This window comes from Aeromonas sp. 11P (genome assembly GCF_051920165.1).
In the GTDB taxonomy this organism is placed as follows: Bacteria; Pseudomonadota; Gammaproteobacteria; order Enterobacterales; family Aeromonadaceae; genus Aeromonas; species Aeromonas veronii.
Genome location: NZ_JBQBDJ010000004.1, coordinates 1 through 230,686 on the forward strand (window position 1 = coordinate 1; position 230,686 = coordinate 230,686).

Here is a 230,686-nt window from a genome sequence, read left to right on the forward strand (position 1 = left end):
AGATCGGTTTTGCCTACTTTTACCAGAAGGTAGGGGATTTCAAGGCAGCCGAGACCAATTACAAGAACGCCCTTGCCATGGATCCGTCCAATGCTGACGCAATGAACAACTATGGTGCCTTCCTCTGTGATCGCGGCAGGTATGCCGAGGCAGATCAGGCGTTCAACCAGGCGGTTATTCAGCCAGGCTACGTAAAAATTGCCGATACCTATGAAAATGCGGCACTTTGTGCGCTGCAAAATCGCAGAAATGATAAAGCAGGCGAGTACTATCGCCTGGCCTTGGGGTATAATCCCCGCAATCCAGGGTTATTGCTGGACTTGGCCGAGCTTTCCATGAAAGATGGCAAGCTGCCTGATGTGCAGTCCTACATGTGTCAGACGAGAACGAGGAGAGTCTCTGGTTGAGACTGCGACTGGCACAGGCGATGGACAAGCCGGCATTACTTCACCAATTCGGGACTGAGCTGGTAAGGCAATATCCCACTTCGCAACAAGCCAAGCGTTATTTAGCCAATGACTATTGAACAGCAACACGATTTCCAAGACGACTCCCAGGCAGTAGGCCCAGGCCAATTGCTGCGCAACGCCCGTGAACAGCTAGGCTGGACACGAGAACAGGTTGCGTCCCGCATTCACCTTCGTCTGACCCTGATCGCCGCTATCGAATCGGATACCTACGACAAGCACACGTCCCATACCTTTATTCGGGGCTATTTGCGTACCTATGCCAAGCTGGTCGGGATCCCCGATGAGACCATTCTGGCTGCTTACGACAAGCTGGGTCTGACTCCTCCCGACAATATCGACATGCAGAGCTTCTCCCGTCGCTCCCGCCAGCAAGCCAACGACAGTCGGCTCAAGGTGGTGACCTGGCTGGTGATCCTGGTGTTGATTGCGCTCTCGGTCGCCTGGTGGTGGCAGAGTACTTCACGCCGCTCCGCCGGTGATGAAGCGCTGGCAGCCACCGAGATGAGTGCAACCAGTTCGACCCCGGCTGAACCTGCTATCACGTCGCCCGATGCGATCAACACAGCTCCGGTGGAAGGCGCTGCCATTGCACCGGCCGCCACGGACGTGGCTGTCCCTGCGGTGGTCTCCGATGCGACTGCTACCCTGGCGCCTGCTTCTGCGGCTGTTGCCCCGACCGATGTCAGCGCGGCTGTCGGCACTGCGACCGATGCTGCGGTATCCGGCGCCAATGGCACCGAATCTGAAGAGGCTGTCGTTGATCCGGCGACTGCGCCGCAACTGAAGATGAGCTTCACCGCCGATTGCTGGCTGGATGTGAAGGATGCCAACGGCAAGACCCTGTTCAGTGGTCTGAAGAAGGCCAACGACGAGCTGGTGCTGGAAGGCGCCGAGCCCCTGAAGTTCATCATTGGCGCGCCCATGGCCGTCAAGCTTGACTACAAGGGGCAGTCGTTTGATATGAGCCGTTACAACAACGGTCGTACAGCTCGCTTCTCGCTGCCTCAGGAGTAATCTGTTTCCCATGTCTTCTCACGAATCACCCATCATTCGTCGTAAATCCAGACAGATCATGGTTGGTAATGTACCGGTTGGGGGCGATGCCCCCATTACCGTGCAGACCATGACCAACACCAAGACCACAGATGTCGCCGCCACCATCGAGCAGATCCAGCGGATCGAGCGGGTCGGTGCCGATATCGTCCGTGTCTCCGTGCCCACCATGGAAGCGGCGGAAGCCTTCCGGCTGATCAAACAGCAGACCCGCATTCCCATCGTCGCCGATATCCACTTCGACTATCGCATCGCCCTGAAAGTGGCCGAGTACGGTGCCGACTGCCTGCGTATCAACCCGGGCAACATCGGCAACGAGCAGCGGGTGCGCTCGGTGGTCGATTGCGCGCGCGACCTCAATATCCCGATCCGTATCGGGGTCAATGGCGGGTCGCTGGAGAAAGATATCCAGGAGAAGTACGGCGAGCCGACCCCCGAAGCGCTGGTAGAGTCCGCCATGCGTCACGTGGACTATCTCGATCGCCTCGATTTCCAGGATTTCAAGGTGAGCGTCAAGGCCTCCGATGTGTTCCTGGCGGTCGGTGCCTATCGCCTGCTGGCCAAACAGATTGAGCAGCCGCTCCATCTGGGCATCACCGAAGCGGGCGGTTTCCGTGCCGGCGCGGTGAAGTCTGCCATTGGTCTGGGCATGCTGCTCACCGACGGCATCGGCGATACCCTGCGTATCTCGCTGGCGGCGGATCCGGTGGAGGAGGTAAAGGTCGGTTTCGATATCCTCAAATCCCTGCGCATTCGCTCCCGTGGCATCAACTTTATCGCTTGCCCATCCTGCTCACGGCAGGAGTTCGATGTGATCGCTACCGTCAATGCGCTGGAAGAGCGGCTCGAAGACATCATCACCCCGATGGATGTTTCCATCATCGGCTGTGTGGTGAATGGCCCGGGCGAAGCGCTGGTCTCCGACCTTGGCCTGGCGGGTGCCGCCAACAAGAGTGCCTTCTATGAAGGGGGCCAGCGGGTCGATCGGCTCGACAACAAGGATCTCATTCCAACTCTGGAGCGCCGCATTCGCGCCCGCGCCGCCATGCTGGATCCCGCCAACCGGATCCCGATGGACAAGGAGTGAGCGAAACAGGGCCACATTGGGTGGCCCTTTTTCCAGGTGACTGATTTTAAATCCCGCATCCGGATTCCCTGATTTTACCTTGGGGGGAAAATCCCTATAATGCGGCCAAATTTTACCTCTTTTTCTCGAGTATCAACGTGGCAAAACAGATCCAAGCTATTCGCGGTATGAATGATTGCCTGCCGGAGCAGAGCCCGGTATGGCAGAAGGTTGAACAGATCCTGCGCCAGGTCGTTGCAAGCTATGGCTACAGCGAAGTGCGCATGCCGATTGTCGAGCAGACTCATCTGTTCAAGCGCGCCATCGGTGAAGTGACCGACGTGGTCGAAAAAGAGATGTACACCTTTGAAGACCGTAACGGCGACAGCCTGAGCCTGCGTCCGGAAGGGACCGCCAGCTGCGTCCGTGCCGGTATCGAACACGGTCTGCTCTACAACCAGGAACGCCGGATGTGGTACATGGGCCCCATGTTCCGTCACGAGCGTCCCCAGAAGGGCCGTTATCGCCAGTTCCACCAATTCGGTGTCGAGTTGTTTGGCATCAACGGGCCGGACATCGACGCTGAGCTGATCATGCTGACCCACCGTCTGTGGCGTCTGTTTGGCATCAGCGAGCATGTCACCCTGCAGCTCAACACCCTGGGTCAGAGCGCCGAGCGTGCCGCTTACCGCGATGCGCTGGTGGCCTATCTGGAGCAGTACAAGGAGCAACTGGACGAAGAGAGCCAGCGCCGCATGTACAGCAACCCGCTGCGGGTGCTTGACTCCAAGGATGAAAAGGTGCAGGCCATTTTGGCGGGTGCCCCGCGTCTGTTCGACCATCTGGGCGAAGAGAGCCTGGCCCACTTCGAGGGGCTCAAGCGCCTGCTCGAGTCTGCCGGTATCAAATACGAAGTGAACGAGCGTCTGGTGCGTGGTCTTGACTACTACAACCTGACCGTGTTCGAGTGGGTCACCAGCAGTCTGGGTGCCCAAGGCACCGTCTGTGCCGGTGGCCGCTACGATGGTCTGGTAGAGCAGCTGGGCGGTCAACCGACCCCGGCCGTGGGCTTTGCCATGGGCATGGAGCGTCTGGTGCTGATGCTGGAGACTCTTGAGCTCAACGCCGATATCCGCCCGGCAGTGGATGTCTATCTGGCGATGGTGGGCGAGGGGACCGAACAGGCTGGCTTCCAGCTGGCCGAGCGTCTGCGCGATGCCCTGCCGGACCTGCGCCTCATGAGCCACTGCGGTGGTGGCAACTTCAAGAAACAACTCAAACGTGCCGACAAGAGCGGCGCGGCAATCGCCCTGATCCTTGGTGAGACCGAGGTGCAAAACGGGGAGATCACTATCAAATATCTGCGTGGTCAGGCCGAGCAACAGACCGTCAAGGTTGACGCCGCCATTGCCCTGCTGGCAGCCAAAGGAGAGTAAGCTGTGGAAGTCTATACCACCGAAGAACAACAGGTTGAGGTTATCAAGGAGTGGTGGAAAGAGAACGGAACCTCGGTGATTGCCGGGACCGTGATCGGTCTGGTCGGTCTGTTCGGCTGGCGCTATTACAACCAGCACCAGCAAGAGACCATGGAGGCCTCCTCCCACTCTTACAACCAGGTGATTGAGCAGCTTGCCAAGGGCGATGCCGCCGGTTTCGAGCAGGCACAGCAGTTTGTTACCGCCAACAAGGGTGACTCCTACGGTGAACTGGCCGCTTTGCAACTGGCTGCCGCTGCCGTCAAGGCGGGCAAGCTGGATCTGGCTGCCGAGCAGCTGGAGCTGGTGGCGACCACGGGTGACGAGAGCATTCGTCCCATCGCGGCGCTGCGTCTGGCCCGTGTGCTGAATGATCAGGGCAAGGCAGATGAAGCGCTGGCCAAGCTGGCGACCATCCAGAATGACGCCTTCAAGGCGCAGGTAGCCGAAGCCCGTGGCGATGTGCTGCAAAAGCAGGGCAAGACCGAAGAGGCTCGTGATGCCTATCAGGCGGCGGCGGATGCCGGCGGCCTGCAGGGTAGCGCCGAGCTCAAGCTGAAAATGGACGATCTGGCCCTGCCGGCCGTTGCGACTGGTGAGGCACCGGATGCGTAATCTATTCAAGATGGTGGCGCTGGGGGCTGCGGTCTCCTTCGCTCTGCAGGGTTGCTCCCTGTTCAGTTCCGAAGAGGATCTCAACCCGATGGCGCCGCTGCCCAAGGTTGAATCTGCCTTCACTGCCGACACCGCATGGTCATCTACTGTGGGTGATGGCATCGGTGACTTCTACTCCCAGCTCAAGCCGGTGGTGGAAGAGGATCGCATCTACGCGGCGGCCCGCGACGGCGATGTCAGCGCTTTTGACCGTGCCAGTGGCGATCGCCTCTGGACCGTCGATCTGGCCGACCTGCCGGTCAACGCCGACAAGCGCAGCGCCCGCCTCTCCGGTGGTCTGGTCTCCCGTTACGGCAAGCTCTTCCTCGGCTCCGAGAACGGGGTGGTCTACGCCCTGAACGAAGAGAACGGTGAAGTGCTCTGGCAGACCAATGTGCCCGGCGAAGTGGTGGCAAGCCCTGCGGTGGAAGATGGCCGCGTGGTGGTGTTGACCACCTCCGGTCGCCTGATCGCCCTCGACACTGATGAAGGCAAGATGCAGTGGTCGCTCTCCGAAGAGCAGCCGCCGCTGACCCTGCGCAGTGCCGGTGCACCGGTGATCACCAACGGCGCCGTGATTTACGGTCGTGCCGATGGCAAGGTGGGCATCGCCCTGCTGAGCAATGGCCAGCCTGTGCGCCAGTCCAAGGTGGCTGATCCGCGCGGTGCCACCGAGCTGGACCGCATGGTTGACGTCGATGCCAGCCCGCTGATTGCCGGTGATGAGCTCTATGCCATCGCCTACAACGGTCAGTTGATGGCGCGCAAACTGATGACCGGCGATGAAGTGTGGAAGCGTAAGTATTCCGGCTATCGCGATCTGGCGATGACCGGTAATGCCATCGTGCTGACCGATAGCCGCAGCCATCTGTTTGCCATCGACCGTCGCAACGGTCTGGAGCTGTGGTCCAACACCCAGCTGGAAAATCGTACCGTCACTGCACCTGTCATCTTCGGTGACTATGTGGTGGTGGGTGATGTGGAAGGATACCTGTATTGGCTTGATCGTACCGACGGTACCATCAAGGCGATGCAGCAGCTCGATAGCAGTGGTCTCTATGCCGCCCCGCTGGTGGATGGCGAGACCCTGTATGTGCAGAGCCGTGACGGCAAGTTGTACGCCCTCAAGCGTCCTTGATCGTCCGATAATGTGAATATCCGGCTCCTGGTCTTCGGACCCGGAGCCTTTGTCGTCTTGAGAATGAGGCTTTTATGACTCCTGTAGTAGCCCTGGTGGGCCGCCCCAACGTGGGGAAATCCACCCTGTTTAACCGCTTGACCCGTACTCGGGATGCCCTGGTTGCCGATTTTCCCGGTCTGACCCGGGACCGTAAATACGGTCAGGCGAAGTTGGGCGAGCTGGAATTTATCGTGGTCGATACCGGTGGTATCGATGGCACCGAAGAGGGGATCGAGCTGAAGATGGCCGAGCAATCCCTGCTGGCCATCGAAGAAGCAGACGTCGTGCTGTTCATGGTGGATGCCCGTGCCGGTCTGACCGCGGCGGATCAAGCCATCGCCGAGCACCTGCGCAAGGCCCACAAGAAGGTATTTCTGGTGGCCAACAAGACCGACGGTATCGACGGTGATTCCGCGGTCTCCGAGTTCTACGGTCTGGCGCTGGGCGAGGTCTACCAGATCGCGGCCGCTCACGGTCGTGGCGTGCTGAGCCTGCTGGAACTGGCCCTGGCTCCCCATCTGGAGACCCTGGTCGACTCCGCTACCGATGAAGATGCGCAGGATGAGGAAGAGGAGGACTTCGACGAAGAAGCCCTGCTGCGCATGGTGGCTGCCGGTGAACTCGATACCAAAGAGGACACCAAGGAGACCCCGTTCGCCGACCTGCCCATCAAGTTCGCCATCGTTGGCCGCCCCAACGTCGGTAAATCTACCCTGACCAACCGTATGCTGGGTGAAGATCGGGTCATCGTCTATGACATGCCCGGCACCACCCGTGACTCCGTTTACATTCCGATGGAGCGTGACGAGCAGAAGTATGTGGTCATCGACACCGCCGGTGTACGTCGTCGTGGCAAGGTGCACGAGACGGTGGAGAAGTTCTCCGTTATCAAGACCTTGAAAGCCATCGAAGATGCCAACGTTTGCCTGCTGGTGATCGACGCCCAGGAGACCATCACCGATCAGGACTTGAGCATCCTTGGCTATGTGCTCCACGCCGGTCGCTCCGTGGTGTTGGTGGTGAACAAGTGGGATGGTCTGGATCAGAAGGTGAAAGAGGATGTGAAGAACGAGCTGGATCGTCGCTTGGGCTTCATCGACTTCGCTCGTGTCCACTTCATCTCCGCCCTGCACGGCAGCGGTGTCGGCCATCTGTTTGAATCCATTCAGGAGGCTTACCAGTCCGCCACCCGTCGTACCAGCACGGCCATGCTGACCCGCATCATGCAGATGGCGCAGGAAGATCACCAGCCGCCGATGGTCAACGGTCGCCGCGTCAAGCTCAAGTATGCTCACGCCGGTGGCTACAACCCGCCGCGCATCGTGATCCACGGCAACCAGCTGAACGACTTGCCGGACTCCTACAAGCGGTATCTGATCAACTATTTCCGCAAGTCCCTCAAGATCATGGGCTCGCCGATCCGGGTCGAGTTCCAGGAGTCGGTCAACCCGTTTGAAGGCAAGAAGAACACCATGACCCTGAGTCAGGAACGTCAGCGCAAACGCCTGCTGAAAATGAAGAAGAAATAAGTCCTTGCGGCTGCCCTCACCGGCAGCCGCTTTGTTATCCTCGCCATGTTAAGGTGAGGAATAAGGGGAGGGGGATCTGCCATGGAACAAGACCATGGCAGATCTACTTTTCGAGGAGTTGATTATGGAAGTCCTGCTTTGTCCATCATGCCAGGCTGAACTGGATACCCGCAGCAAGGAGCAAACCTGTGGCCAGTGCCAGGCCCCTGTTCGCGTCACGGCCATCTGCCCCACCTGCCAGCAGGAGCTGGAACGTCTCAAGGCGTGCGGCGCGGTGGATTACTTCTGCAACCACTGCAACTCGCTGATCTCCAAGCGGTCGGTACAGTTCAAGGCGGCGCTGGTGTAAGACAGTATTCAGGTGAGAAAGCAGATAAAAAACCCGGCGAATGCCGGGTTTATGCTGTGTGCTCTGCAATAAGCAGGGTATAGGATCGATTTCTGCGCCACAGGTTGCGCTTGATGTCATTAAGCTTGAGTTTGCGTCTGGGGCTCCAGCTGCACTTCGCTTTTCTGACCAGACTGATTTTTCTACGTTTTTGCATCTTGGTCTCCTCCCAACTCAGTTGGCCATCCCGGCCTTGGGTCATTGATGGAGCCCATCCGAAATTGCTGTTATTTAATCTCTCAACATAATGAAAACAATGCGATTTCGGATAGGCTCCGATGTGAATCGATGGTAACAGAGAAGTTTGCGTGAAAACAGCCGAATAGTGGCTGGTTAGCGCATGGTGATCTGATTGACCACTTCGGCGATGGCGGTGGGGCGCTCGGCCAGCTCGGGCTCGCTGTCGTTGTCGAGACTCTCCCGCTGATGTGCCTTCTGCTGCTCGTTGTCGAGCCAGAGCAGACTCTGGTAATACTGGCGCACGTTGTTGACATAGTTGCGCGCCTCGCTGCCACGGGCATAGCCGTAACGTACCTTGCGGTGCCAGCGCGCTTGCTGTAGCAGCGGCAGCACCTCTTTCACGTCGCTCCAGGCGTCAGGATTCTTGCCGAGCTCTTTGGTCAGGCGGCGGGCGTCCATCATGTGGCCGTAACCTATGTTGTAGGCGGTGAGGGCAAACCACACCTTCTCGTCATCGGGCACCGAATCCGGCACCTTCTCCATCATCTGTTGCAGATAGAGGGAGCCACCTTTGATGCTCTCTTCCGGATGAAGCCGGTCGTTGACTCCCATCGCCTTGGCGGTGGGCTCGGTCAGCATCATCATGCCGCGCACGCCGGTGTAAGAGCGGGCCTGCGGGTCCCAGTGGGACTCCTGATAGCTGATGGCGGCGAGCAGACGCCAGTCGATATTCTTGGCGTGAGTCTGGAACAGCGGCTGGTACTTGGGCAGCAGGCTCTTGGCGCGCTTGAGGAAGGTACGGGTATCGACAAAGTCGAAGTTCTGCACGTGGCCGAAGTACTTCTCGTCCAGCTTGGCGATAGCACCATCCATAAAGCGCTGACCGAAGAAGTCGATCACGCTGGCATAGAGGCTGTCATCGGGCAGCTTGCTCATGGCCCAGGCAACGGTCTGCTTCTGGGCCAGGGTCAGCCCCTCGGTGAGCTCCGGGTAGTAGCGCTGGGTACGGGCCAGCACGGTATCCTGCACCACCGTGTAGTCAATCTTGCCATCCACCACCTGCTTGAGCAGCTCCTCCACATCGGCGTTGTCGCTAGTGCTCCAGGTTAGTTTCGGATTCTCTTTGCTCATCTCTTTGAGCAGATCTTCACCGGTGGAGCCGGCGGCCACCACCAGCTTGCCCTTGATATCGTTCAATGAGGCCGGCTTGGGTTTGCCGTTGCGGTAGACCAGTTTGGGAGAGACCTGGTAGAAGCCCGGGCCGAAGCGAAACAGCTCGCGCCGTTCGGGGGTGACCATGATGGCGGCAGCCGCCAGATCGAGTTTGCCCTTTTTCAGCAGGGTGACCAGTTGGTCGGTAGTGTCGACCGGGATGATGGTGAGTTTCACCCCCAACCAGTCGGCATAATTTTGCGCCAGCTCGTAATCGAACCCCTGGGCGAGGTCGTCACGTTGGTAATAGGAGGTGGGACCATAGATGGTGCCAACCCGGATCTCGCCTCGCTGGCGGATCTGCTCCAGCTGGCTGGAGGGGCTATAGAAGTCGCAGCCAACCAGCGTCAGCGTCAACAACAGCCCGATAAACAGTCGAAAAATGCAGCGCAAGTAGGTGAGTACCTTTGTTGAAAAAATCGGCATTTGTCAAAAAAGAGGCACCTTTATACCAGAGAGTGTGCGCAGAGTCACACTGCACGAAGTGAGAAAAACGTTTGTCCGCTGTGAGCCAGATCCCTATAATACGCGCGTCTCAATTCCCCCCCACTTTAAAACTTGGTGAGAAAGGTCATATGGATATCTTGCGTGGTGCCCCAGCACTGTCTGATTTTCGTGTCCAAAAACTGCTGCAACGCTTCGCACAGATGAGAAATGAGAGTGGAGTAGAGAGCGGAGTAGAGATAGAGGATGTCTATGCCGAGTATGTGCACTTTGCCGAGCTGACAAGCCCCCTCTCTCCCCCCGAGCGAGCGACCTTGGGCCAGCTCTTGCGCTACGGCCCGAGCATCCCCGAACACACCCCCAGCGGTCAGCTGTTTCTTGTTACCCCCCGCCCCGGCACTATCTCCCCCTGGTCTTCCAAAGCAACCGACATCGCCCACAACTGCGGCCTGAAACAGGTCAAGCGGCTGGAGCGTGGTATTGCCTATTACCTGACCATCAAGGGGCAGGGTGAGCTGAATGCCGCCCAGCGCAGCGCCATTGCCGCCGTGCTCCATGATCGGATGATGGAAGTGGTGTTTGCCGAGATGAGCGAAGCTGCCGCCCTGTTTGCTCACCACGAGCCGCGCCCCTTCACCCAGGTGGATGTGCTGGGCGGTGGTCGCGCAGCCCTGGCCGAAGCCAACGTGGCGCTCGGTCTGGCGCTGGCCGACGACGAAATCGACTATCTGGTGGAGAACTTCACCAAGTTGGGTCGCAACCCCAACGACATCGAGCTCTACATGTTCGCCCAGGCGAACTCCGAGCACTGCCGTCACAAGATCTTCAATGCCGACTGGACCATCGATGGCGAGCAGCAGCCCAAGTCGCTGTTCAAGATGATCAAGAACACCTTCGAGCAGACGCCGGATCATGTCCTCTCTGCCTATAAAGACAACGCCGCCGTGATGGAAGGGAGCCAGGGTGGCCGCTTCTTCCCGAGCCCGGCCAACGGCGAATACCAGTATCACCAGGAACAGGTTGACATCCTGATGAAGGTGGAGACCCACAACCACCCGACCGCGATCTCCCCGTTCCCGGGCGCAGCCACCGGCTCCGGCGGCGAAATCCGCGACGAGGGAGCCACCGGTCGCGGTGCCAAGCCCAAGGCGGGTCTGGTCGGTTTCTCCGTCTCCAACCTGCGCATTCCCGGCTTCGAGCAGCCCTGGGAGCAGGATTTCGGCAAGCCGAGCCGTATCGTCAGCGCCTTCGACATCATGCAGGAGGGGCCGCTCGGCGGTGCCGCGTTTAACAACGAGTTCGGCCGTCCGGCCATTCTCGGCTACTTCCGTACCTTCGAAGAGGAGGTGCCGAGCCACAACGGCGTCGAGGTGCGTGGCTACCACAAACCCATCATGCTGGCTGGCGGCATCGGCAACATCCGCACCGAACATGTCCAGAAAGGGGAGATCCCGGTCGGCGCGGCGCTGATCGTGCTGGGCGGCCCGGCGATGAACATTGGTCTGGGCGGCGGTGCCGCATCCTCCATGGCCTCCGGCCAGTCGGCCGAAGATCTCGACTTTGCCTCGGTGCAGCGTGACAACCCCGAGATGGAGCGCCGTTGCCAGGAGGTGATCGATCGCTGCTGGCAGCTGGGTGACGACAACCCCATCGTCTTTATCCATGACGTGGGGGCGGGCGGTCTCTCCAACGCCATGCCGGAGCTGGTCAACGACGGTGAGCGCGGTGGTCGTTTCGATTTGCGCGCCATCCAGAGCGACGAGCCGGGCATGAGCCCGCTGGAGATCTGGTGCAACGAATCCCAGGAGCGTTACGTACTGGCGGTAGCGCAGGACAAGCTGCCGTTGTTCAAGGCGCTGTGCGAGCGTGAGCGCGCACCCTATGCAGTCATCGGCACCGCGACCGAAGAGAAGCATCTGACCCTCTCTGACAGCCACTTTGACAACCAGCCCATCGATCTGCCGCTGGACGTGCTGCTCGGCAAGGCCCCCAAGATGCACCGCGACGTGGTGACTCTGCCTGCACAAGGCAAAGCGCTCCAGCTCGATGGCATCACTTTGAGTGACGCAGCCGAGCGGGTTCTGCGTCTGCCGACCGTGGCGGAGAAGTCCTTCCTTATCACCATCGGCGATCGCAGCGTGACTGGCTTGGTCAATCGCGATCAGATGGTTGGCCCCTGGCAGATCCCGGTGGCCGATTGCGCCGTCACCGCTGCCACCTACGACAGCTATCACGGCGAAGCCATGTCCATGGGCGAGCGTACCCCGGTGGCGCTGCTCTCCCACGCCGCCTCCGCTCGCATGGCGGTGGCGGAAGCGCTTACCAACCTGGCGCCGGCCCACATCGGGTCGCTGAAGCGGGTCAAGCTCTCCGCCAACTGGATGGCCGCTGCCGGTCACCCGGGGGAAGATGCCGGTCTCTATGAGGCGGTCAAAGCGGTGGGCGAGGAGCTCTGCCCGGCCCTTGGCATCACCATTCCTGTGGGCAAGGACTCCATGTCCATGAAGACCCGCTGGCAGCAGGATGGCAAGGAGCACAGCGTCACCTCGCCGCTCTCCCTGCTCATCTCCGCTTTTGCCCGGGTCGAGGATGTGCGCAACACCGTCACGCCACAGCTGCGTACCGATCTCGGTGAAACCGACCTTATCCTCGTCGACCTTGGCAATGGCAAGCAGCGCCTCGGCGCCTCGGCACTGGCGCAGGTCTATCGCCAGCTGGGTGACAAGGCGCCGGATCTCGACAATCCGGTCCAGCTCAAGGGCTTCTTCAACGCCATTCAGGCGCTGGTGGCCGATCGCAAACTGATCGCCTATCACGACCGCTCTGACGGCGGCCTGTTCGTCACCCTGACCGAGATGGCGTTTGCCGGTCACTGCGGCCTCGACATCCAGCTCGATCGTATCGGCGGCGAGCTGCTGCCGGCGCTGTTCAACGAAGAGCTGGGCGCCGTCATTCAGGTGCGTCGTGAAGATAAAGAGGCGGTGATGACCCTGCTGGCCGGGCACGGTCTTGCAGCCTGCTCCCATGTGCTCGGTACCGTGCGAGAAGGGGATCTCATTACCCTGCAGCGGGGCGGTCAGGAGGTCTATCGTGCCAGCCGTACCGCACTTCGCACCATCTGGGGCGAGACCAGCTGGCAGATGCAGCGCCTGCGCGACAATCCGGCGTGCGCCGACAGTGAGCACGCGGCCCGTCAGGACGCCACCGATCCGGGTCTGCATGCCAAGCTGACTTACAACCCGTCCGAGGATGTGGCGGCACCTTACATTGCCCGCGGGGTCTCCCCCCGTCTGGCGGTGCTGCGCGAGCAGGGAGTCAACTCCCATGTGGAGATGGCGGCGGCGTTCGATCGTGCCGGTTTCGCGGCGGTCGATGTCCATATGAGCGATATTCTCTCCGGTCGCATCAAGCTGGAGGAGTTCCAGACCCTGGTGGCCTGTGGCGGCTTCTCCTACGGTGACGTGTTGGGTGCCGGTGAAGGCTGGGCCAAGTCCATCCTGTTCAATGACAACGCCCGCGAGCAGTTCCAGCGCTTCTTCGAGCGCGGCGATACCCTCTCTCTGGGTGTCTGCAACGGTTGCCAGATGATGTCCAACCTGCGAGACCTCATCCCGGGTGCCGATCTCTGGCCGCGCTTTGTGCGCAACCGCTCCGAGCGCTTCGAGGCCCGCTTCAGTCTGGTGCAGGTACAGGAGTCACCGTCGGCCTTCTTCGCCGGCATGGCAGGCTCCGTGATGCCCATTGCCGTCTCCCACGGGGAAGGGCGTGTCGAGGTGCGCGATGCTGCTCACCTGAGCGCACTGCAGCAGAGCGGTCTGGTAGGGCTGCGCTTTGTCGACAACCGTGGCAGCGTGACCGAGCAGTACCCTGCCAACCCGAATGGCTCGCCGGATGGTATCACTGCCGTGACTACCACCGATGGCCGAGCCACCATCATGATGCCGCACCCGGAGCGGGTGTTCCGCACCGTGGCCAACTCCTGGCACCCCGACAACTGGGGCGAGGACGGCGCCTGGATGCGGATGTTCCGCAACGCCCGGGTTCGTCTGGGTTAATAGAGAGAGCACCAGCGCATAAAAACAGAAACCGGCCAATTGGCCGGTTTTTTTATGGTTCAACTGAGTGAGTCAGACAGGCGAGATGCCCAGTCAACCAATGGCTTCGTCGCCCAGTACGTTGATGAGGGGAGAATCGATTCAAGCCCTGTAAATGGTTTAAGGGGAAGGGCTCGATAAAAAAACCGGCAGCCAAGGCTGCCGGTTTTGCGGGTAATGGTGAGGGGGAACGTCTGTGAAGGTTACTGCAATACCACGTGCTGGAACCCTTGTACCAGGCTGATGACCGGCTGGGGATAGAGCCCCAGCAACACCACTAGGGCGGCAGAGAGCAGCACTACCACGCCACCGGAAGAGAGTGCCCAGTCGGCACTGGCATCCCGCTGCTGCATGCCCGGTTCGCGCAGATAGAGGGTCACCATCACCTTGAGGTAGTAGTAGAGACCCAGAGCGCTGCCGAGCACGATGGCACCGGAGAGCCACCAGAGCTGCGCCTCGACGGTCACACCGATGAGGTAGAACTTGCCGATAAAGCCGAGCGTCATCGGAATACCGGCCAGAGATAGCATCATCACCGTCAGCACGGCTGTCAGGTAAGGGCGCTTCCAGAACAGGCCGCGATAGCTGTGCAGGGAGTCAGCATCTTTGCCGCGATAGGGGCTCGACATCATGCTCACCACGCCAAAGGCACCCAGACTGGTGAAGAGATACATCAGCAGGTAGACCCCGGCTGCTTCCACCGGCATCTGGCCGATGCGGCTCGCCACGATCACCGCCAGCAGGTAACCGAAGTGGGAGATGGAGGAGTAACCCAGCATCCGTTTGACGTTGGTCTGCACCAGTGCCAGCAGGTTGCCGACCAGGATGGAGATGACCGCCATGGCAGCCAGCAGCCAGTGGATCATGGGATCGCTTGCCGCCGGTACCGCCAGATAGAAGCGCAGCAGCACGGCAAAGACCGCCACCTTGCTGACGGTGGCGAGGAAGGTGGCGACCGGTGCCGGGGCACCTTCATAGACATCCGGGGTCCAGAGGTGGAAGGGGGCCAAGGAGAGTTTAAAGGCAAAGCCGACCAGCATTAACCCCAAACCGCCCATCAGCAGTGGGTGGTGAGCCGGGCTCTCGGCCAGGGTCTGCCCCAGGGCGGCAAAGCTCAGGCTGCCTGCCTGGGCATAGAGCAGCGCCATGCCAAACAACAGGAAGGCGGTGGCGGCGGCAGAGAGCACCATGTATTTCACCGCGGCTTCCAGCGAGTGGCGCTCGCGGTAGGCGTAACCCACCAGACCGAACATTGGCAGGGTCAGCATCTCGATCCCGATAAAGAGAGAGGCGAGGTGACGGGAGCAGGCCAGCACCAGACCACCAGCGGTGGCGATCAGCAGCAGCAGGAAGAACTCCTCCCGGTTGTCCGGGTAGGCTTTCAGCCACGACTGGCCGAAGGTGCAGGTGGCTAGGGCGCCTATCACTACCAGTCCCATGTAGAAGACGGCGTAACTGTCCACTTGCAGCAGCGGGGTGACCCCCTGGTCCCCCTGCGCCATCACGATGGGCAGCGAGAAGAGCGCCAGGTTGAGGCCAACAATGGTCACGGTAAAGGCGGTAGTGACACAGCGGCGCCAGGCGATGGCCAGCATCAGGGCCGCCATGGCCCCGGTGGTCAACAGCAGGGGAAGCAGTGCCAGCAGTTGGGAAGCGGAGAAAGTCATTGCAGGGCTCCAGCAGTCGGCAGCAGATACCAGTGCAGCACATTGATGAGGCTGCTGCTGGCGGTATCAATCACGGGTTGGGGATAGAGGCCAAGCAGAACCAGCAAGCACGCGATCACCATCATCATGGTCAGCTCGCGGCGATCCAGTCCCTTGAGCACGCTCTCATCCTTGGTAGGGCCAAAGCAGGCGCGCTGCAACATGATGAGGGAGTAGACCGAGGCCAGTACCAGACCGAAGGTGGCGACCGCCGTGATGACCGGGGCAACCTGGAAGCTGCCGACCAGGATCAGGAACTCGCCGACAAAGTTGCCAGTGCCCGGCATGCCGAGCGACGCCACCGAGAAGAAGAGCATCACGCCGGGCAGATAGCGCAGGCGCCCCCACAGGCCGCCCATCAGGCGCAGATCCCGAGTGTGCAACCGCTCGTAGAGCTGACCGCAGAGGATAAAGAGGCCGGCAGCGGAGAGACCGTGGGCGATCATCTGCACCACGGCGCCCTGCAGGGCCACTTCGCTACCCGAGTAGATGGCGATCATCACAAAGCCCATGTGGGAGATGCTGGTGTAGGCCACCAGCCGTTTGATGTCGGTCTGGGCAAAGGCCACGATGGCACCGTAGACGATCCCGATCAGGCCAAGCACCATGGCGTAGGGAGCAAATTCGGCGGACGCTTCGGGGAAGAGCGGCAAGGCAAAGCGCAGCAGACCGTAGGCGGCGGTTTTGAGCAAAATACCGGCGAGATCCACCGAACCTGCGGTCGGCGCCTGACTGTGGGCATCCGGCAGCCAGCCGTGCAGCGGTACCAGCGGCATCTTGACCGCGAAGGCGATAAAGAATCCCAGCATCAGCAGCCACTGAACGCCCTTGCTCATCGGTGTATTGAGCAGCTCCAGATAGTTGAAGGTGAAGACTCCGGTGGCATGCTGGTGGGTCAGCACCAGCCCGATGATAGCCACCAGCATGATAAGGCCACTCACCTGGGTGTAGATAAAGAACTTGGTCGCGGCGTTGATCCGTGATTTGCCGTCAGTGACCGAGTGGCCCCAGAGCGCAATCAGGAAGTACATGGGAACCAGCATCATCTCCCAGAAGAAGAAGAAGAGGAACAGATCCAGCGCCATAAAGACCCCGAGCACGCCGCCCAGGATCCAGAGCAGGTTGAGGTGGAAGAAGCCGATGCGCTGCACGATCTCTTTCCACGAACAGAGAATGGCCAGCACCCCGATAAAGCAGGTGAGGATCACCATCAAGAGCGACAGGCCATCCACAGCCAGATGCAAAGAGATGCCGAAGCGGGGGATCCACGGCAGGCGCCACTCGGCGGCCCAGGCGGATGCAGCACCGGAGACGCCCGCGCTGTCGAGGCCCGTGGTGGCAAGGGAGAAGTCTCCACTTAGCCAGATGGCACAGGAGAGCAGCAGGCTGGCGCTCATGGAGAGCAGGGCTACCCAGCGGACAAACGGCCCGCCGAGACGCTCCATCTGCCAGCAGAGTAAGCCGCCGATAAAAGGAATTAGCAAGATCCAGAGTAAGGTCACGGTATCAGCTCTCGTTCAAGTTCATATGAGATTGCGCTCCCTGTTCCATCAGGGAAAGCAAACAGCCTGGCTGTATGATTGTCCGGTTGTTCATCGCGTTACCCCAGCAGCAACAGCGCCAGCACCAGCACGGCGCCGATCCCCATGGAGGCGGCATACCAGCGCAACTTGCCGGTCACGGTCCAGGCCAGCAGCTGGTTGCCACGCAGGGCAAGCCAGGCGGGCAGGCCCATCATCCAGTCCAGCGGATCCTGCCCGACCAGACGGGTTGCCAGCAGATAGGGTTTGACCCACAGCTGGTCGTAGAGCCAGTCAAAGCCCCAGGCATTGAACCAGAGGGTGCTGAGCAGGCGACCCGGCGCACTGTTGGCAATGGAGGTGGCCAGACGGCGCTCACCAAGGAACAGAAACGCGGCCAGCGCAATGCCGGCAATGGCGATGATGCCGGAGGCTACCTCCAGCGCATGGCGACCCTCTTCTATATGGTCCCCCGGGCCTGCGGGTAGTACACCTGCCAGTGGCGGGGTGATCAGCGCGCCTATGCCGGTGGAGAGCACCAGCAATACCAGCAGCGGCAGATGGTGAGCCAGACCGTGGCCCGCATGGGCTTTGGTCTGCTCTTTGCCATGGAAGGCGATAAAGATCAGCCGAAAGGTATAAAGCGAGGTGAGGAATGCCCCTACCAGACCTGCCCACAGCAGCGCGCTTTGGCCAGAGGCTTCTACTTGCCACAGGATGGCGTCCTTACTGTAGAAACCGGAAGTGACCAGCGGCAACGCCGCCAGCGCCGAGCCCCCCACCAGGAAGCAGGCATAGACCAGCGGCAAACTCTTGCGCAGGCCACCCATCTTGAAGATGTTCTGCTCATGGTGGCAGGCAACGATAACGGCACCGGCGGAGAGGAACAGCAGCGCCTTGAAGAAGGCGTGGGTCATCAGGTGGAAGATTGCCCCTTCCCATGCGCCGACACCGAGAGCCAGAAACATGTAGCCAATCTGGCTCATGGTGGAGTAGGCGAGGATCCGCTTGATATCGGTCTGAACCAGCGCGGCAAAGCCTGCCAGCACCAGGGTGATGGCGCCAACCAGCCCGACCAGATGGAGGATCTCTGGCGCCAGCAGGAACAGGCCGTGGGTACGGGCAATCAGGTAGACACCGGCGGTCACCATGGTGGCGGCATGGATCAGCGCTGAGACAGGGGTCGGGCCTGCCATCGCATCCGCCAGCCAGGTTTGCAGCGGCAGCTGTGCCGATTTGCCGACCGCGCCGCCCAGGAGCATCAGGCAGGCCAGCGACAGGGCAGGGGAGCCCTCGGCAAACATGATGGGCGCGCGCACCAGCAGCTCGTGGATATTGAGGGTGCCCAGTTCCCGATAGAGGATAAACAGGCCGATGGCGAGGAAGACATCACCCACCCGGGTCACGATAAAGGCCTTGAGGGCCGCCGCGCCGTTGTTGCGATCCTTGTAGTAGAAGCCGATCAGCAGGTAGCTGCACAGCCCCACCCCTTCCCAGCCGAGGTAGACAAACAGCAGGTCATCGGCCAGCACCAGAAATAGCATGCTGGCGATAAAGAGGTTGGTGTAGGTGAAGAAGCGGGAGTAGCCCTCTTCCCCGCGCATATACCAGGAGGCGAACAGGTGGATGAAGAAACCCACCCCGGTCACAACTCCCAGCATGGTCAGCGACAGGCCATCCAGTGCCAGTGAGAAGCTCGGGGTAAAGTTGCCCACCGCCATCCACTGCCACAGGCGCTGGACATAGACGCCCCCCTCGGGCGGGTTGCCCACAAAGTCGATGCCCACCCACAGGGTAGTGAGGGCCGACAGGCCAATGGAACCCACCCCGATCAGCGCCGAGGTACGCTCGCCAAACCGGCCGAGGGAGAAGGCCAGCACCAGCCATCCCAGCAGCGGAAATAGAAAAGTCAGATATAAGAGGCTCATCCGCGCATCTCGCTCACAGTGTCCACGTTCAGGGTGTGGTAACGACGATAGAGCAGCAGTAACAGGGCGAGGCCGATACTGGCCTCCGCTGCCGCCAGAGAAATCACCAGGATATACATGATCTGGCCATCGGCCTGGGCCCAGCGGCTACCTGCCACCACAAACGCCAGTGCCGAGGCATTCATCATGATCTCGATACTCATCAGGATGTAGAGCAGGTTGCGGCGGATCAGCAGACCGCACAAGCCGATGCAGAAGAGCACCGCGGCCAGCAAAAGCCCGTGCTCCATAGGGATTCCATTCATTGCTGACCTCCTTCTTGTGCAGTGCGGGATGCGGAGCGCGGGACGGAGAGCACTTCACCGCTCTTGTCTTCCCGACCCAGGTGATAGGCGGTCACTAGACCCGCCAGCAGCAGGATGGAGGCGAGCTCCACGGCCAGTACATAGGGGCCAAAGAGTTCGATACCGACCTGCTTGGCGGTCACCTCGGTCACTCCGATCAGGCCCCCGGTCACCCCGAGAATGCCGTGGCCCAAAAAGCCCAGCAGGATCAGCGAGAGCAGGGCAGGGCCTACCCAGGTCATGGGGGTGAGCCAGTTCTTCTCCTGCGCCTGCGCTGAACCCAGGTTCAGCATCATCACCACGAACACGAACAGCACCATGATGGCGCCGGCGTAGACGATCACCTGCAGGGCGCCCGCAAAGGCGGCGCCCAGGCAGAAGAAGATCATGGCCACGGCGATGAGGGAGATGATGAGATTGAGCAGCGCATGCATGGGATTGCTGGTGCTGATCACCCGCAGCGTGCTGTAAATGGCCACCAGGGCCGAGGCATAAAATGCCAGTTCCATGATTGACTCCTCAGGGCAGCAGGCTCTTGACATCGATGGGTTTGGCTTCGTTTTCGGCATCCCCTTTCGGTTTGCCGTCGATGGCCATCCCGCTCATGCGATAGAAGTTGTAGTCCGGGTATTTGCCGGGCCCGCTGATCAGCAGATCCTCCTTCTCGTACACCAGATCCTGGCGGCGATACTCACCCATCTCGAAATCCGGCGTCAGCTGGATGGCGGTGGTGGGGCAAGCCTCTTCACACAGGCCGCAGAAGATGCAGCGAGAGAAGTTGATGCGAAAGAATTCCGGATACCAGCGACCATCTTCCCGCTCGGATTTTTGCAGCGAGATGCAGCCGACCGGGCAGGCGACCGCACAGAGGTTGCAGGCCACGCAGCGCTCGTCCCCGTCGGGGTCGCGGGTCAGCACGATGCGACCGCGGTAGCGGGGAGCGGCATAGACTGCCTGTTCCGGATAGTTGAGGGTTTCACGGGGCCGCCAGGCATGGGAGAAGACCATGGCCAGGCTGCGTAACTGGGTGCCGACACCCTGAATAATGCTAACAATTTTCATAATGAGTGCCTCACTGCGTACTTATCAGTACAACTGCCGCGGTGATCAGCATATTGATCAGGGTCAGCGGCAAGCAGACTTTCCAGCCAAACGACATCACCTGGTCAAAGCGCGGGCGAGGCAGGGAGGCCCGCAGCAGGATGAAGAACACCATGAAACAGGCGGTCTTCAGGGCAAACCAGATGAAGGGAGGCAGCCAGGGGCCGTGCCAGCCACCGAAGAAGAGGGTCACGATGAGCGAGGAGATCAGCACGATGCCGATATACTCGCCCACGAAGAAGAGACCCCACTTCATCCCCGCATACTCGATGTGATAGCCGTCGGCGAGCTCCTGCTCGGCTTCCGGCTGGTCAAACGGGTGACGGTGGGTGACGGCGACACCGGCAAACAGGAAGGTGACAAAGCCCAGGATCTGAGGCACCACGTTCCACAAGTCTGCCTGTGCCTCGACGATATCCCGCAGGTTGAAGCTGCCTGTCTGGATCACGATCCCCATCAAGGAGAGCCCGAGAAATACCTCGTAGGAGAGGGTCTGGGCCGAGGCGCGCAAGCTGCCAAGCAGGGAGTATTTGTTGTTGCTCGACCAACCGGCGAATAGCACCGCATAGACCGCCAGCCCCGCGATGGCCAGGATGTAGAGCAGTCCCACATTGAGGTCCGCCACGCCCCAGGTGGGGGTGATGGGCACCACCGCAAACGCCAGAATAAAGGCGGTGAAGGCGATGATTGGGGCCAGGATAAAGATCCGCCGATCGGCGAACGGCGGGATCCAGTCCTCCTTGAAGAACATCTTGATCATGTCGGCGGCCAGCTGGAGCAGACCAAACGGCCCCACCCGGTTGGGGCCGTAGCGATCCTGCCACAGGGCCAGCAGACGGCGCTCGATGAAGCTCATGAAGGCGCCCGCCCCTACGATCCCCACCAGCACGATCAGTGCCTTGCCTACCTCCAGCAACAGATCGATCAGCGACTCGCTCATGCGATCACCTCCTGCAGGTTAGTGATTGAGGCTTGTTGCAGGGCCGTCGGCAGGCCGTTCACCCCAAGGGGGAGCCCCACCAGACCGGTGCTCAGCTGTTCGCTCAGGCGCAGGCGCAGTTGCCAGTGGCTACCGCCCCAGGAGAAGGAGACCTGACTGCCCCCGTGGAGGGCAAGACGCTCTGCATCAAGGGGATTGAGCACCAGCTCGGGTTCGTTCATCCGGGCCTGAATAACCGGGCTGCGAGCGGAGAGCTCCTCGCCGCCAAACAGCTGGGCATAATTGACCACTTGCAGCGTCTCTGTGGCCTTGAAGGGGGCGGGGATGGTGGTGAACCAGCCGAGCGGCTCCTTGCCTTCGGCCTGCGGGTCTGTTACTTCCAGCAGACGGCGACCCGGATCGCCAGCACGCAGTTTGCCACCCACTTCATCCTGGAACTTGTTCCAGGCGGAGGGAGAGTTCCAGCCCGGCGCCCAGGCGAACGGTACTTGCGGCAGCGGCTGACGGGCTCCGGCATACCCTTCCATGGAGAAGTTGAAGGGGGAGTCGGGATCTTGCGCTACCCGTGGCTCGCTGACGTTCTGATCCGCCAGCATGGAGGTGCGGCCGCTGTAGCGGTGCGGCTCACGGGCCAGCCGCATGCCACGGATCCGCAAGCCTGCGTTGGGCGCAGCTTCCAGCATGGTAGCCAGCAGCGGATGGCTGGTGGCGCAGTCATGGTTGACCTGGTCGAAGTTCTGCCAGCGCAGCGGCTTGCGTTCGATCGCCCCCTGCAGCGCCGCCAGCCAGCGCCACCCTTCACGCACCTGAATATCGGCGTTGTAGAAGGCGGGCGCATAGACCTGGAAGAAGCGTTGGGCGCGCCCTTCCATGTTCACCAGGGTGCCATCGGCCTCGGCAAAACTGGCCGCTGGCAGCACCAGATCTGCCTTGTTGGCGGTCGGGGTCGCCTGATGGTCGATGACCAGCAGGTGCTGCAGCCGTGCCAGAGCAGCATCCACCCGGTTGCGCGGCGCGCGGCGGTAGAGATCGTTCTCCAGGGTGACCAGCGCCAACCCCTCTTCTGACTCGATACGCGCAAGGGCGGCTTCGAGTGGCTTGTCTGACAAGGTTTGGGCGCCCAGCATGGCCAGACCCAGCGAGTTGGCCTCCTGGCCAACCAGCGCGATGTTGGCTTCCAGACCTCGGCCTTTCAGGGCGCGGGCAATGTTGCTGGCCGCCTCAAGCAGCGCCACATCGCGGGCAGTGGAGCCTGCAATGATGAGCGGCTTCTTGGCGTTGCCGAGCAGCTCGGCCCAGCGAGTCGCTTGTGCCTGCTGCTCGGGGCCGAGATCGGCCACGGCCGGTGCACTCGGGTCGAGCAGGTGGGCGATGGCAAAGCCAAGGCGCGCCTGATCGGCATAGGGGGCGTGCAGCTTGTCGGCCGCCACATCGTCAAGACGGGTGGTGTCGAGACTGGTGATGAGCAGCGGGTAGCGCTCGTTCTGACCCAGGGTCTGAACGGCGGCGACTTGCCACAGATCGACCTTCATCTTGCGGGCCAGCTCGCGAGCCTTGCCCTTGACCGACTGACGCAGCGCCAGCGCGATACGGGCGGCGCTCATGGTGACATCCTCGCCGAGCAGCAGAATGGCGTCGGCCTCTTCCATGTCCCGCAGGCTCGGGGTCGGCACGCCGCCCTGTTGCAGGATCTGCAGGATCTTCTGCTGGCATTCCCACTCGGCCTGCTCGACGCCAGCGTAGAAGTTGTCTGCCCCCACCAGCTCGCGCAGGGCAAAGTTGCTCTCCAGCGAGGCGCGGGGCGAGCCGATGCCGATGAGGCCACGGGCCGTGCGCAGGGCATCGGCGGCGCGGTTGAGGGCGCCATCGACCGTGATGGTCAGCTGGTCGTTGCCATCTTTGAGCTGCGGTTGGCGCGGGCGGTCCGCCAGATTGACGTAGCCATAGCCAAAGCGGCCACGGTCACAGAGGAAGTAGTGGTTGACGCTGCCGTGGAAGCGGTTTTCGATGCGGCGCAGCTCGCCATAACGCTCGCCCGGACTGATGTTGCAGCCCACGGAGCATTGCTGGCAGATGCTGGGGGCAAATTGCATGTCCCACTTGCGGTTGTAACGTTCGGAGTGGGTCTTGTCGGTGAAGACGCCGGTGGGGCAGACCTCCACCAGGTTGCCGGAAAATTCACTCTCCAGGGTGCCATCCTCGACCCGCCCGAAATAGACGTTGTCGTGGGCACCATAGACCCCGAGATCCTCGCCACCGGCATAATCCTTGTAGTAACGGACGCAGCGGTAGCAGGCGATGCAGCGGTTCATCTCGTGACCGATGAAGGGGCCCAGCTCCTGATTCTGGTGGGTGCGTTTGGTGAAGCGGTAGCGACGGCTGTTGTGGCCGGTCATCACCGTCATGTCCTGCAGGTGGCAGGCGCCGCCCTCTTCACACACCGGGCAGTCGTGAGGGTGGTTGGTCATCAACCACTCCACCACGCTCTTGCGAAATTCTTTAGCCTCTTCATCCTCGATGGCGATGTAGCTGCCATCGGTGGCCGGGGTCATGCAAGACATGACCAGACGACCGCGTTTGTCATCGGCATTCTGATACTGTTTGACCGCACACTGGCGGCAGGCGCCAACGCTACCCAGCGCCGGATGCCAGCAGAAATAGGGGACGTCCAGACCCAGCGACAGACAGGCTTGCAGCAGGTTATCTGCTCCGTCTACCTCGTACTCTTTGCCGTCTACATAAATGGTTGCCATACAACTTCCCTGAAACCTGTTTTGTGAAATCTGTGGTGTCGTTACCAGCGCTCGCCCAGCAGATTGGGCTGGATCCCTTTGACCGGCTTGCGGTTATCACCGCTGCCTTTGATCCCGGCCTCGAATTCGGAGCGGAAATATTTGATGGCGCTGGCGAGCGGCTCGACGGCGCCCGGTGCGTGGGCGCAGAAGGTCTTGCCCGGGCCAAGGAAACCGCAGAGTTGTTCCAGAGTCGCCAGATCGCCGGATTGCCCTTCGCCACGTTCCAGTGCCCGCAGCAGCTTGACGCTCCAGGGCAGGCCATCGCGACAGGGCGTGCACCAGCCACACGACTCGCGGGCGAAGAACTCCTCCATGTTGCGCAGCAGGGAGACCATGCTGATGGAGTCATCCACCGCCATGGCAAGACCAGTCCCCATCCGGGTGCCCACCTTGCCGATACCGGCGGTATACATCTGGGCATCGAGGTGCTCCGGCAGCAAGAAACCGGTTCCCGCGCCGCCCGGTTGCCAGGCTTTCAGGCGATAGCCGCTCTTCATGCCGCCGGCATAGTTTTCAAACAGCTCGCGGGCGGTAATGCCAAACGGCAGCTCCCAGACCCCGGGGTTGTTCACCTTGCCGGAGAAGCCCATCAGCTTGGTGCCGTGATCTTCCGAGCCCGGCAGGGCCAGCCCGTGATACCAGGCCACCCCGTTGCCAATAATGGCGGGGACGTTGCAGAGGGTTTCGACGTTGTTGACGCAGGTGGGTTTGCCCCAGACACCTGAGACTGCGGGGAAGGGGGGTTTGGCACGCGGGTTGGCACGGCGCCCTTCCAGCGAGTTGATAAGGGCCGTCTCTTCGCCACAGATGTAGCGACCGGCGCCAGTGTGAACAAACAGCTCGAAGTCAAAACCCGAGCCCAGAATGTTCTTGCCAAGCAAACCGGCGGCTTTTGCCTCTTCCACCGCACGACGCAGGTGGATGGCGGCATCAACGTATTCGCCGCGCAGGAAGATATAGCCACGATAGGCCTTGAGCGCCCGGGCCGAGATGATCATCCCTTCGATCAGCAGATGGGGCAGTTGCTCCATTAGCAGGCGATCTTTCCAGGTGTTGGGCTCCATCTCGTCGGCGTTGCAGAGCAGGTAGCGGATGTTCATGCTCTCGTCTTTGGGCATCAGCCCCCACTTCACACCTGTGGGGAAGCCCGCGCCGCCACGCCCCTTGAGACCGGCATCCTTGACGGTACTGACAATCTCGTCCGGGCTCATCTGGCCGAGCGCCTTGCGCACCGCTTCATAGCCCTGTTTGGCCTGATACTCCTCCAGCCACACCGGCTGGCCGTCATCCCGCAGCCGCCAGGTAAGCGGGTGGGTCTCGGCCGCACGCGGGGTGCGGTTGGCTGTGCCAAGAGAGGCGAGGATCTTGTTCTGCGGCAGGCTCATGGGTAAGCCTCCAGGGTTTTTAGCAAGGTCACCGGATCGAGGCCGCCATAGGTGTCGTCATCGATCATGATCGCTGGCCCCTTGTCGCAGTTGCCAAGGCAGCAGACCGGCAGCAGGGTGAAGCGGCCATCCGGGGTGGTTTGACCGGGGCCGAGGTTCATCACCTCCTTGAGACCGGCCAGCAGATCTTCATGGCCATTGATGTAGCAGACCATGCTGTCGCAGACGCGGATGATGTGACGCCCCACCGGCTGGCGGAAGATCTGGCTATAGAAGGTGGCGACCCCCTCCACGTCGCTGGCAGGAATGCCGAGCTCGGCCGCGATGGCATGAATGGCGCCGTCGGGGACCCAGCCTCTGGCCTGCTGCACGATCTTGAGCGCTTCGATGCTGGCGGCGCGGGGATCTTCGTAGTGGTGTTTCTCGTGTTCGATGGCATCGCGTTCAGCCTGGCTCAGAACGAAGTCGTCCTGTTTGCTGCTGCATGCCCCTTGCCCCTGTGGGGTCTGATTATTGTGACACTGACATTGCTGGCTCATGACTTGACCTTTGGTGGCTTGTCCTTTTACTGCTCGTCCGGTGATCCGAATTCCCGGCCATGGCCGGGAGGCAGGATCACTTAACGGTCCACATCCGACATAACGAAATCGATACTGCCCAGATAGACGATGAGGTCCGACACCATGCTGCCCTTGATCACCGAGGGGATCTGCTGCAGGTGAGCAAAGCTCGGGGTGCGGATCCGGGTCCGGTAGCTCATGGTGGAGCCGTCGCTGGTCAGGTAGTAACTGTTGATCCCCTTGGTCGCCTCAATCATCTGGAACGACTCGGCAGCGGGCATCACCGGACCCCACGACACTTGCAGGAAGTGGTTGATCAGGGTCTCGATGTGCTGCAGGGTGCGCTCTTTCGGTGGTGGCGTGGTGAGGGGGTGATCCGCCTTGAAGGGGCCCTCCGGCATGTTCTTCATGCACTGCTCGATGATCGACATGCTCTGGCGGATCTCCTCGATCCGCACGGTGGCTCTGTCGTAGGCATCGCCATTGCTGCCGACTGGCACCTCAAAGTCGAACTGGTCATAGCCCGAATAGGGGCGCCACTTGCGCACGTCGAAGTTGAGGCCGGTGGCGCGCAATCCGGCCCCCGTGGTGCCCCAGGACAACGCCTGCTCGGTGGTGTAGGAAGAGACGCCTATGGTGCGACCGCGCAGAATGCTGTTGCGCATCGCCGCTTTTTCGTAATCCATCAAGCGCTTGGGCAACCAGCTCAACAGGTTGTCCTGCACCAGCCGCTGCCATCCCTTCGGCAAGTCGTGGGCCACACCGCCGATACGGAACCAGGCCGGATGCATGCGGGCACCGGTGATCGCTTCGATGATGGTGTAGATCTTCTGCCGGTCGGTGAAGGTGAAGAAGACCGGCGTCATGGCCCCCACGTCCTGAATATAGGTCCCGAGGAACAAGAGGTGACTCTGAATGCGGAACAGCTCCGCCATCATCACCCGGATCATGTCGACCCGCTGCGGCACTTTGATGCCGGCCAGCTTCTCGACCGCCAGCACATAGGGGAGGTTGTTCATCACCCCGCCCAGATACTCGACCCGGTCGGTATAGGGGATGTAGCTGTGCCAGGACTGGCGCTCGCCCATCTTCTCGGCACCACGATGGTGGTAGCCGATGTCGGGCACGCAGTTGCGGATCTCCTCGCCATCGAGCTGCAACACCAACCGGAAGGCGCCGTGAGCAGAGGGGTGGTTGGGGCCGAGGTTCAAGAACATGTAGTCCTCATTCTCGTTGCCGCGGGCCAGCCCCCACTCTTCCGGTTTGAACAGCAGGTTCTCCTGCTCCATGTCCTGTTTGGCGGCATCGAGCATGAAGGGATCGAATTCGGTGGCGCGCGCCGGGTAATCCTTGCGCAGCGGGTGACCCTGCCAACTCTTGGGCATCATGATCCGGGTCAGATGGGGGTGGCCATCGAAGGTGATGCCCATCAGATCCCACACTTCCCGCTCGTACCAGTTGGCATTGGGGAAGTGGTTGGTGATGGTGGGCAGATGCAGGTCACTCTCGGCCAGCGCCACTTTCAACATCACATCGGCGTTACGGTCGATTGAGATGAGGTGATAGAAGACGGTGAAATCGCTCTGGGGCAGACCGTCGCGATGGCTGCGCAGCCGCTCGTCAGTCGCACTCAGATCAAAGAGCATCACGAACGGGGAGGGCACCTTGCGCAAAAAGCCCATCACATCCTGCAGCAGTTCGCGGGGGATCCAGACCACCGGCACGCCGGTGCGCGTGGTCTGCACGGTGAAGTGCTCGGCCCCGAAGTGGGCAAACAGTTCGCCAATGACTTTGGCATCCTTGTGGTCGCTGGGCTGCCACTGGGCCATGGCGTAATTGCTGGGAAAATCACGAGTCAGTTTCATGGTCAGATCTCATCCGGCGTGCGCAGGTTGGTCACATTGATCCGTTCGCCGCGCTTGCGCTCTTTTTCGGCCTGCATCTGGGGACGGTAGATTCCCTGATCGCCCACTACCCAGGAGAGGGGGCGGCGCTCTTTGCCGATGGAGTCCTGCAGCAGCATCAGGGCTTGCAAAAAGGCTTCGGGACGGGGCGGGCAACCCGGAATGTAGACGTCGACCGGCAGGAACTTGTCCACCCCCTGCACCACGGAATAGATGTCATACATGCCCCCGGAGTTGGCACAGGCCCCCATGGAGATCACCCACTTGGGTTCGAGCAACTGTTCATACAGGCGCTGGATGACTGGCGCCATCTTGATGAAGGGTGTCCCTGCAATCACCATGAAATCGGCCTGACGGGGCGAGGCACGGATAACTTCGGCGCCGAAGCGGGCCACATCGTGGGGGGAGGTGAAGGCGGTACACATCTCCACGTAGCAGCAGGAGATGCCGAAGTTGTAAGGCCAGAGGGAGTTTTTGCGGCCCCAGTTGACTGTGTCTTGCAGCACCTCCTCGAGGCGGCCCATCATGATGCCGCGCGTCGCTTCTTGCGCCAGTGGGTCATCGACGGTCTGGCGCTGCTCCTGGGGGTAGCGCTCAACGGGTGCATCCGGGTCAATCCGGGTCAGGGTGTACTTCATGGTGCAACCTCAAGGAAAGGGTCTGTGGTTCAATCACTGTTTTTGTTGTTCAACTGCGGTTTGCGCGGTGACCAGTCCAGTGCGCCGATGCGCCAGAGGTAGATCAGGCCGATAAGCAGCAGTCCGATGAAAATGGTGGCTTCAATAAAGCCGACCCAGCCGCTCTCCCGCACGGAGACAGACCAGGCAAACAGGTAGAGCGCCTCGACGTCGAAGATGACGAAGAACATGGCGACCAGATAGAACTTGGCGGAAAAACGCAGGCGGGCACTGCCGACCGAGTCGACACCGGATTCAAATGGCTTGTTCTTGGTGCGGCCGTAGGCGCGACCTCCCAGCAGGGCGGCGAGACCTATCATCACCAGACAGATGGTGATGGCACCGATGACATAAATGGCAAAAGCCCAATGTTGAGCAGAAATATCAGCAAACATAGAGGTTTTTCCTAACCAAATTAATCAAGCGACTTAACAATAATGTTACGCATTATGACACTTTCGCACTGATTTACATGTCATTTTTACGGGTTAATTATTAATCGGTTAACCGGTAATTAAATTTTGTTAAGAAGCGCACTTTTTTGTTGGTTATGGCGGGCGGCAAAGGCTTGGAAAGCGCAGAACGCTGCTCCTCGCCATCACCTGAAAGGGGTAAATGTCCCGTGCGAAGCCGGATCAGGCCGGTATCGCGGGCAGGGGGCACAGGCGGGAGAAGAGCGTGATGGCGGGTGAGGTAGGGGGGGGCGGCAAGAGCAATAAAAAGAGAGGCTTTCAAGCCTCTCCTGTCATCGCGTTCCGGTTTCGAGCGTGGGGCGGTCAGGGTTTATTGGCGACCAGCAAGACCTGATCCGGGTAGGCGCCAATGGCGCGAAGACCGATATCTCCCGAGGTGATGTCCAGATACGCCCGCTGACCATTGGCGGAGGTTACCGTGCTGCTCATCAGATAGACATAACCCTCATTGACCTCTTTACCGCCCCCCGCCATGGCGCGCGGAAAAATGGCTTCATTGAGAGAGGGCTTGTAGCAGGCATGCTCGACCAGGGTCGCCAGCTCCTTGATGTCGGGCAGACGCCACTGGCTGATACCACCGAAGTGATAGAGAGCATGGCGGCTATCACTGCGGATCCGCTCCGCCACTTGCAGCCCCTGCTGCCAGTAGTAAACGGTCGGTTCCCCCAGGCAACTGCTGCCACTCCATGTCTGTCCCAGTTTGCAGCGCATCCAGGTGAGGCCGGTGTGTTGATCCGTGACGGTGCCGTTGCCATGGTCAAGAAAACGGGCAGAGGGGGCGGTGCGATCCATGGTGTCATCACAAATGGCTGCACCGTGGGCCAGGGGGGCCAGCAGTGCCAGCATGGCGAATGAAAAGCGATAAAGGCTCATGATATTCCTCGGATTATTGGGGAGTGGCGACCAGTCGTACCTGCATCAGCTCGATATAGGTATCTTGCTGCACCCGCGCGGGATAGGTGGTGCCCGCATCTTCTCCCAAGAGCAGGACTGTGCGTTTGCTGATGGGGCCACCGGAGAAGCGCTGGGCGGTGTTGCTGGTGGCGCTCCAGTAGTAGCCATGGTAGGTGTCATCTTCCGAGGAGGCGATATCCGGGAAGTAACGGGTATCCACGATGATGCGCTGACCCAGCGGGTCCTTGGCCAGGCTACCGTAGTGCATCAGTGACATCAGCTCACCCATGGTGGGCAGCCGCCACTGGCTGATGCCGCAGCGCTGCTCGCCATTGAGCCACTGCTGATACGCGCGGGTGGTCAGCATGGTGGTCAGCGCCTGTGCTCGGGCGAGGGCCGCCAGATCTCCTTCGTCGGTGAGCTGTTCGATCCTCTTATGAATATGCTGGTAGGCCTCTTGCTGCTCGCCTGCGGTCGCCTTGAACTGCTCATCCTCATAGGCAAAGGGCCTGCTTTTCCAGGCCGGGCTCAAGGGATCGTCCGATTTGACCTCCCACACCAGACCGGTATTGAGATCCTTGACGCACTGCCAGCTCGGCGCGTTGTCGGGGAGAACCTGACCGCGATCATCGAGTTTACGATAGGCAAGTTGGGGACGAGTGTGATTCCAGCTGGCATCTTGTCCCGGATAGTCGGCGGGTTCCTGTTCCAGCAGCGGGTCATTGCCATCGCTGAAGGTGGTGACGCCGGTGACGGTCAGCAGGTTGCGTGGCTGCTGCTGCACCAGCAGGGTCAGCAGTTCGCTTTGGGTCTCTTCAGCAAACTGGCCGTTGCGCTGCCACTCCTGAGCCAATTGCGCCAGCATCAGGCTGATGGCGCGATAGCTGGTGGTGAGCAACTGGGTCTCCTTGGCGGTGATGAGGCGTGTGCGGGCCTGTTGCTGCAAGCTGATCGCCACCTGTTGCAGCGCCTGATCAAACTGGCCGAGACCTGCGAGGGCCGCGAGATCGCCGCCCGGTTGCAGCGGGGCGAGATCGGCCAGCAACTGTGTCAGTGCGCGATCGGCGGCCACCCCTTCGGCAATGCGGCTCTGCAACAGGGTGCTGAGCAGGGTCGGTTGTAGCCGTTGTGGATCCCCTTTGGCGGCCGGATGTGCCAGCAGCAGGCCTCCGCTTCTCGGTACGAACAGCAGGGGCGAGTTGACGATGTTGGCCGAACGGCTGACCAGGGCCACAACGCCTTCGCCGCTGACGGCAGGATCGGCAGGATCACATTGCCAGTTCTGATCCAGATCGGCGCACAGGGTACCGGCAGTCGGCAGGGCGACATCGACCCGGTAGTCCGGGATCGCCAGTGGTGCGTTATCTTCCCCGCCGCCACAGGCGCTGAGCAGGGCTGAGAGGGTTGCAATAACCAGTACGGATGGTTTCACTTCACATTCCTTGATTCGGTCACAGGTTCACGGGGGCGGTAACCCCCGTGGTGTAGGATTCAACGACGCGGGGTGCTCCGGCGCCAGAGGCGGGGCCACAGGGCCAGCAACAGCAACAGGGGGGAAGTCGTGCCGCCACCCCCTTCATCCTGCTCAAGGGGGATGATGCCGGTGTTGGGCAGGGCTTCATCCTTGTCGCAGCGGGCGCCGACTTGCTGGGCTACGTGCCAGCTGCGCAACTGACCGGTGTCACCGGCGCTGGTGTCGTTGATCTCCAGCAGCCAGCGGCCAGCGAGCGGTTCGCCGTGCAGCTTATCGAGTGATTCGAACGGTACCAGTTCACGGGGGAACTCCCCCTTGAGCCGGGTATGGCTGGCGTAGCCCTTGTTCCACAGACTGATCCGGGTGCCGTAAGGGGAGGTGAGCCAGATCTCCAGCTGCTCCAGTTTGCTGTGTTCCAGATCGAGGGCGACCACGAATCCGCTGTCGATGCGGGCCTTGCTCTCGGGTAGGGTGAGGGTGAAGCGGGACAGGCCGTGCCGCTCATCGCTCACCGCATCCTTGATCTGGCCACCCTGGCCGATGGCCCGTTGCCAGAGCAGTTCACCGATCGGCAGTTGCAGGTCAAGGCGGGTCTGGCGCTCGGTGGGGCTGGGTAGGGTGAGCTGGAACTGCAGCGGCAAGGTGACCGCCTCGCCACAGGTCAGGTTGCTCGCCGCTTCCAGCGGCAGGGTCCAGCGGGCGGTGCCATCGGCGTTGAGCTCTCCCTGCCAGTGACCGTCACCCATGAGCCCCTTGGTCGGGAGCAGGCTGGCGTCAGCCACGGTCAGGGGGCGGCCGCTCTGGTTGGTCAATTCGATGGCGAGGCTCTTTTTCTCCCCGGGCAGCAGGTAGCTGTCATCGGCAAGGCGGGCCGCGATGGGAGTGGGCAGCAGGGCGTGGTGGCGGAAGGCCTGCTCCAGCAGCTTGCCATAGCTGCGGTCCGGGTAGAGGCGGTTGGCGGTATCCACGGTGACGCGCGCCAGCTGTGGCATCCGCACCTGCGGGCCGAGGCCGAAGTGGGATTCGATCAGCAAGGTATCGAACTCGTCACGGGCTACCTCGCCATACTGTTCAACAGCCTGGCGCAGCGCGGTGAAGAGCGGGGTGCCCCACAGTTGGTCGCCGTTGCTGCCGTTGATAGTGAGGTGAGCCGGATAGAGGAAGCCCGGGTGATAGCGCGCCCGCAGATCGTCGAGCTGACGGGGCGTCCGGCCGCTGATCCTGGCATCCCAGTTGAAGACCATGAAAGGCTCGAACTGGCGAGCCTCTGGGCTACGCTGGCGCCAGCTGGCGGCCAGATAGTCGCTAAAGCCCTCGCCGATGGCGCCCCAGTCACCCTCGTCTCCCATGTCGGGCAGGATATGGTGCTGCACCGCATGGCCAAACTCGTGCCAGATCACCATGGGATCTTCCGCATCGGGTACCCCGATCCGGCCAATCTCCAACCGGCGCAGGAAGGGGTCATAGAGAGAGTTGTCCTGCTCCCCGGCATCGGTATCGATGGCCAGGGGGCCGCCCATCAGTGCCGGGTAGCCCAGGGATTCCACATGGCGCTGGGCCAGATCCAGATGGTAGTAGCCATTGATATCGAGGAAGGCGGGTTGCTGGTGATCCAGCTGGAAGCCATCGACATCAGGGCTGCTAAAGGGAACGGTTTCCGGCGCCGTGCCATCAACGACCCGGGCGCGAGGGCCGCTCAGCAGGTAGGTGTCATCCACCTTTTGTACCCTGAGCGGGACGGTGCGATAGGCCCCGTTGTCCAGTACCAGATCATGGCGCCAGAGCAGGTTGCCATCTTGCAGCTGGGTGCGTGGATCGAGGGCAAAGATGCGGGCCTGCACCGTGGCCTCTTCCCCTGCCAGCGGGACCGCTTCGGCACGGGTATTGGCCTCTTGCAGCGTGCGCCCCAGCAGGGCGTTGCCATCGCAGGTGACAAACAGTTGCCAGTGGCTGCTCTTGCTGTTGCCCGGCTGGCTTTCCACCGCCAGCAGACGCCAGGCGGGGGTCAGGGTGTCGCCATCCTGCCAGTACCAGGGCTGGGCCTCGTCACTGCTGGCGAATTGCCACACAGCGCCATCCAGCGTGGCGGTATAGGCATCCACCCCGGCGCGGCTTGCCTCATCACATGGCGTCGCCTGTGCCTGCATCAGTCGGGTATTGTGATAAAGGCGCCACGGACGACCCTGCTCATCGAGACTGACGGCGGCCATCAGGCCGGCGATCGGTGCGCCATTGAGTTGCTGGCGATAGTGCAGATAGTGGCCCAGCTTGCCTTGGCGCTGATAGGCCGGGGCATCACTCAGGGTGACGCCGAGCTGCTGTTCGAGCCAGAGGCGGGGATCGGTCGGGGCGTCCTGTTCGACAAAACGCAGTTCGGCGGCCTGAGTGGCAAAGCCAGCCAGCCCCAGCAAGAGGGCGGGCAACAGGGGTTTCATAGTGGTACTCCCAATCAGTGGCAGGGTCATTGATTGATCCCCGCCAGATGCAACAAGAAGGCAAATTCACGAGCCCGATCGCCACCACCGGCGCGGTGGCCTCCCTCCAGTTCGGTCAGCAGCAGGTAGGGGCCGGAGCCCGTACTGTGCTCCCGCAGGCGAGCCAGCCACTTGACCGGCTCCCAGTAGGGCACCTGGCTGTCGTGCAGGGCGGTAGTGACCAGCAGGGGCGGGTAGGGGGCGCGGTGCAGGTTGTCGTAGGGGCTGATGCGGCGCATCGCCTGATACTCTGCAGGCCTGGCCGGGTTGCCCCACTCCTGATACTCCTGACGGGTCAGGGGGAGGGCAGGATCGCTCATGGTGCCGAGCATATCGACGAAGGGGACCTGCAACACGGCGCCGCTAAAGAGTGTCGGTTGCTGGTTGAGGGCCGCAGCAACCAGCGTGCCCCCCGCGCTGCCCCCCATGGCAAACAGGGGCAGGGGAGCGGCGTCGAGCGACCAGTGGCGCAGGGCGTTACCGGCGGCGATAAAGTCGCTGATGCCGTTCTGCTTGTGGATGCCCCGTCCGTCGCGGGTCCACTGCTCCCCCAGCATGCCGCCGCCGCGCACATGGGCGATGGCGTAGACAAAGCCCCGATCCAGCAGGCTCAGCAGCTCTTTCTGGTAGTAGGGACGCATCGGCGTGCCATAGGCGCCATAGCCATAGAGCAGTACGGCGCGGGGGGCCAGATCCTTGCGCCACACCAGCGAGACGGGCACCCGGGCGCCATCGGCAGAAGTGATCCAGCGCCGCTCGCTCTGATAGGGCACTGCTTTATTGCCAGCGGTGTGCTGGTCGTTGATCCACTGGCCGCTGTTTAAATCCAGCCAGCGCTGGCCGGGGGGCTGGCTCAAGCCCTGACTGCGCACCAGAATGCGGTCGCTGGCCGGGTCATGTTCTCCTTGCAGCCAGCCGGTTCCGGCGCCACTGGCCAGCGGCAGGCGCTGGCGTTCATGGCCGTTGCGATCGAGCAAGGCGAGCCAATCCTCCCCCTGTTGGCGAAACTGCACCACCAGATGGCGATCAAACAGTCGCCACTTCTCGGGATCGCCGAGATCTTCCCCGGCGCTGGGCCAGAGGCGCTGCCACTCACCGAGCGGCGTGCTGGCTGAGTAGAGGGCAAACGCCCCCTCCCGGTTGCTCTTGAGCACCCAGCCGGATTGGCTGTCCAGATAGTATTCCACCCCGCGCTGGCGGGGTTTGACCTGCTGCGGCTTGCACGAGTCGAGCAGGTACTGCTCCGAGCTGTCGTGGTTGTTGCCCTGCAACACCAGATGCTGGCCATCCGTGGTGCGATAGAGGCTGAGCAGCCAGGCGGGATCCTGCTCCTCATAGAGAGTCTGCTCCTGGCCATTCTGCCAGCCGCGCAGCTGCCAGGGGCGCAGGGTGTAGCGCTCGTTGGCGATGCTGTAGAGGGTGCGACCATCTTGTGACCAGGCGAGATCAGCGCTGCGCTGCGCCAAACTGGCCAGCGCCTTGCCGCTCTGGAGATCGAGCAGGGTAACCTGATAGTCGAGATCGCCGCGCCTGTCTTCGGCGATGGCCAGCGTGCGGTTATCCGGGCTCAGGGCCCAGCCGCCCGCTTCGTAATAGCCCTCACCCGCTCTGGCGGGAAGCCGCTGCTGCACCTTGCCCCCGTGGCGTTGCCAGAGTGAGCCATCCGGGCGCAGCAGCCATGCCTGATCGCCGCGGACAAGCCAGTTCTCTGGCACAGATTCCCCCGCCGGATGACGGGCAAACTCGGCGCGCAAGGTTGCTTCCAGCGGCTGCTGCGCGGCGAGCTGCTGCTCGCTCCAGCGATTTTGCTGCTTGAGCAGGGCGAGAATGGCCGGGTTGCTGCGGCTCTCGTCCCGCAACCAGAAGTAGGGATCCTGGCGTACGGGATTGCCTGAAATCAGGTGTGGCTGGGACGGGATCGGCGGTGGCAGGGCCTCTTGCGCCCACGCCAATGGGGCGGCCAACAGGGCCGCCATGATTGCATGATGCTTCATCACATCCCCACGAAACGGTAGCTGAGGCTAGCTGACAGGTAGCGGCCGCTCTGGCTGTAGAGGGAGGTGTCGCTGCCCGCCGGGAGTCCGGCGACATCCTGATAGCGGACGTAGCGGGTATCGAGCAGGTTGCCGATGGTGGCATTGACCTTGAGCGCCTCGGTGATCTGCCAGTCGCCGGTGAGATCCAGGCTGAACCAGCCTGCGCTGCTCTGGCAGGCACCGTTGTAGCCAGTCTGCGCATTGGCGCACTGGGGCACCTTGGTCATGGCGGCGGCATAATTGCCACTGAGCTCAACCCCCCAGTCGAGCTGTTGCCAGCGCAGGGTGGTGTTGCCTTCCAGCGGTGTCTGGGTGCGCAGCGGTTCACCGCGGTGATCCTTGCCATCCATCCAGGCCAGATTGGTCGAAAGTTCCCACTCGTCGTTCAGCCAGAGGCTGGCGGCCAGCTCGGCGCCCCAGGTTTCGGCTTTGGCAACGTTGCGATACTGGCGCAGGAAGACACCATCATCGAGGCGGAAACCGGTCTGGCGCCAGTCGATGAAGTTGTAGTAGCGGTTGTAGAAAACGGCCGGTTTGACGCTCCAGTTGTCGCTTTGGCCATTCACTCCCCACTCCAGACTGTGGCTGGTCTCCTCCTTGAGGTTGGGGTTGGCAATGATCTCGAACGGCGGCATGGCAAAGTAGTGGGGAATGTTGCCGTAAACCTGATCGTAAGCGGGGGCGCGGAAGCCGTTGGCATAGCTGAGCCAGCTGCGCCATGTCTCGTTGAAGCGGTAACTGGCCGCCACACTGGGGGAGATGTGGTCGCTGTGGTTCTCGGCCAGATTGCTGTCCGGTGCGCGCAGGCGCTGGCGGTCAAAGCGCAGGGTCGGGGTAAACTGCCAGTTGCCCAGATCGATCACATCGCTCAGCCAGATGCCATCGCGGCGGGTTTCGGCCTTGCTGAAGGGGGCTTTCTGTCCCTGGGTGGTGATGCCATCTTCCAGGGTCAGATTGCTGACCGGTCGCTCGTGGTTGGCCTGCTCCACTTCCACACCGTAGCTGAAGGTGTGCTCCAGCGAGCCGGTGCTCAGCTTGCTCTGCAACTCCAGCTCGCTGCCAAGGCGCAGCTCCTCGAATGTGGAGAGAGTGCGCTGGCTGCGATATCTGGGATAGCCGCTCAGGGCATCGTTGCGCAGCAGCTGGCGCTGGTTGGCTTCGTTGCGTGACTGGTTGCCAAACAGGCTCCAGTTGAGGGTATCAACCATGCCCAGATCGCTGGCCTCCCAGCTGAACTTGCCGCCCTGGGTGTGCTGATCGCCATCTTCCTGAAAACCGACCACGTCCCAGCTGCCATCGGGTTGGGGCACCGCTTTGGGCCCCATCTGGCGTTTGGCGTGATCCTCGTAGTAGTCCAGCTCCAGCCGCAGAGCGTGATGGGCATTGAGGGGGAGGCGGCTGCTGGTGGAGGCGCTCATGCCATCCAGATCCGCCGGAATGCGGTTCTCTTCAAAGTTGGCGGTTTCGTTGCCGCGCCAGCCGGAGAGGCGTAACAGATGTTCGCTCTCCAGTGCCCGTACCGCGCCGGTCATGCTGAGCTTCTTCTTGTTGCTGTCGCCACCGTAGAGAGTCTTGGCCGCCAGATAGCTATCTTGTTGTTGCAGATAATCTTCCGGCTGCTTGGTATTCATCACCACGGTGCCGCCGATGGCATCGGAGCCATGCAGGGAGGAGCCAGCCCCTTTGGCCACCTCAATTTGCTTGATGTCATCGAGATCGAAGTTGAAGCGACCCACCTTGTCATTGATGTTGTCGGCGCCAAAGCCGTCGCTGACGCGCACTCCATCCTTGATCAGCAGGATACGGTTGCCACCGATGCCGCGCACGCTGATGTTTTGCGGTCGCCCGGCAGAGCCGGTGACCGAGACACCGGGGATCTTGCGAAACACATGAGTCAGCTCGCTGGCGACCTGACGGTCCAGCTCTTCCTGGGTGATGACGGTGATGGAGCCGGAGACATCGGAGAGTTTCTGTTGTACCCGTTGCCCGGTGACAATGATGGTGTCGTCGCTGCGAGCCTTCTCCACAGGGGGGAGATCGGCCGCGCCAGCGGAGGCACACAGGAGTGCCGGCCATGCCTGAAGCAGTTTGTTCATAATGATAATTGTTTTTATTTAAGCCTGAGGGGCGGCATTATTGCAGAGGCCTGACCACTTGACAATAAATGGCAATCATTATCATTAAGATCTTATGGTGTTGATATTATTGAGTTATTTGTTTTTAAAAAAGAGGCTCCCGCGCGAAGCGGGAGCGGGGGGATCAAGGCTTGAGCAGTTGCAGTGACTCTTCTGCTGCCTTGCCTTGAGATAGGGTGATATCGACCCGGCGATTCGCCTGGCGATGTTCGGGGGTGTCATTAGCAAAGCGGGGTTGAGTGTCGGCAACCCCCTGAGCGATGACTCGTCTGGCATCCAGTTGGGGGTTGGTCAGCATGGTCTGCACGATGGAAGAGGCCCGCAGCACCGAGAGCTCCCAGTTGTTGCGATAGAGCTCCACCGGTGCCTGGGAGTTGTCGGTATGACCGGTGACCACTACCTGCCCCGGGATATTGGCCAAAATGCCGGCGATCTTGTTGACCAGCGGGATGAATTGGGGCTGCAGGAACGCCGAATCGGCGGGAAACAGCGCCTTCTCGCCGATGCGGATCACCAGCTGACTGCCAAGCTGCTCGACCTCCAGGTCCTTCGATTCGATCTGGGCCTTTAGCTGTTGCTCCAGCTTCTGCTTGGTCACCTGCACCCACTCCTGCTCCTTGGTCTTATGGGGCCAGGCTTCGGTGGCGCTCGGTTTTTCCGAGGCACCTATGGTCTCGTTGAAGGGGTCCGATGCCGCCATGGGGGCATCTTTCTCCAGTACAGTCTCCTCTTTCGGGCTGCTCGGCGTAGTTTTTGATTCCGGCTCGAGAATCCCTGTGCCCCCCTGCATCAAGGGTGAGCCGGCAGGCGGGGAGATGAGGCCGATTTTACCCAGCGACTCGATAAAGCCCTGGATAAGCACCCGGGTTTCGGACTGCTTTGCCATGGCAAAGGAGTAGAGCACAACAAACAAGGCGAACAGCAGGGTCATGAAGTCGGCATAGGAGACCAGCCAGCGTTCATGGTTCTCCGGTGCTTCAGCCTTTTTCTTTTTGGCCACCGTGACCTCCCAGATAAGGTTCGAGGGTAACTTGCAGGCGCGCTTGGGATTCGCCATCCACGATGCAGAGAATGCCGGTCAGGGTCATCTCCTTGTAGTGGCGGATCTGGTGGGCAAACCCTTTGTAGCGGTTGCCGAACGGCAAGAAGATCAGGTTGGCGGCGGATACCCCGTAGATGGTGGCGATAAAGGCCACCGCGATGGCGCCACCCAGCTTGTCGGGGGCATCCAGCAGACCCATGGCGTGGATCAGGCCAAATACTGCCCCGACGATCCCCATGGTCGGGCAGTAGCCGCCCATGGCTTCATAGAATTTGACCGTCTGTTCGAGATCTTCCTGCTCGAACTCGATCTCGTTCTCCAGCACCTCGTGTATCTTGGTTTTTTCGTAGCCATCGACCATCATCTGCACCCCTTTCTTCAGGAAAGGATCCTTGATCTCCTCGATCATCCCTTCCAACGCGAGCATGCCGCTGCGGCGGGCGTTGCCTGCTAGGGTTTCCAGTAACTGGGCCTGTTCATGCATGTCGAGCTTGAGGGGGGAGAGCAGCCATTTGAAACGCTTCATGGTGCTGCCGACGACAGAGAAGGGGAACTGGGTCAGCGCAGCACCTATGGTGCCGCCTATGACAATAAGAAATGCGGGCAGATCGAGCAGTGCACTGGGATGACCACCCTCGATCATGTTGCCGCCAAGGATGGCGATCAACGCCAGTACCAAGCCAATCAAGCTCATTTTTTACACATCCCTGCATGTTGATAATCGCTAGTGTAGCTACTTAAGTATCAGTTTTTCAAAATGATATCCAATCGCTGAGCAATTAATAGGCGCTGGATAACGTCCATAAAAGAAGGCGTGTTGCGGTCATGGGATGGTCTTGCAAGCATCTTGTTGCCTGGAAGGATGCTTGTAGGGTTGTGCAATCACAAAAGCAAGGCAGGGGGCGTGAGCTGGCAATACGAAAAGCGTGATGTTCCATCAGGGCTTTGCAAACCGGGGGATGAGTGCGTGGATGATCCGCCGCTGCGTGGCTCTGGCTCACTTGTCGGCATAGGTGTTTGCCGGAAAGCAAAAAACCGACCCTGAGGTCGGTTTTTTAATTTGGCGGTGAGGGAGGGATTCGAACCCTCGATACGTTGCCGTATACACACTTTCCAGGCGTGCTCCTTCAGCCACTCGGACACCTCACCAAATTTTCGTTCGCTGCGCTGTTGCGCTGGAACGGGGCGTAATTTAGGGGAAAGGGCTGTGTGGGTCAACCTCTTTTCCCCTTATTTTTCATAATCTTTTCCGAATGCCTAACCCTTGTGCAGAATGCCGGTTTTTTAAACCGGATCAGGGCTTGTCGAGGATGATCAGACTGTCCGGCAGCTCGTTTTGATCCCGGGTGGCCGGGAAGGCATCGGTCAGAATGGCACTAACGCGCTCCACGCACTCCAGAAAACCCTGTTCGATCTCCTTGTTGCGCACTCGCGCCACGAAGTCGTCGATGATCTCCTGCCACTGGCCATTGTCGATATGCTGGGCGATGCCGTCATCCACCAGTATTTCTACATAGTGCTCGGCGGCTGAGACGAAGATCAGCACCCCGAGCCGGTCGCGGGTGCGGTGCAGCCCCTGCTCGACAAATTGCAGGCGAGCCATCAGGGCAGCCCGGTGCTGGCGAACCTTCTTCGGGATGAGACGCATCTTGATGGGGGTCCAGTGGAACAGCAGGCTCAGCAGCAGCCAGACCGCCCACTGCACCAGCAGGATTTCGTACCAGCCGAGCCAGAAGCCGAGCTGGAACACCAGCAGCGGTGTGAGCATCGCCAGCAGCGCCGCCCAGAGGGTGGGAATGTAGCGATAGCCATCGCTGGCCGGGGCCAGCACGGTGACCAGTTCAGCATCAGTCTCTAGCTCCGCTTCGCGCACCTTGGCCTGAAGCGTGTGGAAGAACTGTTTAGAAATCATGATTTGTCTCTTTACTCCTGTTACCAGCCACCGGAGGCTCCGCCGCCGCCAAAACTGCCGCCGCCACCGCTGAATCCGCCGCCGGAGCGACCACCAAAGGAGCCGGCACCCAATCCACCGGCCATGTAGGCCGACCGACGTCGTCCTCCCGGCCCACCGCCACCACCGCCGCGCAGGTTGTGGAGCACGATCATCGCAATCACCACCAGAATAAACAGCCAGGGACCGCCACCGTTGTCACTCTTTGGCTGCTCGACCGGCTGATACTCTCCGGCGAGTGCCTTCATGATGCTCTGGCTGCCCGCCATGATCCCGGCCACCATATCGCCGCGCTTGAAGGCGGGCAGGATGCGGCCATGGATGATGTTGGCGGCGATGGCGTCGGGCAGGGCGCCTTCCAATCCATAGCCTACCTCGATCCGCACCTTGCGCTCATCTTGGGCGATCAGCAACAGCACGCCATTGTTTTTGCCTTTCTGGCCGATCCCCCAGTGGCGACCGAGCTGGTAGCCGTACTCCTCGATAGTCTCCCCATCGAGGCTGTCGACGGAGACCACCACCAGCTGGATACCGCTGCGCTTTTCAAAAGCGGCCAGCTGTTGGGTCAGTTGATGGGCCTGTTTGCGGGACATCAGACTGGCTTCATCCACTACCCGTCCGCTCAGCGTCGGGAAGTCCGGTGCCGCTTGCAGGGCACTGGCCCAGAGCAGCAGACAGGGAAGAAACCAGCGCAGCATCATCTTCATTGGAAGCTGACCTTGGGCGCCTCATCGGCACCGGGTTTGGCACTGAAACTGGGTTTGGCCTCCAGATCCGAGTAGAGCAGCTTGGACCAGATAACGCCGGGGAAGGTGCGGATCTCGGTATTGAACTGGCGCACCGCCTCGATATAGTCGCGGCGAGCCACCGAGATGCGGTTCTCGGTCCCTTCCAGCTGGGCTTGCAGGGTCAGGAACTGCTGATCCGCTTTCAGCTCGGGGTAGCGTTCTACCACTACCATCAGACGGGAGAGGGCGCTGGAGAGCTGGTTCTGCGCCGCTTCAAACTCCTTGAGCTGGGCAGGGTCGCTCACCTGCACGCTGCCTACTCGGGCTCGGGCATCGGTGACCGCCTTTAGGGTCTCCTGCTCATGGCTGGCGTAGCCCTTGACGGTGGCGACCAGATTGGGGATGAGATCGGCGCGGCGCTGATACTGGTTCTCAACCTGCCCCCAGCTCGCCTTGACCTGCTCATCCAGGGTCGGAATATTGTTCATGCCGCAGCCGGTCAGGCCGAGCAGCAGGGTCAGGGTCAACAGGCTCTGCGTGGTTTTGCGCCAGAGTGATGTGGCCATCTTGTTGTTCTCCTTTGGTATTTCGAGTCGATAGTGCGCCATGGATGGTGTACGACCAAGAGTGCACCACCATACCAGCTTGGGGTCAGTTGCCACAACGCGCAGGTAGCTCGGGTCGCTTGTTGATGCTGGAGACCTTGGGCAGCTGGGGCTTGTCCTTGAGCCAGGAGGCCAGCTCTTCCCCGCAGCCGTTGCCGGGCGGAATGGGGGCCTGAGATTCGCAATCTGGGCTGCCCACCGGGCAGCGCAGCCGCACATGGAAGTGGCTGAAATGGCCCACCCAAGGGCGCAGTTTGGCGACCCAGGGTTCGTTACCTGTCTGTTGGCAGACTGCGGATTTGATCACCGGATTGACGAAGATGCGGGCGACTTCGGGTTTGCTGGCCGCCAGCTGCAGCAGGGTGAGCTGCTGGGGGCCAAAGCGACCCGGCAACATCTTGTAGCTGGGTTCGTCGATCAGCGCCCACTCCTTGGGGGCATCCTGCTCCCATTTGCTGATGGGACGGTTGGCCATGCGAAACCAGATATCGGCATCAAGTCCGGTCTGATGGCTGCGATGGCCGGAGGTAAAGGGGCCGCCCCGGGCCATCGCCAGATCAGCGATGTAGAGATCCGGCAGCCCGGCCATGCGGGTCTGGTTGGCCAGCGTCTGCAGATAGTGGATAAGGTCGGGGTGGCCGTAGTAGCGCAGCCGCTTGGTGCGGATCACTTGATACCCCGGCCCTTCGAGGGGCAGGGATACGCCGTTTTTCAGGCAACCGGCGGCATAACCGCCGATGGCTTCCGCTTGCAATACGGTCGCCAGCAACAGGGACGTCAGCATGTGCGTGCTCCTTGTCTTGCTTCGAGTCGGCTCAGCAGCACGAACAGACTCAAACATATAAATAAATAGGCTGCGGCCACCAGCAGCCAGATCTCGTAGACCAGCCCGCTGGAGTTGGCCATCTCGGTGCCGACGAAGGTAAGCTCCTGCACCGAGATAAGGGAAACGATGGCGGTATCCTTCACCAGCGCGATGAGCTGACCGGTGAGGGGGGGCAACATCAGCAGCATGGCCTGCGGCAGGATCACATGGCGCAGCCGCACCCAGGGGGAGAGTCCGAGGCTCTGCGCCGCCTCCCACTGGCCGCGGGGGATGGCGGCCAGCCCGGCACGGACGATCTCGGCGACGAAGGCTGCGCTGATCATGCCAACGCAGAGGGTGCCTGAGATGAGGTTTTCCCAGCGGGCAGGCGGGCCAAACAGCGCCTCTTGCCACGGGGAGAGCGATACGGTGCCGAGCCAGCGGGAGAGGCCGCTCGCAGGCAGCAGCTGGTTGGCGATAAAGAAGTAGAAGATGAAGATAAAGACCAGCGGCGGCAGATTGCGGATCAGCTGGATAAACAGGGTCGCGGGCATCACCAGCCAGGGGCGGCGGCTGAAGGCGGTTACCCCCAGCGCAGTGCCGAGCAGCAGCGCCAGCACCATGCCGAGCAGGGCGATGCGCAAGGTGGTGAGCAGACCGCTGAAAAAGTAGGGCAACTCGCCGTGAGGGCCAGGGGTGAACAGCAGATCGAAGGCCTCATGCCAGCGCCACTGATAGGCCACCCCGATGTGCAAGCGGCTGGCCAGCCAGAGGCCAGCCAGCAGCAGGATCAGGGCGATCGCCCCATCCAGCCAGTTGATGTTCCGACATGGCTTCCGGACGATGCGCCGGATGGTCTCTTTGAGGGGCATCAGCATCAGGGATTGGCGACCTGCGCTTCCCACGCCAGCGACTTGAACCAGTAGTCATGGCGCGCCTTGAGCCAGCCATCGGCCTGACGGGCGGCGATCCACTCGTTGAACTGCTCAGCCAGGGCATCATCCCCCTTGCGCAGGGCAAAGCCTTCATCGCCTTGTGCCAACGGTTCGGCAAACGGCATAAAGAGGGCATCGGGGTGGCGCAGCGCCTCTTGCTCGGGTTTCGGGGAAGAGGAGAGGGCGCCGTGAGCGCGGCCGTTCAGCACCTCCTGAAATACCTGTGACTCGTCATCAAACTGGCGCAGGGTGGCCTTGGGGAAGTGTTCTTTTGCCACCTGTACCGGTGAGGCGCCACGACGTACCGCCAGGATCACCCCGCGCTGGTTGAAGTGCGCCACGGTTTTCTTCTCTTTGGCCATGGTGCTGGAGGCGGCCAGCTGCACCCCCGAATGGGAGTAGGCCTGGGTGAAGCGCACGCTCTTCTCCCGCTCGGGGGTGATGGTGAGGCCGCCGATGATGACGTCATATTTTTTCGCCAACAGGGAGGGGATGATGCCATCCCAGGCGGTAGGCACGAACTCTACCTGCCAGCCGTTATCTGTGGCGAGGCGACGGGCCACGTCAATCTCGAAACCGATCAGGGCCCCCTGCTTGTCGCGCATCGCCCAGGGGGCGAAGGTGGACATGCCGACCCGCAGGGTACCGCTCTGCTCGATCTGTGCCTGGGTGTCGGAGGGGGCAGTTTGTGCCAATGCCGGAGTGAGCAGGCTTGCCAGCAGCAGGGCAGCGCCCGACAGGGTGGTCTTGAATGACAGATTCATGGTTAGCGTCCTTGTTGATCCGGATTCAGGTGACGGGCCAGCGCCCGCGAACAGGCTGACAGCGTCAGGGTTAACAGCAAATAGAGGGCGGCCACGGTAAACCACACCTCAAAGGTCAGAAACGTATCGGCAACCAGAGTACGCCCTTCGTTGGTCAGATCGAAGATGGCGATCACACTCACCAGCGCCGAATGCTTGATAAGGGAGACCAGCTCGTTGGTGAGCGGCGGCAAGGTGATGCGCACCAGCTGGGGCAGGATCACCTTGCGCAGGGTGATGGCCCGTGACAAGCCAAGCGACTGGGCTGCCTCCCACTGTCCTTTGGGAATAGCCTGTACGCCTGCACGCAAGACCTCGGCGGTGAAGGCCCCCTGATAGAGGGAGAGGCTCAACACGGCGCAGGCAAGGGGAGCCAATCCCAGCATGGGGCCCAGCAAGAAATAGAGAATATAGAGCTGCACCAGCTGGGGCGTGGTGCGCACCAGCGCCAGATAGGCGATGGCGAGCCAAGGGCCGAGCCGGGAGGGGAGCAGCCGCAGGCTGACCACGCACACACCGACCGCCATCGTGCCCAACAGGCTGAGAAGTGCCACCTGCAGGGTGACCAGCAAGCCGTTTAGCAGGGGGCCCGCATAAAAGGTCCCCTCATCCCACTCGCCGAGAAAGGGCAACACCCGCGGCCACTGCCACTCATAACCCATCTGGCGAGCGCCGCTATAGAGCGCCCAGCCCAGTAGCGCACAGAGCATCACAGTGCCTGACAGCCAGCCGAGCAGGCGGGGGCGATTTAGCCTAGCCATGATAGCTGAGCACCTGTTCGAGGAAGGCTTGGGTGCGTGGGTGCTGCGGAGCGCTGAACAGCTGGGCGGGCGGGGCCGATTCGATGATCTTCCCCTCGTCCATAAAGAGCACCCGATCCGCCACCTGACGGGCAAAGCCCATCTCGTGAGTGACGCAGATCAGGGTCATCCCCTCGTCAGCCAGCTCGCGGATCACATCGAGCACTTCGCGGATCATCTCGGGGTCGAGGGCGGAGGTGGGCTCGTCAAACAGCATCAGCTCGGGTTGCATGCAGAGGGAGCGGGCGATGGCGACCCGCTGCTGCTGGCCACCGGAGAGCTGGTGTGGGTACTTGTCAGCCTGTGCCTGAATGCGCACCCGCTCGAGCAGCCCGAGTGCCCGGGCTTTGGCCTCCTGGGGACGCAACCCCAGGGTATGCACCGGCGCCACCATCAGGTTCTCCAGCACCGTCATATGGGGGAAGAGGTTGAACTGCTGAAACACCATGCCGACCCGACCTTGCAGGCGGCGCAGGTAGGCGGGGGTCACCGGCTCGCCAAACAGGAACAGCTGGCCGCCGTCGATCCCCTCCAGCCCGTTGATGGTGCGGATCAGGGTCGATTTTCCCGAGCCTGACGGGCCACAGATAACCCACTTCTCTCCCCGTTCAATGGTGAGATCGATGTGATGAAGAGCCTGAAAGTCGCCATAGAATTTGTCGACGCCACAAAAGCGCACACAGGGTTGCGAGCTGGTCAAGAAGCGGGTTCCACTGAGAATCATTTACGCCATGGTATTGATTTTATAGGGGGATGACAAAGAAAACCCCCTTGTCAGCATCCTGATGGCTATTCACAATGGCGCCATTTCGTGATGACAGGAGCTTTTCATGCGTATTACATCCTTGCTTGCCGGTTCGCAGGTGCAGCTGTTGATGCCGCCAGCGGTGCGCTATCGCTGCGTCATTTTTCTGCTGTTGCTGGTGAGTTGGGGCGTGGTGGCGGCCTCCTTGTGGGATGGCTGGGGCGCCATGGCGCTGCTCAACTGGGTGGGCGTGGTCTTTGGTGGCATCACCGGGATCATGGTGTCGCTGCCCCGCAGCTGGCAGCCCTGGCGCCTGGCGGAGCTAGGGTGGGACGAACAGCATATCTATCTGCTCAATGGCAACAAGGATGAGGCGCTGGCGCTGCCCCGCAACCAGCTGGTGGCGCTTGAACGGGAGCGGCGAGTGGGTCACGACGGCCAGTGGCTCGACTTCAGCCTCGATCTGCAACTGAGTGAAGAGGAGCTGGCGGCGGCCATGGCCTTGCTGGATCTCAAGGCGGGGGAGCTCCATCTGGTGAGCCCGTCGGTCTATCGCTTCGGCTTTAAACGGGCCTGGCACGGTCGCCGGATGCTGGCGCAACGGTTGTCAGATCTGCAATCGGCCTGAGTCGACTATTTTCTCGACAATTCCCGGCAAAGCTCAGATACTGCCAGTGACTCGAATTGATCTTGTCTGCACTGTTAACCCAAGAGATCAATCACTTGACGACAGTGTGGAGAAGGCCACGGCATGAAGCCATGGCAGGTCCGGCATAGGGGTTGTGCCCTTACCGTTATGCTGGGAATTGCATAGAGAAGGCACCTTGAATCGAGAGTGGATGGCATGAAGATTTACGTAGGAAATCTGTCGTACCGGATGACGGCCGACGAACTGAAAACCCTGTTCAGCCAGTTTGGACAGGTCGACAAGGTTGATATCATCATCGACCGCGATACCGGCCAGTCAAAGGGGTTTGGTTTTATTGAAATGCCGGTCAATGGTGATGCCGAGAAGGCCATCGCTGGTCTGCATGGCACTGAAGTCGGTGGCCGTACCATCACCGTCAACCAGGCCAAACCGAAGACAGATGCTCCCCGTGGTCGCCCGCAACAGCGCCACCGCTAAGGTGCCTCGGCAATAAAAAAACGGCATGGGTTTCCCCCATGCCGTTTTTGTTTCTGGACGTTTTGCAGTTATCAGGGAACGTCGTAACCGAGCGCCGCCTTGCGGATGCGGAACCACTGCTGGCGGTTCAGCCCGATGGATTCGGCGGCCACGGCGGCGGCAATCCGCTCCCGCTTGCCGGAGCCAATCAATGGCAGTGGCTGGCTTGGCAGCATCATTACCCAGGCGTAGACCACCTGCTCGATAGTCTGGGCGCCCACTTCCTGACGGATCTGCTCCAGTTCGGCACGCAGCGGGGCATAGGTGTCATCGCTGAACAGTCGGCCGCCGCCGAGACATGACCAGGCCATCGGCTTGATGCCAAGCTGCTGGCACTGATCCAGGGTGCCATCGAGGGTCCCTTCCTGATGAAGCGGCGAGATCTCCAGCTGGTTGGTGACCAGCGGGAAGGGGAGGCGCGATTGCAGCAGCTCGAACTGTCGGGCGGTGAAGTTGGATACCCCAGCGTGCTTGATCTTGCCCGACTGTTTCAGGGTGATAAAGGCGTCGGCCACTTCATCGGCGTTCATCAGAGGATCCGGGCGGTGGATCAGCAGCAGGTCCAGATGGTCGGTGCCGAGCTTGCGCAGCGAGGCCTCTGCGCTGGCGACGATATGGCTCTTGCCGGTGTTGTAGTGGTTGAGGGCATGCTCCGGTTTGGCGGTGAGGGCGATACCGCACTTGCTGACGATCTCCATCCGGCTGCGCAGGGAAGGCTCGAGGCGCAGGGCGTGACCAAAGGCCTCTTCGCACTGATAGCCGCCATAGATATCGGCGTGATCGATGGTGGTGACCCCCAGATCCAGATGATATTTCATCAGGTCAAGCAGAGCGGCCGGAGAGAGTTGCCACTCCATCAGGCGCCAGTAACCCATGATGAGGCGAGAGAAGGTGGGGCCTTGCGGATGCAGGGCGACACGGGATACAGACATGGTTGACTCCTTGAAAAACGCGATGCGAAAACGATGTGCAACATAGATGACTGCGGGCATCTTGGCCTCATGTGGCTGGCAAAGCAATAATGGGCAGTGGCATGATTCGAACTTTGGTTCTGATCGCAGAGTAGGGGAGAGAGTTGGATGGAAGGATTTGCCGAGCGCTTGCAGAGCCTGATCGGGGAGATGAGCGTGAGTGCCTTTGCCCGCAAGGTGGGGCTCAGTGAAGCGCTGATCCGCAAATATTTGAAGGGAGCCGAGCCTGGCCTGGCGCGGGCCAACCAGATCGCCATGGGGGCCAACTGTTCGCTGGAGTGGCTGGCAACTGGCTGCGGTTATCTCTACCGTCAGGCGGAAGTGGTAGACAGGGATGCGCTGGCAGCGGCGCAGCAACTGCTGGGCGATCAGCAACCCGGGGTGGGGTTGCCCGATGAGGAGGCGCTGGTCACCCTGCTCGCCTATTACCAGTTTTTGCGTACCCACAAGAAAGCGGACGGTTTCCTCGATCTGGCGCTGGCGCGGGAGTTTGGTCGCCATCTGGGGGAAGCGTGATGAGGGGCATATTACCCTTTGGTCGTGTCACGGCCGGTTGAGTATTCTGATACGCTCTAAGCAAGATAACTCTCCATGGAATGGGCGATGAGCTACTTGATCCTCGGAAGCGGTGCGCTGGGCTCGGCGCTGGCAAGAGAGCTGATGGCAAGGGGGGAGTCCTTCCTGCTGGCCGGGCGTACCTATCCAAAAGGGATCGAGATGGGGGCCTTCTTCCCGCTGCAAGAGGTGGACGCCATCTCGTTCGATACCCTGTTTACCCTCTACGACACCGATCCGCTCCCCACTGTGGTGATCAACACCATCGGCGTGTTGCACGATGTCAGCTTTATGCCAGAGCGGCGGGTCGAAGAGGTGCACCCCAAGTGGCTGTGCGACAGCCTGCTGGCCAATGCCTGGCCAACGCTGGCGCTGGCTGCCCGTTTCAGTCGGTTGATGGGCAATGACCATCCGCTGTGGCTCTGTGCCATCTCTGATCTGGCGGGCTCCATCACCTCCAATCTGGAGGGGGGGCGTTACAGCTACCGGATGAGCAAGGCGGCCCTCGACATGGGGGTGAAAACTCTGGCCCTCGAGTGGGCGCAACGTTTCCCGCAAGCGGGGGTGGTGGCAGTAGCGCCCGGCTTGATGGACTCCCCGATGAACGCTCCCTTTCTGAGCGAGTTGCCTTTGGAACAATTACAGGATCCTGCCGAGGTGGCGGTGAAACTGCTCAATCTCATCAAGGGGTTATCGTTGACCCAATCGGGCCAGCTACTGGATCTCAACGGTCAGCCGCTGCCCTGGTAAATCCCGCCTGCGGGTTCTATGGACGTCTATTGGCTTCACATTCTGCTCATGCGCCCCTTGCCAAGCGAGGGGCGCATGGCTAACGTCACTCTCCTGTTTCAGGAGGGATCTCATGCGCTATATCGATTTACGAAGTGACACCGTCACCCAGCCTACTGACGCCATGCGTCAAGCCATGCTCCACGCCGAAGTCGGTGACGATGTCTATGGTGAAGATCCGGGCGTCAACGCGCTGGAGGCCTATGGGGCCAGATTGCTGGGCAAACAGGCGGCGCTGTTTGTGCCGTCCGGCACCATGTCCAATCTGTTGGCGGTGATGAGCCACTGTCAGCGCGGTGAGGGGGCCATCCTCGGCAACGCCGCTCACATCTATCGCTATGAAGCGCAGGGGAGTGCCGTGCTGGGCTCCGTAGCCTTGCAACCCTTGCCGATGCAGCGCGATGGCACGCTGGCATTCGATGATATCAAGGCTGCGCTGGCCCCTGATGATGCCCACTTCGTCCAGACTCGCCTGATCTGCCTTGAGAACACCCACAACGGCAAGGTGCTGCCGCTCTCCTATCTGCAGGAGATGGGGGCATTCGTTGCCGAGCGCGGCTTGAAGCTTCATCTCGATGGCGCCCGGCTCTTTAACGCCGCCGTGGCCAGCGAGACCCCGGTCGAGGTGATCGCTGCACCGTTTGACAGCATCTCGATTTGTCTCTCCAAGGGGTTGGGGGCACCGGTGGGCTCGCTGCTGGTGGGCAGCCACGATTTCATCGCCCGTGCGCGCCGCCTACGCAAGATGCTGGGGGGCGGCATGCGTCAGGCGGGCATTCTGGCGCAAGCCGGTCTGTTTGCCCTCGAGCAGCATGTGACCCGTCTGGCCGATGATCACCGCCGTGCCAAACGGTTGGCCGAAGGGTTGGCTGCACTGCCGGGCATCGAGCTCGACCTCTCGCTGGTGCAGAGCAACATGGTGTTCCTGCGGCTGCATGAGGGGGAATCGGCCCCTCTGCTCGCTTTTATGAAGGAGCGGGGGATCCTCTTCTCCGGTTACGGCGAGCTGCGGCTGGTGACCCATCTGCAAATCAACGATGACGATATTGAAGAGGTGATCGACGCCTTCACCGAGTATCTCGGAGCGCGTTGAGACGGCTGGTGAGGTAGAGGTTATACCGATACCTGTTTATACCGAAATAACAGAGGGCGCCGCGGCGCCCTCTGTTATTTGCAGCAAGCTCAAGCCTGCCGCTGGCCGCTCATCAGCATGGCCTCATCGGTGGCGTCGTAGATCATCACCGCGATGTGGGTCACCTGACCGCCGAAATCGGCCAGTGGCACCAGGGTCAGGTTCTGGAACATATGGGGGGCCGAGCCGGTAATGGGGCGGTAGTTGGAGAAACGCAGCAGATAGGGCTTCTGCTCCCAGGTGCTGAAGGCGCGGTTGTTGAGTTTGAAGACCATGTTGGCCTTGCGTTCGAACCAGGCTCTGTCCACATCGGGGAAGAGCTTGAACAGTACGCCATCGCGCACGTCACTGGCCAGTCGGCCGCTGTGGCTCTCCATAAAGCCGTTCCACACCTGAACCTTGTACTCCTTGTCGAGCACCACCAAGCCTACGTCCAGGTTCTGGACTATGTTCATCAACCAATGAAATTCACGGATTTCCATAGTCACTCCTAGAGCATGTGCATGATTTTGTTGTTCATGGTGGCGATGGAATCTTCGGTAAACAGCAGCAGCAGATCACACTGCACCGCATAATCCTGGATCCGGTAGTTGATCTCGATGGCGAGCGTGCGGCGCCAGCGACTCTTGTTGGTGTTGATCAGCTCGTTGATGGGTCTGTGTTGGCCGAGCACCACCGGGTGGCCCTGACTGAAGGGGGTGTCGAGCTGGTTGGCGTAGCCGCGCAGGAAGGCGCCGATCAGCACGTTGGCGGTATCCATCAGCAGCTCCAGTTCGGCGGTGCGATCCAGCGTCCCCTGATGGTTCATCAGCTTGGCCAAATCTTTGAAGCTGGAGTCATGGAACAGGATCAGCGCTTCACCGGCGATCCCAGCTCCGATAAACCCCTGACAGACGGCGGAGAGGGTATCTGAATCCGCAGCGGCCGAGAGGGCCATATGCAACTCTGATACTTCCAGCACGTTGACGTTGGGGATAGGCAGTACCACGAAGGCGTTGAGCAGACGAGCCAGCAAGTCGGCGGCCTGACCCATGGAGACGTTGGCCAGCTCCTGATAGACATCGCGGATTTCGGGGGGATCTTGACGCCTGCATCGGCTACAACGCCGTTTGGCTGCTGCTCGGGGGCGCTTGGTTGACCGCTCGGGGCGGTACTCCAGAAATCATGCTTTTTGAGCAGGGCGAGCAGGGTTTCTGGGGCGGCGGGTTTCTTGATGAAATCGAGCGCCCCCAGCCCCATGACCCGTTGATAGGCCTCTGGCTGGATATCCCCGGAGACCACGATCACCTTGTTGCGCAGCCCCTCCCGTTGGAGGGTCTCCAGCACGCCGTAACCGTCCATTTCCGGCATGGTCAGATCGAGGAAGATGAGATCGCCATGACCCATCAGCACCTGTTCGATCCCTTCGAGACCATTGGCTGCGTAGTGCAAATCGACTTTCCAGTCGGCCGGGAGCGCCCGCGCCAGCTGTTTGCGGGCGAACCCGGAGTCATCACATATCAATACATTCATGGCGTTAGGCAGGCTCTGTTGGCAAGGGATGCTATAAGTGTGGCCCGCTAACGGTCAGATGCAATGGGTGAGGCTATCACCTTGTGAAAATTGGTTGTCCCACTGCCGATTGCGATAGCGTGCTGAGTATTTTTCAACAAATTCAACGAACATCTTAACACGCAACGGAGCGAACTGGTGCTGGCAACACAACATGTAGAAGGGGCGATTGCCGGTTTGCCAGTCGGTCAGTACCGGCACCAGCTGCTCGTCATGGAGGAAGCTGCTCAGATAGTGCAGCGGGGCATTGACGATCCCCAGATGACGCCGGGCTGCGCGTACCGCGGCCTGGGTCTGGTTGACGGTCAGTTTGGCGCTGCGTTTGATGCAGACGCTCTGGCCATCCTTGTCGGTCAGCTGCCAGTGCTGGTGAGGCCAGCAGTAGATGAGATCGTGCTCTTCCAGCTGGTTGGGATGGGAGGGGGTGCCCTTTTTGGTCAAATAGAGTGGTGAGGCAAACAGACCGTACTCGATATGGCCGAGACAGATCGCATTGGGCAGCGACTGGGGCAGCTCACCGTTGAAGAACACCAGATCCCGATCATTGTCGAACAGGTGCTGATGATCATTGGTCTGGGTGATATCGAACTGTACCTCGGGATAGTGCAGTCCGAATTCGGCCAGCATATCGATGAGGATGGTGTTGGAGAGCGCGATCGGCGCAGCTACCCGGATAAGCCCGGTGATGTCGGCCTCTTGACCCTGGATCTCGCTGGTGGCCTGCTCGATTTGTGCGAGTGGCGTGCAGAGACGTTCGTAGTATCTGAGGCCATCATCGGTAAGGCGGAGCTTGCGGGTAGAGCGATGTAGCAGGGAGCAACCCAGTTGCTCTTCCAGCTGGGAAATGCGTCGACTGATGGTGCCTGTTGGCATGCCCAGTGCGGCTGCAGCGTGGGAGAATCCTCCCTCTTGCACCACCTTGACGAACAGGTAGAACTCTTCGATGTGCTTCATAAACGCTGTTCTGGGTGTAACAAGGGAGCAACCATAAAAAGAGCGTTCCGGGTTGGCAAGGGTAATTCAGCGTTTAATTGATCTGGATTCGATTTCTGTTGATACCAGTTATCCACCCGCCCGTCATCTCAGTTTCCCCAGGCTGGTGATTATTTCGGCATGATGCCAAATGGTACTACGGCAGTGATGTTTGCCATATTCCCTGATTGATTCCGCTATAACCGCGAGCGAAGGCCGATATTGCAACCTGATGGAAGGGCGCCGGGTTGCTCTGCGTGCTCAGTTGGGGTGGTTTGCCATCCACAGCCAATGTGATGCAGATCATATATTCGGTTTTTGCTCATTGCCTATTGAAAAATGAATTTGGGGTATATCAATTCCGCCTTAGTGAACTATTTTTGTCCGTTTTGGCGTTTTTTTGGCTGTTTATCCATCCGCTTGGTTAATTAATGGAAGCTTTGTGACAGAGAGTGATGACTATTTCCACCATTGACTTAAATGTTAATAACAAATTTATCGCAGCAAATATGCAATTGCTCTTTCAAGGTCTCGAGTGGATAGCTCTTAGTGCTTGTTTTTACTGGGGAAAAAAGTTAAAAATCGACTATATGATTTGCTTGGATTAACAGGGTCCTTGGCTGAGTCCTTTGTAGTTTTGCCGTACAGGCTGCCCTGTTGTTGATATCTGAAATAGTTTTGTCCGCTCTTGGCTATGTGAAAAGGGATAATGGCCGAGAGGTATTTGCACCTTGCATTCTGCAGCTAGCGGTTTGCCAGATCTGTTTTCCGGTTAACCAGTGACCATCCAGCATGAATGACCTTGACCAGATGAATACGCTTGACGAACGGTTACTGAAGACGATGGATGTTCTGCATACCCCGATCTGGGTTTATGACATCGAGCATCACCATATTTTCTGGGCAAACAGCGCCGCGCTCTCCGTGTGGGAGGCGACGTCTCTCGACGAACTCTGCTCCCGCGACTTCTCTGCCGATATGGCAACCGCCATCGATCTGCTGCTGCAGCGCTATCTGGGTGATTTTCAGCAGGGGCGCAGTTACAACGAGTGGTGGACCCTCTCCCCAAAGGGTGTCAAGAAGCAGATCTATCTGCGCCTCTCCGGTATTCAACTGGCTGGCCGGCTGATGATGATGACCGAAGCGGTGCTCGACTCCGATACCCTCTATCAGGAGTCCTCGCTGGCAACCGGCGATACCCTTGCCTGCCTGTTCGATAGCCACGGTGTGTTCGAGAGTGGCAACTATCATTTCGAAATGTGTTTCGGCCACCAGATCGCCAAGCTCTCCCAGGTTTTCTCCGGCAATGATGACAGCTTCTACCAGAAGCTCTCCCGTCTCGATGAAGTGGTGACCGAGGGGGAGTGCCGTACCCTCAAGGGGATGCGCTGGTTCCAGTATCAGTTCCGCTATATCCAGCAGGGGGCCCGCATTCTGCTCACCATGCGGGATATTACCGATCGCAAACTCGAAGAGCTGGAGCATCGCCACCTCGCCTGGCACGACTCCCTGACCGGCCTGCTCAATCGGTATGGCTTGATGAAATCCCTTGAGGCCTATTGCGGGCTGGGGGAGCGTTTCGCGCTGGTGTTCATGGATCTGGACAACTTCAAGCTGGTCAACGACAACTACGGCCACAAGGCGGGAGATCGCCTGCTGGAGCGGGTCGCCGGTCGCCTCAAACAGATTTGCCCGCGGGATGTGGAGCTGGCTCGCCTCGGTGGCGATGAATTCACAGCACTGGTGCCGCTGGGCAATCAGGGGGATCGGGCGCAAGAGGTGGCCGATCAGATGCTCTCCCAGATGACCAAGCCGCTGCAACTGAGCGGGCTGCCGGAGGTGACCATCGGTGGCAGTATCGGTATCGCCATCTATCCAGATGATGCGGATGACGGGGACAACCTTATCACCCGTGCCGACATGGCCATGTATCAGGCAAAGCAGATGGGGCGGCTGCGCTGGCAGCGTTTCACCCCCAGCATGCAGCAGACCCTGCAGCGCAAGCTCAATCTCAAACAGTTTCTGGCCAAGGCCATCGGCCGTCAGGAGCTGAGCCTCTGTTACCAGCCGCAGGTCGATGCCGCCAAACGGCGTCTGATCGGTTACGAGGCACTGCTGCGCTGGTACAACCCGGTGCTCGGCCATGTGTCGCCGGTGGAATTTATCCCGCTGGCCGAAGAGATGGGGCTGATCCGCGAGATCGGCAGCTGGGTGCTCTCCACCGCGCTGGCACAGGTCGCCAGCTGGCAGAAGCGCTTCCATCAGCGGGTGCCGGTCTCCGTCAACCTCTCCGGTTTCCAGCTCTCGTCGGCGCTGCCCGGGCAAGTTCGCCAGCAGCTGGAGCTGCACGGGGTGGATGCCTCCCTGTTGACGCTGGAGCTGACCGAAACCGTGCTGATGCTCGATATGAAGGGGTGCCTCGGCATTCTCGACGATTTGAGCGAGCAGGGGATCAAGATTGCCATCGACGATTTCGGTACCGGCTACTCCTCGCTGGCCTATCTCAACCGGTTGCCGATCAATAACATCAAGCTGGATCGCTCCTTCGTGGTCGGTCTCAACTTGCCGGTGATCCGGGCGACTGCGGCCATGGCTACCAATCTGGGGTTGGGGATCATGGCGGAAGGGGTGGAGGAGCCTCACGAGCTGGCCGCACTGCAGACCCAGGGGTGCCATGTGTTCCAGGGATATCTGTTCAGCAAGCCGCTGACTGTGGCGCAAGTCGAGGCGAGCGGTTTTGTGGTGGAGTGCCAGGTCGGGCGTTATCCACTGCTAGATGCCGTGATGGCAGAGTAACAAGTGTGCGTTAGGCCACAACTTGGAATTTTATTCCGCAATATTTAATCAAAATTAATCATTCTTTTGCGATCGGTCATGAGACGGATTGGCTGGAATTGCTAGCATGCGACCTCGTTTCTAGGGAAAGGAGTATCGCAATAATGAGTCATGCTGCTGTCAATGACCGTCCGGCCAGCCCTCCCAAAGGTTGGCTGAACCGTTTCCTCAATGGCGTCGAGAAAGCCGGGAACAAATTACCCGACCCCGCCATGCTGTTCCTCTACGCCTTGTTGATCGTCTGGGTCGGCTCCTGGGTGTTGTCACAATTCCAGTTTGATCTGGTCAATCCCCGTACCGGGGAGGCGGTAGTGGTCAACAACCTGCTGACCGGTGCCGGTCTGGCCGAGTTTCTCTCCACCATGGTGACCACCTTTACCGGCTTTGCCCCGCTGGGGATCGTGCTGGTGGCCATGCTCGGGGTCGGGGTGGCCGAGCAGTCCGGTTTTATCAATACCGGTCTGAAAAAGTTGCTGAAAGTGACGCCTGCCCGTTTTCTCACTCCCATGCTGATCCTGGTGGCGATCGTCAGCCACACCGCCGCAGATGCGGGTTATGTGCTGGTGATCCCCATCGGTGGCATCATCTTCCACGCTGCCGGACGCCATCCGCTGGCGGGGATCGCCGCTGCCTTTGCCGGCGTTTCCGGCGGTTTTGCCGCCAACTTCCTGCCCTCCGGCGGGGATGCGCTGCTGCAGGGTTTTACCCAGTCCGCCGCTCAGTTGCTCGATCCTGACTACATGGTCAACACCCTGTGCAACATCATCTTTACCGGTGCCTCTTCGTTGCTGATCATCTGCGTCGGCTGGTTCGTCACCGAAAAGGTGGTGGAGCCGCGCCTCAAGCACGTGGCGCTCAACGAGGATCTGGAGAGTGCCGACGAGATGGGGCGCTACAGCGCGCAAGAGAGCCGGGCCTTCAACTGGGCCGGGTTTGCCATGCTGGCGGCTATCGTGCTGCTGGCGCTGGCGCTCTCCCCGAGCGATTCACCGCTGCGTGCTGCCGATGGCTCCCTGACCACCTTCGCCGCGCCGGTGATGAAGTCCATTGTGCCGCTCATCTTCTTGCTCTTTATCCTGCCCGGGATTGTCTACGGCTTTGTCGCAGGCAGCTTCAAGAGTGGCAAGGATGTGATCGATGCCATGTCGGCCACCATGAACAAGATGGGCTCCTACATGGTGATGGCCTTCTTCTGCGCGCTCTTTATCAAGGCGTTTGGCGACTCCAACCTGGGCACCCTGCTGGCCCTCTCCGGTGCCGAAGTGCTTCATGCGCTGGCGCTGCCCGGTGAAGTGACCATCGTCGGGATGATCCTGCTCACCGCCAGCGTCAATCTGGTGGTGGGGTCGGCTTCGGCCAAGTGGGCGCTGATCAGTCCGATCCTGGTACCCATGCTGATGGCGGTGGGGATCTCCCCCGAGCTGACCCAGGCGGCCTATCGGGTAGGGGATTCTGCCTCCAACATCATCACCCCGCTGATGGTCTTCTTCCCGCTGGTGGTGGTCTATTGCCAGCAGTATGTGAAGAGCACCGGGATCGGTACTCTGGTCTCCATGATGCTGCCCTACTCGCTGGCCTTCCTGGTGAGCTGGACGATTTTCCTGCTGCTCTACTGGGCGCTCGGCTTCCCGCTCGGGTTGCAAGCCCCTTACGTCTATCCGGCCCCTTAAGCCGGGTGTGCGAGGGAGCCTTGGGCTCCCTCGTTTTTTTCGCTATGGTGTTACCTCATTTTGGAGGTGCCATGAATCAGACCATCGATCTTATCCTTTCCCATCGCTCCATTCGTCAGTTCACTGCCGAGCCGATCGCCCCGCAGCAGCTGGATGCCATTCTCGCCGCCGCCCAGTCCGCCTCAACCTCGAGCTTTTTGCAGGTGACCAGTATTGTGCGAGTCTGCGAGCCCGAGGCGCGTCAGCAGTTGGCCATGCTGGCGGGCAATCAACCCTATGTGGTGCAGGCGGCCGAGTTTCTGGTGTTCTGCACCGATTACCACCGCCACACCCAGATCGTGCCCGAGGCCCAGACCGGCTATGCGGAGCAGTTGCTGATCGGAGCCATCGACGGCGCCCTGATGGCGCAAAACGCCTTGCTGGAGGCGCAGTCGCTGGGGCTGGGCGGGGTCTATATCGGCGGCATTCGCAACCATCCGGCCGAGGTGAGCGAACTGCTCGGCCTGCCCCATCAGGTGATCCCGCTGTTTGGCCTCTGCCTTGGTCATCCTGCCCAGCAGCCGGAACAGAAACCCCGTCTGCCCAGGGGATTGGTGGTGCATCAGGAGCGCTACCAGCACGAGCTGGATCGCGACCTGCTGGCCCGGTACGATCAGCAGATCGCGGACTACTATCAGGCCCGTAGCAGCAACAACAAACAGCAGACCTGGAGCGGCCAGATCCGCGCCATTCTGGGCAAGGAGTCCCGTCCTTTTATGCTGGGATTCCTGCAATCGCGGGGCTTTAACCTCAAGTAATGGCGCTGATGGGCGATACTATGGGGAGGTGACCGTCATGGTCATCATCCCCTGATCCTGCAATCTCTCCCTGAGACCGGGGGCACAGCTTGGTGACAAATCGTGGGCAAGGGGGGATCTGCAGGCTACCTTAAGTGGGTAAGCTGTTGTAGGATCACGCAATTGGATAGGAACAGGGGTTTGGACATCCTATGATTTTAACTTTGGTATTGCTGTCTATTGGCGCACTCCTGTTTTTGGTTATCGCCTATAACGTGGTGCAGCAATATAAGCAGAAGGCAGAGGCGGACAAGCGTCACGCCGTTGCCAGACACAAGACGGTGGCTGACGAGACCGAAGAGGTGTTGCTGAACGTCAATCTGGTGCCTTTCTCCAAGAACATGGTGTTGCTGTTGCAGCACCGGATCCTCGATGCCTATCGCGCCATCGCCCAGGTGATGCCGAACAATCAGATCAAGCAGCGCATCGTTGATGTACAGACCCAGATCAAGAATGTGCAGGAGAACTACAGCGTGCAGGATGAGGGTCAGTTCAAGACCCCGGAGTCCGATCGTCAGGCGATCCAGATGCTGCAGCTGGTCAAGAAGATGCGGGCCGTGCTGCGGGTCGAGCACAACAAGGGCAAGATTGACCCTCAGGGGTTTGCCCAAGAAGAGCGCCGCCTTGAGCTGATGCAGCTCAAGATCAACATCTCCAATCTGGTCAAGCGGGCGATGGATGCCCGCATTCAGGGCCAATATGGTACATGCCGCCAGCTCTATACCAAGGGTCTGTCGGCCATGGCGAGCGTGGGCGACAAGGATCCCTATCTGCTGGCCCGTGAAGAAGATATGCGTCAGGGGCTCAAGGAGCTTGAAGAGCTGCAGCAGCAAAATAGCGCGCAGGATCTGCAAAACATCAAGGACAAGGAAGCCGACGAGCTCGATGTCCTGTTTCAACCCAAGAAGAAATGGTAAGCATGTCCCATCCACTCGATTCCACACTGGGGCCAATGGCCCCATTTGTTTCTCAGCTGTTGGCCGAACTGTCCGCCACTGGCGTCATAATTTCACAGCCAACGGTCGATCACCTCTGTTATCGGGCGGCTACCCTGCAGGAGTACCGCGCGCTATGTGCTGTGCTGGCTGAGGCGGGCTCCTTGCTGGTGGAGGGTATGATTGGCGGACGTCCCATCGCCACTTATCAGTTGCATCAGCCGCTGTTGGCTGGTGAGGTACAGGTACCCTGTATCGAGCTGGCTGCATCGAAACCGGGTCGCGTCCATCAGGCGGGTCTGGAACATATCGAGCTGGTGGTCACTTCACTGCAAGATCTGGTAGCTCGCTATCCCGAGCTGCCATTCAAAACTGGCAACATGCAGGATACCCGCAACCCCGATATTGGCCTGATGTTGCCTTCCGGCCAGATCAAGTTTCACCTGCGCCCGCTGGCTGAGGTGATTGCCGAAGAGGTGGCGACCGGTGCTGTGGTCGCGGTGCCTGCGGATTATTTCGATCAGGAGTGATCCTGCTCTAAATGCGGTGCGAGCCTGACAGGCTCTTGAATAACGCAGCAAAAGGGGTCACCGGTGTGACCCCTTTTGCTATCTGGCGGTGCTGGGTTGCGAGAGTGCTATCTGCTCGTGGGTGACCCTGTTTGCGCTGAGCCTGTTACCCGTGTCGGTGGGGTTGCTGGGCGGGCAGTGGCGATTGGCTTCGCTGCTTGAGACGGCCGAGCCAGAGGCTCAAGCCCGCCGTCAGGATGAGGACCAGTTCAATTCCCATGACCAGACCGCCCAGCTCGCCTTGCTCCCAGAACGGGTGCAGGTAAAGCCCACCCAGACTGGCTCCCAGATAGTAGGCCACCAGATAGAGGGAGGAGGCGAGGGCGCGGTTGTGTTCGACATGATGACCGACCCAGGCGCTGGCGCAGGCGTGTGCCAGGAAAAAGCCGAAGCTGGAGATCAGCAAGCCACTCAGGATCCCGAGCAGGCTAGCTTGCAGCAGCCACAGACTCCCGAGGGCCATCAGGGCGATCCCGACCAGCAGCATGCGTTGTGCCCCCCAGCGATTGGCAAATCGGCCGCTCAGAGAGGAGGCTACAGTCCCCGAGAGATAGGTGAGAAACAGCATGCCGAGCCACTGGGTGGGCAGGGAGAAAGGGGGCTTGGCCAGCAGGAAGGTGAGATAACTGAACTGGTTCAGAAACACCATAAAGTTGAGCCCGCCTATAAGGTAAGCCCCTACCAGCAAGGGATTGGTCAAGTGTTGCTGCAAGGCGCGAGCAAATTGGCCGCGAACGGGGGCGCTCGCCACAAAGCGGGTCTGATGGGGCAGCAGCCAGAAGACCAGCGGTAGCAGTGACAGGCTGATCACACCGATCCCCAGAAAGGTATGCTGCCAGTCGCCAAACCAGCCCGCCAGCAGGCCGCCGACCACCCGACCGGCAATGCCACCGAGGGAGTTGGCGGCAATATAGACCCCCACCGCCGAGAGGAGCGCCCGTTTGCTGAACTCTTCCCCCATATATGCAATTGCGGTCGCGGGCAGTCCTGCCAGCAGCGCGCCCTGCAGGATGCGCAGCAACAGCAGGGTGCCAAACTGCTCAACCAGCGGGATTAACAGTGAGAGCAGGATCGCCAGGGTGAGGGTACCCAGCATGACCTGCCGACGGCCATGGCGATCCGCCAGTCTGGCGCAGATCAGCAGGGAGGCGGCAAGGCCTGCTGTGCATCCGGCCAGGGTCCAGCTGGCCGAGAGGGAGTTGACCGAGAAGACCTCGGCGATCAGGGGTAACAGGGGATGGGTCTGGTAGAGATTCAGAAACACCAGAAAAGAGCCCAGGCTGAGGGCCAGGGTTGCACGTATCCACTCGCGACTTCCAACTTCAATCATTGCGTATTGTCCTGACTACTTTTGGTCAGGGTAGAGCCCTTGCGGTTATAAATATAATATATTTAAGTTATCTATCTCATAAGATGAATTGATACATGGATCTAAAACAGCTCACCTATCTGCTGGCGGTCAGGGATGCCGGCTCATTTACCAAGGCAGCCAACAGTCTGCATGTGGCACAACCGGCCATCAGCATGGCCATCGCCAAGCTGGAGCAGCAGCTCGAATTGCGCCTGTTTGATCGACAGGATCGGGCGGTACGGCTCACCCCGGAGGGAGAGGTGCTCTGTCGCCATGCCGAGCGCTTGTTGTTGCAGATGCATCAGGCCGAGGCCGAGATGGCCGAGCTCAAGGGGCTGGAGCGGGGGGAAGTGCGGATCGGGATCCCCTACATGATGGGCTCCTACTATTTCCCCCCTCGTCTGATGGCCTTCAAGCACCGCTACCCCGGCCTCAAGATCCGGGTCGAAGAGGCCGGTACCCGGGAGCTGCTCAGCCGGATGGTGGATGGCTCCCTCGATCTGGCCATTCTCATCACCAGTGATCTCCCCCCGCCATCGAGGGAGCGCATCTGCTGAGCGAAGAGATGTTGATGGTGGTGGGGGACGATCACCCCTTGCGTGGCGCATCGACCGTCACCCTCTCGCAGTTTTTCGCTCAGGAGCTGGCGCTTTTTCGCCGTGGTTTTTACCACCGGGAGCATATAGAGGCGCTGGCCCAGAGCCTGGGCGTTGAACCCGATATCGCCTTCGAGAGCAATCTTATCCCTCTGCTCAAAGCGGTGGTGCGGCAAGGTTTTGCGGTGACCACCTTCTTGCGGATGGTGCTGGAAGAGGAGCCGGATCTGAGTGGCGTGCCCTTTGACCCGCCCATCTATCTCGATCTCTGTGTGGCGTGGCGGCGTGGCGATCCGCTCTCCATGGCCAACCGTGCCTTGCGCGATTTTCTACTTAAGGATCGCCCGGCCTGATGGTGGCGGGCCATTGCTGAAAGTTTGTTACTATTAACGGTGGGTTCGCTTGAGGGCTACACCATGAAATTGCAGCAATTGCGCTATATCGTCGAGGTGGCCAACCACAGGCTGAATCTGTCGGCCACCGCCGAGAGCCTCTTTACCTCCCAGCCCGGGATCAGCAAACAGGTGCGGATGCTGGAGGATGAGCTGGGGATCCAGATCTTCGAGCGCAGCGGCAAACACTTGACCCAAATCACCCCCATAGGTCGTGATGTGATCAAAGTGGCCGCGGAGGTGCTGGACAAGGTCGCCACCATCAAGGTCATGGCCAGGCAGCATGTGCATCCGGAGCAGGGAACCCTCACCATTGCCGCCACTCATCTGCAAGCCCGTTATGTTCTGCCCGCCATCCTCAAGGGGTTCATGGCCCGCTTTCCCAAAGTTGCCGTAACTGTGATGCAAGGGAGTGCTGCGCAGTGTCGCGCAGCCGTGCATGATGGCGCGGCCGATCTGCTGCTGGCGGATGAACCGGAGGAGGGGAGCGATCTGCTCATGCTCCCCTCTTTTCAGTGGCAACGGGGCTTGGTGCTGCCCAAGGATCATCCGTTGGCCAAAGCAACATCGCTGACCCCGGCTGAGCTGGTGGAGTTTGCATTGGTGACCGATGGAAGGGCTCTCTCCACAGCTCAAGGCACTGATTGCGCTCATGCCGAGAGCCGGATCGCCTGCTGTGCGAGCGACAGCGATGTGCTCAAGACCTATGTCAGACAAGGGATGGGTATAGGGGTGATGGCAATCTTTGCCTGGGAGCCCCAGCGCGATGGCGATCTGGTGCTCAAAACGGCGCCCTGGCTACCAGGCGGTGTGGCCGCTATCGGGTTGCGCAGAGGGGCATTTTTATGTGGCTATCTCTACGATCTGATTGGACGTCTCGCGCCGCAATTGACCCGCGAGCGGGTCGAACAATACTGTGCTGCCCGCACTGGCGAAGAGCTTGAAGCTCTGCTGGCCAATTTGACCGTACCACAGCGATAGCCAGGGTTGATGTGTGGTCGAACCAAGAAAAACGCCTCCGAATAGGAGGCGTTTGACTATCTGGTATTCGTCAATGCAGGCTCATTTTTTGAGCATGTGATCCAGCTTGTTGGCCTTGGTCGACAGATAGAACTCGTTGTGGGGATTGCGCCCTTCCTGCAACGGTACCCGTTCGGCCACCGGAATACCGAAGGATTCCATCGCTTTCATCTTGCGCGGGTTGTTGGTCATCAGTTTGAGAGACTTGACTTCAAGCTGCTTGAGCATGTCGGCGCAGATGGTGTAATCGCGCATGTCGGCGGCAAAACCAAGGGCCACGTTGGCCTCCACGGTATCGGCACCCTGATCCTGCAGGTGATAGGCGCGGATCTTGTTGAGCAAGCCGATGCCACGGCCCTCTTGACGCACATACAGCAATACGCCACGACCGGCTTTGGCGATATTCTCCATGGCCGCCTGCAACTGGAAACCGCAGTCACAACGCAGGCTGAACAGGGCGTCGCCGGTCAGGCACTCTGAGTGGATCCGGCCCAGCACGGGCTCGTCACCTGTAATGTCGCCCATCACCAGTGCGGCGTGATCTTTGCCTGTGCCGGTTTCCTGAAAACCTACCAGCGTGAAGGTGCCCCAGGGGGTTGGCAATTTGGATTTGGCCACGAGGGTAACGCTGCTCATAGGTTGCTCCTTACTACTAACGGCTCAAAAAAGGGGGGCCAGTTTAGCGCGCCTTGTCAGGAACGACCATAAGAACAAGTCCCTGCATTGCTTAATGAAATCTCCAAATGAGATACAAGCACAGCCGTCCGTCGGGGTTTTGGCCCTTTGTGCGGATTGATGACTGCCAGGCTCACCACATTCGGGTATAATCGGCGCCCATTAACCCACCCCTTCGGGATGGGAGCAACACAGTGCAGGAGAGAAGTTATGCCTCAGATGGCCCCCGTAATGACAATTGATGGCCCCAGTGGTGCAGGTAAAGGCACCTTGTGTCAGCTGCTTGCTGAGAAGCTGGGTTGGCACTTGCTGGACTCGGGCGCCATCTATCGGGTGTTGTCCCTGGCCGCCCTGCATCACGATGTAGAGCTGGACAGTGAAGCCTCACTGGTGCCGCTGGCCGCCAATCTGGATGTGCAATTTCAGGTTGAGGGCGATCTGGTCAGGGTGATCCTGGAAGGGGAAGATGTCTCCCGCACCATCCGCACCGAAGAAGTGGGTAATGCTGCCAGTAAAATCGCCGCCTTCCCCCGGGTGCGTGAAGCCTTGCTGCGCCGTCAGCGGGCATTTCGCCAGGCCCCGGGTCTGATTGCCGATGGTCGTGACATGGGTACAGTTGTTTTCCCCGAGGCCGAGGTGAAGATTTTCCTCGACGCCAGTGCCGAAGAACGGGCCCAGCGTCGCTATAAGCAGTTGCAAGATAAGGGCTTTGATGTTAACTTTGAGCGTCTTTTAACCGAGATTCGGGAACGTGACGATCGCGACAGAAATCGCGCTACTGCACCCCTGAAACCGGCAGAAGATGCTCTGGTGGTAGACTCTACCGCCATGACCATAGATGACGTGCTGGCAACAGTACTCGCCTATGCAGAGCAACAACTTGGTGATGCCAGCGCAAGCTGACATCCGGTCGTCTGCACCAAGGATGGCGCAGATTATTTAAAACAGCCCCGCTTGTGCCGGATTGCAAGTGGATGTTTCATTTGTGACATAAACAATGATCGAATCTTTTGCTCAACTCTTTGAAGAGTCCCTGAACGCCGTTGAAACCCGTCAAGGTTCCATCGTCAAGGGTACTGTCGTTGCTATCGAGAACGGTTTTGTACTGGTTGACGCCGGTCTGAAATCCGAGTCCGCTATCCCGGCTGAAGAATTCAAGAACGCCATGGGCGAGCTGGAAATCAACGTCGGCGACACCGTTGACGTGGCTCTGGACTCTATCGAAGATGGTTTCGGCGAAACCAAGCTGTCCCGCGAAAAAGCCAAGCGCCACGAAGCCTGGCTGCAGCTTGAGAAGGCTTACGAAGAGCAAGCTACCGTTATCGGTATCATCAACGGCAAGGTCAAGGGTGGTTTCACCGTTGAACTGAACGGCATCCGTGCCTTCCTGCCGGGTTCTCTGGTTGACGTGCGTCCGATCCGTGACACCGCTCACCTGGAAAACAAAGAACTCGAGTTCAAAGTCATCAAGCTGGACCAGAAGCGCAACAACGTTGTTGTTTCTCGTCGTGCCGTGATCGAGACCGAGAACACCTCCGAGCGCGAAAGCCTGCTGGCTAACCTGCAAGAAGGTCAAGAAGTTAAGGGTATCGTCAAGAACCTGACCGACTACGGTGCATTCGTAGATCTGGGCGGTGTTGACGGCCTGCTGCACATCACCGACATGGCGTGGAAGCGTGTTAAGCATCCTTCCGAAATCGTCAACGTTGGCGACGAGATCGCTGTCAAGGTTCTGAAGTTCGACCGCGAGCGTACCCGTGTATCCCTGGGTCTGAAGCAGCTGGGCGAAGATCCCTGGGTTGCTATCGCCAAGCGTTACCCGGAGACCACCCGTCTGTCTGGCCGCGTGACCAACCTGACCGACTACGGCTGCTTCGTTGAAATCGAAGAAGGCGTTGAAGGCCTGGTACACGTATCCGAGATGGATTGGACCAACAAGAACATCCACCCGTCCAAAGTTGTTAACGTTGGCGACGTGGTTGACGTGATGGTTCTGGACATCGACGAAGAGCGTCGTCGTATCTCCCTGGGTCTGAAGCAGTGCAAATCCAACCCGTGGCAGCTGTTTGCCGAAACTCACGCCAAAGGCGACCGTGTTTCCGGCAAGATCAAGTCCATCACTGACTTCGGTATCTTCATCGGTCTGGATGGCGGCATCGACGGCCTGGTTCACCTGTCTGACATCTCCTGGAACAACCAGGGCGAAGAAGCCGTGCGTGAATTCAAGAAAGGCGACGAGATCGAAGCCGTTGTTCTGCAAGTGGATCCGGAGCGTGAGCGCATCTCCCTGGGTGTCAAGCAGATCGAAGAAGACCCGTTCAACAAGTACCTGGCTGACAACAAGAAAGGTGCTATCGTGAAGGGTAAGGTTACCGAGGTTGATGCCAAAGGTGCCGTTATCGAACTGGCTGATGGCGTAGAAGGCTACCTGCGTGCCTCCGACGCTGCTCGTGACCGCGTAGAAGACGCCACTCTGGTGCTGTCTGTTGGTGACGAAGTTGAAGCTAAATTCATGGGCGTTGATCGTAAGAACCGCACCGTAAGCCTGTCTGTCCGTGCTAAGGACGAGGCTGATGAGCGTGTTGCTATCGATAACCTGAACCAACAAGAAGAAGTTGTGTTCAGCAATGCTATGATGGAAGCGTTCAAAGCCGCCAAGGGTGAGTAATCCTTGATGCAAGAAAAGGGCGGCATTGCGCCGCCCTTTTTTATCCTGGCAAAATGAATATTGCATGTGATCGGGGAAGGAGATTTAACGTTATGACCAAATCAGATCTCATCGAACAACTGGCAGCCAGCCGCATGCATATGCCGGCCAAGGATGTCGAAGCCGCCATCAAGGAGATCCTTGAGCAGATGGCGTCGACCTTGCAAAACGGCGACCGGATTGAAATCCGCGGATTTGGCAGTTTTTCACTGCACTATCGTGCGCCCCGTGTGGGCCGCAACCCCAAGACTGGGGACAAGGTTGAACTGACCGGGAAATATGTCCCGCATTTCAAACCTGGCAAAGAGTTGCGCGAGCGCGTCAACATCATTGAATGATGCAGAAATAGGCATACCTCGGGTATGCCTTTTTCTTTTTGGCACCGATTCCTGTGCCAATCGTCTTGTTTCTTAAACTCTTTTCCCATTCACTCTAGAGTCTGCCTGCGATTTTAAGGATAATCAGCCTCTCATTAGATACTGACAGGGAGCTCTTATGAAGCGTATTTTGGCCCTCATTCCGCTGGTGCTGGTGTTTGTTCTGACCCTGGCGCTGGGCTCACAAAATGGCCAGCTGGTTCAGTTCAATTACCTGATCGCTCAGGGTGAGTTTTCACTTGCCATGCTGTTGGGCTTCTTCTTCGCTGGCGGTTTTTTGCTGGGCTGGCTGGTATTCGGCCTGCTGTTCCTGCGCCTGAAAATGCAAAACCGCACCCTCAACCGCACCATGCGTCGTCAATCCCGCGAGTTGGAGCTGGCCCGGTCACCGGGTAAGGAATAATGTTCCTCAATGCTTGAACTGCTTTTCCTGCTGTTGCCCATCGCCGCCGGTTATGGCTGGTACATGGGTCGCAGGAGTGTTCGCCAGGACACCCAAAAACAGAGTAACCAGTTTTCCCGCCAGTATGTGGCGGGCCTCAACTATTTGCTGTCCGATGAATCCGACAAGGCGGTGGATCTCTTTATCCAACTGCTTGAGGTGGACAGTGAAACCATCGAAACACACCTCTCCCTCGGCAACCTGTTTCGCCAGCGTGGGGAGGTCGATCGTGCCATCAAGATCCACCAGAACCTGGTAACCCGCCAACTGACCCGGGAGCAGCGACAGCTTGCCCTGCAGGAGCTTGCGCGCGACTTTTTGGCTGCTGGTCTGCTGGACCGAGCTGAAGCGCTCTGGAATGAGCTGTGCGATGACAGCGACTATGAAGAGACGGCGCTGGCACAGCTGTTGATCATCCATCAGCAGTTGCGGGATTGGGATAAGGCCATCGATGTGGCGGTTCGTCTGCAAAAATTCCAGGGCAAGAAGCTGGCCGACCCCATTTCCCATTTCTATTGCGAGCAAGCCGAGATCGCGCTGCGTGAGGGCAATAAAGGGGAGGGGCTGGCCAAGCTCAAACGGGCGCTCAGTATCAATCCGGCATGTGCCCGGGCCAGTTTGCGCCTCGCTGAGCTCGCCATGGCAGAGGGGGAGTATGAGCAGGCCAGCAAGGAGCTGCTGCGGGTGTTCGAGCAGGATATCGACTTTGCCTCCGAGGCAATGCCCAAATTGCTCGAGTGCTATCAGCAGTTGGGCCGCACGCTTGCGTTGATCCCGCTGCTTGAGAAGGCAGTGGAAGATCACGCCGGTGTCAGCGTGACCTTGGCCCTTGCCAAGCTGGTTGAAGAGCGTGATGGCCTGAGCCAGGCCCGTTCGCTGGTGTTGCGTCAGCTGCGTCGTCATCCATCGATGAAAGGTTTTTACCAGTTGGTGGGTTTTCAACTGGCCAGTGCGGAGGAGGGGCCTGCCAAGGAGAGCCTCGAACTGCTGCAACAACTGGTCGGCGAGCAGATAAAAATCAAGTCAACCCACAAGTGTCGGCAGTGCGGCTTTGCCACTCACTCGTTGTTCTGGCAGTGCCCGTCTTGTCGCCAGTGGGGTTCCATCAAGCCGATCCGAGGTCTGGACGGTGAATAACAAGCAATAGGATGTGAGATGCAAGATCCCAAAGTACTGGTAGCGCTGGATTATCAGCACGAGGCAGATGCCTTAGCGTTCGTTGAACGTATCTCTCCGGCCCAGTGCCGTCTCAAGGTAGGCAAGGAGATGTTTACCCTGTTTGGCCCGCAGTTTGTACGCCAGCTGGTGGCCAAGGGATTCGATGTCTTTCTGGATCTGAAGTTTCACGATATTCCCAATACCGTTGCCAAAGCGGTGGCAGCCAGTGCCGAGCTCGGTGTCTGGATGGTCAACGTGCATGCCAGTGGTGGTGAGCGGATGATGCGTGCCGCCAAAGAGGCGCTGCTGCCTTATGGCGACAAGGCGCCATTGTTGATCGGGGTGACCGTACTGACCAGCATGGAGCAGTCCGACATGATCCCTCTTGGTCTGGATGTGAGCCCTGCCGAGCAGGTGATCCGGCTGGCTACCTTGACCAAGGCATCCGGTCTGGATGGGGTGGTCTGCTCTGCCAACGAGGCCCATGAGTTGAAAGCCTTGCTGGGTGATGAGTTCAAGCTGGTGACCCCGGGTATTCGCCCGACCGGTTCAGCGGCCGGGGATCAGCGCCGGGTGATGACACCGAAAGCGGCGGTCGAGGCGGGTTCCGATTATCTGGTTATCGGTCGCCCCATTACGCAGGCTGCCGATCCGGCCGCCATGCTGGCCAGCATCAATGCCGAGCTGGCTGGTGCGTAACAGGCTCACTCAGTTATACACGGTGCAGGCCGAGCAACAGGCCTGCACCAGCTCCGATAAGATGAGACTCGATATGTATCCTGGCATTGATCAGGGTGGAGGTCGGGCTCTCTCCTGCGTTGTAGAAGTCCATCGCCAGCTTGAGCCCCATCCCCGCTAGCAGTAGCCAGCCCGATGTGCGGCGTCCGTGGCGAATATCCTGCATTGCCCCCCAGACAAACAGACCATGCAGCGAGCCGGATAGCCCCATGTACCACTGGGTCTGCGGGCACCACCACCAGATCCCCAAGCCCACTGCCAACCAGAGCAGCAACATCAGCAGCGGCAGGCGAGCCCCACCCAGATAGTCGCGAAACAGGCTATAGAGGATGGCGAGGCCGCCCAGATTGAGCAGCAGGTGCCACAGATTGGTATGAGCCAGATTGCCTGTTATGATCCGCCACCCTTCGCCCCCAGCGATCAAGGGCCGATCGAAGGAGAGCTGAAGATTGGGAACGGTAAAGAAGAGTAGCAAGCTGGTGAGAGAGAGCGTGATAACCCAGAGCAATCCAGATTTGTCTGACAACATGAAACAGTCCAACGACAAGAACAGTCGATACTGTACACGTTGCACCCGAGCCCTCAAAGCCTGCCTGTGCGATTATATTGTGCCGGTTGACAATCACACGCCCCTCTACATCTTGCAGCACCCCAACGAGGTGGCACATCCCAAGGGGACTGCGGCGCTGCTGGCAGCCTCTTTGCAACAGTGCGAGATCCATGTGGGGGAGGACTTTTCCCGCGATGAGTGGCTCAATGTGCTGCTGGCTGACCAATCCCGTAGTTATTATTTGCTCTGGCCGGATGAGGATGCCATTTCGCTGACCGATCTTCGCCAACAGTGGGAGAGTGAATCCTCTGGCTCCGCATCCGTCGCCTTTATCTTGCTTGACGGCACCTGGCGCAAAGCCTATCGCATGTTGCAGAGCAACCCGGCACTGGCCCGCTTGCCCCGCATCGGCATTGGTGCCATTGCCGGTCAATATGCTATTCGAAAGAAACCCTTTCCCGATGCCCTCTCTACCATAGAGGCGGGCTATCACCTCTTGTCCCGGTGGGAGGGGAGGCCGGAGCGCTATGCGCCCTTGCTGACCCTGTTCAATCGGTTGAATACCCAGTGGCAGGACTTTGCCGAAGGCCGCCGCGCGTGACAATTCAAGGAGTTATCAAGATGAAAAAAGCAGTCGTGGTTTTCAGCGGTGGTCAGGATAGCACTACTTGTCTGGTGCAGGCATTGGCCCAGTATGATGAAGTGCACGCCATCACCTTCGACTATGGCCAGCGCCATCGGGAAGAGATCGACACCGCGCGCCGTCTGGGCTGTGCACTGGGGATTACCGCCCACAAGGTGATGGATGTGACGCTGCTCAATGAGCTGGCGGTCTCTGCCCTGACCCGTGACGACATTCCTGTCAGCTGTGAGCTGCAGGATAACGGGTTGCCCAACACCTTCGTGCCGGGTCGCAATATCCTGTTCCTGACCCTGGCTTCCATCTATGCCTATCAGGTGGGCGCCGAAGCTGTGATCACCGGTGTCTGCGAGACCGACTTCTCCGGCTATCCCGATTGTCGTGACGAGTTCGTCAAGGCCCTCAATCAGGCGGTGTCGCTGGGGTTGGATCGCGGCATCCGTTTTGAAACTCCCTTGATGTGGCTCGACAAGGCCGAGACCTGGGCTCTGGCGGATCACTATGGTCACCTCGACACGGTGCGCCAGCAGACCCTGACCTGCTACAACGGCATTGCCGGTGACGGTTGCGGCACGTGTCCTGCGTGTGAACTGCGCCGTCGCGGCCTGAACAACTATCTGGCCGATAAGGCGGGCATCATGGCCAGACTATTTGAGAAAACCGGGCTGGGCGAGAAAAGCGCAGAGTGAGCCTGCGTCTTGCCGTGGCTTGGGGTATAATCCGCGACTTTTGCAACAAGCTGTGATCGAGATGCACTACCCAATCAACGAGATTTTCCAGACCATCCAGGGGGAGGGCATCTTTACCGGCCTGCCCGCCATCTTTGTTCGCCTGCAGGGTTGCCCGGTGGGCTGCCCCTGGTGCGATACCCGTCATACCTGGGTTGTTGATCCGGCTCGTGAAGTGGGTAAGGCGGCGGTGCTGGATCGCTCCAACGAATCCGATTGCTGGAGCCAACTCAGCACTGCGCAGATTATCAAGAGCTTTACCGATCTGGGTTATCAGGCGCGCCATGTGGTGATCACCGGTGGGGAACCCTGCCTCTACGATCTGCACGAACTCTCGTCAGCATTACTGGCGGCGGGTTATCAGGTGCAGATTGAAACCAGTGGCACCAGCGAGATCAAGACTCATGAGCAGACCTGGGTAACCGTCTCCCCCAAGATCGGTATGAAAGGGGGGCTGCCTGTGCTGGTCTCGGCGCTGGAGCGGGCCAACGAGATCAAGCATCCGGTGGCCACCGAGCACCATATTGAAGAGCTGGATATGCTGCTCGCTACTGCTACCCTGCGCCCTGATGTGGTCATTGCCTTGCAGCCGATCAGCCAGAAGCCAAGGGCCACCCAATTGGCGATGGATACCTGTATCGCGCGTAACTGGCGACTCTCAATCCAGACTCATAAATATCTGGATATCGATTAATATGGATTGGCTATCCGACGAACAGGTGCTGCTGACCCTGACCAACAAGATGCCTTACGGTAAATATCAGGGGCGGCGTATCATCGATATTCCCGAGCCCTATCTGATGTGGATGGCCCGCAGCGGTTTTCCGGCGGGTAAATTGGGCCAGACGCTGGCGTTGGCTTACGAAATCAAACTCAATGGACTCGAGTCCATGATTATTCCCATTATTAACAGGATGTCGGTATGAGAATATATACGAGGCAGGGCGACAAAGGCATGACCCGGCTGGCCGATGGTATCCAGTTGCCAAAGGATCATTTGCGGGTCGAGACCTACGGTTATATCGATGAGCTAAACTCCCATATTGGCTTGCTGATTTGTGATGTGCCGTCGCAAGAGGTCGGCTTATTGGCTGATTTACAGCTGTTGCAACAAGAGTTGTTTGATCTGGGGGGGAGTTGGCATTCTCCAGCGACGCCCAGAATGAATCAATTTGGCAAGTTAATGCCGCCTGGACCACTCGCCTTGAACAGCAGATAGATCGTTATAGCGAGCCATTGCCACCGCTGCGCCAATTTATATTGCCGGGTGGTTCCCGTGCCGCGGCGCAAGCGCATGTGGTGCGTACTCTGGTGCGTCATTGCGAGCGCTTGCTGCTGACATTGAGCCGGGAAGAGCGGGTCAATCCCGAGGTGCTGCCCTATTTGAACCGGATGAGTGACTGGTTCTTTACCGTTGCCCGCTATCTCATCTGCGTGGCAGGGGATCGTGAAGTGCTATGGGTCAAGGCAGCAGATCGCCCGCAATCGGCTATCTGATATGTCACATTTAAGCGGCAATAAAAAACCTCGCCTTGGCGAGGTTTTTTATTAGCAACGAGATTGAGATCAGATAGCAAAGTCTTCCAGTGATTTGCCTGCTGCCACTGCGCTGGCAATAGCCGAAGGCATACGGCCCTGGCCGGTCCAGGTTTTCTCTACGCCATTATCCTGATAGCGATATTTGGCCGGACGTGGTGCCCGCTTGGCTTTTTCTGATTTGCCGGGGTTGGTAGCGACAGCGCTTACCAATTCTGCCGGGTCAATACCGGCTGCTTTCAGCATTTCGCTATATTCGTTAATTTTCCGCAGATGCTCTTCACGGGCTTGGCGCTCGGCAGCTTCATCCTGCTGACGTTCAGCAACGATCGCAGAGAGTTTTTCCAGTGCCTCTTCCAGTTGTTCCAGAGAAAGCTCGCGGCAGGTCGCACGCAGACTGCGGATATTAAGCAGTACCTTTAAAAATTCATTCATAGGAGTTACCACGTCGAGTCAGAGAAAAATATTATGTCCCAGCTGATTCTTGCTTGGTGATTTAAATAAGTCAAGCCGTGTTAAATATTATATCCGTGACGATCATCAATACAGATATTTAATATGGCCAGCAATAGGCTTGGTGATTGGATGCCAATGAAACCGCAGTAGGTGAAAATAGCGCCAAAGCTGGCGTTGCTGCATCATTTGACTACCATTTTTCGACCTTGATATGTTTATCATGACTATTTAATCAAAAAACTTGCTATAAGCTGCCATCTCGATAAAATGTGCGGCGAATACCTTTAAGTAGAGGCGCGCTGCCTATGAGTATTTGTGCGGAGGGTGATGCCTGTGATGCACAAGGAAAGGAGTCAGCGCCGAAGTGGCCAGGCCATCATACCGGGCTGCTGGTTCTGCATCTAATAGGTGCAGGACTGCCATAGTCATCCACTATGGAGCGCTACCTGAAGGGGCTGAGGAGTATGACCTCCCCATAGGTTTTGTTTCTTTAGATCCTCTCGGTAGATCTCCACCTGTAATCTTTAGGTGCAAAGAGATCATGGACATTAGTCATTTTGCCGACTCCGGTTGGTCCGTTCTTCCCCCCCTGTTGGCTGTCGCGCTGGCGATCCTGACCCGCCGCGTACTGTTGTCCCTTGGTGTGGGCATCGTCACCGGCAGTCTGCTGCTCAATCAGTTTTCACCCCTCGAATCCCTGCATTACATGTTGAATACCGTGCTCAAGATCTTCTGGGTCGATGGCGCGCTCAACCGTGACAACGTCAACATGATCCTGTTTATGCTGCTGCTGGGTGGCCTCATCAGCCTGATGAGCGTCTCCGGGGCGACCCGTGCCTTTGCCGAGTGGGCCGAGCGTCGTGCCAAGACCCGCAAGGGCGCCAAAGCGCTGACTGGCATGATGGTGTTTGCCTTCTTTATCGATGACTTCTTCCACAGCCTGTCGGTGGGGGCCATCTGCCGTCCGGTGACCGACCGCTTCCAGATCTCCCGTGCCAAACTGGCCTATCTGCTGGACTCTACCGCGGCACCAGTCTGCGTGCTGATGCCCATCTCTTCCTGGGGCGCCTATATCATCGCTCTGGTTGGTGGCATCATGGCGGCCCACGGTCTGACCGAACAGAGCCCCATCGCGGCGTTTGTCGAGATGATCCCGATGAACCTCTACGCCGTCTTCACCCTGATCATGGTGCTGGTGGTGATCGCCTGTCAGCTGGATATCGGCCCGATGCGTCAACACGAAGCGTGGGCGCTGGAAGGCAAGCTGTGGGATGAGTCCAAGGGCCGCCCCATCGGTCTGGATATGGAGAGCCCCGAAGAGAGCAACGGCGGCATGATCGACATGGTACTGCCGATCCTGACCCTGACCGCCGCCACCATCTATTTCATGATTGATTCCGGTGCTGCGGTGCTGAGCGAAAAAGGGCTGCCCTTCAGCGTGCTCGGCTCGTTCGAAAATACCAACGTCGGCTCTTCGCTGGTCTACGGTGCCCTGTGCAGTCTGGTGGTCTCCATCGGTCTGGCGATGCGCCTGAAGCTGGGTGCCAAGAACTGGATCAAGGCCGCTCCGCAAGGCGTCATGGCCATGCTGCCAGCCATCAACATCCTGCTGTTTGCCTGGACCATAGGTGCCGTGGTGCGCGACGTGGAGACCGGCAAGTACCTGGCTTCGCTGGCTAACGGCAACCTGCCGATCGAAGTGCTGCCTGCCGTGGTCTTTATCCTCTCCTGTGCCATGGCGTTTGCTACCGGTACCAGCTGGGGTACCTTCGGCATCATGCTGCCGCTGGCCGGTGACATGGCCGCCGCCAGCGACATCAGCCTGATGCTGCCGATGCTGGCTGCGGTACTGGCTGGCTCGGTGTTCGGGGATCACAGCTCGCCCATCTCCAGCACCAGCATCCTCTCTGCTACCGGTGCCGGTTGCCATCACATCGATCACGTGATGACACAGCTGCCCTATGCACTGGCCATCGCCTTCGGCGCGGCCATCGGTTACCTGGCAATGGGTGTGATGCACTCCAGCCTGGCCGGTTTTAGCATCAGTGCCCTCTGGTTCGTGCTCTTTACCAGCTATCACCTGAAAAAGGCCAAAGCGCGGCCAGAGCTGGCCACCGCGTAACATTTATAGAGCAAGGGGCCCGCGGGCCCCTTGGTTTTGTCAGGGGCTTTGGTTAGCATGCGCCCCATAAATTCAGTTTCGGAACAGTATCATGGCTTCTCTGCACTACAAATTTGCCACCATGAATTCAGGCAAATCCACCCAGCTCATTCAGGCGCACTTCAACTATCTGGAGCGGGGCATGCATCCTCTGGCGATGACGCCAGCCATCGATGACCGTTTCGGGGTCGGGGTGATCAGTGCCCGGGTTGGCCTTGAACTGAAGGTGGACGTGTTCAGCGACAGCTGTGATCTGTTTGAAATGGTGAAAGAGCGCCATGCGAAGAAACATATCGATGTCTTTATCGTGGACGAGGCCCAGTTCCTGACCCGTGAGCAGGTCTACCAGCTGGCCCGCATCGTCGATGAGCAGGATATTCCGGTGATGGCCTATGGCCTCAAGACCGATTTTCGCGGCGAGCTGTTCCCGGGCTCCTACCATCTGCTCTGTCTGGCCGACAAGTTTGAAGAGTTGAAGAGCATCTGCTGGTGTGGCAACAAGGCTCACATGAACTCCCGGGTCAACGAAGCGGGTCAGGTGATGCGCGATGGCGAACAGGTGGAGATCGGCGGCAACGATCGCTATGTGTCGCTCTGTCGCAAACACTATCTCGAAGGTCGGGCCTACAAGTAAGTCAACTGCGATATTTGAATCGTCGAGCAGGGCGCCAATCTGGCGCCCTTTTTGTTTTCCCCAACTTCTATCGCTGTGGTTCAGTCGATCTCGATATCCACCGGCGCAATGATGGGGTCGGCCACCGGCAGGCGTTGAAACAGCTGGCGAAAATGGTGCTGTACCCGGCCGATATCCACCAGCGACATGCCGGAGGCAAAACCGAACCAGACATAGAGGCCGGTGAGATCGCGAAACATCGGCGGCAAATAGCGGGGAGCGGCGATCAGCCCCTCCAGATAGTGCTGATAAAGCACCGGAATGTCATCCAGTGTCACCTTGCCGACAAACAGCATTGGCAGGATCTCGGGCACCCCTTCCAGCACGGCGCTGCGGATAAAGTTAACCGTCTCCACATAGCCACGCACGTAGGAGAGATCCTTGGTAAAGCAGGCGCCGCCGTCCACCATGCCGCCACGAAAGACCCGCTGGGTGATCTTGTAGGCGTCGTGCTCGCTGGTGCCCTGCTGTACGAAGTGCTGAAACACCTCGATAAAATCGGCGCCGCGCTCGGCCATGTCGATGGCCATCACCCGATCGGAGATGCGCTTGGCCCGATCCGGAAAGGAGCTGAAGGTGAGGGTCTCTATCAGGACAGCCAGCCCCTCCTGACAGGCGGTGATCCGCGGTGAACCGGCGCTCAGCCAAGTGGCATAGGGCTGCTGGCGACCGTTGAGGGTGGTGCCGACATGGACCCAGCCCTCATGTACCTCCAGCACCTGCAAGTCCAGCTCGGAGAAACGGGCGTGGGAGTTGAGCTTGATGTAGTCGCCACCGGCAGCGGCATCGGAGACGATGCCATCGCTCAGCTTCACCTGCACAGTGCCGTCACTGAAGTAGCTCGACAGCTTGCCCTGCAGTTTGGCGACCGCGGCCTCTCCTTCGAACTCCTTGGGGTAGGGGCGCACCAGATGGCGGGCGCCGGGCAGGGAGAAGATATCGCACAGGCGGGCGCCCAGCTCCTTGAGAGTCTTGCGATCCCCGCGCAGGTGATCGCTGGCAGAGCCATAAAGCAGCTGGCTGTAACGCTGAAAATCGGGTTGGCCGCGCTGGCGCAGCATCTCAATCACCACCATGTACTGATCGACCGTCTCTTGCAGGATCCGGCCAAGATCGTCCTGTGGCCCCAGTTTTCTGCGGATCCGGTCCCGCAGCTCCTTGAGCTCCAGATACTTGTTGCGCGGATCGAAGCCGAGGGGGAGGGCATCATAGAAGTGCCTGTCGATAGCGGGCAGCTCCCTGCCACCGCTTGCCAGAAAGCGATCCTGCAGATGGCGTGGCCATTTGATGGCATCCAGAATGCGGATGGGTTTTTGCAGGGTGAGCAGCTCATCCGAGAGTGATTTCAGATGAAGGCGATACTTTTCTTGGATAGTCATGGGGCCCCCTGTGGGGCAAGCGTCATCGTGGATTTGGCTGAGTATATGCATAGCGCTTGCCAAAAAGAAGCGAGCCGCAGGGTTATCGGGTTGGCGTGCTTTTTGTTGATAGCAAATTGGTTTAGACTGCGCCCCTTGATCCCAATCTTGTCGTGGAAATGATGAATATCCCCAGCTCCGAAATGATAATGCGTTGGTTGCAACAGGCTCGTATCGAGCACTATGTCTGCGACCAGTGTCACGGTATCCACATTGTCTCTTTGCAGTCGGTCGATGGTATTCAGGAGAGCCGGATCTTCGTGGAAGAGGAAGGCCTGCTGTTCTCCTCCGAGCTGGAAGTGCGCCCCTCCGCAATGCTGCCGCTGGTTGCCGAACTGGGCCGACTCAATATGCAGTACCCCTCCCTCAAGGTGTTCCTCGATATCATCGATGACAACCTGCCGCGGCTGGTGGTCGGCCACACCGTCTTTACCAAGGCCGGACTCAGCGTCGAGCAGTTCCTGCTGTTCGTGCAAAGCACTATCGCCGCTACCCACGAACTGGTTGCCGAATGCGAACGTTCCGGCTTCCTCAACCTGCCGGAAATTCAGGTTGCACCGGAATCTGTGCATTAAGTGTTCGAACGGTTCGCCAGGTGAAAAAAGCCGTTGACGCGGGCGGGGCTTTCCCCTAAATTACGCCCCGTTCCAGCGCAACAGCGTAGCGAACACCGTGTTGGCTGAACACGTTAAACCACAGACCAAAATTTGGTGAGGTGTCCGAGTGGCTGAAGGAGCACGCCTGGAAAGTGTGTATACGGCAACGTATCGAGGGTTCGAATCCCTCCCTCACCGCCACATTGCAAAGCCCTGATGGAAACATCAGGGCTTTTGTTTTATGTGCGATCTTTGATATGTCATCTGATGTCAGCTGCTCACCATCTTCATCCCTCACGTTATCTGTTGATTGTGTAATCGGTTTCTTCTTGTTATCTCGCCCATTTGCGATGGGCAGTGAGGCTTATGTGGAATGTGTCGGTGATATTCTCTATTTTGTGCAACAAATTGCGCAGTATTTAGTTGTATTCACTTTATTTGCAATATTTAACAGCCAATAATTCCCACTTGCGCAACTATTTGCGTGGGTGGTCGTTTTCGCTTGATGCTTTACCTATAACGCATTGATTATAAAAGAATAATATTAATGGCATGGTCGCTGCTAAGGCTGGTTGAGTGCTATCTCGTTTAACCAACCTATTTAGGAGCATACCCATGCCAACTCCATGTTATATCAGCATTGAAGGTAAAACCCAGGGCAATATCACCGCCGGTGCCTTCACTTCCGATTCCGTCGGCAACATCTTCGTACAAGGTCACGAAGACGAGATGCTGGTACAAGAGTTCCAGCACGTTGTCACCGTCCCGACCGACCCGCAATCCGGTCAGCCTGCCGGTCAGCGTGTCCACAAGCCGTTCAAGTTCACCGTTGCGCTGAACAAAGCCGTGCCGCTGATGTACAACTCTCTGGCGTCCGGCGAGATGCTGCCAAAAGTGACCCTGAAGTGGTACCGCACCTCCGTTGAGGGCAAGCAAGAGCACTTCTTCTCTACCGTGCTGACCGATGCCACCATCGTTGACATCGACTGCCAGATGCCGCACTGCCAGGACCCGGCGAAGTCTGACTTCACCCAGCTTATCCAGGTCTCCATGGCTTACCGCAAGATTGACTGGGAGCACACCGTTGCCGGTACTTCCGGTGCTGACGACTGGCGTGCGCCTATCGAGGCCTAAGCCTCCCTTTCTTATTTTGGAATTCCTTGTAGTAAATCTTGTACTGTCTGGCCGGTGTGCTCCGGCCTATCAGCCCTGCTTTCTCCGGCCAGCCGTTGGCTGCCGGAGCTTTTATGTTTTGCCATCCCCCTGTTATGTCGCCGGTGTCTTGTATAGCGAGTGCGGAGTGATGGCAAAGCACACAAGAGGTTTGAATTATGTATCCCTCGATTGCACTGCTCGGTGACATCGGCACCGACCACGATGGCTTTCCACCGACCCCGGTGATAGCTGCCAGTCCCGACGTGTTCCTCGATGGCAAGCCTGTGGCTCGTCAAGGTGATCCACTGGCGCCCCATGACAAGCCCAATAACCCGCCGCACCCACGGGCCATTGCCAGTGGTGTTGGCTCTGTGTTGGTGAATGGCAAACCCATCGCCGTCACCGGCACGGCAGTGGATTGTGGTGGCGTGGTGATTGGTTCCGGTAGCGGACAAGCAGGATAAGGAACAGAGTCATGGCGCAAAGCACAGGATTACAATTTACGGTCAAGGTGGGGGCGCTGCCCGAGAGCACCTTCGTGGTGGCCAGTTTCCAGCTGGATGAGGGGCTGAATCGGCCGTTCAACCTGCAGCTGGAGGTGGCAAGTAGCCAGCCCGATGTCGACTTTGGCGCCGTGCTGGACCAGCCGTGCGAGCTGATAGTGTGGTACAACGGCGAGCTGCAACGCAGAGTGTGCGGGGTGGTGAGTGAGTTTGCCCAAGGGGACAGCGGTTTTCGCCGCACCCGTTACAGCCTTGAGGTGAAACCCGCCCTGTGGCGGCTGGGGCTGCGTCAGAACTCCCGCATTTTTCAGGCGCAGAAGCCCGATGAAATCCTCAGTATCCTGCTGCAAGAGCACGGCATTACCGATTACGCCTTTGCGCTGAAGAACGAGCACGCCCAGCGCGAATACTGCGTGCAGTATCGGGAGACCGACCTCGATTTCGTGAATCGCCTCGCAGCCGAAGAGGGGCTGTTCTACTTCCACGAGTTTGAAGCAGGCAAACATCGCATCGTGTTTGCCGACGATGCAGCTGCATTGACTCAAGGCCCCGAGCTTTTCTTCAACCTCGGCAACCGCTCGCTGGAACAAGGTCCCTATGTGCGCCAGTTCCACTACCGCGAATCGGTGCGCCCCTCGGATGTGGAGCTAAAAGACTACAGCTTCAAGACCCCGGCCTATGGCCTCTCCCATAAAAAGCAGGGTAGCGAACTCGAGCATCAACGGGATACCTACCAGCACTTCGACTACCCGGGTCGCTACAAGCAGGACCCGAGCGGCAAGGCCTTTGCCCAGCATCGGCTCGATGCGTTGCGCAATGACGCGGTGGCGGGCAGTGGCAAGTCCAACAGCGCGGCGCTCTTGCCGGGTCAGCACTTCTCACTCACCGAACACCCCAATGGCAGCCTCAACACTGACTGGCAAATCGTCCATATCCGCCACATCGGTGAACAACCGCAAGCGCTGGAAGAAGAGGGCGGCAGCGGCCCGACCGTCTACCACAACGAATTTGGCGTGGTGAAAGCGAGTACCACCTGGCGAGCCCGTATCGGCAACCCGGAAGCACCCCACAAGCCGATGGTGGATGGCCCGCAAATCGCCATCGTAGTAGGCCCAGAGGGCGAGGAGATCTACTGCGACGAGCATGGCCGGGTGAAGCTGCAGTTCCCGTGGGACCGTTACGGCAGCTCCAACGACCAGAGCTCCTGCTGGGTGCGGGTGAGTCAGGGTTGGGCAGGCGGCCAGTACGGCATGATGGCCATCCCGCGCATCGGCCACGAGGTCATCGTGAGCTTTTTGGAAGGGGACCCCGACCAGCCCATCGTGACGGGCCGCACCTATCACGCTACCAACCGACCGCCTTACGAGCTGCCAGCCAACAAGACCCGCACCGTGCTGCGCACCGAAACCCACCAGGGCGAGGGCTTCAACGAGCTGCGTTTCGAAGACCAGGCGGGGCAGGAAGAGATTTATATCCACGGTCAGAAAGACCTGAATGTGCTCATCGAAAACGATGCTACGTGGCATATCAAGCACGACGAGCATCGGGATATCGACAACGAGCGGGTAACCCGCATCAAGGCCAATGATCATCTGACGGTGGAGGGTGAGAAGCGCGACCACATCAAGGCGGACTATTCGCTGACGGTGGATGCTTCCATGCACCAAAAACTGGGACAAAGTTGGCTCACCCAGGCCGTGCAGGAGGTGCACATCAAGGCCGGCGCCAAGGTGGTGCTGGAGGCGGGATCTGAAATTACCGTCAAGGTGGGCGGCTGCTTTATCAAGGTGGATGCTGGTGGCGTCACACTGGTTGGCCCTACTATCAAGATGAATTCGGGGGGCGGGGATGGTTCAGGGGCAGGATGGGCCGGGCAGACACCAGTTCAACCCAAATCAGTCGCCAAACCTAACGATCCGTGAGACTCACACAGCAGCGCTCTGAGTTGCGCCGTTTGTTCAAAGCGAGCCGGAACTCAGCGGGCAGCCGCGCCTTGATGTCGATGATGAGAGAGTTGGGGTATCAGATTGGCCGATTCAAAGTACGTAACCTGATGAAGGAAGCCGGGCTGGCATCCAAACAGCCGGGCGCACACCGCTATAAGGTGGCACAGTCTGAACGACCGGACATTGCCAATCTGCTGGCCCGCGAATTTGATGTCCAGCAACCCAATCAGGTGTGGTGTGGCGATATCACCTACGTCTGGGCAGGTGGTCGCTGGCATTACCTGGCAGCGGTGCTTGACCTGCACTCCCGGCGGGTTGTGGGGTGGGCGATGTCTGATAAACCTGATGCAGAATTGGCAATCAAAGCGCTGGAGATGGTCTATCAGCAGCGGGGTTGCCCGTCCGGCGTGCTGTTTCACTCCGACCAGGGCAGCCAATATGGCAGTAGGGCATTTCGGCAACGACTGTGGCGCTATCGCATGACCCAGAGCATGAGTCAGCGTGGCAACTGCTGGGATAACGCCCCGATGGAGCTGTTGTTCAGAAGCCTGAAGTCAGAGTGGCTCCCTGCAACGGGATACATGAGCATACGGGAGGCAAAGCGGGATATCAGTTATTACCTGATGGATTACTACAACTGGCGGCGTCCACATCAACACAATGACGGGATACCGCCAGCAAAAGCCGAAGAACGGCCTAACCAAGTGTCTGGATTTAGTTGACCACTACAACCACTGCACAATGACGTCTAACAACCCTGTGTAATCCTCAATAATGAGCTTGATGGTAACTTGATTTATATCGCCATGTAGTTATAGCGACAACTTTTGGCGTATGTGTTCGTGTGTTGCTTGACTGGATTTTTAACCTGTGAAAAGGCCATTCCATAGCACGTAGCGGATTTTTATTATGTCATTTATACGGATCTAATATACGGATCTAAGTACGTAATTGACGACGATGTCATGCAGAAAAAGTAAATTTCAAGTAGGACTCTACGGATTGGTAAGTCGCCATTTTCTCTCTTGCTATTTATGCTGGCGCCGAGCGGGAGTTAGGTGTGTTAACATTTAACGAGAGTGCGTCAGCTGTTGTCGCAAATCAGTTTGGCCAAGAAGGATTAACTGGATTATGGATGGACTTCAGTTCATTTAATAAAGTCTATCGCGATTCAAAAAATGGCAATTTGATCGTAATCCATTGATTTTGTTTTGATTTTTGGTTGAGTCAATCTGATTTCTATCAACATAAATTAATTTTGTTGTGACAGCTATGGTAAGTGTGATGCAGGTTTCATTGAGGTAAATAGTTAATGTTTACCTTCACATTAGAGTAATAGCTTTATTCATTTTTTTATCTTTAATTTCGATGGGTCAAGTCTGGTTTGGTTCAACTGTCATTTATTACAGTTGCCGCTAATTATATTAGCTATAAGCTTTGCTTCTCATGATAAAACCTTACAAATCGGGTACTAAGAGCATGGGAAAAGGAATTGACGGCGCAACAGTCGCGCCCAAAGAACGTATAAATATCAAATATGTACCGGCAACCGGTGGTCAACAGGCGGAGATTGAACTCCCGTTGACCATGATGGTTGTCGGCAATATGAAGGGCCGTACCGAAGATACCCCGATCGAGGAGCGTCAGACTGTCTCCATCGACAAGAATAATTTCTCATCTGTCATGAAAGAATCGGCATTGGAACTGAACTTCACCGTTCCAAATCGTCTGGAAGAGAACAGCCAGGACGAGCTGCCGGTTTCGATCAAAATCCAGTCCCTGGAAGACTTCACTCCTGACAATGTGGCTCAGCAAGTGCCCGAGCTGCGCAAGCTGCTGGAACTGCGTGAGGCGCTGGTTGCCCTGAAGGGGCCGCTCGGCAATATCCCTGCCTTCCGCAATCGTTTGCAGGATCTGCTATCCAGTGATGAGGCTCGTGAGCAGTTGCTCAAAGAGCTGGATTTGATCAAGCCAGCCGAGTGATTGGCGGGTTGTATTGACTGAACGAGAAGGAACAAACATGTCTTTGGTCGAAGAACAGGTTCAAGCGGGGGCGAATGCAGCCTCCTCGTCCTCTTTGCTGGACGAAATCATGGCACAAGCGCGCATCACACCGATTGATGAGGGTTACAGCGTCGCCAAGCAGGGGGTCGCAGCCCTGATCGCCAACATTCTGGATAGCGGTACTGCCAGCAGTCCGGTCAACAAGGCACTGGTGGACAGCATGATTGTCGAGCTCGACAAGAAGCTCGGCAAGCAGATGGACGTCATCCTCCATGCCAAGCCGCTGCAGGAGATGGAGTCCTCCTGGCGCTCCCTGAAGTTGCTGGTGGATCGCACCGATTTTCGCGAGAACATCAAGGTCCAGGTGCTGCACGCCACCAAGGAAGAGCTGCTGGAAGATTTCGAGTTTTCCCCGGAGATCACCCAGTCCGGTCTCTACAAGCATGTCTACTCCAGCGGTTATGGACAGTTTGGTGGTCAGCCGGTGGGCGCTGTGATCGGTGATTACGCCTTCACCCACAGCGGACCCGATATCAAGCTGATGCAGTATGTCAGCGCGGTCGGCGCCATGGCCCATGCCCCCTTCATCTCTTCCGTTGCACCGACCTTTTTTGGTGTAGACAGCTTTACCGATCTGCCCTCCATCAAGGATCTGAAATCGGTATTCGAAGGGCCGGCCTACACCAAGTGGCGCGCCTTGCGTGAGTCGGAAGATGCCCGTTATCTGGGACTGACTGCACCGCGTTTCCTGGCCCGTCTGCCTTACGATCCGACTGAAAACCCCATCAAGGGCTTCAACTATCAGGAAGATATCAGCTCGGATCACAATCACTATCTGTGGGGCAACACCGCCTATCTGATGGGCACCTCCCTGACGGACAGTTTCGCCAAGTACCGCTGGTGCCCGAACATCATAGGTCCGCAGAGCGGTGGTGCGATCCACGATCTGCCGGTACACGTCTATGAAGCCATGGGTCAGCTGCAGGCTAAGATCTCGACCGAGGTGCTGATCACTGACCGTCGTGAATATGAGCTGTCGGAAGAGGGGTTCATCACCCTGACCATGCGCAAGGACAGCGACAACGCCGCCTTCTTCTCTGCCAACTCGGTGCAAAAGCCCAAGGTGTTCCCGAATACCAAGGAAGGACGCGAGGCCGAAACCAACTACAAGCTGGGCACCCAGCTGCCCTACATGTTCATCATCAACCGCCTGGCGCACTACATCAAAGTGCTGCAGCGCGAGCAGATCGGCTCCTGGAAGGAGCGTCAGGATCTGGAACGGGAGTTGAACAGCTGGATCCGGCAGTTTGTGGCCGATCAGGAAAATCCGCCGGCAGAGGTCCGCAGCCGTCGTCCGCTGCGCGCCGCCCAGATCAAGGTGCTGGATGTGGAAGGGGAGCCGGGCTGGTATCAGGTTGCCATGTCAGTGCGCCCGCACTTCAAGTACATGGGGGCGAGCTTCGAGCTCTCTCTGGTAGGTCGACTGGACAAGGAATAAGGCCCGATGCCTTATCTCTCTTCCTGGGATAGAGGAAATGCGGCCAGCCTGTTCGATCGCATACGGGGGGAGGGGCTGAGCCCTTCTCCCCGTTCGGAGGTTGAGGAGTTGGTTGATTCTGTCAAGCGGCAGCTCGAACAGATCCTCAACACCCGTCCCGGCAATTGCCGCAGTGCTCCCGAGCTTGGCGTCATCGATCTCAATGACGCCACTCAGGGCAGTGCGGATATCAAGGGACGGATCCGTGAAGCGATCCGGCAGTGCATCCGTCGTTATGAACCAAGGATCGTGCATGTGGATGTTCGTTCACCCGACCATCAGGCGAGTCCGCTTGAGATGTCGTTTCAGGTGACGGCCCACGTGCGGCTGGAACATATCGATCACGTTACCTCGTTCAACGTCCATATGGACAGTCACCGCCACTACCGCATGGTCTGATCAATGTCGCTGGAACATTACTTCTGGGATGAACTGGCTTTTTTGCGCCTGCAAGGGCGCGAATTTGCCGATAGCTATCCCGAACTCACCCGCTTTCTGTCGGAGCAAAATACCGACCCGGATGTGGAACGCCTGCTGGAAGGCTTTGCGTTTCTTACGGGCAACCTGCGCGCCAAAATCGAGGACGAGTTCCCCGAGCTGACCCACGGTCTGCTCTATATGCTCTGGCCGAACTATCTGCGCCCCGTCCCCAGCATGACCATCATGCAGTTTTCGGTCATTCCGGGTGCCATTGCCCAGCCGGCACTGGTCAGGCAGGGTTGCCAGCTGGACAGTCTGCCAATCGACGACGTGACTTGCCATTTTCAGACCTGTCACGATGCCTGGGTCTATCCGGCCGAAATGCGCCAGATAACGGCGCAAAGTGGCAATGATCTCTCTACTATCTCGCTCGATATTGCGCTGCATGCCCCCCTGCCGCTTAGCGAGTTGCAGCTGGACAAGCTGCGCTTCTTCCTCGGTGGCGACAGCTACACAGCGTATGAGCTCTACTTCTGGCTCTCCAACCAGCTCTCCCATATCGAGCTTGAGATCGACGGCAAGCGCTTTCGTCAGGAGGCCAAGGCACTCAAATCGGTCGGCTTCGAGCGCGACGATGCGCTGCTGCCCTATCCGAATAATGTCTATTCCGGCTACCGGATCCTGCAGGAGTATTTCTGCTTTCCGGAAAGTTTCCTCTTCTTCGAACTCTCGGGCGGTGAGTGGCCAAAGCAGCCACTGCCGGTGAGTGATTTCAAAATCCACTTCTGTTTCGACCGGCCCTTGCCGGCGGAACTCAAGATCCGTCCCGACTCTTTCATGCTCAACTGTGTGCCGGCTATCAATCTGTTCCAGCACGACAGCGAGCCGGTCAATCTCAACGGCCGTCAGGCGGAATACCCGCTCAAGGCGAGCTATCGCTATGCCGACAGTTTCGAAATTTTCTCGGTGGATCAGGTTGAAGGCTGGGTTGAGGGCAATCAGGGGCGCTCTCGCGGCACGCCGCGCATCTATCAGCCGTTCGAAAGTTTTCAGCATCAGATAGAGCGGGTCAAACAGCGGCTGGCGCTCTATTACCGGGTGCGGGTCAGAGAGTCGGTGAGCGGTGATGGCTTCGAGCACAGTCTGTCGTTTGTGCGGGGGGATGAAACCGCTACGGTCGATCTGGATGAATCCATTTCGGTGACGCTCACCTGCACCAACCGCTCTCGCGCTGCTCGCCTCAAGGTGGGCAGTATCTGCGTGCCGACCGGCAGTTCACCGTCGTTCGCCACCTTCCGCAACCTGATCCGGCCGACCCGGCCGCTGCGTCCGGCTCTCGATGGCAGCCTGCATTGGACCCTGATTTCCAACCTGTCGCTCAACTATGTCTCTCTGCTGCGTCGGGATGCCCTGGTGCAGGTGCTGCGTACCTATGACTTTCCCGCTTTGCACGACAAGCAGGCAGAGCAGGCGTCGCGCAAGCGGCTGGCGGGGATCGAGGAGATCGAGACCAAGCCGGTGGACAGACTGGTGCGCGGCATGCCGGTGCGGGGGCTCAAGTCGGTGCTCTCCATCCGTCAGTCCGCCTTTGGCAGCGAAGGGGAGCTCTATCTGTTCAGCACCGTGCTGGCCCACTTCTTCTCGCTCTATGCCAGCGTCAACGCCTTCCACCTGCTTGAGGTGGTCAATCTCGATAACAAGGAGCGCTATCAGTGGCCAGTCCAGATCGGTCAGCACTCCCTGATGTGAGCGCCGCCAACGAGGCGCCCCGTTTCAATTTCTTCCAGCTGGTTGAGCTGCTCAACCGGTTGGACGGTGCCGATCAGGAGCGTGGTCTCGACCACCTGCCGAGTGATGAAAATATTCGTTTCAAGGCGACGGCATCGCTGGGGTTTCCCACCAGCGACGTGCTGCAAATTGGCCGCGACGAGAAGGGGCGCCACGAGCTGGAAGTGGCCTTTCTGGGTCTGCACGGCAGCCAGTCGCCGATGCCGGGGTATTACCTCGACTCGCTGGCGTGGGAGTACGCCCAGGGGGAACAGAAGCTCGGTCTTTTCCTGGATTTCTTCCACCACCGCCTGTTGACCCTGCTGCACCGGATCTGGCGCAAGTATCGCTACCACGTCCGTTTTCAGGATGACGGTGAGGATGGGTTTTCCCGTCTGATGTTTGCGTTGGTGGGGCTTGGCAACGATGCCGTCTGTCAGAGTTTGCCGGTCAACCGCGCCAAGATGCTCTCCTATGCGGGCATGCTGGCCAGCCCCAGCCGCTCTCCCGAGGTGGTCGCTGGTCTCGTGGCCCACTGCTTCGATCTGGCGGATGTGGAAGTGAGTGCCTGGCAGTGGCGCAAGGTGCCGATCCATCCGGAGCAGCAAAACCGCCTGGGCGGTGCTTGCGCCACGTTGGGGCATGACTTCGTCATCGGTGACAAGGTCAATGATTGTGCCGGCAAGTTTTTATTGAAAATCAATGATCTGAGTTTTAGCCAGTTTCTCGGATTTCTCCCGAACGGGGAGCATTTCCACGCCCTGGTGACCTTTGTCTCCTTCATCTTGCGCGATCAGCTGGCTTGGGATCTGCGGCTTGGCTTCGGCCAGGAGCAGGCCAAGGGGCTGAGATTGGGGGAGGAGCAGAGTGCCCGTCTGGGGTGGAGTACCTTTCTCGGCCAACCGCCGAGTGACCCGTTCGTGACAATCTGTGTACAGGAATAAGCACAGAAATTCAGTGTAGGAATACGTGCAGGAGTGAATGTGGACGACTTTAACCAGCAACTATCTCTGGTGGTGCTCAACAGCGAGCAGCTCGACGGCAGCCAGCAGGTGCAATATCGCTTCGACGAGATGGGGGGAACATTGGGCTCCTCCGAACTGGATGACTGGCAACTGCGAGACAGGTTGGGGGCGGTGATGCCAGCCCATGCCCGCGTCGAGCTCAATGACGGTCGTTTCTGCCTGTGCGATCTCAGCGGCCAGACCTACATCAATGGTGCCACCTCGCCCATCGGGCGGGCTCGCAAGGTCAACCTCGAGCAGGGTGACGAGCTGATTGTCGGCCCTTTTCGCCTGAGAGCCTATCTCGGTGCCATCTCCCCCGAGCAGACTTTGCAGCAGGTGCTGGGCAACCGTCCGACCGAGCAGCTTGATGAGTGGCTGGCCAGCGATCCTCACCACCCCCAGACCCTGGATGATCCACAGGCCTTGGCGGTCGACCCCCTGCTGGCATTGCAGCAGGAGCGTGCGGCCCCGAGTCCGTTGGTTGATGCTCGCCTGCAGGCTCAACCGCAGTTTCAACCGGATATGGACACCGTATCCCTCGCTCCATTTTCAGCCGTCGAGAACACCATGAACCAAGAATTTCTGGATATACCCACCATCGAGAACCACCCCGACTTCCAGCCACTGGAGGGCGTTGATCACGTCGCCCTGACTCCGCTGATGCGTGGTCTTGGCCAGCCGTTGCAGCTGCAAGACACCCAGCAGGCCCACGACATGCTCGAAGAGATGGGCAAGACAGTGCGTGCCATGGTGGAGGGGTTACTGCAACTGCAAAGCGATCAGGCGGCGCTGGCAGATAAGCACCTGCGCCCCATCGAGGACAATCCGCTGCGCCTTGGTCTCGACTATGACGAGACCCTGGCGGTGATGTTTGCCGAGCAGAAGAGCCCGGTGCACCTGACAGCACCGGCGGCGGTGGCCGAGAGTCTGCGCAATGTACGCATTCACCACGTGGCGAACCAGCAGGCTATTGGCGCTGCGCTCGACAGCATCCTGCAGGCCTTCTCGCCCGAGGCGTTGCTCGGTCGTTTCGAGCACTACCGTCGTACCGGTACCCCGGGTGTGGCCGATGAAGGCTGGGCCTGGAACATGTACCAGCACTACTACCGCGAGCTCACCTCCGCCCGTCAGCAGGGGTTCGACAAGCTGTTCCATCAGGTCTACGCCCAGGCGTATGACCAGGCCGTGCGTCAGCAACAGGGACTGATTTGATGATACGTGCACTGTGGTTTGGGGCCTGTCTGCTGGCCCTGGCCGGTTGTACCACCATGGGCAAGATGGCCGATGTGGCCATGAACCCGGATATCCAGGTGGGGAGCAACGATGACCAGCCCTCCACCCTGGGGCTTAGCCTGTTGGCAGAGCCTGATGTCAACCCCAACGAGAGCGGGGAGGCGGCACCCATCGAGTTTCAGGTGGTGCTGCTGGCTGAAGATTCCAAGCTGCTCGCTACTGACTATGACCAGGTGACGGCGGATGTAGAGAAGGCCCTTGGCAAGAACTACCTGGATCATCAGGACTACACCCTGCTGCCCGGCCAGTTCAAATACCTGCCCCCCGTCAAGCTTGACGAGAAGACCCGTTACATCGGCGTGATTGCTCGGTACGCCGATCCGGACAGCGCCGAGTGGCGCAAGGTCATCAAGGTCAAGAGCAAGGGAACGGCCTATCAAATCCTGGTGCACCTGCGCCTGGATGAAGTGGAACTACAAAAAGAAGAAGAATAATCATGTCGAGTCGAAATCGGGTTATCTGGCGTGAAGGGCTCTTTATCAAGCCCCAGCACTTCCAGCAACAACAGAGACATTCAGATTACGCGCTGCACGCGCGTTTGAGCGCGCTGTCCGACTATTTCTACGGGTTGCAGTCGCTCGCTATCAACGAGGATTACCTCGGCTTTGGCCGCATCGCCTTGGTGGGGGCCACCGGTATCCTGCCGGACGGCACTGTCTTCAACATTCCGAACGATGATGTGCTGCCGACCCCGCTGGAGATCACCGATGCCTCGGTGGCCAACCAGAAGGTCTATCTGGCGCTGCCGCTCTCGGTGAGCGGGGTCAACGAGGTCAATCAGGGGGGTCAGGTCGCCACCCGTTTGCAGGCTCATCGCCACGACGTGCGGGATCTGCACAGTGAAGGGGGAGACGTGGTTTCCCTCGAAGTGGGTCGGGTCAGCTTGCGGTTGATGCTGGAGCGGGAGGATCGCAGTGCCTATGCGTCCCTCGCCATTGCCCGCATTCTGGACAAACGTCCGGACGGCGGTCTGGTGCTGGATCCCAACTTCATGCCCTGCAGCATCAGCGTCTCCGCCATCCCGACCCTCAAGCGCTTCCTTGGCGAGTCGGCCGGCCTCGTGGCCGAGCGGGCTCGCAGCCTCTCCCAGCGCATCGCGGCGCCGGGTCAGCAGGGGGTGGCCGATGTGGCCGAGTTCATGATGCTGCAACTGCTCAACCGGGCTCAGCCCCAGCTCTCCCATCTGGCGCGTCTTGGTACCCTGCACCCCGAGCGGTTGCACGAGGCGCTGGTGCAGCTTTGTGGCGAGTTGATGACCTTTACCGACGAGTCCCGTCTGCCGCCTGAGTTCCCCGCCTATCGTCATGACGATCAGCAGGTGAGCTTCGAGCCGGTGATGCTGGCCCTGCGTCAGGCACTCAGTACCGTGCTGTCGCCGCGCGCCGTCTCCATCCAGCTGCGCAAGCACCAGTACGGCATCATGGTGGCCATGGTGAGCGAGAGCGAGCTGATGCAGAGCGCCGACTTCGTGCTGGCAGTGCGTGCCCGTATGCCGCAGGAGCAGCTGCGCAAGCAGTTGCTGCAGCAGACCAAGGTGGCGTCGAGCGACAAGATCCGCGAACTCATCAGCCTGCAGCTGCCAGGTATCCCGCTGTTGCCGCTGCCGGTGGCGCCGCGCCAGTTGCCCTATCACGCCGGTTACAGCTACTTCCAGCTCGACCGTCAGAGCCCTGCCTGGCAGATGCTGGCGGTCAGCAACACGCTCGCCTTCCACATTGCCGGCGATTTCCCCGAGCTCGACATGCAGCTCTGGGCCATCCGTAGCCAGTGATCGCATCAAGGAAACAAGCAGAGATGACCACGGACATTATCAACAACGAGCAACTGAGCGACCTGCTGTTCGATCACGCCGAGCAGCTGGACATGGATTCGGACTACTGGTTCCGCCTGCGTGGCCAGAGCATCAACCCGATGATCGATGCGGTGACCCCGCTGCTGGGGCTGGTGCAGCGGGTGCGTCTGTTGTCGCGCTACGACCGGGTGCCTGAGCTTTATCAGCGGGTGGTGACCGAGATCCAGGCCATCGAACAGGAGTTGATGGCGCAGGGTTACGAGAACGGCGTCGTCCTCTCGTTTCGCTACATCCTCTGTACTTTCATCGATGAGGCGGTGATGGGGCGCGACTGGGGCAGCCAGAGCGAATGGTCCCAACACTCACTGCTGGCCCGGTTTCACAACGAGACCTGGGGGGGCGAGAAGGTATTCGTGCTGTTGTCGCGTCTGCAGGAAGATCCGGTGCGCTATCGCGACATCCTGGAGTTCATCTATCTCTGCCTTTGCCTCGGTTTTGAGGGGCGCTACAAGGTTATGAGCCAGGGCCGTGACGAGTTTGAACGGATCGTCAAGCAACTGCACAAGCAGTTGTCCCTCGAACGTGGCGGTGAGGCACCCAGCGTGTTTCATCTCGACCTCGGTCAGCAGGCGTCTCGCTACCAGCTGCGCAAACAAGTCTCCCTGCGCACCCTGTTTATGGGCTGCGCGTTGATCCTGGCCATCATCTTTGGCCTCTATCACCACCAACTCAATAACCAGACCCAGGACGTACTGCGTCAACTGGGCGAATTATTAAAATAAATACTTAAGGAGAGCACGCCTTGATTCGTATAGAGCTACCGGTACTGGTGGAAAGACTCAACCCCATCTGCCGTCACATGCTGGAGGAGGCCGCGGCCCTCTGTGTTAATCATCAGGGCGCCGAGATCCGCATCGAGCACCTGCTGCTGAAGATGCTAGAGACCCCCCTCAGCGATGTGCGTCAGATCCTCAAACGGGCCGAAGTTGAGGTTGAAGAGTTAAAGAGCCTGCTGCAGCCTTCGGCGGCCGATAACGGTTATGGTCAGGGTTATCCCTCCTTCTCGCCGCTATTGGTGGAATGGCTGCAAGACAGCTGGCTGCTCGCCTCTGCCGAGTTGCAACATGGTCAACTGCGCAGCGGCGTCATGCTGCTGGTGCTGCTGATGACTCCCCAGCGTTACTTGCCGGGCTCGGTGACCCGTTTGCTTGCCAACATCAATCGCGAGCTGCTGCGCCAGCAGTTCGACGAGTGGGTGAAAGAGTCTGCCGAGACCCAAGTGACCGTTCTGCCAACGGCACTTCGACTCAGGCCGCGCTGCCCGCCGATGCCAGCCTGCTGGCCCGCTTCACCGTCAACGTCACCGAACAGGCCCGTCAGGGAACCCTGGATCCGGTACTCTGCCGGGATCACGAGATTGATCTGATGATCGACATCCTCTCCCGTCGCCGCAAAAACAACCCCATCGTGGTGGGGGAGGCGGGTGTCGGTAAAAGTGCCCTGATCGAAGGGTTGGCGCTGCGCATCGTCGCAGGCCAGGTGCCGGAAAAATTGCGCGATGTGGAGCTGATGACCCTGGATCTTGGCGCCATGCAGGCCGGAGCCTCGGTCAAGGGGGAGTTCGAGAAGCGTTTCAAGGGGGTGATGCAGGAGGTCAAGGACGCCGTGCGACCTGTCATCCTCTTTATCGATGAGGCCCACACCCTGATCGGGGCGGGCAATCAGGCGGGGGGGCTGGATGTCTCCAACCTCATCAAACCTGCGCTGGCCCGTGGCGAGCTGCGCACCATCGCCGCCACCACCTGGGGCGAGTACAAGAAGTACGTGGAAAAAGATGCCGCCCTGTCGCGCCGTTTCCAGCTGGTGAAAGTGGGTGAGCCCAATGCCGACGAGGCCACCGTGATCCTGCGCGGTCTGCGCAGCATCTACGAAAAGGCCCATGGGGTGCTGATCGATGAGGAAGCGCTGCAAGCCGCTGCCCAGCTCTCCGCCCGTTACATCTCCGGTCGTCAACTGCCGGACAAGGCGATCGACGTACTCGATACCGCCTGTGCCCGGGTAGCCATCAACCTCACCACGCCGCCGCGTGCCGTCAGCCATTTGCAAAACGAACTGCGCCAGCGTGAGCTGGAGATCCGTCAGCTGGAGCGCCAGAGCCTGATCGGTCTGGGTGACAACGATGAGCGACTCACAGAACTGAAAGCGGCCCAGCAGGCCTGCCGTGACACCCTGCGTGAGCAGGAAGCACAGTGGCAGCAACAGCAGGGATTGGTGCATCGGATTGTCGAACTGCGTGCCGCTCTGCTGGCCGATCAGCAGGATGAGATGCTGGCCAGAGAAGCGCTGGATCTCGCCGATGCGCCGCTCGATCCGCAAGCGGCTGCCGAGCAGCTGGCCGGGCTCGAGCGCGAGCTGGCCGAGCTGCAACAGGGTGAGGTACTGGTCTCTGCCCATGTCGACAAGACTCAGGTCGCAGCGGTGATCGCCGAGTGGACCGGGGTGCCGCTTAATCGCATCTCCCAAGGGGAGCTCGATGTAGTGACCCGTCTGCCGGAGTACCTTGGCGAGCTCATCAAGGGGCAGGATGTGGCGGTGGCCCATCTGCACAAACACCTGCTGACCGCCCGCGCCGATCTGCGTCGTCCAGGCCGTCCGCTGGGGGCTTTCCTGCTGGTGGGGCCAAGCGGGGTCGGCAAGACCGAAACCGTGCTGCAGATTGCCGAGCTGATGTTTGGCGGTCGCCAGTATCTGACCACCATCAACATGTCCGAGTATCAGGAGAAGCACACAGTTTCCCGTCTGATCGGCTCGCCTCCCGGCTATGTCGGCTTTGGCGAGGGTGGCGTGCTGACCGAAGCCATTCGGCAGAAGCCCTACTCGGTAGTGCTGCTGGATGAGGTGGAAAAAGCCCATCCTGACGTGCTCAACCTCTTCTATCAGGCGTTCGACAAGGGCGAGTTGGCCGATGGGGAAGGGCGGATCATCGACTGCAAGAACGTGGTCTTTTTCCTCACCTCCAACCTTGGTTTCCAGACCATCGTCGATCATGCCGAGCAGCCTGATGACCTGCTGGATGCACTCTATCCGGAGCTGGCTGCCTTCTTCAAACCGGCCCTGCTGGCGCGAATGGAGGTGATCCCCTACCTGCCGCTCGGTCACGACACCCTGGTACAGATCGTCGGTGGCAAACTCAACCGACTGGTCAAGCTGCTCAAGGAGCGTTTCGGTGCCGAGGTGGAGCTGGAGAGCGAGGTGGCCGAGGAGATCCTGTTGCGGGCCAACCGCAGCGAGAACGGCGCGCGGATGCTGGAGTCCGTCATCGACGGTGCCCTGCTGCCGCCGGTTTCCCTGCAACTGTTGCAGCGCCTCTCGGCCGGTGAGCCCATCAACCGGGTGCGCTTCTCGGTGGCCGATCACCAGTTTGTGGCCGAGGTGGAGGGCTGACCATGGAGCAAGCCCTCGCATTCGCCCTAGCGCTCACCTCGCAACGGGATGAACAACATCTCTGCCACTGGTGGAGCTCGACCCTCCATGCCAGCTTCCAGCCCAAAGGACTGCTGCTTGGCATGCTGGACGTGAGCGGCCGCCAGCTGGAGTGCAAAGGGTGGGTCAAGGGACAGGAGGTTGCGCTGGCGCTGGCGGTGGATGATTTCTCTCATCCACTCGCCTATGTGCTGCACAAGGCGCAATCCCGCACCTGGGATTCCCTCCATGGCGGTGCCCGCATTGAGCACGCCGGTTTTCGCGCACTGCTGGCCAACCTTGGCCAGCAGTGCGGTCTGCATGCCTTTCCGCTCAATGATGGCAACGGCAAGCCGTTTGCCGTGCTGGCGATGATGGACAGTGGCGATGTGTTGCAGGAATGGGCGGCTCGCCCCGAGCTGGCCAGTCTGGCGCAGGTCTTTTGCAACCAGCTCACCCTGATCCGCGATCTGGGTCGTAGCCGCCGGGATCAGAACGTGCTGCGCGACTCCCTGCGTCAGATCAAGGGGGAGGGGGAGCGCCAGCGCCAGCACGAGAAGTTGCTGGGGGATCAGCTGGTTGGCCAGTCGGCGGTGATCCGCGGCTTGCGCGAGCAGATCGCCCAAGCGGGCCAGCACAAGCTGACCGTGCTTATTCAGGGGGAGACCGGCAGTGGCAAGGAGGTGGTCGCCCGCTTGGTGCATCAGTGCTCCGAGCGCGCCGCCAAGCCGTTCGTCGCCATCAACTGTGCCGCCATCCCTGAGAATCTCATCGAGAGCGAGCTGTTCGGTTATCAGAAGGGGGCCTTCTCCGGCGCCCTCTCCAACAAGACCGGACTGGTGGCGCAGGCCAATGGTGGCACCCTGTTTCTGGATGAAGTGGGCGATATGCCCGCTGCCATGCAGGCCAAGCTGCTACGGGTGCTGGAAACCCGCAGCTACCGGCCGCTTGGGGCAGAGCAGGAGTATCACTCCGATTTTCGCCTCATCGCGGCCACCCATCAGCCGCTGACCCGCCATGTGGAGGAGGGCCGGTTCCGTGCCGACCTCTACCACCGCCTCTGCCAGTGTCTGCTGTTGATCGCCCCCTTGCGCGAGCATATCGAGGATGTGCCGCTGCTCTGTCAGCACTTCATGGCCCAGTTTGCCGCGCAGGATGACAAGGGACTGGCTGGCTTGCAGCGCAAGTTCCTTAAGCAACTGCAAAGTTACGACTTCCCCGGCAACGTGCGCGAGCTGCGCAATCTGCTGGAGGTGGCCTGTGCCCACACCCGTCATGGTGAAGAGGTGGGGCTTGGCGCCTTGCCGCCGGAGCTGCGGGATCGGGTCTGTGCCGAGCTGCCCGATGCGCTGGATGATTACAACCATATCCGCGATCTGCGCCGGGCCATGCAGCAGTACGAGGCATCGGTGATTGAAGCGCGCCTGCGCTACTTTCAGGGCAATCGCATGCTGGTAGCCGAGAGCCTCAATATTCCCAAGCGCACCCTGGATCACAAGTGCCAGAAACTGGAGGTGAACTGATGAGCATCATGGGTTTGTTGCCCCTGCTGCTGGCGACCGGCAATGCGGTGCCTCCCCTCGATATGGCGGCGTGGCAAGCGTGTCGTCGCGAGCCATCCCCTCTGATCCGGCTCGCCTGCTATGACGCCCTTGGCAATGAGGCGACACCATCAGGTAGCAAGGAGAGCACCAAGTCTCCGGCCTGGCTGGCGATAGCGGAGCTGGAGTTGGCCCGAGTGCCGGATAGCTCACCCTTCCTGTTGCGACAGGATGAGGAGAGCGGCACGGCGGTATTGACCCGTCCGGCCCTGCGCGGTGCCACCCTGGCGATTGGTTGTGTCAACAGCATCACCCATATTCGCTTGCGGCTGGATGCGCCGTGGCGCGGGGAGAGTGTCGCGGTCGCGCTGGATGGACAAGCGACTCGCAGCAGTCAGAGCTGGTTTATCCGGGATCAGGGATGGTTGCTCGAATATGGCCGCGGTCTGCCCGCCATCGAGGAGCTAAAACGCTGGATCGGTCATCGTGAATTGCAGGTTCAGGCGGCCAACGGCGCCTTGCTGCGGGTCGATCTCAGCGGCCTGAAAGAGGCGCTGATACCGGTGCGCCAACAGTGTCGCTGGTAGGGGGGAAGATGAGCTATCAACACCCCTGGTGTAGCCGTCTGCTCACCAGCTTGCCGGATGCACAGATCAAAGGTGCTGTGCTGGCCGATGAGCCTCGCTGGGACTATGTGGAGACCGAGCTGGTCAAGTTGGGCTCCCTTGCCCACAGCCAGGTCGATCTCAATGCGGTCGCCGAAGCCTGTCTGGGGTTGCTGGAGAGCCGCACCAAGGATATGCGGGTGCTGGCACAGCTGTTGCGCTGCCTGCAGCACCCCGCCAAGGCGACCCCGATGGGGGCTGCGCTGAGCTTGCTGGAAGTCTGGATCAAGGCTTACTGGCTGTTGGCCTGGCCCGGGAATGCGACCCAGAAGCAGCGATTGATGGTGCAGATCATCAAGCGCTTCGAGGGTGCCCTGCCGAGGGTGAGCGAGAGCGCCTCGGCGGCGGAACTGGCGCAGTTGCTTGCGCAGGCAGAACAGCTGGAGGCCGTCTGGCTGGCCCAGTGCCCTGACAAGGGGGAACTTCTGGATCCTCTGGTGATGGGGTTGAAGCGGGCCCAGCGACAGCAGGTTGCCCAGGCCCAGGCTGATGCCGGAGGTCAACCTGCAAGCAGCGCTGTGGCAGCCACCGCCAGTGCTAGCGGCATGGCAGGCACCATGGTGCTCAGTGGCAGCAGCAAGGGCTCCGGGGTCGAGATTGATAGCTCCAACGATCGGGCATGGCGACAGACCCAGCTCAAGGTGGCGGAGCTGCTGATTGAGCGCCAGCCGGAGGCGGCGATCGGCTATCGGCTGCGTCGTCACGCCATCTGGGCCGGCATCACCACCCCGCCGATAACGGCGCAGGGGAACAAAACCCAGCTGGCCTCCATGTCGGCAGACATGGTGGACGAGTATCGCGCAGCCATGGGCACGCCAGATCTGGCGCTCTGGCAGCGCATCGAGCAGAGCCTGACGCTGGCCCCTTACTGGTTCGAGGGGCACAGGCTCTCGGCCGAGGTGGCCCAGAAGCTGGGATATGGCGCGGTGGCACAGGCGATCATGGCGGAGCTGGATGCGTTTTTGCAGCGCCTGCCCGCGCTGCGGGATCTCACCTTCAGCGATGGTTCCCCGTTTCTCTCCCCCGAGTGCAGCCGCTGGTTGCAGCCTGCCAAGAGCAGTGGGGGCGGCAGCGGACAGGCCGAACTGGCCGAGGAGGTCGCCTTGCGTCATGGGGAGCAGGGGATTGCCGCCGCGCTCGCACTGCTTGATGAGCGGATGGCACAGATGAAAGAGTCAAGAGCCCGCTTCCATGCCTTGCTGGTGCAGGCGGAGTTGTTGGAGCAAGAAGGCATGGAGGCGCTTGCGCGCCAGCAATATCAACACTTGTGGCAAGAGGCGGAGCGCCTCGGGTTGTCTCAGTGGGAGCCCGGGTTGGTCAGCCGCCTGGCCCCCTATGCCACCCATTTGCCGAAATAAGTGCCGAAATGAGTCATTGAGTCGGAGTTGGATCACATTTTATGTTCAAAACCATCTTTACCTTTCTGCGGCAACAGCTGCCGAAACTGAAACCCTCCTGGCCCCTGCTCGGTGTGGTGCTGTGGGTTGTCGCCCTGATCCTGGTGTGGTGGCTGGGGCCTCGCATCGAGATCCGTGATGCCAAGCCATTCGAACCCTTGTGGGGGCGGGTGGTATTTACCCTGCTCTGGCTCTGGTTGCTGCTGGGGGTACTCTCCTGGCGGGTATGGCGCAAGATGAGGCAGCTCAAGGCCGAGCGCCAGCATGAGGTGCTGCTGGAACAGGATCCGGTCAAAGGGCTCATCGACAAACAGGCGCTGTTCCTCAATCGTTGGTTGCAAGCCCTGAATGAACACCTTGGCAAGGGGGCGCTCTACGCCATGCCCTGGTATCTGGTGCTGGGTTTGCCCGGCAGCGGCAAGAGCAGCCTGATCCACCGTGCCAATCCGGCCAACAAGCTCAATCCCAGACTCGATACCGAACTGCGGGACGTGGCGCAAGGCCAGCTGGTCGATTGCTGGCTGGGGGAGCAAGCCGTGATGCTGGATCCGGCCGGCGCGCTGTTGTCACAAGCCGAGCCAGAGCTGGATCCGCAAGCTCGCAAGCATGAGCGGCTCTGGTTGCATCTGCTGAACTGGCTCAACGAGCACCGTCGTCGTCAGCCCCTCAATGGTCTGGTACTGACTGTTGATTTGGCATGGCTGTCCGCGGCCAGCGTGGCCGAGCGTAAGGCGTATGCCCAGCTGATGCGGGCCCGGTTGCAAGAGGTGTCGGCCACCATGAATACCCGGCTGCCACTCTATGTCACATTCACCAAACTCGACATGCTGCGCGGCTTTGATGTGGTCTATGAGCAGCTGGATAAAGAAGCCCGTGACGCCGTACTGGGGGTGACCTTCAACCCCGGCAGCAGTCAGGGCAAATCCTGGCAGCAGGATCTGGCCCTGTTCTGGGATCAGTGGGTCGACAATCTCAACCGCAATTTGCCCGAGATGATGCTGGCCCGGCTCGATGCCGCCCAGCGTAACGCCCTCTTCTCGTTTGTCCGTCAATTGGCGGGTCTCAAGGATTATGTGACCAGCCTGCTCGATGAAACCCTGACCATTGAAGAGAGCAAACCACTGCTGGTGCGTGGTGTCTATATCAGCTCCGTCTATCAGCAAGGTGTCCCGTTCGATGCCTTTGCTCAGGCCGCTTCCCGGCGTTACAGCTTGCCCGAGCCGATTCACTCCGCCCTGCGCGGGGAGTCCAACACCTATTTTGTGCGCAAGTTGTTCTCTTCGATCATCTTCCCCGAGGCCCATCTGGCCGGCGAAAACCGACTGCATACCCTCTATCGTCGTCGCCGGATGGCCATTGGCCTGAGTTGCCTGTCGCTCTTCTCTGCGGCCCTGATCGGTGGCTGGCACTACTTCTATCGGGTCAACGAGGAGGCGGGGTGCAATGTACTGACCAAGGCGCAAGCGTTCACCGAGACCAACGAGGTCGCTGATGAACATGCCTTCGGTGTCAGCCAGTTGCCACGTCTCAACCTTATTCGCGAGGCGACCCTCTCTTTTGGCAACTATCGTGAGCGGATGCCGCTGGTGGCAGACCTTGGTCTCTATCAGGGGGATGAGATTGGCCCCTATGTGGAAGGCTCCTATCTGCAACTGCTGGGGCTACGTTTCCTGCCTGCCCAGATGCAGGGACTGCTGGAGGATCTCAACCGGGCACCGGCTGGCAGCGAAGAGAAGCTCTCCATCCTGCGGGTGATGCGGATGCTCGATGATGCCTCCGGTCGCAACAAGGAGCTGGTGGAGCAGTACATGGCCAGCCGCTGGCAGAAAGCGTTCCCGGGACAGGGGGCGGTCCAGGAGCAGTTGATGGGGCATCTTGACTATGCCCTCGATCATACCGACTGGCATGGTGCTCGCGCTGCCCGTGATCAGGCCGCCATCACGGCATTTGTGCCATTCAAGGAGCCTGTGTATGGCGCCCAGCGTGAACTGGGCAAATTGCCCATGTATCAGCGGGTCTATCAGAATCTGGTGGTGAAGGCGGGTGATGTGTTGCCGCCGGATCTCAATGTCCGTGACGAGGTGGGCCCCACCTTCGACACCGTGTTTGCCCTGCGCAACGAGAGCGCTGGTCAGGTGCCGCGTTTGCTGACCTGGCCCGGGTTCAGTGACTTCTTCCTCAAGCAGGACAAGGCGCTGATCGATCTCACCGCTATGGATGCCTGGGTGCTGGGCCAGCGCAAGCTGAGCCAGTTGAGCGAGGCGGATCGCAAGGAGATCACCCGTCAGGTCAACGATCGCTATGTCACCGATTACGTCAACCAGTGGCAAAAATTGCTGACCAATCTGGATGTGCAGACCCTTGCCAGCCCCGAGCAGGCGCTCGATGTGCTCTCTGCCATCACCGGCAACGACCAGCCATTCCAGCGGGTGCTCGCTGCGCTGGATGACAATACCCGTATTCGCAAGATCTCCGATGCGGAAGGAGATCCGGCGCAGGCGATCACTGCCCGGATCGGTCGCCCCTTTATGGCCACCAATGGCGTCTTGACTGGCCGTGGGGAACAGGGGCCGCTCATTTCGGAAGTGAACCAGAAGCTGATTGAGCTTCAGCACTATATGGAGCTGATCGTCAATGCCACCGAGCCGGGACAGTCAGCCCTCAAGGCGGTGCAACTGCGTTTGACCAACAAGTACGCCGATCCGGTCTTTGCATTGCAGCAATATGCTCGTGGTCTGCCCGAGCCGCTCAATCGCTGGGTGGGTCAACTGGCGGATCAGAGTTCGCAACTGGTGATTGATCTGGCGATGTCATCCCTCAATCAGGAGTGGCAGGCGAAGGTGCTGGCACCGTTCAACAGCCAACTGGCGGATCGCTATCCATTCAACCCGGGTTCTGCCAAGGATGTGCCACTCTCCGAGATGGAGCGCTTCTTTGCCCCTGGTGGCACCCTGGACAGTTTCTATCAGGTCAACTTGAAACCCATGGTGGAGGGGGGCTTGATGGAGGGAGAACTGAGCTCACCCATTCAGGCGGAGCTGATCAAACAGCTGGATCGCGCTGCGCGGATCCGCCAAATCTTCTTCAGCCAGCAGGGCAATCTGGAGGTGCAATTTGCCCTCGAGCCCATCGAACTCACCGCCAACAAGCGGCGCAGTGTGCTCAACCTGGATGGCCAGTTGCTGGAGTATGCCCACGGCCGTCGCAACAAGATCCCGCTGGTGTGGCCAAACACCATGCGCGACGGGGCCGAAAGCAAGATCACCCTGGTACCGGCTGCCCGCGAACGTTCACCGCGCAGCGAGGGCTTTGTCGGTCCCTGGGCCATGTTCCGCCTGATGGACAAGGGGGAGCTGACTCAGGTCAACGAGGCCACCTTTGATGTGCGTTTCCCGGTGGATCAGGGGGCCATGACCTATCGGGTCTATACCGACAGCGCCCAGAACCCCTTCACCGGGGGCCTGTTCAGCCAGTTCAGCTTGCCTGAATCCCTCTATTGATCATGTTGGGGGGCGCCATGCCCCCCGCATTTTGGAATCCGATATGTCACAGAATCAACAAGGCCAGCAGGCATTGAAAGTGGGGCGTGACCCCAGAATGTTGCCGGAGTACGAGGCGTTGCGCGCCGAGATCAACAAGCTCAGCCACGCCTCCCGCCCCGAGGTGGATTGGGTCAGGATCCATCAGCTCGCCAGTCAAATCTTTGAAAAGCACGGGGTGGATCTGCAAACCGCCATCTACTTCACTCTTGCGCGCTCCCGCATTCAGGGGCTGAGCGGCTTTACCGAAGGGTGCGAGTTTCTCGCCAACCTGATCGTCACCCAGTGGGATAGTTTCTGGCCACCAGTGCATCAGGAGCGGGCCCGTATCGAGATGCTCGACTGGTTTATCGCCCGCATCAGCGACGTGATCCGCCAGTACCAGATCAGCCACGAGGACAAGCGGTTGATCTACCGCTGCGAGCGGGCGCTGCAACTTATCAGCGAGAAGCTGCACAACGCCGGTTTGAGCCGCATCCCCCGGGTCGAGAATCTGGTGCACTTCATCGAGGGGTACACCCATCTGTTTGACGAGACCGAGATTGTCATCGTCTCCGATGAGCCGGGCCTCAAGGATGAGCTGCAGATCCCGCCGATGGTCTTCTTCAAATCCGACATGGAGAGCGACCACGGCGCCTCTGTCGGGGCAACCCCGCACCTGCCTCAGGGCAGTATCCTGGTGGGGCGTGAGAAGGGGCAGATGAAGCCGACCGTGCTCAAGATTGAGCAGCACCGCAAACAGCGGCCGGCCTGGTTCTGGTTTGGCTGTGGCCTGCTCACCTGCGCCTTGCCCATGATGGGATGGCTTGGCTGGCAACATCAGCAGCAGGAGAAGGTCATCGCGGCGCACCGGTTGCAACAACCCGCTGCAGCGTTACCGCAGGCACTGAGTTATGACGACATTCGGCAGGCGCGCATCGTGCTGGGGGAGCAGACCCTGCAGGGGATGGAGAGCGAGCTGGTGTCGCGTTATCAGGCCCAACTGGATCGGCTTGAGCAGACCTCGCCCCTCTACTGGTACCGCTATGGCGAGGGGCTGCGCAATTCGCTGCAGATGCTCTATCCCGACTCGCTGGCGGTCAAGGCGCTGGACAAGCAGTGGCAGACCGCGCTGGCCGGCCAGCAAGGGGATCTCAACCGGGTTCCGACCTATCTGGAGGCGCGCGCCGGGGTCGATGCCCTGATCGATCAGCTGCTGGAGCTGGAGCGTCAGCGCAAGACGGTCACGATTTCCTACCTCAAGTCTCAGCTCTACGAGGTACAGAAGAACCTGATGCTGGAGGTCCCGTTCAGTTTACGTCTGAGCGAACTGGAGGCGCGAAAAGCGTCGCAGGAGCCTATTACGGCCGCCGAGCTGAAAGGGATAGAGAGTGACTTGAAAGCACTCAACATCCGGCTTTACCAACTGCAACAGGGACTATCCGGTAGCTGATTGCTCTGTTATACGCAACCAGTTGCGCATACTCCAGATGGTTGCACTGCAGATGCAATATTTTGCAGGGGGATTGCCCAGTTTGCGCAATCTCTTGCAAATGGATAACCCTATCATCTATCGAAAGAGGTTAACCATTTGATTTTATTTGGCTAATTGCGCCAGCACTGAATGGCATAGCCTGTGCTGCGGCCTGTTCTGTTTATCCGCTGTTTATCAAAATCGCCTGTGCCTGGTGCGTTCCACCGGGCACAGGGGCAGAGGGATGATGTCTGTGCGTCTCCCCACTCATATGGAGAATGACTATGTGCCCCGCTATCGCACTGCTCGGTGACATCGGCACCGACCACGATGGCTTCCCACCGACCCCGGTGATAGCTGCCAGTCCCGACGTGTTCCTCGATGGCAAGCCTGTGGCTCGTCAAGGTGATCCACTGGCGCCCCATGACAAGCCCAACAACCCGCCGCACCCACGTGCCATTGCCGGTGGTGTTGGCTCTGTGCTGGTGAATGGCAAACCCATCGCCGTCACAGGCACGGCAGTGGATTGTGGTGGCGTGGTGATTGGTTCCGGTAGCGGACAGGCAGGATAAGGAACAGAGTCATGGCGCAAAGCACAGGATTACAATTTACGGTCAAGGTGGGGGCGTTGCCCGAGAGCACCTTTGTGGTGGCCAGTTTTCAGCTGGATGAGGGGCTGAACCGGCCGTTCAACCTGCAGCTGGAGTTGGCGAGTAGCCAGCCTGATGTCGACTTTGGCGCCGTGCTGGACCAGCCATGCGAGCTGATGGTGTGGTACAACGGCGAGCTGCAGCGTCGGGTATGCGGGGTTGTGAGCGAGTTTGCCCAAGGGGACAGCGGCTTTCGTCGTACCCGCTACCAGTTGCAAGTCAAACCGGCCCTGTGGCGGCTGGGGCTGCGCCAGAACTCCCGCATTTTTCAGGCGCAGAAGCCCGAAGAAATCCTCAGTATCCTGCTGCAAGAGCACGGCATCACCGATTACGCCTTTGCCCTGAAAAACGAGCACGCCCAGCGGGAATACTGCGTGCAGTACCGCGAAACCGACCTCGATTTCGTCAACCGTTTGGCCGCCGAAGAGGGGCTCTTCTACTTCCACGAGTTTGGAGCAGGCAAACATCGCATCGTGTTTGCTGACGATGCGGCAGCCCTAACCGCTGGCCCCGAGCTCTTTTTCAACCTCGGCAACCGCTCGCTGGAACAAGGTCCTTACGTGCGCCAGTTCCACTACCGCGAGGCGGTGCGCCCCTCTGATGTGGAGCTCAAGGACTACAGCTTCAAGACTCCGGCCTATGGCCTCTCCCACAAAAAGCAGGGGGCAGAGCTTGAGCACCAGCGCGACACCTACCAGCACTTTGACTACCCGGGTCGCTACAAGCAGGACGGCAGCGGCAAGGCCTTTGCCCAGCACCGGCTCGATGCCCTGCGCAATGACGCGGTGGCAGGCAGTGGCAAGTCCAACAGCGCGGCGCTGCTGCCGGGTCAGCACTTTTCATTGACCGAACACCCCAACGGCAGCCTCAACAGCGACTGGCAAATCGTCCATATCCGCCACACCGGTGAACAACCCCAAGCCCTGGAAGAGGAAGGCGGCAGCGGCCCGACTGTCTACTACAACGAATTTGGCGTAGTGAAAGCGAGTACCACCTGGCGCGCCCGCATCGGCAGCCCCGAGGCTCCCCACAAGCCCATGGTGGACGGCCCGCAAATTGCCATGGTGGTGGGCCCCGATGGTGAAGAGATTTACTGCGACGAACACGGCCGGGTAAAACTGCAATTCCCGTGGGACCGCTACGGCTCAAGCAACGACCAGAGCTCCTGCTGGGTGCGGGTATCGCAAGGCTGGGCCGGTGGCCAGTACGGCATGATGGCCATCCCCCGTGTTGGTCATGAGGTCATTGTTTCGTTTCTGGAAGGAGACCCCGACCAGCCTATCGTGACCGGTCGCACCTACCACGCCACTAACCGGCCACCGTATGAGTTGCCCGCTAATAAGACTCGCACCGTGCTACGCACCGAAACCCACAAGGGTGAGGGTTTTAACGAACTTCGTTTTGAAGACCAGGCGGGGCAGGAAGAGATTTATATTCACGGTCAGAAAGACCTGAACGTACTTATCCAGAACGATGCTGCCTGGCATATCAAGCATGACGAGCATCGTGACATCGACAACGTGCGGGTCACCCGCATCAAGGCCAACGACCATCTGACGGTGGAGGGCGAGAAGCGCGACCACATCAAGGCTGATTATTCGCTGACCGTAGATGCCTCCCTGCATCAGAAGCTGGGTCAATCCCTGCTGGTTGAAGCTGGGCAAGAGGTACACCTGAAATCCGGTAACAAGATAGTACTGGAAGCCGGTGCTGAGCTGACACTCAAGGTTGGCAGCAGCTTTGTGAAGGTTGACCCTAGTGGGGTGACGCTGGTTGGCCCCAGCATCAAGATGAACTCCGGCGGCAGTCCGGGGTCTGGCTCTGGTTGGGCGGGTCAACTGCCAAGCTTACCCGGTGCGGTGGAGGTCGTCCCTCCACCCAAGCCACCGCTGTTTAAGGCCATGCCACCCTTGGAAAAACCAGTCTGCATTCCTTGCATGCTGAGAGCCATGGCTCAGGGCGATGCCGTGGTGAAGGGAGAGTAAGATGCTACCTGAACTAATCTGGCGTGAAGGAAAGACTGTAGCCCTTCTCGAAGCGGCCCATCTTAGTGCCGAGCAGCGAGAGAAGCTGAGTGAGGGGCAGTTTTTGCCGCTCTATCTGCATGACGATCTGTTTGAGCTGGTCAATCTTGGCCCCTGGCTCTGGCAGTGCTCACAACAGGATGAAGGCTTGCTGGCCGAACTCGCCGAGCAGGGGCATGTCGTGGGGCTGATTGACTGCGACCGAACGGTGGAAACACTGCAAGAGCAGTTGGCTCTGGGAGCAAGAGTGATAGAACCAAACGGCAAGTACAGTATGCTGCTGCGGTTCTATACCCCTGACGCCTTGCCCTTGCTGCTTGAGCAGCAGGATGCCCTCTGGCTTGGCGGTATCTTTGGTGGCATCAGTCGTTGGTGGCTGCGGGAGTGCAATGGCAACTGGCGTGAGCTGGACTTGTCTGTCCCCCCGGCAGAACCAGTTCTGGTACAACTGACCCCGGCACTTTATCAAGCATTGGAAGGATCACCGCAAGCCCATCGACTGCTGGCTCTCTGGCAATCAGGGGATAATATTGCTCAGTTTCCGCCTTGTGAGCGGATGGCCATGGTTCGCAAGGCACTCGACAAGGCCAAGCAGGCAGGGGCAACCGACGCTCAGTTAATGCTCTGGGGATTGGCCTATCTGGAAGGTGGGCGCTCATCCTTGGAGCAACTCAAGCAATCAGCATGACAGTAGAAAGAAACCTGACACGATTTATTTCCACGATGGCTACGGCTGCGTGGAACTTGATGCCTCGTTGGGGGCGCGGGTTGAGTGCCATTGTACTGGTGCTCTGGCTGGGATGGACGTTTCTGGTGCAGGAGAGACATGGCGGAGCTTCAGTTGTGCTCATGTCGGTGATCGACCGCCCAATCAGTTACGTCTATGTCAATGGCAAGATGGGCAGCAACACATTTGCGTTTGATGGGTTTGGTGCGGGCGGGGGCGGCAGTGCGGGCCCCTATAAGATCGACGGCGATACGGTGAAGATCGACTGGTTGCTAAGTACCACGCTTGACCAGCTGGAAAAAGAAGGATTGCGGCCTGAAAAGCACTCGATAACCTTACCCATGCCCAAGCGGGAGAAGGGGCAGGATGATTTCTGTGTATTGATGCTGCCTGACAATACCCCAATGATTCGTTGGGCCCGTAGCTGCCCGGTGGAGATGGATAGCATTGTTGATACCTATCGGACGAGTAAATAGTGATGGTGGATAGGGATGACCAGACGTGTCGTATTGAACGTGAAGAAAGCCTCCATCAAGTGGACATCGGCACCAGTTCGCCGGTTGAGCGTTTGGCCCAGGAAAAACGAAAGAGACAAACATGACAGTAGAAAGAAGCCTGACACGATTTATCTCCACGATGGCCACGGCTGCGTGGAACTTGATGCCCCGTTGGGGACGCTGGCTGAGTGCCATTGTGCTGGTGCTTTGGCTGGGATGGACGTTTCTGTTGCAGGAGCGACATGGCGGGGCCGCTATCGTGGTCATGTCGGTGATGGATCGCCCCATCAGTTACGTCTATGTGAATGGCAAGATGGGCAGCAACACATTTGCGTTTGATGGGTTTGGTGCGGGCGGGGGCGGCAGTGCGGGCCCCTATAAGATCGACGGCGATACGGTGAAGATCGACTGGGAACTCGATATGACCGAGGAGCAAGAAAAAGCAGGCTACCAATTTGAAAAACACTCGCTCACCCTGCCCATGCCCAAGCGGGAGAAGGGGCAGGATGATTTCTGTGTATTGATGCTGCCTGACAATACCCCAATGATTCGTTGGGCCCGTAGCTGCCCGGTGGAGATGGATAGCATTGTTGACACCTATCGGACGAGGAAATAGTGATGGTGGATAGGGATGACCAGAAGTGCCGTATTGATCGAGAAGAGAGCCTTCATCAGGCGGGGATCGGCACTTGCTCACTGGCGTTGCAAATAGGTTTTTTCTTTGATGGCACCAAGCGGAATATCTACACAGATGAAGAGAGCCAGCGGCTGACCAATGTGGGACGTCTGTTTCGAGCCCATCCGGATGAAATCAAGGCTCCACTCACCTCGTCCTATTCATACGCCAAGGTTTACATTCCAGGCTTGGGCACAGAGCTCAACGATACGACCTCTGAGCAACTGGACAGCATCTTGGATGCAAGGCAGCAGGCGTTAACTAAAGATTACATTGACGAGTTGGTTGGTCAGGCCAAAGAAACGGCCGTCGATGCTCTCAAGAGCAAGAGGGATTGGAGCAAGGTTCTTAGCAATAAGCTGGGTGATCTACTGACACTTAAGAGTAGTGGTGAAGCTTCTTTCTCTGCACTCAAAAATGCGGCCAAGCGAGCAGTCGTGGAAGCCGTGGCACCTATCCGGGATAACCCGCTGGTCGCAGACTTGCTTATGACCGGGGTCGATGCCCGAGTCGACTTTGCCAAGAACCGCTTCAAAAAGAACGTGTCTGCTTCCAAAGAACTGAACCAGCTTCCCATCAAATTGATCCAGGTATCGGTCTTCGGTGCCGATCTGGGGGCAGCTCTGGCTCGCCGCTTTATCGAGGAGCTGCTGGAGTCGCTCTGTACCAAGGTGGGCAACGAGTACCGCTACGAGGAGAGCAAGGTCGAGGTGATCTTCGCTGGCCTCTTCGACAGTTCACGGCGTAGCCTGCTCGATATGGGTGACACTGTTGCGGAAGTATCTGACTGGGCCGGTCTGTTGACCAAAAATCCGGCTGGCGTGCCGTTGGGCGTAGTGGCTGGGGCCAAGGTAATCGACTATGACAAGCCCCTTCACCCTGCCGTCAAGCGAGCATTGCATCTGGTTGCCGCCCACGAACGGCGAGACTATCGCCCACTGCTACCCCTTGGGCCGCTCAAGCCAGGTTGGCGGGAGGAGCTCTGCCCTGGCATCAGCGAAGATGTTACCGGGGGCTTGCTGCCCAACGAACAGCGGCCCAGTGCCGAGCTTTGCCGGGTGCCGCTTAGAAAAATGTTTGATACCGCTCGTCGGGCTCAGGTGCCGTTCCCAAACTTTCGTACTTTGGAAAAAACATCCCGTAAGGTTGCTAGCTACTTCGTTATGCTGGACAACCTGGCTGGACGCTCGGTGCAGGATTTCAGCGACTATTACCAGAAGTGGGCCGGTCGGGTCGATCCTACTCCGGCAGGTTTCGAACGGCATATGACTTGTTACTGTATCTGGCTGGGAGAAAAGCTGTTCGACTACCGGGCTCGCCTCGAGGTTGCTCGTGGTAGTGAACGCGATGAACTCAAGGCTCGTTGGGGCTGGCTTGAGCAGGTTGGAAAGGATGCCGATGACATCGTGATGTGGCAACGCTACCAGAGCAAGACTGTACAGGCCGCGAAATATGTAAAGTACTTTAACGAGTCTCAACGGGTACCACGTGAAGTGGATGCTTTCTTCAACTACTTCATGCATGACTTCAGCTCGAAGGAGCTCAAGCACGCCACGATCGACGCTCAGGCCAATACCATGCTCCGCAGCAACAACTTCTTCGTTCCCCGTGGCATTGAGGCGGTGGAAGCTGATGAGGAGGCAGCAGCATAGAGCAGCACAACCCTCCTGACAGGCAAGGCTGATGGCCAGGGAAGGCGCTGCATCAGCTATATGCCCATCAGGTGGCTGCGGCGCATAACGAACCCGCTTGCAAGATGGCAGTGATTTATCCGCAACATTTTCACTCAGAGTAGATTTTTCCATGAAATTTCGTGCTTTATGGCTGGTGCTGGCGACCGGTATGCTCGCAGCCTGCTCTTCTACTACGTCACTCACTGATGCCGATCTATCCCAAGCCGCAAAGCAAGGGGATGGCCGCGCCCAGTATGAACTGGCCAAACGGCTGGCAACCCAACCCGATTACCCCAATGCCATGCACTGGATGCAGCAAGCGGCAGAGCAGTCTGGCCCCTTGGCTGCCGATCAAAAGATCCGCGCCAATGCTGCCTGGCAAGTCGGTGAGTGGTATCAGGCCGGGCTCGGGGAGCCCAAAAATCCAATGCTGGCCACTCAGTGGTGGCAGCACTCTGCTCGCCTTGGCAACACCAACGTCAGCTATCGGCTGGGGCTGATGTGTCAGGAGCAACATCAAGGCAAGCTGGCGAGTGATTGTCTCGACTGGTTCGAGCAGGCTGCCAAGCGGGATCATGCCGACGCTCAGTTGATCCTGGCCCGCTGGTACAGCACACAACCGGGGGCCGATACGGACGCCGTCAAGTGGCTTGAGCGAGCTGCAGAACTGGGTAACCGTGATGCCCAGTACCTGCTGAGTCAGCGCTATGACATGGGCAAAGGGGTTGCCACACGGCCGGATATTGCCCAGCGCTGGAACGACAAGGCAGCAGCCCAGCAGCAACCGGACGCTTTGCTAAAGCAAGCCAGACAGGCCGCCCCTATCCATGGGTTCGCTGCCTATCAACGGGCGGCCAATGCGGGCTCTGCCGAGGCTGAACTCTGGCTAGGGATGGCATATCTGGCAGGGGAGCAAGTCCCCGCAGATCCCGCTTTGGGGCACTATTGGTTAGAGCTGGCAGCCGGACACGGTTCCCACGAAGCCGAGTACCAACTGAGCTTGCTGCAGGTAGACCGGGAGCAGCAGATCCACTGGTTAATGCGTGCTGCTGACGGTGGTGTGGCCAGGGCATGGTTCGATCTGGCAGCACTGCAACAGGAGCAAGGTGAACTGGAGCAGGCCAGAGCCAGCTATGCCAAGGCCGCCCGGCAAGGGAATAGGGCTGCACTCTATGCCTACGGTGAAATGCTGCGTTTGGGGCAAGGGGGCAAAGAAGATTACGCGTTGGCACTCAAGCAGTATCGCCTGGCGGCCCAACAGGGTGATCGTATGGCGCAATACCGGATGGGAACCATGCGTGAAGAGGGACTGGGGGCTCCGCGCAACCGAGTACATGCCTATGCCTGGTTATCTATGGCGGCAACAGAAGGGATGCCAGAAGCCGTGCAGGCTCGTGATGAGCTGGAAGCAGCGATGACCAAGCCGGAGGTCAAACAGGCGCAGAAACTGTCGGAGCACTGGTTTGGCAAAATGACATCAACCGTAAACAAGAGCTAAACACGACCTCCAGGACCAGTATGGGAATGTAATCGTAATCTGGTAGGAAGTGATTCACGTGCCTTGTCAAATTAGGGTTAAAGGGCCTCTCGCAAGAGAGGCTCTTTTCATTGCTAGCTGATTTTGCCCTGCTCGGTACTTGAAAGGCATTCCGTGGTGATACCGGTTAATGCTCCACAGTCAGCGGATCCGGGAGCAGGTTCAGATGCTTGGTGATGGCCCGATAGAGCTGGGGGTAGTTATCGTCAAAATGGTGTCCTCCCGGCAGGGTGACGGTGGTGACGTTGGGTTGTTTGAGACGGGGGCAGAGGCGGTCGCCGTCATCATCATCGGCTCCTTGCAGGCAGAGCATCGGCAGGTCGCGGATGGTCTTCACCTGCGGTTCGGTCGGGTAGCTGCGGGCCTTGTGAGTCAACATGTCGCTGACGTGGATCTCGAAATCCGAGCTGGTGGAGGGGGAGAGCATCACGGCCCCGACCAGTCCCTGGCGATAGTGCTCCGGCAACCGGTTGATGACGAAGGGGACAATCTCGGCACCAAACGAGAAGCCGACCAGCAGCCAGCGGGGGCGCTGCCAGCGAGTCTGGTAATCATCGAGGATCCGCTCCAGATCGGCGGTCACCTGCTCCGGGGTTTTCTTCTTCCAGTAGTAGGTGAGGGAGCTCCAGCCCACGACCGGCATGCCGTGCAGCTGAAACTGGGCGCTCAACCCCTTGTCGAGGGCCGCCCAGCCACCATCGCCGCTGAGAAAGATCACCATGGGGGCGTCGGATGGCTGCTTGACCGGCAGCTCAATCAGGCTCAGGTCATCCTTGACCGGGGCGGCGTGCGCCGCAAAAGATGAAACGGGCAGTACGAGACTGAGTAACAGCAATATCAGGGCTCTCATTGGCCATGCTCCTATTTCTTGATCAGCCCCAACGGGCCGCGGCTAATCAGGGTGATCAGGTGAGTCAGGGTTCTGGGCAGTACCAGCTTGCTGCTGCAGAGCAGGTAGCGGGGTTCCCAGCGGGGCGAAAATTTCTCCTTGTAGCGTCTGAGCCCCTGGAAGTTGTAAAAGCGGCTGCCACGGACGAACAGGGTATTGCCAAGACGGGCCCAGTAGCTGTTGAGCGGGTGATCGTTGAAGCCAGACATGGGGGCCATCCCCAGATTGAAGCTGGCGTACCCTTGCGCCTTGCCCCACAGCAGCAGCTCGACAAAGAGAAAATCCATAATGGGGGCAGTACCGGTATCCAGGCTGTAGCGCATCAGATCGATGGAGAGCATCTCCTTGTTATCGCTCACCCAGAGATTGGCAAAGCCGACAATCTGCCCCTCGTGCCACACCAGCGCAGCCGGGCTCAAGGTCAGGTAGTCTGGCTCGAAACGGCCGACCGAGAAGCCCTTCTCCTTGCCCATCTTGCTCTGCAGCCAGGTATCGGAGACGGTCTGTAATCTGGGCAGCAGGGGGGCCACGGCGCTTGCCTCGACCACCTTGAAGGTTAACCCTTCCCGTTTGCCCTTGGCGTGGCTCTGGCGCAGGTTGCGCAGCCGGCTGCCTGCCAGATCGAAGGTGGCCAGATCGACCATCGCCTCTTCACCAAGCTTGAAGGGGATCTGCCCCAGCTCCAGATAGAGCGGCAGATAGCGGGCCGAGACCTGATAGAAAACCGGATTGGCGTCGTGCTCGTCGCACCGCTCGCGAAATTGCCAGAGCAGCTCTTCGATCTGCTCGGGGCGACCGACGGGATCCCCCATCACAATCCAGCTGTTGCCCTCGATGCCATACATCAGGAAGGCGTCGCCGGCGGGGTGGAACAACAGGGACTTGTCCTGCAGCTGGGCCAGATAACCGTGGATCCCCCCTTCGCGCACCACCAGCTCGTGAGCGCGCGCCAGCGTCTCCTTGTCCGGCTTTTCACCGACTACCCGCAGCGGTGCAAGCAGCTGGGCAACCCCGGCAACGGCCAGTACGGCCACCACGCTCCCCATGGCGCGCAGGCCGCGGGCAGCCCCGCCGTGGGGTGAGAAGTGGAACCAGAGGGCGTGGTCATACTCCACCTGACGGTAGGAGAAGAGCAGCAGCCACAGCGCTCCCAGCAGCACGGCGCCGACCGAGATGAGCCAGCCCGGGGTGTACTGGGGATAGAGCAGCGACCCCTTGCGATAGAAGAGAGAACGGCAGGGGGTCATGATGAGCAGGAAGCTGCCGAGCAGCAGGGCTGACTCCCAGTCCCCCCCCTTGAGCAGGGAGAAGGCGATACCCAGAGCCAACAGCAGCTGGGTGATGCGAAACGCGGCGTCGTGACGGCGATAGAGGCTGCGCGCCAGCAGGATCAGGAGGATACCGCTCACGCTGCCGAGCACGTGGGAGAGCTCGAGCAGATGGAGCGGCAGCACTTGCAGCCACACCTCGATGTGGCTGCGCATGGTCGGGATCATCCCCGAGCAAAGCAGCAGGCTACCGGCGGCGAAGGTGCCCATGCTGATAAGGGCAGGCAGAAATTCGCGCACTGCGTTCATCAGCCCCTGTAGACGCTGCCAGCGCGCTTTTTGTTGCAGCATCTCCTGACTCGCAAAGAGCAGCAGGGCACAGAGAAAGGGAAGCAGGTAATAGATGCAGCGATAGAGCAGCAGCGAGGCGAGCAGCTTGTCGGCCGGCAAGTAGTGGGCCAGCAGCAGACTCATGCTCGCTTCGAACACCCCGATCCCGCCCGGCACGTGGGCCAGCACCCCGAGGAAGCTGGCCAGCACGAAGGCACTGAGCAGCACGGGGTAGGGGACGCTATCTGCAGGCAACAGCACAAACAGCACTGCGGCGGCGGCCATCCAGTCGGCCAGCGCGACCAGCAGTTGCAGCAGGCGTATCCGAAAGCCCGGCAGGGTCAGGGTGTGTTTCCGCCAGGATAGACGGCGTGTGGGCCAGCAGAGGTAGCAGGCCACCAACAGCAGAGCCATGACGCCCGCCAGCCTGAACAGGGTATCTGCCCATTGCGGCCAGTCAGGCTGCAACTGTGATACATCGCAGGTCAGTAGGGCGCCACCTCCCCACGCCAACAGGCCGAGGAAGATGGTGATGGAGCAGAACAGCACCACGCGGGCCACTTCTCCGGTGGCGAGCCCCAGTGCAGAGTAGAGGCGATAGCGTACCGAGGTGCCGGTCAGCAGGGCAAATCCCAGGGTGTTGGAGAAGGTGTAGGCGATAAAGGAGGTGATGCTGACCTGTTGCCAGGGAAGGCGTTTGCCCAGCGCATGGAGCGCCAGCATGTCATAGCTGCAGAGGCAACTATAACTGAGCAGGGTCAGCAGCAGGGCGCCCGCCAGTCGCGGCAGGGGTTGGGACCAGATGGCCACACGAATATCGTGCCAGTGCCATGCCTGAGTCAGGTGATACAGCACGGTCAGAGCGGTGCCGAGTAGCAGCAAGCTGCACACGGGGCCGAGCCATTTAAGCAGATGACGCCACATGCCATGTTCCTGTGGTCATTGACCGTTTCCCGCAAAGGGGGAGCCGGGTCGTGGATCCGGTTTGGACGAGGGAGGCGCTCGTCAGGAAAATTTCGGGAAGAGATGGAAAGGGAGGCGTCAGCCTCCCTCTGTGTTATCCAGTGACAGGTTGGATCACTTGGTTTTCGGCGCGACTTTGACGGCAGGGGTCTTGGCGTGGGTGGCTTTATGGTGTTTTTTCACCACCTTGGTCTGGGTTGCCTGCGGTGTGGCTGTCTTGGTCGGGGTGGCCGCCATGGTGAAACCGGAGGTGAGGGCGAAGACGGCAGCCAGGGTCAGGGGAATGATCTTTTTCATGTTCAATTTCCTTATTCGGGTTGATGTGATGGAGCGTTCTCCATGACAGTCATCCTATGACGGTTGCGGCGGCCCTTCAGTGAGCGGTTGGTGACGGTTTGTATCCAAATGTACAGGCAGCGTGAGGCAGAAGCGGGCGCCGTGGTCACTGGCCAGCAACGCCACATCCCCGCCGTGATGGATCGCTATGCTGCGCACTATGGCAAGCCCCAGCCCGGTGCCGCCGGTGCGACGATCCCGGCTCTGATCAAGGCGCACGAACGGCTCGAAGATCTGGGGCGCCAGCGCCGGATCGATCCCCGGTCCATCGTCGCTCACCTCCAGCAAATAGTTCTCCTGCAGCCGCGAGATGGAGAGGGTAACCTCGCTCTCGGCGTAGCGCAGGGCATTGCCGATGAGGTTCTCCACCGCGCGCGTCAGCAGACGCTGATCGCCGCACCAGGGCATGTGGCGTGGCGGCAGATCGAGGGTGAGCCTCTTCTCGGGTGCCAGCGCTTGCCAGTCGCCGAGATGCGCTTGTGCCCAGTGACTGAGCTCAAGCTCGTCCTGTTGCAGCGGCAGTTCGGGTCTATCCAGCTTGGCGTAAGTGAGCATCTCTTCGATAAGCGAGTCCAGCGCTCCCAGATCTCGCTCCAGCGCCTGCTGCTCCTGCTCGGCAGGGGCAGGATCGAGCATGGCAAGCCGATAGCGCAACCGGACTAACGGGGTGCGCAACTCGTGGGCGATGGCATCGGTCAGTTGTTTGCGGCTGGCAATCATGGCCTGCAATTGGGTCGCCATTTGATCGAAGGTGCGTCCCACTCGGGCCAGACTGCTGCCCGGTGGCAGATTGGTTCGGCAGGAGAGATCCCCATCGCCTACGCGACGTGCGGTTTGCTCCAACTGCTGCAAGCCGCGCCAGTGGGGACGCAGCCACAGAAGGATGGGCAGGCCGAGAGAGAGGCCGATCACCAGCAGCAGCCCCACATCGACCCAGTGCAGCTCGTGCAGGTAGGAGAGGTAGGGTACAGGGCCGACAATCAGCACCCGGTCGGTATCGGGGATGCGCTGCAGGAAGGTGTCATCCTCCTCGACGATGACAATGTTGCCGGCGGCCAGAAAGGCCTGATCCTCGCTGGCCAGGGGCTGGCTCACCAGCTCGCCGATCTTGAGGGGGAGGGTAAACTGACTGCTCTGCTCGGCCAGTCGATCGGGCCAGCGCTCAGGCGGGGTTCTTGCCAACTCGCCGGTCAACAGGCCAAGAGAGCCCTGCATCATGCGTTCGAGATAGCGATCACCCGCCCGTTCGGCGGTCACCTGATAGACCACGCCCACCAGCAGGATGGCCAAGGTGAAGCAGCCGATCAGCAACAGATAGAACTGGATAAAGAGACGGCGCATGGCGGTGCTCCCGAAAGAGGGTTATTCCCAGGCGTGGGGGACGAAGAGGTAGCCTTTCTGGCGCACCGTCTTGATCCGGGTCGGGTTGTCGGGGTTATCACCCAGTTTGCGGCGCAGGCGGGAGATGGCCACATCCATGCTGCGATCCTGACCGTCGTACTCCCGGCCGCGCAAGCTGCGAAAAAGGGCTTCCCGACTCAAGATTTGGCCCGCGTGGCAGGCGAGCTCCCACAGCAGATCAAAGTCGGCGGTCGAGAGAGCCACGCTCTCGCCATCGAGCCGCACATCTCGCCCCGGGCCATCCACCCGCAGCCGACCAAATTGCAGCTGCTGGGGACCGCTGCTGGTGGCGACGGGTTGGGTTGATGTTTGCTGGTGTTGGCGAAACTGCACCCGCAACCGGGCCAACAGCACCGGCGGTGGCGTCGTTTTGAGAATGTAGTCGTTGGCGCCCAGCTCCAGACTCAGGATCTGGTTCATGTCACTATCCAGCGAGGTGAGCATAACGATGGGGCCATCAAAGCGTGGCCGCAGCTCCCGGCAGAGGGACATGCCATCTAGCCCCGGCAGCATGATATCGAGCAGCACCAGATCGGGCTGTTCGGCCTCGACCCGGGCCAGCGCCATGTCTCCTCTGGGCTCGAGGATCACTTCCATATCGTGGCGACCGAGCCAACTGCTGATGAGCTGGCCAATCTCGGGATCATCTTCGACAAAAAGAATGCGTTGCATAGAAAAGCTCCGACGGGAAGCAGGAGAGAAGAAGAGCGATCAGCATATCAATGGCGCTTGGGAAATACAGAAAAAGAACCGGGCAGGCTGGTGCGTGGGGGAGTGTGGCTGTGTGTATCGATGGGGAGGCGCACATCGTGACAAATGGGCAGAGCCGCGTTTATCGGTCTGGAGGATGGCCTTGCAGACAAGGCATGGCACAGTCGAGCGCAAAACAAAAAAACCGGCCAAGGCCGGTTTTTCGCGGAGCAGACCAGAAGGTCACTGCACCAAGTCGATGGACATCACCTTGCGGCGATTATCGACGGAATAATGGGGTGGCTGATGGGGCTCGAACCCACGACAACCGGAATCACAATCCGGGACTCTACCAACTGAGCTACAGCCACCACTGAAATTTTCATCAACGCTCGCCAATCCAAAAGGAAAGGGGAGCATTAATGGCGCGCCCTGCAGGATTCGAACCTGCGACCCACGGCTTAGAAGGCCGTTGCTCTATCCAACTGAGCTAAGGGCGCTTTGTACCGACACGTCTTGAGGACGAGTCGATGAACATGGTCGGTGATAAAGGATTCGAACCTTTGACCCTCTGGTCCCAAACCAGATGCGCTACCGGACTGCGCTAATCACCGAAAATCCCTGACCAGCATATCGACATGAGTCGTACTGGGCAACGGGCGGGCATCATAGCCAAGCGTAAGGGGCAGCGTCAACGACTTTTTCCCCCAGTAAATTCAAGTGCCTACTTATTGCCCGCTACAGGTCTGGCGTGCGTCTGCCGCTAACATCCCGGCTAAAAAAATGCGACAATGCGCGGCAGTTGAACACATGGTGAGTGGAGAACGATGTCTGCCAAAATCATAGATGGAAAACAGGTTGCGCAAACGATTCGCAGCCAGGTCGCGGCGCAAGTCCAACAGCGGTTGGCGGCAGGGAAACGGGCTCCAGGGCTGGCAGTCATTCTGGTGGGGGCGGATCCCGCCTCTCAGGTCTATGTCGGCAGCAAACGCCGGGCATGTGAGGAGGTGGGTTTCCTCTCCCGTTCCTATGACCTGAGTGCCACAGCCAGTCAGGAAGAGCTGCTGGCGCTGATTGATCAGCTGAATGCGGATAGCCACGTAGATGGCATTCTGGTTCAGTTGCCGTTGCCGGATCACTTTGATACCACTCAGGTGCTGGAGCGGATCCAGCCTGACAAGGATGTTGACGGTTTCCACCCCTATAACGTTGGCCGTCTGGCCCAACGTATTCCGGCGCTGCGCCCCTGCACTCCGAAAGGGATCATGACGCTGATCGAGACCACCGGCGTGAAGACGCACGGTCTGCATGCGGTCGTGGTGGGGGCCTCCAATATAGTGGGGCGTCCCATGACCCTCGAATTGCTGCTGGCGGGCTGCACAACTACGACCTGTCACCGCTTTACCCGGGATCTGGAAGATCAGGTACGCCGTGCCGATCTGCTGGTTGTCGCAGTCGGCAAGCCCAACTTCATACCTGGGGAGTGGATCAAACCGGGGGCGCTGGTAATCGATGTGGGCATCAACCGTCTGGCTGATGGTTCGCTGGTCGGGGATGTAGAGTTTGAGACGGCGCGCAGCCATGCCTCCTTCATTACCCCGGTACCCGGTGGCGTGGGCCCGATGACGGTCGCCAGCCTGATGGAAAATACCCTGATCGCCTGCAGTGAATATCACGACTGATCATTGCTGGCGATAACCCTGTGATCCCGTGAGGAGGCAGGATTCGCCAGAAATCTGACAATAAAAAACCGGTTGCTCAGGGAGGAACCGGTTTTTTATTTATCCAACGGGTGTTATTTACATATTTTGTGCTTCGTTTGGCACAATCACAGAGGCGTGATTTCCTTTCGGCCCCTGTTGTAGTTCAAAATTGACAGCCTGACCCGCTTTCAGGGTCTTGTAGCCCTCCATTTGAATCGTGGAGTAGTGAGCGAAGATATCCTCACCGCCCCCTTCCGGACAGATAAACCCAAATCCTTTTGCGTTGTTAAACCACTTAACTGTGCCGGTTGCCATACTTCTACATCCTTTTATTGATTACCCAGAAGTCGTTGAGTAACCTGCGCCAGCCCTTTATAACTAGGGACATGAGCCCATAGCAGACGGGCACAGATTAGCAAGTAACCAATCTAGTCTAACTTTTGAGCGAGTCAAGGAGTTGTTAACAACTGATGTGATCTGGTTAACAAGTCTATTGACAACCTTGTGTTAGACGGTAGTAATCTAGAGGTACCAAAGCGCGATTATGAGCAAGCAGAAAGAACTCTTTGCTAATGAAGAGATTGCAGAAGCAGAGAAAACAAAGCTGCAGCCGCCACCCATGTATAAGGTTGTGTTGAACAACGATGACTACACGCCCATGGAGTTTGTGGTGGAGGTGCTGCAAAAGTTCTTTGGTATGGATTTGGACAAGGCGACTCAGGTCATGCTGAGTGTGCATTATAGTGGTAAGGGTGTCTGCGGCATGTTTACCGCAGAGATCGCCGAAACCAAGGTTGTCCAGGTCAACACCTATGCACGTAACAACGAACATCCACTGCTCTGTACTATGGAAAAGGCTTGAATCTGATGACTTGATGGCGAGTGTGACACCACATTGTAGCTGTACTAGGGGAGGTGCCTATGTTGAATAAAGATCTAGAAAAGACGCTGAACGAGGCTTTCAAACTGGCCCGTGACGAGCGCCACGAATTCATGACCGTCGAGCACCTGTTGTTAGCCCTTCTGGATAACAGTTCAGCCCATGAGGCGCTGAGCTCCTGTGGTGCCGATGTCGAGCAGATGCGCAAGGAGATCCGCGCATTCATCACCCAAACTACTCCGCTCATACCGCGCGACGATGAAGATCGTGAAACCCAGCCGACACTGGGCTTCCAGCGCGTGTTGCAGCGTGCCGTCTTCCATGTGCAATCCTCCGGCAATACCGAAGTCAGCGGCGCCAACGTGCTAGTTGCTATCTTCAGTGAGCAGGAGTCACAAGCTGCCTATTTCCTGAAAAAAGCCGAGATCAGCCGTCTCGACGTCGTCAATTTCCTCTCCCACGGGGTGCGCAAGGACAGCAAGCCTGATCTCGGCAGCAATAACAATCCCGAGTCTGATGATGATGTCTCGGCCGCACAGATCGAGAGCTTTGCCACCAACCTGAACCAGCTGGTGCTGGAAGGGCGCATCGATCCGCTGATTGGCCGTGATCAGGAGCTCAACCGTACCATTCAGGTGCTCTGCCGTCGTCGTAAGAACAACCCGCTGCTGGTGGGTGAAGCTGGCGTGGGTAAAACCGCCATTGCCGAAGGCTTGGCCTATCGCATCGTCAAGGGGGATGTCCCTGAGGTGATTGCGGGCAGTACCATCTACTCGCTGGATATGGGCTCTCTGCTGGCGGGCACCAAATACCGTGGTGATTTCGAGAAGCGCCTCAAAGTACTGCTCAAGCAGATTGAGCGTCAGGAAGGGGCCATCCTCTTTATCGACGAGATCCATACCATCATTGGTGCCGGCGCGGCATCCGGTGGTCAGCTGGATGCGGCCAACCTGATCAAGCCGCTGCTCTCCAATGGTTTGCTCCGCTGTGTGGGATCCACCACTTATCAGGAGTACGCCCAGATCTTCGAAAAAGACCGTGCGTTGGCCCGTCGCTTCCAGAAGATCGATATTGTCGAGCCAACTATCGATGACACAACTCGCATCTTGATGGGGCTCAAGAGTCGCTACGAAGCCCACCACGGCGTACGCTATACCGCCAAGGCGATCCGTGCAGCTGCCGAGCTCTCTGCCAAGTACATCAATGATCGTCACCTACCCGACAAGGCGATCGACGTGATCGACGAGGCGGGTGCCGGTCAACGGTTGCTGCCGGCGAGCAAGCGCAAGAAAGTGATCAATGTGCAGGAGATTGAGTCCATCGTTGCCAAGATTGCCCGCATTCCGGAGAAATCAGTCTCCTCCTCTGATAAGGAGGTGCTGAAGCACCTGGAGCGCAATCTCAAGATGGTGGTCTTTGGTCAGGACAAGGCTATTGAGGTGCTGGCTGATGCCATCCGCCTGTCACGCTCGGGCCTTGGCAACGAGCGTCGCCCGGTTGGTTGCTTCCTGTTTGCCGGCCCCACCGGTGTCGGTAAAACAGAGGTGACCCAGCAGTTGGGCAAAGCATTGGGTGTCGAGATGCTGCGCTTTGATATGTCCGAGTACATGGAACGCCATACCGTATCTCGCCTGATTGGTGCGCCTCCCGGCTATGTCGGTTTTGAACAGGGTGGTTTGCTGACCGATGCGGTGATCAAGCATCCCCACTCGGTAGTGTTGCTCGACGAGATTGAGAAGGCGCACCCGGATGTGTTCAACCTGCTGTTGCAGGTGATGGATAACGGAACCCTGACCGATAACAATGGGCGCAAGGCAGATTTCCGTAATGTGATTCTGGTAATGACCACCAACGCCGGTGTGCAGGAGACCCAGCGCAAGTCGATTGGCTTCCAGCAACAGGATTTGAGCCACGATGCCATGGCGGTGATCAACAAGACCTTCAGTCCGGAGTTTCGTAACCGGCTTGATCACACCATCTGGTTCAACCATCTCGATATGACGGTGATCCATCAGGTGGTCGACAAGTTCATTGTCGAGTTGCAGGTTCAACTGGATGCGAAGGGAGTCTCTCTCGAGGTGTCCGAGCGTGCCCGCCACTGGTTGGCAGAGAAGGGATATGACAGAGCCATGGGGGCCAGACCGATGGGTCGGATTATCCAGGAGCACCTCAAGAAACCCCTGGCCAACGAGATCCTGTTCGGCTCACTGGTTGACGGGGGAATTGTGAAGGTTGAGTTGGTAAATGACAGCCTCAGCTTTGATTTTCAGGTCAATGTTGAAGCTGTTTCCCACTAAGCGTCAGTGATCAGAAAACGACAAAAAACCCCAACCGAAAGGTTGGGGTTTTTTGCTGAATTCCTGGCTTAGCGAGAGCGGAAAACAATACGTCCCTTGGAGAGATCGTAGGGAGTCAGTGCTACCGTTACTTTGTCTCCAGTCAGGATACGTATGTAGTTTTTGCGCATCTTGCCTGAAATATGAGCGATAACCACGTGACCATTCTCCAGTTCCACACGGAACATGGTATTGGGCAGGGTTTCGAGAATAGTGCCCTGCATCTCAATACTGTCTTCTTTAGCCATTGAATCCTCTTGATAAGCCACAACAAAAAACCGCTGGATCATGCCGGATTTAAGGCTATGTGTAAAGTTTACTCGGGCTTGGTGCCGATATTTTTCCATTCCCCCTGAATTAACAGCTCATGAGGGAGGTAATTGCGTTTGTAATTCATCTTGCGGCACGCCTCCACCAGATAGCCAAGATAGAGCCAGCTTCGCCCGGTTCTCCTGGCCAGATCGAGCTGGCAAAGGATGGCAAAGGTGCCCAGGGAGCGATCGGCATAATCTGGATCGAAGAAGGTGTACATGGCGCTCAAGGAGTGGGGTAGCAGGTCTGTGGTAGCCACGCCGATAAGACGGCCCTCCTTGCGCATCTCCAGATAGAGTGGCGGCATCCAGTCACAATGGAGAAAACCGCGATACTGGCTGCGGTTGGGGGGATACATGCTGCCATCGTGGTGGCGTTCGCGGATATAGCGTTCGTAGAGCAGGTAATACTCGGGTTTGTCATCGTAGCTCAGGACGATCTCGATATCCCTGTTGAGCTGGCGGATCCGTTTCTGGCCGCGGCTGGGGCGAAAGCGTTCGCTGTGAATACGAAGGGACTGGCAGGCATGGCACGTTGGGCAGTGGGGGCGATAGATGTCGTTGCCACTGCGGCGAAAACCGGCAGTCAACAATCGCTCGTAACCGTTGGCGTTGAGCAGATTGTGATCCATCAGCACCAGCAACTGTTCCTGCTCATGGTTCAGATAACTGCAGGGATGCTTGGGAGTCAGCCCTACTTTTAGGATCACTTCTTCAGTCATAGGCTGATCTCCCCCTCTTGCCAGCAGGAAGCCAACAGTGGTTGATGGCCAAGGCGCGCCAGCTCGGCCAGGAAACGGGCCCTTGGCCACTCCTCGATACCCTGGGTCGCCAGAAACGGGTTTTGCATCTGGCAATCGATAAGTGCTCCACCATGGCGTGAAAAGTGGCTACAGAGTGCTACCATGGCAAGTTTGGCGCCGTTATCAATCCGGCTGAACATGGATTCACCGCAAAACAGTCGGCCGATAGAGAGGCCATACAGTCCCGCTTGCAGCTCTCCCTCCTGCCAGATCTCGATAGAGTGGGCATGACCCAGCCGATGCAACTGCTGGTAGGCCTCGATCATGGGTTGGCTGATCCAGGTGGCATCGGCAGTGCGACGAGGGGCGGCGCAGGCGGTGATGACTTCATTAAAGGCGCGATTGACGGAAATATCGAATGGGGTACGGCGGATAATCTTCTGCAGTGTCCGCCCCACATGGAGTTGGTCGGGACGGATCACCCCGCGGGGATCCGGTGACCACCACAGGGTCGGCTGGTGGGGTTCATTCCACGGGAAGATCCCCTTGTGGTAAGCTGCCAGCAATCTGGCAGGGGAGAGATCCCCGCCGATCGCCAGCAAGCCGTTGGGCTCTTCCAGCGCATGGCTGGGGTCGGGAAACCAGCAAAGCTCATCATCCAGTTGGGTAAGATAGCGAGACATAAGGCAACGAGGTTCATAGATGAAGGCCATTATCCTGATAGTATCCAGCTTGCTCTGCTTTGTCACGGCGCCCGCCGGGGCGGAGGTCTACCAGCGCAATACCGCGCGGCCGGTCAATCAGGTGGTGTTTGGTCAGGTTGAAACGGTGCGCAATATTACCCAGCGCCAGATCCTGGAGTCAGAGCACTCTGGCTGGAAGACGCTGGGTGGAGCGGTGCTGGGCGGCCTGCTTGGCAACCAGTTTGGCGGCGGTCATGGCCGTGAAATCGCCACTGCCGTCGGGGCGCTCGCGGGAGCTGCGGCTGCGCAGCAATACCAGTCCGGGGGAACCGTGGTGGAAAACAAGTTGGTGGAGCTGCTGATCCGCAACGAGCAAAATGCCCTTATCAACGTGATCCAGGATTATGATCCCGCCATGGTCTTTGCCAATGGAGACAAAGTTCGCATTCTCTACTTCGATGATGGGGTGCGGGTCGACAAGACCTACTGACTTTCGATAGTCATGGTGATGGGGAGACTATGGCAGGAAAGGAACCCGCAGACTCTCCTGCTGGAAAGTCTGTCGGGCGGTAATACACGGGACTGATGCCCTGAGGATTCAGATAGCTGTCTCTTGAGAGACTATCTTGTCGCGGCCGGTGTTCTTTGCCTGATAGAGCAGCCGATCCGCTACGCTCAGCGCCTCGTCCATGGATATCCGCCCGACGCTGATCACGCCGTAACTGGCGCGAACAAAGAGCGGGGTTTCCGGTGACAAGGGTTGCTGGCGCAGCTGCTGACGCAGCCCTTCAAGACGCTTGAGCAACACGGGGACGGTACAGTGAGGCACCATCATGGCAAACTCCTCTCCGCCAAACCGGGCGATCATGGCATCGGGGAAGAACTGGGTCAGTAGCCGGGTCAGATGGCAGAGCAGTTGATCGCCGATGGCATGGCCCCAGTGATCGTTGACCTGCTTGAAGTGATCCACATCGAGCACACAGAGTGCCAGAGGAGTCTGCTGGCGCTGATGCTCTTCAAACCATTTTTGCCCTTCGTTGAACCAGTAGCGCCGGTTGTAGAGACCGGTCAGGTAGTCGCGATTGGCTGACTCCTGAATGCTGTTGAACTGCTCGAGCGCTTCCAGATTGTGGCTGACCCGACACTGCAGCTCTTCCGGCTCGAACGGCTGGTTGAGAAAGTCGTTGGCGCCTTGCTTGAGGTAGCGAGCAGAGAGACCGCGTTTGTCCGAGACCGAGATCCCGATAATCGCGAGCTGCTGCTTGCTGTATCGCTCTCTCAGCATCCGCACCAGACTGATGCCATCGATATCCGGCATATAGTAGTCGACCAGTGCCAGCCGGATGTCCGGGTGTTGCTCCAGCATCGCCATCGCTTCACGGGCATGACTGGCCTCATGCACCTGCAACAACTGCTTGCGCAACTGGGCCATGGTGCGGTGACGGGAGGTGCGTGAGTCGTCGACCACCAGCACTTCGATGGACTGGTTGAGATAGAGGCGGTGCACCAGACTGACTGCATATTGCAGCGAGTGGCGCGAATCCTTCATCACATAGTCCAGCACGCCGGTTTCCAGCCAGGCGGCACGTTTATCCTCGCTGATGTCAGCAGTGAGGATCACCACCGGCAAACCTCGAGCCAGCAGCTCGTTGACCGCTTCGCCACGGGGCGCATCCGGCAAGGTCAGGTCCACCAGCGCGACCACATACTCCTCGCCCCGACAGTGACGGGCGCCTTCGAGGGTATCGAAGGCGTCAATCTCGAGGCCAGTTTGCTGGGCAATGGCCTGAGTCAGCATACGGCGGATGGTCAGGCTATCTTCGACAATCAATATCTTCTGTTTCATTAGACTCCTTTAAATAAAAAAGGCATACCGACTGGTATGCCTTATATCACAACTGCGCTTGTTTATTGCGCGTCAAGGTAGCGTTCGGCATCGAGGGCTGCCATGCAGCCGGTACCGGCAGAGGTGATCGCCTGACGGTAGTTGTGGTCGGCCACATCGCCGGCAGCGAAGACACCTTCAATGCTGGTCTGGGTGGCAAAACCGTCGAGGCCGCCACGTACCTTCAGATAGCCGTTTTGCATCTCCAGCTGGCCATCGAAGATCTGGGTATTGGGCTGGTGGCCGATGGCGATGAAGACGCCCATCAGCGGCAGCTCGCTGGTGCTGTTGTCCTGAGTGTTGCGCAGGCGCACACCGGTGACCCCCATCTGATCGCCCAGCACTTCGTCCAGGGTCTGGTGGGTGTGCAGCACGATGTTGCCGCTCGCAACCTTGTCGTGCAGACGCTTGATCAGGATCTTCTCGGCCCGGAACTCGTCGCGGCGGTGGATCAGGTGCACCTTCTTGGCGATGTTGGCCAGATACAAGGCTTCTTCAACTGCGGTGTTGCCGCCGCCGATCACCGCCACTTCCTGATTGCGGTAGAAGAAACCGTCACAGGTGGCACAGGCGGAGACGCCGCGACCCTTGAAGGCCTCTTCGGAGGGCAGGCCCAGATACTTGGCGGAGGCGCCGGTCGCGATGATCAGGGCATCGCAGGTGTATTCGCCGTTGTCCCCTTTGAGGCGGAACGGGCGCTGAGTCAGTTCGACACTGTTGATGTGATCAAACAGGATGCGGGTATCGAACTTCTCTGCATGCTCTTTCATGCGCTCCATCAGGGCAGGGCCGGTCAGGCCTTCCGGATCACCTGGCCAGTTCTCCACTTCGGTGGTGGTGGTCAGCTGACCCCCTTGCTGCATGCCGGTGATGAGCAGGGGATTGAGGTTGGCGCGGGCGGCGTAGACGGCCGCGGTGTAACCGGCCGGGCCTGACCCTAAGATCAGCAATTTGCTGTGAGTGACTTGGCTCATGATGTCATTTCCGGGATGTGATGAGTTTGCGCGATTGTAGGTAATTCGTGATCCGGGGTCAAAGGCTGGTGAGTCGATTGCACTAATCGTGTTCACAAGGGGTGACATGCAAAATAAAGGAATAAAAAAACCGCCCATCGCGGGCGGATTTTCACTCATCTCCAACTGGCGCAGGCCAGCGCAGATCAGTTCAGCAGGGTCAGGGGATCCGTGTAGGCAAGGCCATGTGCCACGGCCACTTCCTTGCAGGTGAGCTTGCCCTCCATCACGTTGAGCCCGTGCAGCAGGTTGGGATCGCTCAGCAGTGCCTGACGATACCCTTGCTGGGCCAGCTTGATAATAAAGGGGAGGGTGGCATTGTTGAGCGCCACGGTCGAGGTGCGGGCCACCGCCCCCGGCATGTTGGCGACACAGTAGTGCACCACCTCATCGACAATATAGGTTGGATCCTGGTGGGTGGTGGCGTGGGAGGTTTCCACGCAGCCGCCCTGATCGATGGCCACATCGACGATGGCAGAACCCGGCTTCATGCGCGCAATGTGGTCACGGCGGACAAGTTTTGGCGCAGTGGCACCTGGTACCAGCACACCGCCGATGACCAGATCGGCCGCCAGCAGATGGCGTTCCAGGGTCTCGCTGTTGGAATAGACCACTTTGGCCGCTCCCTGGAACTCGTTATCGAGACGGCGAAGGGTATCGACGTTGTTGTCGAGGATGGTCACATCTGCGCGCAGGCCAATGGCCATGCGGGCTGCATTGGAGCCGACCACGCCGCCACCGATGATCACCACCTTGGCCGGTTCGACACCGGGTACGCCGCCGAGCAGCACACCGCTACCACCGCGCGATTTTTCCAGCGCTTGGGCACCTGCCTGAATAGACATGCGACCTGCGACTTCCGACATGGGGGCCAGCAGGGGCAGGCCGCCACGGCCGTCGGTGACGGTTTCATAGGCGATACAGATGGCGCCGCTTTTCAGCAGGGCTTCGGTCTGGGGCAAGTCTGGCGCCAGATGCAGATAAGTGAACAGGGTTTGACCCGGACGCAGCATGGCACATTCGACAGGCTGAGGTTCCTTGACCTTGACGATCATCTCGGCTTTGGCGAAAACCTCTGCTGCAGAGGCCAAAATTTCGGCTCCAACAGCGATATAATCTGCATCGCTGAAGCCAATGCCGTTTCCGGCACCGCTTTGGACGAAAACAGTATGGTTTCGTGCTGTCAGTTCACGTACACTGGCCGGAACCATGCCTACGCGGTATTCATGGTTTTTTATCTCTTTAGGTACACCGATAATCATGCTATCCCTCGTCTATAGATTGGTGTTTCATGTTGCCAAAATGTTAACCAACATTTGCGCCTAGTATATTCAGGTATTGACAGGATTTGTGACCATAATTATAAAATGACTGGTGATTCTTACCAAAAAATAGCCAAAGGATGGAATAAAATGATGGAAGCTAAGAGTCGGCTAAAGGATTTGGACAGGATTGACCGCAACATTCTTAATGAACTGCAAAAGGATGGCAGGATTTCGAATGTTGAGTTGTCCAAGCGAGTTGGCCTGAGTCCTACACCGTGTCTGGAACGGGTTCGTCGCCTCGAGCGACAAGGTTATATCGAAGGATATGCCGCTATTCTGAACCCTCATTATCTGGACGCATCTCTGCTGGTGTTTGTAGAGATAACCCTCAATCGCGGGGCGCCTGATGTGTTTGAACAGTTCAACAAGGCTGTTCAGGTGCTCGAAGAGATCCAGGAGTGTCATCTGGTTTCCGGTGACTTCGACTATCTGCTCAAGACCCGAGTCAGCGACATGTCGGCTTACCGCCGTCTGTTGGGGGAAACCCTGCTGCGTCTGCCCGGTGTCAATGACACCCGTACCTACGTGGTGATGGAAGAGGTCAAGCAGAGCAGTCGTCTGGTGATCAGCACCCGATAAAGCAGGTTATGCCGTGGTATCTTTTCCATATGAGACACCATGACAGTCAGAAACGAGCGGCCGGTCCGCTCGTTTCTTCTTGTAAAGATAATTGCAAATATGGCCCCGTCCCATCAGGCTCTGGCTGACAATCGATGGGCTTTTCGGGGATACTAGGCCCCCTTATTTCCTGCATTACATGTTTTCAGAAAGGAGCCGGAGTTTGGCCGATAAAAAGCTGTTTACTCCTTTATCAGGTACACAACGGATCTTCGAAGCCGTCTTGATCGCCATCACCCTGATGGCTGCTTATCTTCTGCTTGCCCTGTTGTCCTATCATCCCGCTGATCCCGGCTGGTCCCAGACCTCCTGGCAAGGGGAGGTGAAGAACCTCGCCGGTAGTGCCGGTGCCTGGCTCGCCGACATCACCATGTTTACCTTTGGTGCCTTCTCCTATCTGGTGCCGCCGCTGGTGGTGCTGCTGGGCTGGAGTCTGTTCTGGCGCCCGAGCCGTCTGCTTGATGTGGATTACCTCACCCTGGGGGTGCGGATCATCGGCTTTATCCTGACTGTGCTCGGCATGTCGGCCATTGCCAGCATGAACTTCAACGATATGCAAAACTTCTCCGCCGGTGGTCTGGTGGGGGATGTGATCGCTTCTGCAGTGGTGCCGCTGTTTGGCGGCGTCGGGGCCAACCTGATGCTGCTCTGCTTCGTGGCAACCGGCATCACCCTGTTTACCGGCTGGTCCTGGCTCACCATCGTCGAGCAGATCGGCGCGGCCTGTACCGGTTCTGTCAGCGCTGTTTACCACTTTCCGACCACCCTCGGCCGCTGGCTGACCGGTGGCTGGCGTCAACCCCGCAACGAGGGGCCGGATCCCTTGCTGGAAGGCGGGGTAGGGGCCATCGCGTTTGATGATGAGGAAGATGAGCCGCACACCAGCTGGACTCGCAAGCCCAAGGCCAAGAATCAGAAGGCTGCCGCCGAAGAGTGGCTGCCGGAACTCGACGACGATACCTTCGAGTTCGATCCCCAGTTTGATGATGAAGATGATGAGCCGGCTCCGGCTGCCAAGCCCAAACGTGCGGTGGCGGCCGCCAATGGTCGCCGCCAGCCGGTACTGGCTGTGGCCGATGACGATGATGAGGACGATCTGGATCTGCCCTGGGCCGAAGGGGACGACGAGGTTGCCGCGCCGGTAGCCGTCGCACCGACCAAGCCCAAGCGTCGTCCGCAATCTACGCTGCCGCCGTTGCCGAGTATCGAACTGCTCGACCGTCCACCCGCCAAGACCCAGATGATGAGCAAGGATGAGCTGGATCGCATGGGCCGTCTGGTGGAGGCCAAGCTTGCCGACTACAACGTGCAGGCCAAGGTGGTGGGTGTCTATCCGGGTCCGGTCATTACCCGTTTTGAACTGGATCTGGCGCCGGGCATGAAGGCGAGCAAGATCACCAACCTCTCGCGCGATCTGGCACGTTCCCTCTCTGCCAGCAGCGTGCGGGTGGTGGAAGTGATCCCGGGTAAAACCTATGTCGGTATCGAGCTGCCCAACCGGGTGCGCCAGACCGTTTACCTGCGTGAAACCCTCGACTGCGATGCTTTCCGCGATAGCCGCAACCCGCTCACCATGGGCCTGGGTCAGGACATCGCCGGGGAGCCGGTGGTGGTGAACCTGGCCAAGATGCCGCACCTGCTGGTGGCCGGTACCACAGGTTCCGGTAAGTCGGTAGGGGTCAACACCATGATCATCTCGATGCTCTACAAGTCATCCCCCGATGATCTGCGCTTCATCATGATCGATCCCAAGATGCTGGAACTCTCCGTCTACGAAGGGATCCCGCATCTGCTGACCGAGGTGGTGACCGACATGAAGGACGCCGCCAACGCCCTGCGCTGGTGCGTGGGTGAGATGGAGCGCCGTTACAAGCTGATGTCGGCGGTCGGGGTGCGCAACCTCAAGGGCTACAACGACAAGGTACTGGCTGCCATCGAGGAGGGGGAACCCCTGCTGGATCCGTTGTGGCGCCCGGGTGACTCCATGGATCAGATGCCGCCGGAGCTGGAGAAGCTGCCCCACATCGTGGTGGTGGTGGACGAATTTGCCGACATGATGATGATCGTCGGCAAGAAGGTGGAAGAGCTGATCGCCCGTATCGCCCAGAAGGCGCGGGCCGCCGGTATTCACCTTATTTTGGCAACCCAGCGTCCGTCAGTGGATGTGATTACCGGTCTTATCAAGGCCAACATCCCGACCCGTATTTCGTTCCAGGTATCGAGCAAGATCGACTCCCGTACCATTATCGATCAGGGCGGCGCCGAATCTCTGCTCGGTATGGGCGACATGCTCTACATGCCGGCTGGTACCTCCAACCCGACCCGGGTACACGGTGCCTTTGTTGATGACCACGAAGTGCACAAGGTGGTGGCGGACTGGAAACTGCGCGGCGAGCCGAACTACATCGAGGAGATCCTCTCCGGTGAGTCGGGTGGCGAAGGTGGCAGCGGTGAATATGGCAGTGGTGGCGATGAAGAGCTGGACCCCCTGTTCGACGAAGCTGTCGCTTTTGTGGTGGAGTCCCGCCGTGGCTCGACCTCCAGCGTCCAGCGCAAGTTCAAGATTGGTTACAACCGGGCAGCCCGTCTCATCGAGCAGATGGAGAATCAGGGCATCGTCAGTTCACCGGGTGGCAATGGTCAGCGCGACGTGCTGGCACCGCCGCCGGTGCGGGACTAAGCCTCACCGTTTCATACTATCCCTGGCCATGCCCTCCGCGGGCGTGGCCTTTTATCGAGAGCGTCTTTATGAAGAGCGTGATGAAAAAACAACTGTTGATGGGTACCGTGTTGCTGATGGCGAGCAGCCAGGTGTGGGCCGATGCGGCCAGCGATCTCAAACAGAAGCTGGCGGGTGTCAGCCTCTTCTCCGCCAAATTTGCCCAGACCGTCTATGACAGCAAGGGCAAGGAGCTGCAAAAGGCCAGCGGCGATCTGCTGGTGCAGCGGCCAAACCGTTTCAACTGGCATACCACCTCGCCGGACGAGAGCCTGATCGTGGCCGATGGTCAGGATGTCTGGGTCTATGATCCCTTCGTCGAGCAGGTCACTGCCCTCAAGCTGAAAGATGCGGTGCTCAACACCCCCTTTATTCTGATCGCTGGCAATGACGACAAGTTCTGGAAGAACTATGACGTGACCCAAGAGGGCGATGTCTATACCGTCACCAGTCGCAACAAGGATGAGCTGATCGCCTCCTTCCGTGTCACTTTCGACAGACAAGACAACATCAGTCGTTTCGATGTGAAAGAGGCGCAAGGGCAGTGGAGTGAATTCACCCTGAGCAGCTTCAACCGCAAGCCAGTGCTCAAGGGCAACGAATTTGTTTTCAAGATCCCGAAGGGGGTCGAGCTGGACGACCAGCGCTAATGAGCAAGCGGTCGTTGGATTGCTCGCCACTGCGCCAGTCAAAGGCGAGTGGCGTGACGCTGGGTGGTCAATACAGATGAGTAACTTGTCGCTGGATTTTTCATCGGACTTTCGTCCGCTGGCGGCCCGGATGCGGCCGCAAAACCTCGACCAGTATATCGGTCAGCAACATATCCTGGGGGCTGACAAGCCCCTGCGCAAAGCCATTCTGGCGGGCCACTGTCACTCGATGATCCTGTGGGGGCCGCCCGGTACCGGCAAGACCACGCTGGCGGAGTTGATGGCTGACTACTGCCAGGCGGAAGTGGAGCGACTCTCTGCGGTCACCTCCGGTATCAAGGAGATCCGCGCCGCCATCGACAAGGCGAAAGAGAACAGCTGGCGCGGGGTGCGCACCATCCTGTTCGTGGATGAAGTGCACCGCTTCAACAAGAGCCAGCAGGATGTGTTCCTGCCTCACATCGAAGATGGCACCATCACCTTTATTGGTGCCACTACCGAAAACCCCTCGTTCGAACTCAACAACGCACTGCTCTCCCGGGCCCGGGTCTATCTGCTCAAGCGGCTGGAGGAGAGCGATATTCTCACCATGCTCGATCAGGCGATGACCGATCCCCGTGGTCTCAATGATCCGGCACTCACCTTTGCCCCCGGCGTCAAAGAGGCGTTGGCCAAGGCGGTGGATGGGGACGGGCGAAAATCCCTCAACTATCTGGAGCTGTTGGCCGACATGGCTGAAACCGACAACACAGGGGCGCGGGTGATCGACAGTGCCCTGCTCGCCGCCGTGGTGGGGGAGCACGTGGCCCGCTTCGACAAGGGGGGTGATCACTTCTACGACCTTATCTCGGCGGTGCACAAATCCATTCGCGGCTCGGCACCGGATGCGGCGCTCTATTGGTACGCCCGTATGGTGAGCGCCGGTTGCGATCCCCTCTATATTGCCCGCCGCTTGCTGGCGATTGCCTCGGAAGATGTGGGCAATGCCGATCCCCGTGCCATGCAGGTGGCGCTATCTGCCTGGGATTGTTTCCATCGGATCGGGCCGGCGGAAGGGGAGCGGGCCATCGCCCAGGCGATCGTCTATCTCGCCTGCGCCCCCAAGAGCAATGCGGTCTATACCGCCTGGAAGGCGGCGCTTAATGATGCCAAAAACCTCCCTGACTTCGAGGTGCCGGTACACCTGCGCAATGCGCCGACCAAGCTGATGAGCGATCTGGGCTATGGCGCCGAGTATCGCTATGCCCATGACGAGCCGGGCGCCTATGCCGCTGGCGAGCAGTATTTTCCGCCCGAGCTTGCGGGCAAGCAGTACTACCAGCCCACCGATCGCGGCCTTGAAAAGCAGATTGGTCAGAAGCTCGATTACCTCCATGAACTGGACAGGCAAAGTCCGCAGCAACGGGGCAAATAGCCCCTTTGTTACCCCGCATGGCTGAAAATTGGTCAGACGTTTGAATATGCAGGACGGTTTGCGTGCCAAAGTCGGTAAAAACGACACAAATAGTCCCTGTTCGGGCGGGGGGGCGGTCTGCTACACTGCCCGTCTGACCCCGCTTGTCTTGGCCTTGCGCCATCTTCTTGATCTCGAAGGCCTGATAGTTGAGGCCCGATTCTGAAGACGATTGGGGTGCGCCAACCGATGTTAACTTCCGGATCTGTTTCCCAGCCCGTCATGACGACTCAGGCCCAGATCCCATTTTAAAAAAGTAGGTAAACCATGCTGGATCCCAAATATCTGCGCAGCGATATCGAAGAGGCTGCCGCTCGTCTGGCGACACGTGGCTACGTTCTGGACGTAGCGGCTGTCAACGCTCTGGAAGAGAAACGCAAGGATCTGCAGTCCCGTACCCAGGAGCTGCAGGCCGAGCGCAACGCCCGCTCCAAATCCATCGGTGAAGCTGCCCGTCGTGGTGAAGATGTTGCCCCGCTCAAGGCCGAAGTGACCAAGATCAACGACGAGCTGGAAACCAGCAAGGTCGAGCTGGATGCCCTGCTGGCCCAGCTGAAAGCCATTGCCGACGCCATCCCCAACCTGCCGAGCGAGACTACTCCGGTGGGCCGTGACGAGAACGACAACGTGGAAGTGCGCCGCTGGGGGACCCCGCGCGAGTTCAGCTTCCCGGTACGCGATCACATCGATCTGGGCGAAGCGGCCAAGGGCGTTGACTTCAAGAATGGCGTCAAACTCTCCGGTACCCGTTTTGTGGTGATGAAGGGTCAGATTGCCCGTCTGCACCGTGCCCTGGCTCAGTTCATGCTGGATCTGCACACCCAGCAGCACGGTTACACCGAGTGCTATGTGCCCTATCTGGTGAACCCGGACAGCCTCTATGGCACCGGCCAGTTGCCGAAATTTGCTCAGGACCTGTTCAATACCGGTATCGAAGGTGAAGGGGAAGAAGAGGGCAAGGTACGCAAGTTCTCCCTGATCCCGACCTCCGAAGTGCCGCTCACCAACATGGCCCGTGACGAGATCTTTGACGCCCAAGAGCTGCCAATCAAGATGACCGCTCACAGCCCCTGCTTCCGCTCTGAAGCCGGTTCCTACGGTCGTGATACCCGTGGCCTCATCCGTATGCACCAGTTCGACAAAGTCGAAATGGTTCAGCTGGTTCACCCGGAGAAATCCTGGGATGCGCTGGAGGAGATGGTCGGTCACGCCGAGAAGGTGCTGCAACTGCTGGAGCTGCCGTATCGCGTGATGGCGCTCTCTACCGGTGACATGGGCTTCTGCGCCTCCAAGACCTACGATCTGGAAGTGTGGCTGCCGGCCCAGAATACTTACCGTGAGATCTCCTCTGTCTCCAACTGCACCGACTTCCAGGCGCGCCGCATGCAGGCTCGCGTGCGTATCGACGGCAAGCCGCAGCTACTGCACACCCTGAACGGCTCCGGTCTGGCGGTGGGTCGTACCCTGGTTGCCGTGATGGAGAACTACCAGCAGGAAGATGGCCGCATCGCCATCCCGGCTGCGCTGCAATCCTACATGGGTGGCCTGACCCACATCGGGTAAGCTCACACCGCAGACCACAACGCCATGGCATTGCCATGGCGTTGTGCATTCTGGCGCCGAACAACCGTTTTAGTGCTGAAAAAATGCGGCTTTTCGGCGTCGCTTTGAACAGTTAACACATTTTTATCAAGCAATGCGCAATCGTTTTTGTTAGACTGCGCCGCAATTTCGCAGGACATCTTTTTCTATGGTCTGGATTGATTACGCCATCATCGGCATCGTCGGTTTCTCTGCTCTCATCAGCCTGGTGCGCGGCTTCGTCAAGGAGGCCATGTCTCTTGTCACCTGGTTCGTCGCCTTCTTTATTGCCAGCCATTTCTATCCCGATCTTGCCGTCTATTTCACCTCCTTCTCCGACGCGCTGGTTCGCAACGGTCTGGCCATCGCGGCGCTGTTTGTGGCGACACTGATCCTCGGCAGCGTGGTCAACTATGTGGTGGGCCTGTTGGTGGACAAGACGGGTCTCTCCGGTACCGATCGGGTGCTGGGGGTCTGCTTCGGTGCAATTCGCGGGGTGCTGATCGTCAGTGCCCTGCTTTTTTTCATGGATACCTTCACCAGCCTCTCCCAGAGCGACTGGTGGGTGGCGTCCAAGCTGGTGCCGGAGTTCAAGCCGGTGATCCAGTGGTTTTTCGGGTTCATGTTGAACTCATCCAGTTTTCTTAAACAGGTATAGTGACTTCGAGGTAGCAAAGACATGTGTGGTATTGTCGGTATAGTTGGCACCACCCCCGTCAATCAGGCCCTCTACGACGCCTTGACGGTGTTGCAGCACAGGGGACAGGATGCCGCCGGGATCGTGACCATTGATAGTGGAAACTTCCGGCAACGCAAGGCCAATGGCCTGGTGAAGGACGTGTTTGAAGTGCGCCACATGCAGCGTTTGCAAGGGAACATCGGCATAGGTCATGTCAGATATCCCACCGCAGGCAGCTCAAGTGCCGCTGAAGCCCAACCTTTTTATGTGAACTCGCCCTACGGCATGGTGCTGGCCCATAACGGCAACCTCACCAACGCCAAGGAGCTCAAGGAGCAGCAGTTCAAGGTCGCCCGCCGCCACATCAACACCACCTCCGACTCGGAAGTGCTGCTGAACGTGCTGGCCCACGAGCTGGATCGTTGTGACAAGATGGCCCTGCGCCCCGAAGATATCTTCGCCGCGGTGCGCAGAACCCATCAGCAGATCCGCGGCGCTTATGCGGTGGTCTCGCTGGTGATTGGTCATGGTCTCATCGGTTTTCGCGATCCCAACGGCATTCGCCCACTGATCCTCGGTCGTCGTCAGGACGAGCAGGGCCAGGTGGAGTACATGCTCGCCTCCGAGAGCGTGGCGCTCGACGCCATCGGTTTCGAAACGGTGCGGGATATTGCGCCGGGTGAAGCCATCTACATCACCGAGCAGGGCCAGCTCTTCTCCGAGCAGTGTGCGGAGAACCCGCAGATGAGCTCCTGCATCTTCGAATACGTCTACTTCGCTCGTCCCGATTCGTGCATCGACAAGGTCTCGGTCTACGCCGCCCGCCTCAACATGGGTCGCAAGCTGGGTCAGAAGATTGCCCGCGAGTGGGAAGATCTCGATGTCGATGTGGTTATCCCCATCCCCGAAACCTCCTGTGACGTGGCGCTGGAGATCGCTCATACCCTCGACCTGCCATACCGTCAGGGCTTCGTGAAGAACCGCTACATCGGCCGTACCTTCATCATGCCGGGCCAGACCCAGCGCAAGAAGTCGGTGCGCCGCAAACTCAACGCCATCAGCTCCGAATTCAAGGGCAAGAAGGTGTTGCTGGTAGATGATTCCATAGTGCGTGGCACCACGTCCGAGCAGATCATCCAGATGGCCCGTGAAGCGGGGGCAGCCAAGGTCTACTTCGCCTCGGCGGCGCCGGAAATTCGCTTCCCCAACGTCTATGGCATCGATATGCCCACCGCCAACGAGCTGATCGCCCACGGCCGTGAAGTGGAAGAGGTGTGCAAGCTGATTGGCGCTGACGGTCTGATTTTCCAGGATCTGGAAGATCTGGAAGCCGCCGTACGGGAGATCAACCCGGATCTGCGTCACTTCGAGACCTCGGTGTTCAATGGCCACTACGTCACCTCCGACGTGGACCAGTCCTATCTGGATCACCTCAACGCCCTGCGCAACGATGACACCAAAGCGGTGCGTGAATGGCAGGAAGGCACCAGCAATCTGGAAATTTTTAACGAAGGCAGTTAAACGTTTGCGGTTTTGCCGGATGGGATAGCGAGATGGGGGCCTGTGGCCCCCATTGTCGTTTTTACCTAACACGGGCAGAAGGGGGAGGAGATATCTGTTTGAAAAACATCCGTTTATCTTGCCGTATATGGGCATGGCCAGCGGGATCCGCTAGCATAGGCGGCAACATATATGACCGATACGCTTTTAACCGGCGTGTTTAACAAACGAGAGTTCAGATGGATGATCTGCTAGCCCCAGTGCGCCAGTTTTTGCAGTGCGAGACCCCGGATGCGTGGGTGGAGATGGCGCGAGATCCGGCCCGTTTGCCGACCCTGCTCATCGATCACGCCAACTGCGAGACCAAGGCCGCACTCACTGCCCACAGTCTGGTGCGCCGCTACTGCCTGCCCAAGGGCAAGCGCCATCTGCTGCCCAAGCTGGAGTTCTATCGCGAGCTGGATGCCATTCCGGAAAAGGCCGAGATCCTGGGCAAACGCAGCATGGGGGAGTCTGATCGCACCGTCTTTGCCGAGCTGGAGCGCAATCCACTGCTGTTTCCCATGGTGCGGCTCATTCAGGAGGAGCTGCACCACTTCGAGCAGGTGCTGGAGATCATGCAGGCCCGCGGCATCGAATACGGGCCGGTGACGGCCTCCCGCTATGCCCGCCAGTTGATGCAGCATGTGCGCACCCATGAACCGGCCACCATAGTCGACAAGATGATCATCGGCGCCTATATCGAGGCCCGCTCCTGCGAGCGTTTTGCCAAGTTGGCGCCCCATCTGGACGAAGAGCTGAGCCGCTTCTACGTCTCTTTGCTGCGCTCCGAGGCGCGCCACTATCAGGATTACCTGAGCCTGGCCGAGCAGTACGCAGGGGAGGATATCAGCGAGCGGGTGGCCTTCTTTGGCAAGCTGGAAGCTGAGCTAATCTGCTCGCCGGATCCGCAGTTCCGGTTCCATAGCGGCCTGCCTGTCACATCTGACAGTTGTTGACGCACAGGGGGCAAACTACTATTGCCCTGTTCCTACTACGAGCGACAAGTAGTTACTTTTGAGCGCAATTCCCGGCCCTGAGCCGGGATCTTTTTTTCTGCCGTACCTCCTTCCTGCTTTTGGCGCTCTATGCTGAATCCCTGGCTATTTTTGCGTCTTCCCCTTGCGATGAAATCCTGTTCGATCAGCCGGTTATTGTGGTGATAAAGTGCTCATTCAAGTGGCTCACCCTTGTAGAAACGGGCGAAACCGTGTACTTTTTTGCCTTCGCAAGATTTGAATAACCAATCAATAGGAGCGTGTATGCGCATTGTTCTGTTGGGGGCTCCGGGCGCCGGCAAAGGTACCCAGGCTCAGTTCATCATGGAAAAACACGGTATTCCCCAGATCTCCACCGGCGACATGCTGCGTGCGGCGATCAAAGCGGGCACCGAGCTCGGTCTGAAAGCCAAAGCTGTGATGGACGCAGGTCAGCTGGTCTCTGACGACATTATCATCGGTCTGGTCAAAGAGCGCATCGCTCAGCCGGATTGCGCCAAAGGCTTCCTGTTGGACGGTTTCCCGCGCACCATTCCCCAGGCGCAAGCCATGAAGGACGCCGGTGTCGTGGTTGATTTCGTGCTGGAGTTCGATGTGCCGGACGAAGAGATCGTCAAGCGCATGAGCGGCCGTCGCGTTCACTCCGGCTCCGGCCGTACCTACCACGTGGTGTTCAACCCGCCGAAAGTGGAAGGCAAGGATGACGTGACCGGTGAAGATCTGGTGATCCGCGCTGACGACGAAGAGACCACAGTGCGCAAGCGTCTGGATGTATATCATCAGCAGACCGCGCCGCTGATCGGTTTCTACGGCAAAGAGGCGGAAGCGGGCCACACCCGTTACGTCAAGATCGACGGCACCCAGCCGGTTGATCAGGTCAGCAAGCAGCTTGCCACCATTCTGGGCTGATCTTTGCTGCCGGCACAGTTTCCCGTGCCATCAGATATATAAAGAGAAGGGCCCTGTAGGGCCCTTTTTGCATAATGACAGATAGACAGGAAGCCAACGTGACCACGAAAACCGGAATATTGCTGGTCAATCTGGGTACCCCAGCCGCACCGACCACCGCTGCCGTCAAAGCGTTCCTCAGCCAGTTCCTGCACGATCCCCGTGTGGTGGACCTGCCCCGTTACCTCTGGTGCCCGCTGCTCCACTTCATCATCTTGCCGACGCGCTCGCCCAAAGTGGCCAAGCTCTATCAGCAGGTGTGGACCGAGCAGGGCTCGCCGCTGATGGTGATAAGCAAGCAGCAGCGCGCCGCACTGGAGCAGGAGCTCAAGCGGGAGGGGGTCGAGGTGCCGGTGGAGCTGGCGATGACCTATGGTTCCCCGTCAGTGAATGATGGCTGGCAGGCGCTCAAGGCCAAAGGGGTCAATCGGGTGATCCTGTTGCCGCTCTATCCGCAATATTCGGTCAGTACCACCGCCTCGGTCTTTGATGCCTGGGGCAAGGCGATGAAGAGAGAACGCAATCTGCCGGTGGTACGGCTCATTCGTGATTATCACGCCCATCCCGAATACATACAGGCGCTGGCCATGAGTGTGCGCCGTCACTGGGAGCAGCACGGTCAGGGTGATCACCTGCTGATGTCGTTCCACGGTATTCCCGAGCGCTATGAGAACGAAGGGGACCCCTATGGTCACCAGTGTCGCCACACCGCCACTCTGCTGGCCGAGGCGCTCGGGCTGGAGGCAGGGCAGTGGACGGCCAGTTTCCAGTCCCGCTTTGGCAAGGAGGAGTGGCTCAAGCCCTACACAGACGTGACTATTGCCGGTATGCCTGCCGCGGGCATCAAGCGGCTCGATGTAATTTGTCCTGCCTTTGCGGCCGACTGCCTCGAAACCCTTGAGGAAATTCAGGTACAGAACCGGGAGATCTTCATGGAGGCCGGTGGCGAGCGGTTTGAATATATTCCGGCCCTCAACAGCGATCAGGCCCATATCCGGATGATGGTCTCGCTCATCTGCCGCGAATTGGCATGAGTGACCGGCAGTCAGTCAAACAAGGAGTCGAGTCATGGTACATATCACGCTGATTTACGCAGGCCTGCTGGGGCTGCTGTTTCTGGGACTCTCCTTCTGGGTGGTCAGACGCCGCGCCCAGTTTGGGGTGATGATAGGGCAGGGGGAAGCCTCCGAGCTGCTGGCAGCGATCCGGGCCCACGGCAATTTTGCCGAGTATGTGCCGCTGACCCTGCTGCTGATGGCGCTGTGCGAGCTCTCCGGTGCCGGTGCGCTCTGGCTGCATGCCGGTGGCGCCATGCTGTTGGTCGGCCGCATCCTGCATGCCATCGGCATCCAGATCCCCAAAGCCCCCAATGTGCCCCGTTTTCTGGGCACCTTGCTGTTCTGGCTCGCCCTCGGCCTCTTCTCGGTGCTGGCTCTGTTGCAGGGCATGGCGGCCGCCTGAAAACAGGCGCTTTTGTATGCTAGGGAACCACCCCGGGTTGGGTGGTTTTTTTATGGTGAAAAGGCAAACGTTTTTCCTTGCAGGCCTTGTCTATACTGACTCCATTATTTAAACAGGGCGACTTTTCGGGGCGGCGGATTGTGTTAAAATCCCGCCCCTCTTTCCCCCAGAGCACAGAACATTGCCATGAAATTTCCCGGTCAGCGCAAGTCCAAACACTACTTCCCTGTCGACAGACGCGATCCCTTGGTGCCGCAAAATCCCCTGTTAACCGAGCTGGGCAAAGCCTACGTCGTCGGGATTGATCAGACCCTGGTTGATATCGAAGCCCATGTGGATGAAGACTTTCTGACCCGTTATGGTCTGAGCAAGGGGCACTCCGTCGTCATCAATGACGATGTAGCCGAACGGATTTATGACGAGCTCAAGGCCAACAACATGGTAGTGAGCGAGTTTGCCGGTGGCACTATCGGCAACACGGTACACAACTACTCGGTGCTGGCCGATTCTCACTCCATCCTGCTGGGTGTGATGAGTCAGGATATTCGCATCGGTTGCTACGCCTACCGTTATCTGTGCAACACATCTTCCCGCGTCAATCTGGACTACCTGCAGCCGGTTGATGGTCCCATCGGCCGTTGCTTCACCTTCATCACCGAGTGTGGCGAGCGCAGCTTCGGCATCAACGCCGGCAAGATGAACCAGCTGGATGTGCAGCACATTCCGGAGGATGTGATCAAAGGGGCATCTGCACTGGTGATCACCGCCTATCTGGTGCGCGGTGACGATGGTGATCCGATGAAAGAGGCGGCCATGACCGCAGTACGTTATGCTCGCGAGGCCGGTATTCCCGTAGTGCTGACCCTGGGCACCCGTTTCGTCATCGACGAAAACCCCCAGTGGTGGCGTGACTTCATTGCCGAGAACGTGACTGTACTGGCGATGAACGAAGACGAAGGTGAAGCCCTGACCGGTATCGCAGATCCGCTCGGTGCGGCCGACAAGGCGCTGGATTGGGCCGACATGGTGCTCTGTACTGCTGGCCCCATCGGCCTCTACATGGCGAGCTACACCGACGAGGACTACAAGCGCGAGACCACTCATACCCTGTTGCCGGGCGTTATCCCCGAGTTCAACATGTATGAGTTCAGCCGCCCGATGGCCCGTGCCAAGTGCCGTAAACCGGCCCGCATCTACTCCCACATCTCCCCGTACATGGGTGGCCCGGAGAAGATCAAGAACACCAACGGGGCAGGGGATGGCGCCCTTTCCGCCGTGCTGCACGACATGGTGGCCAACTCCTATCACCGGATGAATGTGCCCAACTCCGCCAAGCACATCTCCGAGTTCCTGACCTACTCCTCACTGGCCCAGGTGTGCAAATACGCCAACCGCGTCAGCTACGAGGTGTTGGCCCAGAGCAGCCCACGTCTATCCCGCGGTTTGCCGGAGAAAGAGGACAGCCTGGAAGAGGTTTACTGGGAGCGTTGAGCTCCTGAATCTGCAAGACGCCTCCATCGGGAGGCGTTTTTGCAGGCAAATATGGGTTATCCCGGCTTTTTTCCCGGAATAACCCCAATATGCTTGAGTCCATGTCACTTTTGCGACACCATTTGGCCATCGTATTGTCGCCCGACAATGCCGCAGCACCCGAAAGAAAGAGAGAATCCCATGAGCATGCTTAACGACAACCTTGACGCCAATTTCCAACTGTTTATCGAACAAGTCCGCGAGTCGGGTCAGGTGTGGGGTCTGCGCTATGGGGAAGACTGGGTCGTCTGCCGCTCCGCCGAATTTGAAGATGCCGACGTGATGCCGCTCTGGTCTGCCGAAGAGGACGCCCGTCTGCACTGCGTCGACGAGTGGGCCGATTACGAGCCGGAAGTGATCGATCTGGAAGAGTTTCTCGATATCTGGATCAACGATCTGGATGAAGATGATGTGCTGGTCGGCCCGAACTGGAACGCCGATCTTGAAGGTCAGGAGCTCGAACCTATCGAGCTGGCCAAGGCACTGGTTGAGCTGGACGCCTGAAAGCGCCTCCATTGATGGCCTGAATGCACAGGCCATCGGGACAAAGACCGGCCCCCGTGAGGGGGCTGGTCTTTTTTATGGTCGAATGACCCGATTGATGAGTTAAAAGCCGATTTGCCTTTGCACCTGTCAGGGGGATGGTCCATCATCAACCTTTTGCCAAGGGAGGAGCGCCATGTTTGTATTCGACGTAACGGGAGCTGCGGGTGAGAAGGCCAGCATTCGGGTGCAGGCGCTGGATTGGGCGCAAGCCGGACCAGTGACCTTCCAGTGCGATGACGATCAGCTGGCGGTCGTGCTTCTGAGCGGTTGTCGTTGCGACGCGGTGGGCTTTTTCAACCTGTTGGCGGGGTGTAAACCTCTCTATATCGAACAGTGGCTCAGCTATCTGCAGGAGAGTGGTCGCATTGGCAAGTGGAGTCACCAGACCGAGAGTCCCGCCGATGGGGACTATCTGGCCAGAGCCGGTCTGGAGCACGATGAGCTCAATACCCTGCTTGGCCAGGTCTATCAGGTGGCGGGGTTCAATCGCCTGCAAATCAACCGTTACCTCAAGAACCGCCACAACCCCACCACACTGGCGACCCGTTACGATCAGAAAGAGCTGGAGCGCTATCGCCAGCTCAATGACATCATTCTGACCCTTTTGAAGCTGAAGCATCCTCAGTAAAGAGCCCCAGCTGGCTGATATCCGGTCGCAGCGGTTGCGGCCGGGCGATCAGATAGCCCTGCAAACCATCCACGTACATCCCCTGCAGCAGCTGTTTCTGGCCAAGCTGTTCCACCCCCTCTGCAATCACCTGACACCCCATCCGATGTGATACATCGACGATCATCCGCACGAACTGCTGGTTGGTCTGATCCTGCTCCAGCCCGGTGATCAGGGCAGGGTCCAGCTTGATGTAGTCGGGCTTGAGCTCGCGAAACAGGGTAAAGGAGCCGATCCCCTTGCCGAAGTTGGCGATGGCCGAGCGGCTGCCGTTGCGGCGCAGCAGTTCAAACACCCGCTTGGCGCCGGTCAGGTTGCGTTCCAGATGCTCTTCATCCAGTTCGAACACCAGATTGGCACTGGTATTGGGATCTTTGAGCAGCTGGCGGTCAAGCCAGATCAGGAAGGCGCTGTTTTGCAGCAGGTTGGGGGAGAGGTTGATCCCCCAGCGACTCTGGTTGGCACCAAAGGCCCGGTACTGACGCATGATGTGGGTAATGACCAGCTGCTCCAGCCGCATCACCATATCCAGGCGCTGGGCCATGGCAAACAGGGTGTCGGTGGGCAGGGCGGTGCCGTCGCTGCCGCTGAAGCGGGTGTAGATCTCGTTGTAGGCCAGCATGCTGCGGTGCAGGGGCTGGATCGGCTGGTAGGTAAAGCTGAGTCGCTCCTGTGCCAGCACTTCGGTCAGCACGTCGCGCCAGTGGTGTTGCCCCTGCAGATCGGAGGCGCTGTCATCCTGCTGGATGGCCCAGCCGTTGATGGTTTCGGTCTGGGCGCGAGCCAGCGCCAGATCCGCTCTGGCCAGTACGGCTTCAATTTTCTGGCCGCTGCTGAGCTTGGTCAGCCCCGAGTAACCGGTGCTCTCCAGCTCGTGCTGATCCTGATAGTGATCGAAGGCCACCTTCAAATCCTGCCCCAGCAGATGGGGAGGAATATTGGCCACCGGTTGCACCAGCACGGCGAAATCGGCCCCCGAAATGCGGTAGACCTGATTGCCCGGGAAGCGGCTTACCACCCGCTTGATGAGGGCGGCCATGTCCTTGATGTAGGCATCACCAGACTGGAAGCCGCGCTGGGCGTTGATCTTGCCAAGCTCGGTGGCACGGATCAGCACCAGGGTCGCGGTCTGGGTGTCCTGATCCCGCTGCAGCAACTCGGTCATGTCGCGGCGAAACGCGTGGCGGTTGAGTAGCTGGGTCAGCTCGTCGGTGGTAGCCAGGTTGCTGAGTTCGGTCAGCTGGCGATGAGCGCTCTGCTCGGCGCTTTCGAACTGCTCCAGCAGCTGTTGCAGCACCTCCTGGGAGGCGGGCTCATCGAGTTGTGAGGGATCCCGTCCCCTGATTGCCTTGACCCAGGTGAGCTCCTGATGCTGGAGCATGCCATCCATGGTGCGGATGGCCAGCATCAATAGCAGGATCATGCCAAGCAGTGTGGTGGCCAGAATAATGGCCAAAGTGAGCGGTGTGCTCTGCAGGGCCAACCAAACTGCTTGCAGGAGCAGCAGGGGTATGGTCACTATGGTGGCGATCAGAAAGAGGGTACGTCCGAGCTTGTGAACCATCTTGTCATCCTTGAAGTGGCTGCTTTGTGGGGGAATTTTAACCAAGCTGGCGGAGCAAAGCATGCTATTCCTCGCAACTCGGTGAAAAGGGTCAATTGAGATCGGTTAAATGTGAGTGAAACCACTTTCACAGGTGCCGAAACAGGCGAAGATGAGTTGAAAATAGATCAAACAAGGCAGAGGTAAATCATGTTGTTAGAGCCCGAAAATAGTGCCAAAGCACGACAATTATTGAACCAGAGTATGGCACTGGTGCTGGCGGGTGGACGTGGTAGTCGCCTGAAGCAGTTGACTGACAACCGCGCCAAGCCTGCCGTCCATTTCGGTGGCAAATTCCGGATCATTGATTTTGTGCTCTCCAACTGTATCAACTCGGGGATCCGCCGCGTTGGTGTAGTCACCCAATACAAATCTCACAGCCTGCTGCGTCACCTGCAATCGGGCTGGTCCTTCCTGCGTTACCAGATGAACGAATTCATCGACCTGCTCCCTGCCCAGCAACGGGTGGACGAGGTGCACTGGTATCGCGGCACCGCCGATGCCATCTATCAGAACGTCGATATCATCCGTGACTACGGCCCCAAATACCTGGTGGTGCTGGCGGGGGATCACATCTACAAGATGGATTACGCTGCCATGCTGCTCGACCATGTGCGCCTTGGCGCCAAGGTGACGGTCGCTTGTATCGAGGTGCCGCGGGCCGAGGCATCCGCCTTCGGGATCATGGATATCGACGAGCAGCGCAAGATCCGCGCCTTCGTCGAAAAACCGGCCAATCCGCCCGCCATGCCGGATTGCGAAGATCGCTCGCTGGCCTCCATGGGGATCTATATCTTCGAGGCGGAGTACCTCTATCAACTGCTGGAGGAGGATATTCACAATCAGGACTCCAAACACGACTTCGGGATGGATGTGATCCCCCGCATCGTGGAGGAGGGGATGGCATTTGCTCACCCCTTCAACATGTCCTGTGTCGGGGCGCGCGAGGGGCAAAAGCCCTACTGGCGTGACGTGGGGACGCTGGACTCCTTCTGGGAAGCGAACATGGATCTCGCCTCCGTGCTGCCCGAGCTCGATATCTACGATCAGAACTGGCCCATCTGGACCAGCCAGACCCTGACGCCACCGGCCAAGTTTGTGCAGGATCGCAATGGTCAGCATGGCATGACCATCAACTCCATGTTCTCGGGCGGGACCATCGTCAGCGGGTCGTTCGTGCTCAACTCGGTGCTCTTCACCAATGTGCGGGTGCACTCCTTCTGCACCCTGGATCAGGCCATCATCTTCCCCGGGGTAGAGATCGGCGCCGGTTGCCGTCTGCGCCGGGTGGTGGTGGACAAGGGATGTGTGCTGCCAGATGGGCTGGTGGTGGGCGAGAATGCCGATGAGGATAGCCGCCGCTTCTACCGCTCCGAGCAGGGTATTGTACTGGTGACCAAGGAGATGCTGGACAAGCTGGTTTGAGGAAAGCCCTTGAAACTGTGTCAGACGCTGTAATGCAAAGGGAGCCAATTTGGCTCCCTTTTTCATGCTGGTGAATGGCGAGGATTATTCGCTGACCACCGCTTTGGCGGCCATCACCATGGCGGTGCCGTGCTTGCCACCGGCAGCGGTCACTTGCGGTACGCCATCTTCATCGGTGTCGCTGCCGGCACCTTCGATGATGTTCTCGCCGGAGTCACCGATCCACTCGGCCATCTGCATGCCACCGTTGACGGTGCCACGGAACCAGCTGACGTACTGACCGGTCAGCTTGGCCAGCTCCAGCTCGGGCGCCTTCTCGGCCCCTTCGTTGCGCAGGTTCAGCATGGCAGAGCGCAGGGCGCCGGAGATGGCAGCCTGGGTCCAGGGAGTGTATTCACCCTGTTTACCCGCCAGCCAGGTGCCCGCCTTGGCATTGAAGTAGGCCTTGTCGGCAGCGATGAACAGCTCACGGGCGGCAGTGCGGTACTTGGCATCGGAGGTAGCGAGGAACGCAGCGGTCAGACCACGGATGGCGGCGAACTGCGCATCGATGGAGTGGCTGGCATCGAGTTTGCCACCCAAGGTGATGCCATCATGCACCAGACCATTTTTGCCCTTGAGGTTGGCAAGGATGAAGTCGGCCTGTTTGCGGATAAGCTCAAGCGCCTGCTGACCCTGTTGGGTCTTGAGGTTCAGCTCGCCATTGTCACCAGCGGCGTAACCGACCGGCAGCGCATCCTGAGCGCGCTGGAAGATCTGCAGGGCGACCAGTGCGTAAGCGGCGTCAAAGGTGGTGACGTGTTTGCCCTGTTTGCCGGCCTGCCAGCTGTCGACCAGGGTGCCAGCCTTGGTATCAAAGTGCAGGGCCGCCAAGTTCTTGAAGGTGAGGTTGGAGAGATTGATCGCCAGCGAGAAGGCATCGCTGCCCGCGACCGCTTTGCCCAGGTCATTGGCCTTGTTGGCAGCCGGTGCGGCGGCAAACGGCGCGCCGTCAAACACGGCGTGGAAGGCCGGGTTCTGGTTGGTGTTGGCGCTGCGCTGATCGCTGAAGGCATAGAACTCGGAGAGCGGCCACAGCATCATCCAGGCATCGCGCAGCTGGGCGGAGCCATCCACTACCTCCAGCTTGCCGATGGCACCGGCATCGTTATTGCTGGTTTCGGTCACTTTCACCTGATGGGGGAAGTAGACAATGCCTTTGGCCGGATCGTACTGCGGGGTGATCTTGGCGCCCAGTTGCTTGCCATCGAAGCCGAGCTGGTTTTGCATGATGGCCAGCTTGTCGATGGACTGCTCAGTCAGCATCATGCCGTTGAAGCCATCGGCGGCAGAGACGCCCAGCTTGTGCTTGCCATCCTGATCCATGGTGGCGGAGGCGGCTTCTACCTCTTCATCGGTCTCGGCCACGTGCATGCCGCCGAGGAAGTCTTGCGACCACATCACCTCTTTGAGCAGGATACCGCCCACCGCAGCGGGCACCAGCAGGTTGTCGCTGCCGCTCCAGCGCAGGGTGCTGTAGTCACGGAAGTAGGCGGGTACCTGGGTCTTGACGGTTTTCTCGGTCCCTTTGGCGGTTTTGATGGTGATCTGATCGCCATTGACCGGGGTGGCGTTGACGGCCTGGGCAAACTCCGGATTGGCGGAGGCATAGGGCAGGGAGAGGGGATACATGCCCTGCGGCACTTCATCGGCCGGGAAGCCAACGGCATCGGCCATGGCCAGCACCCGTTGCCCCAGAGAGGCCATGGTGCCACCACGGGCCAGGTTTTGCGGCCCGTTCACCAGATGCGGGCCCATGCCGGATTGGTAGTTGAGGGCGTACATCGCCTCTTCGGAGTATTCGTAGGATTCGATGCCGGCAGCGAAGTCGAACGGTGTCGGCTCATCGGCACGGTTGGCATCCAGCACATCCAGATCCAGCCCCAGCGCTTCGGCCAGCGGCTCACCGGAGAGCTCGAATTCGGTATAGGCCAGCATGTTGGCTGCGGTATTGAATGTCTTGTCTTCGACCTTGACGGCAGCGTGTGCGGCGCCGCTGATCAGTGCGCAGGCAATCGCCTGAACCAGTACGGTTTTTCTCATGTCCCTTCTCACCATTGGTTTTATTATTGACGCTTCTCATAACGAATCTAAATGAGAATGGTCAGCATTATGCTGTGTTGGCGGGGACTTGAGAAGTAAAAAACCGTCCCGATCGGCTGCACGTTAAACCGGATGTGCGCTGTCGAAGAGGACGGTTATCTGTTTATTGCGATGAAAGTGTCAATGCGGCTGCGATCAGAGCAGCTTGAACGGGATGACCAGACGGCCTGGCTCCACTTTGAGGGCTTCGACCTTCTCCTTGATCCTGGCTTCGTTCTTGCGGCTGCTGTCGAGGCGATAGACCGGGGTCTGCGACAAGAATAGGGAGAGCGACTGATTGAAGGTGGGCAGCAGCGGGGTGAGGGCGGCCCCGATATCGGCCGGCTCGGTCTTGACCGAGACCAGCTCAAGGTCACGCAGATAGATGGCGCCCTGATCGGCCACATAGTCCGGGCGGGCACTCAGGGCAAAGCGGATCTTCATCTGCTGGCTGCCAAGGGGGCTGCTCACCTGCAGGTCGCCAGCGGCGTCCAGCTCGATGCGATCTGCTTGCTTGCGGCCGATACGGCTCTGCATCTCATCCAGACGGATCTTGCTCGACATGATGCCGGGGATCCCCAGCTGTTTTTCAAAAGAGACCTGATCCTTGAGGTACTGGTTGATTTCGGCCTCGCTGACGTTGTACTGGGTCAGGGAGCAGGCCCCCAGCAGCAGGGCGAGGGGGAGTAACAACAGCTGTTTCAACATGATGGATTCCGCTTGGGCAACTATGATGGCGCTATCTTACGCGATAACGGGCGTGGAATGAGAGCCTCATACCGTGGGAAATCACGGAGTTGCTGCATTCCCGATTGTTTTTTGGCAACCGCCGGGTTCATCATCGACGGGTGAACGGCATAGGGCTGAGCTGTTGGCTGTGGGCTGTTGGCGGGGTCTACACCTGAGCAGAGAGAAGAGAACAGAGTGCGAGAAGAGCACAGAGAACGAGGAGAGCATAATGGTTCGGATGGGCAAGGTTGGCCGCAGGGCGCTGCTGTGGCTTGGCTGCATGATGGGACTCTGGAGCCCGTCGCTGTGGGCCGAGGTGAAAGTGATCCCGGTCTTCGAGGCGCAGGCGGCGGTGCAGACCCTCAAGGAGATCTATCCCCAGCTTGGGGTCAGCGCCATGGGGAATCAGCTGGTGCTGAGCGGGACGCCAGCCCAGCTGCAGGAGGCCGAAGCCACGCTGGCGCAGGTCAACCAGCCGCCGCAAAGTCTGCTTATCGAGTGGCGGGTCGATGGTGCCGCCAGCGGTCAGCAACTGGGGGGGCAATCAGTCGCGACGAGGCCAAGCGGCAGTGGCTGCTCGATGGCAACGCCCGGCAGTACCAGCGCAGCCAGAACGACAGCTGGCAGGTGCGCGGGCTGTCGGGCCGTCCCGTGTTGCTACAGATGGGCTCCTATCAGCCGGTCACCTTCTATCTGTGGAACGGGGGCGCCGTGGTGGGGATGATGCCGCTGGTGAACGGCCTCTATGCCACGGCCACCTTGATTGGGGATCGGGTGCAGATTGCGCTGAGCAGCGAACAGGCGAGGCTGGATCAGGGCACCATCAATCGTGGGCAGAGTGCCACCGAGGTGAGCGGGGCCCCGGGCCAGTGGCTGACGGTGGGAGAGCTTTCGACCAGCTCAGCGGATCAGGGGAGTAGCCTCGGCACCCAGCTAAAGGGCGGTCGAGGCAGCCAGAGCGAGCGCCAGACCCTGCAGATCCGGGTCACTCGTCAATAGGTATCAGCCCCTTCAGTGGGGCTGATCTGCGGCATATTCCCGTAGTTGGCGACTGCGCAGCAGATACCAGAGTGACCAGAGGCTGGCGACTAGCACCAGTGCGGTGGGCCAGCTGAATGACCACTTCTGCAGATTGAGGCTGTGCAACTGCATCAGCAGACCGCTGACGGCAGAGCAGAGCAGCAGCAGCGGGCTGTGGCGCCGGAGTCTGGCGCGAATGCTCTGGGTCTGCTGATAGGTGCCCCCGCAGGCGAGCAACGCCAGCATAGCGGGTACGTCGGCCAGCAGGCTGATGTAGAGGGTGATCTTGTCCGGATAAAAGAGTGTAAGGATCTCGCTGCCGCTCTCGCGGGTCACCCCCGCCATCAGAAAGAGCCAGACCGAGCGGGTCAGCAACAGGGCGATGGGCCAGAACCAGAGGGGCGGGCGCAACTGGCCGTGATCGTCATATCGGTGTTCGGGGTAGAGGGTCATGGTTGCCCGTTATCCACTTGAATTGAGTGATGGAGGGGATATGGGGCGACGAAGCGCCCTTTGCAAGGCGTTGGGCGTGGCGCAAATTAATCGGGGGGCCATGCCCCCCAATCGGTTTCTTCAGATATCGCAGCGCGCGTCGGCGGCGTTACAGCCAGCCTTTGCGCTTGAAGAAGAGGCCGGTGCCGAGCGATGACATCACCATCAGCACCAGTGACATGGGATAACCATACTCCCAAGCGAGCTCCGGCATGCGGCCGAAGTTCATGCCGTAGATACTGGCGATCAGGGTCGGCGGCAGGAAGATCACGGCGGCTACCGAGAAGATCTTGATTACCTTGTTCTGCTCCAGATTGGTCACCCCCATGGAGGCCTCCAGCTGGAAGTTGATCTTGTCGAACAGGAACTGGGTGTGGGGCAACAGGGATTCCACATCGTGCAGCATCTCGTCGATCCACTTGTTCTGCTCAAGGCTCATGCGCTGGCGCAGGCTGCGTTTGAGAAAACGCAGGGCGCGGCGGGTATCGTGCAGAGAGAGACGGATCTGGCCGTTGGCCTCTTCCTGTGCCATCAACTCTTTCAGCATGGGGTTGATCTGATCCGGCTCGAAGATCTGATCGGCGGTGTTTTCCAAGGTCTTGTAACCATCTTCGATAAGGTCGGAGAGGTACTCCACCTTGAGGTTTTGCACTTCCAGCAGGATGTCGAGGGCATCCTCCACCTCCAGCCGATCCTGGCGCATATAGTGGCGCAGCAGGCGCACCAGTCCGATGTCATCTTCACGAATGCTGATCAGCAGGTTGTTGCGCAGGGTAAAAGAGACGTGGACACCCTTGGTGTCACGACCGATCCGCTGGGGAAACAGGGAGTGAATGTGCAGACCATCGGTATCCCAGTAAAAACGGGCGGATGCTTCGATGTCGTCGAGCTCTTCCTTGTCGGGGACCTCTTCCAGGAACAGGCCCGTCAACCATTCTCGCTCTGCCGTGTCCGGCTTGTAGGCATCCAGCCAGACCGTGTTGTCAGGTACTATGTCGTCAGGCCCGAGCGTGACTATGTCCAGCACCTTGTTGTTGAGAATGTAGGCGGTGATCATCTGTCCCCCCTTAAAAAGTCATGGGTAATCAGGGATGGTTGCACAGGTCATGCGGCCTTAGATCGCTGCAGAAGGCGATCCCGTGGATAAGCAGATCGGGCCGATGGAAAACCTGAATGCGGCGAACTATACAGGGGCGGGCCGCGCTTGTCAGGGGCTATTCATCAGGGATTCAGCTTGTTTGTTCAAAAAAACAGCGAGGTCGGATCACCTGAGCGGCTATGCGGGGTAGAACCCAGCCTTTGGCTGGGGGAGGGCTAGCTGGTGCTGCTTGTTGCCGCTGCCCCGCGTCATCACATATTCGGATAATTGGGCCCGGAGCCCCCTGTGGTGGTGTCCAGACGATGTTTTGGGACTGAGTATCTTTGATGTCACCGCATCTTGGCATCGCCGTTCCATCACATATTGGGATAGTTGGGCCCGGAGCCTCCCTGTGGCGGTGTCCAGATGATATTTTGACTGGGATCTTTAATGTCACAGGTCTTGCAGTGAATACAGTTGGCTGCGTTGATCTGCAGTTTGGCCGCGCCTTCCATTTCAAGCACTTCAAACACACCTGCCGGGCAGTAGCGTTGGGCGGGTTCGGCCCAGGTGGGCAGATTGACCTCGACCGGAATGCGCGCGTCCTGCAGCTTGAGGTGGCAAGGTTGATCCTCGTCGTGACTGGTGTTGGCCAGATACACAGACGAGAGCTTGTCAAAGCTCAGCTTGCCATCGGGTTTGGGATAATGAATGGGCTCGCAGCGGCTGGCCACGCGCAGCTGACGGTAGTCGTGAGCCTTATCGAGCAGCTTGAAGGGCGAGTTTGCGCCAAACAGCCGTTGCTCCAGCCAGTTGAAGGTACCGCCCAACCAGGGACCATAGCGGTGAAGAGCCGCGCCAAAGTTGCGCGCCGCCTTGAGCTCGCGGGCCAGCCAGCTCTGGTGCAGCTCGTCGCCATACTGGGCCAGATCCCGTCCCCCTTCATCGCCCCCCCGCAGTGCCATTGCGACGGTTTTTGCCGCCAGCATCCCCGATTTCATGGCGGTGTGGATCCCCTTGATGCGGGAAAAGTCGAGGGTGCCGGCATCGCAGCCGATCAGCAGGCCGCCCGGGAAGTGCATGCGGGGCAGGGCGTGCCAGCCCCCCTTGGTGATGGCGCGGGCGCCATAGCTGATGCGTTCACCCCCTTGCAACACGCCGGCGATAAGCGGGTGATGCTTGAGGCGCTGGAATTCGTCGAACGGGCTGAGCCAGGGATTCTGGTAGTTGAGATCGACAATCAGCCCGACCGCGACCTGATCCCCCTCCATGTGATAGAGGTAGAAGCCACCGTGGCTATTGCCTCCCCCCTGCTTGCCAAGGGGCCAGCCACTGCCGTGCAGCACCTGTCCTGCTTTGCCTTGGCCAGCAGGCAGTTGCCACAGCTCCTTGAAGCCGATGGCATAGTGCTGGGGCTGGGCAGGGCTTGCCAAGTTGAAGTCGGCGATCAACTGCTTGCCGAGATGGCCGCGGGCCCCCTCAGCAAAGAGGGTGTAGCGGCCGAGCAGCGCCATGCCGGGCACATGATCAGCTTTTGGATTGCCCGCCTGATCCAGCCCCAGATCGCCGGTGATCACCCCCTTGACCCGACCCGCTTCCATGATAAGTTCGCTGGCGGTAAATCCCGGGTATATTTCGACTCCCAGTTTTTCCGCCTGTTGGCCAAGCCAGCGGCAGAGATTGCCCAGACTGACCACATGGCAACCCTCATTGTGCATCCGGGGTGGCACCGCCCAGGCGGGGAGTTGCAGGGAACGTTGCTCGCTTTGCAGCAGATGAACCTGATCGTCGCTGACCGGCACGCCGAGCGGCGCTTGCTGCCAGCCATCCGGCAGCAACTCTTGCAAGGCGACGGGATCAAACAGGGCGCCGGAGAGCAGATGGGCGCCAATTTCCGCTCCCTTCTCCAGCAGACAGACAGAGAGAGTGGCATCCTGCTGTTTCAGGGCGATGGCTGCACTGAGCCCCGCCGGACCGCCGCCGACGATGACGACATCAAATTCCATTGCTTCCCGTTCCATCTTGCCTCTGCGCTCTGGTTGGCCTAGGGTAATGCTGGTAGTTTACGTAAACGTAAAGCAGTTGTAAGCAAAACTGAGCAAGAAAAAGCAAAAAATCAGGGAAGAGCGTACTGCAACAAACGCAGAGGCACACTAATGAATTCAATCCAAAGAGACGAGGCATGACCCCATGAAGCTGCTGGTCGCGATCAAACGGGTAGTCGATTACAACGTCAAGATCCGGGTGAAGGGAGACGGCTCCGACGTGGAGCTGGCCAATGTGAAGATGGGGATCAACCCCTTTTGTGAAATTGCGGTGGAGGAGGGGGTCAGGCTGCGGGAAGCGGGTATCGCCAGCGAACTGGTGGTGGTGACTTTCGGCCCTGACGCTGCCGCCGAGCAACTGCGCCATGCGCTGGCGCTGGGGGCGGATCGGGCGCTGCACTATATAACCGGTGAGAGTGTCACCGATGAGACGCTCACCCCGCTGACGGTTGCCCGCGCCTTGCACAAGGTGTGTGAGCAGGAGCAGCCGGATCTGGTGCTGCTCGGCAAGCAATCCATCGATTCTGACAACAATCAGGTGGCCCAGATGCTGGCTGCCCTCAATGATTGGCCGCTGGCGACCTGCGCGTCAGCCCTTAAGGTGGAAGCGGGAGAACTGCTGGTGACCCGCGAAATCGACGGTGGCCTCGAGACCCTGGGCATGCCGTTGCCTGCGGTGGTGAGCGCCGATCTGCGTTTGAATGAACCGCGCTTTGCCTCGCTGCCCAACATCATGAAGGCCAAGCGCAAGCCGCTTGATAGCGCCCCGTTCTCGACACTCGCCGTTGAGGTGGCCAATCAGACCCGTTTGCTCGGGGTGATGGCGCCGCCAGCGCGCAGCGCCTGGATCAAGGTGGGCTCGGTGGACGAGCTGGTGGACAAACTCAAACACGAAGCGAAGGTGCTGCCATGAGCGTGCTGATCATTGCCGAACATCATCAAGGCCATCTGGCCGACAACGTGGCACAACTGGTGACCGCAGCCGGCTCAATCGGCGGTCAGGTTGACCTGCTGTTGCTCGGGCAGGGGCTGACCGAGGCGGGTGAACAGGCGGCTGCCATTGGCGGTGTCGACAAGGTTCTGCTTGCCGAACATCCCCTGCTGGCCGACGGGCTGCTGGATGGGATGGACAAGCTGCTGGCCAGCTGGTGCGAAGGTTACAGCCACTGCCTGATGGCGGCGAGTGCCATGGGCAAGGCGCTGCTGCCACAGGTGGCGGCTCGCCTCGGGGTGGAGATGCTCTCCGAGGTGACGGCTATCGAGAGCAGCGACACCTTCCTGCGCCCCATCTATGCGGGCAATGCCATTGCCAGAGTGGCAAGCTCGGCGCCCGTCAAGGTGATGACGGTGCGGGCCACCGCCTTTGCCAAGGCGGCGACGGGCGGGCAGGCTCTCATCGAACGCTTGGCCGTGCCCGAATTCGCTGGTCGTACCCGGTTGGTCGAGCGCCGCGCGGTGCGCTCCAGCAGGCCCGAACTGACCGCCGCCCGGGTGGTTGTCTCAGGTGGCCGGGCACTGGGGTCCAAGGCGCAGTTTGCCCTGATTGAGGCGCTGGCCGATAAGCTGGGTGGGGCGGTGGGGGCATCGCGGGCCGCCGTTGATGCGGGATATGTCGCCAACGATCTGCAAGTGGGGCAGACCGGCAAGGTGGTGGCGCCCGAGCTCTACATCGCGGTCGGCATTTCGGGCGCCATCCAGCATCTGGCGGGGATGAAGGAGTCGAAGGTGATCGTTGCCATCAACAAGGACAGCGACGCCCCCATCTTTCAGGTGGCGGACTATGGGCTGGTGGGGGATCTCTTCACTCTGCTGCCGGAGCTCACCGCCAAACTGTAAATTTGTCAGAAATGGCTGAGCTGTGGTCGTTTATGCGCTCTGCCTGCCATTTCTGTGCATGTTCCCTGCAAGCCCTGACCCGTTCAGGGCTTTTTCTACTGCAAGGGGGACGCAGAGTGACGGTAAAAGGTTGAGCCAGCTCCCAAAAAGCCTTTGATCCGCTGGCTGCTCTTGTGTAAAACCTGACAAGTCATCGATTACTCTCATCCACTCACGGAAAGCGTCATGAGCAAAAAGATTTACAACTTCTGCGCCGGCCCCGCCATGCTGCCGGTTGAAGTCATGGAGCGCGCCCAGCGCGAATTTTGTAATTTTCAGGGGCTGGGAGCCTCGGTCATGGAGCTTTCCCATCGCGGCAAGCCCTACATGGCGGTTGCCGAGAAGGCTGAAGCGGATCTGCGCGAGCTGCTGGCGGTGCCGGACAACTACAAGGTACTGTTCATGCACGGCGGCGGCCGCGGTCAGTTCTCCGCCGTGCCCATGAACCTGCTGGGCGGCGCCAACAAGAAGGCAGACTTCCTGCTGACTGGCGTCTGGTCCCAGAGCGCGGTGGATGAAGCCAAAAAGTATGGTGATATCCAGACCTTCCAGGGGGTTGCCAAGAACGAGCAGGGGATCTCCCACCTGCTGCCGACCCCCGCGTTTCGCGCCGATGCGGCCTATGTTCACTACTGCCCGAACGAAACCATTGACGGCATCGAGATGTTCGACATCCCGGCCACTGGCGAGGTGCCGCTGGTGGCGGATCTCTCCTCCACCATTCTCTCCCGTCCTCTCGACGTGAGCCGCTTTGGCATCATCTATGCCGGTGCCCAGAAGAATATCGGGCCCTCTGGGCTGGCCATCGCCATCGTACGCGATGATCTGCTGGATCAGGCGAGAGCCGATGTGCCCTCGATTTTTGACTACAAACTCACTGCCAAGAACGACTCCATGTTCAACACGCCGCCCACCTACGCCTGGTATCTGGCCGGTCTGGTGTTCGAGTGGTTGAAAGAACAGGGGGGCCTCGAGGCGATGGAAGCGCGCAACAAGGAGAAGGCCGACTTCCTCTATGACTATCTCGATCAGTCGAGCTTCTATGGCAATCAGGTGGATGTCAGCTGCCGTTCGCGGATGAACATCCCGTTCCAGCTGAAAAATGCCGAGCTGGACAAGCAGTTCCTGGCCGAATCGGAAGCCGCTGGCCTGCTGGCCCTCAAAGGGCACCGCATCGTCGGTGGCATGCGCGCCAGCATCTACAACGCCATGCCGCTGGAGGGAGTGAAGGCCCTGGTGAGCTTTATGGATGGCTTTGCCAAGCGCAACGGCTGAGAACAGAGCCCCTATGTGTTTGCTGGTGGCCTCTCGTGACAACCAGTGAGCCGCTTCCAGCTATTGCAGTGATTCAAGACGCCGGGGATACCCCGGCGTCTTTTTTTCAACAGAACCAGCGCGCTGGCGTTTGCCGTGCGATTTCCCCTGAAAGTGCCCTTGCCGAGCGGGACGCAGGCTGTTAACGTCCGGACAGGCGTTTATTTTTGAGATAGCACAGGAAGTCTATGAATTCGTTGCGTTTGGAACCCATTTCTCGTGTGGCCGGTGAGGTCAATCTGCCCGGCTCCAAGAGTGTCTCTAACCGTGCGCTGCTGCTGGCGGCGCTGGCTCGTGGCACCACCCGTCTGACCAACCTGCTCGACAGCGATGACATTCGTCATATGCTGGCTGCGCTGACCCAGCTCGGGGTCAAGTACAAGCTCTCCGCTGACAAGACCGAGTGTACCGTGCAGGGTCTGGGCCGCAGCTTTGCGGTGAAAGAGCCGGTCAATCTGTTCCTCGGCAACGCCGGTACCGCCATGCGTCCGCTCTGCGCCGCCCTGTGCCTCGGCTCCGGTGAATATACCCTGGGTGGTGAGCCACGCATGGAAGAGCGTCCCATCGGCCATCTGGTGGATGCCCTGCGCGAAGCGGGCGCCCATATCCAGTACCTGAAAAAAGATGGCTATCCGCCGCTGGTGGTGGACGCCAAGGGGCTGTGGGGCGGCGATGTGCACGTCGATGGCTCCGTCTCCAGCCAGTTCCTGACCGCCTTCCTGATGGCGGCACCTATGGCGGCCGGTGATACCCGCATCCACATCAAGGGGGAGCTGGTCTCCAAACCCTACATCGACATCACCCTGCACATCATGAAGCAGTTCGGGGTGGTCATCGAGCACGACAACTACAAGCTGTTCTACATCAAGGGCAACCAGACCTATATCAGCCCGGGTGACTTTCTGGTGGAAGGGGATGCCTCCAGTGCCTCCTACTTCCTCGCGGCGGGTGCCATCAAGGGCAAGGTGCGGGTCACCGGTATCGGCAAGCACAGCATTCAGGGTGATATCCACTTCGCCGACGTGCTGGAGAAGATGGGCGCGCGCATCACCTGGGGCGATGACTTCATCGAGGCGGAGCAGGCGCCGCTGCACGGAGTGGATATGGACATGAACCATATTCCCGATGCGGCCATGACCATCGCCGTTGCCGCGCTGTTTGCCGAGGGGCCGACCTCCATTCGCAATATCTACAACTGGCGGGTGAAAGAGACCGATCGTCTGCACGCCATGGCGACCGAGCTGCGCAAGCTGGGCGTTGAAGTGGAGGAGGGGCATGACTTCATCACCGTGACCCCGCCGACCCAGCTCAAGCATGCCGAGATCGATACCTACAACGATCACCGTATCGCCATGTGCTTCTCGCTGGTGGCGCTGTCGGATACACCGGTCACCATCAATGATCCCAAGTGTACGTCGAAGACCTTCCCGGATTACTTCGACAAGCTGGCCAGTATCAGCCAGCGTGGCTGATCACTGACAAACCCGTCATCACCGACGCTTCGGGCCCGCGCTGAGCGGGCCTTTTTGCCTTCCTCATCCGCACTTCCATTTCGCCTAGCATCATTTCAATAACTTGCAAGATTGATATATAAAATAGTTTTGTGATTGCTGTAATTTCCTATTTACACATGCCCTGTCGCGGGCTATGTTGAGATTTCCTAATCGCAGTCATCTAGCAGGAAGCCTTGTCATGCAGCATCAAACCGACGACGTTCGTATCAGTGAAATCAAAGAGTTATTACCCCCGGTTGCGGTGCTTGAGAAGTTTCCGGCTACCGAGGTGGCCTCGTCCACCGTTTTTGAATCCCGTCAGGCCATTCACAATATCCTGGCTGGCGAAGATGATCGTCTGCTGGTGGTGATTGGCCCATGCTCCATCCATGATCCGGTTGCCGCGCTGGAGTACGGCAAGCGCCTCAAGGCGCTGCGCGACGAGCTGAAAGGTCAGCTGGAGATCGTGATGCGGGTCTACTTCGAAAAACCGCGCACCACAGTGGGCTGGAAGGGGCTGATCAACGATCCGTACCTCGACAATAGCTGCAAGATCAACGACGGTCTGCGCATTGGTCGCAAGCTGTTGCTGGATCTCAACGACATGGGGCTGCCAACTGCCTCCGAGTTCCTCGACATGATCACCCCGCAATATGTGGCGGATCTGATGAGCTGGGGCGCGATCGGAGCCCGTACTACTGAATCCCAGGTACACCGCGAGCTGGCCTCCGGCCTCTCCTGCCCGGTGGGCTTCAAGAACGGCACTGACGGCACCATCAAGGTTGCCATCGATGCCATTGGCGCTGCCAGTGCGCCGCACCACTTCCTGTCGGTTACCAAATACGGTCACTCCGCCATCGTGGCGACCCGCGGCAACCCGGACTGTCACATCATTCTGCGTGGTGGTCGTGAGCCGAACTACAGCGCTGCCCATGTCAGCGAAGTTGTGAAGGGGCTGGAGAAGGCCGGTCTGCCCCAGAAGGTGATGATCGACTTTAGTCATGCCAACAGCAGCAAGCAGTTCAAGAACCAGATGGTGGTGGCCGAGGATGTGGCCGGCCAACTGCGTGCCGGCAGCAAGGCGGTGTTTGGTGTGATGGTGGAGAGCCATCTGGTGGAAGGTCGTCAGGATCTGGTGGAAGGGTGTGAACTCACCGTCGGCCAGAGCATCACCGATGCCTGCATCGGTTGGGCTGATACCGAAGTGCTGCTGCGCAACCTGGCTGATGCCGTCGCAACCCGTAACGCCCGCTAAAACCATCCCGGTGGCGCTGTTAATGGTCAACGCGCCGCTGGAACAGCAACGATGCCGTTCGGCCAAATCAAATCCATAAAGCAAAAGCGCGACCCTCGGGTCGCGCTTTTTCATATGTGAAGCGGATTACCAACGGTAGGTTTTCAGCAGCGCCTCCAGTTTCTGACACTGCTCCACCAACTGAATGCTGGCGAGGTTGGCGGCGTGCGCCTGACCCAGGGTATCGTTGGAGGTGTTGCGAATATCGCTCACCGAGCTGTCTACCTCATGGCAGACCCTGTCCTGCTCTTCGGCCGACTGCGCCATCTGGGCGTTGAGGTCGTTGATGCGGGCGATGCGCTCGATGATGTTCTGCATGGCTGCCAGGGTCGCTTCGGTCTTGCTGATGCTCTCATCGGCTTTGCTTTTTGCATCCCCGATCACCGTAACTGCGCTCTGGGCCTCATTTTGCAGGGCGGCGATCATCTGGGAGATCTCTTCGCTGGCGGCGCGGCTGCGGTTGGAGAGGGCCCGCACTTCATCGGCCACCACCGCAAAGCCACGGCCTTGTTCGCCTGCCCGGGCCGCTTCAATTGCAGCGTTGAGGGCCAGCAGGTTGGTCTGATCGGCAATTCCCTTGATCACCTCGAGTACGCCGTCAACCGCCAGGCAGCGGCTGTCGAGCTGCTGGATCACCTGATCCACCCGATCGATCTCTGCCGACATCTCGCCCATGTCGGTGATGGAGTGCTGGGCGAGGCGGCTGGTGTCAGCGGCATCCTGATTGGTGAGGGCGGAGAGCTCGGCGCTGTGGCGGGCATGTTCGCGTACTTCATGAGAGCTGGCGGCCAGCTCGCTGACGGCGGCGGCGACCTGGGTGGTCATCCCCTCTTGCTGGCGGGCCGAGTTTTCGGTCTGGGTCGCGACCTGACGGATCTGGTTTGATTCCTGATAGAGCTGGTGGGTCGCCCCTTCCACCTCCTGCAGGCTGTGGCGAAATCCCTGCACCATGTCATTGACGGCGCGGGTCATCTGGCCCAGTTCATCCCGGCTGTGATTGACCAGGGGGAGGGCTAGGTCGCGCTCTTTGGCCATCCGGATCATGGTGAGCTGCAGCTGGCGCAAAGGGTGTTTCACGTAGCGTTGCAATACCCACCAGAGCAAGCCGAAGCCGAGGCTAAAGACGGCGGCCAGGCTGCCGCTCAGGATCAGGTTGTTGTGGCGGATCTCGCCGAAAGTGTGGCTGAGGTCATAACTGATCCGCACTGCCCCCATCACGGTCCCTTCATTGACCTGGTGACAGGTGAGGCACTGGGTGCCGCGATACTCCTTGTAGGCTTTGAACGGTTTGATCAGGGTGAGCCGGTTGCCCTGCTGCTCCAGGATGGCTTCGCCTTGATTGATGGCACGCTCATCGAGGGGGTCCTGCGCTTTCTGATCCGGGTGACCCGGGCCAAACAGGTTGCTGACGGCTGGCGCGCGCACCAGACGTGCCTCAACGATGCCCGCTTCACTCTTGAGTTTGGTCTGCACTATCTGCCGGTTGGCCATGCCACCGGTCATCATCAGCACGTTCACCTGATCCATATAGGTGTTGGCCATGCTCTCAACTTTCTCCTCTGCCAGCCGGATGGCGAGATCCCGTTGTAGCCAGGCGGAGAGTTCGAAGCAGAGGCCAAAGGTGGTGCTGATGACCAGCGCAAGAGGGAGGAATATTTTCCAGTTCAAGGAGAGGTTATGCATTTTGGGCAAGTTCCATGCGCTTGGTGTTGTTATGTGATCCCGTATCATCTTGATCGTAGACGAAGAAACGGCGGGAGATGGTTCTCTATCGGCACACGATAACCACTCTTGAGTAAATAATCTGTTAAGCAGATCGGTAATGCAGGTTGCCAAAATGCCTTTCGGGAGGGGGGCTGCTCCTCGGGTTGATCCAGAACAAATTGCTAGTAACGATAATCGTTATCATTGTCATTATTTGCTGATAATAGTGACCATCATGAATCTGACCCCTTCCATGACCGGTATTGCCTCGCCGGATCCCCTCAAGTTTGCTTTTAGCGCCAAGACCTCGGCTCACGCCAGTCGGGGAGGGATGCGCCCCTTCCCGCTGGATGAGGCAGGCTGGCAGAGCTGGTGGCAGCGAGAGAGTGAAGCTGAGGAGCGTGCCCTCTACATCCATATTCCGTTTTGCCGCAAGCGCTGCAGCTTCTGCAATTTCTTTGAAAATGGCGCCAATCCGGCGCGGATCAACCGCTATGTCAACGCTCTCTGCGCCTCCCTTGCGCAGGCGGCTGACACCCCGCTGGCGCAGAGCATGCCATTTTCAGCCGTCTATGTGGGGGGCGGTACGCCGACCGACATGAGCGCCGACGAGCTTGCCATGCTGGCCGCCGTGATCCGCCGTTTTCCGTTATCGGCCGATGCCGAGGTGACGCTGGAGGGGCGTCTCAACGGCTTTGATAATGAGAAATGGCAGGTGGCACTGGCGGGGGGCTTCAACCGCTTCTCCTTCGGGGTGCAGAGCTTTGATACCCGGGTACGCCAGCAGGCGGCCCGTTTCGATGACAGGGAGACGCTGCTGACCCGTCTGGGTGAGCTGACCCGGGATGATGCGGCTGTGATCGTGGCGGATCTCATCTTTGGTCTGCCCGGTCAGGATGATGCCGTGTGGCAGCAGGATATCCGCGATGTGATGGCGAGCGGGGTACACGGGGTCGATCTCTACCAGCTCATCGCCATGCAAGGCACCAATCTGGAGCGAGCGCAGGAGAAGGGCTCCTTGGACTGGCTCGCCGATGGCCAGCAGCGGGCGGCCATGTATGCCTATGGCGGGGCGCAACTGGAAGCCCACGGCTGGGAGCGTCTCTCTTGCAGTCACTGGCGGCGCAGCCCGGCCGAGCAGAGCCGTTATAACCAGATGGCCAAGCGCGGTGCGGAGCTCCTCCCCTTTGGTGCCGGTGCGGGGGGCAGTATTCTTGGTCACGGCTTGATGTATGGGCGGGATCTGGCTCCCTGGCACGATGCGCTGGCCAGTGGCAAGCGGGCGCCCGGGATGGTGATGGGACGCAATCCCAATGCAAGGATGGATGGTCTGCTGCGTGGCGCCCTCGACAGCGGCGTGCTGGCGCTGGATCGTCTGCCAGCGCCTTTGCTGACCCATCTGATGCCGCTTTTTGCCGCTTGGCAGCAGCACGGGCTGGCCGAGATCGGGAGTGCACGGTTGCAACTCACCCTCGCCGGACGCTTCTGGAACGTCAATATGCAGGCTGGCTTGTTCGAGTTCTTGCAGCTCAATCCGCTCGATGGTTCAGCGCCGCCAAGCCATGGTACTGCCGCGGTACGCCATTCGCTGGTTTGAGCCCGAGCGGAGCATTTGCACGACTCCGAGCGATCCATAACGAAAGAGGGAGCCTTGCAGGCTCCCTCTTTTGGCTTGGCAGTTAGCGTCGCGCGAGCTTACTCGTCGCTGCTCTCCTGATAGCTGTCGCGCATTGCTTTGGGCAAGCGGCGCATTGGCGCAAAGCCGATATCCTCGCCCACAACTTCCCGCTTGCGGGACTTGTTTGGAGGAGACTGGGCGGGATTTTTGCTGGCGTCACCCTTGGCTTTGCCCTTGCCCGCGGCTGGCTTGCCCTTGGCATTGCTGCTCTTGGCGTTGGCATGACCGCGAGCCCGAGGCGGGTTCTGCACCGGCTTGCTGCCCGGCAGAGTCTGGCGACTCGGCTTGCCGCTTGGCTCATACCCTTCCAGGATCTCCACGGTCAGGGATTGGCCGATCAGGGCTTCAATAGCCTTGAGCTGACCCAGCTCGTCCTGACTGACCAGCGAGATGGCCTCGCCGCCACGCCCGGCGCGGCCGGTACGGCCGATACGGTGGATGTAATCCTCCGCCATCTGGGGCAGTTCAAAGTTGATCACGTAGGGCAGTTGATCGATGTCCAGACCGCGGGCGGCGATATCGGTCGCTACCAGCACCCGCACCTCGCCACTGCGAAAATCGGCCAGCGCCCGGTTGCGGGCACCCTGGCTCTTGTCACCGTGGATCGCCACGGTATTGAGACCATCTTTTTGCATCTGCTGTGCGAGGCGGTCGGCGATCTGCTTGGTGCGAACAAACACCAGCACCCGTTGCCAGTTGCCACGGCCAATCATATGGGAGAGCAGCTCGCGGCGGCGTTCCCGATCCACCTGAATGATGCGTTGGGTCACCTGCTCGGCGGCAGTATTGCTGGGGTCAACCTCGATCAGGGTGGGGTCGTTCAGCAGATCATCCGCCAGCGCCTTGATGTCGTTTGAGAAGGTGGCAGAGAAGAGCAGGGTTTGCCGCTCTGCAGGCAGCGCCTTCATGATGCGGCGGATGTCGACGATAAAGCCCATGTCGAGCATGCGATCCGCTTCATCCAGCACCAGCACTTCCAGCTGGCTCAGGGTCAGGGCGCCCTGGGTCAGCAGATCCAGCAGACGGCCCGGGGTGGCGACCAGAATGTCTACCCCCAGCTTGATGGCGTCCAGATTGGGCTTGATGCTGACACCGCCATAGGCGATCAGAGTCTTGAACGGCAGGTGGTGGGCATACTTGATGATGCTCTCGCCCACCTGTGCCGCCAGTTCGCGAGTCGGGGTCAGTACCAGTGCGCGTACCTGACGACGGCCACGACCGTGGTTGGCCAGCAGACGCTGCAACATCGGCAGGGTGAAACCGGCCGTTTTGCCTGTGCCTGTCTGAGCGCCGCCGAGCACATCCTGACCGGCCAGAATGGCCGGAATCGCTTGCTGCTGGATGGGGGTTGGCTGTTCGTAACCCAGCTCCTTGACGGCCCGCAGAATATGCGGAGACAGACCCAGTTCGTTGAATGACATGTTCGAGAGAAACTCCTGAGATGAGCCTTTGGCTCAACGGGCAGCCAGCGTGTTGGGGCCAGCCACGATATGGAAAAGATAGTGGGGCCGTAATATAGCAAAAGAGCGGCCGCTGCGCAGTAGCTGTCGCACCGGCCGCCATACAATCGTTCAACGCAGCGGCGTAAAAGGGTGCGGGAGCATCAGAGCATCTCCCGGATCTGCTCGGCCAGACTCTCCGGTTTGGCCTGGGGGGCGAAACGCTCTACCACATTGCCATCACTGTCGATCAGGAACTTGGTGAAGTTCCATTTGACGTTTTCCAGCCCAAGAAAGCCCGGTTTCTGTTGCTTGAGCCACTGGTAGAAGGGGTGGGCATGCTCACCGTTGACATCGCACTTGGCCATGATGGGGAAGGTGACCGGATAGTCGAGGGAGCAGAAGCGGGCGATCTCGTCCGCATCCCCCGGCTCCTGATTGCCAAACTGGTTGCAGGGGAAGCCCAAAATCACCAGCCCCTTGGGGCCTAGCTCCCGATAGAGCGTTTCCAGCCCTTCATATTGGGGAGTAAAGCCGCAGCGACTGGCCACATTGACCACCAGCACCACCTTGCCCGCCAGTTGAGTCAGCGGGTAGGGGGTACCATCCAGTCGTTGCAAAGTGAGATCGGGCAGAGGCATAAGAAGATCCTTTCGTGGGTGATGCGCGGGTTGTGCCGTGAGTGGTTCGGTCGGTGACAGAGACAAGCGCCGGATGAACAGCAACATGGCGATGCGGCTACGGTATCGGCTGGCTCTTGGTACCGCAAGGAGGCCGCGGCGCCTCCTCGTCCCGATTGCAAGGGCCATCACAGTTTCGACAGCCAATACGCTCCTTGGCAGAGCGGGATCACAACTGGCGACAAAAACGCGGGGCGGCGGGCAGCAACTCGCGTATTGATGTTGGGACTTCTCAAGAGAAGCAAACCGGTTTGTGACTTTGCCGGTAAGTCGCTACAAAGCGCCCTCTTTCCACTCATTGTGAGCCAATCTTGGACTATCAAGCTGCCATGGATGCCATTTACACCCGGGGATGGGTGATAGTGGATGATTTTTTGACCGCCGCCGAGGTGGATGCCCTCAAAGCCTGTTTGCCAAGCGAATGGCAACCGGCCGGGATCGGCCGTGACGCCCTGCACCAGGGCAATCCCGATATTCGCCGTGACCAGATCCACTGGCTGGAGCCCTCCCTCGGTGCGCCGGTGGCTGACTACCTCGCCCGGATGGAGTCCCTGCGTCTTGCCGCCAACCGGATGCTGATGCTGGGATTGTTCGACTACGAGGCCCACTTCGCCCGCTATCGCAGCGGGGATTTTTACGCCACTCATCGGGATGCCTTTGCCGGTCGCTCCAACCGCCGTCTTACCACCGTGTTTTACCTCAACAACGACTGGTTGCCCGAAGCGGGTGGAGTGCTGCGCATGTATGACGACAAGGAGCAGTTTCTGATGGATGTCAGCCCCAAGGGGGGGCGGCTGGTCATGTTTCTCTCCGAGGAGTTTCCCCATGAGGTGCTGCCTGCCAATCAGGAGCGCTACAGTATTGCCGGCTGGTTTCGGGTCAATGGCAACGGCATGGGAAGGGTCGATCCCCCGCGCTGAGGGGCAATGTGTCCCGATTTTGACACAGGGGAGACTTTTCACTGCAAGAAGTGGGGTCATGGGTCTCCCATCAGCTGACAAGGGTTGATCTCCCTTGCTACACTGGCGCGCACTTATGTTCGTATCTGGCTTCGTCCGGTTTTTATGGTGGTTGGCTTATCAAATGGTCATGACGAGGCCGCTTTTCCCAAGGGATCACATCTAATGAAGAACATGCATGTCTTGCTGCTGTGCGGCGGCGGTGGCTCCGAGCACGAGGTTTCTCTGCGCAGCGCCAATTTCCTCGAGCAACAACTGGGCCTTCTGTCCGGTGTCGAAGTGACCCGCGTTGAGATGTTCGCCGATCGCTGGCTCAGTGCCGATGGCCGCGAGTGCAAGCTGGGGCTCGACAAGCTGCTTTCGTTCGACAGCGTGGCCCGTCCGGTGGATTACGTGGTGCCCTGCATCCACGGCTACCCGGGTGAGACCGGCGATCTGCAATCCTTCCTCGAACTGGCCGGATTGCCTTATCTCGGTTGCGATGCCGAGGCGAGCAAGATCTGCTTCAACAAGATCAGCACCAAGCTGTGGCTTTCCGCCATCGGCATTCCCAACACCCCGTACCTGTTCCTGACCGAGCAAAATGAGGCGGCGCTGGCCGAGGCCAAAGCCGCGCTGGCCAAGTGGGGCAAGGTCTTTATCAAGGCCGCTTCCCAGGGCTCTTCCGTTGGCTGCTACTCCGCCAGCAACGAAGCGGATCTGGTGAAAGGTATTGCCGATGCATTTGGTTACTCCGAACAGGTTCTGATCGAGAAAGCGGTCAAGCCGCGTGAGCTGGAAGTGGCGGTTTACCAGTACGGTGACGAGCTGGTGGCCACCTATCCGGGCGAGATCTGCGTGCCGCAGGACAAGTTCTACACCTATGAAGAGAAGTACAGCAGCGCCAGCCATACCGAGACGGCACTGCGTGCCGAGGGGTTGACCGAGGCGCAGGCCGATGCGATCCACGAGTATGCCCTCAAGGCGTTCCGTCAGCTGAAACTGACCCATCTCTCGCGCATCGACTTCTTCCTGACTGAGGAGGGGGAGATCCTGCTGAATGAAATCAACACCTTCCCGGGCATGACCTCCATCTCCATGTTCCCGAAACTGCTGGAGCATCACGGTCACCGCTTCGCCGACTACCTTGAGCAGATCCTGCGCAAGGCCAGCTAAGCGCGCTCTCCCGCTCGCGGGATGAAGCAGAACCCAATAAAAATACCCGCCAATTGGCGGGTATTTTTTTATGTCTTTATCAAGCGGGGCAGGCCAGCTTGAAGGGATAAACAGGCGGGGATGACTCTTCCCCGCCTGTTGCTAGCTGTGGGTGTTACCGACCGTTAGCCGCGAGCCACCCGAAAGCGCACGCTGCGGGAGTGACACGGCGCCAGCTCGCCAAACTCGCCAGCGGCCAGTTCAAGGGGCAGGGGTTGTTCATCCATCCGTACCGCTTGCCAGTCGATCAGGGCGTGTTCGCAGCTCACTTTGCCACCCTCCAGTACCGCCTGTTCGCTCGGGTTGTAGACCCGGATCACCAGCGCATCTTCATCTTCGGCTTTCTTCAGGGCGCTCAGCACCGGACCGGACGGGTCCATGGAGAGCAGACTGAAGTGGAGCGGAGTGGTGAAGCTTGCCTTGTTGAGCTTCATGGCATCGAACGGGATCTTGTTGTAGCAGCTCACCGGGGTGAGGTAGCTGCGCGCCGCCTGCATCACGTTGGCGCTGATGTGATCGCCAGCAAACGCCAGCAGGCTGAAACGGCAGCTGAGTTTGCCACGCACCTGGGAGTCCGGGGTGGGCAGCTTGATGCCGGAGGGGCGACCCGGGCGCAGCAGCAGCTCCTCTTTACCGAGTACGCCGACCCCGCGCAGCAGGGTGAGTGCCAGGGTGTCGCACTGCTCGCCGATCACTTCAAACTCGCGCAGACCGTCACTCAGCACCGCCAGCCCCTGCTTGCCATCTTGCAGGGCGACGAAGTTCATCAGCTGCCAGACCGGAATGGGTGCCTCTTTCCACCCTTCTGCCTCCCAGTTTGCCATGGCGCTGTCGCGGGTAGGGCGGGTGATGCAGCCAAACTGGTTGTCAGAGACAACGGTGTCGCTCGGGAAGGGGGTGGGGATCAGCACCCGCACCCGGTGATCGTCGGCCTGATTGTCGAGCTCCAGCTCGATGTCGATACGCGGACTCTGGTGCGCCAACGTGATGCGGCAGGTGACATCGAGGTGGCCGCTGCACTGGCGGTTGGCCCGCTCGGCGAGGTTGGCCGGCAAGGCCATACGCAGTTTGAGAGTGGCGATGCTCTGCCACGCTTCATGGGTGACCTCACGGGTGACCACAAACTCGGTGGAGTAACGCAGCCACTCGTCCCGCGATGGCGAGTAGTCATACTCGTCACCATCATCAGAGCCCTCTTCCAGCGTGAGCACCTGATCGAAGGTGGTGCCGCGCAGCTTGTCGAGGATCTGCAAAGTGCCGTTGTCATTGAGGGCGATGCGGTAAAAATCGTTCTCCAGCAGCTCGCCACGGGTGGTCACCGGCTGCTCCACTCCCGGCTGGTTGCCTTCGATATGGAGAGTGCAGTAGCCCATGGCCGGCAGCGGATGGCAGAGCTGGATGTCGTACTCCATAAAGGGGTCGTAGTTGCCGTAGTGCACGATCTGTCTGTCCACCAGTCCCGGGTCAATCTCGCGTCTGGCGCGGATGAAGTAGGGGACCGGTTGGCCCGCTTCATCACGCAGGGCAAAGGATTGGGCGCGAATGCGGATGCTGGTGTTGATCACCTCCTGACGGGGGAAGGGCATCAGGTTGAACAGGCAGAGTTTGTCGGCAACCTGCACGCCGTCTTCACACAGCGCAACCGGCATGTTGTCGACAATTTTGCGCATGTAGAAGCGGATCAGGTTCTCGGCCATGTCGTCGGCCAGAATGAAGCGGGTCATCACCTCCTGATGCACCTTGTCGCTGCAGCAGCAGCCGATGCTGTCATGGGCGTGGTTCTTCATGATCTCCTTCCACATCTTCTCCAGCAGCCCGTGGTGGTACTCGAAGCCGAGCGCCCAGGCGATGCTCGCCAGCGGTTCGAGGATGTTGACGATCTTGTTCTCGATGGCGGCGTGGGCCAGCTTGATATCCATCCGGGTGGAGGAGATGGTGCGGTGTACCCGCATGTATTTGCCGTCGTTGAACTCCCCCTTGAGGGTTGCCAGCTGGTCGCGGCACGCCTCGATGCGCTCGAAGACCTGCTCGAAGCGACTCATGTGGAATTCCCGCTGGGGGTAGATTTCGCGCAGCTTGTCGATGATGGCGAAGATGTTCTGTTGCAGCGGCATCTGGTCGTGGCCGTTGGGCAGCAGGATATCCTTGGTCACCGAGGCTTTTTCCAGCACCTCGAAGTAGGATTCGAGCCGCTTGCGCAGACCAGCCTCATCTTCCGGCAGGTACTTGCCGATGGCGTAGCCAAGCGGCAGCACCTGGGCGGTCACCTCGCTGCCATCGTTGCTCTGCCAGAGGAACTCGGTCTTGTCGGTACCGTGGCGCTCGGAGCAGCCGCGCCAGAACATGGCCCGATCGATCCCGAAGCCGTTGAAGATGTGGGGCAGTTGGGAAGACATGCCGAACGAGTCGGGCAGGTAACCGATCTTCATCGGCTCGCCAAGACTAAGGCAATCGCGCATCCCGTAGAGCAGGTTGCGCAGGATGGACTCGCCGCTCACCTGCATGGTGTCGGTCTGGGTGTACCAGGGGCCGATGATGAGCTTGCCCGCTTCCACCAGCGCCTTCACCCGGGCCTTGTTCTCGGGCTGGATGGCGAAATAATCCTCCAGCACCGCGGTCTGGCCATCGAGCACATAGAACTTGTAGTCGGGGTCGGATTCAAGCCGCGCCAGGATCTCCGCCATGTTGTTGACCAGCAGGATGCGGGACTCCTCGGTGGTGAAATACCACTCCCGATCCCAGTGCATGTGCGGCGTGATGTGAACTCGTGAAACTGTCATGACAATGATCCTTTGCTGACGCACGGCGGCCTTTGCCTGCCGTGCGGAAAAATAGTCTGTTGAAAAAGTGGTGGTGAAGATAAGCCTTACTCTGCGGCAACCACCTGATAGGTGCCGCGCTGCATGGCGTGACGGCGCCAGCCGATCAGCACAACGGTAGAGATAAGGGTGCCTACCAGCGCTGCACCGAGCCAGACGGCGGCCGCCATCAGGGCGCCGTGGCCGCCATCGTGGAGCAGGAACAGGGAGAAGATGCCGGCCCCCGGGGTGGAGAGACCAATCCCCATGGCACCCACCATGGCGCCGGTGACCACCGAGCCTGCGAGGAAGGAGCCGATCACCCGGATTGGATCTTCGATGGCCATCGGAATGGCACCCTCGGTGATCCCCGCCAGCCCCAGCAGCCAGGTGGACTTGCCGGTCTCGATCTCGAAGGTCTGGAACAGGCGTGGCGCCAGCATGGTGGAGAAGGTGACGGTAAAGGCCGAGACCATCTTGACCGCGCCGAAGATGGCGTAAGGGCCGTAGACCCCGTTGGCCATGGCGCCGAGGCAGAAAGCGTAGGCCGCCTTGTTGACCGGGCCACCCAGGTCAAACGAGCACATAAAGCCGAGCAGGGCGCCCAGGACCAGCGCATTGGTGCCGGAGAGGCCGTTGAGCCACTCGGTGAGGCTGTTGTTGAGCCAGGCCACCGGCTGGCCGATGACAAACAGCATCAGGCTGCCCGCCACCAGAGTGCCGATCACCGGATAGAGGTAAAAGGTGAGAAAGCCGTTGAAGTTGGGGCTAAGGCGCACATGCTGCTTGACCCAGCGCATCAGGTAACCGGCGATCAGGCCACCGACCACGCCGCCGAGAAAACCGGAGCCAATCATGTTGGCGGCCAGCCCCGCCGCAAAGCCCGGGCCCAGCGCCGGTTTGTCTGCCAGCGAATAGGCGGTATAGGCCGCCAGCACCGGCACCATCAGAGTGCCCAGCATGCCGCCGCCCAGCTTGCGATACATCCAGAGCCAGGAGTTCTCGGTATCAAACAGATGTTGCAGGCCGAAGATCTGGGCCAGCAGCACAGAGACGGCGAGCACGGTACCGCCTGCCACGATCAGCGGCACGGCAAAGGAGATACCGCTCAGCAGCGCCTGCTTGAGCTCGGTCTTGAGGCTCACCTTCTTGCCGGTCGGCGCGTCGCTCTGGCTGGTATTGGGCGTCGGGGCAGTGCGCCCTGCCTTGGCCGCTTCCAGCGCATCATTCAGGATCCGCTCGGCATGGCGGATGGGCTCGGCCACCGGCGTCTCGATCCGGGGGATACCGGCAAAACGCTCCTGCTCCTTGATGGCCACCTCGGCGGCGAAGATGCAGGCCACCGCAGCATCGAGCGCCTCTTGCGGCAGGCGATCCTCGATGCCGTTGGCACCCTGCTTCTCGACCAGTACCCGAATGCCCAGCTTGCGCCCCGCCTTTTCCAGATACTCGGCAGCCATATAGGTGTGGGCGATCCCCGCCGGGCAGGCGGTGACACAGACCACAGTGGGTTTATTTGTATCCAAGTTGTCTTCTTTTGCTGGTTGCTTGTCGCCATCCCCCTCACCATCAAGCAGCGCCATCAGCTGCTCGGCACTTTTGGCTGCCAGCACCGCCTCGCGGGTATCGTCATCCACCAGGGCGGTGGTGAGGGTGGTGAGCAGCTGCATATGGGTGGAGCCCGCCTGATCGGTCGGGATCGCCAGCATGAAGATCAGGTTGACCGGCTCGGGGCCGTCGATCCCCTCCCAGCCCAGCTCCTCGCTCAGGGTGGCGACGGCAAAGGCCGCTTCGCGCACCGCATCGCACTTGCCGTGGGGCACTGCCAGCCCTTCGCCAAGGGCGGTGGGGCCCTGCGCCTCGCGGGCCATGACCGCGGCCAGAAAGGCGGCCTTGTCGTGCAGCTTGCCGGCCTGCTCGAGCCGATCAGCCAGGGCATGAATGGCCGCATCCCGATCGGCAAACCGGGTTTGCAGCGTGATGAGATGGGGGCCGGTAAGACTGGTCAGATTCATGATGATCCTCTGTCAGGTTGGCTTGCCAGCAAGCCGTCATGGTGAAAGTGACAGCGATGCTAACAAACCGGCCGACTGATTTTTGTGAGTGGTATCATACAATTTGCTACTTGTATTGTTTTTGTATTGTTTGTTCAAGGTGATTTGTTAGGTCAAATGAGGCTGAGCCGTTTTGTCTGACGGGCAACTGGGGTAGAATGGCGCCTCTTCCATTTATCATGGCGCAGAGCCGACGAGGTGGCCTTTCGTGTCGAAAAAACCCATGTATCGCCAGATAGCCGACACCATCCAGCAGTGGATTGCGCAAGGGGAGCTGGCCCCCGGCGATGCCTTGCCCACCGAAGCCGAGCTGCGCGAGCAGTTCGGGGTGAGCCGGGTGACGGTGCGTCAGGCCCTCAAGCAGCTGACCGAACTCAATGTCATCGAGAGTATTCAGGGCAGCGGCAGCTACGTGCGACAGGAGAAGGTGAACTACGACATCTATCAGCTCACCAGCCTCTATGAGAAGGTGACCGATCCGGCGGCCGAGACCCACAGCGACATTCTCGCCTTCGAGGTGATCAAGGCGAGCAGCGGGCTGGCCGAGCGGCTCAATCTGCTGGAAGGGGCGCTGGTCTACTACGTCAAGCGGGTGCGCTTTATTCGCCAGATCGCGGTAACGCTGGAGGAGACCTGGATGCCGCTCGCCCTCTTCCCCGATCTCAGCTATGCGGTGATGCAGGGCTCCAAGTACCACTACATCGAAGAGGTGAAAAAGCTGGTGATCGACCGCAGCGAGCAGGAGATCATTCCCGTGCTCCCCTCGGTGCAGGTGGTGGAGGCGCTCGGTATCGATCCCGCCAAGCCCATTATCGAGAAGGTCTCCCGTGGCTTTTTGCAAGATGGCACCGTGTTCGAGTTCAGTCGCAACTTCTTCAAGAGCGATGATTACAAGTTCACCCTGGTAGCCCGCCGCGCCAAGGGGTGAGCGGGCGCCAGCGCCCGAGATAAAAAAGGCCACCACCCTGTTTGCGGTGGTGGCCTTTGTTTTTGGCTGATTGCCGGGCTGAATGGCAGATTGGCTGGTGGTTTGATGCAGCCGATCTACTGCGCTGAGTCTTTGATAACTTCCTCGACCCGTACCTGCAAGCTCCCTTGCGCCAGGGTGGTGATGAGCTGATCGCCACTGTTGACCTGATCGGCGCGGCTGATGACTTCGCCACGCGCAGTGCGGGTGATGGAGTAGCCGCGCCCCAGAGTGGCGAGCGGGCTCACCCCGTCGAGGCGGGCGGTGAGCATGGCGAGACGGTGACTGGCAAGGTCTTGCCGCTTGGCAATCAGGGCATGAAGCCGCTCCTCGGCCAGCTGGTGGCGGCGCTTGCCAGCTGCAAGGAGGCGCTCCGGACTCTTGCCCTGCAGGCGCAGCTCAAGGTTGGTGAGCCGCCGCTCACCCTGATGGAGCCGTTGGCGCAATAGCTGCTGCAAACGGGTGGATAGTTCGTCGAGGCGCTGGGACTGTTGCTCCAGCCGCCGCTTCGGATCCTGGTGGTCGAGCCGCTTTTGCAGCAGGATGAAATCGTGGCGGGCGGCGGTCTGCTGGCGGCTCATCGCCTGCAGCAGTCGCTGCTTGAGGTGAACGAGACGCTGGATGCGGGCCTGATTGTCCGGCGCCACCAGCTCGGCGGCAGCCGACGGGGTAGGGGCGCGCAAGTCGGCGGCAAAGTCGCTGATGGTGACATCCACCTCGTGGCCCACTGCGCTCACCACAGGTATGGCTGAGTGGGCAATGGCGCGCGCCACCGCCTCTTCGTTAAAGCACCAGAGATCTTCAAGCGACCCGCCGCCGCGCCCGACGATCAGCACATCAACCTCGGCGCGCTGGTTCGCTTTGGCGATAGCCGCGACGATCTGGCTGATGGCGGCGCTCCCCTGCACCTGAGTCGGGTAGATAAAGACCGGTAGATCCGGCGCACGCCGTTTGAGCACGGTGAGCATATCGTGCAAAGCCGCGCCGGTGGCGGAGGTGATAAGGCCCACCGCCCGCGGTTCACGGGGCAGCGGCCGCTTGCGGCTCTCGTCAAACAGCCCCTCGGCCCCGAGACGGCGCTTGAGCTCTTCAAAGCGCAGGGCCAATACGCCGTCGCCTGCGGGCTGCATCGACTCGATGATCAGCTGGTAGTCGCCGCGCGGCTCATAGAGGGAGACCCGCGCCTGCACCAGCACCTGCATGCCATCCTGCGGGCGAAACGCCACCCGCCGGTTGTTGCCCTTGAACATGGCGCAGCGCACCTGAGCTGACATGTCCTTGAGGGAGAAGTACCAGTGGCCGGAGCTTGGCATCGCCAGATTGGAGAGTTCGCCGGTCAGCCACACCAGCCCCAGATCCTGCTCCAGGATCATGCGCACGGCGCTGTTGAGGCGGGTGACGGTAAAGACCTGCTGCTCGCGGCCGCTCGCCGCACTGGATGGGGTAAATCGGTTCAATGGCGTACCTGTGGTCTGCTACGGCGGGGCCGGGATAAAACGATGGTCGCTATCTTACCCCAGAGCGCGGCTGGAGCCGAGCCCGGACTCAAGCCCAAGGAGCGATCAGACGGAGGATTTCTGTTGTGACAGTGCCCAAGATGGAACGACCCTGAGCCGTCATGGTTAACCCGCACAATAGAAGCAAATTTAGGAATACGGTGACCCAGAACACTTGGCGAAATTCCACTTTAGCTGATTTATGCCTGAGTAACTGTTGGGCAGAAAGGGCGCCAGGCCAACCACCTAGCAGGGCCAGCAGATGCAGGGTGCTCTCTTGAGTACGCCAGTGGTTATGTTGGGCTGCATGTTTATCAATTGCATAGGCAATAAAGGTCATCACACTCAGGGAGGCATATACGATGAAGAGGAATACCGGGATACGCTGAAACAGGGTAAGCGCGAGCAGGCTTGACATAAACAGCAACGGCCATACCAGACTGATATTACTGCCGCTTCTCTTTATCGTGTTGGATCGTTCATGTGGATACGAGACATTAATAGCATTGCTGCGTTGCCGATTATCTTTCGCTACTTCGTAAATAACCAGATCGCCATTGGTGGGGCGCCGTACTTTTGATTTGAATGACTTGATATGAATAAACGTCCGTTCGTCGCCACCATTGGGTTCGACAAACCCATATCCTTTGTCATCATTCCACTCAGAAATCTTTCCCTGAAATCTCATATATAATCCCGCTTTCCTTGATTGAAGTGATTTATGGCATGTCATATTGCCATTAATAATGTTTTGAGACTTGTTGTGAATATATTTATAGGCAGTATGAATATGTCTGAAATATATTTCACATTCAGTCTATACAAAGCCCGTTTTTTGCTGTCAGCCTTTCCCTGGAGCTGTACGAGCCAGTGGGAGGGCAGCAAGAAAGGTGTTTGGCAGGGTATCTTACGAGACCTCGCTTGTTCTCGGCCACTACTTTCATCCCTCTGTAACGGTAAATGTGTCAATCATGGCGTTGGCGTCACAACGGCAACACAGTGGCAGACGCATAGTGGTGACGATGCGTTGCGAACGCATGTCATGTCGGGCGATCTCTGCCTGTTTTATTGAGGGCGAGGGCAGGGGGAGTGGAGATTGTGAAACCGCTGTCCGAGCTGCGCGAACAAGGGGCTTTCTGCATAAAACCCCATTCACCCAACTCTTTTGCCCCGAAATGGCGCTTTTCGTACTGATAATCTTGGTTTTTTGGCGTTTTGGCCGCCTAAAAGAGGGCTATGCCATAAAAAATTCAAAAAACTTCTTTACCAGTGACCAATGCGTGAGTAAACTTCGTCGGCAATATTTTACACCCCCACTTCCTCAACGGTGAGATATTGCCATGCTCAGGATTGCCAAAGAAGCGTTAACCTTCGACGATGTACTGTTGGTTCCCGCCCACTCCGAAGTTCTTCCCAATACTGCCGATCTGCGTACCAAGCTGACCTCCGCCATCAGCTTGAACATCCCGATGATCTCCGCTGCCATGGACACAGTGACCGAAGCCCGTCTGGCTATCGCACTGGCCCAGGAAGGCGGTATCGGCTTTATCCACAAGAACATGTCCATCGAGCAGCAGGCTGCCGAAGTGCGCAAGGTCAAGAAGTACGAGAGCGGCGTGGTCACCGACCCCGTTACCGTGCGCCCTGACATGACCATCGCCCAAATCAAGGAGCTGAGCCACAAGAATGGCTTCGCCGGTTACCCCGTGGTGACTGACGGCAATCAGCTGGTCGGTATCATCACCGGCCGTGACGTGCGCTTCGTGATTGACCTCTCCCAGACCGTTGAACAGATCATGACCCAGAAAGATCGTCTGGTCACCGTGCGTGAAGGGGCCCCTCGCGAAGAGGTGGTTGCCCTGATGCAAAAGCACCGTATCGAAAAAGTGCTGGTGGTGAACGCCGACTTCAAACTCAAGGGCATGATCACCGTTAAAGATTTCCAGAAAGCCGAGCGCAAGCCCCACGCCTGTAAAGATGACAAGGGTCGTCTGCGGGTCGGTGCTGCGGTTGGTGCCGGTGCCGGCAACGAAGAGCGCGTCGCTGCGCTGGTGGAAGCCGGTGTTGACGTGCTGCTGATCGACTCCTCCCACGGCCACTCCCAGGGCGTGCTGGATCGCATCAAGGCTACTCGCGACGCCTATCCGGATCTGCAGATCATTGGTGGCAACGTTGCGACCGCCGCAGGCGCCAAGGCGCTGGCTGCTGCCGGTGTCAATGCGGTCAAGGTCGGTATCGGCCCGGGCTCCATCTGTACTACCCGTATCGTGACCGGCGTGGGTGTGCCCCAGATCACCGCCATCTCCGACGCCGTTGACGCGCTGGAAGGCACCGGTATTCCGGTGATTGCCGATGGCGGTATCCGCTTCTCCGGCGACATCGCCAAGGCCATTGCCGCGGGCGCCAGCTGCGTCATGGTAGGTTCCATGTTCGCCGGTACTGAAGAAGCGCCGGGCGAGATCGAGCTCTATCAGGGTCGCTCCTTCAAATCCTACCGTGGTATGGGTTCTCTGGGCGCCATGTCCAAAGGCTCCAGCGACCGCTACTTCCAGACCGACAACGCCGCCGACAAGCTGGTGCCGGAAGGTATCGAAGGTCGCGTGCCGTACAAGGGTCGCCTCAAAGAGATCATCCATCAGCAGATGGGCGGCCTGCGCTCCTCCATGGGCCTGACCGGCAGCGCCACCATCGACGACATGCGCACCAAGGCAGAGTTCGTGCGCATCTCCGGCGCCGGGATGAAAGAGTCCCACGTCCACGATGTGACCATTACCAAAGAAGCCCCCAACTATCGGATGGGCTGATAAAACGGGGCCCTGCGCCCCGTTTTTCCACCCTTTTTTTATCCCGTGCCCTTTGTGACAACATCAGCCTGATGCAGGAATAAAATGACTAAAGACATTCACCAGCACCGTATCCTTATCCTCGACTTCGGTTCCCAGTACACACAGCTGATCGCCCGCCGCGTGCGCGAAATCGGCGTCTACTGCGAACTGTGGGCCTGGGACGTAACCGAAGAGCAGATCCGCGAATTCAATCCCAGCGGCATCATCCTCTCCGGCGGCCCCGAGTCTGTCACCGAAGCGGGCAGCCCGCGTGCCCCCGAGTATGTGTTCAACGCCGGTGTCCCTGTGTTCGGTATCTGCTACGGCATGCAGACCATGGCCGAGCAGCTGGGTGGCAAGGTGCAATCCTCTACCGAGCGTGAATTCGGTTACGCCAAGGTGGAAGTGCTGGGCGAAGCTGGCAAGAGCAGCGCCCTCTTGCGCAACATCGAAGATGCCATCGCTGACAACGGCAATGCCCTGCTGGATGTCTGGATGAGCCACGGTGACAAGGTCACCACCATTCCGGCCGACTTCACCACCATCGCCCAGACCCCGACCTGCCCCCACGCGGCCATGGCGTGTGAGGCCAAGCGCTTCTACGGCGTGCAGTTCCACCCGGAAGTGACCCACACCCGTCAGGGTGCCCGCATGCTGGAGCACTTCGTCAAAGACATCTGCGGCTGCGAATGCCTCTGGACCCCGGCCACCATCATCGATGACGCCGTTGCCCGCATCCGCGAGCAAGTGGGTGACGATGAAGTGATCCTCGGCCTCTCCGGCGGTGTCGACTCTTCCGTGGTTGCCATGCTGGTGCACCGCGCCATCGGCGATCGCCTCACCTGCGTCTTCGTGGACAACGGTCTGCTGCGCCTGAACGAAGGCACCCAGGTGATGGAGATGTTTGGTGATCACTTTGGTCTGAACATCATCAAGGTTGAAGCGGAAGATCGCTTCCTCTCTGCCCTGGCAGGTGTTGACGAGCCGGAAGCCAAGCGCAAGATCATCGGCCGCGTCTTCGTCGAAGTGTTTGATGATGAAGCGAAAAAGCTGAAAAACGCCAAGTGGCTGGCGCAAGGCACCATCTATCCGGATGTGATCGAATCCGCTGCCAGCAAGACCGGCAAAGCCCACGTCATCAAGTCTCACCACAACGTCGGCGGCCTGCCGGAAGAGATGAAGATGGGTCTGGTCGAGCCGCTGCGTGAGCTGTTCAAAGACGAAGTGCGCCGCGTCGGCCTCGAGCTGGGTCTGCCTTACGACATGCTCTACCGCCACCCGTTCCCGGGCCCGGGTCTGGGCGTGCGCGTCCTTGGCGAAGTGAAGAAAGAGTACTGCGATATTCTGCGCCGCGCCGATGCGGTCTTTATCGAAGAGCTGCGCAAAGCTGACCTCTACAACCAGGTCAGCCAGGCGTTTGCCGTGTTCCTGCCGGTGCGCTCCGTTGGCGTGATGGGCGATGGTCGTAAATATGACTGGGTTATTGCGCTTCGCGCCGTCGAAACCATCGACTTTATGACTGCCCACTGGGCTCACCTGCCGTACGACTTCCTCGGTCACGTATCGAACCGCATCATCAACGAGATCAATGGTATCTCCCGCGTGGTGTACGACGTATCCGGCAAGCCGCCCGCAACCATCGAATGGGAATAAGCGGCTCGCGCCCTTCTGCCCTTCGAGCATAAAAATGCAAAAAGACGCCCTTGAGGCGTCTTTTCTTTTCTCAATCGTTTGCGCAACACATCTTCTTTTTTCGAGCAGCTTTTTCGCCACCTTGCCCCTGTCATATGTGACAGGGGCATTTTTGCCATCCCGCACTAGGCTCCCTCATGCCAATTGAGCTCGCTGTCAACAGTGGCTTGTGGCTGGGGGGAGGGCTGATCCAGTTGCAGATAGCTGCGCAAATTTGCTCATCGTTATCGCGCCAACCGGCAGTGATGACACCCCGGTGGAGACCGGAAACCACTTGAATCAACGGGGCGCAGCCCGAACGGCCAAACGAGTCGGGACCATAGAGCACGGAGAGTTTGATATGTCAGAACAAGCAGTGTTGGTGGGTGGATGGACCGCATATCACAAGCTGACCGCCGAGGATCAGGCGGTATTTGATCAGGCGCTGAAAGGATTTGTCGGGGTACAGTACGTACCCTTTGAAGTCTCCACCCAGGTTGTTGCCGGCACCAACTACCGTTTCAAATGCAAAACCACGGTGCCGCTGCCCAACCCGATCCATGGCGAAGCCGTGGTACAGATCTTCAAATCACTGGACGGGGATGCCCATATCACCTCCATTACCCCAATCTGATTGGGTGCGGGGCTTGGCGGGGAGGGGGAGATCTCCTAACCGGTTTGTTCCAAATCCTGAAAATAAGAAAGACGCCTTAGGGCGTCTTTCTTATTGCTGGAGTTTGCACGTAAATTTTGTTCGAACAACGAAACAGTGGAGAAATGAAACTCATACGATTGTTGACGTGGGTAGATATTTTTGTTCGAAATGCAATCACCTCCCGATATAGGTCACACCATTTTCTGTACAAGTAGATAATTGATTTATATGTGAATAACATAGTGGCCTTCTAACTCGGAAGCATCAGAGGGCATCGTGGCGATTTTTGATATTGAGAAAGACGACTTACTCCGGCTCTCTGATACCCAGCTTGAAGAGTTAATAGCACGCCTTGCCGAGGCGGAAATTGCCGCCGATGGTCATAGCCCTGCTTATGTACACTGGTCAGGCTCTATAAATGCTCCCGATGGCGGTATCGATGTGCACGTCAAAGTACCGGTCGAGCAAATGTGCACTGGCTTTATTGAAAGACCTGATACGATTTTTCAAGCCAAAAAGCATCCAATGCCGAGGGCCGCGATAACCTCAGAAATGACTATTGATGGTGCATTATCATCGACTATCACGGGTCAAGCGGCAAAGGGAGGGAGCTATATCATCGTCAGCTTGGGTGATGATTGTTCTCCCCTTATGAAAGAGGATCGCCTGCAAGCAATGCAGTATGCGGTAGCGGATGTTCCTAACCGATCCAATATTCACTTGGATTTTTATGACCGCTCGAAACTGGTGCAATGGCTGCGGCAGCACCCGTCAGTCATGCTCTGGGCCAAAAAAATACTTGGTCAGGGATATTCTGGGTGGCAGCCATATGGGGCTTGGAGCAATCCACCTCAGGGGTCAGAAGATACCTTGATTTCAGCACCAGGGGTGACAATTACTCTGCCATCAGGAAAAGGGCAAAAGCTAGCCATTCAGGATGCTATCGGGCCAATGCGTGAGCTGATTCGCTCAACCAATAAAGCGGTTCGCATTACGGGATTATCCGGTGTTGGAAAGACCCGAATTGTACAGGCTCTTTTCGATGAATCAGTCGGAGCAGATGCGCTCGATCGGACTATCGCAGTTTATGTTGATACCGGTGAAAACCCGGAGCCCTCTGCAACAGCAATGTTGGATAGACTGATCGCTGAGGGACGGCGGGCCATTATGATCCTCGATAATTGTCCTTCTGAATTGCACACTCTTCTAGCCAGTAAAGTAGCGGCCAAAGGTACGATCAGTCTTATTACCGTTGAGTATGACATTAGAGATGACAAGCCTCAGACCACAGAGGTCATCCAGATTGAAGCGGTGGGGCCTGAGGTTGCCGAACAGCTTGTTCTACGTCGTTTTCCCAATATCGGTCGAAATAACGCCCGCCGAATAGCAGAGTTTGCTGATGGTAATGCGCGGGTTTCTCTGGCTATTGCAGAGAGAGTTGAGGAAGGTGAAAGTCTTGCCCAGCTTTCAGATGCACAGTTATTTAACCGTTTGTTTGAACAGCGAAACAATCCGGATGATGGTCTACGGGAGCAGGCTGAAATATTGTCTCTAGTCTATTCATTTTCGGTCTCAACGGCTGAGGAAGGACAAAGCGAACTGGAGGTATTGGGTTCTATCTCGGGGTATTTCGTAAGCCAGTTGTTCCGAGCAACAAGCAAGTTGTCAGATCGCCATATCGTACAAAAGAGGGCCCATTGGCGGGCCATTTTGCCTCATGCCGTTGCCAATAGGCTGGCTGCATTGGCACTTAATAGCATTCCAGTTGATCAACTCAGGGCGACCTTTGAAGCCACCGGTCGTCAACGCTTACTGATGTCTTTCGCGCACAGGTTAGGGCTGTTGCACGATCATCCCGTGGCCAAAGAAATTGTTGAATGTTGGCTTCAGCCTGACGGGTTGTTAGGACGGTTAACAGAGTTAAGCGATATATCGGAAAGAATGCTTAATTATATCGCGCCAGTTGCGCCTGAAGCTCTGCTAGATAGGATTGAAACGGTATTGACCCCGTTTTACATTCAAGAAGATGCAACGAGTAAGAATATATGCACGTCAACCATGATTAATCTTCTGCAATTATTGGCATATGAGCCTAGTGCATTCGAACGCTGTATTAGGATTCTTATTCATGTGGCTGATTATGAAAAAGAAGACGATAGCAATAACTCGCTGATAAGGCAGATCACAAGCTTCTTCCAAGTATATCTGTCCGGTACTCACGCTACTTTAGAACAAAGAATGACCATTATGAATGAAAGTTTTTCATCAGATGTTCCTCGACGTATAGCATTGGGTTTCAAGATGCTTTCGACAGCCTTAGAAGATCGCTGTACTGGCTTTGGAATGAATGCGTTTGGTGCTCGGACGAGAAACTATGGGCTTCACCCTAATCATGATGAGCTTGTGCAGTGGCGAAGTGCTTTTATCGACAGGGCCCTACAATTGGGCACTTCTGGCGATCCTGCTCTTGAAGTTCCCGCACGGCAGATTATGGCGAATACATTTCGAGGGATGTGGGGCCAGCAAGCGATAAGGGAAAAGCTTGTTGACGCTGCCCGTAAACTACATGCACATTGCCCTTGGGGAGATGGTTGGAAAGCTGTCCGCTCTACGATCTATTTCAATCATACAAAGAAAAAGAATGTAAATAATGTAGAGCCCATACCAGACAGCCTTGTTGCACTGGAGAAAGCTCTGGAACCACATGATTTGCTTCCGACAATCATGATGTTTGTGCTCAGTAGAGCACATGGCCCTTGGACGCTGGATATGGATTTTGATCACAACGATCATAACAAGTATCAGGCAGCCGAAAGGCGACTTACAACCAAGGCATTCCAATTGGGTGAGGAGTTTGCAGTCTCAAGTCATAATTTCGATGAACTGGGGCCTAACCTATTTTCTAATGACTACATGCCTTACCGTACAGCATTCGGGAGAGGTTTGGCCAAGGGGGGGCATGATTTATATTCTGCTTGGCTGAAACTTGTTGAGTATCTTGATATTCAGCCTGCAGGATATAAAAACTTGTTAGTGTTTGAGGGCTTTATCGAAGAAGTTGACAGTATCGACCCAGCTCTTGCAAAGGTATTACTTGATCAGTGTGCACAACATCCTCAACTTCGACACGGTTTGGTTGAGCTGCATCCTCGAAGGAATTTCACTGAAGCCGATCTGGATCGTTGTATGAATATTATGGATGACTCTGATATTCACCCGAGTATGTATGAATCAATCCTATGGCGGGATGAATATGGGGATTTATCCAGAGACCGAGTAATTGATCTTGCGATTCGACTCCTGAGAAAGCCGAGAGGTTTTGATGTGGTGCTGCGTGCGTTAAGTATGCGGTTACATGGTAAAGAATCAGGAGATCAGCTTGGCCTTGATTTTCGTCAGATTGGTCTTAAAGCGGCGATTTTAAGTCTTCAAAAGGATCACTGTGATCCCTCTGGGATGGATGATTACAACATGGAATGCGTCATCAATGCTGCATTACGTTTCGATGGCAATGAGCCAGAAAAACAGGAGTGGTTGGACGCGATCTTTGCTGTTGTTGACTTGCACTATGGTGATGTCCATTCATATGAAAGCGCCATTGAGACAACCGCCTCTCTGATGCCAGAAGCATTTTTAAACCGAGTTTTTGAAGGCACTGAAGAGCAACAAAAACGACGGTGGTTTTTTATGTGTAACAGCGACTTACGATTCTCACCTCTCTCCCATATTAATATGGATTTTCTGATTGCATGGTGTTGTGCCCGAAATGAGCCACGCGTATGGGGAGCTATTGCAGCAAGCATTAACTTGTGGGACAAGGATGAAGAGATTGAAAAACTTGAGATATCAGAGTTAGCTCTCAGGCTGCTTGAGGCATCTCCTTCCCCTGCTATTGTTCTGGAAATATTCGCCGAGCGTGTCACTCCTTCATCTTATTCTGGCAGTCGAGCCGAAGTAATGCAGTCCAGAGAGAAGGCTATTCGTAAGTTGGTTGAACATGAAAGAGCAGATATTTCGACTGAGGCTCAAAGAGTTTCTGCAAACTTGATTCAGCTAATCGAGCGCCAGAAAGAACGAGAGCAGCGGGAGGATATGGAACACGAGCAGCGGTTTGAATAAGAATTGTCTGTTTCAAGCCCGTAGGGTGCAATGAAATTGCACCACTACTCTTGTTCCTTATAGCTTGCTCAATAGCCGCTCTGCAAATGGTGCAATGCTCTGCACTTATTGCACCCTACGTGTTTCGTTAATCCGCAGGGGTGTCGCTGAGCGTCATGTATCGCCAAAGCAACAAAAGGGGCGATCTGCGCCCCGATTCTTCTGATCTCCCTGCTTTATATCGCCGCATGTTTGTCTGGCGCTGCCTGATTATCTGCTGACTCACTACCAAGATTCCTGTTCTCCTCATTAGGCCGGGCAGAAAAAGCCCACCTTCACTCATACCTCGCCGCTTCCCAGGCGTGTATTGCCTGTTTGCGGGTCTCGCCCCAGTGATAGCCGCCGAGTTTGCCGTTTTGCTGGATGACCCGGTGACAGGGGATCATCAAGGCGACGGGGTTGGCGCCCACCGCCAGACCCACGGCGCGGGCGGCCTTGGGATTGCCGACGGCGCTCGCAACCTGGGCGTAGCTCACCACCTTGGCGGGCGGGATCTGCAGCAGCGCCCGCCAGACGCTGATCTGAAAGTTGGTACCGCTCACGTGCAAGGAGATGGGGCGATCCGGCGCCTTGCTGCCATCGAACATGGTGTTGATGACCCCTTGGGTGCGTGATGGCGCTTCTTGCAGCGTTGCCTCAGGCCAGCTGTGGGCGAGGGCGGCCAGCGGCGTCTCTAGGGTCTGGTCATCGAGAAACGAGAAGTTGCACACCCCCCGTTGGGTCAGGGCGACGAATGCCTGACCGAAAGGGGTGTCGTGCACCCCGTGATCGATAACCAGCCCGGCCCCGCGCTGCTTGTACTCGCCCGGTGTTACCGCTTCGAGTTGCACAAAGTGATCGTAGAGCCGCGAGCCGCTGCTAAGGCCCAGGGTATCGGCCACCTCAAGCAGCGGGCGCGACTCCAGCAGCAGCGCCTTGGCCCGCTCCAGGGTCAGCACCTGCAGATAGCGTTTGGGCGTCACTCCGGCCCAACGGCTGAACAGCCGCTGAAAGTGAAAGGGACTTAAGTGAACGTGCGCCGCTATCTCGTCCAGAGTGGGCTGGCGCTCCACCTGACTTGCGATAAAACGGATGGCATCGGCGATGCGGGCGTAATCAGACATAAGGCGCTCTCACGATAAGGTTTCGGTCGCAGGATCTTGGGGGCGACAACGTCATGTACGACAAATTGATACCCCACCATCGGCCAGCAGGGCAATGCCGGTGGTAAAGCTGGATGCATCGGACGCGAGATAAAGGGCCGAGCGGGCGATCTCCTCCGGTTGGGCCAGCCGTTTGAGGGCATGCATATTCTGCACAAAGGCGAGACTCTCCGGCGTATTGGCAAAAGCCCGTCCCATGGGGGTGTCGGTGCCCCCCGGCAGCAGGGCGTTGACCCGAATCCCTTGTGCCCCATATTCGGCAGCCAGCACCCGGGTCAGGCCAATCAGGCCCGCCTTGCTCGCCGCATAGGCCGCCATGCCGGGCAGCCCCAGGGTATGGCCGACAAAGGTAGAGGTAAAAATAAGCGAGCCGCCGCCACGCGCCAGCATGGCGGGGATCTGGTACTTGGCACCCACAAAGGCGCTGGTGAGGTTGGTATCCAGAATTTCCTGCCACTGCGTCAGCTCAAGCTGCTCTACGCTGCCCGGCGTGCCTGTGGTACCGGCGTTGTTGAAGGCGATATCGAGCCCCCCGAAACGGGTTAGCGCGAGATCAACCAGATCGCGGGCGTAACTCTCGCTTTTCACATCTCCCGCCAGACTCACCGCCTGGCCCCCCTCATGGCGGATCTCCTCCACCAGCAGATCCAGCTCGGGTTGGCGGCGGGCACCGACGACGACGCTGGCCCCTTCGCGGGCAAACAGGATGGCGCTGGCGCGACCGATGCCGGAGCTGGCGCCGGTGATGATGGCGACCTTGTTGGACAGTAATGACATGGCAGTTCCCTCGCAGGTGTGTTGTGCGCCAGCTAAGTGGTGCACAAGGTTGGCTGTGGGTTGGAACCCCAATAGGTTCCAACCGACTTGGGTTTGGCCCCCACTATGGCAACCACTCTTTGCCGGAACGACCCGAATCTTGCTCTCTTTGTTCCCTAGTCGTTTTGCTGCATGTCGATACAGGCCTTTGCGGCAACAAAAGGGGAGAACTGAGCCCCGAATTCTTTATAATGCCCCCCTTTAAAATCGCCGGACCCAAGTTCGGCGTGCGCTGATGGTCGCTGTGCCATCAGGCAGATCATCAGGATTGAGAAACGGTTATGCATACTCTGGAACAGCTGCGCGCAGGTGAACTGTGCGGTGCCCGCCATCTGAAGCTCTCTGAAAACCTGACGGAGTTCCCCAGCGAGATTTTGAGCCTGAAAGAGACGCTGGAGGTGCTGGATCTCACCGGCAACCAGCTAAGCGCACTCCCTGACGAGCTGGCCGGGTTTGGCAAACTGCGCATCATCTTCTGCTCCGAGAACCGCTTTACCGAGTTGCCCGAGGTGCTGGGGCGCTGTCCGGCGCTCACCATGGTGGGTTTTAAGGCCAACCGGATTGTTACCGTCTCGGCCAAGGCGCTGCCCGCCGGTTTGCGCTGGCTGATCCTGACCGATAACGCAATTGACCGGCTGCCTGATGAGCTGGGCCAGTGCGACGCCCTGCAAAAGTTGATGCTGGCGGGCAACCGCCTGCACGAGTTGCCAGCAAGTCTTGCCAACTGCCGCAATCTGGAGCTGCTTCGCATCGCCGCCAACCGCATCGAACGCTTCCCCGAGTGGCTGCTCTCGCTGCCTCGCCTTTCATGGCTTGCCTACTCCGGCAACCCCTTTAGCGAAGGGGCGGAGGCGCGGGCCATCGATGATGCCCATGTCGCTCCCCTTGCCTGGGAGACGCTGGCGCTGGGCGAGCTGCTGGGGCAGGGAGCATCCGGCGTTATCCATCGCGCCACCCTTGTGGCTAATCCTGCAGATGAAGTGACTCAGGCGAGCGACAGAGGCGATGACAGTCAGGTGGCGGTCAAGCTGTTCAAGGGGGCGGTGACCAGCGACGGGCTGCCCCGCTGCGAGATGGCGGCATCGCTGGCGGCGGGCACTCATCCAAACCTTATCAAGGTGATGGGCAAGGTGGCGGATCACCCCTCCGGCATTCCGGCGCTGGTGATGGAGCTGATCGACCCGGCCTTTGCCAATCTGGCCGGGCCGCCGAGCCTGGACTCCTGCACCCGGGATGTCTATCCCGAGGGGCTGCATCTGAGTGTGCCGGATGCGCTGGCGATGGCCCACGGCATCGCCTCGGTGGCGGGCCATCTGCACCGCGCGGGCATCATGCACGGGGATCTCTACGGCCACAATATTCTGTTTGCCCGCGGTTCTGACGCACCGGCTCGCGCCTTGCTGGGGGATTTTGGCGCCGCTTCCTTATATGACCGCTGCGACCGCGAGCGGGCCGTGGGCCTTGAGCGACTGGAAGTGCGCGCCTTTGGTTGCCTGCTGGAGGAGCTGCTGGCCCATTGCGATACGCAAGACTCACCGCTTGATGGGCTGCATCAGCTCAAAGCGGCCTGTCTCTCGGAACTCCCCGCCGAACGCCCCGATTTTGCTTATATCGAGCGTCAGCTGGCAGCCGCTCGCGCCACGCTGTCGTGATCTTTCTGGCGTTGGCTGGCACGAGTTGGCCTGCCAACGTCATTCCCTTCTTTCATTAATGGCTATCAATGCATGACGTATTTGCATGGATTGGTGTGCCTTGTCCGTTATAAACGCAGACAATAGCGCCCATTGCGACAGTGAAGCGCACGGCAAGATGACGTCCCGCCATCCGTCCGATAACACGCAGAGGCTGCGCGGCAAAAAGGGGAGGGCAGAGGGTTGCGCGGTGCCGGTTAAGTTGTGATATTGAGGCATCTTTAGTACAGAAGGGTAATAACGATGGAAGCTGCGTTTTGGCATCAGCGTTGGGAAGAGAACCGGATTGGCTTTCATCAGGCGGACTTCAACCACTGGCTGCAATCCTGGTGGTCAGCCCAGCAAGCGGACGAGCCGGTGCTGGTTCCCCTGTGCGGCAAGTCCCGCGACATGCTCTGGCTGAGTGCTCAGGGCCATCCGGTCGATGGTTTCGAGCTATCGAGCCTTGCCGTCAGCCAGTTCTTCAGTGAAAACCAGCTTGCCGCGACCGTGAGCGAGGTGGGCCCTTATCAGTGCCATCAGGTGGACAGCCTGCGCATTTTTCAGGGGGATTTTTTCGCCGCCACCAGTCTGGGTCGCCGTTACCGGCTGGTCTATGACCGCGCGGCGCTGATCGCCCTGCCGACCGCGATGCGCCGCCAGTATGCAGCCCTGATCAGTTCGCTGGTCGAGACCGGTGGCCAGATCCTGCTGGTGACCCTCGAATATCAGCCGGAGCAGCAGAGTCAGCCCCCCTTCTCGGTGGGTGAGATGGAGGTGCGAGCGCTGTTCGAACGGGACTTTCGTATCGAGGTGCTGGGGCGCGCCGCCGAGGTGGATCACCCGCGAGTGCTGTCGGGTCAGCTCTCCTACTTCGATGAGGTGGCTTACCGACTGGTTCGCCGTGGCTAACGGGCGGCCAAAGGGTGATCTGCGCCGACAAATCATCGGGCTGTGCGCTCTTCGCTACCTCCTTTGACGTAGATCAACGTGACTGACGGGGGGAGTGCCTAATATGAGGCTGTTTCTCAATCACTGTTGGCATTGCAAAGCGAGTATCGGGTCTTTCCCGCTTGCTGATCAGCAACTCAGTGTCTGATTTTCACGCTCATGTTCACTTTTGGCGGCTTTGGTCGCAATTGTTATGGTTTTTCCAGCCGACCCTGATGGGTCGGCTTTTTATTGTCTGCGATTTGCCGTGGGAAGGAAAAACGGGGGATGTCGAGGCCTGCTCAGGCCTCGAAGGTGGCGGCATTGAGCCGAAATGCCCGTGGGTCGTCGATAAACTGGCCGGTGATCCGCTCGTCATGTTCGTGCCCCTGACCATAGCTGCAGAGGATCAGTCGATCGGAGGTGCGCGAACGCAGTTGGGTGATAAAGCGCACCAGATCGGCGCGGCTTAACTTGCCCACCTCGTCGCAGACCCGCTCCCGTTGATCGAACCCCAGATCCTTGTTGCCGATGCTGACCCACAGCCGCTGGCCGCGACTGCGCAGATTGGCATCCCGCTCGCTCAGCTGGGCTTGCAGCCCCGCCTTGCTCTCCTGCCACTGCTGCTCGGTAAATTCGAGCATGGCGAGCGGGAAGAGGTCGATAAACTCCTCCACCGCATCGAGCAGGATCTGCGGCCCCGCCACCGGCGACTGGATATAGAAGATCAGCCCCGGATGGCGATTGAGAGGCAGGTTGCCAGCGCCCACCACATACCCCAGTTGCTGGCGGGTGCGCAGCTCGTGGAAGAAGGTGGAGGACATGATGTGGTTCGCCAGGGTAAAGCAGGCGAGATCCCGCGCCCGGGTGGTGCGGGACTGGTAGTAGACCAGCAGTGCCGAGTCTTCGTGATCGCAACCCTGCTCGCGAATAAGGGTGCCCCTGTCCTGAATGGAGATGAGCGGGCGGCGGGTCTCGCCGCTCGGCTTGCTGCTGGTGCCATTGATGTCGCTCAGGTGACGCTCCATCAGGGCGGCCAGCTCCAGCGCTTCGGCGGCAGTCCAATCGCCGTGTACCAGCGCCTCGACATGCACCTCGCCAAACAGCTGGGCCACGAAGCCGGGCATCTCTTCCAGCTCGACGGTGCGCAGGTGGCGCAGCAACTGCTCGAACGGCGGGTTGTTGGGTTGCAACAGGCTGGTGAGCTGGTTAAAAAGCTGGGAGATGGGGCGCGCCTTGGACTGGTTGTCCCAGTTGCGAATGAGCTGCTCCTTGATCTCGGCGAAGCGACCCGGATCCGGATACCCCAGGGTGCGGTTGCCGAGGATCATGTCGAGCAACAGCGGCTGCTTGTCGGCAAAGCCGCTCAGGTTGATGGTAAAGCCCCCCTGATGGGCATAGATCTGGTAACCCAGCCCCGCCAGCTCCGCCGGATAGGTGAGGGCGTTGAGGTGGTCGGCCAACAGCTCCACGGCGAGGCGCGCCATGGCGATATTGCGCGGATTTTTGACCGCATGTTCGCTGTCGATGGAGATGTAGAGATTGCCCTTGGGCACGCTGAACAGGTGCTCATGGAGGTGCCAGAGGCGAAAACCGGGGCGATCGATAAGGCAGGCGGGCATGTCGGCGGCAAGCTCTGGCGTGCGCGGATCGAGCCTACTGCTGATAAAGGGGTTGGGCTTGGGCAGCGCCAGCGCCGGATCCGGTTCGCTCTGCTGCCAGCGAATTTTCTCGGCCTCGGTAATGGTCGTCACGCTGTAGGGGGTTTGATACCAGCGGGCCAGCCGATCGGTCGCCACTTCCGGCGCAGTGATGGTGATTCGCAGGTTGTGCGGGGTGAGCTTGGCGAGGAAGCGGCGGATCAGCCCCTCGTCATATTCGCGCATCATGTAGTCGCCGTAGAGCAGATCCTCAGGTTTGTAGCTAAAGAGGTTGAGCACCAACCCCGACACCGTATCGAGGGGGCGGCCGCGCTCTTGGAAGCGGAACGCCGATTCGAGTACGGTCTGTTTTTCGTCATAGCGCCAGCTCTGCAGCCCTTCGCGGCCAATCAGTTTCAGATAGCCAAACAGGGCGGCGAGGATGTCGTCCACATGTTCAAGGCCCAGAGGAGTTAGGCCAAAGTTGACGCCAAAATCCTTGAAGTTGGCGCCGCTGATGCCACCACCCGCCGAGAGCTGGTTGACCCACCCTTTCGCCTTGAGCAGGGAGAGCAGGCTGCCATCCCCCTCATAACCAATCAGATGGCTCAGGAAGGTGAGGGGCTTTTTGTCGTAGAACTCGTCCACATTGGGCAGGGGGAAGCAGAGCGAAAGCTTGCGGGTTTCCTTGACCGGATTGATGTGGATGCGCACGCCGAGATCGTCGAGCCGGTAGAGCGGCATGGTGAGGGTCGGGGTTCCCAAATTGCGATTCAAAATGGGAGCAAAGTAGCGACAGCACCACTGCAACTGGGTATCGATGGATTCCGGCGAGATCATCACCAGCGCCATGCGATCCGCACTGTAGTGGCTTTCGTAAAAACGGATAAGGTCGGAGCGCAGATCCCGCCCCGGCAGATCGGCCAGGGTATCGAGGTTGCCCACCGAGAACTTGGAGAAGGGGTGCGCCGGGTTGACCGTCTCTTTATGCACCTGATAGCTGCGGCGCATGTCGTCCTGCAGCTTGAGGCGATACTCGGAGTCGACTGCGTTGCGCTCCTTGTCCACCCACTTCGGATCAAACGTGGGGCAGATAAAGAACTGGGAGAAGCGATCCAGCCCTGCTTCGAAGAAGCCGTTGTCGATCTCGAAGAAGAAGTTGGTGAACTCGGTACCGGTCCAGGCGTTGTTGCTGCCGCCATGACGGCTCATAAATTGCTGGTACTCACCAGGCTTGGGGTAGGTGCAGGTGCCGAGAAACAGCATGTGCTCCAGAAAATGGGCCATTCCCTGCCGGTCGGCGGGATCGTCAAAATGGCCGGTATTGACCGCCAGAGAAGCGGCAGATTTGTCGGTATCGGGATCACAAATCAACAAGACCCTGAGCCGATTGGCCAGCTCCAGAAAATGGTATTGCCGATGGTCATTGGGACTGGCATATGGGCTCATTGGCGTGTGACTCACGTTGGATTTATTTGAATTTAAACATGATTATCGACCCCGCTATCCCGTCAGGCAAACCCTTTTCTGAGAGGTAGCGCAATTGTTTCCACACCCGTGGCGGGGTAAGATCCCCCGGCTATCAAAACAGGCCCGTTGGGCGAGGTTGTAATGAAGATCTATATCATGCGTCATGGCCAGGCTGGCATGAATGCGAAAACAGATGAACAGCGTCCATTGACCGAGCAGGGTATTGAAGAGTCTATCCAGATGGCCCGCTGGCTGGCGCCTCAGCTGATTGGCCCGCTGGAGCGGGTGATCCACAGCAACTATCTGCGGGCACGCCAGACCTGGCAAGCCATATGCAATGAATTACCTGACGCAGCAGCCGTTGAAGAGAGTGGCGACATTACCCCTTACGGTGATCCCGCTTTCGTGGCCAGCTACCTCACCACTTTGGCTGAACAATATGACCAGATCCTGATGGTCAGCCATCTGCCGCTGGTGGGTTATCTGGTGCAAAGCCTCTGCCCGGCAGCAGGAGCACCCATGTTCGCCACCTCGGGGATCGCTTGTATCGAGTGGCACGATGGCAAAGGAGCCTTGCTCTGGCTCGAAGGGCCGCATACAATAGGCTAAAAGTTAATAAAAAGTTATAGATTGAATTTTTTGGGAAGAGATGGGCGAGTTTTCCGGATTTTTATAAATATTTTACGGAATTAATTCGCAGAAGCTGCTGTCATACGGATACAACTGCAAGAGGTTGCAAACGATGAGAGTGTTCAAGAAGTACCTGCCACTGATGGTGGCAAAGCATGTCAAAACCTTCTTTAAAGGTCGGATTTACATCCATGGTCGGGGGCGGTTTGATTTCCAATCCGGTTTGTTGCTGATGCCGAATCCGGCGGATATTCCCCACCGCCAGACAGTCACCGAGGTCAACGAGCTGATCTCCAGACTGCACATGGATGCCGCGTGATGCGCTTCTGAACCTGTTTCTGCACTGATATGCCCGCACTTTTGCGGGCATATTTGTTTCTGGCGACTGGCGTTCACCGCGTGGCTGTTCAGGCCCACACCTTTGTTTATCTTCCATCGCCCCCTATACTGGCCCGCTGTTCTCTCTTCGGTCTGGATCTTCTCATGCCCCTTGCCTTTCTGTTTCCCTTCTCCTGCATTGCCATTTGGGCTGGCAATGGCATCGTCAGTAAACTGGCGGTTGGTGTGTTGTCCCCTGCAGCCTTGGCCTGGTCGCGCTGGGTGGTGGCTGCGCTGGTATTAAGTCCGTTTCTGGCCCGTCGGGTATGGCGTGCGCGTGCCCGCCTGCGCGCTGGCCTATGGCAGATCGCCATGCTGGCCTCGCTGGGCATGGTGCTCAACCAGACTTTTGGGTACTACGCGGCGCAAACGCTGGGGGCTACCGAGATGGGGTTGATGATGGGACTGACGCCGCTGCTAACCGTGCTGTTCAGTATCTGGCTGCTGCGTGAGCGGCCCACCTGGGGCGCTGTGCTGGGGGCGCTGCTTTCCATCCTTGGCTTGTCTATCTTGCTGGGGCAGGGGGATCCGACCCGGCTGTTTACCCAAGGCATTCATATCGGCTCTGTCTATATGCTGATTTCGGCGGGAACTTACGCCCTTTACAGCGTGCTGCTCAAGAAGTGGGATCTGGGGCTCGACAACTGGTCGCTGCTCTACGGTCAGGTGATCTGCAGTGTGGTGATCCTGACCCCCTTCTTTTTTCTGGTGGATGGCCAGTGGCCGGATGGGCGGGCCCTGTGGCTGATCCTCTATGCCGGTATCCCCACTTCGGCGCTCTCGCCCTGGCTCTGGATGCAGGGTATCGCCCTGCTCGGTGCCAACCGTACCGCCATCTTTATGAACCTGCTGCCGGTGATGACGGCTGGCCTTGCCATCACCCTGCTGGGTGAGCGGTTGACCAGCTATCACCTGATCGGGGGCGGTCTGACCCTGATGGGGGTTTTGCTGGCTCAGTTGCTGGTGCGTCCGGTGGTGATGGGTCGCCGCCGGGTAGTGCTGGCTCCTTGTCCCGAAGAGTAATCTTGCGCGAAAGCGTAGACGGGCCCAATGGCCCGCATGGCCGCCAACGAAAAGCGCCTGCAGCAATGCAGGCGCTTTTTTATGGTTACATCTTCCTAGCCGGTTACTGGGCAACCAGATAGAGCTCCTTGCTGTAGACCACATCCTGCGGGTTAAGGTGGGGGTAGCCTTTCACGAAAGGCTTGAGCAACCTGGATTTGACCGAGAAATAGATGGGGGCGATGGGGGCATCCGCATCAATGAGAGCTTCTGCCTGCTGATACAGGGCATTGCGTTCAGCGGGATCCAGCGAGTCGTGGGCCTTGGCCAGCAGGGCGTCGTACTCCTTGTTGAACCACTTGCCGCTGTTGGCGCTGCTGCTGGAGGTCATGATGTCGAGGAAGGTGGAGGCATCGTTATAATCCCCGTTCCAGCCATAGCGGCTAACCCCGAAATCCCCCTCGTTCAGTGCCGAGACCATGGTCTTCCACTCCATGTTGTTGAGGGTGGCAGTGACCCCCAGGTTGTGTTTCCACATGGAGGAGACGGCCAGCGCGATCTTTTTGTGGCTCTCGTTGGTGTTGTAGAGAATGTCCACTGTGAGTGGCTTGTCCGGGCCATAGCCCGCTTCGGCCAACAGGGCTTTGGCCTGCTTGATCCGCTCCTCTTTGCTCTGCAGCTGGCTGGCCGGTTTTTTCAATTCAAAACCGTCCACAATGGGGGGCGTGAAGCTATATGCGGCAATTTGTCCCTGTCCCAGGATCTTATCGGTGATGGTCTCCCGGTCGATGGCGAGCGAGAGCGCCTTGCGTACTTTCGGGTCATCGAACGGTTTGCGCTGGGTATTGAAGACATAGTAATAGCTGGCCAGCGTGGGGACGCTGACCAGTTCTTCCGGGCTCTTGCTCTTGAGCTGCTTGTACTGCTCCAGCGGATAAGTGGTGTAGTGCAGTTCACCGGTGCGATAGCGGTTGTAGGCGGCTGTTTCGGAGACGATCTCCAGATAGATCACCTTGTTAAGGACGGTGTGCTGGTTGTTCCAGTAGTGGGTATTGCGCTCGGCACTCAGCCGCTCGTTGGGGGTCCACTCCTTGAGTACAAAGGCACCGTTGGAGACGATATTGCCCGGTTTGACCCAATCCTTGCCGTATTTTTCAATGGTGGCCTTGGGGGCCGGGAACGTGGTGTAGTGGGCCAGCGTCTTCAGGAAGAAGGGGACCGGATTTTTCAGGGTGACCTGCAGGGTGTGGTCATCGAGCGCCTTGATCCCGAGCTCTGACGGGCTCTTCTTGCCCTGGGTCACCTCGCTTGCATTGACCACTCCGGTCAACTCGATAAACCAGGCGTAGTTGGAGGCCGTCTTGGGATCGGCCGCCCGTTGCCAGCCGTAGACATAATCGGCGGCGGTGACAGGTTCACCGTTTGACCACTTGGCCTCGGGCCTCAGCTTGAAGGTGTAGACGGTACCTGTCTTGTCGACGTCGTAGCTGACGGCGCCTGCTGGTTTGATCTTGCCGGTATTATCCAGCTCATAGAGCCCTTCAAACAGATCGTTGACGATGGCACTACCGGCGGTCTCTTCTACCAGCTGGGGGTCGATGGTGGTGGGCTCGGTGCCAATATTGGTCACGTAGATTTGTTGGGCATCCGGCAGCAGCTTGGTACCGGCAGGCACCTGGGCAGCCAAGGCGGGAAGGGCAAACAGTCCGGCTACCATGCCGGCAATGAGAGTCTTGTTCATTGATAATCCTTGAGTTTTATTTGCTTCCAAAGCGAAATCAGTGTGCTGGATTGGCGATCGGATCTCAAGAGGCAATGGCTGAGGGAACTGGCTGAGGGAACAGCAGGCCCATCAGACTCCATTTTTAATGGCCAAAGGCCAGTCAGCTCATGGCTTGTCGCAGGTTATTGCCACGAATTAAGGGGCCGAAAGTTATCGATTGAAACCGAATAAAACACGCCTTTTACCATAACGTGAGGCGAAATAGCCTATTTAATAGGCCGCTTAATTCGCTGCAAAAACAAAAAACAGACGTTACATTAGGTTACAAATCAAGGCCGCCGGTGATCGGCATTTTTTTGCCGATGCCTGCAAACGTTTTCAATGCCAACGGATGCGATCTAAAGGAACAAAAATGCGAAACATGATCACCATGGGTGAGTTCATCGTCAAAAAGCAGGCGGATTATCCTACCGCGACCGGTGAGCTGACCTCGTTGCTCAGCTCGATCCGCCTTGCTGCCAAGGTGGTGAACCGGGAGATCAACAAGGCGGGACTGGCGGATATCATCGGTTCCATAGGCGCTGAAAACGTACAGGGCGAGGTGCAGCAGAAGCTGGATGTCTACGCCAACGAACGTTTCAAGGCTGCGCTCGAAGCGCGCGGCGAGGTGTGCGGCATGGCCTCGGAAGAAGAAGAGGACTTCGTCGCCTTTGACTCACCGCTCTCCAAAAACTCCAAGTATGTGGTGCTGATCGACCCACTCGATGGCTCTTCCAATATCGACGTCAACGTCTCGGTCGGGACCATCTTCTCCATCTACCGCCGTTTGAGCCCGCAGGGTTCGCCGGTGACCCTGGAGGACTTTCTGCAGCCGGGCAACCGTCAGGTCGCCGCCGGTTATGTGGTCTACGGCTCCTCCACCATGCTGGTCTACACCACCGGCTTTGGCGTCAACGGCTTTACCTACGACCCCTCCATCGGCTGCTTCTGCCTCTCCCACGAGAACATCCGCATTCCGGAAGAGGGCAAGATCTACTCCATCAACGAGGGCAACTACATCAAGTTCCCGGACGGGGTGAAGAAGTACCTCAAATATTGTCAGGAGCGTGACGAGGCGACCCACAGACCCTACACCTCCCGCTATATCGGCTCGCTGGTCTCCGATTTCCATCGCAACCTGCTCAAGGGCGGCATCTACATCTATCCGTCCGGCACCAACTCGCCGAACGGCAAGTTGCGCCTGCTCTATGAGTGCAACCCGATGGCGTTTCTGGTGGAGCAGGCTGGTGGCAAGGCCTCCGACGGCTTTGGCCGCATCATGGATATCCAGCCCACCGCGCTGCACCAGCGTACCCCTTACTTTGTTGGCTCGACCAAGATGGTGGAGCGCGCCGAGGCCTTTATGCGCGAGTTCTCCGCCCATGAGGATCCAGCCAACCAGGGCTGATCGTCAGAGGTGTAGGTTGGTGCTGAGTGCAGCGAAGCCCAACATTTACCGGCGCGATTCCCTCTCCCGTGCGGATAGGGCAGGATGAGGGGAATGGTTTTCACTGCCCCCCTCATCCCCGGCCCTTCTCCCACAAGGGGAGAAGGGAGACGCTAGTCACCAGCCAACTAAAACGGGAGCCGATTTGGCTCCCGTTTTAGTTGGCGTTATCTCTCTGGCTCGCCGCCAGCGTTGCAGAGACTCACAGGCTGTTGTTGGCCAGATCAGCCAGCAAACCATCCACCAGTTTCAGGCGCATGGCGCGATCCTGGGTCGGCACCTGGAAGCGCAGCCGGGTCGGCCCGTCCATCTTGTAGACCCGTGGCTGGCTGGATAGCAGCTTGACCAGATAGGCCGGATTGACCTTGGTCTCCTGGGTGAAGTCGAGATAGCCGCCACGCTCGCTCATCTCCACCCGGCGAATGCCAAGGGCGGTGGCACGCTGGCGGAAGGCGGCCAGCTCCAGCAGGGTTTTGGTCGCCTCCGGCAAGAGGCCGAAACGGTCGATCAGCTCCACTTTCAGCTCGCGCAGCTCCTGTTCGTCTGCCGCGCTGGCGATACGCTTGTACATGGAGAGGCGCATATTGACGTCCGGAATATAGTCATCCGGCAGCAGCGCAGGCAGGCGCAGCTCCACCTCGGTGTGCTGGCTCATCAGCTGCTCCAGCGACGGCTCTTTGCCATTTTTCAGCGCCTCGACCGCCTGCTCCAGCATCTCCATGTAGAGGGTGAAGCCGACTGATTCAATCTGGCCGCTCTGATCGTCGCCGAGTAGTTCGCCTGCGCCACGGATCTCCAGATCGTGGGTCGCCAGCGCAAAACCGGCGCCGAGATCTTCGAGCGAGGCGATCGCCTCCAGCCGCTTGGCCGCATCCTTGGTCATCAGCTTGGGATGGGGGGTGAGCAGATAGGCGTAGGCCTGATGGTGGGAGCGGCCAACCCGGCCCCGCAGCTGGTGCAGTTGGGCCAGACCGAGATGATCCGCCCGATCCATGATGATGGTGTTGGCGCTCGGCACATCAATGCCGGTCTCGATAATGGTGGTGCAGACCAACAGGTTGAAGCGCTGGTGGTAGAAGTCGGACATGATCCGCTCAAGGTCACGTTCGCGCATCTGGCCGTGGGCGATGCCGATACGGGCCTCGGGTACCAGCTCCGCCAGATCGGCGGCACACTTTTCGATGCTCTCCACGTCGTTGTGCAGGTAGTAGACCTGACCGCCACGCTTGAGTTCCCGCAGTACCGCTTCGCGCACCACCGCCGGTTCGTGCTGACGCACGAAGGTCTTGATGGCGAGCCGCTTGGCGGGTGGGGTGGCGATGATGGAGAGATCCCGCATGCCGGACATCGCCATATTGAGGGTGCGCGGAATAGGAGTGGCGGTGAGGGTGAGGATATCCACATCGGCCCTCAGTGCCTTGATCTTCTCCTTCTGGCGTACCCCGAATCGATGCTCCTCATCGACGATGAGCAGTCCCAGATCCTTGAAGGTGAGTTCGGAGCCGAGCAGCTTGTGGGTGCCGATGATGATATCCACCTTGCCCTCAGCCAATTCCTTCATCACAGCGCTCTGCTCCTTGGCGGAGCGGAAGCGGCTCAGCACCTCTACCCGCACCGGCCAGTTGGCAAAGCGATCGCGGAAGTTGTCGTAGTGCTGTTGCGCCAGCAGGGTGGTGGGCACCAGCACGGCAACCTGCTTGCCGCCGTGGACGGCCACAAACGCCGCCCGCATCGCCACTTCGGTCTTGCCGAAACCTACGTCGCCACACACCAGTCGGTCCATGCTCTTGGCCTGACACATGTCCCCCAGCACCGCATTGATGGCGTTGAGCTGATCGTCGGTTTCCTCGAACGGGAAGCTGGCGGCAAACTGGCGATAGGCCTCTTTGTCGTGCTTGAAGGCAAAACCGGCGCGAGCGGCGCGATGAGCGTAGACATCCAGCAACTCGGCTGCCACGTCGCGCACCTTCTCCGCCGCCTTGCGCCGCGCCTTGCTCCAGGCTTCACCGCCGAGCTTGTGGCTGGGCGGGTTATCAGAGCCTGTATAGCGGCTGATAAGGTGCAAACTGGTGACCGGCACGAACAGCTTGTCGCCGCCGGCATATTCAAGGGTCAAAAACTCGGTGGGCAGGCCACCGGCATCGATGGTTTCGAGCCCCAGATAGCGGCCGACCCCGTGATCCAGATGGACCACTGGCTGACCCTGGGTCAGCTCGCCCAGGTTTCTGATCACCGCATCGGAGCTCAGGTTCTTGCTCTTCTCCCGCGCTCGTTTGCTGCGCACCTTGCCGCCCAGCAGTTCGGTCTCGGTGATCAGCGCCAGTGGATCCTGACCGACCTCCTGCCACAGGAAGCCACGCTCAAGGGGGGCAACCAGCAGGCCGTGACGATCCGGGCTCGCCATAAAGGCGTCGAGGGAGGGGAATTCCTTGGGTTGCAGCGAGATACGCGCCAGCAGATCGCCGAGCACCTCCCGCCGTCCTTCGGATTCCACCGCAAACAGGGTGCGCCCGGCAAAACCTTGCAGGAACTGGTTGAGCGCCAGCAGGGGTTGCTCCTTGCTGTGATCGAGTTGCAGATCCGGCATCGCCTCGATGGGCAGATCGTGCTGACCGGCATCGCCCGCGGTGGCGGCCTCTTGCAGCCGCACTGCGCCATATTGGCCCAGAGAGGCAAAGAGCTGCTCCACCGGCAGATAGAGCTGGGCCGGTGGCAGTAGTGGGCGAGTGTTGTCCCAGCGTCTGTCTTCATAGCGCTGGCCGATATCGTTCCAGAAACGCTGGGCGGCGGGGTAGATATCCCCTACGGTGAGCAGCAGGGTCTCTTCCGGCAGGTAGTCAAACAGGCTAGCGGTCTGGTTGAAGAAGAGCGGCAGATAGTACTCGATGCCGGCGGGCCAGCGTCCCTTGCTCACCTCCTGATAGACGGAACCCTCGGCCCGCGACAGCTCGAACTGCTCGCGGAACTGGCCGCGAAACAGTTCGATGGCCGCCTCGTCGGTGGGGTATTCCCGGGCAGGCAGCAGGCTGACCGTCTTGACCGGTTCGCTGGAGCGCTGGGTTTCGGGATCGAATGGGCGGATGGAGTCCACTTCATCGTCGAAGAAGTCGATGCGATAGGGGCTGCTACTGCCCATGGGGAAGAGATCGAGCAGGGAGCCGCGGGCGGCAAATTCGCCATGTTCCAGCACCTGATCCACCGCCACGTAACCCGCTTCGGCAAGGCGCCCGCGCAACTGTTGCAGATTGAGGCGCTGACCGGCCTTCACCATCAGGCTGTATTTGTCGAGATAGACCCGGGGGGCGCAGCGCAACATCAGGGTGGAGATAGGGACGATCAACACCCCCTTGCTCATCTGCGGCAGCTTGTAGAGAGTCTCGAGCCGCTGGGAGATGATGTCCTGATGGGGAGAGAAGGTGTCGTAGGGCAGAGTCTCCCAATCGGGGAACAGCAATACGGGGGCGGACTGATCGGCTAGCTGCTTGTCTGCCAGCAAGTACTGTAGCTCCTGCTCCAGGCGCAGGGCGCTCGGGGTATCGGCGGTGATAAGCAGTACCGGCCCCTTGGCTTCATTGGTGAGACGGGCTGCAATCAGCGAGAGGCTGCTGCCGACCAGCTGGCCGAGCGTGATCTTTTGGCCCGCTTTGGCGGGCAAGGCGGGGAGTGTCATTGGCATGGTTCGATTCTTTTAACGTTGACGTTATCTATCGCTGACGTTCGCTCTGGTTAGCGCTGGCGTTCTTGGGCGCGCAGCTTGAGCTGCTTCGATTGCACGTGGAGGCTGGCTCGAACCAGCAGTTCACGGTCATCTTCGCGGATCCGCACATAGTCGAGCTGCACATGGGTGCCATGTTCACCGCCGTCGAGCTGTTTGACCTGGCCATAGCAGTAGATGGCGGCCGCCTCTTCCCGCAGGAAGATCTTGAGGCGCACTATCTGGTGCAGGTGCGGCGCAACCCCGTGATCATGATAGGGGTGCAGGTAGGTGAGCTGGCCAGCCCCGAAGCGCAGGGTGTGAAAGCGCTGCTCCGGATGGTCCTGCAGGGAGAGCACATAGCCCATGATCATGTCGATCTTGCGGGACTGCTGATTGACGATCTCGATCAGATCGTGCATCGACTCGTTCTGGTTGCGCAGCAGGCGAGTGGTCACCAGATCGATGGAGGTAATGGCCGAGGAGATCCGAAAGGGCTCCGGCAGCTCAGCGTCCAGCTCCTCCAGCGAGGGGAGGTGGAAGTCGGCCGGCATGGGGATCACATTGACCGGCGTGGCATGAGTGACGCTGAAGAACTGTTCCTGCATGGAGGCTATCCCTTGTTGTCATGGACGGTTTCCCTTTATTATCCGGTATCTTATTTTGTTGGCAACGTACATATCCTTGAAGACCGGACTTTTTCAGCCCCTTTCGCTGGCCATCGGCCTGCGTTATGCAGGCTCGAAGCGCAGCAATCGCTTCGTCTCATTTATCTCCCTGTTCTCTACCTTTGGCATCGCCATCGGGGTCGCCGCCCTGATGGTGGTCATTTCGGTGATGAACGGTTTCGAAGGGCAGCTCAAAGGGCGCATCCTCGGGGTGATCCCCCATGTGGTGTTGACCAATCAGGCTGGCCGCATTGATGCAGACCCGCAAGGCTTGCCGGATCTGGCCAAATTACCCCATGTGGTCGCCTCGGCCCCCATGCTCGACAGCGAAGGGATGCTGCAAAGCCCCGGCCAGCTGACCGGGGTGAGTGTGCAGGGGATCGACCCTGCAAAGTGGCCCAAGGATGACATCCTCCACAGCCAGATGCTGGGGGGGCGCCTCGATACCCTGCAGGCCGGCCACTACCGCATCGTGCTGGGGCAGGGGGTGGCACGTCGCCTCAATGTCTCCATCGGCGATCAGGTTCGCCTGATCCTGACCGAGGGGACCCGCTTCACTCCGTTTGGTCGGGTACCTGCCCAGCGCCTCTTTACCGTCTCCGGCATCTTCGGGGTAGGCGCCGATGTGGATAACCAGATTGCGCTGATCGCCCTGGGGGATGCCCAGCGGTTGCTGCGTCTGCCGCCAGAAACCGTCGGTGGCATTCGCCTCTGGCTCGATGATCCCTTTGCGGCTGACGAGGTGATCAAGACGCCGTTGCCTGACGGATTGGTCTGGCAGGATTGGCGCCGCGAGCGGGGCGAGCTGTTCCAGGCGGTCGCCATGGAAAAACGGATGATGGGGCTGATGCTGGTGCTGATCATCGCCGTCGCTACCTTCAACATCCTCTCCGCGCTGGTGATGGTGGTGACGGACAAGGAGGGCGAAGTGGCCATCCTGCGCACCATGGGTATGAGTGAATCGGGGATCGTTAAAATCTTCATGGTGCTCGGCGCCTCCAGCGGGGTGATTGGCGCTCTGTTTGGCGGACTGGCGGGCCTGGCGCTCTCCTTGGGTCTCAACCCCCTGCTCAATGCGGTGGGGCTCAACCTCTATATGGCGGCGGGTGGCAGTGGCTTGCCGGTCATTGTCGAGCCGGCTCAGGTCATCACCATCTTGCTGGGCGCCGTGCTGCTGAGCTTCAGTGCCACCCTCTACCCGGCGGCCCGCGCTGCGCGGGTGAAACCGGCCGAGGCGCTGCGTTATGAGTAATGCCGTGAATAATACATCTTCTGTTGTTACCTCCGGTGCGAGTACCGGCGTTGTTACTGGTGCCTCTGTGGTCACTGGCGTAAGTGGAGCCCCTGTTATGAATGAAGCCGTATCCCGTGAACCTCTGCTGCGCTGCCAGGCGCTCAATCATGTCTATAAAGAGGGGGAGCTGGAGACTCAGGTGCTCAAGGGGATCGATCTCTGCGTCGCGCCCGGTGAAATGCTGGCGGTGGTGGGGAGCTCGGGCTCCGGCAAGACCACTCTGCTGCATCTGATGGGGGCCCTGGACAACCCCTCCAGTGGCGCCGTGCTGTTCAAGGGGGAGGATATCCATCATTGGGATAGCCGCACCCAGGCCCGTTTTCGCAACCGCGAGCTGGGCTTTGTCTACCAGTTCCACCACCTGCTCTCCGAGTTCAGTGCGCTGGAAAATGCGGCCATGCCGCTGCTGATCGCCGGTGAGTCGGTGGCGGTTGCCACCGAAAAGGCAACCAAGATGCTGGGTAGGGTAGGGCTCTCCCATCGCTTGAACCACCGTCCCTCTGAGCTTTCTGGTGGCGAACGTCAGCGGGTGGCGATCGCCCGGGCGCTGGTCAACGAACCGAGTCTGGTGCTGGCGGATGAACCCACCGGCAATCTGGATCATGCCAGTGCCACTGCGGTGTATGAACTGCTGTGTGAACTGAATCGTGAACTGGGCACTGCGTTTGTGGTAGTGACTCACGACTTGAGCCTGGCGGCCAAGCTCCATCGCCGGGTGACCCTGGTGAGCGGCGTGATGGCGGAGGTTGCCTGATGTTCAAACCGCTGCCCCTCTTTCTGGGCCTGCGTTACAGCCGCTCCCGCCGTCGCAACGGGTTTATCGCTTTTATCTCTGCCTCTTCCCTGATCGGTATCGCCCTCGGGGTGATGGCGTTGATCCTGGGCCTCTCTGCCATGAACGGTTTCGAGCGGGAGCTCAAAGATCGGGTGCTCTCGGTCGTGCCGCAAGGTGAGCTGGACGCCGTCGAGCGGCCGCTGCCGGATTGGCCACGTCTGCGCGACTACCTGCTGGCCCAGCCGGGCGTTGAGGCGGCAGCGCCGGTCATTCGCCTCAATGGCCTGCTGGAGCATGGCTCTGCCCTCAAGGGGGTGCAACTGCGCGCCGTGCTGCCCGATCTGGAAGCCAATCTGTCGGATGCCGGCAAATACATGACGGGCCGCGGCCTGCGTGAGCTGCAACCGGGTGAACGTGGGGTAATCCTCGGCAAGACCATCGCCGACAAGCTGGGCGTCAAGGTGGGGGATTCTGTTGCCCTGCTGCTGCCGCAAGGGGGCGATCAGGCCGGGATCAAGAATCCCCGCCGCGAAGCCCTGACCGTGGTAGGGCTGCTGGAGATCGGCGGTCAGCTCGACGGCCTGCTCGGCTTTATGCATCTGGCCGATGCGCAAGCGATCACCGGCATGGGCAGCGATGTGGAGGGCTTCAGCCTGCGGGTGAGCGATGTGCTCAAGGCGCAATCCATCACCGTAGCCGCCGCGCAGCAGTTCCCTCATCACGTCTATATCCGCAGCTGGATGAACAGCCAGGGCTACCTCTATCAGGACATCCAGATGGTGCGTACCGTCATGTATGTGGTGATGCTGATGGTGGTGGCTGTCGCCTGCTTCAACATCGTCTCCACCCTGGTGATGGCGGTGAACGAGAAGCGCAGCGAGATCGCCATCCTGAAGACCATGGGGGCGAGCCCCGACCAGATCCGGCTCACCTTCGTCATTCAGGGGATGGTCAACGGCGTGGCCGGTGCCCTGCTCGGCGCCCTGCTGGGCGGGCTGCTCTCCAGCAAGCTGACCCAGATCCTGAGCGTTGTCGAAAAGCTCATCGGTCACCGCTTCCTCAATCCGGATATCTACTTTATCGACTTCTTGCCGACCGAGTTGCATATGCAGGATCTGCTTATCGTGACGGGCGCCGCCATCCTGATGAGCCTGGTGGCGACCCTCTATCCCGCTTGGCGGGCGAGCGGTCTGGTACCGTCCCGCGAGCTGGGTCACTGATGCGTTGCATCTAATGCGCAATAAAGAACGAAGGGCCCGCCGGTGCAAACCGGCGGGCCCTTTTGTTTTCTGGTCATGTAGACTGGCTTAGTGAGCGTTCAGCTCATCGAGTGGCAGGGAGAAGCTGGCTACAAAGGTGTCGATAAAGTAGCGCATCTCATCGCTCATCCGCGCTGCCAGCATGGCTTCAAGGCGCTTGCGAGCCGGTTCGAACTCCCGGTTGCCCGCGTTGATCTCCTCCAGACACTTGGTATAGGCGCAGAGGGTGTCGGCATCCTTGACCAGCCTGGCCAGCTCGCCATCCTGGGCTGCCGAATAGAGCAGGGGGCGAAAATCTTCGACCAGCTCCGGCGGCAGCATGCCAAGTAGACGCTGCTCGGCGGCCAGTTCTATCTTCTTGTACTCGCGGGCAATTTCGGGGTTGAAGTATTTGACCGGGGTAGGCAGATCGCCGGTCAGCACCTCGCTGCTGTCGTGATAGAGCGCCATCACGGCGGCGCGGTCGGCATTCACGCTGCCGCCAAACAGGCGGTTTTTGATGATGCCGAGGGCATGGGCCACCATGGCCACCTGCAGGCTGTGTTCGGCAATGTTTTCCGGCTGGATGTTGCGCATCAGGGGCCAGCGGTAGATGAGTTTCATGCGGGCGAGATTGGCGAAAAAGTGGCTGGGTAACATGATGGCCTCAACAAAAGAGAATAGAAAAGGGCAGACCCTAGTCTGCCCTTTTTTTCGTTGCAGGGCAGCGTCTGCCCGCGCATTTCCCGCCGTTAGCGGATATAGCGGCCCGATTCCGCCTCCTGGTTGGTCACAATCATCTGGCCGATGGGCGCCAGACTGATGAGTGCCAGCTTGAGGTGCTGGATACCGAACGGAATACCGATAATGGTCACGAAGCAGGCCAGCGCGGAAGCGATGTGGCCGATGGCCAGCCAGACACCGATCAGCACGAACCAGAGGATATTGCCAATCAGCCCCAGCGTGCCGGTGCCGATATCGCTCTGGCCGGTCATGGTCTTGCGATTGACCGCCTGCTTGCCAAACGGGAAGAAGGTAAAGGTGCCGATCACGAAGCAGGCACGTCCCCAGGGGATGCCGACCAGCGAGATAAAGCAGATAAGACCGGCCAGCCACCAGGCCAGGCCCATAAAGACACCTCCCAGTACAAACCAGAGCAGATTGAACAAGAAGCGGAAAAAGGCCATGTGAGTGACTCCAGATCATCAATTTGGTTGCCACCATAACGAGGGAGGGGTAGGGACGCAATGGTTGATTGGTCCAATCGCCATTTGGCTGGTCAAATTGAGTCGCCGCCCGCAACAGTGGGCTGTTTTTCGGCGAAAGATGGGCAATAAAGCGGCGTTCGGATGAAAAAAGGTGAGCAAACGCAAAATTATTGCCATCGGATAGTTGAAGTCGGGCACCTCTCTCCCCATATAAAGGGCAGTTTTGCACGAATTGTGCTTGCACGCCGCTCAATGTGGGGGATGTGTGGCTCGACTCGACCAAAGTGCGCCGCTATAATGCCGCGTCATATTTTCTCATCACAAAGACATATCGTTGTCTTTATAAACAGGAAGACTCCGGGCTTTGCCCAGGGGCAATAAAGGGTCAGCACACAGTGCTGAGTTGAACGAGGTAGAAGAATGCAAGTTTCTGTAGAGACAACCCAGGGTCTGGAACGCCGTCTTACCATCACTGTACCGGCTGCTACCGTAGACGCCGCTGTGCGTAAAGAATTGAATGGCCTGGCCAAAACTCGTCGCATCGACGGTTTCCGTCCTGGCAAGGCTCCGGTTGCCATCATCAAGAAGATGTTCGGCGCCATGGCTCACGCCCGCGTTGCTGATGAAATGATGCAGAGCAACTTCATCAAAGCCATCATCGAAAACAAACTGAGCCCGGCCGGTGCCCCGACCATGGATCCGAAAGAGATCAAAGAAGGTCAGGATTTCGAATTCACCGCCACTTTCGAAGTGTATCCGGAGTTCGAAGTTGCAGGTCTCGAGACCATCAAGGTTGAGAAGCCGGTTGCTACCGTGAAGGATGAAGATCTGGCCAACATGATCGACACCCTGCGCAAGCAGCACGCTACCTGGGCTGGTGCCGATGTTGCCGCTGCCAATGGCATGCGTGTGACCATGGACTTCGTCGGTTCCATCGACGGTGAAGAGTTCGATGGCGGCAAAGCTGAAGGCTTCAACCTGGTTCTGGGCGCTGGCCGCATGATCCCGGGCTTCGAAGACGCCATCCTGGGCAAGAAAGCGGGCGACGAGTTCACCATCGAAGTGACCTTCCCGGCTGACTACCACGCTGAAAACCTGAAAGGCAAAGAAGCCAAGTTCGCTTCCAAGCTGATCAAGGTTGAAGAGCAGATCCTGCCTGAGCTGACCGAAGAGTTCGTGAAGCGTTTCGGTATCGAAAGCGGTTCTGTTGAAGAGCTGAAAGCCGAAGTGCGCAAGAACATGGAGCGCGAACTGGCTCAAGCCCTGAAAAACAGCGTGAAAGAGCAGGTTCTGAACGGTCTGGTTGAAGCCAACCAAATCGACCTGCCGAAAGCTGCCGTTGCTCAAGAGATCGACGCACTGCGTCAGCAGGCTCTGCAGCGTTTCGGTGGCTTCCAGGGCGGTAACGCACCCGAGCTGCCGGCTGAACTGTTCCAAGCTCAAGCCGAGCGTCGTGTACGCGTAGGCCTGCTGCTGGGTGACGTGATCCGTACCAACGAGATCAAGGCTGACGATGCCCGTGTAAACAGCATCATCGAGTCCATGGCGACTGCCTACGAAGATCCGAAGGAAGTGATCGAGTACTACCAGAAGAACGAACAGATGCTGAACGGCGTTCGTAACCTGGCAGTAGAAGATCAAGCCATCGACCTGATCCTGTCCAAAGCGCAAGTGACCGAAAAAGAAGTTGCCTTTGACGAAGTGATCAACAAGTCTGGCGCCGCTGCCTAAGAACATTTGACTTAAGGTCAAGACTGTTAAGTATAATGGCGTGTGATCTCCACTCGGGCCATTTTATTTTAGGGACAATGCCTTATGTACAAGAACTATAACGATATGACCGATTCTCCCAGCAATGCGCTGGTCCCCATCGTGGTCGAACAGACTGCCAAGGGTGAACGTTCCTACGATATATACTCCCGTCTGCTGAAAGAGCGGGTGATCTTCCTGACCGGTCAGGTTGAAGATCACATGGCCAATCTGGTGGTTGCCCAACTGCTGTTCCTCGAGTCCGAGAATCCGGACAAGGACATCTATATCTACATCAACTCGCCGGGTGGTTCGGTGACTGCGGGCATGTCCATCTATGACACCATGCAGTTCATCAAGCCGGATGTCAGCACCGTCTGCATGGGGCAGGCCTGCTCCATGGGTGCCTTCCTGCTGGCCGGTGGCGCCAAGGGCAAGCGTTTCTGCCTGCCTAACGCCCGCGTGATGATCCACCAGCCGCTGGGTGGCTTCCAGGGTCAGGCATCTGATATCCAGATCCACGCCCAGGAGATCCTGAAGATCAAAAATACCCTGAACGAGCGCCTGGCGTTCCACACCGGTCAAGACATGGCTACCATCGAGCGTGACACCGATCGTGACAACTTCATGTCCGCCGAGCAGGCCGTGGCCTATGGTCTGGTAGACGGTGTCCTGAGCCAGCGTAGCTGAGCAGGGTGTCCCGGTCTGTTGTAAACTCAACAGGCCGATCCATCCTCTATTGATAAAACGAGGTTGCTGAATGACAGAAAAACGCAAGGGTGAGGGTGATAAGCTGCTCTACTGCTCTTTTTGCGGCAAAAGCCAGCATGAAGTGCGCAAGCTGATCGCTGGCCCTTCCGTCTACATATGTGATGAGTGCGTCGAGCTGTGCAACGACATCATCCGCGAAGAGATCCGCGAGATCTCGCCCAAGCGCGATGGTAACGAGCTGCCGACCCCTCATCAGATCCGCGCTCATCTCGATGACTATGTGATCGGGCAGGAGTACGCCAAGAAGGTGTTGGCCGTTGCCGTCTACAACCACTACAAGCGTCTGCGCAACAGCGGCGAAAACAGTGGTGTTGAGCTCGGCAAATCCAACATCCTGCTGATTGGCCCGACCGGTAGCGGTAAAACCTTGCTGGCCGAGACTCTGGCTCGTCTGCTGGATGTGCCGTTCACCATGGCCGATGCGACCACCCTGACCGAAGCCGGTTATGTGGGCGAGGACGTGGAGAACATCATCCAGAAGCTGCTGCAAAAGTGCGACTACGACGTAGAGAAGGCCCAGCGTGGCATTGTCTATATCGACGAGATCGACAAGATCTCCCGTAAGTCGGACAACCCCTCCATCACCCGCGATGTCTCCGGGGAAGGGGTACAGCAGGCACTGCTCAAGCTGATCGAAGGGACCATCGCTTCCGTGCCGCCGCAAGGTGGTCGCAAGCATCCGCAGCAGGAGTTCTTGCAGGTTGATACCTCCAAGATCCTCTTCATCTGTGGCGGTGCCTTTGCCGGTCTGGACAAGGTGATCGAGCAGCGTTCCGTGAAGGGAACCGGTATCGGTTTTGGCGCCGAGGTGAAATCCAAGGATGCCAAGGCCACCCTGAGCGAGACCTTCGCCAAGGTAGAGCCGGAAGATCTGATCAAATATGGTCTGATCCCCGAGTTCATCGGCCGTCTGCCGGTGGTTGCGACCCTGACAGAGCTGGACGAGTCTGCCCTTATCCAGATCCTGAAAGAGCCGAAAAACGCGCTGACCAAACAGTACGCTGCGTTGTTCGATCTGGAAGGGGTTGAGCTGGAGTTCCGTGACGACGCGCTCAACGCCATTGCTCGCAAGGCGATGGAGCGTAAAACCGGTGCTCGTGGTCTGCGTTCCATCGTGGAAGCCGTGCTGCTGGATACCATGTATGACCTGCCTTCTCTGGAAGGGGTCAGCAAGGTGGTGATCGACGAGACCGTGATCAAAGGGGACTCCGCGCCCTTGATGATCTACGAGAATCCCGAAACCCAGGCTGCTGCATCAGAGTAAATGTCTGATTTTTAATCAAATGGAAGGGGCTTTTTGCCCCTTTCATGCTTTTTACGGTTTCGGCGATTGAATCTCATCTCAGCGCCCCCATATACTCAGCCAAGCGCTTTGCCAACGGTATAACAAGCCGAGAGGACATATATGAACCTAGAGCGTTCAGAACGCATCGAGATTCCCGTCCTGCCTCTTCGTGACGTGGTGGTTTATCCCCACATGGTCATTCCACTCTTTGTGGGGCGGGAAAAATCCATTCGCTGTCTGGAAGCGGCCATGGAGCAGGACAAGAAAGTTCTGCTGGTGGCCCAGAAGGATGCGTCAACCGACGAGCCGACTGTGGAGGAGATCTTCACCGTCGGGACAGTGGCCAATATTCTGCAGATGCTCAAGCTGCCGGACGGCACCGTTAAGGTGCTGGTAGAGGGGGGGCAGCGTGCCCGCCTGGAGCGGATGATCGACGACAAGGATTTCTTTGTCTGCGAGGCCCAGTACATCCCCTCCCAAGCCATTGAGGAGAAGGATCAGGAAGTACTGGTTCGCTCCGCCATCGGCCAGTTTGAAGGCTATATCAAGCTCAACAAGAAGATCCCGCCCGAGGTACTGACCTCGATCTCGGCGATCGACGATGCTGCGCGTCTGGCTGACACCATGGCGGCCCACATGCCGCTCAAGCTGGAGGACAAACAGAAGGTGCTGGAGATCGTATCGGTCTCCGAGCGCATCGAATTCCTGATGGCGATGATGGAGTCGGAAATTGATCTGCTGCAGGTCGAGAAGCGCATCCGTACTCGCGTCAAGAAGCAGATGGAAAAGAGCCAGCGCGAGTATTACCTCAACGAGCAGATGAAGGCCATCCAGAAAGAGCTGGGTGAGCTGGAAGATAGCCCGGATGAGTTTGAAGCCCTCAATCGCAAGATTGAAGAGGCTGGCATGCCGGAAGATGCCCGTGAAAAGGCCCAGGCCGAGCTTGCCAAGCTGAAGATGATGTCTCCCATGTCCGCCGAGGCTACCGTGGTTCGCAGCTATGTGGACTGGATGGTACAGGTGCCGTGGAAGGCGCGCTCCAAGGTCAAGAAAGATCTTGGTAAGGCGCAAGAGGTGCTGGACGCCGATCACTATGGCCTCGAGAAGGTCAAGGATCGCATCCTCGAATATCTGGCGGTACAGGCACGGGTGAACAAGCTCAAGGGTCCCATCCTCTGTCTGGTTGGGCCTCCCGGTGTGGGCAAGACCTCGCTGGGCCAATCCATCGCCAAGGCGACCGGCCGCAAATATGTGCGGATGGCCTTGGGTGGGGTGCGTGACGAAGCGGAGATCCGTGGTCACCGTCGTACCTATATCGGTTCCATGCCCGGCAAACTCATCCAGAAGATGGCGAAAGTCGGTGTGAAGAACCCGCTGTTCCTGCTCGACGAGATCGACAAGATGAGCTCGGATATGCGTGGCGATCCCGCATCCGCCTTGCTGGAAGTGCTGGATCCGGAACAGAACAACAGCTTCAACGATCACTACCTGGAAGTGGATTATGACCTGTCGGACGTGATGTTCGTGGCCACCTCCAACTCCATGAACATCCCGGGCCCCTTGCTGGATCGGATGGAAGTGATCCGTCTCTCCGGTTACACCGAAGATGAGAAGCTCAACATTGCCAAGCAGCATCTGGTTGCCAAGCAGATCCAGCGCAACGGCCTGAAAGAGTCCGAGATCACCATCGAAGATTCTGCCCTGGTCGGAGTGATCCGCTACTACACCCGCGAGGCGGGGGTGCGGAGTCTGGAGCGCGAGATCTCCAAGATTTGTCGCAAGGCGGTCAAGCGCATCCTGCTGGACAAGAGCATCAAGCATGTTCAGGTCAATCAGGAGAACCTCAAGGAGTTCCTCGGGGTGCAGCGTTTCGATTACGGCAAGGCCACCGACCAGAACCAGGTGGGTCAGGTGTGTGGTCTTGCGTGGACCGAAGTGGGGGGCGATCTGCTCACCATCGAGACCACCAACATGCCGGGCAAGGGCAAGCTCACTTATACCGGTTCCCTTGGTGACGTGATGCAGGAGTCCATCCAGGCGGCCATGACAGTCGTACGAGCCCGTGCCGAGAAACTGCGCATCAACGCCGACTTCTACGAGAAGCGCGATATCCACGTGCACGTACCGGAAGGGGCAACCCCGAAAGATGGTCCGAGCGCCGGTATCGCCATGTGTACTGCCCTGGTCTCCAGCTTGACCGGTAATCCGGTTCGTGCTGATGTGGCGATGACAGGGGAGATCACCTTGCGCGGCGAAGTGCTGCCCATCGGTGGTCTCAAGGAGAAGTTGCTGGCAGCCCACCGTGGCGGCATCAAGCGAGTGCTTATTCCGAAAGAGAACGAGCGTGACCTTGAGGAGATCCCGGCAAACGTCAAACAAGACCTTGAAATTTATCCGGTTCGCTGGATTGACGAGGTGCTGGAATTGGCGTTGCAGGACAATCCACAGGGGTTTGAGCGCGTTTCTGTCGTGTAAATGTTGATGCGCCGCAAATTTGGCGCATTCGGCGGGTGGTTAAGGCTTGCATGCGCCCGATAACGGAAGTAGCCTTGACCACCGATCGGGTACTCGTGATGAGTCGCAATGCGTTGTGTGGCGCGGGTTTGCGCCAGATTGTCACTTGCAACTGATCAGGAGGCTTGCTATAAAACCTCCACTTGTTGTGGCCAGGGAAATCAGCGCCGCAGCGGTGTTTGATAAAAGGGGAATATAAGAGTGAATAAATCTCAACTGATTGACAAGATTGCAGACGGTGCCGATATCTCCAAAGCTGCCGCTGGCCGTGCGTTGGATGCCTTCATTGATGCTGTTGGTGAAGCGCTGAAAGAGGGTGACCAGGTTGCTCTGGTTGGTTTCGGTACTTTCGCTGTACGCGAGCGTGCTGCCCGTTCAGGCCGTAACCCGCAGACTGGCGCGACCATCGAAATCGCTGCTGGTAAAGTTCCTGCCTTCAAAGCCGGTAAGGCCCTGAAAGACGCTGTTAACTAAGTCGGTCGCTGATATCCGTCGGCTACCGTCCTTGGTCGCAGACCAGACAAGTTAGAGAGTCTTCTCTCATACTGATTGACCAAGGCGCATCGCAATCGGTGCGCCTTTTTATTGTTTACGCCCATCGAGTTCGGGAGCATAAGTACAAACATGATGTTGGATAAACTACGCGAAGGGGCGCAGGGCAAGGTAGCTAAGGTTATCTTGGGCCTGATCATCCTCTCCTTTGCCTTGGCTGGTGTAGGTAGTTACCTGAACGGCCCGGCCCGTACCGCCCCCGCCACCGTCAATGGCACAGAGATCAGTGCTGCGGCACTGGAAAATGCCTACCGTAACGAGCGCGCCCGCATGGAATCCCAGATGGGAGAGGCATTCAGCCAGCTGGCCGCGAACCCCGATTACATGAAACAGTTCCGCCGTGGAGTGCTGGATCGGCTGATCGATCAGGCGCTGCTGGACAGCAAGGCCCGTGAACTGGGTCTGCGTATCAGCGATGAACAGATCAAGCAAGCCATCGTGGCCATGCCGGAGTTTGCCGAGAACGGCAAGTTCAACAATGACCGCTATCTGCAGCTGATCCGTCGTGCTGGCATGACTCCCGAAATGTTCCGTGACTCCCTGCGTCAGGACATGGTGCGTCAACAGTTGATGAGCGCTCTGCTGGGTACCGAATTCTCCCTCAAGGGTGAAGCGGAGCAGCTCGACAAGCTCTACAACCAGACTCGCGATCTGCGTCTGGTGCGTCTGGCTGCCGCCAACTACATGGCTGACGTTCAGGTCTCCGACAACGAGCTGGAGCAGTACTACAAGACCAATGGCGCCCGTTTCATGAACGACGAGCAGGTCAAGGTCGACTATCTGCTGCTGGACGCTGCCAACCTCGCCAAGGATATCAAGGTCACCGAGCAGGATGCCCAGGATTACTACGATCAGCACCAGGATCTGTTCCAGCGTGCCGAGCGTCGCCACGTGGCTCATATCCTGATCCCGTTTGGCAAGGACGAGAAAGCGGCCGAGCAGAAAGCAGAAGCCGTGCTGGCCAAAGCCAAGGCGGGCGATGATTTCGCTGCGCTGGCCAAGGCTGACTCTTCCGATACCTTCTCTGCCAAAAAAGGCGGCGAGCTGGACTGGTTCGAGAAAGGGGTGATGGATCCGGCCTTCGAGAATGCCGCGTTCGCCCTGGACAAGGCTGGCGATCTTTCCGGCGTGGTGAAGAGCCCGTTCGGTTTCCACATCATCAAGCTGCTGGGGGTTGAAGCAGCCCAGACCAAGCCGTTTGCCGATGTGAAAGAAGAGACCATCACTCGTCTGCAAGCTGACAAGGCCAAGGAGAAGTTCTTCGCCGAGCAGCAGAAGATGGCTGACAACAGCTTCGAAAACCCGGACTCGCTGGATCTGACCGCTGATGCCATGGGGATGAAGGTTCAATCTTCCGATTTCTTCACCCAGGCGACTGCTCCGGCTCCGCTGAATGATCCCAAGGTGCTCTCCGTGGCGTTCTCCGAACAGCTGCGCGATGACAACACCAACTCCGACGTGATCGAGCTGGCTGACGGCAAGGCGCTGGTGCTGCACATCACTGGTCACAAGCCCAAAGCGGTCAAGCCGCTGGCCGAGGTGAAAGAGCAGGTGATTGCCGCCATCAAGCATGACAAGGCTAGCGAAGTGGCCCGTGGCAAGGCCCAGGGCCTGCTGGACAAGCTGAAGGTCGGTGAGAGCATCACAGCCGATCTGACTGCACTCGGTCTGAAAGTGGAGACCCATAAAGGGGTTGCCCGCTTCGATCGCGAGTTGGATCAGAACCTGATTGCCCAGGCGTTCACGCTGCCCCATCCGATCGACGGCAAGCCAAGCGTGGCTTTGGTTGCCGAGACCAATGGTGACCGCGTTGTAGTTGCGCTGGACAAGGTCAACGTCCCTGCCGCCGCATCCGGCATGGCCGCCATGCTGCAAGCTCAGCTGGGTCAGGGCAAAGCTCAGGTGGATTACAAGTCTCTGATCGACGAGTTGCGCAAAACGGCCAAGATCGAGTACTTCACCAGTGTGGAAGCGACCGTCGAGTAATCGGCACTGCTCAACCCAATGAAAACGGCTCCTTGATGGAGCCGTTTTTTTATCTGTGGGCAAGAGGAGGATACTCAAGCTCTGTGCTCTGTGCTCTGTGCTCTGTGCTCTGGCGTGTAGTCACACCACTGCTATACGCCATCTCAGTCGTCTAAATACGGGATATAAAAAAACCGGCACATGAGTGCCGGTTTTGCATTGCGCACTTGCGGGGTTATACCACGCCCTGGGTGCGCAGGTAATCCTCGTAGGTGCCGCCGAAGTCGCGGATGCCATCTTCAGTCAGCTCCAGGATGCGGGTCGCCAGAGAGGAGACGAATTCGCGGTCGTGGGAGACGAAGATCAGGGTCCCCTGGTAGAGCTCCAGCGCCATGTTCAAGGATTCGATGGATTCCATGTCCAGGTGGTTGGTCGGCTCATCCATGATCAGGATGTTAGGGCGCTGCATCATCAGCTTGCCGAACAGCATGCGACCCTGTTCACCACCGGAGAGCACCTTGACCGGCTTCTTGATGTCGTCCTGAGAGAAGAGCAGACGGCCCAGTATGGAGCGTACAGCCTGCTCGTCTTCGTTCTCCTGTTTCCACTGGGCCATCCAGTCGAACACGTTGAGGTCAGTGTCGAAGTCTTCGGCGTGATCCTGAGCGTAGTAACCGATCTGGGCGTTCTCGGACCACTTGATGGTGCCGGTATCCGGAGCCAGTGCGCCGACAAGGGTCTTGATCAGAGTGGATTTACCGATACCGTTGGTACCCAGAATGGCGACCTTCTCGCCCACTTCCATCATCATGTTGAGGCCCTTGAACAGGGGACCGTCGCCATACCCCTTGGATACGCCTTCCACTTCCAGGATGTTGCGATAGAGCTTTTTGTCCTGCTCGAAGCGGATGAAGGGGTTCTGGCGGCTGGAGACCTTGACGTCCTCAATCTTGATCTTGTCGATCTGCTTGAGACGGGAGGTCGCCTGACGAGACTTGGAGGCGTTGGCGCTGAAACGGGAGACGAAGGATTGCAGATCGGCGATCTGGGCCTTCTTCTTGGCGTTGTCGGCCAGCAGACGCTCGCGCGCCTGGGTGGCGGCCAGCATGTAGTCGTCGTAGTTGCCCGGGTAGACGCGCAGCTCGCCGTAGTCCAGATCCGCCATGTGGGTACAGACGGAGTTCAGGAAGTGACGGTCGTGAGAGATGATGATCATGGTGCTTTCACGTTCGTTGAGCACCTGCTCCAGCCAGCGAATGGTGTTGATGTCCAGGTTGTTGGTCGGTTCGTCCAGTAACAGGATATCGGGGTTGGAGAACAGCGCCTGTGCCAGCAGCACCCGCAGTTTCCAGCCCGGCGCCACTTCGCTCATCGGGCCGCTGTGCTGCTCAAGGGGAATGCCGACACCCAGCAGCAGCTCGCCTGCACGCGCTTCAGCGGTGTAGCCGTCATATTCGGCGACCAGACCTTCCAGCTCGGCGGCCTTCATATAGTCTTCGTCGGTGGCTTCGAGGTTGGCGTAGATGGCATCGCGCTCGGCGATGGCCGCCCACAGCTCGGTGTGACCCATCATGACCACGTCCAGTACACGCATATCTTCGTAGGCGAACTGATCCTGACGCAGCTTACCGATGCGCTCGTTGACGTCCAGGCTCACATTACCGCCAGTGGGCTCCAGATCACCGCCGAGGATCTTCATAAAGGTGGACTTGCCACAGCCGTTGGCGCCGATAAGGCCATAGCGGTTGCCGCCGCCAAACTTGACGTTGATGTTCTCAAACAGCGGCTTGGCGCCGAACTGCATGGTGATGTTGTTGCTACTTAACAAGGTATGTGTCCCGATTGGTCTGTCAAATGGCGCGCATTATGGCACAGATCCCCCGAAAGTTTTAGCGAGAAGTGTGATCTTGATCGGGGCAAGCGGGGCGTGCAGCCGATTGATAGGCAATAAAAAAAGCCGGCATGAAGCCGGCTTGGAAGGATGAACTTGATCTGTTAGTGGGAGGTGGCGCCAGAGGCACCCAGCCCGGTCTGGGAGCGAACGAACTGCGGCAGGAACTTGGCATGCTCGTCGGCGGCGTTCTGGGAGCTGTCGGTGATGGAGAAGAACCAGATCCCGACGAAGGCCAACCCCATGGAGAAGAGGGCAGGGTATTCGTAGGGGAAGATGGCCTGGGCATGGCCCAGCACTTTCACCCACACGGTCGGACCCAGGATCATCAGGGTCACTGCGCTCACCAGCCCCAGCCAACCACCGTAGACGGCGCCACGGGTGGTCAGGCGTGACCAGAACATGGAGAGGAATAGCACCGGGAAGTTGCAGCTGGCGGCGATGGAGAAGGCCAGACCCACCATGAAGGCGATGTTCTGCTTCTCGAACAGGATCCCCAGACCAATCGCAACCACACCGAGCACCAGAGTCGTCATCTTGGAGACGCGCAGTTCATCGGTCTCGTTGGCCTTGCCCTTCTTCAGCACACTGGCATAGAGGTCATGGGAGACCGCAGAGGCTCCCGCCAGGGTCAATCCGGCAACTACCGCCAGAATGGTGGCAAATGCCACGGCAGAGATGAAGCCGAGGAACAGGCTGCCACCGACCGCATTGGCCAGATGGACTGCCGCCATGTTGGTGCCGCCCAGCAGGGCGCCGGTGGCGTCCTTGAAGGCCGGGTTGGTGCTTACCAGCAAGATGGCGCCAAAGCCGATGATGAAGGTGAGGATGTAGAAATAGCCGATAAAGCCGGTGGCGTAGAACACCGATTTACGCGCCTCTTTGGCATCGCTCACCGTGAAGAAACGCATCAGGATGTGAGGCAGGCCGGCGGTGCCGAACATCAGTGCCAGACCGAGCGAGATGGCGGAGATGGGGTCAGCGACCAAGCCACCCGGGCTCATGATGGCGATCCCTTTCTCGTGTACCTTCACCGCTTCGCTAAAGAGGGTGCCGATGTCGAAGTTGACCGATTTCATCACCATGATGGCCATGAAGCTGGCACCGGAGAGCAGCATCACTGCCTTGATGATCTGCACCCAGGTGGTGGCCAGCATGCCGCCAAACAGCACGTAGAGCACCATCAGGATACCGACCAGCACCACGGCAACGTGATATTGCAGGCCAAACAGCAGCTCGATCAGCTTGCCGGCACCGACCATCTGGGCGATGAGGTAGAGGGCGACCACCACCAGCGAGCCGCAGGCGGAGAGGGTGCGCACCTCGGTCTGCTTGAGGCGGTAGGAGGCAACGTCGGCGAAGGTATATTTGCCGAGGTTGCGCAGCCGCTCTGCGATCAGGAACAGGATGATGGGCCAGCCCACCAGAAAGCCGATGGAGTAGATGAGGCCATCGTAGCCGGAGGTGTAGACCAGCGCCGAGATCCCGAGGAAGGAGGCGGCGGACATATAGTCACCGGCGATGGCCAGACCATTCTGGAAGCCGGTGATACGGCCACCGGCCGCATAGTAGTCGGAAGCCGAGCGGTTGCGCTTGGAGGCCCAGTAGGTGATGAACAGGGTAGCGGCCACAAAGACCACGAACATCACGATGGCCGACACATTGAGAGGTTGGCGTTGTACTTCGCCGGTCAGCGCATCCGCTGCCAGCAGGGGGGAGGAGGCCAGTGAGGCCAACAGCAGCCATTTGCCTTTCATGCTTTTTGCGCTCATGACTGCACTCCCTTGAGGATCTTCTGATTCAGCTCGTCAAACTCGCCGTTGGCCCGAAACACATAGATGCCGGTCAATACGAAGGAGGAGAGGATCAGTCCCACCCCGACCGGAATGCCACGGGTGACGGTGGTGCTGTCGCTGAGCGGGGTGCCGAGCCAACCGGGGGCAAAGGCGATGAGCAGAATAAACGCCAGGTAGAGTCCCAGCATCAGAGCCGAGAGGGCCCAGGCAAAACGCTGGCGCTTGGCGACCAGCTCCTGGAAGTTGGGATCTTGCTGGATCCTCAGATAGCTTTGCTGTTCCATTGCAGTTCTCCATGACATGAGTGTCAGCGGTGGATGGGGTAACCCCGACGAGCAGGCGATCTGCTCATGTAAGCAAAATGTGAATCAAATGTTATTTCTCGACAATTAGACTTTGGGATAAGTGAGTGGCGAGCCGCAGGTCAGGCGCAGGTAGATGAGCGCGGCCGTGGTGGCATCGGCAAGGGCATCGTGGGCGGGCAGGGGGGGCAGCGCCAAGTGACGGCAGATGGCACTCAAGTGGAGGTCAATCGCAGCATCGGGGTAGCGGCGATAGAGGTGGTCGTGATAGAGCTGGCTCACCTCGATCCCTCGCTGGGGCAGGGTCAATCCCCACAATTTCTGGCAGGCGAGATTGAGAATGCGCAGGTCGTAGGCGATGTGATAGCCCACCAGTTCACGGGGGCCGATAAAGTGAAGCAGCAGGCGCAGCGCGGCTTCCAGCTCCATTCCCTGTTGCAGATCCTGATGGCGCAGACCGTGGATCACCACAGATTGGCTGGTCAGGCTGGCCGGTGGCTGTACCTTGATGGCGAGGGCCTCGCCGGTCAGCAGTCGGTTACCCTGAATGCGCACCGCCCCGATGGAGACGATCTCGGCCTGCTCGGGATCGAGACTGGTGGTCTCGAAATCGAGGGCGATCCGTTCATCTTCCGGTGGGGTGGCAAAGAGAGGCGCGAACTCGCCCGTTCGGAACGCACGGCCATACCAGTAGCGTCGAACGCGGTTCAACATGGCTATTGTCTCAGACGAAAGTGCAAGGTGAGCCACTGCTGGAACTTCTTCACCTGATGTAGCGCCTGGCGCAGCAGATCCCGCTCGCTGTGGCTAAGCTCGCTTGTCTGCACCCGACTACCGCTCCCCTTGAGCTGGCTGCGCAGCCTCAGCCGGATAAAGAGCCGGAACGCCTCCGCCAGATTGCTGCCATAGTCGGCACTGAGCCGATCGGCGGCCACCAGCGCATCGATACGCCCCAGGGTTGAAGTCTCCAGAATGCCTGCCTCAAGGGCCAGCATGCGGATGCCGTGTACCAGCGGGAACAGGCCACCCCGTTTCAGATCCAGCCCTTCCGGTGGCTGCTCCAGCCTGCCAAAGAGGGTTAGCGGGGCATGAAAGGCCACTGCCGGTCGCACCATCTCCGCCAGCAGATCCCGCCTGTCCACCAACTGCTCGCGCAGCGCTCTGGCAACCGGCAGATGGAGCTGTCGATCCCCCGCGATGGGGTGAGCATCGGCCAGGGTGGCGAGCCATAGCAGCTCATCCTCTTTTGCCGTGGTGCAGGCGCTGGCAATGGCGCTTTGCCACTCGCTGCCCGTTTTTACCCAGGCCGGATTGTTCACCATCACCTGCCCGGGGCACAGCGGGTAGCCGAGTCGTTCCAGCAGGGCGCTGAATTCGGCCAGATCGGCTGCCTGGGTGGGCCATGTCAGCCCCTCTGGCAGGATCAGGGCGTTGTCCTGATCGGTTTTGAGGATCTGCTCGCCACGCCCCTCCGAGCCCAGCATCAGCAGGCAAACCTTATCCTGCACCTCGGGGGGATCACCAACGCAAAGGCTTTGGCGATCAGCTGCTCGTTGATGGTGGCGATGAGCTTCATCAAAAAGGCGGTGTGGATCCCTTGGGCAAACAGTGAGCGGGTCAATTGCTGCTGTTCGCGGGCCACCGCCTCCAGCGCGGGCAGGCTGTCGGCGCGGGCGATACGCAATGTCAGCACGTGGGAGTGGGTAGAGAAGAGCCCCAGCACCTGAGTCAGTTGCAAGATGCCCGCCACCTCGTTGCCGCGCCACACCACCAGTCGCTTGATGCGATGGCGGGTCATCAGCAGCAGGGCATCAAACAGATAGCTCTCCAGCGGCAGACCAATCAGAGGAGTAGGAGTCAGCACCGAGAGAGGGGCCGTCAGCGGCAATCCCTTGAGGGTCAGGGCATGGAGCAAGGTCTTGCGGGTTGCCAGCGTGAGGGAGCCGTCGTGGGCCGGGTAGAGCAGGCAATCGGTCCCCTTGCTCACCATGGCTTCGGTGGCTGCCAGCAGTGACAGCTTGCTGTCGACGATAAGCGGTGCCTGCAGGTGGCCGGGTTCGATTCGGGTCAGGATAAATTCCGCCAGATTCTTCTGACCCAGTTGTTCGCGTTGCTCCTGCTGGCGCTGACGCTCGGCCAGATTGGCGGTGAAGTAGCTGGCAAACTGCGGATCCTGTTCACAGAGCGCCAGAAAGGTGTGGCGAGGGATGAGCTGGCAGAGGCTATCTTCCAGCGCGGTGAAGCGGTGGCGGCAGCGGCCGTCAAACTGGGCGCGCACATCGAACAGATCATCAACCCCGTAATCACCAAACTGGTGGTGGGGGGCAGACTCTTCCACCGCCCCCTTGATGATGAGATAGAGGCCGGGAGGCTCGTCCCCCTCCTTGAGCAGCAGATCCCCGGCCCGAAAATAGCAGAGCGAGAGGTGACGGGATAGCCGTTCGCGCGCCTCCTCGCCCAGTCGGTCGAACGGTGGTCTGGCAAAATTGAACAGGGTTGACATGACAGCGTCCTCTGCTGGCTTGCGGCACTCATGCAGCTCCCAGTGTGACAAAGGGAGGGTGAGGCGACCAGCCGACTTTAGTCTCAGCTGTACCGCCTGTTCACACTCTGATAACGTGGTGGTATGACCAGTGAGTCAGTTTCAGGGATCAAGGAGAGGACAAGGGAGATGGAAAAACCAAGGATCAAGTGCGAGATCCACGACGGGATTGCCGAAGTGATGTTGACTCGGGGGGATAAACTCAATGCGCTGGATCGCGCCATGTTCAGTGCCATCGACGAGACGCTGACGCAGCTCGCCCGGCACAAGGGGCTGCGGGCGGTGATCCTGCATGGCGAGGGGCGAGCCTTCTGCGCCGGGCTGGATGTGAAATCCATGCTGAGACAGCCGGTAGCTGCGCTCGATATTCTCAAGCGTGAAGCAGACGAGGCGACCAATCTGGCCCAGCGGGTTGCCTATGGCTGGCACCAGCTGCCGGTGCCGGTGATTGCGGTGACCCAGGGAGTCTGTTTTGGCGGTGGCTTGCAGATTGCGCTCGGGGCCGATTTTCGCTTCAGCACTCCCGATTGCCGCTTCTCGGTGATGGAGATCAAGTGGGGCATCATCCCCGATATGAGTGGCAGCGTCACCATGCGCAACCTGATGGGAGTGGATACCGCCATGGAGCTGGCCATGAGCGGGCGCGAGCTGAATGCCGTCGAGGCGAAATCCCTCGGGATGGTGAGCCGGGTCTGCGCCGATCCGCTGGTGGAGGCGCGGGAGTTTGCCCGCACCCTTATTACCAAGTCGCCCGATGCCCTAGCGGGGATCAAGCAGCTTTACAGCCAGGCCTGGGCTCGTAGTGACGAGGCGATGCTCAAAGAGGAGACTCGGCTACAAAAGCAGATCCTGGGGCGACCCAATCAGTGGCGAGCCACCCTTAACAGCCTGTTTCGCTGGCGGCTGCCCTTCGGGCCGCGCCGCAATCCGCTCTGAGATGAGGTGACAGGAAAAAGAAATGGCAGCCGAGGCTGCCATTTTATATTGATGTCTTATGTCGTTCTGGTTCAGGAGGTCTTGCGATCCTGATCCGGCTCGAACTGATGGCCAGATTTCTCCAGTTCCAGGTTCTCTTCGGAGCGCTTGCCCACCCAGTAATCGGCGTTCTTGATGCCGAGCTTCTCCGGGTGGAATACGGGGTCAATCCCTTGTGCCTGCTGCGCTTCATAATCCTTCAGACAGGTGAAGGCGGTTTTTTGCAGCAGCAGAATGGCGATGATGTTGAGCCATGCCATCAGGCCGACCCCGATATCACCCATGCCCCAGGCCAGATCTGCCGTCTTGACGGTGCCGTAGACGGTGGCAGCCATCAGCGCAATCTTCAGCAAGAAGGTGAGCCAAGGGCGATTAATCTTGCGGTTGATGTAGGCGATGTTGGTTTCGGCGATGTAGTAGTAGGCAACGATGGTGGTGAACGCGAAGAAGAACAGCGCGATGGCCACGAAAATGCTGCCAAAGCCCGGCATCATGCTTTCCATGGCGGTCTGCACATAGCCCGGGCCTGCTGCGATACCGGCAATACCCGTGTAGATGGCGGCGCCGTCCGGCCCTTGCACGTTATAGAGGCCGGTGATCAGCAACATAAAGCCGGTGGCGGAGCAGACGAACAGGGTGTCGATATAGACGGAGAACGCCTGCACCAGACCCTGCTTCGCCGGGTGGCTCACTGCCGCAGCAGAGGAGGCGTGCGGTCCGGTACCCTGACCCGCTTCGTTGGAGTAGACCCCGCGTTTTACCCCCCACATGATGGCCAGGCCCAGAATGGCACCGAAACCGGCATCCAGACCGAAGGCACTCTTCCAGATCAGCAGGATCACGCCCGGCAGTTGGCCGATATTGAGGGCGATGATGACGCAAGCCACGATGATGTAGCCCAGCGCCATAAAGGGCACCACGGTACTGGCGAAGCTGGCGATACGCTTGACGCCGCCAAAGATAATAAAGCCGAGCAGCAGCGCCAGACCGGCGGCAGTGACGTTCGGATCGATATTAAAGGCGGTCTGCAGGCTGGAGCCGATGGAGTTGGCCTGCACGCCCGGCAGCAGTACGCCGCAGGCGAAGACGGTAGCGATGGCGAAGATCCAGGCGTACCACTTCATGCCAAGCCCTTTCTCGATATAGAAGGCCGGGCCGCCGCGGTATTCACCGTTGATCTTCTCTTTGTAAACCTGACCCAGGGTGGACTCCACGAAGGCGGAGCTGGCGCCGAGGAAGGCGACCATCCACATCCAGAACAGGGCGCCCGGGCCCCCGAAGGTGATGGCGGTGGCTACACCGGCGATGTTACCGGTACCCACGCGACCGGCCAGGGTCATGGCCAGCGCCTGGAAAGAGGAGACACCGGCATCGGTGCTCTTGCCATCAAACATCAGGCGCACCATCTCTTTGATATGACGCAGTTGCAAAAAACGGGTGCGCAGGGAGAAGTAAAGACCGACCCCCAGACACAGGTAGATGAGCGCAGGGCTCCAGATTACACCATTGATGGCATTGACGATTTCATTCATGTACAACAACTCCTTTGTTGTGTTTGTGGCGCTGTCTTGGCGAGATCTTGGCCTCGCTCTCTGTCACTGTTTTCGGCCCTGTTTGTTAACAATCCAGTTAACAAATGAGCGCGAGGTTGAGGGGTTAAGCAGAGCGCAAACACGCGCCATGCATGGCTTGTAACATATCGAGTTGTATCGGTGCTTCCCAGCGAAAAATGTTGCCTTGTTGCAAATTTGTGAATTGACAAGGGTGGGGGGATAATGGCAGGCAGCGTTTTCTATGAGTAAAGATGAGATCCTCCTTGTTGATCTGCGCCGGACAATGTGACGGGTGTAACACTATGGAAAGCAAACATGAGGCCAACAATGAAAAATGACCCTGAGACGTTGACGATCCGTCCCCCTGAGGCCGACGACGGGAGCGCCATCGCCCACCTGTTCACCCAATTGGGGTATCCTGCCGAAGGTGCTGACGTGACGGAGCGTCTGTTGGCGCCGGATCCCGCGAGCGTTGTGCTGCTCGCATCCCTGGCCGACAAGGTGGTCGGCGTGCTGGTGTGGCACAAGCTGGCACCGCTGCATGTTGCACCAGCTTGGGGCCTGATCTCGGCGCTGGTTGTCGATGAAGGAGCAAGAGGGGCGGGAGTGGGTGCAGCCTTGCTCAAGGGCGCTGAAGCGATGGCGCGGGCCGCAGGTTGCGCCCAGCTAGAGCTATCCAGCAGTCTCAAGCGCGAGGCGGCCCACCGTTTCTATCTGGCGCAGGATTATCAGGAGCGGCCGAAACGGTTCGTCAAACTGTTGTGACCTGTTTTTTGCATCAAAAGAAGGAGTAGGCGTGCTGGGATGGTTCAAATGGCTGGGTGGTCGCCCGCAAACGCCCATGAGTGAGGATGAGTTGGCGCTGTGGCGTCAGGCGCTGGCGGCTGTGCCCATCTTGCAAGGGCTCAGCGACACCGAGCAGACGACGCTTATCGGCTTGGGGCAACAGTTGCTCAAGCGCAAGACCCTGACCCTGATCGGGGTCGAGCTCAGCCCCCGTCAACAGGCGGTGCTGGCACTGCAGGCGGCGTTGCCCATTCTTCATCTCGGTATCGACTGGTATCGCGGCTTTCACGAAATCATCATCATTCCCGAACCCGTCACCCGGCGTCAGGTGGTGCAGGATGAGTTCGGTCTGGTGAGCGAGTTTGAAGAGGAGAACGCCGGTGAATCCTGGCCACAAGGGCCGCTGGTGCTGGCCTGGAGCGAACTGCAGCAGGATGGTGACTGGGACGGCTTTAATCTGGTGATCCACGAGCTGGCCCACAAGCTCGATATGTTGGGCGGTGAGGCGGACGGTGCGCCGCCGTTGCCGGGGCAGATGAGCAGCCAGCTCTGGCAGCAGGCCTTTCAGAGCGCCTTCGATGCGCTCTGCCAGCAGCTCGACCGGGACGAAGTGACCGATATCGATCCCTATGCTGCTGAACATCCCGCCGAATTTTTTGCCGTCAGCTGCGAGTCTTTCTTTACCGATCCGCTGCGGCTGCAGCAGGTCTATCCCGCGGTATACCGGCAACTGAGCCAGTTCTTTAGCCAGGATCCCGCGCAGCGTTTTCCCGTGACCCGCTTGCTGGCGGGGGAGGTGGACGCCGGGTCACTTGGCTGATAACCGATCTGTTGAACAGTTATTCGAGATAGCAAAAAGGCACCCGAGGGTGCCTTTTTCACAATCTGAGTGGCTTGCCTATCAGGCAGCGGCTTTCAGCTGTACTGAGGCGGCTTTCTTGTGATCGCCGATCGGCATCACGGTGCGGCCGAACTGCTCGTTAATCACGGTGGCCATGGCCAGATAGATGGCGCTGGCGCCACAGATGATGCCTTCGAAACCGGCGATGGTGCCGATCAGGGTGCTGCCGGTGAAGTCACGGGCGGCCAGCAGGAAGAACAGCACGGTCAGGGAGGCGAACACGAACTGCTTGGCGCGCGGGTAGTTGATGGTGCCAACCAGCATGAACAGGGTGAACATGCCCCACATCAGCAGATACCAACCCATGTAGGCGTGTGGAGTGGCTTCGGCCAGACCCATGGTCGGCATGATCAGCAGGAACACCAGGCTCAGCCAGAACAGGCCGTAGGAGGTGAACGCGGTCACACCGAAGGTGTTGCCACGCTTGTACTCCATGATGCCAGCGATGATCTGGGCGATGCCGCCGTAGCACAGGCCCATGGCCAGGATCATGGCGCTGATGGGGAAGAAACCTGCGTTATGGATGTTCAGCAGGATGGTGGTCATACCGAAACCCATCAGACCCAGAGGGGCAGGGTTGGCCAATTTTTCGCTCACGTGGCGTTCTCCAAAAATAGAGGTGGGGTTAACAAAAGACGCGCGATTTTAGGCAGGCTGTGGCGCGCCCGCAAGGGGGCAAGGGGGATAAATCGTAAAAAAACTACGTGATTATTTGCATCAGAGGCCAAATGCTCACCAAGACAGGCTGTTTGGTGAGCAAAAGGTGTCAAAATAGTTGAGGGGTTGTATTTTTATTACGCTTTTTACGAAGTGCGGCGGCCTTACTGATCCAGTGTCAGGATCACTTTGGCTTCCTTGTCCTCTTCCTTGACTTGGCTGTCGAGCACGAACAGCCGCTCCGGGGCGATCCCCTGGCTGTCGACCAGAAACTCCTTGGTATTTTGCGCCCGGCGCATGGCGAGATTGCGCAAGGATTTGGCGGTGATGAGCTGCTGATCCCGCAGCAGGATCACCGCCTGGGCCCGCAGTGCTGCGCTCTCTTCATCCAGATGGAGGCGATCGGCCAGATCATCCAGATCTTCGCCAAAGCGCTCTTCATAGGCTTGGGCCAGCGCCTCTTGCAGGGCGGGGTCCTGTTCCAGCAGGTCGAGATCCGCCTGATTGCCGGTGAGCTTGGCCAGTACCCGTTCCAGCTTTTGCCGTTGCAGGATAGGGCGCTCCTCGTTGAAGTTGACCTTGCCGCGAATGTTCATGCTGAGCTTGGGTCTATCCTTGAGGGCCTGCGCCAGCTTGACCAGTTTCTCCTGCTGGGTGGGGGTGAGATCGGGATCCCCCGGCAGGAAGGGAAGTTCGTCGAGATCTTCGGTGCCATCGGCCAGCGAGGCGAGCAGGGAGAAGGGGGAGGTGATCGCCTTGCTCAGGGTGTTGCCCAGCACATCCCAGAAGATATTGCCGATGCTGAAGTCCGGTTGATCGAGATCGCCCTTCACCTTGAGGTTCATCTGTATCACCCCGTTGGCATCGCTTAGCAGGGCGATGGCCAGCCCCAGCGGCAGATCCTTGGCCTGATCGCTCTTGATCTTCTCGCCCAGTTGCAGCTTCTTGATGGTGATGTCGTTATCCCCCTCCAGCCGGTTGCCCTCCAGCTTGTAGTGCAGTTTCATGGAGAGCTGCCCCTTGTCAATGGCATAACCGGCATAGGTGCCCGAATAGGGGGTAAAGGTGGTGAGCTCCAGATTGTGGAAAGCGACCGCGATGTCGAGGATAGGGTTGGCGACCAGCAGGTTGGTGCCGCCGCGAATGGTCACCGGCGCATAGCGATCCACCTTGCCGTTGAAGGCGAGATCGGAGCGTTGCCCCGGAATATTGCTGATATGGCGACTCTGGCCGCCCAGCGAGGCGATATCGGCCACAAAATCCTGACTCAGACTGCGATCAGCAAAGCGAAGGTTGCCCTGCTCGGTGCGCAGCTGATCAATGGTGAAACGAAAGTCGGGAGCCTTGCTGCCTGCCGCCGCTTGAGTACTTTTGGCTGCCGCCGGCTGCGGCAACAGCAGCTGTTGCAGGTTGGTGGTGCCATCTTCGTTGATCTCGATGCGGGCGAAGGGCTTGTTCAGGGCAATGTCCTTGATCCGCATCTGCTGGCTGATGCCGTCGTACGTCAGACCGGTGAGAGCCAGGGTGTTGAACTCCAGCAGCCGCTGATTGTCTGCCCGATCGACTACTTTGAGCCCGTTGATATCGAGCCCCCCTTGCAGGGTCAGCTTGCTCAGATCTCCCCGGGCAGTGGTGGCGAGATCAAGTCTGGTCTTGCTGCTCAGCAGCCCGTTTTGCACCTTGATACGCACCAGATCGGCCAGATAGGGCTGTGCCAGCGTCAGGGGCAGATCCTGCTGGTTGATGTCGCCGCTTAAGGTGAAAGGAGTCAGGGTCAGTTGGCCATCAAAGGCGAGGGGGCTGCTCTGGTTGAACTGGGTGGCCAGAGTCAGTTTGCTCGGTTGCTCCCCCTTGCTGCCCAGTGGCCCCAGCGCCAGCTTGAGGCCGGAGAGCTGGCGTGCCAGCGGTTTGCCGCTGCTCGATTCGGTAAGGGTGAGATCACCCTTGTCGATGGCGATCTGCCTGATCTGCCACTGCCAGGGTTTGTCTGCCGTGTTTTTCTTGCCGTTACCGGCTGTCTTTGCTTGTTGTGCCGACGTGGGCGCCGCATTGTTGGCCGCCTCGTTTGCGGCGTTGGCCCCTTTGACGGGTTTGGCGGGGGCCGGTGCAATGAGCAGATCAGCCAGATCCAGCTCCTGCTGTGGGTTGAGGGTGGCTTTGAGCAGGGGTTGTTGCAGGGTCACCTTGCCGATCTGGATCGACTGTTTCTGGCCATCGACAGCCAAATCGCTAAGCGCCAGCTGGCTGAAGCGGGCAAACTCCTCTCCCTTGTGTTTTTTAAGCTGCCAGTTGTCCAGCGTCAGCTTGCCTTTGGACAATTGCCACTGTACTTCTTGCTTGCCCTCTTTGAGCAGGAATTCCACCTCTGCATTGGCGTGGCCCTTGGCCAGATCCAGCTTGAGATAAGGTGTCCAGAGCGGGGTGAAGGGTTTCAGCTCGACCTGCTTGAGGCTCACTTTTCCCTGACCCATGCCGCTCATCACATCGAGTTTGCCGTGAGCTGCGAGGCTGCTTTTGCCGTTGATGGCGGCGCTCAGCTGATAGGCGGTCGGGTGATTTGCCTCGGTGCGCAGGTTATCGAGCTGGAGAGTCACTTTCTCCAGATTGAGGGGCGGCAACCAGCCGGGTTCGCTCTCCTTGCGCTGATCCTGATAGCGCACATGGCCGTCAGTCACTGCGATGCTGGCGATGTCGACCGGCAGCGGGGCGCTGGCTGTCTCGGGCTCGGAGGAGGGGGCAGGGGCGAGCAGGGTCGCCAGCGCATCAGTCAGATTGAGTCGAACATCCCCCTTTTTGTCTGCCAGCCGTTGCAGCAGCACCACGGGTTTGGTCAGGGTGACGGCGGAAAGCACGACCCCTTTGTGCTGCCAGCTGGTTTGCAGGTCGGGGGTGATAAAGAGCTGCTCAAAACCGATGATGGGCTGCTGTTTGGCATCGAGCAGGGCGGTCGCGCCGAGGGTGAGAGAAGGGTTGCGCAGCCCTACGTCAATCTCCCCCAGCGTCAGTTGCAGGCCATAGTGCTCGGCCAGCCAGCCGGGCAGATAGCGCTGGATCAGACGAGGGGTTTGCCACAGCAGCAGAGTGATCAGGATAAGAAACAGCAGAAAAGCGTAGGCAAGGTAGCGCAGCAAGCGGAGCTTGGGGGACGCGGGCTCGGTGGTGTTCATTTGGTGCACTCCCATTTGGTTCCCGCCATGGTACAGAAAAGCTGGATAGTAATCATGGGATTGCGTGCTGTTGTACGCCGTACTTTGTCCAAAGGCGCTCCAGTTCCCCCTTTTGTTGCAGCGCTGCCAGCCACTGTTCCAGCTGGGCAGGGGTAATGGGGGCCGCAGGGTGAAGGATGGCGCGGTGCTGATACTGTTGATCCCATTTTTGCGAGATCAGCAGCTGATCGGCTGTGTCGGGATGGGCCAGCAGATACTGGTTAAGGTATGAGACGTTGAGAATGGCTACCTCGCCACGTCCTTTGAGTAGCGCTTGCAGGGCGCTGACATTGTCCTTGACCAGGGTGATATTGAGCTTGCGCTGCAGGTAGAGGGGATCGGCATTGAACTGGCCGACGCCGTAGTGATAGCCGGTCACCCCGATAAGATGATGCCGAGAGGGGTCATCGAAAAAGCGCTGTTCCCGGCCCGCTTTGTTCAGGGCCACATAGACCTCGCCACCACCGAGGAAGGGGGCTGTCATCTTGAATTTATCTGTGTCCCAGCCCCACTTGCTGTCTTCAAACAGCATCAGCGAGAAACGGCCCAGATCGAGCGCCTTGTAACGGTTGGCGGCCGAGGTGGGGACAAAGACAAAGGT

General features: G+C 59.0%; 185 protein-coding genes, 5 tRNA genes, 9 pseudogenes and 1 riboswitch (1 of these 200 cut by a window edge). Of the genes and pseudogenes, 113 read left to right on the forward strand and 86 right to left on the reverse strand.

The window, feature by feature from the left end:
• The 8 genes and pseudogenes from ACTG1P_RS00325 to ACTG1P_RS00360 form a co-directional block, all read left to right on the forward strand.
• A pseudogene (locus ACTG1P_RS00325) lies at positions 1 to 526 on the forward strand (tetratricopeptide repeat protein); the annotation flags it as partial.
• Positions 516 to 1,484, forward strand: a complete 969-nt coding sequence (gene rodZ / locus ACTG1P_RS00330) for a cytoskeleton protein RodZ (RefSeq protein WP_440000151.1) — start codon at positions 516 to 518, stop codon at positions 1,482 to 1,484. The pseudogene ACTG1P_RS00325 and the gene rodZ, both read left to right, overlap by 11 nt.
• Positions 1,485 to 1,494: 10 nt before the next feature.
• Positions 1,495 to 2,610, forward strand: coding sequence for a flavodoxin-dependent (E)-4-hydroxy-3-methylbut-2-enyl-diphosphate synthase (gene ispG, locus ACTG1P_RS00335; protein ID WP_005333801.1), 1,116 nt, complete (start codon positions 1,495 to 1,497; stop codon positions 2,608 to 2,610).
• Between the two features lie 137 nt (positions 2,611 to 2,747).
• A complete protein-coding gene (gene hisS, locus ACTG1P_RS00340) occupies positions 2,748 to 4,025 on the forward strand; it encodes a histidine--tRNA ligase (protein WP_005351051.1) in 1,278 nt (425 codons plus the stop codon).
• A 3-nt stretch (positions 4,026 to 4,028) separates the two neighbouring features.
• Entirely contained in the window at positions 4,029 to 4,679 is a 651-nt protein-coding gene (locus tag ACTG1P_RS00345) for a YfgM family protein (RefSeq protein ID WP_236341807.1), read from the forward strand.
• Entirely contained in the window at positions 4,672 to 5,856 is a 1,185-nt protein-coding gene (gene bamB, locus ACTG1P_RS00350; RefSeq protein ID WP_005333796.1) for an outer membrane protein assembly factor BamB, read from the forward strand. Before ACTG1P_RS00345 ends, bamB begins: the two co-directional genes overlap by 8 nt.
• A gap of 74 nt (positions 5,857 to 5,930) precedes the next feature.
• Positions 5,931 to 7,427: a ribosome biogenesis GTPase Der gene (der, locus tag ACTG1P_RS00355; protein WP_005333794.1), complete on the forward strand. Its 1,497-nt coding sequence runs from the start codon at positions 5,931 to 5,933 to the stop codon at positions 7,425 to 7,427.
• Between the two features lie 124 nt (positions 7,428 to 7,551).
• Positions 7,552 to 7,776 carry a zinc ribbon domain-containing protein gene (locus ACTG1P_RS00360; protein ID WP_031227524.1) on the forward strand — a complete coding sequence of 75 codons (225 nt, stop codon included), beginning with the start codon at positions 7,552 to 7,554 and terminating at the stop codon, positions 7,774 to 7,776.
• Between the two features lie 372 nt (positions 7,777 to 8,148).
• Here the strand turns inward: ACTG1P_RS00360 and mltF are convergent, their stop codons facing one another.
• On the reverse strand, positions 8,149 to 9,633 hold the full coding sequence (gene mltF / locus ACTG1P_RS00365) for a membrane-bound lytic murein transglycosylase MltF (protein ID WP_421289913.1): 1,485 nt from the start codon (positions 9,631 to 9,633) through the stop codon (positions 8,149 to 8,151).
• A 149-nt stretch (positions 9,634 to 9,782) separates the two neighbouring features.
• Here mltF and purL point away from each other — a divergent pair, with 149 nt between their 5' ends.
• Positions 9,783 to 13,706 (forward strand): phosphoribosylformylglycinamidine synthase, encoded by a 3,924-nt coding sequence (gene purL, locus ACTG1P_RS00370; RefSeq protein ID WP_440000152.1) that lies wholly within the window; start codon positions 9,783 to 9,785, stop codon positions 13,704 to 13,706.
• Positions 13,707 to 13,948: 242 nt separating this feature from the next.
• On the opposite strand, the gene nuoN is transcribed toward purL, so the two are convergent.
• From nuoN to ACTG1P_RS00520, 30 genes are all read right to left on the reverse strand, one after another.
• Entirely contained in the window at positions 13,949 to 15,412 is a 1,464-nt protein-coding gene (gene nuoN / locus ACTG1P_RS00375; protein WP_440000153.1) for an NADH-quinone oxidoreductase subunit NuoN, read from the reverse strand.
• On the reverse strand, positions 15,409 to 16,953 hold the full coding sequence (nuoM, locus tag ACTG1P_RS00380) for an NADH-quinone oxidoreductase subunit M (RefSeq protein WP_440000154.1): 1,545 nt from the start codon (positions 16,951 to 16,953) through the stop codon (positions 15,409 to 15,411). Before nuoM ends, nuoN begins: the two co-directional genes overlap by 4 nt.
• A 98-nt stretch (positions 16,954 to 17,051) precedes the next feature.
• Entirely contained in the window at positions 17,052 to 18,899 is a 1,848-nt protein-coding gene (gene nuoL / locus ACTG1P_RS00385; protein ID WP_440000155.1) for an NADH-quinone oxidoreductase subunit L, read from the reverse strand.
• Complete coding sequence (gene nuoK, locus ACTG1P_RS00390; RefSeq protein ID WP_005337247.1) at positions 18,896 to 19,204, reverse strand: NADH-quinone oxidoreductase subunit NuoK; 309 nt, start codon at positions 19,202 to 19,204, stop codon at positions 18,896 to 18,898. Before nuoK ends, nuoL begins: the two co-directional genes overlap by 4 nt.
• A complete protein-coding gene (nuoJ, locus tag ACTG1P_RS00395; RefSeq protein ID WP_440000156.1) occupies positions 19,201 to 19,752 on the reverse strand; it encodes an NADH-quinone oxidoreductase subunit J in 552 nt (183 codons plus the stop codon). Before nuoJ ends, nuoK begins: the two co-directional genes overlap by 4 nt.
• Before the next feature lie 10 nt (positions 19,753 to 19,762).
• The gene (nuoI, locus tag ACTG1P_RS00400) at positions 19,763 to 20,305 is read right to left on the reverse strand and encodes an NADH-quinone oxidoreductase subunit NuoI (RefSeq protein WP_005337245.1); all 543 of its coding nucleotides are present in this window, start codon (positions 20,303 to 20,305) and stop codon (positions 19,763 to 19,765) included.
• 10 nt (positions 20,306 to 20,315) lie between these two features.
• The gene (gene nuoH / locus ACTG1P_RS00405) at positions 20,316 to 21,284 is read right to left on the reverse strand and encodes an NADH-quinone oxidoreductase subunit NuoH (RefSeq protein ID WP_042019045.1); all 969 of its coding nucleotides are present in this window, start codon (positions 21,282 to 21,284) and stop codon (positions 20,316 to 20,318) included.
• A complete protein-coding gene (gene nuoG / locus ACTG1P_RS00410) occupies positions 21,281 to 24,037 on the reverse strand; it encodes an NADH-quinone oxidoreductase subunit NuoG (RefSeq protein WP_440000157.1) in 2,757 nt (918 codons plus the stop codon). The genes nuoH and nuoG overlap by 4 nt, the downstream gene beginning before the upstream one ends.
• A 41-nt stretch (positions 24,038 to 24,078) precedes the next feature.
• Positions 24,079 to 25,464, reverse strand: coding sequence for an NADH-quinone oxidoreductase subunit NuoF (gene nuoF / locus ACTG1P_RS00415; protein ID WP_236292646.1), 1,386 nt, complete (start codon positions 25,462 to 25,464; stop codon positions 24,079 to 24,081).
• Positions 25,461 to 26,003, reverse strand: a complete 543-nt coding sequence (nuoE, locus tag ACTG1P_RS00420; RefSeq protein ID WP_005337236.1) for an NADH-quinone oxidoreductase subunit NuoE — start codon at positions 26,001 to 26,003, stop codon at positions 25,461 to 25,463. Before nuoE ends, nuoF begins: the two co-directional genes overlap by 4 nt.
• Positions 26,004 to 26,083: 80 nt before the next feature.
• Positions 26,084 to 27,889, reverse strand: a complete 1,806-nt coding sequence (gene nuoC / locus ACTG1P_RS00425; protein WP_440000158.1) for an NADH-quinone oxidoreductase subunit C/D — start codon at positions 27,887 to 27,889, stop codon at positions 26,084 to 26,086.
• Between the two features lie 2 nt (positions 27,890 to 27,891).
• Complete coding sequence (locus tag ACTG1P_RS00430) at positions 27,892 to 28,566, reverse strand: NuoB/complex I 20 kDa subunit family protein (RefSeq protein WP_005344917.1); 675 nt, start codon at positions 28,564 to 28,566, stop codon at positions 27,892 to 27,894.
• Positions 28,567 to 28,595: 29 nt separating this feature from the next.
• Positions 28,596 to 29,000, reverse strand: coding sequence for an NADH-quinone oxidoreductase subunit A (locus ACTG1P_RS00435; protein WP_005344919.1), 405 nt, complete (start codon positions 28,998 to 29,000; stop codon positions 28,596 to 28,598).
• 100 nt (positions 29,001 to 29,100) lie between these two features.
• A complete protein-coding gene (locus ACTG1P_RS00440) occupies positions 29,101 to 29,340 on the reverse strand; it encodes a hypothetical protein (RefSeq protein WP_440000169.1) in 240 nt (79 codons plus the stop codon).
• Between the two features lie 41 nt (positions 29,341 to 29,381).
• Positions 29,382 to 29,951, reverse strand: coding sequence for a DUF1566 domain-containing protein (locus ACTG1P_RS00445; protein ID WP_167558476.1), 570 nt, complete (start codon positions 29,949 to 29,951; stop codon positions 29,382 to 29,384).
• 13 nt (positions 29,952 to 29,964) lie between these two features.
• Positions 29,965 to 31,404, reverse strand: coding sequence for a DUF1566 domain-containing protein (locus ACTG1P_RS00450; RefSeq protein ID WP_440000160.1), 1,440 nt, complete (start codon positions 31,402 to 31,404; stop codon positions 29,965 to 29,967).
• Between the two features lie 59 nt (positions 31,405 to 31,463).
• The gene (locus tag ACTG1P_RS00455) at positions 31,464 to 33,911 is read right to left on the reverse strand and encodes a proprotein convertase P-domain-containing protein (protein ID WP_440000161.1); all 2,448 of its coding nucleotides are present in this window, start codon (positions 33,909 to 33,911) and stop codon (positions 31,464 to 31,466) included.
• Entirely contained in the window at positions 33,908 to 35,914 is a 2,007-nt protein-coding gene (locus tag ACTG1P_RS00460) for a prolyl oligopeptidase family serine peptidase (RefSeq protein ID WP_440000162.1), read from the reverse strand. The genes ACTG1P_RS00455 and ACTG1P_RS00460 overlap by 4 nt, the downstream gene beginning before the upstream one ends.
• The gene (locus tag ACTG1P_RS00465; RefSeq protein WP_440000163.1) at positions 35,914 to 38,052 is read right to left on the reverse strand and encodes a TonB-dependent hemoglobin/transferrin/lactoferrin family receptor; all 2,139 of its coding nucleotides are present in this window, start codon (positions 38,050 to 38,052) and stop codon (positions 35,914 to 35,916) included. The genes ACTG1P_RS00460 and ACTG1P_RS00465 overlap by 1 nt, the downstream gene beginning before the upstream one ends.
• 163 nt (positions 38,053 to 38,215) lie before the next feature.
• The gene (locus ACTG1P_RS00470) at positions 38,216 to 39,091 is read right to left on the reverse strand and encodes a flagellar motor protein MotB (protein ID WP_101529948.1); all 876 of its coding nucleotides are present in this window, start codon (positions 39,089 to 39,091) and stop codon (positions 38,216 to 38,218) included.
• Positions 39,069 to 39,827 carry a flagellar motor protein gene (locus ACTG1P_RS00475; protein ID WP_127006472.1) on the reverse strand — a complete coding sequence of 253 codons (759 nt, stop codon included), beginning with the start codon at positions 39,825 to 39,827 and terminating at the stop codon, positions 39,069 to 39,071. Before ACTG1P_RS00475 ends, ACTG1P_RS00470 begins: the two co-directional genes overlap by 23 nt.
• Positions 39,828 to 40,194: 367 nt before the next feature.
• Positions 40,195 to 40,282 (reverse strand) — tRNA-Ser (locus ACTG1P_RS00480).
• Between the two features lie 145 nt (positions 40,283 to 40,427).
• The gene (locus ACTG1P_RS00485; protein WP_440000170.1) at positions 40,428 to 41,045 is read right to left on the reverse strand and encodes a TPM domain-containing protein; all 618 of its coding nucleotides are present in this window, start codon (positions 41,043 to 41,045) and stop codon (positions 40,428 to 40,430) included.
• Between the two features lie 20 nt (positions 41,046 to 41,065).
• Positions 41,066 to 41,791, reverse strand: coding sequence for a TPM domain-containing protein (locus tag ACTG1P_RS00490; RefSeq protein ID WP_005346567.1), 726 nt, complete (start codon positions 41,789 to 41,791; stop codon positions 41,066 to 41,068).
• Positions 41,788 to 42,378 carry a LemA family protein gene (locus tag ACTG1P_RS00495; protein ID WP_440000171.1) on the reverse strand — a complete coding sequence of 197 codons (591 nt, stop codon included), beginning with the start codon at positions 42,376 to 42,378 and terminating at the stop codon, positions 41,788 to 41,790. The genes ACTG1P_RS00490 and ACTG1P_RS00495 overlap by 4 nt, the downstream gene beginning before the upstream one ends.
• Positions 42,379 to 42,463: 85 nt before the next feature.
• Complete coding sequence (mepA, locus tag ACTG1P_RS00500) at positions 42,464 to 43,201, reverse strand: penicillin-insensitive murein endopeptidase (protein WP_440000164.1); 738 nt, start codon at positions 43,199 to 43,201, stop codon at positions 42,464 to 42,466.
• Entirely contained in the window at positions 43,195 to 44,100 is a 906-nt protein-coding gene (locus ACTG1P_RS00505) for an amino acid ABC transporter permease (protein ID WP_440000168.1), read from the reverse strand. Before ACTG1P_RS00505 ends, mepA begins: the two co-directional genes overlap by 7 nt.
• Positions 44,100 to 44,921 carry a transporter substrate-binding domain-containing protein gene (locus ACTG1P_RS00510; RefSeq protein WP_440000165.1) on the reverse strand — a complete coding sequence of 274 codons (822 nt, stop codon included), beginning with the start codon at positions 44,919 to 44,921 and terminating at the stop codon, positions 44,100 to 44,102. Before ACTG1P_RS00510 ends, ACTG1P_RS00505 begins: the two co-directional genes overlap by 1 nt.
• 2 nt (positions 44,922 to 44,923) lie before the next feature.
• Complete coding sequence (locus ACTG1P_RS00515; protein WP_201957482.1) at positions 44,924 to 45,721, reverse strand: amino acid ABC transporter permease; 798 nt, start codon at positions 45,719 to 45,721, stop codon at positions 44,924 to 44,926.
• On the reverse strand, positions 45,714 to 46,484 hold the full coding sequence (locus ACTG1P_RS00520) for an amino acid ABC transporter ATP-binding protein (protein WP_287976932.1): 771 nt from the start codon (positions 46,482 to 46,484) through the stop codon (positions 45,714 to 45,716). Before ACTG1P_RS00520 ends, ACTG1P_RS00515 begins: the two co-directional genes overlap by 8 nt.
• Positions 46,485 to 46,590: 106 nt before the next feature.
• Between ACTG1P_RS00520 and ACTG1P_RS00525 the strand changes: the two genes are divergently transcribed.
• Both ACTG1P_RS00525 and ACTG1P_RS00530 read left to right on the forward strand, forming a co-directional pair.
• On the forward strand, positions 46,591 to 47,133 hold the full coding sequence (locus ACTG1P_RS00525) for a hypothetical protein (protein WP_058057416.1): 543 nt from the start codon (positions 46,591 to 46,593) through the stop codon (positions 47,131 to 47,133).
• Positions 47,134 to 47,349: 216 nt separating this feature from the next.
• Positions 47,350 to 47,631: an RNA recognition motif domain-containing protein gene (locus ACTG1P_RS00530; protein WP_005337180.1), complete on the forward strand. Its 282-nt coding sequence runs from the start codon at positions 47,350 to 47,352 to the stop codon at positions 47,629 to 47,631.
• 71 nt (positions 47,632 to 47,702) lie between these two features.
• Here the strand turns inward: ACTG1P_RS00530 and ACTG1P_RS00535 are convergent, their stop codons facing one another.
• Positions 47,703 to 48,602: an aldo/keto reductase gene (locus ACTG1P_RS00535; RefSeq protein WP_440000166.1), complete on the reverse strand. Its 900-nt coding sequence runs from the start codon at positions 48,600 to 48,602 to the stop codon at positions 47,703 to 47,705.
• Between the two features lie 147 nt (positions 48,603 to 48,749).
• On the opposite strand from ACTG1P_RS00535, the gene ACTG1P_RS00540 reads away from it, so the two are divergent.
• From ACTG1P_RS00540 to ltaE, 3 genes are all read left to right on the forward strand, one after another.
• Positions 48,750 to 49,157, forward strand: coding sequence for a helix-turn-helix domain-containing protein (locus ACTG1P_RS00540; protein ID WP_440000167.1), 408 nt, complete (start codon positions 48,750 to 48,752; stop codon positions 49,155 to 49,157).
• Positions 49,158 to 49,244: 87 nt separating this feature from the next.
• Complete coding sequence (locus tag ACTG1P_RS00545; RefSeq protein ID WP_440000172.1) at positions 49,245 to 49,946, forward strand: short-chain dehydrogenase; 702 nt, start codon at positions 49,245 to 49,247, stop codon at positions 49,944 to 49,946.
• Between the two features lie 112 nt (positions 49,947 to 50,058).
• The gene (ltaE, locus tag ACTG1P_RS00550) at positions 50,059 to 51,078 is read left to right on the forward strand and encodes a low-specificity L-threonine aldolase (protein WP_139442037.1); all 1,020 of its coding nucleotides are present in this window, start codon (positions 50,059 to 50,061) and stop codon (positions 51,076 to 51,078) included.
• 89 nt (positions 51,079 to 51,167) lie between these two features.
• Here the strand turns inward: ltaE and ACTG1P_RS00555 are convergent, their stop codons facing one another.
• The 3 genes and pseudogenes from ACTG1P_RS00555 to ACTG1P_RS00565 all read right to left on the reverse strand — a co-directional run bounded on the left by ACTG1P_RS00555 (position 51,168) and on the right by ACTG1P_RS00565 (position 53,622).
• A complete protein-coding gene (locus ACTG1P_RS00555; protein ID WP_440000173.1) occupies positions 51,168 to 51,599 on the reverse strand; it encodes a hypothetical protein in 432 nt (143 codons plus the stop codon).
• An 8-nt stretch (positions 51,600 to 51,607) separates the two neighbouring features.
• Positions 51,608 to 52,629: pseudogene (locus ACTG1P_RS00560) on the reverse strand (response regulator).
• A 54-nt stretch (positions 52,630 to 52,683) separates the two neighbouring features.
• Positions 52,684 to 53,622: a LysR family transcriptional regulator gene (locus ACTG1P_RS00565; RefSeq protein ID WP_047438361.1), complete on the reverse strand. Its 939-nt coding sequence runs from the start codon at positions 53,620 to 53,622 to the stop codon at positions 52,684 to 52,686.
• Between the two features lie 861 nt (positions 53,623 to 54,483).
• Here ACTG1P_RS00565 and ACTG1P_RS00570 point away from each other — a divergent pair.
• The 5 genes from ACTG1P_RS00570 to ACTG1P_RS00590 all read left to right on the forward strand — a co-directional run bounded on the left by ACTG1P_RS00570 (position 54,484) and on the right by ACTG1P_RS00590 (position 60,446).
• Positions 54,484 to 56,436 carry a putative bifunctional diguanylate cyclase/phosphodiesterase gene (locus tag ACTG1P_RS00570; RefSeq protein ID WP_013723827.1) on the forward strand — a complete coding sequence of 651 codons (1,953 nt, stop codon included), beginning with the start codon at positions 54,484 to 54,486 and terminating at the stop codon, positions 56,434 to 56,436.
• Positions 56,437 to 56,579: 143 nt separating this feature from the next.
• Positions 56,580 to 58,145 carry an AbgT family transporter gene (locus ACTG1P_RS00575; RefSeq protein ID WP_042055621.1) on the forward strand — a complete coding sequence of 522 codons (1,566 nt, stop codon included), beginning with the start codon at positions 56,580 to 56,582 and terminating at the stop codon, positions 58,143 to 58,145.
• A gap of 71 nt (positions 58,146 to 58,216) precedes the next feature.
• Positions 58,217 to 58,942 carry an oxygen-insensitive NADPH nitroreductase gene (gene nfsA, locus ACTG1P_RS00580; protein WP_440000174.1) on the forward strand — a complete coding sequence of 242 codons (726 nt, stop codon included), beginning with the start codon at positions 58,217 to 58,219 and terminating at the stop codon, positions 58,940 to 58,942.
• Positions 58,943 to 59,133: 191 nt separating this feature from the next.
• On the forward strand, positions 59,134 to 59,898 hold the full coding sequence (locus tag ACTG1P_RS00585; protein ID WP_005337161.1) for a hypothetical protein: 765 nt from the start codon (positions 59,134 to 59,136) through the stop codon (positions 59,896 to 59,898).
• Positions 59,892 to 60,446, forward strand: coding sequence for a VOC family protein (locus ACTG1P_RS00590; protein WP_440000175.1), 555 nt, complete (start codon positions 59,892 to 59,894; stop codon positions 60,444 to 60,446). Before ACTG1P_RS00585 ends, ACTG1P_RS00590 begins: the two co-directional genes overlap by 7 nt.
• A 145-nt stretch (positions 60,447 to 60,591) precedes the next feature.
• Here ACTG1P_RS00590 and ACTG1P_RS00595 read toward each other — a convergent pair whose 3' ends face one another.
• Entirely contained in the window at positions 60,592 to 61,815 is a 1,224-nt protein-coding gene (locus ACTG1P_RS00595; protein ID WP_407957099.1) for an MFS transporter, read from the reverse strand.
• 95 nt (positions 61,816 to 61,910) lie between these two features.
• Between ACTG1P_RS00595 and ACTG1P_RS00600 the strand changes: the two are divergent.
• Positions 61,911 to 62,785 (forward strand): annotated as a pseudogene (locus tag ACTG1P_RS00600) (LysR family transcriptional regulator).
• A 63-nt stretch (positions 62,786 to 62,848) separates the two neighbouring features.
• Positions 62,849 to 63,805 (forward strand): LysR substrate-binding domain-containing protein, encoded by a 957-nt coding sequence (locus ACTG1P_RS00605; RefSeq protein WP_440000176.1) that lies wholly within the window; start codon positions 62,849 to 62,851, stop codon positions 63,803 to 63,805.
• Positions 63,806 to 63,886: 81 nt separating this feature from the next.
• On the opposite strand, the gene ribA is transcribed toward ACTG1P_RS00605, so the two are convergent.
• Complete coding sequence (gene ribA / locus ACTG1P_RS00610; RefSeq protein WP_005351157.1) at positions 63,887 to 64,480, reverse strand: GTP cyclohydrolase II; 594 nt, start codon at positions 64,478 to 64,480, stop codon at positions 63,887 to 63,889.
• A gap of 249 nt (positions 64,481 to 64,729) precedes the next feature.
• On the opposite strand from ribA, the gene cmk reads away from it, so the two are divergent.
• The 6 genes from cmk to pyrF all read left to right on the forward strand — a co-directional run bounded on the left by cmk (position 64,730) and on the right by pyrF (position 69,902).
• Positions 64,730 to 65,422: a (d)CMP kinase gene (cmk, locus tag ACTG1P_RS00615; protein ID WP_440000177.1), complete on the forward strand. Its 693-nt coding sequence runs from the start codon at positions 64,730 to 64,732 to the stop codon at positions 65,420 to 65,422.
• Positions 65,423 to 65,516: 94 nt separating this feature from the next.
• The gene (gene rpsA, locus ACTG1P_RS00620) at positions 65,517 to 67,187 is read left to right on the forward strand and encodes a 30S ribosomal protein S1 (RefSeq protein ID WP_005337148.1); all 1,671 of its coding nucleotides are present in this window, start codon (positions 65,517 to 65,519) and stop codon (positions 67,185 to 67,187) included.
• Between the two features lie 92 nt (positions 67,188 to 67,279).
• Positions 67,280 to 67,564: an integration host factor subunit beta gene (ihfB, locus tag ACTG1P_RS00625; protein WP_005299934.1), complete on the forward strand. Its 285-nt coding sequence runs from the start codon at positions 67,280 to 67,282 to the stop codon at positions 67,562 to 67,564.
• Positions 67,565 to 67,721: 157 nt separating this feature from the next.
• On the forward strand, positions 67,722 to 68,006 hold the full coding sequence (locus ACTG1P_RS00630) for a LapA family protein (RefSeq protein ID WP_005337143.1): 285 nt from the start codon (positions 67,722 to 67,724) through the stop codon (positions 68,004 to 68,006).
• A gap of 9 nt (positions 68,007 to 68,015) precedes the next feature.
• Positions 68,016 to 69,182, forward strand: coding sequence for a lipopolysaccharide assembly protein LapB (gene lapB / locus ACTG1P_RS00635; protein ID WP_440000178.1), 1,167 nt, complete (start codon positions 68,016 to 68,018; stop codon positions 69,180 to 69,182).
• A gap of 18 nt (positions 69,183 to 69,200) precedes the next feature.
• Positions 69,201 to 69,902: an orotidine-5'-phosphate decarboxylase gene (gene pyrF, locus ACTG1P_RS00640; protein ID WP_005351164.1), complete on the forward strand. Its 702-nt coding sequence runs from the start codon at positions 69,201 to 69,203 to the stop codon at positions 69,900 to 69,902.
• A 13-nt stretch (positions 69,903 to 69,915) separates the two neighbouring features.
• Here pyrF and rrtA read toward each other — a convergent pair whose 3' ends face one another.
• Positions 69,916 to 70,470, reverse strand: a complete 555-nt coding sequence (gene rrtA, locus ACTG1P_RS00645) for a rhombosortase (RefSeq protein ID WP_440000179.1) — start codon at positions 70,468 to 70,470, stop codon at positions 69,916 to 69,918.
• Here rrtA and ACTG1P_RS00650 point away from each other — a divergent pair.
• The 5 genes and pseudogenes from ACTG1P_RS00650 to ACTG1P_RS00670 all read left to right on the forward strand — a co-directional run bounded on the left by ACTG1P_RS00650 (position 70,469) and on the right by ACTG1P_RS00670 (position 73,356).
• Positions 70,469 to 71,092 (forward strand): tRNA-uridine aminocarboxypropyltransferase, encoded by a 624-nt coding sequence (locus tag ACTG1P_RS00650; protein WP_440000180.1) that lies wholly within the window; start codon positions 70,469 to 70,471, stop codon positions 71,090 to 71,092. The two genes, rrtA and ACTG1P_RS00650, sit on opposite strands and share 2 nt — an antisense overlap.
• A 20-nt stretch (positions 71,093 to 71,112) precedes the next feature.
• Positions 71,113 to 71,820 (forward strand): 7-cyano-7-deazaguanine synthase QueC, encoded by a 708-nt coding sequence (gene queC / locus ACTG1P_RS00655; protein ID WP_335839035.1) that lies wholly within the window; start codon positions 71,113 to 71,115, stop codon positions 71,818 to 71,820.
• A 61-nt stretch (positions 71,821 to 71,881) separates the two neighbouring features.
• A complete protein-coding gene (gene queE, locus ACTG1P_RS00660) occupies positions 71,882 to 72,553 on the forward strand; it encodes a 7-carboxy-7-deazaguanine synthase QueE (protein WP_201298737.1) in 672 nt (223 codons plus the stop codon).
• 1 nt (position 72,554) lies between these two features.
• Positions 72,555 to 72,785: a DUF3820 family protein gene (locus ACTG1P_RS00665; RefSeq protein WP_421264782.1), complete on the forward strand. Its 231-nt coding sequence runs from the start codon at positions 72,555 to 72,557 to the stop codon at positions 72,783 to 72,785.
• Positions 72,782 to 73,356: pseudogene (locus ACTG1P_RS00670) on the forward strand (cob(I)yrinic acid a,c-diamide adenosyltransferase). Before ACTG1P_RS00665 ends, ACTG1P_RS00670 begins: the two are co-directional and overlap by 4 nt.
• Positions 73,357 to 73,425: 69 nt before the next feature.
• Here ACTG1P_RS00670 and ACTG1P_RS00675 read toward each other — a convergent pair.
• Positions 73,426 to 73,830 (reverse strand): H-NS family histone-like protein, encoded by a 405-nt coding sequence (locus ACTG1P_RS00675; protein WP_005337123.1) that lies wholly within the window; start codon positions 73,828 to 73,830, stop codon positions 73,426 to 73,428.
• 302 nt (positions 73,831 to 74,132) lie between these two features.
• Positions 74,133 to 74,304, forward strand: a riboswitch (Lysine riboswitch).
• 88 nt (positions 74,305 to 74,392) lie between these two features.
• Here ACTG1P_RS00675 and ACTG1P_RS00680 point away from each other — a divergent pair.
• Both ACTG1P_RS00680 and ACTG1P_RS00685 read left to right on the forward strand, forming a co-directional pair.
• Positions 74,393 to 75,973, forward strand: a complete 1,581-nt coding sequence (locus ACTG1P_RS00680; protein WP_440000181.1) for a Na+/H+ antiporter NhaC family protein — start codon at positions 74,393 to 74,395, stop codon at positions 75,971 to 75,973.
• 91 nt (positions 75,974 to 76,064) lie between these two features.
• Positions 76,065 to 76,646: a thymidine kinase gene (locus tag ACTG1P_RS00685; RefSeq protein WP_005337121.1), complete on the forward strand. Its 582-nt coding sequence runs from the start codon at positions 76,065 to 76,067 to the stop codon at positions 76,644 to 76,646.
• 80 nt (positions 76,647 to 76,726) lie between these two features.
• Here ACTG1P_RS00685 and ACTG1P_RS00690 read toward each other — a convergent pair whose 3' ends face one another.
• A complete protein-coding gene (locus ACTG1P_RS00690) occupies positions 76,727 to 78,064 on the reverse strand; it encodes a flavohemoglobin expression-modulating QEGLA motif protein (protein WP_129503867.1) in 1,338 nt (445 codons plus the stop codon).
• A gap of 158 nt (positions 78,065 to 78,222) precedes the next feature.
• Between ACTG1P_RS00690 and ACTG1P_RS00695 the strand changes: the two genes are divergently transcribed.
• From ACTG1P_RS00695 to ACTG1P_RS00830, 28 genes and pseudogenes are all read left to right on the forward strand, one after another.
• Complete coding sequence (locus ACTG1P_RS00695) at positions 78,223 to 78,678, forward strand: YbjN domain-containing protein (protein WP_005337119.1); 456 nt, start codon at positions 78,223 to 78,225, stop codon at positions 78,676 to 78,678.
• A 134-nt stretch (positions 78,679 to 78,812) separates the two neighbouring features.
• Positions 78,813 to 78,900, forward strand: a tRNA-Ser gene (locus ACTG1P_RS00700).
• A gap of 414 nt (positions 78,901 to 79,314) precedes the next feature.
• Complete coding sequence (hcp1, locus tag ACTG1P_RS00705) at positions 79,315 to 79,833, forward strand: type VI secretion system effector Hcp1 (RefSeq protein ID WP_005332563.1); 519 nt, start codon at positions 79,315 to 79,317, stop codon at positions 79,831 to 79,833.
• 197 nt (positions 79,834 to 80,030) lie between these two features.
• A complete protein-coding gene (locus ACTG1P_RS00710) occupies positions 80,031 to 80,318 on the forward strand; it encodes a type VI secretion system PAAR protein (protein ID WP_440000182.1) in 288 nt (95 codons plus the stop codon).
• Positions 80,319 to 80,329: 11 nt separating this feature from the next.
• Positions 80,330 to 82,240 (forward strand): annotated as a pseudogene (gene tssI, locus ACTG1P_RS00715) (type VI secretion system tip protein TssI/VgrG); the annotation flags it as partial.
• Positions 82,241 to 82,287: 47 nt separating this feature from the next.
• Positions 82,288 to 83,025, forward strand: a pseudogene (locus tag ACTG1P_RS00720) (IS3 family transposase); the annotation flags it as partial.
• 757 nt (positions 83,026 to 83,782) lie between these two features.
• The gene (tssB, locus tag ACTG1P_RS00725; RefSeq protein WP_069553860.1) at positions 83,783 to 84,286 is read left to right on the forward strand and encodes a type VI secretion system contractile sheath small subunit; all 504 of its coding nucleotides are present in this window, start codon (positions 83,783 to 83,785) and stop codon (positions 84,284 to 84,286) included.
• 37 nt (positions 84,287 to 84,323) lie between these two features.
• On the forward strand, positions 84,324 to 85,805 hold the full coding sequence (gene tssC, locus ACTG1P_RS00730; protein ID WP_440000183.1) for a type VI secretion system contractile sheath large subunit: 1,482 nt from the start codon (positions 84,324 to 84,326) through the stop codon (positions 85,803 to 85,805).
• Between the two features lie 6 nt (positions 85,806 to 85,811).
• On the forward strand, positions 85,812 to 86,243 hold the full coding sequence (gene tssE / locus ACTG1P_RS00735; protein WP_278166772.1) for a type VI secretion system baseplate subunit TssE: 432 nt from the start codon (positions 85,812 to 85,814) through the stop codon (positions 86,241 to 86,243).
• A 3-nt stretch (positions 86,244 to 86,246) separates the two neighbouring features.
• Positions 86,247 to 88,013, forward strand: a complete 1,767-nt coding sequence (tssF, locus tag ACTG1P_RS00740; protein WP_440000184.1) for a type VI secretion system baseplate subunit TssF — start codon at positions 86,247 to 86,249, stop codon at positions 88,011 to 88,013.
• A complete protein-coding gene (gene tssG, locus ACTG1P_RS00745; RefSeq protein ID WP_042053054.1) occupies positions 87,977 to 88,975 on the forward strand; it encodes a type VI secretion system baseplate subunit TssG in 999 nt (332 codons plus the stop codon). Before tssF ends, tssG begins: the two co-directional genes overlap by 37 nt.
• Before the next feature lie 39 nt (positions 88,976 to 89,014).
• A complete protein-coding gene (tagH, locus tag ACTG1P_RS00750; RefSeq protein WP_440000185.1) occupies positions 89,015 to 90,250 on the forward strand; it encodes a type VI secretion system-associated FHA domain protein TagH in 1,236 nt (411 codons plus the stop codon).
• Positions 90,250 to 90,765 carry a type VI secretion system lipoprotein TssJ gene (tssJ, locus tag ACTG1P_RS00755; protein WP_019444945.1) on the forward strand — a complete coding sequence of 172 codons (516 nt, stop codon included), beginning with the start codon at positions 90,250 to 90,252 and terminating at the stop codon, positions 90,763 to 90,765. The genes tagH and tssJ overlap by 1 nt, the downstream gene beginning before the upstream one ends.
• A gap of 2 nt (positions 90,766 to 90,767) precedes the next feature.
• Positions 90,768 to 92,102, forward strand: coding sequence for a type VI secretion system baseplate subunit TssK (gene tssK, locus ACTG1P_RS00760; RefSeq protein WP_278166768.1), 1,335 nt, complete (start codon positions 90,768 to 90,770; stop codon positions 92,100 to 92,102).
• A 23-nt stretch (positions 92,103 to 92,125) separates the two neighbouring features.
• Positions 92,126 to 92,905: a type IVB secretion system protein IcmH/DotU gene (icmH, locus tag ACTG1P_RS00765; protein WP_219295338.1), complete on the forward strand. Its 780-nt coding sequence runs from the start codon at positions 92,126 to 92,128 to the stop codon at positions 92,903 to 92,905.
• Positions 92,906 to 92,925: 20 nt separating this feature from the next.
• Positions 92,926 to 95,567: pseudogene (tssH, locus tag ACTG1P_RS00770) on the forward strand (type VI secretion system ATPase TssH).
• 2 nt (positions 95,568 to 95,569) lie between these two features.
• Positions 95,570 to 97,108 (forward strand): sigma-54 interaction domain-containing protein, encoded by a 1,539-nt coding sequence (locus ACTG1P_RS00775; RefSeq protein ID WP_019444941.1) that lies wholly within the window; start codon positions 95,570 to 95,572, stop codon positions 97,106 to 97,108.
• On the forward strand, positions 97,108 to 97,713 hold the full coding sequence (gene vasI / locus ACTG1P_RS00780; protein ID WP_440000186.1) for a type VI secretion system-associated protein VasI: 606 nt from the start codon (positions 97,108 to 97,110) through the stop codon (positions 97,711 to 97,713). Before ACTG1P_RS00775 ends, vasI begins: the two co-directional genes overlap by 1 nt.
• 8 nt (positions 97,714 to 97,721) lie before the next feature.
• Positions 97,722 to 99,149, forward strand: coding sequence for a type VI secretion system protein TssA (gene tssA, locus ACTG1P_RS00785; RefSeq protein ID WP_440000187.1), 1,428 nt, complete (start codon positions 97,722 to 97,724; stop codon positions 99,147 to 99,149).
• 41 nt (positions 99,150 to 99,190) lie between these two features.
• The gene (tssM, locus tag ACTG1P_RS00790; RefSeq protein ID WP_440000188.1) at positions 99,191 to 102,688 is read left to right on the forward strand and encodes a type VI secretion system membrane subunit TssM; all 3,498 of its coding nucleotides are present in this window, start codon (positions 99,191 to 99,193) and stop codon (positions 102,686 to 102,688) included.
• Positions 102,689 to 102,731: 43 nt separating this feature from the next.
• Entirely contained in the window at positions 102,732 to 104,159 is a 1,428-nt protein-coding gene (locus ACTG1P_RS00795; RefSeq protein WP_440000189.1) for a VasL domain-containing protein, read from the forward strand.
• 305 nt (positions 104,160 to 104,464) lie between these two features.
• Complete coding sequence (locus ACTG1P_RS00800) at positions 104,465 to 104,752, forward strand: type VI secretion system PAAR protein (RefSeq protein ID WP_019444936.1); 288 nt, start codon at positions 104,465 to 104,467, stop codon at positions 104,750 to 104,752.
• An 11-nt stretch (positions 104,753 to 104,763) separates the two neighbouring features.
• A complete protein-coding gene (locus ACTG1P_RS00805; RefSeq protein ID WP_440000190.1) occupies positions 104,764 to 106,815 on the forward strand; it encodes a type VI secretion system Vgr family protein in 2,052 nt (683 codons plus the stop codon).
• 1 nt (position 106,816) lies between these two features.
• Positions 106,817 to 107,542: a DUF4123 domain-containing protein gene (locus tag ACTG1P_RS00810; protein ID WP_440000191.1), complete on the forward strand. Its 726-nt coding sequence runs from the start codon at positions 106,817 to 106,819 to the stop codon at positions 107,540 to 107,542.
• The gene (locus ACTG1P_RS00815) at positions 107,539 to 108,057 is read left to right on the forward strand and encodes a hypothetical protein (protein ID WP_120415805.1); all 519 of its coding nucleotides are present in this window, start codon (positions 107,539 to 107,541) and stop codon (positions 108,055 to 108,057) included. The genes ACTG1P_RS00810 and ACTG1P_RS00815 overlap by 4 nt, the downstream gene beginning before the upstream one ends.
• Before the next feature lie 121 nt (positions 108,058 to 108,178).
• Positions 108,179 to 108,694, forward strand: a complete 516-nt coding sequence (locus ACTG1P_RS00820; protein ID WP_120415806.1) for a hypothetical protein — start codon at positions 108,179 to 108,181, stop codon at positions 108,692 to 108,694.
• 2 nt (positions 108,695 to 108,696) lie between these two features.
• The gene (locus tag ACTG1P_RS00825; protein WP_440000192.1) at positions 108,697 to 110,406 is read left to right on the forward strand and encodes a hypothetical protein; all 1,710 of its coding nucleotides are present in this window, start codon (positions 108,697 to 108,699) and stop codon (positions 110,404 to 110,406) included.
• Positions 110,407 to 110,557: 151 nt separating this feature from the next.
• Complete coding sequence (locus tag ACTG1P_RS00830) at positions 110,558 to 111,925, forward strand: tetratricopeptide repeat protein (protein WP_440000193.1); 1,368 nt, start codon at positions 110,558 to 110,560, stop codon at positions 111,923 to 111,925.
• A gap of 166 nt (positions 111,926 to 112,091) precedes the next feature.
• Here the strand turns inward: ACTG1P_RS00830 and ACTG1P_RS00835 are convergent, their stop codons facing one another.
• The 8 genes from ACTG1P_RS00835 to ACTG1P_RS00870 form a co-directional block, all read right to left on the reverse strand.
• Positions 112,092 to 112,814, reverse strand: coding sequence for an AcvB/VirJ family lysyl-phosphatidylglycerol hydrolase (locus tag ACTG1P_RS00835; protein ID WP_440000194.1), 723 nt, complete (start codon positions 112,812 to 112,814; stop codon positions 112,092 to 112,094).
• A gap of 11 nt (positions 112,815 to 112,825) precedes the next feature.
• Positions 112,826 to 115,375 carry a bifunctional lysylphosphatidylglycerol flippase/synthetase MprF gene (mprF, locus tag ACTG1P_RS00840; protein WP_440000195.1) on the reverse strand — a complete coding sequence of 850 codons (2,550 nt, stop codon included), beginning with the start codon at positions 115,373 to 115,375 and terminating at the stop codon, positions 112,826 to 112,828.
• Between the two features lie 153 nt (positions 115,376 to 115,528).
• Complete coding sequence (locus ACTG1P_RS00845; RefSeq protein ID WP_005337116.1) at positions 115,529 to 115,711, reverse strand: hypothetical protein; 183 nt, start codon at positions 115,709 to 115,711, stop codon at positions 115,529 to 115,531.
• A 54-nt stretch (positions 115,712 to 115,765) separates the two neighbouring features.
• Positions 115,766 to 117,091 (reverse strand): two-component system sensor histidine kinase RstB, encoded by a 1,326-nt coding sequence (gene rstB, locus ACTG1P_RS00850; RefSeq protein ID WP_440000196.1) that lies wholly within the window; start codon positions 117,089 to 117,091, stop codon positions 115,766 to 115,768.
• Between the two features lie 21 nt (positions 117,092 to 117,112).
• Positions 117,113 to 117,823, reverse strand: coding sequence for a two-component system response regulator RstA (gene rstA, locus ACTG1P_RS00855; RefSeq protein WP_440000197.1), 711 nt, complete (start codon positions 117,821 to 117,823; stop codon positions 117,113 to 117,115).
• 313 nt (positions 117,824 to 118,136) lie between these two features.
• A tRNA-His gene (locus ACTG1P_RS00860) sits at positions 118,137 to 118,212 on the reverse strand.
• 52 nt (positions 118,213 to 118,264) lie between these two features.
• Positions 118,265 to 118,341, reverse strand: a tRNA-Arg gene (locus ACTG1P_RS00865).
• 37 nt (positions 118,342 to 118,378) lie between these two features.
• Positions 118,379 to 118,455 (reverse strand) — tRNA-Pro (locus ACTG1P_RS00870).
• Between the two features lie 213 nt (positions 118,456 to 118,668).
• Here ACTG1P_RS00870 and folD point away from each other — a divergent pair.
• A complete protein-coding gene (gene folD / locus ACTG1P_RS00875) occupies positions 118,669 to 119,523 on the forward strand; it encodes a bifunctional methylenetetrahydrofolate dehydrogenase/methenyltetrahydrofolate cyclohydrolase FolD (RefSeq protein WP_005346435.1) in 855 nt (284 codons plus the stop codon).
• A gap of 117 nt (positions 119,524 to 119,640) precedes the next feature.
• Here folD and cspD read toward each other — a convergent pair whose 3' ends face one another.
• The gene (gene cspD / locus ACTG1P_RS00880) at positions 119,641 to 119,859 is read right to left on the reverse strand and encodes a cold shock-like protein CspD (protein WP_005300025.1); all 219 of its coding nucleotides are present in this window, start codon (positions 119,857 to 119,859) and stop codon (positions 119,641 to 119,643) included.
• Positions 119,860 to 120,088: 229 nt separating this feature from the next.
• On the opposite strand from cspD, the gene clpS reads away from it, so the two are divergent.
• Positions 120,089 to 120,406, forward strand: a complete 318-nt coding sequence (gene clpS / locus ACTG1P_RS00885) for an ATP-dependent Clp protease adapter ClpS (RefSeq protein WP_005337111.1) — start codon at positions 120,089 to 120,091, stop codon at positions 120,404 to 120,406.
• Positions 120,407 to 120,465: 59 nt separating this feature from the next.
• Positions 120,466 to 122,721, forward strand: a complete 2,256-nt coding sequence (clpA, locus tag ACTG1P_RS00890; RefSeq protein WP_440000198.1) for an ATP-dependent Clp protease ATP-binding subunit ClpA — start codon at positions 120,466 to 120,468, stop codon at positions 122,719 to 122,721.
• A gap of 68 nt (positions 122,722 to 122,789) precedes the next feature.
• Here clpA and infA read toward each other — a convergent pair whose 3' ends face one another.
• From infA to aat, 3 genes are all read right to left on the reverse strand, one after another.
• Entirely contained in the window at positions 122,790 to 123,008 is a 219-nt protein-coding gene (gene infA / locus ACTG1P_RS00895; protein ID WP_005300033.1) for a translation initiation factor IF-1, read from the reverse strand.
• 68 nt (positions 123,009 to 123,076) lie between these two features.
• The gene (locus ACTG1P_RS00900) at positions 123,077 to 123,793 is read right to left on the reverse strand and encodes an arginyltransferase (RefSeq protein ID WP_440000199.1); all 717 of its coding nucleotides are present in this window, start codon (positions 123,791 to 123,793) and stop codon (positions 123,077 to 123,079) included.
• Positions 123,790 to 124,497 carry a leucyl/phenylalanyl-tRNA--protein transferase gene (aat, locus tag ACTG1P_RS00905; RefSeq protein ID WP_440000200.1) on the reverse strand — a complete coding sequence of 236 codons (708 nt, stop codon included), beginning with the start codon at positions 124,495 to 124,497 and terminating at the stop codon, positions 123,790 to 123,792. The genes ACTG1P_RS00900 and aat overlap by 4 nt, the downstream gene beginning before the upstream one ends.
• A gap of 19 nt (positions 124,498 to 124,516) precedes the next feature.
• Between aat and ACTG1P_RS00910 the strand changes: the two genes are divergently transcribed.
• Positions 124,517 to 124,987: a glycine zipper 2TM domain-containing protein gene (locus ACTG1P_RS00910; protein ID WP_005337104.1), complete on the forward strand. Its 471-nt coding sequence runs from the start codon at positions 124,517 to 124,519 to the stop codon at positions 124,985 to 124,987.
• 108 nt (positions 124,988 to 125,095) lie between these two features.
• Here ACTG1P_RS00910 and ACTG1P_RS00915 read toward each other — a convergent pair whose 3' ends face one another.
• From ACTG1P_RS00915 to ald, 3 genes are all read right to left on the reverse strand, one after another.
• A complete protein-coding gene (locus ACTG1P_RS00915) occupies positions 125,096 to 126,343 on the reverse strand; it encodes a diguanylate cyclase (protein WP_440000201.1) in 1,248 nt (415 codons plus the stop codon).
• Between the two features lie 62 nt (positions 126,344 to 126,405).
• On the reverse strand, positions 126,406 to 127,356 hold the full coding sequence (gene trxB, locus ACTG1P_RS00920; protein WP_019445530.1) for a thioredoxin-disulfide reductase: 951 nt from the start codon (positions 127,354 to 127,356) through the stop codon (positions 126,406 to 126,408).
• 185 nt (positions 127,357 to 127,541) lie between these two features.
• Positions 127,542 to 128,657, reverse strand: a complete 1,116-nt coding sequence (gene ald, locus ACTG1P_RS00925) for an alanine dehydrogenase (RefSeq protein WP_005337098.1) — start codon at positions 128,655 to 128,657, stop codon at positions 127,542 to 127,544.
• Between the two features lie 150 nt (positions 128,658 to 128,807).
• On the opposite strand from ald, the gene lrp reads away from it, so the two are divergent.
• From lrp to serS, 5 genes are all read left to right on the forward strand, one after another.
• Positions 128,808 to 129,299: a leucine-responsive transcriptional regulator Lrp gene (gene lrp / locus ACTG1P_RS00930; protein WP_005300047.1), complete on the forward strand. Its 492-nt coding sequence runs from the start codon at positions 128,808 to 128,810 to the stop codon at positions 129,297 to 129,299.
• Positions 129,300 to 129,501: 202 nt separating this feature from the next.
• Positions 129,502 to 132,018: a DNA translocase FtsK gene (locus tag ACTG1P_RS00935; RefSeq protein WP_376898489.1), complete on the forward strand. Its 2,517-nt coding sequence runs from the start codon at positions 129,502 to 129,504 to the stop codon at positions 132,016 to 132,018.
• Between the two features lie 80 nt (positions 132,019 to 132,098).
• Positions 132,099 to 132,707, forward strand: coding sequence for an outer membrane lipoprotein chaperone LolA (gene lolA, locus ACTG1P_RS00940; RefSeq protein WP_041236057.1), 609 nt, complete (start codon positions 132,099 to 132,101; stop codon positions 132,705 to 132,707).
• A 76-nt stretch (positions 132,708 to 132,783) separates the two neighbouring features.
• Positions 132,784 to 134,121, forward strand: coding sequence for a replication-associated recombination protein A (locus ACTG1P_RS00945; RefSeq protein WP_440000202.1), 1,338 nt, complete (start codon positions 132,784 to 132,786; stop codon positions 134,119 to 134,121).
• Between the two features lie 306 nt (positions 134,122 to 134,427).
• Complete coding sequence (serS, locus tag ACTG1P_RS00950; RefSeq protein ID WP_005337087.1) at positions 134,428 to 135,723, forward strand: serine--tRNA ligase; 1,296 nt, start codon at positions 134,428 to 134,430, stop codon at positions 135,721 to 135,723.
• A gap of 2 nt (positions 135,724 to 135,725) precedes the next feature.
• Here the strand turns inward: serS and ACTG1P_RS00955 are convergent, their stop codons facing one another.
• Entirely contained in the window at positions 135,726 to 135,902 is a 177-nt protein-coding gene (locus tag ACTG1P_RS00955; RefSeq protein WP_236346943.1) for a hypothetical protein, read from the reverse strand.
• Between the two features lie 8 nt (positions 135,903 to 135,910).
• Between ACTG1P_RS00955 and ACTG1P_RS00960 the strand changes: the two genes are divergently transcribed.
• From ACTG1P_RS00960 to ACTG1P_RS01000, 9 genes are all read left to right on the forward strand, one after another.
• Positions 135,911 to 136,399, forward strand: a complete 489-nt coding sequence (locus ACTG1P_RS00960) for a CvpA family protein (RefSeq protein ID WP_005337086.1) — start codon at positions 135,911 to 135,913, stop codon at positions 136,397 to 136,399.
• 21 nt (positions 136,400 to 136,420) lie between these two features.
• Positions 136,421 to 137,941 (forward strand): amidophosphoribosyltransferase, encoded by a 1,521-nt coding sequence (purF, locus tag ACTG1P_RS00965; RefSeq protein ID WP_005351229.1) that lies wholly within the window; start codon positions 136,421 to 136,423, stop codon positions 137,939 to 137,941.
• Between the two features lie 218 nt (positions 137,942 to 138,159).
• On the forward strand, positions 138,160 to 138,918 hold the full coding sequence (miaE, locus tag ACTG1P_RS00970; protein ID WP_440000203.1) for a tRNA isopentenyl-2-thiomethyl-A-37 hydroxylase MiaE: 759 nt from the start codon (positions 138,160 to 138,162) through the stop codon (positions 138,916 to 138,918).
• Between the two features lie 303 nt (positions 138,919 to 139,221).
• The gene (adk, locus tag ACTG1P_RS00975; protein WP_182970885.1) at positions 139,222 to 139,866 is read left to right on the forward strand and encodes an adenylate kinase; all 645 of its coding nucleotides are present in this window, start codon (positions 139,222 to 139,224) and stop codon (positions 139,864 to 139,866) included.
• 98 nt (positions 139,867 to 139,964) lie between these two features.
• Positions 139,965 to 140,939 (forward strand): ferrochelatase, encoded by a 975-nt coding sequence (gene hemH / locus ACTG1P_RS00980; protein WP_162517664.1) that lies wholly within the window; start codon positions 139,965 to 139,967, stop codon positions 140,937 to 140,939.
• A gap of 34 nt (positions 140,940 to 140,973) precedes the next feature.
• Positions 140,974 to 141,366 (forward strand): MAPEG family protein, encoded by a 393-nt coding sequence (locus ACTG1P_RS00985; RefSeq protein ID WP_440000204.1) that lies wholly within the window; start codon positions 140,974 to 140,976, stop codon positions 141,364 to 141,366.
• 186 nt (positions 141,367 to 141,552) lie between these two features.
• Positions 141,553 to 142,857 (forward strand): inosine/guanosine kinase, encoded by a 1,305-nt coding sequence (locus tag ACTG1P_RS00990; protein ID WP_005337079.1) that lies wholly within the window; start codon positions 141,553 to 141,555, stop codon positions 142,855 to 142,857.
• Between the two features lie 180 nt (positions 142,858 to 143,037).
• Positions 143,038 to 143,400, forward strand: a complete 363-nt coding sequence (locus ACTG1P_RS00995) for a DUF2750 domain-containing protein (protein ID WP_005337077.1) — start codon at positions 143,038 to 143,040, stop codon at positions 143,398 to 143,400.
• A gap of 175 nt (positions 143,401 to 143,575) precedes the next feature.
• Positions 143,576 to 144,070, forward strand: a complete 495-nt coding sequence (locus ACTG1P_RS01000) for a hypothetical protein (protein ID WP_042055706.1) — start codon at positions 143,576 to 143,578, stop codon at positions 144,068 to 144,070.
• On the opposite strand, the gene ACTG1P_RS01005 is transcribed toward ACTG1P_RS01000, so the two are convergent.
• The gene (locus tag ACTG1P_RS01005) at positions 144,033 to 145,673 is read right to left on the reverse strand and encodes an EAL domain-containing protein (RefSeq protein ID WP_440000205.1); all 1,641 of its coding nucleotides are present in this window, start codon (positions 145,671 to 145,673) and stop codon (positions 144,033 to 144,035) included. The genes ACTG1P_RS01000 and ACTG1P_RS01005 overlap by 38 nt on opposite strands.
• 189 nt (positions 145,674 to 145,862) lie before the next feature.
• On the opposite strand from ACTG1P_RS01005, the gene glgC reads away from it, so the two are divergent.
• Positions 145,863 to 147,137 (forward strand): glucose-1-phosphate adenylyltransferase, encoded by a 1,275-nt coding sequence (gene glgC / locus ACTG1P_RS01010; RefSeq protein ID WP_440000206.1) that lies wholly within the window; start codon positions 145,863 to 145,865, stop codon positions 147,135 to 147,137.
• 84 nt (positions 147,138 to 147,221) lie between these two features.
• Here glgC and ACTG1P_RS01015 read toward each other — a convergent pair whose 3' ends face one another.
• The gene (locus ACTG1P_RS01015; protein ID WP_440000207.1) at positions 147,222 to 149,219 is read right to left on the reverse strand and encodes a hypothetical protein; all 1,998 of its coding nucleotides are present in this window, start codon (positions 149,217 to 149,219) and stop codon (positions 147,222 to 147,224) included.
• Positions 149,220 to 149,414: 195 nt separating this feature from the next.
• Positions 149,415 to 149,966, reverse strand: a complete 552-nt coding sequence (locus ACTG1P_RS01020; protein ID WP_005337065.1) for a lipoprotein — start codon at positions 149,964 to 149,966, stop codon at positions 149,415 to 149,417.
• A gap of 301 nt (positions 149,967 to 150,267) precedes the next feature.
• On the opposite strand from ACTG1P_RS01020, the pseudogene ACTG1P_RS01025 reads away from it, so the two are divergent.
• Positions 150,268 to 150,986 (forward strand): annotated as a pseudogene (locus ACTG1P_RS01025) (hypothetical protein).
• A gap of 12 nt (positions 150,987 to 150,998) precedes the next feature.
• On the opposite strand, the gene ACTG1P_RS01030 reads toward ACTG1P_RS01025, so the two are convergent.
• From ACTG1P_RS01030 to ACTG1P_RS01040, 3 genes are all read right to left on the reverse strand, one after another.
• Positions 150,999 to 151,460 (reverse strand): DUF2919 domain-containing protein, encoded by a 462-nt coding sequence (locus ACTG1P_RS01030; protein WP_440000208.1) that lies wholly within the window; start codon positions 151,458 to 151,460, stop codon positions 150,999 to 151,001.
• A 148-nt stretch (positions 151,461 to 151,608) separates the two neighbouring features.
• Positions 151,609 to 152,556, reverse strand: a complete 948-nt coding sequence (corA, locus tag ACTG1P_RS01035; RefSeq protein WP_005337059.1) for a magnesium/cobalt transporter CorA — start codon at positions 152,554 to 152,556, stop codon at positions 151,609 to 151,611.
• A 398-nt stretch (positions 152,557 to 152,954) separates the two neighbouring features.
• Positions 152,955 to 154,598 (reverse strand): electron transfer flavoprotein-ubiquinone oxidoreductase, encoded by a 1,644-nt coding sequence (locus tag ACTG1P_RS01040; protein WP_440000209.1) that lies wholly within the window; start codon positions 154,596 to 154,598, stop codon positions 152,955 to 152,957.
• A 169-nt stretch (positions 154,599 to 154,767) separates the two neighbouring features.
• Here ACTG1P_RS01040 and ACTG1P_RS01045 point away from each other — a divergent pair, with 169 nt between their 5' ends.
• From ACTG1P_RS01045 to aroG, 5 genes are all read left to right on the forward strand, one after another.
• A complete protein-coding gene (locus tag ACTG1P_RS01045; protein ID WP_440000210.1) occupies positions 154,768 to 155,535 on the forward strand; it encodes an electron transfer flavoprotein subunit beta/FixA family protein in 768 nt (255 codons plus the stop codon).
• The gene (locus ACTG1P_RS01050) at positions 155,532 to 156,458 is read left to right on the forward strand and encodes an electron transfer flavoprotein subunit alpha/FixB family protein (RefSeq protein WP_440000211.1); all 927 of its coding nucleotides are present in this window, start codon (positions 155,532 to 155,534) and stop codon (positions 156,456 to 156,458) included. The genes ACTG1P_RS01045 and ACTG1P_RS01050 overlap by 4 nt, the downstream gene beginning before the upstream one ends.
• A 225-nt stretch (positions 156,459 to 156,683) precedes the next feature.
• Positions 156,684 to 157,772, forward strand: coding sequence for a 3-phosphoserine/phosphohydroxythreonine transaminase (gene serC / locus ACTG1P_RS01055; protein WP_440000212.1), 1,089 nt, complete (start codon positions 156,684 to 156,686; stop codon positions 157,770 to 157,772).
• A gap of 227 nt (positions 157,773 to 157,999) precedes the next feature.
• A complete protein-coding gene (gene aroA / locus ACTG1P_RS01060) occupies positions 158,000 to 159,283 on the forward strand; it encodes a 3-phosphoshikimate 1-carboxyvinyltransferase (protein WP_287872949.1) in 1,284 nt (427 codons plus the stop codon).
• 220 nt (positions 159,284 to 159,503) lie between these two features.
• Positions 159,504 to 160,559, forward strand: coding sequence for a 3-deoxy-7-phosphoheptulonate synthase AroG (gene aroG, locus ACTG1P_RS01065; RefSeq protein WP_005351268.1), 1,056 nt, complete (start codon positions 159,504 to 159,506; stop codon positions 160,557 to 160,559).
• Between the two features lie 126 nt (positions 160,560 to 160,685).
• On the opposite strand, the gene ACTG1P_RS01070 is transcribed toward aroG, so the two are convergent.
• On the reverse strand, positions 160,686 to 162,281 hold the full coding sequence (locus ACTG1P_RS01070; RefSeq protein WP_005360022.1) for a methyl-accepting chemotaxis protein: 1,596 nt from the start codon (positions 162,279 to 162,281) through the stop codon (positions 160,686 to 160,688).
• A 256-nt stretch (positions 162,282 to 162,537) separates the two neighbouring features.
• Between ACTG1P_RS01070 and hutW the strand changes: the two genes are divergently transcribed.
• Positions 162,538 to 163,899: a heme anaerobic degradation radical SAM methyltransferase ChuW/HutW gene (gene hutW, locus ACTG1P_RS01075; RefSeq protein WP_440000213.1), complete on the forward strand. Its 1,362-nt coding sequence runs from the start codon at positions 162,538 to 162,540 to the stop codon at positions 163,897 to 163,899.
• A 98-nt stretch (positions 163,900 to 163,997) separates the two neighbouring features.
• Here hutW and ACTG1P_RS01080 read toward each other — a convergent pair whose 3' ends face one another.
• Both ACTG1P_RS01080 and ACTG1P_RS01085 read right to left on the reverse strand, forming a co-directional pair.
• Positions 163,998 to 165,401 (reverse strand): DEAD/DEAH box helicase, encoded by a 1,404-nt coding sequence (locus tag ACTG1P_RS01080; protein ID WP_440000214.1) that lies wholly within the window; start codon positions 165,399 to 165,401, stop codon positions 163,998 to 164,000.
• 182 nt (positions 165,402 to 165,583) lie between these two features.
• Positions 165,584 to 166,060 (reverse strand): glutathione peroxidase, encoded by a 477-nt coding sequence (locus ACTG1P_RS01085; RefSeq protein ID WP_440000215.1) that lies wholly within the window; start codon positions 166,058 to 166,060, stop codon positions 165,584 to 165,586.
• A gap of 350 nt (positions 166,061 to 166,410) precedes the next feature.
• Here ACTG1P_RS01085 and ACTG1P_RS01090 point away from each other — a divergent pair, with 350 nt between their 5' ends.
• Complete coding sequence (locus ACTG1P_RS01090) at positions 166,411 to 167,019, forward strand: 2OG-Fe(II) oxygenase (RefSeq protein ID WP_005344994.1); 609 nt, start codon at positions 166,411 to 166,413, stop codon at positions 167,017 to 167,019.
• A 204-nt stretch (positions 167,020 to 167,223) separates the two neighbouring features.
• Positions 167,224 to 168,213: a D-alanine--D-alanine ligase gene (locus ACTG1P_RS01095; protein ID WP_440000216.1), complete on the forward strand. Its 990-nt coding sequence runs from the start codon at positions 167,224 to 167,226 to the stop codon at positions 168,211 to 168,213.
• Between the two features lie 164 nt (positions 168,214 to 168,377).
• Here ACTG1P_RS01095 and mngB read toward each other — a convergent pair whose 3' ends face one another.
• Together mngB and mngA are read right to left on the reverse strand one after the other, a co-directional pair.
• Positions 168,378 to 171,032: a mannosylglycerate hydrolase gene (mngB, locus tag ACTG1P_RS01100; RefSeq protein WP_440000217.1), complete on the reverse strand. Its 2,655-nt coding sequence runs from the start codon at positions 171,030 to 171,032 to the stop codon at positions 168,378 to 168,380.
• 86 nt (positions 171,033 to 171,118) lie between these two features.
• Positions 171,119 to 173,065 carry a PTS 2-O-a-mannosyl-D-glycerate transporter subunit IIABC gene (gene mngA, locus ACTG1P_RS01105; protein WP_440000218.1) on the reverse strand — a complete coding sequence of 649 codons (1,947 nt, stop codon included), beginning with the start codon at positions 173,063 to 173,065 and terminating at the stop codon, positions 171,119 to 171,121.
• Positions 173,066 to 173,312: 247 nt separating this feature from the next.
• Between mngA and ACTG1P_RS01110 the strand changes: the two genes are divergently transcribed.
• On the forward strand, positions 173,313 to 174,032 hold the full coding sequence (locus ACTG1P_RS01110) for a GntR family transcriptional regulator (RefSeq protein WP_440000219.1): 720 nt from the start codon (positions 173,313 to 173,315) through the stop codon (positions 174,030 to 174,032).
• Positions 174,033 to 174,148: 116 nt separating this feature from the next.
• On the opposite strand, the gene xseA is transcribed toward ACTG1P_RS01110, so the two are convergent.
• Entirely contained in the window at positions 174,149 to 175,528 is a 1,380-nt protein-coding gene (gene xseA / locus ACTG1P_RS01115; RefSeq protein ID WP_440000220.1) for an exodeoxyribonuclease VII large subunit, read from the reverse strand.
• 88 nt (positions 175,529 to 175,616) lie between these two features.
• Positions 175,617 to 176,255: a DUF1294 domain-containing protein gene (locus ACTG1P_RS01120; protein WP_440000221.1), complete on the reverse strand. Its 639-nt coding sequence runs from the start codon at positions 176,253 to 176,255 to the stop codon at positions 175,617 to 175,619.
• 652 nt (positions 176,256 to 176,907) lie between these two features.
• On the opposite strand from ACTG1P_RS01120, the gene guaB reads away from it, so the two are divergent.
• The 4 genes from guaB (at position 176,908) to ACTG1P_RS01140 (ending at position 184,837) form a co-directional block, all read left to right on the forward strand.
• Positions 176,908 to 178,371 (forward strand): IMP dehydrogenase, encoded by a 1,464-nt coding sequence (gene guaB, locus ACTG1P_RS01125; protein ID WP_005360033.1) that lies wholly within the window; start codon positions 176,908 to 176,910, stop codon positions 178,369 to 178,371.
• A gap of 84 nt (positions 178,372 to 178,455) precedes the next feature.
• Positions 178,456 to 180,045 (forward strand): glutamine-hydrolyzing GMP synthase, encoded by a 1,590-nt coding sequence (gene guaA, locus ACTG1P_RS01130; protein ID WP_440000222.1) that lies wholly within the window; start codon positions 178,456 to 178,458, stop codon positions 180,043 to 180,045.
• A gap of 379 nt (positions 180,046 to 180,424) precedes the next feature.
• The gene (locus ACTG1P_RS01135) at positions 180,425 to 180,697 is read left to right on the forward strand and encodes a hypothetical protein (protein ID WP_440000223.1); all 273 of its coding nucleotides are present in this window, start codon (positions 180,425 to 180,427) and stop codon (positions 180,695 to 180,697) included.
• Positions 180,698 to 180,994: 297 nt separating this feature from the next.
• Positions 180,995 to 184,837, forward strand: a complete 3,843-nt coding sequence (locus ACTG1P_RS01140) for a hypothetical protein (RefSeq protein WP_440000224.1) — start codon at positions 180,995 to 180,997, stop codon at positions 184,835 to 184,837.
• A 314-nt stretch (positions 184,838 to 185,151) separates the two neighbouring features.
• Here ACTG1P_RS01140 and ACTG1P_RS01145 read toward each other — a convergent pair whose 3' ends face one another.
• Together ACTG1P_RS01145 and ACTG1P_RS01150 are read right to left on the reverse strand one after the other, a co-directional pair.
• Complete coding sequence (locus ACTG1P_RS01145; RefSeq protein WP_440000225.1) at positions 185,152 to 185,979, reverse strand: bifunctional transcriptional activator/DNA repair enzyme AdaA; 828 nt, start codon at positions 185,977 to 185,979, stop codon at positions 185,152 to 185,154.
• Between the two features lie 51 nt (positions 185,980 to 186,030).
• Positions 186,031 to 186,795: an SDR family oxidoreductase gene (locus ACTG1P_RS01150; RefSeq protein WP_440000226.1), complete on the reverse strand. Its 765-nt coding sequence runs from the start codon at positions 186,793 to 186,795 to the stop codon at positions 186,031 to 186,033.
• Between the two features lie 320 nt (positions 186,796 to 187,115).
• On the opposite strand from ACTG1P_RS01150, the gene ACTG1P_RS01155 reads away from it, so the two are divergent.
• Both ACTG1P_RS01155 and ACTG1P_RS01160 read left to right on the forward strand, forming a co-directional pair.
• Positions 187,116 to 188,486 carry a leucine-rich repeat-containing protein kinase family protein gene (locus tag ACTG1P_RS01155; RefSeq protein ID WP_440000227.1) on the forward strand — a complete coding sequence of 457 codons (1,371 nt, stop codon included), beginning with the start codon at positions 187,116 to 187,118 and terminating at the stop codon, positions 188,484 to 188,486.
• 282 nt (positions 188,487 to 188,768) lie between these two features.
• Positions 188,769 to 189,416 (forward strand): thiopurine S-methyltransferase, encoded by a 648-nt coding sequence (locus ACTG1P_RS01160; RefSeq protein WP_440000228.1) that lies wholly within the window; start codon positions 188,769 to 188,771, stop codon positions 189,414 to 189,416.
• A 320-nt stretch (positions 189,417 to 189,736) separates the two neighbouring features.
• On the opposite strand, the gene ACTG1P_RS01165 is transcribed toward ACTG1P_RS01160, so the two are convergent.
• Positions 189,737 to 192,523, reverse strand: coding sequence for an insulinase family protein (locus ACTG1P_RS01165; protein WP_440000229.1), 2,787 nt, complete (start codon positions 192,521 to 192,523; stop codon positions 189,737 to 189,739).
• Positions 192,524 to 192,685: 162 nt separating this feature from the next.
• On the opposite strand from ACTG1P_RS01165, the gene sixA reads away from it, so the two are divergent.
• The 3 genes from sixA to ACTG1P_RS01180 all read left to right on the forward strand — a co-directional run bounded on the left by sixA (position 192,686) and on the right by ACTG1P_RS01180 (position 194,575).
• Entirely contained in the window at positions 192,686 to 193,153 is a 468-nt protein-coding gene (gene sixA, locus ACTG1P_RS01170) for a phosphohistidine phosphatase SixA (RefSeq protein WP_440000230.1), read from the forward strand.
• 133 nt (positions 193,154 to 193,286) lie between these two features.
• Positions 193,287 to 193,493, forward strand: coding sequence for a DUF1107 domain-containing protein (locus ACTG1P_RS01175; RefSeq protein ID WP_005336998.1), 207 nt, complete (start codon positions 193,287 to 193,289; stop codon positions 193,491 to 193,493).
• Between the two features lie 164 nt (positions 193,494 to 193,657).
• Positions 193,658 to 194,575, forward strand: coding sequence for a DMT family transporter (locus ACTG1P_RS01180; RefSeq protein ID WP_440000231.1), 918 nt, complete (start codon positions 193,658 to 193,660; stop codon positions 194,573 to 194,575).
• A 103-nt stretch (positions 194,576 to 194,678) separates the two neighbouring features.
• Here the strand turns inward: ACTG1P_RS01180 and ACTG1P_RS01185 are convergent, their stop codons facing one another.
• Positions 194,679 to 196,295: a peptide ABC transporter substrate-binding protein gene (locus ACTG1P_RS01185; RefSeq protein WP_440000232.1), complete on the reverse strand. Its 1,617-nt coding sequence runs from the start codon at positions 196,293 to 196,295 to the stop codon at positions 194,679 to 194,681.
• A 394-nt stretch (positions 196,296 to 196,689) separates the two neighbouring features.
• Here ACTG1P_RS01185 and fbp point away from each other — a divergent pair, with 394 nt between their 5' ends.
• Entirely contained in the window at positions 196,690 to 197,724 is a 1,035-nt protein-coding gene (gene fbp / locus ACTG1P_RS01190; protein ID WP_440000233.1) for a class 1 fructose-bisphosphatase, read from the forward strand.
• Positions 197,725 to 197,965: 241 nt separating this feature from the next.
• On the opposite strand, the gene mfd is transcribed toward fbp, so the two are convergent.
• Together mfd and ACTG1P_RS01200 are read right to left on the reverse strand one after the other, a co-directional pair.
• The gene (gene mfd, locus ACTG1P_RS01195) at positions 197,966 to 201,433 is read right to left on the reverse strand and encodes a transcription-repair coupling factor (RefSeq protein WP_440002265.1); all 3,468 of its coding nucleotides are present in this window, start codon (positions 201,431 to 201,433) and stop codon (positions 197,966 to 197,968) included.
• 56 nt (positions 201,434 to 201,489) lie between these two features.
• Positions 201,490 to 202,065 (reverse strand): PilZ domain-containing protein, encoded by a 576-nt coding sequence (locus tag ACTG1P_RS01200; protein ID WP_440000234.1) that lies wholly within the window; start codon positions 202,063 to 202,065, stop codon positions 201,490 to 201,492.
• Positions 202,066 to 202,141: 76 nt separating this feature from the next.
• On the opposite strand from ACTG1P_RS01200, the gene ACTG1P_RS01205 reads away from it, so the two are divergent.
• From ACTG1P_RS01205 to lolE, 3 genes are all read left to right on the forward strand, one after another.
• Entirely contained in the window at positions 202,142 to 203,377 is a 1,236-nt protein-coding gene (locus ACTG1P_RS01205; RefSeq protein ID WP_440000235.1) for a lipoprotein-releasing ABC transporter permease subunit, read from the forward strand.
• A gap of 97 nt (positions 203,378 to 203,474) precedes the next feature.
• Entirely contained in the window at positions 203,475 to 204,173 is a 699-nt protein-coding gene (lolD, locus tag ACTG1P_RS01210; protein ID WP_005336988.1) for a lipoprotein-releasing ABC transporter ATP-binding protein LolD, read from the forward strand.
• Entirely contained in the window at positions 204,173 to 205,414 is a 1,242-nt protein-coding gene (gene lolE / locus ACTG1P_RS01215; protein ID WP_440000236.1) for a lipoprotein-releasing ABC transporter permease subunit LolE, read from the forward strand. The genes lolD and lolE overlap by 1 nt, the downstream gene beginning before the upstream one ends.
• Before the next feature lie 87 nt (positions 205,415 to 205,501).
• Here the strand turns inward: lolE and yfbR are convergent, their stop codons facing one another.
• Together yfbR and ACTG1P_RS01225 are read right to left on the reverse strand one after the other, a co-directional pair.
• Positions 205,502 to 206,092, reverse strand: coding sequence for a 5'-deoxynucleotidase (gene yfbR, locus ACTG1P_RS01220; RefSeq protein WP_440000237.1), 591 nt, complete (start codon positions 206,090 to 206,092; stop codon positions 205,502 to 205,504).
• Between the two features lie 92 nt (positions 206,093 to 206,184).
• On the reverse strand, positions 206,185 to 206,619 hold the full coding sequence (locus ACTG1P_RS01225; protein WP_076495751.1) for a YccF domain-containing protein: 435 nt from the start codon (positions 206,617 to 206,619) through the stop codon (positions 206,185 to 206,187).
• 441 nt (positions 206,620 to 207,060) lie between these two features.
• Between ACTG1P_RS01225 and tig the strand changes: the two genes are divergently transcribed.
• From tig to ppiD, 6 genes are all read left to right on the forward strand, one after another.
• Positions 207,061 to 208,371, forward strand: a complete 1,311-nt coding sequence (gene tig / locus ACTG1P_RS01230; protein WP_440000238.1) for a trigger factor — start codon at positions 207,061 to 207,063, stop codon at positions 208,369 to 208,371.
• A gap of 84 nt (positions 208,372 to 208,455) precedes the next feature.
• The gene (clpP, locus tag ACTG1P_RS01235) at positions 208,456 to 209,079 is read left to right on the forward strand and encodes an ATP-dependent Clp endopeptidase proteolytic subunit ClpP (RefSeq protein WP_005336979.1); all 624 of its coding nucleotides are present in this window, start codon (positions 208,456 to 208,458) and stop codon (positions 209,077 to 209,079) included.
• 70 nt (positions 209,080 to 209,149) lie between these two features.
• Complete coding sequence (gene clpX / locus ACTG1P_RS01240) at positions 209,150 to 210,424, forward strand: ATP-dependent protease ATP-binding subunit ClpX (protein ID WP_005336977.1); 1,275 nt, start codon at positions 209,150 to 209,152, stop codon at positions 210,422 to 210,424.
• 141 nt (positions 210,425 to 210,565) lie between these two features.
• Positions 210,566 to 212,920 (forward strand): endopeptidase La, encoded by a 2,355-nt coding sequence (lon, locus tag ACTG1P_RS01245; RefSeq protein ID WP_005336976.1) that lies wholly within the window; start codon positions 210,566 to 210,568, stop codon positions 212,918 to 212,920.
• A 240-nt stretch (positions 212,921 to 213,160) separates the two neighbouring features.
• Complete coding sequence (hupB, locus tag ACTG1P_RS01250; RefSeq protein WP_005315375.1) at positions 213,161 to 213,433, forward strand: nucleoid-associated protein HU-beta; 273 nt, start codon at positions 213,161 to 213,163, stop codon at positions 213,431 to 213,433.
• 150 nt (positions 213,434 to 213,583) lie between these two features.
• Entirely contained in the window at positions 213,584 to 215,497 is a 1,914-nt protein-coding gene (ppiD, locus tag ACTG1P_RS01255; RefSeq protein ID WP_440000239.1) for a peptidylprolyl isomerase, read from the forward strand.
• 214 nt (positions 215,498 to 215,711) lie between these two features.
• Here the strand turns inward: ppiD and ACTG1P_RS01260 are convergent, their stop codons facing one another.
• The 5 genes and pseudogenes from ACTG1P_RS01260 to ACTG1P_RS01280 all read right to left on the reverse strand — a co-directional run bounded on the left by ACTG1P_RS01260 (position 215,712) and on the right by ACTG1P_RS01280 (position 221,968).
• Positions 215,712 to 217,304 (reverse strand): ABC-F family ATPase, encoded by a 1,593-nt coding sequence (locus tag ACTG1P_RS01260; RefSeq protein ID WP_139474278.1) that lies wholly within the window; start codon positions 217,302 to 217,304, stop codon positions 215,712 to 215,714.
• A 167-nt stretch (positions 217,305 to 217,471) separates the two neighbouring features.
• Positions 217,472 to 219,124 carry a cation acetate symporter gene (locus ACTG1P_RS01265; protein WP_041234426.1) on the reverse strand — a complete coding sequence of 551 codons (1,653 nt, stop codon included), beginning with the start codon at positions 219,122 to 219,124 and terminating at the stop codon, positions 217,472 to 217,474.
• 11 nt (positions 219,125 to 219,135) lie between these two features.
• On the reverse strand, positions 219,136 to 219,447 hold the full coding sequence (locus ACTG1P_RS01270) for a DUF485 domain-containing protein (protein ID WP_005336970.1): 312 nt from the start codon (positions 219,445 to 219,447) through the stop codon (positions 219,136 to 219,138).
• 105 nt (positions 219,448 to 219,552) lie between these two features.
• Positions 219,553 to 220,179, reverse strand: a complete 627-nt coding sequence (locus tag ACTG1P_RS01275) for a 3'-5' exonuclease (protein WP_440000240.1) — start codon at positions 220,177 to 220,179, stop codon at positions 219,553 to 219,555.
• A 2-nt stretch (positions 220,180 to 220,181) separates the two neighbouring features.
• Positions 220,182 to 221,968 (reverse strand): annotated as a pseudogene (locus ACTG1P_RS01280) (putative nucleotidyltransferase substrate binding domain-containing protein).
• A 168-nt stretch (positions 221,969 to 222,136) separates the two neighbouring features.
• Between ACTG1P_RS01280 and ACTG1P_RS01285 the strand changes: the two are divergent.
• Complete coding sequence (locus tag ACTG1P_RS01285; RefSeq protein ID WP_440000241.1) at positions 222,137 to 222,943, forward strand: crotonase/enoyl-CoA hydratase family protein; 807 nt, start codon at positions 222,137 to 222,139, stop codon at positions 222,941 to 222,943.
• A gap of 71 nt (positions 222,944 to 223,014) precedes the next feature.
• Here ACTG1P_RS01285 and ACTG1P_RS01290 read toward each other — a convergent pair whose 3' ends face one another.
• On the reverse strand, positions 223,015 to 224,514 hold the full coding sequence (locus ACTG1P_RS01290) for an alanine/glycine:cation symporter family protein (protein ID WP_440000242.1): 1,500 nt from the start codon (positions 224,512 to 224,514) through the stop codon (positions 223,015 to 223,017).
• Between the two features lie 348 nt (positions 224,515 to 224,862).
• On the opposite strand from ACTG1P_RS01290, the gene ACTG1P_RS01295 reads away from it, so the two are divergent.
• Both ACTG1P_RS01295 and ACTG1P_RS01300 read left to right on the forward strand, forming a co-directional pair.
• Positions 224,863 to 225,300 carry a GNAT family N-acetyltransferase gene (locus tag ACTG1P_RS01295; protein ID WP_113739400.1) on the forward strand — a complete coding sequence of 146 codons (438 nt, stop codon included), beginning with the start codon at positions 224,863 to 224,865 and terminating at the stop codon, positions 225,298 to 225,300.
• A 76-nt stretch (positions 225,301 to 225,376) separates the two neighbouring features.
• On the forward strand, positions 225,377 to 226,141 hold the full coding sequence (locus ACTG1P_RS01300) for a zinc-dependent peptidase (RefSeq protein WP_440002266.1): 765 nt from the start codon (positions 225,377 to 225,379) through the stop codon (positions 226,139 to 226,141).
• 81 nt (positions 226,142 to 226,222) lie between these two features.
• On the opposite strand, the gene ACTG1P_RS01305 is transcribed toward ACTG1P_RS01300, so the two are convergent.
• The 3 genes from ACTG1P_RS01305 to ACTG1P_RS01315 form a co-directional block, all read right to left on the reverse strand.
• Positions 226,223 to 226,819: an acetate uptake transporter gene (locus ACTG1P_RS01305; protein ID WP_440000243.1), complete on the reverse strand. Its 597-nt coding sequence runs from the start codon at positions 226,817 to 226,819 to the stop codon at positions 226,223 to 226,225.
• A gap of 224 nt (positions 226,820 to 227,043) precedes the next feature.
• Positions 227,044 to 230,046, reverse strand: coding sequence for a DUF748 domain-containing protein (locus tag ACTG1P_RS01310; protein WP_440000244.1), 3,003 nt, complete (start codon positions 230,044 to 230,046; stop codon positions 227,044 to 227,046).
• A 52-nt stretch (positions 230,047 to 230,098) separates the two neighbouring features.
• Positions 230,099 to 230,686: the 3' portion of a substrate-binding periplasmic protein gene (locus tag ACTG1P_RS01315; protein WP_440000245.1), read on the reverse strand. It continues 174 nt past the right edge of the window; the window shows 588 of its 762 coding nt (coding positions 175–762); its start codon lies beyond the right edge, outside the window; it ends in the stop codon at positions 230,099 to 230,101.

What these genes read in the sequence shown, in the direction of transcription:
- mfd (WP_440002265.1), bottom strand. Translation starts at nt 201,433, where the DNA reads ATGACACTCCCCGCCTTGCCCGCCAAAGCGGGCCAAAAGATCACGCTC.
- ACTG1P_RS00510 (WP_440000165.1), bottom strand. Translation starts at nt 44,921, where the DNA reads ATGAATCTGTCATTCAAGACCACCCTGTCGGGCGCTGCCCTGCTGCTG.
- infA (WP_005300033.1), bottom strand. Translation starts at nt 123,008, where the DNA reads ATGGCTAAAGAAGACAGTATTGAGATGCAGGGCACTATTCTCGAAACC.
- ACTG1P_RS00475 (WP_127006472.1), bottom strand. Translation starts at nt 39,827, where the DNA reads ATGAGCTTGATTGGCTTGGTACTGGCGTTGATCGCCATCCTTGGCGGC.
- ACTG1P_RS00565 (WP_047438361.1), bottom strand. Translation starts at nt 53,622, where the DNA reads ATGAAGCACATCGAAGAGTTCTACCTGTTCGTCAAGGTGGTGCAAGAG.
- mprF (WP_440000195.1), bottom strand. Translation starts at nt 115,375, where the DNA reads ATGTGGCGTCATCTGCTTAAATGGCTCGGCCCCGTGTGCAGCTTGCTG.
- rstA (WP_440000197.1), bottom strand. Translation starts at nt 117,823, where the DNA reads ATGCAACGCATTCTTTTTGTCGAAGATGATCCCGAGATTGGCCAGCTC.
- ACTG1P_RS00520 (WP_287976932.1), bottom strand. Translation starts at nt 46,484, where the DNA reads ATGATTCTCAGTGGAACCCGCTTCTTGACCAGCTCGCAACCCTGTGTG.
- ACTG1P_RS00675 (WP_005337123.1), bottom strand. Translation starts at nt 73,830, where the DNA reads ATGAATGAATTTTTAAAGGTACTGCTTAATATCCGCAGTCTGCGTGCG.
- ACTG1P_RS00680 (WP_440000181.1), top strand. Translation starts at nt 74,393, where the DNA reads ATGGACATTAGTCATTTTGCCGACTCCGGTTGGTCCGTTCTTCCCCCC.
- purF (WP_005351229.1), top strand. Translation starts at nt 136,421, where the DNA reads ATGTGTGGTATTGTCGGTATAGTTGGCACCACCCCCGTCAATCAGGCC.
- ihfB (WP_005299934.1), top strand. Translation starts at nt 67,280, where the DNA reads ATGACCAAATCAGATCTCATCGAACAACTGGCAGCCAGCCGCATGCAT.
- lolA (WP_041236057.1), top strand. Translation starts at nt 132,099, where the DNA reads ATGAAAAAACAACTGTTGATGGGTACCGTGTTGCTGATGGCGAGCAGC.
- ribA (WP_005351157.1), bottom strand. Translation starts at nt 64,480, where the DNA reads ATGAGCAGCGTTACCCTCGTGGCCAAATCCAAATTGCCAACCCCCTGG.
- ACTG1P_RS00465 (WP_440000163.1), bottom strand. Translation starts at nt 38,052, where the DNA reads ATGAACAAACTGCTTCAGGCATGGCCGGCACTCCTGTGTGCCTCCGCT.
- ACTG1P_RS00915 (WP_440000201.1), bottom strand. Translation starts at nt 126,343, where the DNA reads ATGAAACAGAAGATATTGATTGTCGAAGATAGCCTGACCATCCGCCGT.
- mngA (WP_440000218.1), bottom strand. Translation starts at nt 173,065, where the DNA reads ATGAATCTGACCAGTCTTACCGGCCCCCATCTCATCACGCTGCAAACC.
- ACTG1P_RS01120 (WP_440000221.1), bottom strand. Translation starts at nt 176,255, where the DNA reads ATGAGATTTCAGGGAAAGATTTCTGAGTGGAATGATGACAAAGGATAT.
- lapB (WP_440000178.1), top strand. Translation starts at nt 68,016, where the DNA reads ATGCTTGAACTGCTTTTCCTGCTGTTGCCCATCGCCGCCGGTTATGGC.
- ACTG1P_RS01270 (WP_005336970.1), bottom strand. Translation starts at nt 219,447, where the DNA reads ATGGAACAGCAAAGCTATCTGAGGATCCAGCAAGATCCCAACTTCCAG.
- ACTG1P_RS01030 (WP_440000208.1), bottom strand. Translation starts at nt 151,460, where the DNA reads ATGACCCTCTACCCCGAACACCGATATGACGATCACGGCCAGTTGCGC.
- ACTG1P_RS01290 (WP_440000242.1), bottom strand. Translation starts at nt 224,514, where the DNA reads ATGAATGAAATCGTCAATGCCATCAATGGTGTAATCTGGAGCCCTGCG.
- icmH (WP_219295338.1), top strand. Translation starts at nt 92,126, where the DNA reads ATGACCACGGACATTATCAACAACGAGCAACTGAGCGACCTGCTGTTC.
- rpsA (WP_005337148.1), top strand. Translation starts at nt 65,517, where the DNA reads ATGATCGAATCTTTTGCTCAACTCTTTGAAGAGTCCCTGAACGCCGTT.
- ACTG1P_RS01050 (WP_440000211.1), top strand. Translation starts at nt 155,532, where the DNA reads ATGAGCGTGCTGATCATTGCCGAACATCATCAAGGCCATCTGGCCGAC.
- ACTG1P_RS00695 (WP_005337119.1), top strand. Translation starts at nt 78,223, where the DNA reads ATGATGAATATCCCCAGCTCCGAAATGATAATGCGTTGGTTGCAACAG.
- ACTG1P_RS01155 (WP_440000227.1), top strand. Translation starts at nt 187,116, where the DNA reads ATGCATACTCTGGAACAGCTGCGCGCAGGTGAACTGTGCGGTGCCCGC.
- ACTG1P_RS00540 (WP_440000167.1), top strand. Translation starts at nt 48,750, where the DNA reads ATGGAAGGATTTGCCGAGCGCTTGCAGAGCCTGATCGGGGAGATGAGC.
- ACTG1P_RS00570 (WP_013723827.1), top strand. Translation starts at nt 54,484, where the DNA reads ATGGATGTTCTGCATACCCCGATCTGGGTTTATGACATCGAGCATCAC.
- nuoH (WP_042019045.1), bottom strand. Translation starts at nt 21,284, where the DNA reads ATGAGCGAGTCGCTGATCGATCTGTTGCTGGAGGTAGGCAAGGCACTG.
- ACTG1P_RS00630 (WP_005337143.1), top strand. Translation starts at nt 67,722, where the DNA reads ATGAAGCGTATTTTGGCCCTCATTCCGCTGGTGCTGGTGTTTGTTCTG.
- ACTG1P_RS00515 (WP_201957482.1), bottom strand. Translation starts at nt 45,721, where the DNA reads ATGGCTAGGCTAAATCGCCCCCGCCTGCTCGGCTGGCTGTCAGGCACT.
- ACTG1P_RS01145 (WP_440000225.1), bottom strand. Translation starts at nt 185,979, where the DNA reads ATGTCTGATTACGCCCGCATCGCCGATGCCATCCGTTTTATCGCAAGT.
- ACTG1P_RS00585 (WP_005337161.1), top strand. Translation starts at nt 59,134, where the DNA reads ATGATTTTAACTTTGGTATTGCTGTCTATTGGCGCACTCCTGTTTTTG.
- lolE (WP_440000236.1), top strand. Translation starts at nt 204,173, where the DNA reads ATGTTCAAACCGCTGCCCCTCTTTCTGGGCCTGCGTTACAGCCGCTCC.
- ACTG1P_RS00430 (WP_005344917.1), bottom strand. Translation starts at nt 28,566, where the DNA reads ATGAAGTACACCCTGACCCGGATTGACCCGGATGCACCCGTTGAGCGC.
- tssK (WP_278166768.1), top strand. Translation starts at nt 90,768, where the DNA reads ATGTCGAGTCGAAATCGGGTTATCTGGCGTGAAGGGCTCTTTATCAAG.
- aat (WP_440000200.1), bottom strand. Translation starts at nt 124,497, where the DNA reads ATGTCTCGCTATCTTACCCAACTGGATGATGAGCTTTGCTGGTTTCCC.
- ACTG1P_RS00525 (WP_058057416.1), top strand. Translation starts at nt 46,591, where the DNA reads ATGCGTATTACATCCTTGCTTGCCGGTTCGCAGGTGCAGCTGTTGATG.
- bamB (WP_005333796.1), top strand. Translation starts at nt 4,672, where the DNA reads ATGCGTAATCTATTCAAGATGGTGGCGCTGGGGGCTGCGGTCTCCTTC.
- ald (WP_005337098.1), bottom strand. Translation starts at nt 128,657, where the DNA reads ATGATTATCGGTGTACCTAAAGAGATAAAAAACCATGAATACCGCGTA.
- ACTG1P_RS00685 (WP_005337121.1), top strand. Translation starts at nt 76,065, where the DNA reads ATGGCTTCTCTGCACTACAAATTTGCCACCATGAATTCAGGCAAATCC.
- folD (WP_005346435.1), top strand. Translation starts at nt 118,669, where the DNA reads ATGTCTGCCAAAATCATAGATGGAAAACAGGTTGCGCAAACGATTCGC.
- ACTG1P_RS00555 (WP_440000173.1), bottom strand. Translation starts at nt 51,599, where the DNA reads ATGGAAATCCGTGAATTTCATTGGTTGATGAACATAGTCCAGAACCTG.
- ACTG1P_RS01310 (WP_440000244.1), bottom strand. Translation starts at nt 230,046, where the DNA reads ATGAACACCACCGAGCCCGCGTCCCCCAAGCTCCGCTTGCTGCGCTAC.
- ispG (WP_005333801.1), top strand. Translation starts at nt 1,495, where the DNA reads ATGTCTTCTCACGAATCACCCATCATTCGTCGTAAATCCAGACAGATC.
- lrp (WP_005300047.1), top strand. Translation starts at nt 128,808, where the DNA reads ATGATGGAAGCTAAGAGTCGGCTAAAGGATTTGGACAGGATTGACCGC.
- ACTG1P_RS00490 (WP_005346567.1), bottom strand. Translation starts at nt 41,791, where the DNA reads ATGAAGATGATGCTGCGCTGGTTTCTTCCCTGTCTGCTGCTCTGGGCC.
- mngB (WP_440000217.1), bottom strand. Translation starts at nt 171,032, where the DNA reads ATGACAGTTTCACGAGTTCACATCACGCCGCACATGCACTGGGATCGG.
- ACTG1P_RS00455 (WP_440000161.1), bottom strand. Translation starts at nt 33,911, where the DNA reads ATGACCCTGCCACTGATTGGGAGTACCACTATGAAACCCCTGTTGCCC.
- guaB (WP_005360033.1), top strand. Translation starts at nt 176,908, where the DNA reads ATGCTCAGGATTGCCAAAGAAGCGTTAACCTTCGACGATGTACTGTTG.
- ACTG1P_RS00575 (WP_042055621.1), top strand. Translation starts at nt 56,580, where the DNA reads ATGAGTCATGCTGCTGTCAATGACCGTCCGGCCAGCCCTCCCAAAGGT.
- ACTG1P_RS00435 (WP_005344919.1), bottom strand. Translation starts at nt 29,000, where the DNA reads ATGTTTGCTGATATTTCTGCTCAACATTGGGCTTTTGCCATTTATGTC.
- lon (WP_005336976.1), top strand. Translation starts at nt 210,566, where the DNA reads ATGAACCTAGAGCGTTCAGAACGCATCGAGATTCCCGTCCTGCCTCTT.
- ACTG1P_RS00835 (WP_440000194.1), bottom strand. Translation starts at nt 112,814, where the DNA reads ATGAGAGCCCTGATATTGCTGTTACTCAGTCTCGTACTGCCCGTTTCA.
- rrtA (WP_440000179.1), bottom strand. Translation starts at nt 70,470, where the DNA reads ATGTTGTCAGACAAATCTGGATTGCTCTGGGTTATCACGCTCTCTCTC.
- ACTG1P_RS01095 (WP_440000216.1), top strand. Translation starts at nt 167,224, where the DNA reads ATGAAGAACATGCATGTCTTGCTGCTGTGCGGCGGCGGTGGCTCCGAG.
- ACTG1P_RS01295 (WP_113739400.1), top strand. Translation starts at nt 224,863, where the DNA reads ATGAAAAATGACCCTGAGACGTTGACGATCCGTCCCCCTGAGGCCGAC.
- tssM (WP_440000188.1), top strand. Translation starts at nt 99,191, where the DNA reads ATGTTCAAAACCATCTTTACCTTTCTGCGGCAACAGCTGCCGAAACTG.
- ACTG1P_RS00910 (WP_005337104.1), top strand. Translation starts at nt 124,517, where the DNA reads ATGAAGGCCATTATCCTGATAGTATCCAGCTTGCTCTGCTTTGTCACG.
- ACTG1P_RS01040 (WP_440000209.1), bottom strand. Translation starts at nt 154,598, where the DNA reads ATGGAACGGGAAGCAATGGAATTTGATGTCGTCATCGTCGGCGGCGGT.
- ACTG1P_RS00955 (WP_236346943.1), bottom strand. Translation starts at nt 135,902, where the DNA reads ATGTCCTGCGAAATTGCGGCGCAGTCTAACAAAAACGATTGCGCATTG.
- serC (WP_440000212.1), top strand. Translation starts at nt 156,684, where the DNA reads ATGAGCAAAAAGATTTACAACTTCTGCGCCGGCCCCGCCATGCTGCCG.
- fbp (WP_440000233.1), top strand. Translation starts at nt 196,690, where the DNA reads ATGCGAAACATGATCACCATGGGTGAGTTCATCGTCAAAAAGCAGGCG.
- queE (WP_201298737.1), top strand. Translation starts at nt 71,882, where the DNA reads ATGCACTACCCAATCAACGAGATTTTCCAGACCATCCAGGGGGAGGGC.
- nuoL (WP_440000155.1), bottom strand. Translation starts at nt 18,899, where the DNA reads ATGAGCCTCTTATATCTGACTTTTCTATTTCCGCTGCTGGGATGGCTG.
- ACTG1P_RS00665 (WP_421264782.1), top strand. Translation starts at nt 72,555, where the DNA reads ATGGATTGGCTATCCGACGAACAGGTGCTGCTGACCCTGACCAACAAG.
- hutW (WP_440000213.1), top strand. Translation starts at nt 162,538, where the DNA reads ATGAATCTGACCCCTTCCATGACCGGTATTGCCTCGCCGGATCCCCTC.
- tig (WP_440000238.1), top strand. Translation starts at nt 207,061, where the DNA reads ATGCAAGTTTCTGTAGAGACAACCCAGGGTCTGGAACGCCGTCTTACC.
- ACTG1P_RS00545 (WP_440000172.1), top strand. Translation starts at nt 49,245, where the DNA reads ATGAGCTACTTGATCCTCGGAAGCGGTGCGCTGGGCTCGGCGCTGGCA.
- ACTG1P_RS01070 (WP_005360022.1), bottom strand. Translation starts at nt 162,281, where the DNA reads ATGCATAACCTCTCCTTGAACTGGAAAATATTCCTCCCTCTTGCGCTG.
- ACTG1P_RS01175 (WP_005336998.1), top strand. Translation starts at nt 193,287, where the DNA reads ATGAGAGTGTTCAAGAAGTACCTGCCACTGATGGTGGCAAAGCATGTC.
- clpA (WP_440000198.1), top strand. Translation starts at nt 120,466, where the DNA reads ATGTTGAATAAAGATCTAGAAAAGACGCTGAACGAGGCTTTCAAACTG.
- ACTG1P_RS00900 (WP_440000199.1), bottom strand. Translation starts at nt 123,793, where the DNA reads ATGACTGAAGAAGTGATCCTAAAAGTAGGGCTGACTCCCAAGCATCCC.
- nuoF (WP_236292646.1), bottom strand. Translation starts at nt 25,464, where the DNA reads ATGAGCCTGCCGCAGAACAAGATCCTCGCCTCTCTTGGCACAGCCAAC.
- sixA (WP_440000230.1), top strand. Translation starts at nt 192,686, where the DNA reads ATGAAGATCTATATCATGCGTCATGGCCAGGCTGGCATGAATGCGAAA.
- ACTG1P_RS00530 (WP_005337180.1), top strand. Translation starts at nt 47,350, where the DNA reads ATGAAGATTTACGTAGGAAATCTGTCGTACCGGATGACGGCCGACGAA.
- ACTG1P_RS01005 (WP_440000205.1), bottom strand. Translation starts at nt 145,673, where the DNA reads ATGGTTCACAAGCTCGGACGTACCCTCTTTCTGATCGCCACCATAGTG.
- ACTG1P_RS01300 (WP_440002266.1), top strand. Translation starts at nt 225,377, where the DNA reads ATGAGTGAGGATGAGTTGGCGCTGTGGCGTCAGGCGCTGGCGGCTGTG.
- ltaE (WP_139442037.1), top strand. Translation starts at nt 50,059, where the DNA reads ATGCGCTATATCGATTTACGAAGTGACACCGTCACCCAGCCTACTGAC.
- cspD (WP_005300025.1), bottom strand. Translation starts at nt 119,859, where the DNA reads ATGGCAACCGGCACAGTTAAGTGGTTTAACAACGCAAAAGGATTTGGG.
- ACTG1P_RS01020 (WP_005337065.1), bottom strand. Translation starts at nt 149,966, where the DNA reads ATGTTGAAACAGCTGTTGTTACTCCCCCTCGCCCTGCTGCTGGGGGCC.
- tssE (WP_278166772.1), top strand. Translation starts at nt 85,812, where the DNA reads ATGCCTTATCTCTCTTCCTGGGATAGAGGAAATGCGGCCAGCCTGTTC.
- ACTG1P_RS00800 (WP_019444936.1), top strand. Translation starts at nt 104,465, where the DNA reads ATGTGCCCCGCTATCGCACTGCTCGGTGACATCGGCACCGACCACGAT.
- ACTG1P_RS01185 (WP_440000232.1), bottom strand. Translation starts at nt 196,295, where the DNA reads ATGAACAAGACTCTCATTGCCGGCATGGTAGCCGGACTGTTTGCCCTT.
- yfbR (WP_440000237.1), bottom strand. Translation starts at nt 206,092, where the DNA reads ATGTTACCCAGCCACTTTTTCGCCAATCTCGCCCGCATGAAACTCATC.
- nuoG (WP_440000157.1), bottom strand. Translation starts at nt 24,037, where the DNA reads ATGGCAACCATTTATGTAGACGGCAAAGAGTACGAGGTAGACGGAGCA.
- ACTG1P_RS01045 (WP_440000210.1), top strand. Translation starts at nt 154,768, where the DNA reads ATGAAGCTGCTGGTCGCGATCAAACGGGTAGTCGATTACAACGTCAAG.
- lolD (WP_005336988.1), top strand. Translation starts at nt 203,475, where the DNA reads ATGAATGAAGCCGTATCCCGTGAACCTCTGCTGCGCTGCCAGGCGCTC.
- glgC (WP_440000206.1), top strand. Translation starts at nt 145,863, where the DNA reads ATGTTGTTAGAGCCCGAAAATAGTGCCAAAGCACGACAATTATTGAAC.
- ACTG1P_RS01015 (WP_440000207.1), bottom strand. Translation starts at nt 149,219, where the DNA reads ATGAGAAAAACCGTACTGGTTCAGGCGATTGCCTGCGCACTGATCAGC.
- ACTG1P_RS00360 (WP_031227524.1), top strand. Translation starts at nt 7,552, where the DNA reads ATGGAAGTCCTGCTTTGTCCATCATGCCAGGCTGAACTGGATACCCGC.
- ACTG1P_RS00995 (WP_005337077.1), top strand. Translation starts at nt 143,038, where the DNA reads ATGAGCATGCTTAACGACAACCTTGACGCCAATTTCCAACTGTTTATC.
- clpX (WP_005336977.1), top strand. Translation starts at nt 209,150, where the DNA reads ATGACAGAAAAACGCAAGGGTGAGGGTGATAAGCTGCTCTACTGCTCT.
- nuoJ (WP_440000156.1), bottom strand. Translation starts at nt 19,752, where the DNA reads ATGGAACTGGCATTTTATGCCTCGGCCCTGGTGGCCATTTACAGCACG.
- ACTG1P_RS01180 (WP_440000231.1), top strand. Translation starts at nt 193,658, where the DNA reads ATGCCCCTTGCCTTTCTGTTTCCCTTCTCCTGCATTGCCATTTGGGCT.
- ACTG1P_RS01275 (WP_440000240.1), bottom strand. Translation starts at nt 220,179, where the DNA reads ATGTTGAACCGCGTTCGACGCTACTGGTATGGCCGTGCGTTCCGAACG.
- nuoK (WP_005337247.1), bottom strand. Translation starts at nt 19,204, where the DNA reads ATGAATGGAATCCCTATGGAGCACGGGCTTTTGCTGGCCGCGGTGCTC.
- mepA (WP_440000164.1), bottom strand. Translation starts at nt 43,201, where the DNA reads ATGCTGACGTCCCTGTTGCTGGCGACCGTATTGCAAGCGGAAGCCATC.
- clpS (WP_005337111.1), top strand. Translation starts at nt 120,089, where the DNA reads ATGAGCAAGCAGAAAGAACTCTTTGCTAATGAAGAGATTGCAGAAGCA.
- aroG (WP_005351268.1), top strand. Translation starts at nt 159,504, where the DNA reads ATGCAGCATCAAACCGACGACGTTCGTATCAGTGAAATCAAAGAGTTA.
- clpP (WP_005336979.1), top strand. Translation starts at nt 208,456, where the DNA reads ATGTACAAGAACTATAACGATATGACCGATTCTCCCAGCAATGCGCTG.
- nuoE (WP_005337236.1), bottom strand. Translation starts at nt 26,003, where the DNA reads ATGAGCCAGCAATGTCAGTGTCACAATAATCAGACCCCACAGGGGCAA.
- tssJ (WP_019444945.1), top strand. Translation starts at nt 90,250, where the DNA reads ATGATACGTGCACTGTGGTTTGGGGCCTGTCTGCTGGCCCTGGCCGGT.
- ACTG1P_RS00650 (WP_440000180.1), top strand. Translation starts at nt 70,469, where the DNA reads ATGAAACAGTCCAACGACAAGAACAGTCGATACTGTACACGTTGCACC.
- ACTG1P_RS01160 (WP_440000228.1), top strand. Translation starts at nt 188,769, where the DNA reads ATGGAAGCTGCGTTTTGGCATCAGCGTTGGGAAGAGAACCGGATTGGC.
- nuoI (WP_005337245.1), bottom strand. Translation starts at nt 20,305, where the DNA reads ATGAAAATTGTTAGCATTATTCAGGGTGTCGGCACCCAGTTACGCAGC.
- ACTG1P_RS01080 (WP_440000214.1), bottom strand. Translation starts at nt 165,401, where the DNA reads ATGTCATTCAACGAACTGGGTCTGTCTCCGCATATTCTGCGGGCCGTC.
- ACTG1P_RS01000 (WP_042055706.1), top strand. Translation starts at nt 143,576, where the DNA reads ATGTTTGTATTCGACGTAACGGGAGCTGCGGGTGAGAAGGCCAGCATT.
- ppiD (WP_440000239.1), top strand. Translation starts at nt 213,584, where the DNA reads ATGATGTTGGATAAACTACGCGAAGGGGCGCAGGGCAAGGTAGCTAAG.
- ACTG1P_RS00825 (WP_440000192.1), top strand. Translation starts at nt 108,697, where the DNA reads ATGGTGGATAGGGATGACCAGAAGTGCCGTATTGATCGAGAAGAGAGC.
- nuoN (WP_440000153.1), bottom strand. Translation starts at nt 15,412, where the DNA reads ATGACTTTCTCCGCTTCCCAACTGCTGGCACTGCTTCCCCTGCTGTTG.
- ACTG1P_RS00960 (WP_005337086.1), top strand. Translation starts at nt 135,911, where the DNA reads ATGGTCTGGATTGATTACGCCATCATCGGCATCGTCGGTTTCTCTGCT.
- ACTG1P_RS01150 (WP_440000226.1), bottom strand. Translation starts at nt 186,795, where the DNA reads ATGTCATTACTGTCCAACAAGGTCGCCATCATCACCGGCGCCAGCTCC.
- ACTG1P_RS01285 (WP_440000241.1), top strand. Translation starts at nt 222,137, where the DNA reads ATGGAAAAACCAAGGATCAAGTGCGAGATCCACGACGGGATTGCCGAA.
- ACTG1P_RS00945 (WP_440000202.1), top strand. Translation starts at nt 132,784, where the DNA reads ATGAGTAACTTGTCGCTGGATTTTTCATCGGACTTTCGTCCGCTGGCG.
- ACTG1P_RS00805 (WP_440000190.1), top strand. Translation starts at nt 104,764, where the DNA reads ATGGCGCAAAGCACAGGATTACAATTTACGGTCAAGGTGGGGGCGTTG.
- nuoC (WP_440000158.1), bottom strand. Translation starts at nt 27,889, where the DNA reads ATGAAACTGACTCGTGATTTTCCCAGCAATTACGCCATGGCCCAGTGG.
- purL (WP_440000152.1), top strand. Translation starts at nt 9,783, where the DNA reads ATGGATATCTTGCGTGGTGCCCCAGCACTGTCTGATTTTCGTGTCCAA.
- mltF (WP_421289913.1), bottom strand. Translation starts at nt 9,633, where the DNA reads ATGCCGATTTTTTCAACAAAGGTACTCACCTACTTGCGCTGCATTTTT.
- trxB (WP_019445530.1), bottom strand. Translation starts at nt 127,356, where the DNA reads ATGAGCCAAGTCACTCACAGCAAATTGCTGATCTTAGGGTCAGGCCCG.
- aroA (WP_287872949.1), top strand. Translation starts at nt 158,000, where the DNA reads ATGAATTCGTTGCGTTTGGAACCCATTTCTCGTGTGGCCGGTGAGGTC.
- ACTG1P_RS00505 (WP_440000168.1), bottom strand. Translation starts at nt 44,100, where the DNA reads ATGCTGATGCCCCTCAAAGAGACCATCCGGCGCATCGTCCGGAAGCCA.
- cmk (WP_440000177.1), top strand. Translation starts at nt 64,730, where the DNA reads ATGCCTCAGATGGCCCCCGTAATGACAATTGATGGCCCCAGTGGTGCA.
- ACTG1P_RS00710 (WP_440000182.1), top strand. Translation starts at nt 80,031, where the DNA reads ATGTATCCCTCGATTGCACTGCTCGGTGACATCGGCACCGACCACGAT.
- ACTG1P_RS00845 (WP_005337116.1), bottom strand. Translation starts at nt 115,711, where the DNA reads ATGAAAAAGATCATTCCCCTGACCCTGGCTGCCGTCTTCGCCCTCACC.
- ACTG1P_RS00990 (WP_005337079.1), top strand. Translation starts at nt 141,553, where the DNA reads ATGAAATTTCCCGGTCAGCGCAAGTCCAAACACTACTTCCCTGTCGAC.
- ACTG1P_RS01165 (WP_440000229.1), bottom strand. Translation starts at nt 192,523, where the DNA reads ATGAGCCCATATGCCAGTCCCAATGACCATCGGCAATACCATTTTCTG.
- ACTG1P_RS00690 (WP_129503867.1), bottom strand. Translation starts at nt 78,064, where the DNA reads ATGACTATCCAAGAAAAGTATCGCCTTCATCTGAAATCACTCTCGGAT.
- vasI (WP_440000186.1), top strand. Translation starts at nt 97,108, where the DNA reads ATGAGCATCATGGGTTTGTTGCCCCTGCTGCTGGCGACCGGCAATGCG.
- ACTG1P_RS01085 (WP_440000215.1), bottom strand. Translation starts at nt 166,060, where the DNA reads ATGCCTCTGCCCGATCTCACTTTGCAACGACTGGATGGTACCCCCTAC.
- ACTG1P_RS00495 (WP_440000171.1), bottom strand. Translation starts at nt 42,378, where the DNA reads ATGGCCACATCACTCTGGCGCAAAACCACGCAGAGCCTGTTGACCCTG.
- rstB (WP_440000196.1), bottom strand. Translation starts at nt 117,091, where the DNA reads ATGCGCCGTCTCTTTATCCAGTTCTATCTGTTGCTGATCGGCTGCTTC.
- serS (WP_005337087.1), top strand. Translation starts at nt 134,428, where the DNA reads ATGCTGGATCCCAAATATCTGCGCAGCGATATCGAAGAGGCTGCCGCT.
- miaE (WP_440000203.1), top strand. Translation starts at nt 138,160, where the DNA reads ATGGATGATCTGCTAGCCCCAGTGCGCCAGTTTTTGCAGTGCGAGACC.
- ACTG1P_RS01200 (WP_440000234.1), bottom strand. Translation starts at nt 202,065, where the DNA reads ATGCAGGAACAGTTCTTCAGCGTCACTCATGCCACGCCGGTCAATGTG.
- ACTG1P_RS00985 (WP_440000204.1), top strand. Translation starts at nt 140,974, where the DNA reads ATGGTACATATCACGCTGATTTACGCAGGCCTGCTGGGGCTGCTGTTT.
- ACTG1P_RS01225 (WP_076495751.1), bottom strand. Translation starts at nt 206,619, where the DNA reads ATGGCCTTTTTCCGCTTCTTGTTCAATCTGCTCTGGTTTGTACTGGGA.
- guaA (WP_440000222.1), top strand. Translation starts at nt 178,456, where the DNA reads ATGACTAAAGACATTCACCAGCACCGTATCCTTATCCTCGACTTCGGT.
- ACTG1P_RS00795 (WP_440000189.1), top strand. Translation starts at nt 102,732, where the DNA reads ATGTCACAGAATCAACAAGGCCAGCAGGCATTGAAAGTGGGGCGTGAC.
- ACTG1P_RS00590 (WP_440000175.1), top strand. Translation starts at nt 59,892, where the DNA reads ATGGTAAGCATGTCCCATCCACTCGATTCCACACTGGGGCCAATGGCC.
- ACTG1P_RS00775 (WP_019444941.1), top strand. Translation starts at nt 95,570, where the DNA reads ATGGAGCAAGCCCTCGCATTCGCCCTAGCGCTCACCTCGCAACGGGAT.
- rodZ (WP_440000151.1), top strand. Translation starts at nt 516, where the DNA reads ATGACTATTGAACAGCAACACGATTTCCAAGACGACTCCCAGGCAGTA.
- pyrF (WP_005351164.1), top strand. Translation starts at nt 69,201, where the DNA reads ATGCAAGATCCCAAAGTACTGGTAGCGCTGGATTATCAGCACGAGGCA.
- ACTG1P_RS00485 (WP_440000170.1), bottom strand. Translation starts at nt 41,045, where the DNA reads ATGATTTCTAAACAGTTCTTCCACACGCTTCAGGCCAAGGTGCGCGAA.
- ACTG1P_RS00605 (WP_440000176.1), top strand. Translation starts at nt 62,849, where the DNA reads ATGAAATTGCAGCAATTGCGCTATATCGTCGAGGTGGCCAACCACAGG.
- der (WP_005333794.1), top strand. Translation starts at nt 5,931, where the DNA reads ATGACTCCTGTAGTAGCCCTGGTGGGCCGCCCCAACGTGGGGAAATCC.
- tssC (WP_440000183.1), top strand. Translation starts at nt 84,324, where the DNA reads ATGTCTTTGGTCGAAGAACAGGTTCAAGCGGGGGCGAATGCAGCCTCC.
- ACTG1P_RS00595 (WP_407957099.1), bottom strand. Translation starts at nt 61,815, where the DNA reads ATGATTGAAGTTGGAAGTCGCGAGTGGATACGTGCAACCCTGGCCCTC.
- ACTG1P_RS00460 (WP_440000162.1), bottom strand. Translation starts at nt 35,914, where the DNA reads ATGAAGCATCATGCAATCATGGCGGCCCTGTTGGCCGCCCCATTGGCG.
- nfsA (WP_440000174.1), top strand. Translation starts at nt 58,217, where the DNA reads ATGAATCAGACCATCGATCTTATCCTTTCCCATCGCTCCATTCGTCAG.
- tssF (WP_440000184.1), top strand. Translation starts at nt 86,247, where the DNA reads ATGTCGCTGGAACATTACTTCTGGGATGAACTGGCTTTTTTGCGCCTG.
- ACTG1P_RS00815 (WP_120415805.1), top strand. Translation starts at nt 107,539, where the DNA reads ATGACAGTAGAAAGAAACCTGACACGATTTATTTCCACGATGGCTACG.
- tssB (WP_069553860.1), top strand. Translation starts at nt 83,783, where the DNA reads ATGGGAAAAGGAATTGACGGCGCAACAGTCGCGCCCAAAGAACGTATA.
- hcp1 (WP_005332563.1), top strand. Translation starts at nt 79,315, where the DNA reads ATGCCAACTCCATGTTATATCAGCATTGAAGGTAAAACCCAGGGCAAT.
- ACTG1P_RS00830 (WP_440000193.1), top strand. Translation starts at nt 110,558, where the DNA reads ATGAAATTTCGTGCTTTATGGCTGGTGCTGGCGACCGGTATGCTCGCA.
- ACTG1P_RS00820 (WP_120415806.1), top strand. Translation starts at nt 108,179, where the DNA reads ATGACAGTAGAAAGAAGCCTGACACGATTTATCTCCACGATGGCCACG.
- adk (WP_182970885.1), top strand. Translation starts at nt 139,222, where the DNA reads ATGCGCATTGTTCTGTTGGGGGCTCCGGGCGCCGGCAAAGGTACCCAG.
- ACTG1P_RS00535 (WP_440000166.1), bottom strand. Translation starts at nt 48,602, where the DNA reads ATGTCTGTATCCCGTGTCGCCCTGCATCCGCAAGGCCCCACCTTCTCT.
- queC (WP_335839035.1), top strand. Translation starts at nt 71,113, where the DNA reads ATGAAAAAAGCAGTCGTGGTTTTCAGCGGTGGTCAGGATAGCACTACT.
- ACTG1P_RS01135 (WP_440000223.1), top strand. Translation starts at nt 180,425, where the DNA reads ATGTCAGAACAAGCAGTGTTGGTGGGTGGATGGACCGCATATCACAAG.
- corA (WP_005337059.1), bottom strand. Translation starts at nt 152,556, where the DNA reads ATGATCACCGCCTACATTCTCAACAACAAGGTGCTGGACATAGTCACG.
- ACTG1P_RS00810 (WP_440000191.1), top strand. Translation starts at nt 106,817, where the DNA reads ATGCTACCTGAACTAATCTGGCGTGAAGGAAAGACTGTAGCCCTTCTC.
- tssA (WP_440000187.1), top strand. Translation starts at nt 97,722, where the DNA reads ATGAGCTATCAACACCCCTGGTGTAGCCGTCTGCTCACCAGCTTGCCG.
- ACTG1P_RS00445 (WP_167558476.1), bottom strand. Translation starts at nt 29,951, where the DNA reads ATGAGCCTTTATCGCTTTTCATTCGCCATGCTGGCACTGCTGGCCCCC.
- ACTG1P_RS01265 (WP_041234426.1), bottom strand. Translation starts at nt 219,124, where the DNA reads ATGAAAGGCAAATGGCTGCTGTTGGCCTCACTGGCCTCCTCCCCCCTG.